The following is a 230,686-nucleotide window of genomic DNA, read 5'->3' as shown; positions in this document are numbered from 1 at the left end:
CCCACGATACCCTCGACAACACTAGCAAGCGCCTTCTGAATTGTCCCACTGTAGCCAATATCCACCAACGCGGAACGACGGTTGGCTATCAGACCGTGCGCGTACCGGCGATAACGCTCACATGCAATCTCGGACTGTGCGGAGATCAAATCTAGGCATTGACCGAGTTGTTTTATGGCTCGCGGGCGTTCCAAAGGCAGCACAATTGGCCGCTGCATCGCTTCCTCTCCGAGGCGGGCTACGAACGGTGCTAAATTCTCGATACAGTATCGACTGCTCAGTAGCTCCCCAAAGGAGCCGTTGAAGTGAGCATCAAGCAAAAGCTCCAGCGAAAGATTATCCTGAATCGCAGCAAGGCCGGCCGAGGCGCGCGAGCAGAGAAAATAGGCTCCTGCAGGGAGCGCTACGTCGGAGGGGGATAAACGTTCAAATATAAGATCGTGGGCCTGCTTTAGGAGGTGGCCTTCGCGACTCGCATAAAGCAGCAGCTCAACTCGATCGACACGTGCGCGGCCGAGGAGCCAAGCCATAAAGACCGTCAAAGCAGGGCCAATTGTAAGGTAGCCAAAGTCGCGTAAGCTACGAATTTCCACTCGCCGACTCTCACCGTCTATCCCTATTGGCGAAGCTGCGCGATTTGGCAAAAACAGGCGGTTGGCGAGCAAACCCAATAGAAGCCCTTCCTGCCAATGCTCCTGCAACATCCAGCTTGCTGCATCCTCGTTGAAGAGCAGGAATTGATCTGCTGCACGCATGACATGTATGGGGTGCATAAAACCGGCATCGAGAGGGCGCTGAAGATCTGAGTGTTCGTTATCGCCTACGTGGAGCCACTGCTTTTCGGATACATTCTCGTGCGCAGGTAGCAGCTGCCACATAGTACCGGTATCTTTACGCGCACCAAACTCGTTCGATACATAAATTTTTTCAAAAATATCCAGGTCATGGCTGGCGAGCAATCGACTCAAGAAACTCTCGTCAAGATACATATCCGAGACTAGCACCATCCGCTTGCCCTGCGCGGCAAGTGCTCGAGCCGCATCGCAAACTTCGTCGCGAGGGCTAAGTATGGCTGACTCGATTTCTAGTTCGAGCATAAGTATTTGCTCCGAACTTATAGAATCGTCAATGAGATCTCCGAGAGCGTCGTAGATTTGTGTAATATTGACGTCGGCGGTATCGTATTTAAGAAGTGCAAAATGCTCGGCCTTTTTTCGGAGATGCGCGAAATCCTTAATACCAAAACGTTCAGCCACCATTTGCTCTAAGAAAGAGAATAGATGGTCAGGGGAAAGCCAAGGACGCACTAGCAAGGTGTCAAAAATGTCGAAAGAAACAATCTGGGCGAAAGGCGCCATTGCTAGAATACGATCGCGAATGCTTCCTGCGAAGTATTGAGCAAGGTTTTTACGGCCCGGGCAAATAAACAATGTTGAGTTATTCTCAGCATCAAGCATTACACGAAAACCATAGCCGGCGTGTTGAGCAGCCAACACGAAAAAGCGCTCAATCGTATGCTGCAGCGTTCCGTCGGACTGTCCGCACTCTTCTGGAAAGTCGTTGTAACCAAGACACAAGTCTATCAACGGGTACAAAGCGTCATTGCGCGCCCAAAACATCGACCCAAGCGGCGCATCAATATATTGTGAGTGAGAAATATCTATATTGAGACGGGCACCAAGTTGAAGCCCAATTCCTCGATTCTGCAACCAAGTGTGCGCCCAATAGGGTAAGTCCCCAAAAGTATCCGGGTAGACAATACCAAGTTTTGGCTCTCTCTCGAATAAGCTAAAAATCTGGCGGATACGCCTCTCGCCGCCTAGTAGGCCTTTGATCAAATAGTCTCGCCACTCAGTACGCTCACGACCGGAATACAGCGACTTCTTTGTGTGAATATGCAGCACGTAACGGTGTGCACGAATCGCAGCTGCATAGGTGACTAGAAAGGGAGCGATGTCGCGTCCACGGTTTGGAGTCACCTGCACTTCAACGTGTGCAGCACGCTCCAGCCTGGTTGCCATATCACATACTTGCAGCCGCGCCTCGTCATTTGTTACTGAAACGTAAAGATCAAACGGCCAAGGAATATCATTGAGAGCAACAACTATGGATTCAAATAGCTCTGGATAATAGGCATGAACTATTACTGCAATACCACCCTTGGGGCACACTTCGCTACAGTCGCCGCCAACCAACTCGTGAGCGATGGAGGTGTAGCGAAAAAACTGCTCAGCATTGCCCCTAGCACTACGTTTGAGCGGTAAACGTCGTAAAATTCCGCGGTATCCCTCAACGCGATATATATACCAAATTTTTCGCAATAGATGAGAATAACCGCCACTATTACGAGCCACCCGAATAATATAAGCCAAGAAATTAAGCAGTATTATTTTCTTAAAAAACCGCAAAAAAAACCTTAAGACCTTTGAATACCGCATACGTTGAAAACACCTTGCAACGAGATTTAAACCGCTGTGCGCGAGCTGAATCAACCAGCAAAAAAACACTAAGAGCCAACAAAAACAAGCCCTTTCAACTATGTTTTCTGGAAACTCACTTCGAGTATAGCATTGCCACCTTAGACAGCTTGAAACCAAATAAAAACCTTACTACATATATTTAAACAATCCAGCTCATGAAACATGATGCTAATTTCGGCCACCACTTAAGAAACGCTTGAAATTTCGCAACGGCTTAGTTACCCGCCAACTAAATGAGTTATAAACTGCTGCAATTTTAGCATCCTGCTCAGTTACAACTTGATTCAGACCGACAATCTGATTATTGAGATAACTCACGCTCGCACTCAAACGCTGTACCAGCTCAGCCTCGTGAATAGATTGCTCAAAGACTCCACTAGCCAAGTCGGGAAGCTCAGAGTCAGAAGCTACTGCAATCAAATAAATCGGATGCGATATTCCAAACTTTGCTGTTAGGGGATCGTCGACCAGTTCGTAGCTTCTAATTAAACTCTCGCGATCTTCACATGCGATTACGGAACCGTAAAGCACTCGCTGCCCGTACATACTATGATTAGTAAAATAGGAGTCCAGCAACCTTTTAAACTCTTCACGATAAAGCTCTTTAACATGGTGTGGATTCTTAAAGCCTGGTTTGTCCGAGTACTCCAGCTTTTCCGGGCTGGAGATCACAAGTGTACCCCCAGGTCGCAAAACCCTTTTAATCTCTTGCATCATGGATTCATGTTCATCGTGATGCTCTATTGTCTCGAAGCTGACCACAACATCAACACTCGCATCGTCGAGCGGAATCGCAGAGCAGGATCCAAGACGAAATTCAACGTTACTAGTTTGGTATTTCGCATTCGCATGGGATACTGCTTCTGGAGAGATATCAACTCCAATGACGCTACGGGCAACACCGGCGAGCATGGCACTGCCGTAACCCTCGCCGCTAGCAATATCTAATACATCCTTACCCTGTATGACATCATGGGCTAGTAGGTAACGATGGATATGCTCCAATTCGATATCGCCACGCACATCGGGAAGAAAACGCTCGCCAGTAAACTTCATATAATTATTTCCTTGCTATGAGCACTAGGGCAGCTGGGTATTCGAATGAAAAAATCTCACAACTCATGAATCCGGCCCCTAAAACCGTCTTCCAGGCGTCAGCTCCAAACTCTGTGTAAACTACTTGATCTGCTGCAGGTATACCTGGCCGCCCATGGTAACTTGGCGGAAGCCCAACTCTCGAACGACTCAATCGGTCAACGACTATTGGCACCGTAAAGATGCATTTACCACCATTGCGTAAAACCCTATAACACTCCGAAAGCGCCCTTTCCGGATTAGCAATATGTTCCAATGTATCAGAATGAATTACCAAATCAAAACTTTCCGACTCAATGTCCAGATCAATCATATCAAACTGAGGATACTCGACCAGCTTGTGCAAGGACATCTTCTGTAAAAATGGAGTTAGGTTTCCAGCTTGATTTATTTCTAACATCGAGACAGCTGTTCGCGACTCACAGAACTGCTCTAAAGTCCCTATAAATTTATATTCGCACAGAATTGCAGCGGCCAAGGCCATTGCGCGCAAATTATTAAAGCATTGCGCACAGTGATAACCTTGCTGCCTATCAATATAGGAAATTTCAGCCGCGGATAATTGCCAGGAATTAAAAAGCTCTGACCATAAAACATCACGTTGAAGAAGTTTACTTCCACCGCACACAGGGCAAGGCCCTAAAAATTGACGCATCATTTTTCCGCCAAAGTTATTTTTTTCATCGGCACACCAATAAGCCCATGCCGTACCTTGCTAGATGCAACATGAAGAATCAACGCATTATGCAACCAATGGTGCTGCACGTGATTATAAAGGTCGCCCTCAGCCAGAGAAGTCATTACCACATAGTCACCATTGGGCAACATAGGCAGCTCAAATATGAACTCACCCTCCAAAACTCGCCCTGCCTGCACGGGCAATGAGTGCAATTGAGTAAATGGCAAAGTATTTTCGCCAAATAAATCCTGCCCTAGCTTATCCCGTACTAGAAAGCCCAAAATGGGCTGAGTCATATCCTGATGGATCACCGCTCGAATGACCATACGGACTGTCTCTCCCCCCTTTAAAATAGCAGCACCTTCGGCCAGACCGATCACGCTAAGCTGAACAGCAGTAATCTCACCTGCACCGCTCTTCCAACCATGAGCCTCTGAAAGATTGCTTATAATCTGAACCTGCGACTCGCAGTCCAGCGCAGGTAGTGGCTCAACCAATCCGGACGTAGCCTCTACCTGAACCTTTGTCGTAAATGCCTGACTGTCGATGGCCTGCAACTGCACCTCGTGTCCATACGCCTGCTGCAGAGTGTATTGCAAATAGGCTTCTGAAACTTCTTGTGCTTTACCTAATTGACGCACTTGCCCTCTATGCAGCCAAATAACTTTTTCACATAGATTGAGAACGGAGCCCATGTCATGACTAACAAAAAGCAGCGTGCCGTGCTCTTTAAACTTTCGAATGAAACGCATACATTTTTGAGTGAATAAAATATCACCTACGGAGAGCGCCTCATCCACTATCAAAATATCTGCATCCACATGCGCAATTACTGCAAATGCCAACCTGACCATCATACCACTAGAATAGGTTTTTACAGGCTGCTCAATAAAATCGCCAATCTCAGCAAATGAGGCAATATCATCAAACCGAGAGTCAACTTCTTCTTTTTTTAACCCTAATACACTGGCATTCATATAGACATTTTCACGCCCGGTAAACTCCGGATTGAAGCCAGAGCCTAGTTCCAGCAAGGCGGCAATACGTCCATTTGCTCTAATCTCGCCACCGGTAGGATTAAGGATTCCACAGATCATTTGCAGGAGCGTGGATTTACCGCTGCCGTTACAACCGATAATGCCGACTGTCTCTCCCTTCTTGACCTCAAAGCTCAGCCCCCTGAGCGCCCAGAACTCACGATAATACTGGCGCGACTGCATACCGACAGCTCGCTGCAAAGGGGAGAGCACAAATTGCTTGAGCCGATTCCGCGGATGATCATAGATATGGTAACACTTGCTCAGATTCGAGACATTGATGGCGACTTCAGAGGACATCGGCAAACCCCTTACGTGTCTTTTGAAACCAGGCAAAGCCAAGCCAAGCGATGATGAACGTTGCTACCCAGTACACAGTAAGCAGCGTGAAATTCGGGGGAGTGCCAAAATACAGTACTGCACGGGTCTGCTCGATTACCGGCGTGAGCGGGTTCAGGTACATCAGATGACGGTAAACCTCAGGCAGCGCTGCGGCAGAGTAGAAAATTGGGCTTAAAAACATGAGTACCGTCGTCATGAGGTTGATTAGCTGACCAACATCACGCAGATAAACCCCCAAAGACGATAAAGCCCAACTTAATCCCATTATGAAGAAGATGAACGGCAACACAATCAGCGGCAAATAGAACACTGTAAAGTGCGGGATTCCAAAGAGGAACAGATATGCCAATAGCCACACCCCTAGACTAATGAAGCTATGAAACAAGGCGGAGATCAAGCCGACAAAGGGCAAGACTTCTAGCGGAAACACTACCTTTTTAACATAGTTGACATTAGTAAGGATGAGTCCCGGCGCACGGTTGATACACTCAGCAAAGAGATTGAACACCATGAGCCCTGCAAATAGCACCAACGCAAAGTCCGCCTTGGACTCCCCACCACCACTCCAGCGAGCCTTGAAGACCTCACTAAACACTAATGTGTAAACAGCTAGCATGAGCACAGGATTGAAGAACGACCATAAAAGCCCCATGACTGAGCCGCGATAACGGCCCAGCACCTCACGCTTAGCGGAGACCTTGATCAACTCCCGATGACGCCACAGACTGGCAAACATTTCTCTTGGACTAGCAGAAAAATTTCGCATTAAACAAACACCTTATTCAACTCCGACGGCGACTTGATCTTTGGTTGAGATCTGAAGTTTCAAGCCCACCGACCAATCAATGTAATGCTGAAAAATGAGAGCATGGCGATCTGTTACTTTGCAAAGAAAACTCAACAATTTTACATAGCACCAAAAACCCATAAATAAAATCCTCTAGGCCTCTAAGCTACCGCTTACTAGCAAACGCCTACTCCCTTCTCCTGCAGCCAGCGGTAGTTTTACCTTCGCGCAAGCCCACCGCCACATTGAAAATCTCATCTATGACTGAGCTCACCGATTTGTTTTGGGATTTCTGAAGCTGATAACTCAGACCACAAAGGATGTTTTTTATATTACTGGCGAAACCGTGCTGAGCGAATTGTTTTTTTCTGCCAACAGCACCTTCAGACTTACCTTGGTTATAGCTTTCATAGAAGAAACTGCGTCGCATGCAAAACACCTTCGGGGCAATGAGAACAATACCTAGAATCTGCAGTGGCACTGCTTTTATCACAATACGTTTCCTTGAGAGTTCACAGCAAATGCCGGCCATAGCAGTTCTTAGCCTGCCAGTGCCCCCCCCTAGGCTTGAAGGCAACCTCTTCCAGGTGAGAGACTTCGAGGCCTTGCCGCAGCCCCGGTATAGCCATAAACATGAGGGTTTCAACTAGAAATTTCGCTTTGGACAGAAAGCAGAAACCACTTGACTCAAACTTGTTAAATCTGGTGGCAGAGTCGCCCGACAGGACCAACCAGTTGCATGAGAAATTATTGCAGCTGAGACCAACCTCATCAGCAACCATAATCGTCACAATTCAGATTTTCCCTAGTATTGCAGCAACGATCAGTCCAATATTGCCTAGCAAGGTTTGGCGATAAATACCAGCACGCTTGAGCTGGATCAGACGCGGGATCAGGCTCATCTCCCTAGCTTTGGCAAAACACTGAAACGTTTCTCGATTCTCTGACGTAAGCCTGTGCTCAAGAGTCCTTAGGGCAGCAATATTACTGTCGTTCCAGTACTTAAAGCGCCCCTGAAATAGCATGCGAAAACGCTTCAGGCGAGCGCCCCAACTAGAGTTTGTACCAATCAGGTTGCCGTTGTGCTGACGATAACGCAGGGTTGGCTCACTATCGTAGAAAACCTGACCACCGCAACCAGTCACCACTATATATACCCACCAGTCATGAGTAACGACCGATTTATTTTCTCCAGCTTCTCGAAGAAGATCACGCGCAGCGTTGTTGAACACCATGGTATTGCCACCACCGATATTTTGCATCAGGGCATTGGCGAAACTTGGGGCTTTTGAAAAAAGTGGAGAGACCCCAATTTCATTATTATCGGCGTCAACCAGCCGGGTGCGTGAACAATACAAGGCTGGAACGTCAGCGGGTAAAGTCTGCAACCATTGCACAGCGCGAGTCAGCTTATTCACCTCCCAAATATCGTCCTGATCAGAATAGGCGTAAAAGTCTGCCTCTATAGTGTCTTTGCACGTTAGCGAAAGGAAGTTGGCAGCAAAGCCCTCAGCAGGCCCAACATTGACAAATAAACGTCCCTCAGGCCATTTCTGTTGGTATCCCGCAAGGATCGCATGTGTATCATCACTCGAGCCGTCATCGGAAGCCCAGACCTCCCAATTTGAGTGAGATTGGACCTCGAAAGAAGTCATCTGCTCTGCTAAATAACGCTGCCCCTGATAGGTACACAACAAAACCGCTACCTTTGGCACAGTAATACGTACACTATTTGTACAATCCGCTTCAGAAAAGCTTGGCTCGCTCGGAGAGTTAGCTTTGCAAACCGATTGCTTAACTAAATTATATTGAGGCATCCATACATCCTGGCGCGATAAGCCAATTCACGACCCCATCCAATGGGTCAAAATCAGTGTGGTTAGAACAGCATATCTAAGCAAGGCTAACATAGTCTACTCATGTCCTTTAATACTAGGAAGCTTGCTCGTACACTAGTGTCCTGTTTCATATAAAACGTTCTCTTCAGTAGTGCCCGACATGGCTTCTCGGGTGCTCTGGATTTTGCGCAAGATGTCTTCACCTTTCGCGCTCCAGACGTACCGACAAGGCTGAGCATTGTGCAGTGCCAGGAACGTCGTGATGGAGCTGACCAGTTCGCGCGTCGAACTGAAACTGCCGTCGCGTAAATAAACAGTGATATCCCGGAAAAAGCGTTCAACCATGTCCGTCCAGGAGCTTGAGGTCGGGGTGAAATGCAGGTGAAATCGGGGATGCCGCTTGAACCATTCCTTGACGAGTTTGTGCTTGTGAGTGGCGTAGTTATCCACGATCAAATGCAGTTGCAAGCCTTTGGGTGTTTCCCGATTGATCTTTTTTAGAAAGGCCAACCACTCCTGATTCCGGTGGTGTGTTTCGATGCTCCTGATCAGTCGCCCCTGGAGATATTCCATGGCCGCGAACAACGTAAGAGTGCCATGGCGAACATAGTCATGGGTTTTCGTTCGGATATAGCCGATGCCCAAGGGTAAGCCTGGTTGCGTGCGCTGCAAGGCTTGAACCTGGCTCTTTTCATCGCAGCAGAGCACCAACGCCTTCTCCGGCGGTGCCAGATAAAGCCCGATAACGCCCCAAAATTTCTCTTCGAAGTGAGGACCATTGGACAGTTTGAAGGTGCGTGTCAGATGCGGCTTGATGTCGTTGGCGGCCCAAATCCGCTGAACGCTGGCCGGAGAAATACCTGCCACCCGCGCCATGCTGCGGCAGCTCCAGCGCGGCTGGCCAATGCGAGGTTGAGTGACTTGTTCCAGCGTTCGCTTCAAAGCTTCGGCAGGTAATGATGGTTTGCGACCTCGCCCCGGCAGATCCACTAGACCTTGCAAGCGTTGTGCTTGAAAACGCTTGCACCAACGAGTGACCGAAACAACGGAGAGCCCTGTAAGCTCGGCGATTTCATTACGTGAATGGCCTTGAGCAGCCAGCAGAATTACACGTGCTCGGCGACCGTCGCGCTGGCTGATGGTGGCTGAGCTACCCCGCCGGTTCAACTCGATCTGTTCATCGTTACTGAGCACGATGTCTTGAGAGTTCATGGCTCCACCCCATGTTCAGACTGACTATGAAAGCGTACCTCATGTGGGATATTTATTTTTGAGACAAGACACTAGGTGCCCAGCAATGATTAACAGCTGGCCGGTATTTTGGCACAAACCTTAACCTTTTTGTTGATGCCTTGCCCGGTGCCTGCAATCGTCCAACCCCGATGAACAACGGCGCACGGCCCCAGATCGATTACCGATCTCGGGGCGACTCAGTAACCCTGCTGCTTACGATACCTTCTACCGTAAACTCCCCCCTCCTTAGCTAATTTCTGTCAGAAACCTTACACAAGAAGTGCGTATTTACCAACATCCCCGACTAAAACTTCGCTACCTACTAGCCGTAGCCAATGAATCGTCTGCCGTATGAGCGGAGGGATCGGCTCAATTGCTGTAACGCACTCCCCAAAAGTCTTGAGCAAGGCACTTAGCCAGTATTTCCGCCAATGCCACGGCAAGAATAAAATCGCCGCTCTCAAGGACTCTCGGATGACAAGGAATGTGGAATAAACAAACCGCTATCAATCACCTGAACGCGCATGCCCACGCTGGCAGTACCGGCCGTTGCGCGGCCTACACCCGCCAGGCGATCGAAGCCGGTGGCGGAGGGGTGATTTTGCACAGGAAGCACTCGGCCAAGGATTTCGGCTCATCATTGACCTCTGCCGGCTTTGTCGAGCAACCAGCCGGTCAGACGCCCGCAGCAGGCGACGTGGTCATCATCCAGCCCATTCCCGGGCACCCCCACGGCCACATGGCGATGTTCAACGGCACCCTCTGGGTGTCAGACTTCAAGCAACTGCACGGTTTCTACCCGGGGCATTCCTATCGGGTGCAAAAGCCGGCCTACAAAATCTATCGCCATCCGTAAGGGGTTCCCCATGAGAATGCTGTTCTGCTCGCTGCTGGCAGCGGTCGCCATGCATCAGTCGGTCGCCCTGGCCGACTGCGCCAGTTCGCCCAAGCCTGTCACCCAGGCGTTCTACAGCTGGTACCTGCAAACCTACAGCGAGGACAAGGACCCGATCACCGACAGCGTCCCCGAGATGAAGAAGTACGTTTCGGACTCGCTGATCGCCAAGATCAAGAAGCAGATGGCCAGCCCCGATGGCCTGGAAGAGGACTACTTCCTCAAGGCCCAGGACTACATGGATGAGTGGCTGACCCAGATCAAGGTCAGCGAGCCACAGATCCAGGGCTCCAGCGCCAAGGAGCAAGTGACCTTGGGCAGCACACCAGACACCACGCAGATCGTCGACGTGCGCATGATCAAGGACAAGGGCTGCTGGAAGATCGATGAAGTGCTTTCCACCACCGATCAGAGCGACTGAACGGCGACCTCTCCCCCCGCGGCAACACTGACAACGGCGAATGCGCAGGTCGTCGAGGGAAGCGACCTGCCATGTTAAGCTGCGCGCCGTTTTGGGCCCCCGCCCGAGGCGTCTTCCACTGAAAAAGGACTCTCAGTCATGTCGTTGCCGGCCGCTGTACGCCTGCCGCTGTCGTTCCTCTGCCTATCTACCGCCCTCGGCCTCACCAGCGTCCACGCCGATGACCAGCAGGATGTCGCCAAAGGCCGCTGGCAAGGCCTTGCGGCCATGGCCAATCTGTACCTGGACGACGCCACGCCGGCCGATTTCATCGAGGCCGGCGACAACGAAAAGAGCCAGCACGACAACTACGCCGGCGCCCTTGCCTACTACCTGACCGCTGCACGTCTCGACCCGAAGAATGCCTACGCCTCTTACCAGGCGGCAGGCAGCCTGGCCGCCATGGACAAGAACAAGCGCGCCGCCGAGTTCCTCGATCAAGCCCGCGAGCGTGGCTTCTGGCAGTGGGTAATCCTCAAGGAAGACGACGAACTGCAATCCCTGCAACAGACCCCGGCCTACCAGAAGCTGCTGCAGGCCGCCGAGAAGAACTACCCGGCCAAGGCCAAGGACGCGGGCCTTGCAGCCTTCAGCATTCCCCAGGGCAAGGCCCCAACCGAGGGCTGGCCGGTGGTGGTCTGGCTGTCGGGATTCGGCACCGAGGGCAGCGACGGCATCGATATGCGCACCGACCTTGTGGGAGAGCAGGCCGTGCTGGTGGGTATCAACGGTACCCTCAAGCGCAACGAGCACCAGTTCATGTGGCACCAGCATTCGGTTGCTCCGACCCAGGAGGCGGTCAGCGCGGCGTTGAAGACACTGGAAAAGCAGACCCGCATCGATCGCTCGCGCATCGTCCTGATGGGCTTTTCCCAAGGCGCCGAGCACGCCTCGCACCTGATCGCCGAATACCCGCAGCACTACAGCGGCGCCTTGCTGCTATCCCCCGGCGGCTACCGGATTCCTTTCGGCGAAACCCAGGCCCGGGACAAGCGCATCGTCATCGTCCATGGCGCCCAGGAGCACGAGAGCAACCAGAAACTCACCGCCACCACGCAGCAGGCCCTGGAGCCCGGCAACCAGGTCCAGAGCCATGAACATGCCGAAGGCCATACCTTCCAGAACGACTGGCGCCAGGCGTACCCGGGCTACCTGAAATTCGCCCTGAACCTCTGATACCAGGCACCGTGGCCTGAGCCCCGGCCGCTATCACTTGGCCGGAACAATGGGCCCCGGGGCTTTTACCTGTGTCATCAGGTCATCATCCCAGGTGCCTTCGACCTTGACCTGAGCCAGCGCCCCCAACTCCATGGCCTCGATCAGGTTGTGGTTGAGGTACACGTAGGTGCCAGGCTGTTTGAAGGTGTAGAGCGCGGCCAGCGCCGAACCGCCGGGGATAAACCAGGTTTCCAGATTGCGCATCGGGGCATTGCCGAACTTGCCGGTGGTCCAGACCCAGTCGCCATGGCCGCCAATCAGGTGCGGACGACTGTCGCGGTTAGCCTGGGAATGGATGAACAGCACACTTTCCCCGACCTTGGCGGTCAGCGCATTGGCCCCGGTCAGGGCTCCCACCCGGCCGTTGAACACCACATGGCTCGGAGTCAGCTTGCGCATCACTTCACGGGTGTCCTGGTAGCTGGATGCCAGGTCCGGGTAGTCCTTGTAATGCCCGTCCTTATCCTTGGGGATGTACAGGTCGAACTCGCCGATGGTGTAGGCCCGGTCATAGCGCAAGGGCTTGCCGGCAGGGTCTTTCAAGCCGTCGCGAGGCAGCACCATCAGGGTTCCACTCATGCCCGAGACCACGTGCCAGGGCACCATTCCCGACGGCGCACAGTGATAGACAAAGGTGCCGCTACGATCAGCCTTGAAACGCAGCACCACCTCCTGGCCCGGCACCACCTGGGTCAGCGCGGCCCCGCCCAGGGCACCGGTGGCGGCATGGAAGTCGATGTTGTGCGGCATGCTGTTGCTGGCCGGGTTGCTCAAGGTCAGTTCGACGTAGTCGCCCTCGTGCACCACCAGCGTCGGGCCGGGCATGGAGCCGTTGAAGGTCATGGCCTGCAGGGTGGTGCCCTGGTCATCCACGACCATTTTCTTTTCTTCCACCGCCATGTGGAACTGCACGACCTTCGGCGGCCCGCTGACCACCTGCTCGTGGGCATGCACCTGAGGCGGCGCCACCAGATCCACCTTGACCCGCTGCAACCCGTCGGTGCCCGCGGCCAACACCAGGCCGGAGAAACAGCTGCCGGCCACCACACAGCACTTCAACCACGATTGAAAAGCACCCATGCTCTGCTTATCCCTGCCAATGAATGGTGTTTCATTGCAAGGCAAACGCCGGGCGCTCGTATTGTCTCAGGGCAATGAACGGATGGCCGGGAAAGCCCATCCGTTGCGCTCGATCATGGATAGCTGAAACTGCGCACCAGGGTCAGCTCTCCGGGGGCGCGCATCGGCACGATGAAGGATTCGCTCTTCTCATCCGGCGTGCCTTCCTCGGTGATCACCGTGACCTGGGCCGTGGTCAGCGGCTGCACGGCGTTTTCCTGGCCGCCATCTTCGTCGTCATCACTGCGATAACCGCCACCGTAGTAGTTCACGTAGACCAGGTACTGGCCCTTGAGCGGCGCCGGCATGGAGAAAATCTCCGGGCCGTAGCCGGTGGTCACGTCCACGTCCAGGGTCGCGCCGTTGGGGGCCACGCGATCGCCATACCAGATGTGCGCGCCATCGGGGGTCACCAGATGCAGGTCGAGGTCGGTGTTGTCGCTGTCCCAGGACAGCAGCACCCGCAACTTGGGCGGGGTCACGCCCCCACCGGTATTGAGAAACTGCACGCGCTTGCGTTGCTGACCGTCGGGGCTGCGCACCTCCACGCTGTTGCTGCCGTTGGGAAATGAGTAAGGCCGGTCGAAGCCGCCTTGCTCGTCGAACTTGAGCGGCATGCTGACGCCGTTGACGATCAGCTTGCCCGGCTCTTTGCTCGCCTTGGGCGCGCCCTTGATCTGTCCGCGAATCCGCGCGGTATCGGCCTGGCCCTGGGGCGTGTTCACCGAGGAGGCCGGGTAGTTGACCTCCTGGATGTATTGCTCGCCATCGACGGCGCGGGTCCGCCAGCCGCCCTTGGGGGTGTCGAGCCGGATGCCGCTATCGGCCAGGGCCATGGGCAGGCTGAACATTCCACAAAGGAACAGGAGGACCGGGGGAGCAGGAAGTTTCATGGCCTATTCCAATAAAAGATGACGGGCGAGCCCTTCGATGTAGGTTTCATCCTGGCCGTTGGGATGAGCTTCAAAGGCCAGGTGCAGGTATTCGTGAGTCAGGTCGAGGCGGTCTTGCAGCGAGAGCACGCCACGCACGTAGATGCGTTGCCGTTCACGGTCGACGTAGGGCCGGCCGAAGCTCAGGCGGCACACCGCGAACTGGCTGATTTCGTTGTAGCCAATCTCTTGCTCCAGCGGCTGGCGCCAGCGCCGACGCTGCTTCAGCAGCCAATCCTGGGCCGCCGGCAAGGGTTCGCAGGAGGCCACCGGGTTGTCCCAGCGGCTGAGGCTGGCGCGCGGATAGGCATGCAGCAGGATGGCGTCATAACGCTGGCCGGAGTTCGCTTGTTCCACGGCCTGCTGCCAGGACAGCTTGTCCGGCGCAATCAGGTCCGAGTGGTAGGTGACTTGCGTGCCAGCCAGCACCAGATCACTGGTCCAGGCGGCGATGGCCCGTGCCTCGGCGGTGGCCGGACGCGGGGCGACCCGCTGGCGGTTGCTGCTGTCGTCGATGCTCAGGCATTCGCCACTGCGCCCGGCGTTCTGCAGCAGATAGGTACGGATCGCCACGGCCAGGGCCTTGGCGGCTTCCCGGGGTTCGCTGGAAGCCTCGCGCTGCAGCACCCGGGCCACGTATTCCTCGCGGTCCAGGCGAGCCACCAGTTGCAGGGCCGAGGCGCCAGCTTGCAGGAAAAGCTCGCCGCCACTGTGGATATCCAATTGATTGCCATTGGCGAATTCCACCCGGTAATCCCCTTGCAGGGCACCTGGCCTGACGGCCCGGCCGTTCTGGCTGACGCTTTTCAGCGGGTAGCGGGAAAACAGGCTGACTTCGACACAGCGGCCTTTATCCACAGGCGGTTTGTCCGGCAGCACCTGGTCCAGAACCTCGGCGTAATCCTTCAACACCCGCTGACTGGTGCCTCGTCCACCCACCCACAGGGGCGTGCCGTCCACCAGCCACCCGGCAAAACCGCCCTGGCGCGACTGCGGGTCCTGATCCGCCAGCCAGCTCCAGGTCTTGACCCGCAGGCGCCCACCCAAGGCTCCCAGCACCGTGCCATCGGAGGCGCTGAGCACCACATCCAGCAACACCCGGCGGGCCGTCTCCTGGGCCGGCAACTGCGCCAGCACCTGCAGCAGCTCTACCACCGGCACCCGGGTCTGCGGCTGCAGGCGGTCGAGATCGCGCAACCACTCCGGCGCATGGCGGGCTTGCCAGTACCGGCGCCAGTCAGCGCTGGACAGCTGCAAGCGTTGCGGCTCGAAGTACAACCCACAGGAACGGACCAGGGCCTGATCCCGGGCGATGCTGCCACCGGCCGTGCAGCAATAGACCTCATCCCTGGACTTGCCCTGGCAGGCATAGGCCGGCTCTTGCGCGCCGGTGTCCACCAACCAGGCGTAGACAAAGAGCTTCCAGACACTGCCCAGGGGGGCCAGCAGATCCTGCGGCAACGGCTCGCGAGCCAGCACCTGGGTCTTGCTCAGGCTCACCAGCTCGCTGTCCGGGGCGGTTTTCCAGGCCAGGCGCAGAGGCTCGTCCTGGGCTGTCACCAGCCCAGGGAGTAGACACAGGCACAACCAGGCCCAACACCGCGTCATGTTATTTGACCGTGACCTGACCCAGTGTCGGTGTGCTTTCCCGAGCCTGATGCTCCGGTGCATAGACCTGGTAGAAACGTGCCGCAGGCAGGTTGAACTGGCCCTTCTGGGAGAAGCGGATCAAGTGCCGCAGACGCACTTCGCTGCTGTCGTTCAAGGCATCCAGCGGCACCGCGTAGCTCATCTGCCCGGGTTCGAAGCGGGCCTTTTCCAGGGACGCCGCTTCCGTGCCCGCAGGACCGGCCAGCTTGATCCCCCAGGTGGTGCGCTCGACATCGGCACCCGGTGGCAACGGCACTTCCAGCATGCCGTACAGCAGCGGCCGCTTGCTCTGATTGGCGATGATCACTTCGTCCAGGTACAGGCCATCACTGGCGATCGGCTTGTTGCCCACCGGCTCCAGCTTGAAGGTGAAAGCCTCGTCGCCCGGCACCAGGCGCAACAGACGACGGGTGATGTTCACCGGCAATGGCGTGCCCGCCTCCTGCTGGCTCTGGTAGCTGAGAGAAGCGCGCAACGGCCGCTCCGGCAACGGATCCAGGGTCAACACCGCAGGCACTTGCGGGCCCTGCCACAGCCAGTAGCGTTCACCGCTGGCGCCCTGTTGCGCTTGCCAGCCCTGCCCCGGATTCAGGGCCACGGCCGGTGCTGCCTGAGCCACGCTGCGCTGCAGCCAGGTCAGGGCCAGGGCTCGGTCCAGAGTCGGTTGCGATGGCAGCAGGCGTTGCAGCAGGGTACGCGCCGTCGCTTGATCGAAGGGCTTCAAGGACAGGTTGATGGCCTGGGCGAACGGCTGCGAACTGAGGTCGAGCTGTTGCTGGGCCGCGTCCAACTGCGCCACGAAAGCCGCTGGCGGGGTGACCTTGGCATCCCGCGCCAGGGCCGCGGTCAACACCCGGGCACCAGCCAGACCAAGGGCCGAATCCGGATCCGCCATCACCAGGCTGTCGCTGCTGCCAGCGTCCACGCTGTCAGCCGGACCGCTGCCGACCTTGGCCAGATCGTCCATCAGGCCCCTGACCAGCGTGGCGATCGGCAGGTTCATCTCACGAGCAAAGGACAGGATCAGCGCCCGTTGCAGCAACGGCGTATTGCCGGCCTGCTTGGCATAGACCTCCAGCACCCGCTGCCAGTGCTCCGGCGGCAGGTTCAGGTCCATGACCTTGCTGGCATGCCAATCGGCGTAATAGGCGTAAGCGGTGAGGAAGGCATCGGCATCGGCGTCTTCGCCCCACCAGGTGAACGCGGCTTCCGGCCCGGCCATGTGCACCAGGCGCAGGCGGCTGTTCTGCATCATCAGGCGCAAGCGGTCGCGAACCTGCGGATTGCTGGCCAGCGCCGGGTAGGCAACGCTCAACGGCAGCAACTGGCTGGCGGTCTGTTCGACGCCGCCATAAGGGTATTCCAGCAGGTCGTCCAGGGCCGAACGGAACAGCGCTTGCGGGCTATCGTCCAGGCGCAGGCGGATCTCTGCGGCATCGGCCGGCAGGCCCAACGGTGTGCTGGTGCCGGCCACGTCCAGGCTCTGGGCCTGCACCGTCTGCCAACCGGCGGCACTGCTCAGCAGGCGCACGGCCAGGGCATCCACGGTCTTGCCGCCTTGCACCAGCTCGGCGCTCCACTCACCGTTGCCCGGGGCAATGGCCGGCAGCGCCACGTAGTTGATACCGCTGTTGAGGGTCAACGGCAAACGCTGGGACTCCCCGGCATAACGCACCACCAGCTCGGCCTTGGCCGTCTGTTCGGACTGGCTGAAGACAAATAGCCCCAGGTCCGGCTTGTCGCCACTGCGGAAACGGGTCGGGCCGCTCCACTTCAGGTACAGGGGCTTTTCCGAGCGCACGAACTGCTTCTTCTGCCCCACCTGGCCGTCATCGGCGATGGCCCGGGCAGTGATGCGCCAGCGGGTCAGGGAGTCGGGCATGCGGAAGGTGAAACGCGCCTTGCCGCTGCCATCGGTCAACAGTTCCGGCTGCCAGGCAGCGGTATCGACGTCTTCGCGCCGTGGTCGCTCCAGCACCTTGACCCCGCGTTCGCTGCGGTTGGCCTTGCCCGGTGCGGTGGGGCTGCCCGGCAGGGCCACGTCGTAGCTGATGAACGACAGGCTGGCGCTGGTGCGCACGTTGTTGCGCCGTGGGTGATAGAAGAACTGGTCGATGCTTGGCGCCACTTCCGGTTGCAGGGCGTAGACCATTTCGTCCACCACGCTGACCGTCAGGTGCGCCGGCACCGGTTTGCCGGCGAACTGGGTGGACAGGTCAACGGTGACCAGGTCACCCGGCTGGTACTTGTCCTTGTCGGTGTGGATGGCCACATCGATCTGCGGCGTCAGCACCTTGATCCCGGCGTTCTGGAAGCTGTACTCGCCGCCCTTGGTGTAGAGCACGGAGAAGGTCAGGTTCGGCGCAAAGTTGTCCTTCACCGGCACCCGGACGCGGTATTGAGTGGGGCTGAGCTTTTCCACCTTCAGCCAGTCAGCGCCCTTGGACAGCAGCGCCGTGGCCTCGACCTTGTCGCGCTCCAGCGACAGCAGCGCGTCGTTGATCGGCTCGGGGAAGGTGATCAGCGCCAGCGCTTCGTCACCGGCCTGGTATTCGGGCTTGTCGAGAACGATTTCCACGGTGCCCGGCACCGCTTTCACCCCTTCGCCGGTGACCGAGTGGCTGGTGCCGCCCAGGACCCGATCATGTTCGTCCTTCAGGGTCAGGTTGTAGGTGCCGGGACGCTCGAAGGCCAGGGCAAAGCCCTTGTCGGCCTCACCCAGCTTGCCCTCGCCGGTGGACTGGTCTTCCAGGCGCACCCAACTGTAGCGGCTGGGGGAAACCTTCTTGCCCTGCTCGCCGGTGTTCTGGTTGAGGTAGCTGAACTGCACCTTGTCGCCGGCGGCGCTGAAACGCTGCGGCGCACTCAGGCTGAAGCTTGCCGCGCCACGCTCGATGAGGATTTCCTTGGTGGTCTTGACCCGGTAGGCCGCGCCGTCACTGGCGAACACGGTGAGCATATAGCGGCTCGGCTTGCTGGCCGCTGGCAGATCGAGGGTGGCACTGCCCTTGGCGTCGGTGGTCAGCTCGGCGCTGGTCAGTTCCACCGGGAACTGGCCCATGTACTGCAGCTCGTTGTCCACCATCGACAGTTGCTGGGCCCGCAGGCTCAGCTGCAGGCGCGCATTGGCCACCGGCTTGCCGTCCGGATAGAGCAGCACCAGATTGCCCTTCACCGGCTCACCGGTCTTGAAATCCGCCTTGGCCAGGCTCAGGGAAATCTCGAAATGCGGCTTGATGTATTCGGCCACGCGGAAGGCACTGCTGTAGACCTGGTCCTTGTAGCCAAAACGCAATTCATAACCACCGGCCACGGCGTTTTCCGGCAGTTGGAAGCGGCCTTGAGTGCCGGACTTGGCATCCAGGTTCAGGGTCAGGTTCTGCAGCGCGGTGCCAGCGGCATCCAGCACGCTGACATTCACCGTCCCAGCCCCCGGCTGCACCGAATCCCGGGCGTTCTTGAACTCGCGACCGACGATCTTCAGCGATACCCAGTCTCCCGGGCGATACAGCGGCCGGTCGGTGAAGGCATAGAGCTTGGTGTCGTAGATCTCGCTGTCGTAATAGAAGTTCTCGGAGACGAACACCCCGCCTTCCTGGTCCTCGCCTATCACATAGGAGCGCTCGGGGCTGACGTGTTTCAGGCGCACCAGGCCCTGTTCGTCGGTGGCGCCGCTGTTCATCAAGCCCAGGCCATCGGTCCACAGTACGTTGACCTTAGGCACCGAGTTGCCTTCATGCTTGCCCGCGGCCCAGACCAGCAACTCGTCGCCGGCGATCTTGCTCACCGCCACGGTGTTGGAAACAAAGACCATGGTGGTGGCGCGGTACTTGCCCACCAGGGCTTCCACCAGGTACAGGCCCGGCTTGAGTTGCCCCAGCGGGATATAGACGTTGCCCGGCGCGACATTGATGAACTGGCTGGAGGAACCGGACAGGTCAACCCCGGCCGGCGGCTGGATCGGCTTGGCCTGCCACAGCGGATAACGGAACTGGGTCACCAGCGGCAGCCCCGGGATCAGGGCGAACTGCGGCTGGGCGTCATAGGGGGTAGGCGCCAGCATGGAGTTGCCGACCTTCAATTCCGGCACCTCCTCGGTCACCTGCTTGCGCGACTCGTAGGAGAACGCCCGCTGCATCACCCGACGGGATTTGCGATACCAGTTGTCCCACAGGTAGGCCAGGGTGTTGGACAGGCCCTCGCCCTTGAACTGGCCGTCGCTGACCACCCGGTGCAGGTTTTTCTGCCGCTTGAGGAAGTCCAGCGGCTGGTTGATCCGGTACACCCGGATGTCGGCACCGCCGTAGGGTTCCATGCGAAAGCGCCGGTAATCCCGGCCCGGGGCCTCAAGGCGCACCATGGCCTGCTCATCGCTGGCAAAGCTGCTGTCGGCCAGCAGGAAGAAACTCTCGCCGGAGACCGCCGCGTAATCGCTGGACGGCACCGAGTCTTCGGCATTGACCAGGCTCGCGGGGGCCACGAGGGTCAGAACAACAGTCAGTCGAAACAGAAAACGCCACATACGCGATTCGCTCATTGGGTGAGGAAGTTCAGTCGATAGATGCCGATGAAGTTGGGGTTGGCGGGGTCGGGTATCCATCGGGTGTCCTTCCATGTCATCAGTTGCTGCACGCTGGCCGAGCGCATGCCGTTGTCGGTGGGGGTGGTGGTGCCGGTGTGATAGGCGATGTTACGGCCCATCCAGATCATCAGGTGCTGGTCGTCGCCCTGGTCGAAGAACAGCAGGTCGCCGGGGCGCGCCTGGCCCAGGTCACGACTGACCAGATGGCTGTTGAACTGGATCAGCTTGATCGCATTGACGTAGGGCCCGGTCTGCCCGCCGCCCTGCTGCCACTGCTGGGCCAGGCCGCGCTGGCCTTCGCTCAGTTGCAGCTCTGGCGGCAGGTAGCGATTGGACAGGCCGTTGGCCCGCAGCCACTTGCTGTCGTGGACCTTGAGCGCTTCGTTGGCGGCAAAGCGCACCAGCCCGGCGCAGTCCTGCTGATACCAGCGCGGGCTCGGCCCCTGGCTCAGTTGCTCCTGGGCAATGCGCACGAACCAGGCACGAAACACCTGGGACTGCTGCACGTCCAGCGGCGGCGCCTGGGTCGCGCCCACGGCATGGCTCAGCAACAGGGCCAACAGGCCGAGGCTGGACAGACTCTTGCGCCATGCACTCACAGCGCGCGCCATTGCAGGGGCAGCCATTGCCAGTGGCCGTTGGGTTCGCTGCCTTCAGGCAGGGTCAGGGCGTACTTGCCATAACCGCCGAGGCTGCGCAGCTTGGGCACCAGGTAGGTTTGTGCGGCGTTGTTGAACACCGGCTCCATGTCCTGGGGCAGGCTGTCGAAGGTTTCCTGCTGGATCAACTGCGCCAGGGATTGCGGCCCCAGGTACACCGGCATCAGCGCATCCTTGGGCACCACGTCGGCCAGGGGCGGGAAGCGCTTGTCCAGGGTGCCCAGGGCCTTGGTCACCAGCTTGTCGTCCAGGGAGAACACCAGGGTCGAACCGTGGCGGGCCAGGCTGACCTGCATGAAGGCGCGGCCGGTGATGGCTTGCGGGTCCTTGGCCTCCTTGGCCGGGTACTGGCCGAAGTTGGAACTGACCTGGCGCTGCCACTGGTGCACCTCGCCATTGTGCTGCTCGACCACCGGGAACAGGCGCTCCGGCACCTTGCTTTCCCGGGCCCCGACCATGGAACCGAACAGCTTGCCCAGCTCTGCATCGAGCTTGGTGTTGTCCTCGTCCTTGAGGCTGGCCACCAGCAGCGGCGTGTACAGCCGCGAGTCGGCGTACCAGCACAGGCCAGCGGTGCCGGCCATGTGTTCGGTGAGGGTGGTGGCCACCGCTTCTTCGGCGCCGAGCTTGACCAGCAGCGGCTTCTGCTGCTGCGCCGCCAGGGGCAGCGCCACGCAGGCACTGGCGCCCATGGGCATGGCCTGCCAGATCGGCTTGAAGTCGAAGTCCGGCTGGTTGTCCTGCTCTTGCAAGGCCAGGTAGCTGTGCCAGCCCTTGTCGTCCATGTCGAAACGCAGGCCGGCGAAGTTGGGGATGAAGCGCTGGTAACCCATGGCCAGGACTCCGGCGTTGACCGCCAGCCGCTGCTGCACCTCGGGCTTGCGCGCCTCCAGGCCGAACGCCTCGGGGAACAGCTTGTCACCGTTGAGCAGCGCCTCCAGGGCCGCCGTGGAGACGGCGCCGTGTTCATCGTCGGCACCTTGGCTCAGGTCGTACAGTTTGCCCGGGTTGGACAACACCACCAGCTTGTCGCCGTGGGAGGCGAACGCCAGGGACTTGCCGGCGTTGTAGTTCAGTTGGTACAGCGTCACCGCATCGCCGCCGACCTTGAGCTCGGCCAGCTTGCTCAGTTGCGTATCGTCCAGGGCGACCTTGGCCAGGGGCTCCAGCAGCTTGGCCAGCCCGCCGCGGTCCATCACCAGCAGGAAGTCCTTGAGGCGCCCGTCGGCACCGCGCCACAACGCCACATCCGCCGGCTGGTCGAACAGTTGCTCGATCAGGTTGTCCTGCAGTTTCAGGTCATGCTCGTAGATGATCCGCCGCAGACTGCCGATCAGGCCCAGACGGTCGGCATGGGCCTGGTAATAGAAGACGAAGTCCTCGGTCAGGGTGTCCTTGAGGAAAGGCACCGCCAGCAGATCCTTGGGCAGTTGCGTCAGGGAATGGGTTTCCAGCAGGCCGTCAGGGCGACTCAGGCCCAGCTTGTCGCCAGCCAGTTCCGCCACCGAGGTCTTGGGCTTGCAGCCCACGCCCGCGATGGCGGCCGCCACCAGGCACAGGCCCGCCACCAGAGCCGGCCAGCGCCGTTTGCTGCCGGAGTGTTCAGGACCGGGCACGCCGGCCGCCGGGGATGCGGTGTTTTCGCTCATGATTCACAAAGCCCAATTCATCCGTGGTGCGGGATGTTCAATAGTTGAAAGACTTGACCAGCAACAGGTCGCCGATGGCCCGCATGGGCACGATAAAGGTCTCGCGTTTCTCATCGACGGTGTTTTCGTTAAGGATCAGGTTGATCTGCGAGGTGATCACCTCGTTCTGATTGCTGCCTTCGTCGAAGTTGTACCCGCCGCTGCCGAAGTTGCCCCAGTAGTTGACGTAGATCAGATAGGTGCCCCGCAGCGGCGCGGTCATGGTGAACATTTCCGGGCCCGGGCCGTCGACGCCGTCCGGGTCCAGGCCGCCGCCATTGGTCAGGCCGGGATGGCCGAAGAACGCATGCTGGCCGTCTGGGGTAATGATGTGCATGTCCAGCTCGGCCTTGGGATCGTCCCAGCCCAGCACCACGCGGATCCGCGGCGGCGTCTTGTTCTGATTGGCTTCGTAGAACTGCACGCGCTTGAGGGACTTGCCCTCGGAGCTGCGCACTTCGACGCTGTTGGAACCGGCGCCGAACGCGTAAGGGCGGGCGAAGCGACCCTGTTCGTCGGTGTACAGATTCAGCGGGTTGCCGTTGACCGACAGGCTGTGGGGCTGGCGCAAATGGCCGATGGCCTTGAGCTGGCCCTCGATCAGGGTGCGATTGCGCTGGATGCCGCGATCGATGGGTGGCGTCGGATAGGCCACACGGTCCTGCTCGGTACGGTCCAGCAAGCCGGAATAGCGCCAGCCGGCCAGGGGTTCCTGCAGCTCGGCGGAGGGCTCGGCGAGCACCGTGCCGGCCAGCAGCAAGGTCAGCAGAAGGGAGGAGAAAACGCGCATGTACTGCGTCCTGCCATGCATGGGAAAACCCTGGCGCCAGATCCTCGGCGCGGCTGCAAACATTCGGAAAACGGCCCAGCGAGTGCGGGCGTCGGAAAGGCCGCAGATTAGCGATTTGCCGTCTGTTACACAATTGCCGGACCGGGATTTTGCACGGCAATCGACACCCCGCTGAAACCCGCAGGGCAAATGCCATTACGGCGACATTACACACGCCGAAAAAGGTGGCTTTCAGCCACCATTTACGCTTTCCGCCGTTCGACAAGAAACAGCCTTAGTTCAAGTACGAATCTGCCCCACAGGATCCGCCTCTCCGGCACTCGCAAGGGTCTTGCCGCCAATCGCCGACAGCCTCCGATCGCCCCGGCGGCGAGCGCTCTGGAATGCCTGTTGCGCCCATCACCCCTGGCGGCCTGGTGCCATCGCGCATTCCCTCAGGGAATGACCCCATACCCATTAGTCGATTGCTACCGCACGCCGCTCAACGCTTATCTAGGACCGTCGCAGCGCTGCACTGCGGCGCCCTGCAACTGCGGCCTCGCCTGGCCATAAAAAAGATAAGCAACGGGAGTGCCTCACTGATGAAGTATCCGTTAAGAGCCTGGGTCTTCTGGCCCACCTTCCTGATTCTGCTGGCAGCGGTGATCGCCAGTTACCTTGATCTGCAGGGCTTCCTGGCGGTGAGCAGGCAACTCAACCGGATCATCCTCGACAACTTTTCCTGGCTGTTCAGCGCCGGCAGCTTCTTTCTCTTGATGCTGACCGCCATCGTCTACTTTTCGCCCCTGGGGCGGGTGCGCATCGGTGGCGAAGACGCCAAGCCACTGCTGAGCAAGTGGCGCTGGTTCATGGTGGCCCTGTGCACCACCCTGGCGGTCGGCGTGCTGTTCTGGACCACCGCCGAGCCGCTCTATCACCTGTATGGCCCGCCCCCGAGCCTGAACATCCAAGCCGGCAGCAGCGAGGCCAAGCACTTCGCCATGTCCAGCATGTTCCTGCACTGGACCCTCACGCCCTACGCCATCTACCTGGTGCCGTCGCTGGTGTTCGCCCTGGTGTTCTACAACCTGCGGGGCAACTTCTCCATCGGCGCCATGCTGCAACCGCTGCTCGGCGAAAAATGGGTCCGACGCCATGCCGGACTGATCGACACCCTGGCGATGTTCGCCCTGGTAGCGGGCATGGCCTCCTCCCTGGGCACAGGCGCGCTGACCCTGTCCGGTGGCCTGAGCCAGTACATCGGCGGTGACACCACACCGCTGCGCCTGGGACTGATCATCGCGGTGATCGTCGCCACCTTCGTGTTCTCGGCCGCCAGCGGCTTGCAGAAGGGCATCGTCAAGTTCTCCACCTTCAACACCTGGATCATGCTGGCCCTGGGGCTGTTCGTGCTGATCTGCGGGCCAACCCTGTACATGCTCAGCCTCGGTATCGAATCCTTCGGCGTCTACCTGCAGGGCTTCTTCAGCCGCAGCCTGTTCACCGGCGCGGCCAGCGGCGACAACTGGCCCCAGAGCTGGACGGTGTTCTACTGGTCGGTGTGGTTCGCCTGGGCCCCGGTGAGCGCCATGTTCCTGGGCAAGATCGGCCGTGGTTACACCGTGCGCGAGTTCATCCACATCTCCATGCTCTACCCGGCGCTGTTCACCGCCCTGTGGATCTGCATCTTCTCCGGCAGCAGCCTGTACTTCGACGCCCAGGGTGACGGCCTGCTCAACCGCGTGCTCAACGAGCAGGGGGTGGAGCATGTGCTGTACCAGGTGTTCCAGCAGTTGCCGGCGAGCGGCCTGATCATTGCCTTCCTGCTGTTCATCGCCTTCATTTCCTTCGTCACAGCTGCCGACTCCAGCACCGACGTCATCGGCAACCTGTGCAGTCGCGGGGTCACCGCCGATTCCGATCTGGACGGCAGCCCGCTGCTCAAGGTGATCTGGGGCGCGATCATCGGTTGCGTGTCCTGGGTGATGGTGGCCTACGTCGGCATCGACGGGGTCAAGATGCTCTCCAACCTGGGCGGCCTGCCGGGCATGCTGATCGTCCTGCTCTCCAGCAGCGCGCTGATCATCTGGATGAAAAACCCGTCCCTGCTGACACCGCCGGTGCCCGCGCAACAGCCCGGGGAAAACCAGTCGGCACGAGGGCCCACCCCATGAACGTCCGTCTCCTGATCCTGGGCGGCCTGGGCCTGACGCTGCTCTGTCCGGCGCTGGCCCAGGCCAACCAGGCGCAATCCCGAGGCTTTGTCGAGGACAGCCGAATCAACGGCCTGGTGCGCAACAACTACCGCAACAACGACCATCGCCAGTGGGACCTGGACGCCCGCGAGTGGGGCCAGGGCCTGCAACTGGACTACGCCTCCGGCTACACCCGGGGCACCCTGGGCTGGGGCCTGGATGCCCACGCCTACTTCGCCACCCGCCTCGACAGTGGCGGTGGCCGGGCACGGACCATGATGCTGGTCAGCGACAGCGACGGCAGCAGCAAGCGGGAGTCGGCCACCGCCGGGGGCGCGCTGAAAATGCGCCTGTCCAATACCGAGCTCAAGTACGGCGACCTGCGGCCACAGACCCCGGTGCTGGCCCTGGCCGACAACCGGCTGATGCCGGCCACCGCCACCGGCCTGGCCTTCAGCAGCCGCGAGGTCGAGGGCCTGCTGCTGGAGGGCGGACACTTCAGCGCCTCCCGCGACTTCAACCAGACCGGTCATCGCGGTGGTTTCCACGCTGGCTACGCCAGGGTCGAGGGCGGCGACGCCAGCTATCTGGGCGGCACCTACCAGTTGCATCCGCAGGTCGGGCTGGGGCTCTACAGCTCGCGCTACCAGGACCTGTGGCGCCAGCACTACGTCAATCTCAACCTCGACCAGCCCCTGGACGCCGAGGCGCGGCGCAGCCTGAACCTGGACTTGCAACTCTATCGCTCCCTGGACGACGGCAAGGCCCTGGCCGGAGACATCGCGGTCACAGCCTGGTCGGCGGCGCTGGCGCTGAAGGAGGGTCCACATACCGTGACCCTGGCCCACCAGCGCATCCATGGCCAGCAGCCCTTCGACTACCTGGCCTTGAGCGGCGGCGGCTTCCACGGCTCGATCTACCTGGCCAACGCCTCGTTGATCGCCGACTTCAACGGCCCCGGCGAACGCTCCTGGAGCCTGGGCTATCGCCTCGACCTGGAGCCCCTGGGCCTGCCCGGCCTGTCCTTCGGCACCCGCTACATCCGCGGCAGCCATGTCGACGGCCGGCGGATCCCCCAGGACAGCCCCTACCGCTACTACGCCGACAAGGAGCGCCACTGGGAGCGGGACATCGACCTGAGCTACCGGGTGCAGAACGGCGTGGCCAAGGACCTGTCCCTGAGCCTGCGCCAGGGCACCTATCGCATCCACGGAACCTCGAACGGCGATGTCGACCACATCCGCCTGGTCACCGAATACCCCTTCAGCCTGCTGTGACTCACCGCGCCCGGCCCGGCGCCGGCCCTTTATCGACTGGAGTAGCCCATGGACGTCATCCGCGACTTTCCCCATCCGATCCGCGAGATCGAGCACTGCCTGATCCCTCTGCGCGACGGCACCCAACTGGCCGCGCGCATCTGGTTGCCAGCCGATGCCGGCACCCGGCGCTACCCGGCGATTCTCGAATACCTGCCCTATCGCAAGCGCGACGGCACCGCAGTACGTGACGCCCTGACTCACCCCTGGATGGCGGGCCAGGGTTACGCCTGCGTGCGCGTGGACATGCGTGGCAACGGTGAATCCCAGGGCTTGATGGCCGACGAGTACTTGCCTCAGGAACAGCAGGACGCCTTGGAAGTGCTCGACTGGCTCTGCGCCCAACCCTGGTGCGACGGCAACCTGGGGATGATGGGCATCTCCTGGGGCGGCTTCAACGGCCTGCAGGTGGCCGCCCATCAACCCGCTGCGCTGAAAGCCATCATTACCCTGTGCTCCACCGACGACCGCTACGCCGACGACATTCATTACAAGGGCGGCAACCTGCTGATGGAGAACCAGGGCTGGGCCGCCACCATGCTCAACTTCAGCGCCGCCGTACCGGACCCGCTGCTGGTACAGGACTGGCAGGCGCAATGGCAGCAACGCCTGGACGCCATGCCGATGCTGGCCGAAACCTGGCTGCAGCATCAGACCCGTGACGACTACTGGCGCCAGGGCTCGGTGTGCGAGGACTATGCGGCTATCAAGGCCGCGGTGTACTGCGTCGGCGGCTGGGGCGATGCCTACAAGAACAGCGTGCCGCGCCTGATGCAGCACCTTGGCGGCCCGAAGAAAGCCCTGCTCGGCCCCTGGATCCACAAGTACCCGCACTTTGCCGTACCCAACCCAGCCATCGGTTTTCTCCAGGAAGCCAAACGCTGGTGGGACCACTGGCTCAAGGGCATCGACAACGGGGTGATGGACGAGCCGGCCTGCACCTTCTACCTGCAGGACGCCGTGCCGCCCAAGGCCAGCTACGCCGAGCGCCCGGGTGTCTGGGTGCAGACCGCCGGCTGGCCCGATCCACAGATCCAGTGGCAGACCTTCAGCCTCAGCGCCAGCGGGCTCAGCGCGGGAGAGCACGCGCTGAGCGAAAAACGCAGCATCTGCTCGCCCCTGACCACCGGCCTGCATCAGGGCGAATACTGCGCCATCTGGTTCGGCCCGGACGGTCCCACCGACCAGCGCCGGGATGACGCCCATTCGCTGTGCTTCGACAGCCAGCCCTTGAGCGAACCCCTGGCCTTGCTGGGCGATGTGCGCCTGGACCTGCGCCTGACCTCGGACCGGCCTTGCGGGCAAATCGTTGCCCGGCTCAATGCCGTGGCCCCGGACGGTCAGGTGGCGCAGATCACCTATGGCACTCTGAACCTGTCGCTGCGCGAGGACTTTGCCGTGGCCAACCCACCCGAGCCCGGCGCGCCGCTGCAGGTTCGCTTCAGCCTCGACCACGTCGGCTATCGCCTGCCGGCCGGTTATCGCCTGCGCCTGGCGTTGAGCACCGCCAGCTTCCCGCTGCTATGGCCGGCCCGCGAGCTGACCACCCTGACCCTGCTGCCCGAGGTGCAGAGCGTACAGTTACCGGTGTTCATGGGTGAGCCGGTGGAGTGCCCGTTCGAGGCCCCGCAAAGCGCCCCACCGGCCAACCTGGAAATCATCCGCAAGGCCGCCCCCAAGCGCACCCTCTACGAAGACGTGGCCAGCGGTGAAGTCTGCGTGCGTATCGACGACGACCTGGGCGTCATGCGTTTCCTTGATCACGGGCTGTGGGTCGACCAGCGCTGCACCGAGCAATACCGCACCCGGCCCTGGGACCCGCTGTCGACCCGGGCCGACATCCAATGGCACTACCGGGTCGGCCGTGGGGGCTGGTCGGTGGAAGTGGACAGCACCCTGGGCCTGCATGCCGACACTCAGTGGTTCTATCTGCAGGCCACACAGGTGGCGAGGCTTGACGGCCAGCAGATTCATCAACGCCAGTGGCACAAACGGATCGCCCGATCCACGCTGTAAAGCGTGGCAGGATGCCCAATCTCCGAGACTCGGCGGGACGCAGGACACAGCGCCCGCCCCCTGTAGACTGGTACCCGCATGTCCCATCGCAACGTCGACTTGCCGCCCCTCAATTGCCTGCAGCCTTTCGAGGCGGTGGCCCGTCATCTGAGCTTTACCCGGGCCGCCCAGGAACTGAACCTGACCCAGAGCGCAGTCAGCCGCCAGATCAAGCGCCTGGAGAAAAACCTCGCGCGGCCGCTGTTCCATCGCCACAACCTGGGCATCAGCCTGACCCCGGCGGGCGAGCGCTACTTTCGCACCATCCAGCGCCTGCTGCGCGAGCTCGACCGCGAGTCGGCGGAACTGCGGCGCCGCGGCGCCGAGCGCCAGTTGACCCTGGCCAGTACGCCGACCATCAGTTCGATCTGGCTGGCGCGCCTGCTGCCCGAGTTCCAGCGCCTGTATCCGGAGCTGGACATCCGCATCCTCTGCAGCGAAAGCCCCTTGCATCTGGATGTCAGCGAGTACGACCTGGGGCTGTTCTATCACCTGGACGAGCTGCCGGCGCCCCTGGGCCTGGAGCTGACCCCGGTATTTGCCGGGGAACAGGTGATCTGCGTCTGCAGCCCGGACTACCTGAGCCGCAAGGGACCGATTCGCGACCCGCAACACCTGCTGCAGGAACACCGGCTGCTGATCGTCGAAGATCACTATCACGACTGGCTGACCTGGGCCGACTGGTTCAGTGCCGTGGGCGCCCTCTACCACGCCCCCCAATACGCCCTGCGCACCAACAGCTATCGGTTGCTGATGCAGTCGGCGGTGATGGGCCAGGGCGTGGCCCTGGGCTGGGAAAGCCTGTTGCAGGACGAACTCGCCGCCGGGCGCCTGCAACGCGCGCTACCGCAGCGCATGCCCAGCCGCGGACGCCTGAACCTGATGCAACCGCACCACCGCAATCCCCCGCCCGCCGTGCGCCGCTTTCGCCAATGGCTGCTGGAACATGCCCACCTTGCCCAGAAAACCGGTCCTTGACCGCCCTGACCTGACGACTCATGAACCTGACCCTGCTGACATTCCCCGCACTCTACTGCGCCACCCTCCTGATGCTCACCGGCAACGGGCTGTTCTTCAGTTTTATCGGTCTGCGCCTGACCGGCGACGGTGTCGGCGAACTGTGGATCGGCGGCCTGACCGCGGCCTATTACGCCGGCATGGTCGGCGGCGCCAAGTTCGGCCATCGGATGATCGCCGCGGTGGGCCACATCCGTTCCTATGTCGCCTGCGCAGGCGCCGCGACCATGATCGTGCTCCTGCACCTGCTGTTCGAGGCGCTGTGGTTGTGGCTGGTGCTGCGCTTCATCACCGGCCTGGTGATGATGAACCAGTACATGGTGATCGAGAGCTGGCTCAACGAGCAGGCCGGCAACCGGCAGCGCGGCGCGGTATTCGCCGGCTACATGGTGGCGGTGTCCCTGGGCCTGATACTCGGCCAGGGCGTGCTGATCTGGCGCCCCGAGCTGGACTTCAAGCCGCTGCTGATCGTCGCCCTGTGTTTCGCCGCCTGCCTGTTGCCCGTCGCCCTCACCCGCCGCCTGCACCCGGCCAAGCTGGAGGCGGCGCCGCTGCAGATCGGTTTCTTCTGGCGCCGGGTGCCGCAAGCCCTGGCCACGGTGTTTGTCACCGGGCTGCTGGTGGGCTCGTTCTATGCCCTGGCACCGGTGTTCATCACCTTGAGCGGCCTGGACACGGCCCAGGCCGGGACCTTTGTCGCCGTGGCGATCCTCGCGGGCCTGTGCGGCCAGTGGCCGCTCGGCTGGCTGTCGGATCGCCTCGACCGCGCGCGGCTGATCCGCGCCTGCGCGCTGCTGCTGTGCCTGGTGAGCGTGCCTTTATGGGGGCTGTTCAGCTTGTCGTTCACCTGGTTGCTGCTGTTCGCCTGCATCAGCGGCCTGCTGCTGTTCAGCCTCTACCCGCTGGCGGTCGCCCTGGCCAACGACCACATCGAGCAATCTCGGCGCGTGGCCCTGAGCGCCATGCTCCTGGCCACCCACGGCGTTGGCGCCTGCCTCGGCCCGCTGCTCAGCGGCGCGCTGATGAACCTCTACGGGCACAACGCCTTCTACATGGTGTTTTCGCTGTTCGCCCTGCTGTTGGTCTGGCGGGTACAACCGAAAAAGGCCAACGGGGAGTTTCGGGTCGACGACGCCCCCCGGCAGCACGTGGCGATGCCTGAGCACCCACCGAGCGTGCAGGCCTCAACCCTTGATCCGCGAATCGAGGCTGTGCCCGGGGAGTGGCTGATCCAGACACCACCGCCCGGTGAGCCAGGGCGCAGTACACCCAAGGCCGACGCGACATCCGCCTGATTCAGGCAGGGCTCAACTGGACGCTGAGCCAGGGCCTGTGAAACGCGTGCCAGCGAGCGCTTCTCATTTGCCCGAAACCCCAGTGTCTGCTAGTGTCGCGCCGGTTTAACGTCAACCGGGATAGCCGCCATGGCCCGCAAAAAAGCTGCCTTAGATTTCGAACAATCCCTCGCCGACCTGCAAACCCTGGTCGAGCGTCTGGAGAACGGCGAGCTGTCGCTGGAAGACTCGTTGACCGCCTTTGAACAAGGCATCGGCCTGACCCGTGATTGCCAGGCCGCGCTGGCCCAGGCCGAGCAGAAGGTGCAGATCCTGCTGGAGCGCGACGGCGAACTGGCCGAGCAACCCTTCGACGCGGAACAGCCAGAATGATTGCCGCCTATCAGGCCGCCAGCCAGGCCCGCGTCGACGCGGCAATGCACACCCTGTTCAGCGCGCCCAGCCCCGAACTTGCCCGCCTTTATGAAGCCATGCGCTACAGCGTGATGAATGGCGGCAAGCGCGTGCGCCCGCTGCTGGCCTACGCCGCCTGCGAGGCCCTGGGCGGCAGGCCCGAGCAAGCCAACGGCGCGGCCTGCGCGGTGGAACTAATTCACGCCTATTCCCTGGTCCACGACGACCTGCCGGCCATGGACGATGACGATCTGCGTCGCGGCCAGCCCACTACCCACAAAGCCTTCGACGAAGCCTGCGCGATCCTCGCCGGCGACGGCCTGCAGAGCCTGGCCTTCAGTGCCCTGCTGGACCCGAACCTGAGCGACGCCAGCGCCGAGATCCGCCTGCGCATGGTCACCACCCTGGCCCAGGCCGCAGGTCCGGCGGGCATGGTGGGCGGTCAGGCCATCGACCTGGGCTCGGTAGGCCTCAAGCTCGATCAGCAAGCCCTGGAATACATGCATCGGCACAAGACCGGCGCGCTGATCGAAGCCAGCGTGATCCTCGGCGCCCTGGCCAGCGGTCGGGCCGAGAAAGACGAGCTCAAATCCCTGCAGACCTATGCCCAGGCTGTCGGCCTGGCGTTCCAGGTGCAGGACGACATCCTCGACGTCGAAAGCGATACCGCGACCCTGGGCAAGCGCCAGGGCGCCGATATTGCCCGGGACAAACCGACCTACCCGGCGCTGCTGGGGCTGGCCGCGGCCAAGGAATACGCTCTGGAGCTGCGGGACCAGGCGCTGCACGCGCTGCGTCCGTTTGACGCAGCGGCCGAGCCCTTACGCGAGCTGGCGCGCTATATCGTCGAGCGCCGCCACTGATCGACGGTCCGCACCCGGACCGCATATCGGCCAAGTTCGGTGCTCTGCGTGGGCAGCTTGCGATGCATAAGGTAAACTGCCGCCTCTTTCTATACCTATAACGATTCGCCTGATGCCCACGACGTTTCATGAGATTCCCCGCAAACGCCCGACCACCCCGCTGCTCGACCGTGCCCAGACGCCGGACGGCCTGCGCCGGTTAGGTGAAGCCGAGCTGGAAACCCTGGCCGATGAATTGCGCCTGGAATTGCTCTACACGGTCGGCCAGACCGGCGGGCACTTCGGTGCCGGCCTTGGCGTCATCGAGCTGACCATCGCGTTGCATTACGTGTTCGACACCCCGGACGACCGGCTGGTGTGGGACGTGGGTCACCAGGCGTATCCGCACAAGATCCTCACCGGTCGTCGCGAACAGATGGCCAGCCTGCGCCAGAAAGATGGCCTGGCGGCGTTCCCGCGGCGCTCCGAGAGCGAGTACGACACCTTCGGCGTCGGCCACTCCAGCACCTCCATCAGCGCTGCCCTGGGCATGGCCATCGCCGCCCGCCTGCAGCACAGCGAGCGCAAGGCCATCGCCGTGATCGGCGACGGCGCCCTGACCGCGGGCATGGCCTTCGAAGCGCTGAACCACGCGCCGGAAGTGGACGCCAACATGCTGGTGATCCTCAACGACAACGACATGTCGATCTCGCGCAATGTCGGCGGGCTGTCCAACTACCTGGCCAAGATTCTCTCCAGCCGCACCTACGCCAGCATGCGCGAAGGCAGCAAGAAAGTGCTGTCGCGCCTGCCCGGTGCCTGGGAAATCGCCCGCCGCACCGAAGAATACGCCAAGGGCATGCTGGTGCCCGGCACCCTGTTCGAAGAGCTGGGCTGGAACTACATCGGCCCCATCGACGGCCACGACCTGCCGACCCTGATCGCCACCCTGCGCAACATGCGTGACCTCAAGGGCCCGCAGTTCCTGCATGTGGTGACCAAGAAGGGCAAGGGCTTCGCCCCGGCGGAAGTCGACCCGATCGGCTATCACGCCATCACCAAGCTGGAACCCCTGGATGCTCCGGCGGCCGCGCCGAAAAAGGCCGGCGGTCCGAAGTATTCCGGCGTCTTCGGCGAGTGGCTGTGCGACATGGCCGCCGCCGACCCGCGCCTGGTGGGTATTACCCCGGCGATGAAGGAAGGCTCGGACCTGGTGGCCTTCAGCGAGCGTTTCCCACTGCGCTACTTCGACGTGGCGATTGCCGAACAGCACGCGGTGACCCTGGCGGCCGGCATGGCCTGCGAAGGCGCCAAGCCGGTGGTGGCGATCTATTCCACCTTCCTGCAGCGCGGCTATGACCAACTGATCCACGACGTGGCGGTGCAGAACCTCGACGTGCTGTTCGCCATCGACCGCGCCGGGCTGGTGGGCGAAGACGGCCCGACCCACGCCGGCAGCTTCGACCTGTCCTTCCTGCGCTGCATTCCCGGCATGCTGGTGATGACCCCGAGCGACGAGAACGAGTTGCGCAAGATGCTCAGCACCGGGCACCTGTACAACGGTCCCGCCGCCGTGCGCTACCCGCGCGGCACCGGCCCCAACGCGCCGATCGACAAGGACCTGGAGCCGATCGAGATCGGCAAGGGCGTGATCCGTCGCCAGGGCAAGCAGGTCGCGCTGCTGGTGTTCGGCGTGCAACTGGCCGAAGCCCTGCAAGTGGCCGAGAAACTCGACGCCACCGTGGTCGACATGCGTTTCGTCAAACCCCTGGATGAAGCCCTGGTACGCGAGATCGCCGGCAGCCATGAACTGCTGGTGACCATCGAAGAGAACGCCATCATGGGCGGCGCCGGTGGTGCGGTCAGCGAGTTTATGGCCCGCGAAAGCATCCTCAAGCCGATCCTGCACCTGGGCTTGCCCGACGCCTACGTCGAGCACGCCAAGCCGGCGCAGATGCTCGCCGAGTGCGGCCTCGACGAAGCTGGCATCGAGGCTTCGGTGCGCCAGCGCCTGGCGCTGCTGGACCTGTAACCGCCACACTCGGCTGCGGACGCCTGGCTCGCGGGCGTCCGCTGCGCGATCATCTTCGACTCCGGCACGCAGCGCCCGGAAAACATCGGCTCGGCGAGAATCAACGGCCTGGAAACGACCCTGAAGCAGGAGTGGTTCGGCTGGCAGAGCAGCCTTGGCGCGGCCATCATCGACCCGCGCAACCGTCAGAGCGCAGAACAGCTGCCAGGGCAACGACTATGGCTACCGCAGCGAAGGCCGCACCTGGATGCTCGGGCTGACCTGGACACCTGAGCTGTAAGGTCCGTTGCCTTCGCCGGCAAGCCGGCTCCTACAACAACTCGGTAACCGGCTTGGCGGCGACCCGGGCTCAGCGCTCGGGCGCAATCAAGGCGCAGAGCTTAGCCGTCGCCGCAATCATCTGCCCGCTGGGTCGCTCCAGCCCCTTGTCCTTGACCAACAACAACCGCCCCTGCTGCACCGCCGCAATCTGCGGCCAGGCTTTCCAGGCATCCAGCTGCCCCTGGTCGGTGGCCAGGATCGCCTGGGGGTTGCGCTGCAGCACCGACTCGATGCTGACCTGCGGCGCCGGCAACGACTGCTCGGCAAACACGTTGCGGGCACCACACACGCTCAAGGCGGCGCTGATGATCTGTCCACCGCCCACGGTGTACAACGGCTGATCCAAGACCTGATAGAACACCGGCAACTGGGGATCGCGGTGGTAGCGCTCACGCAAGCCGGCCAACTGCGCACTCAGCTGTGTCGATAGTTGCCGGCCCGCCTCAGGCCGGCCCAGGCGCTGCCCGATCTCGGCGATCTGCGCCAGCAACTGCTGGAAATCATGGGGTTCGGCAACATAGGTAGGAATGCCCAGGCGGACCAGCTGATCACGCTGGGCCGGGCCGACGCTGCCGGGCCAGAGCAATAGCAAATCGGGCTTGAGGCTGAGCAGACGCTCGATATCCAGTTGGCCGTAACGCCCGACCGAGGGCACGTCCTTGAGCTCCGGCGGCCGTTCACCGGCATCCAGCACCCCGACCAGCCGATCGGCGGCGCCCAGTTCTACGACAATCTCCGACAGTGAAGGCGCCAGGCTGACCACCCGCGGCGCCGCCAGCGCCGGAGTGCCGACCAGCAGGCACAGGACCGCCAGCCAGCGCCACATCAGCCGAGCTGACGAGGAATACGGTAGAGGTAGAACAGCACCGCGGTGGACAGCGCCAGGAGCATCAGCGGCACCGCTTCCAGGCCGACGAACACCGCCAGGGCACCGATCCAGGCGGGCAACGATGCCGCCAGGAAGGCGGCGCGACGACGGGCCGCCAGGGTGATCCAGGCGGCAGGCTCCTCAGGGGTATCGAGGGCTTTGCCGGCGGCGATCAAGGCATGCTTGTAGCCGTTGAAAAAACGCAGGCTGACGAACATCGAGGCCGTACCGGCGATAAAGAATGGCATCGCCAGCACGGGCATCAACGCCTCGCCCTGACCAAACACCAGGTTGATCACAAACAGCGGCAGCAAGGCCAGGGCCAGGTACTGCCACCAACTGACGGCCAGGCGGCGCTTGACTTGACCCCGAGTCACGCGCGGTCGACCTCGCCCTGGTGCTCGTTGCCCATCATGTGGTCGAGCTTGCTGGCCTTGGTCGCCAGGTACAGCTTGTTGTGGGGGTTGTGCCCGGTGTGCAGCGGCACCCGTTCGGCAACCTGGATGCCCATGTCGGTCAATGCCCTGACCTTGCGCGGGTTGTTGGTCATCAGCCGCAGGGACTTGACCCCCAGGTGCTCAAGCATCGGCAGGCACATGGCGTAGTCACGCTGGTCCGCGGCAAAGCCCAGACGCTCGTTGGCTTCCACGGTATCGGCGCCGCCATCTTGCAGCTCGTAGGCACGGATCTTGTTCAGCAGGCCAATGCCGCGACCTTCCTGACGCAGGTACAGCAGCACCCCGCGACCTTCCCGGGCTATCGCGCGCAGTGCGGCTTCCAGTTGCGAGCCGCAATCGCAGCGCTGGCTGAACAGGGCGTCGCCGGTCAGGCATTCGGAGTGCAGGCGGCCGAGAACCGGCGCGCCATCGGCGATGTCCCCCAGGCTGAGCACCACGTGCTCGCGACCGGTGGTTTCATCAAGAAAACCATGCATGGTGAATTGCGCAAAAGGCGTAGGCAGCTTGGAAGCGGCAACAAAAACGACGGGCACTGTTGTGCTCCTGATCTGTATGAGGACTGGAGATTCGCAGAGGCGGCATTGTAACAGCAGCCTCCACTGCACGCTTAGGCTGAATTATCGGAGATAAAGATCGATAAGTTTGATCAACGGACCGCCGGCTGGCGGCTGTCGTCAAAGGGATAGGGCTGCTTCCAACGCTGAAAGATCGGACGCAGGACACCGTCTTTCACCAACTGCTCCATGCGGCGGTCATACAAGGCAAGCAGGGCCCGACCGCGGGGGTTGTCGGCAAAGCCCAGGTACAGGGGCAGCTCGGCCAGATGGCTGATCTTGAACTGGCTCGGGTCCTGGGCTTGTCCGAGCACGTAGCTGATCTCGGTCTGGGCGTCGATGTAATAGTCGGCCCGGCCGTACTGCAACATCGGCAGGATGCCGATGCGCCGGCGAATCTCGTTGTAGCGCCGGGCGTTGGGCAGGTAGTCCTGGTACTTGTAGCCACGCACCCAGACCAGACGGTAACTGCCGAGGTTGGCCAGGGTCAGCTCGGGATTGCTGGCCAGCCCCAGGGAGTAGATATGGTCGGTGTCGTAGTTCCAGCGCGGATACAGCAGACCGGGGGTTTCATCACGATAGGCGCCCACTTGCGCATCCGCTTCACCACGCTGCACCAGGCCCACCGAACGGGTGTAGGGCACACTGCTGCGCTCGATGCGTACCCCTTGGGGCTCGAACACCTCACGCAGAATGTCCCAGGCCAGTCCTTCGCCATTGGCTTCGGTGTACTGGCTCCATTCTTCACTGGCGATGCGGATCTGCCCGGGTTGCGCCGGCAACTCATTGGCCCGGACGCCGCAGCTCCAGACAACCAGCAGTACCAGCAGCACGCGGCGCACATCCATGCCTAACCTCTCAGTTGAAACACCAAACCAAGCCTTGCATCGCCAGCCAGGCGAACACACCGGCCAGCACGTCGTCGAGCATGATGCCGACACCGCCATGCACATGCCGGTCGACCCAGCGAATCGGCCACGGCTTGAGAATGTCGAAGAAGCGGAACATCAGGAACCCCGCCAACAGCCAGTACCATCCTTCAGGCACCAGCCACAGGGTGATCCACATGCCGACCATTTCGTCCCAGACGATGCCTTCGTGGTCATGCACCCGCAGATCATCGGCCACCTTGCCGCACAGCCAGAAGCCAAACAGCATGGTGATGCCGAGCATCAGCCAGTAGCCCCAGTCCGGCAGCATCTGCCACAGCGGGATAAAGGGTAGCGCAACCAGCGAGCCCCAGGTGCCGGGCGCCTTGGGCAAGGTGCCGGAACCGAAGCCGAAAGCCAGGAAGTGCCAGGGATTGCGCCAGACCGACGGCGGTACGAACTCCGCCGGGACCTGTTTGGGATGATCTGTCACGGTGTCTCCGGAAAGTGTTGATAACCCCGAGTGTCGGGGGTGATGTCCTGGCCGCCGGCATCCAGCAGGGTCACCCCGCGCCCCGCCAGAACTCGCCCCACCACGTGCACCGGCCAACCCGCCGCCTGCAGCGGTGCCAGTTCGGCAGGCGGCAGGGTGAAGGCCAGGACATAGTCGTCGCCCCCGCTCAGGGCGGCGGCGCGAGCACCTTCCAGCCCCAGAAAACTGAGCAGCGCCGCAGACAGGGGCAGTTTTTCCAGGTCCAGTTGCACGGCCACCGCCGAGGCGGCGGCGATATGCCCGCAATCGGCCAGCAGGCCATCGGAAATATCCAGGGCGGCGCTGGCCTTGCCTCTCAGGGCCTGACCCAGGGCCAACTGCGGTTGGGGCGACCAGTAGTGGGCCAGCAACGGCTCGGCGACAGCCGCCTCGGCACGGCGCTGCCCCAGGACCAGCGGCAAGGCGCCGGCCGCATTGCCCAACTCGCCACCGACACACAGCAGGTCGCCGGCACGGGCGCCGCTGCGGGTCAGGGCCTGGCCGCCGGGAACCCGTCCGAACACGGTCAGGGTCAAGGTCAGCGGGCCGCGAGTGGTGTCGCCGCCGATCAGGCGCACACCACAGTCCTGGGCCATGAGGTTCAAGCCGCGGGCATAGGCCTGCAGCCAATCGGTACTCACCGTCGGCAGGGTCAGGGCCAGGGTAAAGGCCAGCGGCGTGGCGCCCATGGCGGCCAGGTCGCTGACAGCCACCGCCAGAGAGCGTTGGCCTAGAAGAAAGGGCTCGCAGGGATCGGCGAAATGCACGCCCGCCACCAGGGTGTCGGTGGAAATCGCCAACTGCTCGCCAGGTGCAACCGCCAGCAAGGCGCAGTCATCGCCAATCCCCAGGGCAATACCCTCGCCGCCTTGCGCACAGGGCGCGGCAGCGAAGTAATGACGGATCAGCTCAAACTCGCCCATGGCAGCTGCAAGCGCGGATCAGCGCTTGAACGCCTTCACTTCAGCTTCGCGCAGGCGCGGTGCCAGCTTGTCGAGAACACCGTTGACGAACTTGTGGCCATCGGTGGAACCGAAGACCTTGGCCAGTTCGATACCTTCGTTGATCACAACACGGTACGGCACGTCGACGCGCTTGAGCAGCTCCCAGGTGGACAGGCGCAGAACCGCCAGTTCAACCGGGTCCAGCTCGTCGATGGCGAGGTCCAGGCAAGGCACGAGCGCGGTGTCGATCTCGTTCTTGTTGGCCGGAACCCCGTGCAGGATCTCCCGGAAGTAGGCGCCGTCGATATCAGTGAAATCGTTGTCGACCCGAAACTGCGCTTCGATCTCGTTCAGCGAGTGCTTGGCCATGTGCCATTGATACAGCGCCTGGGTCGCGAGCTGACGGGCTTCGCGACGCTTGGCGCTCTTGGATGGCTTGCCGGCGTTGGCAGGCTTGGGATCGCGCGGGTTGAAACGATCGCTATCGTCGCTAATCACTTGGCCTCCAACTGCGCCAGCAGGCTGACCATTTCCAGGGCGGACAGGGCAGCTTCAGCACCTTTGTTGCCGGCCTTGGTGCCGGAACGCTCGATGGCTTGTTCGATCGAATCAACGGTCAGCACGCCGAAGGCCACTGGCACGCCGAATTCCATGGACACCTGGGCCAGGCCCTTGGTGCACTCGCCGGCCACGTATTCGAAGTGCGGAGTACCGCCACGAATGACCGCGCCCAGGGCGACGATCGCCGCGAACTCACCCTTTTGTGCAACTTTCTGCGCGACCAACGGAATTTCGAAGGCGCCAGGGGCACGGATGATGGTGATGTCGCTTTCGCTCACGCCGTGGCGAACCAGGGCGTCAACCGCGCCGCTGACCAGGCTTTCGACGACGAAGCTGTTGAAACGGCCGACCACCAGGGCATAGCGGCCTTTAGGGGCGATGAAGGTACCTTCGATGGTCTTCAGGGTCATTCGACAAATCTCTTAAAGAGCCAGAGCGTGTCTAGCACACGCTCTTCAGTGATATTTGAACCGCGAATTTCAAGCTGGAAACGACCGGCTTTTATTCGGAGGGCACGTATTCTACAACTTCCAGGTCGAAACCGGATATCGCATTAAACTTCATCGGCGCACTCATCAGGCGCATTTTGCGTACGCCCAGGTCGCGCAGGATCTGCGAACCGGCACCGACGATGCTGTAGGTGGTGGGTTTCTTCACCGGCTGGTGTTCCGCGGTTTCACGGATGTGCGCCAGCAGCACGTCGCCATCCAGCGGGTGGCCGAGCAACAGCACCACGCCACTGCCAGCCTCGGCCACGGTGGCCATGGCTGCCCGCAGGCTCCAGCGGCCCGGCTGCTTGACCATCAGCAGGTCGCGCAGCGGGTCCATGTTGTGCACCCGCACCAGGGTCGGTTCTTCTGCGCAGATGTCCCCCAGGGTCAGGGCCATGTGCACGTCGCCTTCCACGGAATCACGATAGGTCACCAGGTTGAACTGGCCCAGTTCGCTGTCCAGGGGCTGCTCGGCAATCCGCTGAACGGTACGTTCGTGGATCATCCGGTAGTGAATCAGGTCGGCGATGGTGCCGATCTTGATGTTGTGCTCGGCGGCGAAGGCTTCCAGCTCGGCGCGACGGGACATGGTGCCGTCGTCGTTCATTACCTCGCAGATCACTCCGCTCGGCTCGAAACCGGCCATGCGCGCCAGGTCGCAGGCGGCTTCGGTGTGGCCGGCACGGGCCAGGGTCCCGCCGGGCTGGGCCATCAGCGGGAAGATGTGACCCGGGCTGACGATGTCCTCGGGCTTGGCGTCCTTGGCTGCCGCCGCTTGCACGGTGCGCGCACGGTCAGCGGCGGAGATGCCGGTGGTCACCCCTTCGGTGGCCTCGATGGAGACGGTGAACTTGGTGCCGAAGCCGGAACCGTTGCGCGGCGCCATCAGCGGCAGCTTGAGCAGCTCGCAACGCTCGCGGCTCATGGGCATGCAGATCAGGCCACGGGCGTGCTTGGCCATGAAGTTGATATGTTCGGCCTTGCAACACTCGGCGGCCATGATCAGGTCGCCTTCGTTCTCGCGGTCTTCGTCATCCATGAGGATGACCATCTTGCCTTGGCGGATGTCTTCAACCAGTTCTTCGATGCTGTTGAGCGCCACGCGGCACCCCCTTGAGTCAGGATTTGAGATAGCCGTTAGCGGCCAGAAAACTTTCGGTAATGGTGCCGCCGGTGGCCTCGGCCGCCTTGTCGCCCAACAGCAGGCGCTCCAGGTAGCGCGCCAGCAGGTCGACCTCGAGGTTGACCTGCCGACCCGGCCGGTAGTCGGCCATGATGGTTTCCGCCAGCGTGTGGGGCACGATGGTCAGCTCGAACTCGGCGCCATTCACCGCATTGACCGTCAGGCTGGTGCCGTCGACGGTGATCGAGCCTTTATGGGCGATGTACTTGGCCAGCTCCTTCGGCGCGCGGATGCGAAATTGGATGGCCCGGGCATTTTCCTCCCGCGCCACCACTTCGCCGACACCGTCGACATGACCACTGACCAGGTGACCGCCCAGGCGGGTGGTCGGGGTCAGGGCTTTCTCCAGGTTGACCCGGCTACCGGCCTTCAACTGATGGAAGGCTGTGCAATCCAGAGTCTCGCGGCTGACATCGGCCCAGAAACCATCGCCCGGCAGTTCAACCGCGGTCAGGCAGACGCCGTTCACCGCGATGCTGTCGCCCAGTTTGACGTCGGCCAGATCAAGCTTGCCGGTTTCTACATAGACCCGCACATCTCCGCCTTTTGGGGTCAATGCGCGAATGCTGCCGATGGATTCGATGATGCCGGTGAACATGGAGTCCTCCTCGAGAACAGGGCCGCCGGGTAGGCGAAAGTCGGGAATTATACGCTCGCTGGTGGGGCCGGGATGGCAGTGACTCGCCAGTCATCGCCCACCGCACGCATTTCGATGATCTTGAGCAGAGGCGCCTGGCTCATCTGCGCCAGCGGCCAGTCGAGCAACGGCCGCGCCGAGGAACCGAGGAACTTGCCGGCGACGAAGATCTGGTACTCGTCCACCAGGCCCTGCTGGGCAAAGGCCCCGGCCAATCGCGGACCGGCTTCCACCAGCACCTCGTTGACACCTCGGGCGGCGAGCTCGCGCAACAGGCGGCGCAGATCCACCAGGCCATCGGGGCCGGGCACGATCAGGCATTCCGGGCCGTTGGCATATTGCTCTTCCACCGCCGCGCAGGTCGCGACCAGGGCCGGGCCGGCCTTGAAGAACGCTGCGTCGAGAGGCACTCGCAGGCGACCATCGATCAACACCCGCAGCGGCGGCCGGCTCATGGCCAGGGCCGTCTGCTCGGCGTCCAGGCCCAGTTCGGCGGCGCGCACGGTAAGCCGCGCATCATCGGCCAGCACCGTATCGGCACCGGTCAGCACCACGGACGATTCGGCCCGCAGGCGCTGCACCGCAGAGCGCGCGGCAGGCCCGGTGATCCACTGGCTCTCACCGCTGGCCATCGCTGTACGACCATCGAGGCTCATGGCCAGCTTGACCCGCACATAAGGCAGGCCGTGTTCCATGCGCTTGAGGAAACCCTTGTTGATCGCCCGGGCTTCGGCCTCCAGCACACCGCTGTGGGTGTCGATACCGGCCTGGGCCAGGCGCTGCAAGCCACGGCCAGCCACTTCCGGGTTCGGATCCTGCATTGCCGCAACCACCCGTGCCACGCCGGCATTGACCAGGGCATCGGCACACGGCGGTGTGCGACCGTGATGGCTGCAAGGCTCCAGGGTCACGTAAGCCGTGGCGCCACGGGCCAGTTCACCGGCGGCGCGCAAGGCGTGGACTTCGGCGTGGGGCTCGCCGGCCCGCACGTGCCAGCCCTCACCCACCACCTGGCCGTCGCGCACGATGACGCAACCGACTCGGGGATTGGGATGGGTGGAGTAGCGCCCCTTGCGCGCCAGTTCCAGAGCGCGGGCCATGTAGTGCGCGTCGAGTACCGCTTGCTCCGGGGACTGGCTCATGGCTTGGCCGGCTCGCGGGCGAGGCGGTCGATCTCTTCGCGGAATTCGTTGAGGTCCTGGAAACGCCGGTAAACCGACGCAAAACGGATATAGGCGACTTCATCGAGCTTCTGCAGCTCGGTCATCACCAGCTCACCCACGACCAGGGATTTGACTTCACGCTCGCCGGTGGCTCGCAGCTTGTGCTTGATGTGCACCAGCGCCGCTTCCAGGCGCTCGACACTCACCGGGCGTTTTTCCAGGGCGCGCTGCATGCCGGCACGCAGTTTTTCTTCGTCGAAGGGCTGACGGCTGCCGTCAGTCTTGATCAGGCGCGGCATCACCAGTTCGGCGGTTTCGAAGGTGGTGAAACGTTCACCGCAGGCCAGGCATTCACGCCGGCGGCGCACCTGTTCGCCCTCGGCGACCAGACGCGAGTCGATGACCTTGGTGTCGTTGGCACCGCAGAAGGGACAGTGCATGGTGGCAGGCAACAAAAAAAGGGAGGGCCATGGTAGCGCATCCCACTGGCAAGACAAGCCATAGCCTTTACGGTATACAGACCGACTATTATGTTTCGCACACGGAAATTCGCCTTGTTGGAGCTTCAGATGCCGCTCAGACCGCTCGTTTTGCTCAGTCTTGTCAGCCTGCTGGTCGCCTGCAGCAGCGATGCCCCGAAACCTGCGGCCCCCGCCTCCTCCTCGCAACAGACGGTGAAAAAAAATCAGCCACCTGTCGAGCTCGGTCCCTTGCCGGCCTATCAGCGCGAACTGAGCGGCACCCTTGAGGGCGTGCCGGCCGGCGCCGACGTGGAACTGGCACTGCTGGTGATCGATGAACGCAGCCGTCCGCAACGCCTTTTGGCCAGCAGCAACCTCAGCGGCACCAGTCAGGCTCTGCCGTTTCGCCTGCGCTTCGCCGCCGAGGCATTCCCGGCCGGAGCCCGGGTCGAACTGCGTGGCCGCGCCAGCCAATCCGGCCAGTTGATCCTGCACCTGCCCGCGGTGCGCATCGACCAACCCACCACCCAGGCTCTGGGCCCCCTGCAATTCGTCAAAGCCCCATGAATCCACCGCTCGACCTGCAAGACGCCCTCAGCGAACTGCTGGGGGACGCGCAACTGGTGGCCTGCGAGCTGCCCGATACCCAGCTGAAACTCTGGCTGATCGACGCCCGGAACATGGACCGCGCCTTCACCCCGGAAGAAACCCGGCGCATTCTCCACGAGCCGCCTTACTGGAGTTTCTGCTGGGCCAGCGGCCTGGCCCTGGCCCGCTATCTGGCCGAACACCCGCACTGGGTGCAAGGCAAGCGGGTGCTGGATTTCGGTGCCGGTTCCGGGGTGGCGGCAATTGCCGCAGCCAGGGCCGGAGCCCTGGAAGTGGTGGCCTGTGACCTGGACCCGCTGGCGATTGCCGCCTGCCGGGCCAACGCCGAACTCAACGGCGTCGAGCTCGGCTATTCCACGGATTTTTTCGCCGAGGCCGATCGCTTCGACCTGATCCTGGTGGCGGACGTGCTCTATGACCGGGCCAACCTGCCGTTGCTGGACGAATTCCTCAGCCGCGGCCGCCAGGCCCTGGTGGCGGACTCCCGGGTCAGGGACTTCCAGCATCCGCTGTATCAGCGCCTGGAAACGCTCAATGCCCTGACCCTGCCAGACCTGGCCGAGCCCTGGGAGTTTCGCAAGGTGAGCCTGTATCACGCGCAGCGGCGATAGCGATTTTCAGCCTTCCGACCAGCCTTTATAGTGCTTCCATTCCCGCTTATTCGAGATACCCCATGAGTCAGGACACGCCGTATATCTTCGACGCCCGCACCGCCGACTTCGACCAGTCGGTCATCGAGAACTCCTTCCACAAGCCGGTCCTGGTGGACTTCTGGGCCGAATGGTGCGCGCCCTGCAAGGCGCTGATGCCGATGCTGCAGCAGATCGCCGAGAGCTATCAGGGCGAGCTGCTGCTGGCCAAGGTCAACTGTGATGTCGAGCAGGACATCGTCGCCCGTTTCGGCATCCGCAGCCTGCCCACCGTGGTGCTGTTCAAGGACGGCCAGCCGGTGGACGGCTTTGCCGGTGCGCAGCCGGAGTCCGCGGTACGGGCCATGCTCGAACCCCATGTGCAGATGCCGCCACCGCCCGCTGCCGATCCACTGGAACAGGCCGAAGCGCTGTTTGCCGAAGGCCGTATCGGCGACGCCGAAGCCCTCCTCAAAGTGCTGCTGGGTGAAGACAACAGCAACGCCAAGGCGCTGATCCTCTACGCCCATTGCCTGGCCGAACGCGGCGAGCTGGGTGAGGCGCAAACCGTGCTCGACGCCGTCACCGGCGATGAACACAAGGCTGCCCTGGCCGGCGCCAAGGCGCAGATCACCTTCCTCAAGCAGGCCGCGGACCTGCCGGACGCTGCCGACCTCAAGGCGCGCCTGGCCAAAGACCCACTGGATGACGAAGCCCTGTACCAGCTGTCGATCCAGCAACTGGCCCGCCAGCAATACGAAGCGGCACTGGAAGCCTTGCTCAAGCTGTTCATGCGCAACCGCAGCTACAGCGAAGGCATTGCCCACAAGACCCTGCTGCAAGTCTTCGACCTGCTGGGCAACGATCATCCGCTGGTCACCGCCTACCGCCGCAAGCTGTTCGCCGCACTGTACTGAGCCGGAAGTGCCGACTGATGTAGGAGCTGGCTTGTGTAGGAGCTGGCTTGCCAGCGAAGCCGTTCTGACAGACCAAACGCATTCGCCAGCAAGCTGGCACCTACAGGATCATTGCACCCAGCTGTAGAGCGGCGTATCGGCGCCGCTGACCACCTTGACCTCGGCGCAGTGGCGCAAGCGCACCAGCAGTCGCTTGCCCGCCGCCGCGCTACCGGCCAGTCCCTCCAACTGCTCCAGCAACTGCGGCCCGCTGATCTGGCCCGCCTTGCGCAGCAGGTCCTTGGCGGTTTGCCACAGGGCATCGTCCTGGCTGGCCGGCTTGCTCACCGGGGCCGCCGCTTCCGGCCTGGCCGCCTGCAACTGCGCGCCCAGTTGCGCCCAGTCGCCTTCGTCCAGCTCCAGGGTCAAATCCACCGGCCAGTCGCCGATGCTTCCACGAATTCGCAACATCGCTGCACTCCCGATTTTTTCTGACGAGCATGCTCCCACGCGTCTTGCGCAACGCCAAGCGGACGGTCAAACTCTGCGGCCTATTGTTATAAGATCACATAACATTTTTTTCATCCTCGCCCTGGAGACTTGCTATGCGCCGTCTGCTCCTCGCCTTGCCGTTTGCCCTGTTGCCACTGGCTGTTTCTCAGGCCGTGCAAGCCCATGAACACGAGCATGAACACGGCAGCCTCGGCGCCCACGAACATGGGGTTGCCCGCTTGAACGCGGTGCTCGACGGCCAGGCCCTGGAGCTGGAGCTGGAAAGCCCGGCGATGAACCTGGTGGGCTTCGAGCACGCCCCCAGTACCGACGCCGACAAGGCCAAGGTAGCCGCCGCCCGCACCCAGCTGGAACAACCCCTGGTGCTGTTCAGCCTGCCCAGGGCTGCCGCGTGCGTAGTAGCCAAGCAGGAACTGCAGAGCCCGCTGTTCGGTGACAAGCCCGATGCCGATGATCACGATGACGACGACCACGACGAACAGGCCAAGGGCGCCAACGACCATGAACATCACCATGAGCACAGCGAGATCCACGCCCACTACCAGTTCACTTGCGCCAAGCCGGATGCCCTGAAGAGCCTCGATCTGGGGCAGCTCTTCAAGACCTTCCCCGCCACCCAGAAAATTCAGGTACAACTGATTTCGCCAAGCGGCCAGCAAGGTGTCGAAGCCACGGCCAAGGCTCCCACCCTGAAGTTTTGAGCGCTGCACCTGTAGCCGCCCGCGCTGGCGGCTACACCACTCACTGCATGATCGGCCCAACATGACCCAAGCACTTATCGAACTGTCCGACCTGACTTTCAGCTGGCCCGGCCACCCTCAGTTGCTGGACATCCCGGCCTTCCGCCTGGAAGCCGGCGAAACACTCTTCCTCAAGGGTCCCAGCGGCAGTGGCAAGACCACCCTGCTGGGCCTGCTCGGCGGAGTGCAGAAACCCAGTCACGGCAGCATCCGCCTGCTGGGCCAGGAACTGACCGAGCTGTCCGCCGGGGCCCGCGACCGCTTTCGTGTCGATCACACCGGCTACATCTTCCAGCAGTTCAACCTGCTGCCATTTCTCTCGGTGCGCGAGAACGTCGAACTGCCCTGCCACTTCTCCAGACTGCGGGCCAGTCGCGCCCTCCAGCGCCACGGCAGCGTCGATCAGGCAGCGTCCACCCTGCTGGCCCACCTGGGCCTGAAGGACCCCGATCTGCTCGGTCGTCGCGCCGACTCGCTGTCCATCGGCCAGCAGCAACGGGTCGCCGCGGCCAGGGCGCTGATCGGCCAGCCGGAGCTGGTGATCGCCGACGAACCGACCTCGGCACTGGACTACGACGCCCGGGAGGCCTTCATCCAACTGCTGTTCGCCGAGTGCCGCGAGGCCGGGGCCAGCCTGCTGTTCGTCAGCCACGACCAGAGCCTGGCGCCGCTGTTCGATCGCAACCTGTCGCTGGCCGAACTCAATCGCGCCGCCAAGCCCGCAGAGGTCTGAGATGTATCTGTTCCGTCTAGCCATGGCCAGCCTGGCTAACCGCCGCTTCACCGCGCTCCTCACCGCCTTTGCCATTGCCCTTTCGGTCTGCCTGCTGCTGGCGGTGGAGCGGGTACGCACCGAAGCCCGTGCCAGTTTCGCCAGCACCATCAGCGGCACCGACCTGATCGTCGGCGCCCGCTCCGGCTCGGTGAATCTACTGCTGTACTCGGTGTTCCGCATCGGCAACGCCACCAACAACATCCGCTGGGACAGCTTCGAGCATTTCGCCAGCAACCCGAAAGTGAAATGGGCGATCCCGATTTCCCTCGGCGATTCCCACCGCGGCTATCGGGTCATGGGCACCACCGACGCCTACTTCCAGCACTATCAGTACGGTCATCAGCAAAGCCTGCAACTGGCCGTGGGCCGGGCTTTCGCCAGCGACCCTTTCGAGGTGGTACTGGGGGCCGAAGTCGCCGACACCCTGCACTACAAGCTGGGGGATCAGCTGGTGCTGGCCCACGGCGTGGCGGCCATCAGCCTGGTCAAGCATGACGACAAGCCCTTCACCGTGGTCGGCATCCTCAAGCGCACCGGCACTCCGGTGGACCGCACCCTGCACATCAGCCTGGGCGGCATGGAAGCGATCCACATCGACTGGCACAACGGCGTGCCGGCCCGTGGCGATGGTCGTATCAGTGCCGATCAGGCGCGCAACATGGACCTGACGCCCCAGGCAATCACCGCCTTCATGCTCGGCCTCAACAGCAAGATCTCGACCTTCGCCCTGCAGCGCGAGATCAACGAGTTCCGCGGCGAGCCGATGCTGGCAATCCTGCCCGGCGTGGCCCTGCAGGAGCTCTGGAGCCTGATGGGCACCGCTGAGAAGGCCCTGTTCGTGGTGTCGCTGTTCGTGGTGCTCACCGGCCTGATCGGCATGCTCACGGCGATCCTCACCAGCCTCAACGAGCGCCGTCGGGAGATGGCCATTCTGCGTTCGGTAGGGGCCCGACCCTGGCACATTGCAACCTTGCTGGTACTGGAGGCATTCGCCCTGGCGCTGACCGGGGTTCTGGCCGGTCTTGGCCTGCTGTACCTGGGCATCGCCCTGGCCCAGGGCTATGTGCAATCGAATTACGGCCTGTACCTGCCATTGTCCTGGCCCAGCCAATATGAGTGGACGCTGCTGGGCGGTATCCTGATCGCCGCGCTGCTGATGGGCAGCGTGCCGGCCTGGCGCGCCTACCGGCAATCCCTGGCCGACGGCCTGTCGATTCGTTTATGAGCCCTGCCTTATGAAGACCCAACGCTTGCTGCGCTCCCTGCTCGCCCTGTCGCTGCTGTTCAGCTCGCCGCTGTGGGCGGCGGCAGCGCCGAAGGACCTGACCTGGTCGGAAATGATCCCGCCGGACGCGCCGCCGGAAGTGCCGAACATGAAGCCGCTGCACGACCTGTCGCAGATGAGCGATGCGCTGGCCGCCGAATCGGCCCCCGCCGCCAAGCAGGACCTGCCCAATGCACCGGTGGTCAAGAGCCTGGACGGCCTGTCGGTGCGCCTGCCCGGCTACATCGTGCCCCTGGAAGTGAACGAGGACGGCCGCACCACCGAGTTTCTCCTGGTGCCCTACTTCGGCGCCTGCATCCACGTGCCGCCGCCGCCATCGAACCAGATCGTCCACGTCACCAGCGAAGTCGGGGTCAAGCTCGACGAGCTGTATCAGCCTTACTGGATCGAGGGCGACATGCAGGTCAAACCCTCCACCAGCGAGCTGGCGGATGCCGGCTACCAGATGGCGGCGCAGAAGATCTATGTCTATGAGTTGCAGGAGTGAGTGCGGCCGCGGTGCCGGCAAGCCGGCGCTGACGGGGCCTGGGCACGAGGCCAAAAGAGTGCAGAACAAAAGAATAGTTCAGCCTTGCCACCGGGGTCTGTCATTTCATTGAGCTGAGTCAAGGCGATCAGCTTGACGATCCTTACCATTGGACATAGCCAATTTGAATCGTCCTTTGGAGCTCCCATGCACAAGTCCCTGCTTAGCGCTTCCCTGATCGCGCTCGCCATCGCCGCCCCGATTGCCAACGCCCACGAAGCTGGCGATATTCTCGTCCGCGCCGGTGCCATCACCGTCAATCCGAAAGCCGACAGCGGCAGCGTCAAAGTGGACCGAGGCCCAGCGGCAGGCACCAACCTGGGTGGCAAGGCCACCATGGGCAGCGACACTCAGCTGGGTCTGAACTTCGCCTACATGCTCACCAACAACATCGGTATCGAACTGCTGGCCGCCACTCCGTTCGAGCACGACGTCAAACTCAAGAACACCGCCCTGGCACCGGCCAACGGCAAGCTCGGTACCCTCAAGCATCTGCCGCCAACCCTGAGCGTGGTCTACTACCCGCTGGACTCCAAGTCGGTGTTCCAACCCTATGTCGGCGCCGGTATCAACTACACCTGGATCTACGACGAACACGTCGGCAGCCGTGCCAGTGAAGCCGGTTTCGACAACTTCCGCGCCAAGAACTCCTGGGGCCTGGCCTGGCAGGTGGGTGCCGACTACATGCTGACCGACAAACTGATGCTCAACGCCCAAGTGCGTTACATCGACATCAACACCACCGCCTACGTGGACAACAACAGCGTGGCCCCTGGCACTCGCGCCAAGGTCAACGTTGACGTCGACCCGATGGTCTACATGGTGGGTCTGGGCTACAAGTTCTAAGCCCGCCGACAATGAAAAAAGGCGCCTTGCAAGGCGCCTTTTTCATGTCTGCGATTTCCCTCAACGCCCCATCAGGCGCGCCAGGCCGACACTCATCGGCGTGGGCTCGGGGAACCGGAAGCGCTGCAGCAGGCGCTGATTGTTGGCCCGGGAATGGCGGATATCACCGGCACGGGCCGGACCGTAGCTGATGGGCGGCAACTCGCCGACCACCTCGGCCAGGGCAGCAAGCATCTGCTTGAGGGTGGTGGCCTGGTTCAGGCCGACGTTGACCGCGCCCACTTCCAGCTGCGGCGCCACGATGGCCTGCACCAGCACCTCCACCAGGTCGCCGACATAGACGAAATCCCGGGTCTGCTCGCCATCGCCGAACACAGTGATGGGCAGGCCCTGCTGGGCCCGTTCGCTGAAAATGCTGATCACCCCGGAATAGGGCGAGGACGGATCCTGGCGCGGGCCGAAGATATTGAAGAAACGGAAGATCGCCGGCTCCAGCCCGTGCTGGCGCCGGTAGAAATCCAGGTAGTGCTCGCTGGCCAGTTTGTCCGAGGCGTAAGGCGTCAGCGGCGCCTTGGCCGTGTCCTCGTCGATGGACTGGCCCTCGCCGTTGTTGCCGTACACCGCCGCACTGGACGCGAACAGCACCCGTTTGACGCCATGCAGGCGCATGGCCTCGCAGACATTCAGGGTGCCAATGAAGTTGCTCTGGTGGGTCTGCACCGGGTCGTCCACCGAAGCCTGCACCGACGCCACCGCCGCCAGGTGCGCCACGGCGCTGCAGCCTTGCATGGCACGGTTGACCAGCGCGGCATCGGCGACATTCCCCTCGATCAGTTCGACCCGAGGGTTATCCAGCGGCAGGTTGCTCGGCTTGCCGGTGGACAAGTCGTCCAGCACCCGCACCGAGTAGCCGTTGGCGAGCAGGGCATCGGTCAGGTGCGAACCAATGAAACCGGCACCGCCGGTGATCAATACAGGGCCATCAGCCATGACGATAGAACCTATCCAGTAAGGCCGGGAGCGCGGCACGCCAGGCGCGCGGCTTGATCCCGAAGGTGTGAAGGATTTTCTTGCAGGCCAGTACCGCGTGCTGCGGCTCTTCGGCGGCATCGGCACAGGCCGCGTGGGCCTGGGCGGTGGGCGCCTCGATGGCCAGCGGATGCAGTTGCCGGGCCTCGCTGAGCACCGCCTGCCCCAGGGCCAGGGGGGTGGTCGCTTCCTGGCCGGCATAGTGGTAGGTGCCCCACAGGGGCGCGGCGCAATCGAGTTGCTTGAGCACCGAGATAATCACTCGCGCGGCGTCGTCCACCGGCGTCGGATTGCCCCGACGGTCGTCCGCCATCATCAGCTCTTCGGGAGACTCGGCCCGGGCCAGGAAACGCCCGAGAATGCCCTCGGTACTGTCGTCCAGCAGCCAGCCGAAACGCAGCAGCACGTGTTGAGGGCAAGTGGCGCGAACGCTCTGTTCGATCCGCCACAGCGCCTGACCGCGCAGCCCCAGCGGCACCGGCTCGTCTTTCTCGCTGTAGGCGGTGGCTCGCGAGCCGTCGAACACCCGGTAGCTCGAAGGCTGCAGCAGGATGATGTTGTGATGCTGGCAAAGCTCCGCCAGGCGCTCGACCGCACGTTCCTGGCCGCTCAAGCGGGCCTCGCTCACCGTCTCCGCCTGAAACCAGTCGAAGTAGTAAGCCAGATTGATCAAGGCATCCGGACGGGTGTCATCGAGCAGTTGCGTGAGGCTCGCGGCGTCCCAACCGTCTTGCGGGGGACGGGGCGCGAGGAAACCGATGTCTTCCTCCGCACCCAGGCGAATCAGCGCCTGCCCAAGGGCATTTCCGCCGCCCAGTAACATAAGGCGCATTCGCATAGAGTCAGCAGGCCCAGTCTGTTCAGAACGATGGTTTGGATCGGTCAATCCCGTGGTTTCGACCGTCGAGAATTGCCGGAATCGTTGCATTTTGCGGGTTTGTGGCGCAACCGTCACTGAGAAAGTGTCGCTGCGCACCGATACATCCCCTGCCTCAACTCTAGTTGCTGTCCAAGGCGACGGCAGCGGCGCCAAGGCGCGCGGTACTTGCAAGTTGGCCGCAGCGGCCGCATAAAACCTTCCATGAACCTTGCCGAATCCGTGAGCCCGGGCCTGGACGGTTTTCACCCCGCCGTCAGTGCCTGGTTCAAGCGCACCTTTGCCGCCGTGACCACGGCCCAGGCCCGCGCCTGGCCGTTGATCGCCCAGCGCCGCTCGACCCTGATCGCTGCCCCTACCGGTTCGGGCAAGACCCTCACCGCCTTTCTCGCGGTGATCGATGATCTGGTCCGCCAGGGCCTGGCGGCCGGGGGGCGATTGCCGGACGCCACCCTGGTGGTCTACGTCTCGCCGCTCAAGGCCCTGAGCAACGATATCCAGATCAACCTGCAACAGCCGCTGGCCGGCATCACCGAGCAGCTGCGCCGCATGGGCTTGCCGGAACTGTCCATCAGCACCGCGGTGCGTACCGGCGACACCCCGCAAAAAGACCGCAACGCCATGCGCAAGAGCGCGCCGCAGATTCTCGTCACCACGCCGGAGTCCCTCTATGTGCTGCTGGGTTCGGACTCCGGCCGCAGGATGCTGGCCAGCACCCGCACGGTGATCGTCGACGAGATCCACGCCCTGGCCGGCAGCAAGCGCGGCAGTCACCTGGCCCTGAGCCTGGAGCGCTTGCAGGCCCTGTGCAGCGAGCCTCTGCTGCGCATCGGCCTGTCCGCCACGCAAAAACCCATCGAGGCCGTGTCGCGGTTCCTGGTGGGCCATGAGCGGCCCTGCGCGATTGTCGACATCGGCCATGCGCGCCCGCGGGATCTGGACATCGAAGTGCCGCCCGTGCCGCTGTCGGCGGTCATGGCCAATGATGTCTGGGAGCTGGTGTACGAGCGTCTCGCCGAGCTGGTCCGCGAACACCGCACCACGCTGATATTCGTCAACACCCGGCGCCTGGCCGAACGCCTGGCCCGGCACCTGAGCGAACGCCTGGGCAAACCGGCGGTGGCCGCGCATCACGGCAGCCTGGCCAAGGAACAGCGCCTGGACGCCGAACAACGACTCAAGGCCGGCGAGCTGCAAGTGCTGATCGCCACGGCGTCCCTGGAACTGGGCATCGATATCGGCGATGTCGACCTGGTGTGCCAGATCGGTTCGCCCCGTTCGATCTCGGCCTTTCTGCAGCGGGTCGGGCGCTCCGGCCATCAGGTCGGCGGCACGCCGAAAGGCCGGCTGTTCGCCCTGAGCCGGGACGACCTGATCGAATGCGCCGCCCTGCTGGACTGCGTGCGCCGCGGCGAGCTGGACAGCCTGCTGATCCCCCATGCGCCACTGGATGTGCTGGCCCAGCAGATCGTCGCCGAAGTCAGCTGCCAGGAGTGGTCGGAAGCAGCCCTGCTGAGCCTGCTGCGCCGGGCCACGCCTTATGCCGATCTGGATCAGGCCCAGTATCAGGCCCTGCTGCAGATGCTGGCCGACGGTTTCAACGGCCGTCAGGGCTTGCGCAGCGCCTATCTGCATCGCGACGCCCTGACCCGCACCCTGCGGGGCCGTCGCGGGGCCAGGCTGACGGCGGTCACCAGTGGCGGGACCATTCCCGACAACGCCGACTACAGCGTGCTGCTCGAACCCCAGGGCCTGAACATCGGCAGCGTCAACGAAGACTTCGCCGTGGAAAGCATTGCCGGCGACGTCTTTCAGTTGGGCAACACGTCCTATCGCATCCTGCGGGTGGAAACCGGCAAGGTGCGGGTCGAGGATGCCCAGGGCCAGCCGCCGAACATCCCTTTCTGGCTCGGCGAGGCCCCGGGCCGCAGCGCCGAGCTATCCAGCGCGGTGGCACGCCTGCTGGCCCAACTGGACGAATTGCTTGGCGCCACGCCCGGGCAGCTGCAACCGGCCATCCACTGGCTGCACCACGAGCTGGGGCTGAACCCGGCCAGCGCCGAGCAACTGGTGGACTACCTGGCGCCGGCGCGCCTGGCCCTGGGCGCGCTGCCGTCCCAGGACACGCTGATCATGGAGCGCTTCTTCGACGAGTCCGGCGGCACCCAGCTGGTAATCCACAGCCCCTTCGGCAGCCGTATCAACCGCGCCTGGGGCCTGGCCCTGCGCAAACGCTTCTGCCGCACCTTCAACTTCGAACTGCAGGCCGCCGCCAGCGAAGACGCCATCGTCCTGTCGCTGTCCACCAGCCACAGCTTTGCCCTGGACGATGTCTGGCGTTACCTGCACAGCCACAGCGCCGAACACATCCTGGTCCAGGCCCTGCTGGACGCTCCGCTGTTCGGCGTGCGCTGGCGCTGGAACGCCGGGGTGGCCCTGGCCCTGCCGCGCTACAGCGGTGGACGCAAAGTGGCGCCGCAGATCCAGCGGATGAAAAGCGAAGACCTGATCGCCAGCGTGTTCCCCGATCAGATCGCCTGCCTGGAAAACCTCGCCGGCGAGCGCGAGATTCCCGATCACCCCCTGGTACAGCAGACCCTCGACGACTGCCTGCACCAGGCCATGGACAGCGAAGGCTGGCTGCACCTGCTGCGGCGCATGGAACAGGGGCAGGTGCGCCTGCTCAGCTGCGACCTGCCCGCGCCTTCGCCACTGGCGGCGGAGATTCTCAGCGCCAAGCCCTACACCTTTCTCGATGACGCGCCCCTGGAAGAGCGCCGCACCCAGGCGGTACTGGCGCGGCGCTGGAGCGACCCACAAGCCACCGACGACCTCGCCGCCCTGGACGCCGACGCCATCACCGCGGTGGCCGAAGAAGCCTGGCCCAACCCGGCCACCGTCGATGAAATGCACGAGGCGCTGATGAGCCTGGCCGCCATCAGCGAGGCCGAAGCTCAGGCCGATCCGCGCTGGCCCCACTGGCTCGACACCCTGGCCACCCAGGGCCGCGCCTGCCGCTTGCAGACGGGTGCCGGCGATCTGTGGCTGGCCCTGGAACGCATCACCTGGCTGCGCGCGCTGTACCCCGAGGCCCCCTTGCAACCGGCCTTGCAGCCGGTGCCCGGCTTCGACCAGGCCTGGGACGAGGAGTCGGCGCGGGTGGAGCTGATCCGCGCCCGCCTCAGTGGCTTTGGCCCACAGACCCTGGCGCAGATCGCCGCGCCCCTGGCGTTGCCCACCGGGCAGATCAGCCAGGCCCTGGTTCAGCTGGAGGGCCAAGGCTACGTGCTGCGCGGCCATTTCAGCCCCGATGCCAGCGAAGAACAGTGGTGCGAACGCCACCTGCTGGCGCGGATTCATCGCTACACGGTCAAGCGCCTGCGCCGGGAAATCGAACCGGTGGCGCTGCAAGACTTCATGCGTTTCCTGTTCGACTGGCAGCACCTGTCACCCGCCACCCAGGGCCGGGGCAGTGCCATGCTCGGCGAAGTGGTCAGCCAGTTCGAAGGCTACCCGGCCGCGGCTTCGGCCTGGGACAGCGACCTGCTGCCAGCGCGAATCAAGGATTACTCCGCCAGTTGGCTGGATGAACTGTGCCGCAGCGGCAAGGTGGCCTGGAGCCGGATCAACAGCACCGGCAAGGCTGTCAGCAGTGCCTTGCGCAGCACACCGATCGTGCTGCTGCCACGGACCCGGGTGGCCCTCTGGAACAGCTTGACCTGTCCGCTCGAACGTCACGAACTCTCGCCCAAGGCGCAGAAGGTCCACGCCGTATTGAGCCAGCAGGGCGCCTTGTTTTTCGATGAGCTGGTGCATGAAACCCACCTGCTGCGCAGCGAGCTGGAAAGCGTCCTGCAGGAGCTGGTGGGGGCCGGACTGGTCAACGCCGACAGCTTCGCCGGGTTGCGCGCCCTGATCACCCCGGCGAGCAAACGTCAGAACCGCAGCAGCCGGCGCGGCCGTGGCGCCTTCGTCGGCGGCATGGACGATGCCGGACGCTGGGCCCTGCTGCGCCGCGCCGCGCCTGAGGATCCGGCCGCCATCCTGGAGCAGGTGGCCATGACCTTGTTGCGGCGTTACGGCGTGGTGTTCTGGCGCCTGCTGGAGCGCGAGGCGGACTGGCTGCCCAGCTGGCGCGATCTGCTGCGCACCTTCCATCGCCTGGAAGCCCGGGGGGAAATTCGCGGTGGACGCTTTGTCAGCGGCCTGGCCGGCGAGCAGTTCGCCTTGCCGGAGGCCATCCCCTTGCTGCGGGAAGTCCGCCGGCGGCCCCATGACGGCAGCCTGGTCGCCGTGTGCGGGGTCGATCCGCTGAACCTGGCGGGCACGCTGCTGCCCGGGCCCAAGGTGGCGGCACTCAGCGGCAATCGCCTGGTGTACCGCGACGGCCTGCCGGCGGCTGCAGAGATCGGCGGCACCCAGCAGTTGTGGATGGAGCTGGCGCCCGATGAGGCCCAGGCCTTGCGCAACAAGCTGGTACAGCGCTGAGTCTCGCTGCGGCTCACATTGCCGGAGGCCGGGCTCCTGAGCCCGGCGCAGGAGCCGCGGCCCATTCGCCGGCCAGCCGCCTACTGGCTGCGGCTGGTGGCACCGGGTGCTGCGCCAAAGCGACTGCGGTATTCGCTGGGCGCCAGACCGGTGATTTTCCTGAACAGGCTGCGGAAGGTTGCCGGGTCCTGATAACCCACGGTCCAGGCAATGTGATCGATGGTGCCCTTGGTGAATTCGAGCAGCTCCCGGGCCTTGCCCACCCGCAGGTGCTGGCAGTACTGAGTCGGCTTGAGGCCGGTGGCCGCGCGGAACCGCCGCAACAGGGTGCGCTCTTCCAGCCCCGCCTGTTGCGCCATCACCGGCAGCGACACATCCACTGCGCCATTGGCCTGCAACCAGTGCTGCAACTTGAGGATCGCGCTGTCGCCATGGTTGAGGATCGGCGCGAAATTGCTCCCGCACTGGCTGGCGCTGGCGCTGTGCTCCATCACCAGAAAGCGCGCGGTGGCGCTGGCAATGCTCGGCCCCAGCATGCGGTCCACCAGGCGCAGCCCCAGTTCGGCCCAGGCCATCAATCCGGCGGTGGTAATCAGGTCGCCGTCATCGACGATGGGCTGGTCGGCCTCCAGCCGCACCAGGGGATAACGCGCGGCAAAAGCCCGGGCCGAGGTCCAGTGGGTGGTCGCGCTGCGGCCGTCGAGCAGGCCGCTTTCAGCCAGCAGGATCGAACCCACGCAGACGCCGCCGAGGGTGGCGCCGGCGGCATGCTGCTGGCGTAGCCAGGTCACCAGGGAGGCAGACGCCTGACTGGCGGAAAACCCCGCCAGCGACGGGGGTATCACCACCGCCTGCAAGCCGTCGTCCGGCCCCGGCAGGCTGTCATGGACCCGCCTCGGCGCGTGCGGGTCGTCTCCCTGCCAATGGCTCACGCGCAAGCGCGGCAGCGCGGCCTGCGGCTGCTCAGCGGCGATCCGGTTGGCCACCTCGAACAGGTCGCTCAGGCCGTGCACCGCGGCCATCTGCACCCCGGGATACAGCAGTACGCCAAGCTCGACGACCGTACCTTGAATACCCACTGTCAGTTTTCCCCCCGTTAATGTCGTTGCGGCCAATCCTCCAATGGACAGCGGGTGCCGATACTGGGCCCCACAGCAAACACTCACTTGGAGGCAACACCCATGGCCAAACAGGCGCTCATCGTAATCGATATCCAGAACGACTACTTCGCCGGCGGCAAGTGGCCGCTGGTCGGAGTCGACGCGGCGGCGGACAACGCCGCGAGGCTGATCCAGGCCTTTCGCCGCAACGCCGATCCGGTGGTGCATGTCCGCCATGAATTCACCTCTGACAGCGCGCCGTTCTTCACGCCGGGTTCCGAGGGCGCACGCCTGCACCCCAAGGTGCTGAACCAGGGCGACGAGCCGGTGGTGCTCAAGCACTTCGTCAATTCATTCCGTGACACCGAACTGCAGTCGATCCTCAAGCAGCAGGGCATCGAGGAACTGGTGATCATCGGCAACATGAGCCACATGTGCGTGGAAGGCACCACCCGTGCCGCAGCCGACCTGGGTTACCCGGTGAAGGTGATCCATGACGCCTGCGCCACCCTCGACCTGGAGTTCAATGGTCAGCGCGTGCCGGCGGCGCAAGTGCAGAGCGCGGTGATGGCGGCCCTGGCCTTTGCCTACGCCAGCGTGTTGTCCACTGAAGAGTTTCTGGCGGCGTAACGGACGGCTTGAAGCCCCTTCGGCCTTGCGGTGGGCGCTCCCCACCGCAATCACTCACGGCATGATGCAGCAAGTGCAACAGCCACCAACAATTACGAATGATTCCAGTTAACTTTTAAATAATTTCTAGTTGCAGCGCCCCGCCCTCAAACTCCCCATAAAAAGCCCAATAACCAACACCACTAACAAGCCGACTATTCAATAGCTGACTAATAAAACTAATTAACCCGCGCATTATCTCAAATACCGAACACGCCTGTTAATCTTGCACTTTCGTCCCATTACAACTGCATAACAACATCCCCACTTACTTCCACTAGTTACTTGAACCTCATATAACAAAAAGAAATAAACCAAATAGCCAGCAGGAACATGGCATCGCCGCTGCGCCCCGCATTTACTGAGGAAACGGCTTGCCCCCTCCCCGTAGCCGCTGGTCTTTCGGGTTGTTTTCTCGTCTCGCCCAGACTTTCTCAACGCGCCATATATTTTCCTTGCAGGCCACTTCATTGAGCCTGCTTGCAAATCCGGCGGCCTTGACTAAGTTGATAGCTACTCGCCACTGAAGTGTGCTTCAGCCGCCAGAAAACCAATAAGAACTGCTGAGGATTTGAATAACCGGACACCCTCCCTGCCTGACCCAGCTGACACTGACACGGAATTAGTCATATCAATCAAGAGGGATGCTTGATGAAGCGCAGCTCATTGCCTCGTGCTTTCTCACTGAAGGGTACGGCGGAAAACTACTGGCTTTCCTTATTGCTGTTTTCGACCCTGGTGGTCGCCAGCTTCCTGCTGTTCGAAGAGCAGATCCAACAACTGCTGAATCAGCTCGGCGGCTTCCTCCCGACCGATCCCGTGCAACGCACCAGCCTGGCCTTGCTGTTGATCGCCCTGCTGGCGCTGGATGTGCTGTTGCCGGTGCCTTCGAGCCTGGTCGCGCTGCTGGCCGTGGCGGCCCTGGGCGCCATCGGCGGCTATCTGGTGATCTTCATCGGTCTGTGCCTGGGGGCCGCCCTGGGCTACTGGCTGGGGGCCGGCTACTTTCGCCTGCTGTCCACCTGGCTGGGACTGAGAAGCTGGCAACCCGGACAACTGGCCTATCGCCTCAGCACCCTGTCGCTGGTCTGCCTGCGTGGCGTGCCGGTGCTGGCGGAAACCTCAGTGCTGGCCGCCGGCATGCAGCGCTATCCACTGCGCCAGTTCCTGCTGGTGACCACCCTGGCCAATGCCGGACTGGCCCTGGCCTATGCGGCCATCGGTAGCCTGCTGGTGGAACAGCACGCCTTGCTGGCAACCATTCTCGCCAGCATGGTCCTGCCGGGGCTGTTCCTCGGCGCCCGCAGCCTGCTCAAGCCACGCGAGGCCCCGGCACGGAGCGATCAGGCACAGGCCCTGGAAGGCCGCTTTGAGGTGAGCTACCACTACCCGGTGCTGTTCACCGATCACGTCTTCCAGGTCGACAACCCCTGCCTGCACCAGCAACTGGCCCAACCACGGGCGGGGCGCACCACAGTGCTGGTGTTCGTCGATGAACACCTGCTGCTGTGCTCCCCGCAGTTGCCGCAACAGATCGACGCCTACTTCACCGCCCATGCCGCCGACCTGCACCTGCAGGCCGCGCCGATCCCGGTGCCGGCAGGCGAGCTGAGCAAGACCCCCGAAGTCTTGCAGCAGCTGTACGCACAGATGCTCGAACACGGCCTGGACCGCCACTGCTATGTGCTGGCCCTGGGCGGCGGTGCGCTGCTGGACGCGGTGGGCTACGCCTGCGCCACCTTCCATCGGGGCATGCGCCTGATCCGCATCCCGACCACGGTGCTGGCGCAGAACGACGCCGGCATCGGGGTCAAGAACGGCATCAATGCCTTTGCCCAGAAGAACCTGCTGGGGGCCTTCTACCCGGCCACAGCGGTGATCAACGACTTCCAGTGGCTGCTCAGCCTGTCGCCCCGGGACCAGATCGCCGGGCTGGCCGAAGCGGTGAAAGTGGCGGTGATCAAGGACGCCGCGTTCTTCCAATGGATGGAGCAGCAAGCCCAGGCCCTGGCCACCTTCGAACACAGCGCCAGCCGCTACGCCATCCGCCGCTGCGCGGAACTGCACCTGGGACATATCACCGGCGCCGGCGATCCCTTCGAGCGGGGCAACGGCCGGCCCCTGGACTACGGACACTGGGCAGCGCACAAGCTGGAGAACCTCAGCCGGCATCGCCTGCGCCATGGCGAGGCAGTGGCGGTGGGCATGGCCCTGGACGCGCTCTATGCCAATGCCTGCGGCCTGCTGAGCGACACCGAAACCCAACGCCTGCTGCAACTGCTGGAGCAGCTCGGCTTCAACCTGTGTCCACCGGAGCTCGGCCTGAAGGATGCCCAGGGCCGCTCCCTGGTGCTGATCGGCCTGGAAGAGTTCCGCCAGCATCTGGGCGGCCAGCTGTCGATCCCGATGCTCAACCGCCTCGGGCACTCCATCGATGTGCATCACATCGACCTGCCACTGATGGAACAGGCACTGTTGCGCCTGGCCAGTTTCGGCGGCCCGGACGTCGCCTGGAGCGAGGACTGCGCCCGATGAGCCATTCCTCGTTGACCACCTGGCTGACCCTGGGCCGCGTCTCCAACCTGCCGACGGTGTGGACCAACGCCCTGGCCGCCGCCCTGCTGGCCAGCAGCGCCACCACCCAGGCGCCGCCTTCACCGCTGGTCTGGACCCTGCTGCTGGTGGCGCTCTCGGCGCTGTACCTGGCCGGCATGCTGCTCAACGACCTGCTGGATGCCGACTGGGACCTGCGGCATCAGAACCCGCGACCGATTGTTCTCGGCCTGGTCAGTCGCACCCAGGTCAGCCTGGCCACCGCCGCCCTGTTGCTACTGGCGAGCCTGGCGGTGCTGGGCCTGAGCCAGCTGATCGCCCAGCCCCACTGGCTGCTGGCCAGTGCCGGATTGCTGCTGCTGTTCATCCTCGCCTACAACCTGCTGCACAAGAACTATCCCCACAGCGTCTGGCTGATGGGCGGCTGCCGCTCGGCCCTGTACCTGACCGCCGCCGCCTGCCTGGCGCTGCCACCACAACCGCTGTGGCTGTGCGCCGCCTTGCTGGGCACCTACATCGCCGGCCTGACCTACCTGGCCCGGCTGGAGCACCGCAACCAGTTGCTCAGCCGCCTGCCGCTGCTGCTGATGCTCAGCCCGCTGGTGCTGGCCTTCTACGCCAAAAACGGGGTGTTCTGGCTGGTCCTGCTGCTGTGGCTCGGCTGGCTGGGCTGGCACTACCGGCGCCACCTGGCCAACCCGCGGCAGCGGCAGATCCGCGCCTTCATCGGTGCGGGACTGGCGGCCCTGCCACTGTTCGATGCCCTGGTGCTGGCCCTGGCCAATCAGCCCCTGGGCAGCCTGTTGTGCGTACTGGTGTTCTTCCTGCTTCCCCACCTTCAACGTTGGATCAAGCCGACATGACCCTGGACGTCGTTTCCCCGCTCTCGCCTGCGCTCACCCTGCGCCATGCTGCCTTTGCCGAACGCCGCCGGCAACTTGAGCAGCAGCTCGACGACCCGAGCCGGCGCTGGTGGCACGAGGCCCTGGAACAACTGGCGCGGCAGCCCTCGGCCGATACCCTGGTGCTGCTCAGCAGCCAGTGCAAACGGCGGCTTGGCCAGCCGGCACCGCTCACCGGCCCGGACACCGAGCGTATTCAGCTGGCCCGGGCCCTGCTCCTGGCGCAGTTGCTGGAACACCAGGCCGGCAGCGATCAACTGGCCCTGCTGCGCCAGCTGTTTCTCTGGGGTGACGACCAGGAAAAAAGCGTGCTGCTCAAGGTCCTCGATGACCTGGACAGCCAAGGCCGCAGCCTCGACCTGGCACTGCAGGCCGGGCGCACCAACAACCGCGAGGTGTTCGCCGCCATCGCCCTGGACAACCCCTTCCCCGCCCGCCACTACCCCGATCGGGCCTTCCACCAGCTGGTGCTCAAGACCCTGGGCATGGGCCTGGACACCGGGCGCATCGTCGGCCTGGCCCAGCGCCGCAGCGTCGACCTCAACCAGCTGGCCCTGGAGCACATGGAAGAGCAGTTGGCTGCATTTCGCAGCGTCAGCGACGCCTTGCCCCAGGCCATCGCCTTCGAACTCCTGAGCCAGGCCCAGTGCCAGCGCCTGCGCGGCTTGTGCCAGCAGCGGCGTCTGCCCGCGCATTGGCTCGAACACTTGCCGCCCGGCGCCTGAAACACCCCGGGCCGCCCCTCACTGATTTTTCACCACTGCATCAGGGACTCACCATGCCGAAGTACTTTGACCCGCACATCCATATGGTCAGCCGCACCACCGACGACTATCAGAACATGGCCGCCGCCGGAATCACCGGGGTGATCGAACCGGCCTTCTGGCAAGGCCAGGCGCGCACCAGCGTAGGCAGCTTCATCGATTACTTCGACACCCTGCTGGGCTGGGAGCGCTTTCGCGCCAGCATGTTCGGCATTCACCATTTCTGCACCATTGGCCTGAACCCCAAGGAAGCTAATGACCTGTCGGTGGCCAACGAGGTGCTGGAGATCCTCCCGCGCTACCTGGTCAAGGACGGCGTGGTGGCCATCGGCGAGATCGGCTACGACGACATCACCCCCGAGGAAGACCGTTTTCTCGCCGCGCAGCTGGAACTGGCCAAGCAGTTCAACCTGCCGGTACTGGTGCACACCCCGCACCGGGACAAGATCGGCGGCACCAAGCGCACCCTGGCGGTGATCCGCGAAGTGGGCATCGCCGAGCACCTGGTGATCATCGACCACCTCAATGAACTGACCCTGCCCCTGGTGCTGGACAGCGACTGCTGGCGCGGGCACTCGATCTACCCCAATACCAAGATGTCGGAGCAGCGCATGGTGGCCCTGCTGCAGCAGTACGGCACCGAGAAAATGGTGGTCAACAGCGCCGCCGACTGGGGCATCAGCGATCCGCTCAAGGTGCCCAAGACCGGCCAGGCCATGCTCGCCGCCGGGTTCAGCGAGGCCCAGGTGGAACAGGTGCTGTTCCACAACCCGGTGGATTTCTTCGCCCAGAGCGGGCAACTGGACAAACAGCTGGTGAGCAGCCCGCTGCCCATCGATCAACGCCGCCAGTGGCAGGACAACTCGGCCCTGCGCGGCCAGGAACCGGTGATCAAATGAGCGCCGAGGCCGGTTGGAACGCCGCGCAGGTCGGCTACTGCAGCAACGTGCACCCGGCCCGGAACCTGGCCGACCTGCAGGCGTCGATCCAGCAGCACTTCCAGGGCGTGCGCCGCCAGCGCGGGCTGGCGGTGCAGGACAGCGGTCTGTGGATCAGTGCCCAGGCGGCCAACGAATTGCAACAGCCCGCGGCGCGCGAGGCGTTCCTCGGCTTGCTCCACGACTGCGGGCTGCGCCTGACCTCCCTCAACGGCTTTCCTTATGGCCAATTCCATCAGGGCGCGGTCAAGGCCGAGGTCTACCGGCCGACCTGGGCCGAACCGCAGCGCCTGGAATACAGCCTGCAACTGGCAGAACTGCTGGCTGCCGCCCTGCCCCTGGACTGTCCCCTGGGGGTGATTTCCAGCGTGCCCCTGGGGTACGCCGCACATTGGGACGCGGCCCAGCAACAACAGGCCGAGGCTCAGCTGTTGCAGTTGACCGCCGGGCTGGCCAGCCTGCATCGGCGCAGCGGCAAGAAGATTCTCCTGTGCCTGGAAATGGAGCCGGACTGCGTCCTGGAAAACACCGATCAGGCCATCGCTTTCTTTCAACGCTGGAAAACCTGCGACCCACACCATCAGTACCTGGCGCTGTGTTTCGACGTCTGCCACCAGGCGGTGGTCTTCGAAGACTGCTATCAATCGCTGCAACGCTTGCTGCAAGCGCGCATACCGGTGGGCAAGATCCAGTTGTCCAATGCGCTGATCTGCCACTTGCCCGAGGCCGATTCGCAACGCCGCCAGCAGGTACTGCAGGCCCTGGGCAGCTTTGTCGAAGCCACCTACCTGCATCAGGTCAAGGCCCGGGACCGCGCGGGGCAACTGCTGGCCTGGGCCGACCTGCCCAAGGCGCTGCAAGCGGCGCAGCCGCAACAGGGGCACTGTCCCGAGCTGCGGATCCACTTCCATGTGCCCCTGTTTAGCGAGCAGTTCCTGCTGCCGGAGCTCCATGGCAGCCAGCAGGCGCTGCTGCGCACCTTCGACTTTCTAGCCGCCCACCCGCAGTTCCAGCCGGTACTGGAGGTCGAAACCTACAGTTGGAACGTGCTGCCCGGCGCCTTGCGCCCGGACACCGAGCAGGCCCTGCTCCACGGCATCGCCGCGGAACTGCAATGGGTCGAGGCACAGCTGCGCCAACGGCACTTGCTGCACGGGCAAGCGTCGCTCATGGAGGCCCCCGCCCATGCCCTCTGAAACCCTGCGCCAACCCTTGCTGCTGATCAATGTGGTGGGCCTGACCCCGAGCCTGCTGGGCCCGGCCACCCCGCGCATCAACGCCCTGCTGCAACGGGCACGGATGGCCAGACTGCAACCGGTGTTCCCGGCCGTGACCTCGACGGTGCAGGCCTCGATCCTCACCGGCTTGCCACCCTCGGAACACGGCATTGTCGGCAACGGCTGGTATTTTCGCGATCAGGCCGAAGTGCGTTTCTGGCTGCAGCCCAATGGGCTGATCCAGGGCGAGAAGATCTGGCAGACCCTGCAGCGGCAGATCCCCGACCTGCGCTGCAGCCAGCTGTTCTGGTGGTTCAACATGCATGCCCAGGTGGACGCGGCCATCACTCCGCGGCCGCATTACCCCGCTGACGGGCGCAAAATTTTCGGCCTCTATTCGTCACCGCCCGGACTGCACGAGCGCATTGAACAGCAGATCGGTGAGTTTCCCTTTCCGGGCTTCTGGGGCCCGGCGGCGGGGATTGCCTCCAGCCGCTGGATCGTCGACTGCGCCATCGCCGAGTTCCAGATCAACCGGCCGCACCTGCAACTGATCTACCTGCCACACCTGGACTACAGCCTGCAGCGCCTGGGCCCCGAGCATCCGTCCATCAGCGACGAAGTGCGGGCCATCGATCATGAAGTCGGGCGCCTGCTGGATTTTGCCCGGCAGCAGGGTGCGGCAGTGATGCTGGTTTCCGAATACGGCATCGAAGCGGTACAGCAGTCGATCTCCATCAACCGCGTGCTGCGTGAACAGGGCCTGCTGCAAGTTCGCCGCTCCCTGAGCTGGGAGTTGCTCGATCCCGGCGCCAGCGCGGCCTTTGCCGTGGTCGACCACCAGATCGCCCACGTCTATGTGCGCGAGCCCAAGGACATCGCCCGGGTCAAGGCGCTGTTGCAGCGCCAGCCCGGCATCGAGCAGGTGCTGGACAAGGCCGAGCAACGGGCCAGGCAACTGGATCACCCGCGCAGCGGCGAGCTGGTGGCGGTGGCCGCCGCGGGCTTCTGGTTCGATTACTACTACTGGTTCGACGATCGCCTGGCCCCGGACTTCGCCCGCACCGTGGATATCCACCGCAAGCCGGGCTACGACCCACTGGAGCTGTTCATCGACCCGGCGATCCGCTTTCCCAAACTACGGGTAGCGCGGCGCCTGCTGCAGAAGAAGCTCGGCTTTCGCTACTACATGGACCTGATTCCCCTGGACACCTCACTGATTCGCGGCAGCCACGGACGCTTGCCGAGTAACGCCGAGGTCGGGCCCCTGCTGATCACCGATTGCGATTTACCACTGCCGGAGCACCTGCCGGCCACCGCGGTAAAGCACCTGCTCCTAGAGCATTTCCTAGGGCGCCCCAATGACGATACGGCTCAGGCCAAGGAGATTCCATGCGGCGAACCATCCCTATAGTCGTGCTGAGTGTGTTGAGCGGCCTTGCTCAGGCCCAGACCCCCAGCGCGTTCAACTGCAGCAACTTCCTCACGTTCAACGGTGATCAGAGCGGCACCCTGAGCACCTTCCAGCAGAGCCCGGAAACCATGGCCTGGAACTGGTTCGTCTGCCTCAACCAGGCCGATGGCAGCAACGGCGGGCTCCGGGTCTGGGAGACCTTCAAGCCCTCCGATCAGGTCTATCTGTTGAAGGGGGCCGAGCCCCTGCCTTACTCCGAGCGCGAGAATCTGCCGAGCGAGGTGCCGGCACTGGCGCAAAAGCAGGGCATGGACCCCAAGGGGCTGTTCCAGTTTCTGGGCAACGACACCGCCGGCAGCCCGCAGAACGGTGTTCAGCAGGTCGATGGCCTGGCCTTGAAAATGCGCAGCGGCGCCCCGGTTCCGCCGTCGAAGCACGAGCAACTGGTGCGCTTCCACCTGTTGATGGGCAAGGACACCTTCAACTACATCGTGGCCAACAAGGTCTATAACCGCGATGGCCTTGCCAAGCTGACCAGCAACCTGGACTTCCCGGCCACTGCCTGGGAGCTGAAGACTTCCTGGTTCTGGATCGGCACCGACCAGGGCTTCAAGACCGTGCTGACAGAAGATGGCTACTACATCTCCCAGGCCTACTACGTGGACAGCACCGGCCAGTATCAGGTGGGCTACGCCGCCCTGAGCGGCATGCATGTGATCAACAAGCTGACCCCGGACTGGGTCTGGACCACCTTCGAGAATCGCAACAATCCCAAGTACACCGTCACCAATGACACCCCACCCAAGCCGATGACCAACAGCACCGGGCCCACCGATGCCGCCAAACCGGTGAACAGCAGCTTCCAGCAGCAGTATTCGAACCTGGCCCAGTACGAACTGATCGGCGTGCAGTACGACCAGCACCGGGCCGAACCCAAGCTGCTGGCCAACTCCCAGCTGGAATCGGCCTTCCAGGGCAGTTCTTCGTGCCTGGCTTGCCATAGCACTGCGGCCTATTCGACGAAGAAGAACAGCTTCTTCTCGTTCAACATCGATCACACAGGCGGAATCCTCTACCCCACCAGCGTACTGCCGGACAAAGACTTCGTCGGTTATCAAAAACTGGACTACGTCTGGTCGCTCAAACGCGCCCAGTGGAAACGCTAAGGAGAGCCACCATGAGCGTCTTGAACTTTCCCCGGATCTACCTCAACGGTTTCATGTTCTGGAACCCGCCGACCTTCAACAACAACGATGTGCTGCCGCTGTACGACGCGGTGAAGATGCAGATGAACTGGCGCTTCCTGAGCCAGTACGGGATCAATGACAAGAATGCCCCGCAAACCCTGATGCCCTGGGGCATCACTCCGCTGGCCTATAAGGACGTTCCGGACTACGTGCTGCAGGTGCCCACCAACGGCGACCCCGACAACTACCCGATGATTCCCGCCGAGTGGGATCTGTTCGGCGACAACGCCTGCGGCACCGTGGACTACCAGCAGTTGCGCTCGGTGATCATCGGCGGGGAATCCAAGGTCGACAGCTACATCGACAGCGACCCGCTGATCAACAAGTCCTACCAACTGCTGGGCAATTCCTTCGGTAACCCGAGCCCGACCGCCGCACGCTTCGTCGACATCAGCCCCTGGCAGAACACCTTCACCGCCCTGTACTTCGACAAGCTGGTACTCGGCGACGCCACCTGTGGCCTGACCCTGAAACACACGTACCGCATGCTCAACCGCTTTCTCGACTTCAACTGGGGCGCCTTTGGCGGCCTGGTCTACGTCACGGCCACCTGGCAGACCTGCTTTCCCAAGGACCAGCTGGAATGGGTCATCGGTGACTCAAAACTGCTGAAAAACCTGCAGGACGAAATGCTCAGCCAGAACGCCCAGGGGCTGATGATCAGGTTCACCACCTACCTGACGGTCTATGACCAGAATGGCCTGTTCAACGACTTCAAGATCGCCAACAGCCACTCCAAGGCGCCCTGGGACATGTCCAGGCTGCAGATGCTCTATCAAATGGGCCTGGACAATCCGACCGAAACCTTCTTCAACCCCGCCTACAGCCGCACTGCAGGCACCCTGGGCCTGTGGTTCGCCAACGAGTTCCCCACCGCACCGGGCGGCCAGCGCCTGGCGCCCAAGGATCAGGTGCCCTTCTACAAGAAGGTTCCGGGAGACACCGTGATCCACAAAGAGGACCAGCGGGTCAACCTGGGCGTGCTCAGTGCCCAGCTCAACGGCAGTACGCTGTCGCTGGACCTGGGCAATACCTTTCCGATCTACCCGGCCGTCCATGACGGCCCGGCCATCCCCGATCTCGATGGCCGCAACAATGCTATTCCGGCCGCCGCCAAGTTCCACGTCGGCGACTACGAGCTGGGGGTCCAGCAGGGCGGCAACTTCGAACCCCTGACCAGCATCAATTTCGACCAGTACCAGCAATCGGCCTTCGACAAGCGCTCCGGCCTGTTGGACCTGCCCCTGGATGCCAGCGCCCAGGCCCTGCTGAAAAACGGCAACCTGGCGCTGCGGCTCAAGGGTACCGACACCATCGCCGCCCAACAGCAGATGTGGACCGCGGAAGTGATCGAGAGCGGCAGCTTCATCGACGTCGGTGACCGCCGGACGCTGAACATCATGGTGCAGAACAACGGCCAACCGGCACCGGCCGGCACCACCTTGTGGGTCGCCGAGTACAACAATGCCTTCATGCTGACCACCAGCAACTACTACCTGGCGTTCAGCAACCCGGCGGATTTCGTGCTGATCACCGACTATCCCGATGCGCGAGTGAAAAACAAGCCGGGCATGCCCCAGTTCAACGATGCCTCGCAGCATCCGAGCCTGCTCAGGGAGGGCAGCGGCAGAAGCCTGAGCGCCATGATCGTCAAGGCTGCCGCGTGCGATGAGCCGGTCAGCAACGCCATCACCTATCAGGAGTTCCTGAAAACACCGGCCGCTGTCGATCTGAGGCCCTGCCTGAAGTTCGACAAGCCGCAACCGATGACCGGGACACTGGACAATGACGCCGGCCTGGGCGCCAGCGTGAACTACAGCCTGACCCGCATCACGACCAATGCCGACGGCATTGCCCAATTGACGGTGCAGGCCGTGGCGCCAGGCTTCCCCACCCTGCGCTTTTTCATTCAGGACGATCCGGCGGGCATTCCGTTCAGCTTCTCCTACACCGACGCCTTCACCGACTTCCTCTCGCCGTTGCGGGTGCTGCCGCAAGAGCCGCAGATGCTCAAGGACTTCGTCGACTGCTGGAACCGGGTGTACCAGTTCGACGACGCCAATGTGCGGATCTGGAAAGAGTTCATCTTTCCGCGAATCCTCCAGCCCTTCTATTACCTCTACCCGATCATGAACAAGTACATGCCGCTCAACTCCCTGCAACGCATCGAGGGCGCGATCGAGCAGTTCATCACCCTGATCAGCAAGGAGTACCAGGAGGCCAGCACCCTGGCCATGCCCATCACCCGGGACCTGCCCCAGAGCAGGCGCCAGGTGCTGGAGATCTGGGCCAAGGACCTGGTGAGCACCGGCTACCCACCGACCCCCCTCGACCTCAACGACTATCAGCCAGGTTGAGCCGCAACACTCAGGCACTGGAACACCGGGCGACCCGAGTCGCCCGGCTTTGCAAAGGAGAGTCAGATGAACACCAATCCACTCAAGCGCCTGCTGCTGGCCGCCACCCTGCTGTGCGCCAGCCAGGCATCCTGGGCCCAGGAATACCCCGATAACGTCTACTTCAACATGGGCGTGCACAACGACAAGGGCTGCGACGCCAAGACCAACAATTGCATCGCCAAGCGTCACCCGGGCGATCCGGCCGATCCGCTCTACCCGGCGACCTGGGTCAGCGACTGGACCATGTACCGGGTCACCGCCAACTACAAGAACAACCCGCCGCCCTACAGCAGCCCGCCCAGCACCCTGAAGCCTGCCGACTACACCGTGTCCCAGGGCACCAGCTACTACGACAATGACTACGTGCCGGCCGACGGCGACGGTTCCGGGGCGATGATGGAGCATTACGAGAAGTACTGCCTGCCGATCTTCCCGATCAAGAACAACAACTACACCTGCTCCTTCGTCTCCCTGGGCAACAAGGCCTACTTCCTCACTTACCCCGAGGACCGGCCCAAGGACATGCCGGCTTGCTGCATGTTCTCGCCGATGAACCACCCGCCGCGCCGCGACTTCATCAAGCACCTGCCCTACAGCGCCGCCCGCAGCCAGCACCTGGACGGCAGCGTGCAGGCCTACGCCGTGGAGATTCCAGTCAAGCCGAGCCCGATTCTGTTCGGCTACGCCTTCTACAAGCAGGCCACCAGCGACGGGGCGGGCCTGGCGCCCTATCAGCATCCGCAGTCGTTCTACTTCTCCGGCGATGTCAGCGTCGCCAACGCACCGATCGTCAGCCAGAACTATCGCAACTGGCGCAACGAGAAGCCGGACCCGGCCAAGACCTGGGACCAGGTGGCGAAGATGTGCCCGGTCAACCCACCGGACTGCCAACTGTTCAATCCGCCGCCATCGTTGAAAAACGGTGCCCGGCCGCAGTGGAACCAACTCTCGCCCACCCCGCAGTGACAGGAGCCGCGTCATGAACCATTGGAGCCGTTTCACCACCCTGCTGCTGCTTGGCCTGGGCAGCCAACAAGCCTGCGCCCTGCAGCCCAGCGCGCCGCAGCAGCAGACCTCTTGCCCGCCCAATGCTGTGGTACCTGCCGCCAATGCATCACAGCAGGCTTTCGATCAATACAGCTGGCAGGTGTTCATCAACCTGAACTGGCCGGCCAAGACCGGCCAACGCGGAGTCGCCGATTGCAGCAAACCCCTGGGCAGTCCTGGCGATACCGTGTGGCAGAGCTACAAGGGCGTGAATGAGGTCTTCCTGCCTCAAGGGCAGGACCCCGGTCCATGGAATTCGGCACCTATGGCCAAGGTCCTCAAGCTGATCAATATCGCCGGGCGCAAGAACACCGCAACGGCCAACGACAACCAGGCCGTGGGCGGTTGGCTGATCGACCAGAACGGCAATCCGACCTATTACCAGATTGCCGCCAACCAGGCCTCCTACGACTACATCGTCAACAACCAGTTCTACAACGCCGATGTCGTGGCCAAGGCCCGCAACATCAACTTCCCCAACGCGACCAACGAGATCAAATCCAGCTGGCGGATACTCACCGCAAAGGATGACCCCAGCCGCTACCTGCACATGCAGGCCCAGATCACCACGTTCGATGCACAAGGCGTGGCCAACGGTACGGCTCCAGCGACGCTAGGCCTGGTGGGGCTGCACATCATCAACAAGGTTGAGGGGTTTCCACAGTGGATCTGGTCGACCTTCGAGCAGGTCGACAACGTGCCGCCCAAGGTCAAGCAGGGAAACCAGTGGGTCAATGAGCCGCAGAAAGGCATCGCGTATTCCTACTTCGATGCCAAGGCGCCTGCCGACAAGGTCAATCAGAGCCCCTGCAACTGGACCCTGCACAATGGCCACATGATCTGCACGCCGAAGCCGGGGATGAGTTTCACCACCCCCAACCCACTGGACCGCTTTACCCCGTTGACCGACGCCACGACCAAGCTCAACAGCGAGTACCAGGCGCTGCCGCAGGTTCAGGCATCCGTATTCAAGTACTACCAGTTGATCACCACCCAATGGAGTACCACGCCCAACCCTGGCGCGCCCATGGGCCAGACGACTCCTGAACTGTCGGCCAACGTGACCATGGAAAGCTACATCCAGCCCAACAGCAGCTGCACCAACTGCCACTCCATGGCAACGCCGATCAACAGCCTGCAAAAGGCCGATTTTTCCTACCTGTTCAAGTTCGCCCAATCCCCCAGCAGCCCATCCATCAAGGGCAAGGAGTGAATCATGAGTATTCTCAACGGCCCGCGGCTGAACTTCTGGGGTGGGATCGAAACCAACGTCAGCCTGCCCAACAACTCGCCCACCATTCCCAGCGATCCGACAAATCCGGACAGCAAAGCAACACTCTCTCTATTCGACCTGACCACCTCGACCCTGTACCCCGAAGCCGAGGTCTATAGCGACGACCAACTGACCGAAATGATCAATGCGCCGACCGGCACCTACTACACCGCCGGTGGCTGGAACCACTACGGACAGCATGTCGTCACCCTGGACAGCGTCGCCATCAGCTCCCAGGGCACGCCCGGCAACATCAGCACCCAGGGCGACCTCGTCGGCGAGCCTTTCTATCTGCTGGGCTCGGCGGACCCGGTCACCGGCGCCCCACCGGTGACCGGGCCGATGATGGTCGACCTGGACCCCACCGGCACCATCAGCACGCAGATTTTTCTCGGCGGCCTGCAGATCGGCAACAGCACGCCCCCGCAGTTGCTGGTCAAGGGCAATACGGTGTGCAGCAGTTATGACGTGGCCATCCGGATTCTCGACCCGGAGCAGGATGCGCCGGGTTCCAACCGTATCAGCGGCAGTTTTCAGGTCACTTTCTCTCGCGACCAGATCGTCAGCTACAACAAGGACAATCCGCTCCTGCGCTCGATCATCGAGGCCCCCGGCGCGACCGGCATCGTCGTGCGCTTCGTCATGTTCGAGATGTGCCCGAAAATGACCACGGCGCAACTGGACGCCGACTACGCCGCCCACCAGTACACCTCCAACCCAAGCATTGGCCGCGTGGTCGGCACCCTGGCTCCGGCCTTTGCCGGGGAACCACTGATCGTCACCGCCGGGCGCCAGCTCATCAATCCATCGGCAGGCAGTGCAGGCTATGCGAGTGTGCTCGAGAACAATCTGTTGAGCATCGACATGCTCAATATCATTCCCAAGCAGGCGTTTCGCAGTGTTCGAACCGACATCACCTCGCCCATCGGCCCCAATGCGAACTTCGGCGATGTCTCGATCCACCTCGGCTCAACGACGCTGAGCACCCTGGACCCGGCAAAATCTCCGCTGTCCGACTACTACCTGTACGGCGGCATCCTTGACCTGCCGCTGACGCCCACACAACACCAGTTGGCCAATCAGGAGCTGATTGCCGTCAAGGCACCGCTGACGCGCTACTTTCCCTCCAACCCCAAGCCCAAACCGATCAAGATCGACGCCATCGAACAGACCTATCGCCTGAGTTCCAACCAACGCAATCTGTATCTGGAGGATTACCCCAAGGGCCTCGAGATCACCTTGAGCTTGAGTCAACTGGGCCAACCGGTGAACAAGGACACGGTGATCATCATCACTCCCGGCCCCTGCAACGACGATCCGAAGGCCCCCTACAGAAGCCCCGAGTTCTGGGACTTCCTGGAGTTCGAGCCCAGACAAACAGTCAAGGCCGGCCAATCCAGCGTGAGCTTCAAGGTCAGCCTCAAGCCCGGCTCGGCAGCGCAGGCCGGCTTTGTCACCTTGAACTGCGCGGTAGAAAACAGTGACGACAACGGCTTTTTCATCAACCTGCGCAAATATGCGGATTTCGGAGCACCGTGACCGGCCGTTTCGGTTGATCGTGACCGGTCATTTCGCTAACGCGTGACCGCTCATTTCGGTAGCAACGTGACCGATTTTCCGCCTGTTCCGAAACAGGTGGTCACGGCTTACCGAAATCGCCGGTCACGACTTAGCGAAAGCCTTCCCCTTCGTTGCGCATGACCTGATGCGCCGCCATCCTCGACCGATTTCGGGAGAGGAAGATGGCGGCGCCGCGAGTAGCCATGCGAAACATCAAAGAATGTCTGCGCCTCAAGTTTGAGGCCGGCTTGTCCCACGAGAAGATTGCCCGTGCCTTGCAGCTGTCCAAGGGCGTGGTTAGCAAGTACATCGCGGCGGCGCGGGTGGCCGGGCTGGACTGGCCGGCGCTGGTGGCCATGGACGAGGCCGCGCTGGCGGCCGCCTTGTTTGCACCGACGTCGACGAACAAGCCGCGCGGTGAGCGAGTGCTGCCCGATGTGCTGAGCATCCACCGCGAGTTGCGACGCAAGGGCGTGACCTTGCAGCTGCTGTGGGAGGAATATCTCGCCGCGCATGCGGGCCAGCCGACCTACCGCTACACCCAGTTCGTCGAGCACTACCGGCGCTACGCCCAGACGCTCAAACGTTCGATGCGTCAGCTGCACCGTGCGGGCGAGAAGCTATTCATCGACTATGCCGGGCCGACGCTGCCGGTGGTCGACCCGGCCACCGGCGAAGTGCGCCGGGCGCACATCTTCGTCGCCGCCCTGGGCGCCTCGAATTACACCTATGCCTGCGCGACGCCAGGCGAAACCCAGGTGGACTGGCTGACCTCGCTGGGCCAGGCTCTGACCTACTTTGGCGGCGTGCCGGAAATGGTTGTGCCGGACAATCCGCGCGCCCTGGTCGCCCAGCCGGATCGCTACGAGCCGGGCCTGAACCGGGCCACGCTGGAGTGCGCGCGTCATTACCAGACGGTGATCCTGCCGGCACGGCCACGCAAGCCTCAGGACAAGGCCAAGGCCGAGGTGGCGGTGCAGGTGGTCGAGCGCTGGATCATGGCGCGGCTGCGCCATCGGCAGTTCTTCAGCCTGCATGCGCTTAACCAGGCCATCGCCGAGCTGCTGGAGGATCTGAATCGGCGCCCGTTCAAGCGGCTCGATGGCTGCCGGCGCGACTGGTTCGAGCGCCTGGATCGCCCGGCCTTGCGAGCGCTGCCGGTGCATCCCTACGAGGTCGCCACCTTCAAGCGCTGCAAGGTCAGCATCGACTACCACATCGAGGTCAATGGCAGCTTCTACAGCGTGCCCTCCGCCCTGGCCCGGCAGAACGTGGACGTGCGACTGACGGCACACACCCTGGAAGTGCTGCATGGCAACCGGCGGGTGGCCAGCCACCTGCTGCTGGGGCGACGCGGCGCTTACAGTACCCAGCGCGAGCACATGCCCGCGGCGCACCAGGCGCATCGCGAATGGACGCCACAACGCCTGCTCGACTGGGGCGCGCGGATCGGCCCCTACACGCGCCAACTGATCGATCACCAACTGACCCACAAGCCGCACCCGGAGATGGGCTACCGCGCCTGCCTCGGCCTGCTCTCGCTGGCCCGGCGCTATGGCAATGCACGCCTGGAAGCCGCTGCCGAACGTGCCGTACACCTGCGCGCCTTCACCGGGCGCAGCGTGCGCAACCTGCTCCAGCAAGGCCTGGATCAACAGCCGCTGCCCCAGCGTGCCGCCGAAACGACCTTACCCGGCGACCACGAGAACGTCCGTGGCGCCGACTACTACCAACCCCCGCAACAGGAGCTGTTCGATGATGCCGCAACACACCCTGAATCAACTGCACCAGCTACGCCTGGACGGCATGGCCCGCGCCCTGGAAGAGCAATGGACGCTGCCGGCCAGCCACAGCCTGAGCTTCGATGAACGCCTCGGCCTACTGCTCGACCGCGAACTGGCCTGGCGTGACAACCAGCGCCTGGTACGGCTGCGCAAGAAGGCCAAGCTCAAGTACGCCAACGCCTGCCTGGAAGATCTCGACCGCCGCACCGGACGCGCCCTGGACGAGCGTCTGATCGCCACCCTGGCCAGTGGCGACTGGATCCGCCAGCAGCACAACCTGCTGCTGACCGGCCCGACCGGTGCCGGCAAAACCTGGCTGGCCTGCGCCCTGGGCAACCAGGCCTGCCGCCAGGGCTATAGCACCCTGTACCTGCGCACCCCGCGCCTGCTGGAACAACTGCGCATCGCTCATGGCGACGGCAGCTTCGGCCGTACCCTGCAACAGCTGGCAAAGGTCGACGTCCTGGTGCTGGACGACTGGGCGCTAGCCCCGCTGGAGGAAGGAGCCCGGCATGACCTGCTGGAGGTGATCGACGACCGCGCTGGCAGCCGCTCCACCATCCTGACGAGCCAACTGCCCATCGAGCACTGGCACGGCTGGATCAACGACCCGACCCTGGCCGATGCCATCCTCGACCGCCTGGTGCACAACGCCTACCGACTGACGATGAAAGGCGAGTCGCTGCGCCGAAAAAAAGCCGAGGAACAAGCCGCATCGTGACCGATGCGATTACAATCCAGAACCCGCGCAACCGGGGTGGAAGCACCGGTCACGTATTAGCGAAACGCTCGGTCACGTTCACCGAAATCCGCACAAATACGCCATCACTGATTTCGGGATCGCGCCGGGTAGCACCGTCACCTGGGACCAGGTGTACAAGAACGTACTGCGTTTTCACTACCTGGCCTTCCCCGCCATGTCTCGCTACATCGCGCTCAATCAGCAGGACGCCGTCTGGGGATCACGCCAGATGATCATGGCACGCACTTCGCCGCAGTACCTCGGTACTACCTTGTACATGCCCGTGGTGCGCTCGATGTCCGCCAGCCAGAGAGCCCTGCTCAAATGCTGGTTCACCCATGAACCCTGGCAGCCCCTGCAGTAATGGGGTCGCTCTAATTGCGAGGGAGAATCCATATGCCAATTGCATTGCTCATCCCCGGCCAGGCGCAGGAAAACCTGCGCCCCAGCACCGTGGTCGCCGAAGGCTTGCTGAACCCCCGCGGCCTCTGCCTGCAAGCCGATGGCAGCCTGCTGCTGGCGGAAGCCGGCTCAGGCCTGCCGGACCAGCCATTCAGTGGCCGCATCAGTCGCCTGCGCCCGGACCCGGAACAGCCGGGCGCTTATCTGCCACCGCAGGTCCTGGCCCAGGGTTTTCGTTCGATGAACATGCAGGCACGCATGCTTCGCGACGAAATCATGGGCCTGTCGGACATCGCCCTGGGCGACGGGCTCTGCCTCGCCAGCCAGACCGACTACGTGGCCGGTTCCAAGCTGCTGGACCTGCAATACCGCCCGCCCGAGCCGCTGTTTCACAGCCGCGGCAACCTCAACTCGCTGTGTTATCACCCCTCGCGCCAATGCTGGCTGGCGGTCAAGCCCGATACCAACCAGTTGGTGGAGTTCACCGAGGACGGCGAACAGGTGCTGGCGCAGTTGCCCGACCTGGATCAGGGCCAGGAAGCGGTCCCCGTGACCCTGGTTCACGAACCGCGGACCGATGCTGTACTGATCAGCCTGTTCTCCGGTGAGTTGCACCGTGATCCGGCGCGCAAGGGCATCGACTTCGCCGACAAAGCCGGCCAGGTGATCCGGGTCTGGCCCGCCAACGGCAGGATCGAGGTGCTGATTCGCGGGCTGCAACTGCCCACTGGACTGGCACTGGATCCGCAGGAGCGGATTCTGGTGCTGGAACTGTGCGACCGGCTGTTGCAGCCGCTGCAACCGGACTGGTCCGGCGAAGTGCTGCACGGCGGCTTCGCCCGCTTCAGCGGACGCCTGCTGCGCTGCGATCTGCAGCAACGCTCGGTACAGGTACTGGCCCAGGGCCTGGATACACCGTCCAACCTGTGCTGCGTCGGGGACGCGGTGCTGGTGAGCGAAGGCATGGGCCTGAGCGGACGGCCGATTCCCACTGCGGATCAGCAGGTAGTGGCCCTGAGCGGACGCTTGCGCCGGGTGCAACTATGAGCCTGGGCCTGATCGGCCAGGCATGAAAAAGGGGCCCTGTCGGGCCCCTTTTTCATGGGTGCTGAACGCTGAAAAGCGGCGGTTCAGAACGGAATATCGTCATCGAAACTGTCGAAATCCGGTGCTGGCTGCGGGGCGGCCTGCTGAGGTGCCGGACGCGACTCACGCTGCGGTTGCGGCGCGGGACGGGACTGCTGAGGACGCGGTGCCGAGTTGGACATGCCGCCCTGGCCCTGCTGGTCGCCCTGTGGACGGCCGCCCAGCAGCTGCATGGTGCCCTGCATGTCGACGATGATCTCGGTGGTGTAGCGCTTGATGCCGTCTTTTTCCCACTCGCGGGTCTGCAGCTTGCCTTCGATGTAGACCTGCGAACCTTTGCGCAGGTACTCGCCGGCGATCTCTGCGACCTTGCCGAACATCGACACACGGTGCCACTCGGTGCGCTCGACCTTCTGACCGGTCTGCTTGTCGGTCCACTGCTCGCTGGTGGCCAGACTCAGGTTGGTCACGGCGTTACCGTTGGGCAGGTAGCGAACTTCGGGATCCTGGCCGCAAGTGCCGACCAATATGACTTTGTTAACCCCACGGGCCATAACGTTCTCCTAGGCTTCGCGCGCCGACGGCGCTGGATTGACCAGCTGCTCGAGGGTCGTGCGATCCAATAATTCGGTGTCCAATTTGATGTAAATGGCGGCTTCTTCGGCCACCACTACGGCATCTGTTACCCCAACAACGGCCTTCAGGCGCTCGACCAGGCCGGCTTCGCGGATCGCTTCGGGCGATAACGGCAAGCGCAGGCTCGTCACATACGGGGGCTCGCGCATGGTAACAGCAAAGGCCAGCCAGAGTGCAGCCAGACCTGCCCCTCCAAGGAACACAACCGACAAACCGCCATGCTGGAACAGCCAGCCGCCGAGGATGCCGCCCAGTGCCGAACCGAGGAACTGGCTGGTGGAGTAGACCCCCATCGCCGTGCCCTTGCCGCCTGCCGGCGACACCTTGCTGATCAACGACGGCAGCGAGGCCTCCAGCAGGTTGAATGCGGTGAAGAACACCACGGTGCCGATGACCAACGCCCGCAAACTGTCGCCGAACTCCCAGAAGAATAGCTCGGTGAGCAGCAGCGTACTGACCGCGCCCAACAGAACTCGTTTCATTTTGCGTTTCTTTTCGCCGTAGATGATGAACGGGATCATGGCGAAGAAGGAGATCAGCAGTGCGGTGAGGTACACCCACCAATGCTGGTCTTTGGGCAGGCCGGCTTTTTCCACCAGGGCCAGGGGCAAGGCAACGAAGCTCGACATCAGCATCGCGTGCAACACGAAGATACCCAGATCCAGGCGCAGCAGGTCCGGATGCTTGAGGGTGGGAAGCAGCGCCTGACGCGCCACTCCGGATTCGCGGTGCTGCAAGGGCCCGGTGGCCCGCGGCACCATGAAGGCGATGATCAGGATCCCCACCAGGGCCATGCCAGCGGTGGCCAGGAACAGCCCGGACAGGCCAAAGCTGCGGGTCAGCAGTGGGCCGACCACCATGGCGACGGCAAAGGAGACGCCAATGGTCATGCCGATCATGGCCATGGCCTTGGTCCGATGCTGCTCCCGGGTCAGGTCCGAGAGCAACGCCATCACTGCTGCGGAAATCGCCCCGGCGCCCTGCAGGATCCGGCCGGCGATCACGCCCCAGATCGAGTCGGCATTGGCCGCCAGCACGCTGCCGAGCGCGAACACGATCAGGCCCAGGTAGATAACCGGGCGGCGCCCGATGCGATCGGAAATGATCCCGAAGGGAATCTGGAAAACTGCCTGGGTCAGGCCATAGGCGCCAATGGCCAGGCCGATCAGGGCCGGGGTCGCTCCTGCGAGATCCATTCCATAGGTTGCCAGGACCGGCAGTACCATAAACATGCCAAGCATACGGAAGGCGAACACCAGGGCCAGGCCGCTTGCTGCGCGGGTCTCGCTGCCGCTCATGCGTTCGCTGTGGGGATCGTGCATGGAAAAACCTCGTGTGAACCGGCGGCGATTCTACCAGTCGGATCGGTAGAGGGGGTATATGGCGACGCTTTGCCGCGCAGCCCTGACCGGCAACCGAAAAAGCCGCGCACGATAGTGTGCATCCATCCAGTATTTGGTTTTATACTCCTGCCTTTACGCCCGCCGATCGAGGCCACTTTTGGACAAGATTCTGATTCGTGGGGCCCGCACCCACAACCTGAAGAACATCGACCTGACCCTGCCACGGGACAAGTTGATCGTCATCACCGGGCTGTCTGGGTCCGGCAAGTCGTCCCTGGCTTTCGACACTTTGTATGCCGAAGGCCAGCGCCGTTATGTCGAGTCGCTGTCGGCCTATGCCCGCCAGTTCCTGTCGATGATGGAAAAGCCCGATGTGGACACCATCGAAGGCCTGTCGCCGGCGATTTCCATCGAGCAGAAATCCACCTCCCACAACCCGCGCTCCACCGTCGGCACCATCACCGAAATCTACGACTACCTGCGCCTGCTTTATGCACGCGTCGGTACTCCTCGCTGCCCGGACCACGACATTCCGCTGGAAGCCCAGACCGTCAGCCAGATGGTCGACCTGGTGCTGGCCCAGCCCGAAGGCAGCAAGCTGATGCTGTTGGCGCCGGTGATTCGCGAGCGCAAGGGTGAACACCTGTCGGTCTTCGAAGAGCTGCGGGCCCAGGGTTTTGTCCGGGCGCGGGTCAACGGCAAGCTGTTCGAGCTGGACGAGTTGCCGAAGCTGGATAAACAGAAGAAGCACTCCATTGATGTGGTGGTCGACCGCTTCAAGGTGCGTGGCGATCTGCAGCAGCGCCTGGCGGAGTCTTTTGAAACCGCACTGAAGCTGGCGGACGGCATTGCCCTGGTCGCACCGATGGACGATGAGCCGGGGGAAGAGATGATCTTCTCCGCGCGCTTTGCCTGCCCGATCTGCGGCCATGCCATCAGCGAGCTGGAACCCAAGCTGTTCTCCTTCAACAACCCGGCCGGTGCCTGCCCGACCTGCGATGGCCTGGGGGTCAAGCAGTTCTTCGACATCAAGCGCCTGGTCAATGGCGAACTGACCCTGGCCGAAGGGGCAATTCGCGGCTGGGACCGGCGCAACGTCTATTACTTCCAGATGCTCGGCTCGCTGGCCTCTCATTACGGTTTCAGCCTGGAGGTGCCGTTCAACCAACTGCCCGCGGATCAGCAGAAGGTGATTCTGCAGGGCAGCGGTACGCAGAATGTCGACTTCAAGTACCTCAATGACCGGGGCGACATCGTCAAGCGCTCCCACCCGTTCGAAGGGATAGTGCCGAACCTGGAACGCCGCTACCGGGAAACCGAATCGGCCACCGTGCGTGAAGAGCTGGCCAAGTTCCTCAGCACCCAGCCCTGCCCGGATTGCCGCGGCACGCGCCTGCGTCGCGAGGCCCGGCATGTCTGGGTCGGCGAGAAAACCCTGCCGGCGGTCACCAGCCTGCCCATTGGCGATGCTACCGACTACTTCGGTACCTTGAAGCTCACCGGGCGACGCGGCGAAATTGCCGACAAGATCCTCAAGGAGATCCGTGAGCGCCTGCAGTTCCTGGTCAACGTCGGGCTCGACTACCTGACCCTGGATCGCAGCGCCGATACCTTGTCTGGCGGCGAGGCCCAGCGTATCCGCCTGGCCAGTCAGATCGGTGCGGGCCTGGTGGGGGTGATGTACATCCTCGACGAGCCGTCCATTGGTCTGCACCAACGGGACAATGACCGACTGCTGGGCACCCTGAAACACCTGCGGGATATCGGCAACACGGTGATCGTGGTCGAACACGATGAAGATGCGATCCGCCTGGCCGACTACGTGGTGGACATCGGCCCGGGCGCCGGCGTGCATGGCGGCCAAATCGTTGCCGAAGGTACAGCGGCAGAAGTCATGGCGCACCCGGACTCACTGACCGGCAAGTACCTGTCCGGCCGGGTGAAGATCGTGGTGCCGGCCAAGCGCACGCCGCGCAACAAGAAGCTTTCCCTGACCCTCAAGGGCGCGCGCGGCAACAACCTGCGCAATGTCGACCTGGAAATCCCGATTGGCCTGCTGACCTGCGTGACCGGGGTGTCCGGCTCGGGCAAGTCGACGCTGATCAACAACACCCTGTTTCCCCTGAGCGCCACGGCGCTCAACGGCGCTACCACTCTGGAAGCAGCACCGCACGACAGCATCAATGGCCTGCAACATCTGGATAAGGTGGTGGACATCGATCAAAGCCCGATCGGTCGCACTCCGCGCTCCAACCCGGCGACTTACACCGGCTTGTTCACCCCGATTCGCGAGTTGTTTTCCGGCGTTCCAGAATCCCGCTCCCGAGGCTATGGCCCTGGTCGCTTCTCCTTCAACGTCAAGGGCGGTCGCTGCGAGGCCTGCCAGGGTGATGGCCTGATCAAGGTGGAAATGCACTTCCTGCCGGACATCTACGTACCCTGCGACGTGTGCAAGAGCAAGCGTTACAACCGCGAAACCCTGGAGATCAAGTACAAGGGCAAGAACATCCACGAAGTACTGGAAATGACCATCGAGGAAGCTCGCGAGTTCTTCGATCCAGTGCCGGCCCTGGCGCGCAAACTGCAAACCCTGATGGATGTGGGCCTGTCCTACATCAAGCTTGGCCAGTCGGCGACCACCTTGTCCGGCGGCGAGGCCCAGCGGGTCAAGCTGTCCCGTGAGCTGTCCAAGCGCGACACCGGCAAGACCCTGTATATCCTCGACGAGCCGACCACTGGCCTGCACTTCGCGGATATCCAGCAACTGCTGGATGTCTTGCACCGCCTGCGCGATCACGGCAACACCGTGGTGGTGATCGAGCACAACCTGGATGTGATCAAGACCGCCGACTGGCTGGTGGACCTGGGACCGGAAGGCGGCTCCAAAGGCGGCCAGATCATTGCCGTCGGCACCCCGGAACAGGTTGCGGAAATGCCCCAATCCCACACCGGGCATTACCTCAAGCCGTTGCTGACCCGCGACCGCGCCTGAAACCCATGAAAAAGCCCCTGGTACTTCACTGTGCCAGGGGCTTGTTTATCTCTATGGATTGCTGCGTTTCCCGTAGGAGCGAGCTTGCTCGCGAACAAGCAATCACACCTAACGCAATCAGAACTGCGATTGCAGGTAGTTTTCCAACCCGATGGATTTGATCAGGCCCAACTGCTTCTCCAGCCAGTAGGTGTGATCTTCTTCAGTATCTGCCAACTGGATACGCAGAATATCGCGGCTGACGTAGTCCTTGTGCAGCTCGCACAGTTCGATGCCTTTGCACAGCGCGGCGCGGACCTTGTATTCCAGACGCAGGTCGCTGGCCAGCATCTCCGGCACGGTGGTCCCGGTATCGAGATCGTCGGGACGCATGCGCGGTGTGCCTTCGAGCATCAGAATGCGGCGTATCAGCGCATCGGCGTGTTGCGCCTCTTCTTCCATTTCATGGTTGATACGCTCGTAAAGCTTGGTGAAGCCCCAGTCTTCGTACATCCGCGAATGAATGAAATATTGGTCGCGTGCTGCCAGTTCGCCCGTCAGCAACGTGTTGAGGTAATCGATTACGTCCGGGTGACCTTGCATCGCCCTAAATCTCCCTGCTTGAAAGTGGATAGTTTGAACCAAGCTGACTTGCAGGTCACTTAGAAACAGCCATAAAAGTGAAGAATATCCGAGAAAACCAGTAGAAATAACGCAAAAACCGCCCTAATGAGGGCGGTTCTGCTTCTTATTTAGACTTACTTGAGCGATACGCCCAAGGCTTTGGCAATACCCTCGCCGTAAGCTGGATCTGCCTTGTAGAAATGTTGCAACTGACGATCAACCACATCAGCCGTCACCCCTTTCATGGCACCGGCAATGTTGTTGATCAACAGAGCCTTCTGTTCGTCATTCATCAGGCGGAACAGAGCTCCTGCATGACTGTAATAGTCGGTGTCTTCACGATGATCGTAGCGGTCTGCCGCACCGCTAAGCGCCAGAGGCGGCTCAGCATAGCGTGGAGCTTGCTTCGGGGCGTCGCTGTAGCTATTGGGCTCGTAGTTCGGCGCAGCACCGCCATTGCTTCCGAACGCCATCGAACCGTCGCGCTGATAGCTGTTCACCGGGCTCAATGGAGCGTTCACCGGCAACTGCTGGTGGTTGGTACCCACGCGGTAGCGGTGCGCATCGGCGTAAGCGAATACCCGGCCCTGCAGCATACGATCCGGCGAAAGCCCGACACCTGGCACCATATTGCTTGGGCCGAAGGTGGCTTGCTCGACCTCGGCGAAGTAGTTCAGCGGATTGCGGTTCAACTCCAACTCGCCAACCTCGATCAACGGGAACTCCTTCTGCGACCAGGTCTTGGTCACATCGAACGGGTTCTCGTGGTGCGCCGCGGCTTGCGCTTCAGTCATGATCTGAATGCACACGCTCCACTTGGGAAAATCGCCGCGCTCGATCGCATTGAACAGGTCGCGCTGAGCGTAATCCGGGTCGGTACCCGCCAGACGTGCCGCCTCTGCCGGTGCGAGGTTCTTGATGCCCTGCTTGGTCTTGTAATGCCACTTGACCCAGTGCCGTTCTCCCTTGGCATTGATCAGGCTGTAGGTGTGACTGCCAAAGCCGTGCATATGACGGTAGCCGTCTGGAATACCCCGGTCGGAAAACAGGATGGTCACCTGATGCAACGCCTCAGGCGAATGCGACCAGAAATCCCACATCATTTGGGCACTTTTCAAATTGCTCTGGGGAAGGCGTTTTTGGGTGTGGATAAAATCGGGAAACTTCAGCGGGTCGCGAATGAAGAATACCGGGGTGTTGTTACCCACGATGTCCCAGTTGCCTTCCTCCGTGTAGAACTTGAGGGCGAAGCCGCGAGGGTCGCGCTCGGTATCAGCCGAACCCCGTTCGCCACCTACGGTGGAGAAACGCAGGAAGGTCGGAGTCTTCTTGCCAACCGCTTCAAACAGCTTGGCGCAGGTGTATTGAGTGATATCGCGAGAAACCGTGAAAGTGCCATAGGCGCCCGAGCCCTTGGCGTGCACGCGACGCTCGGGGATATTTTCACGATTGAAATGGGCGAGCTTCTCAATCAGGTGAAAATCGTCGAGAAGCAGCGGACCCCGAGGGCCGGCGGAGCGGGAATTCTGGTTGTCAGCGACAGGAGCGCCACTAGCGGTTGTAAGAGTTTTGGTCTGGCTCATGCACAATCTTCCTCTGTCAGTCTGTGAAACTGCCGGCTAATCGGCTGAAGAGGAGTATTGACCAGTAGTGTTACAACATCCAATGCATTACACATTAGCTAACGATAGAAATATCTAATACATGCAGGCACAAAAAACCGGGCACTAGGCCCGGTTTCTTGTTTCAGACTGACGTCTTACTCAGCGGATACAGCTTCACCGCCGACAGCACGATCAACCAGTTCAACGTACGCCATAGGAGCGTTGTCGCCAGCGCGGAAACCGCACTTGAGGATGCGCAGGTAGCCACCCTCACGGGTAGCGTAACGCTTGCCCAGGTCGTTGAAGAGCTTACCAACGATAGCTTTCGAACGAGTACGGTCGAAAGCCAGACGGCGGTTAGCCAGGCTGTCTGTCTTGGCCAAAGTGATCAGCGGCTCGGCAACGCGGCGCAGTTCTTTAGCTTTCGGCAGTGTAGTTTTGATCAGCTCGTGCTCGAACAGCGACACCGCCATGTTCTGGAACATGGCCTTGCGGTGCGAGCTGGTGCGGCTCAGGTGACGCCCACTTTTACGATGACGCATGGTTCATTCCTTACCAAACACAACGTTCGGTGATTACGACGATCAGGCAGTCGCCTTGTCGTCCTTCTTAAGACTTGCAGGCGGCCAGTTGTCGAGGCGCATGCCGAGGGACAGACCGCGGGAGGCCAGAACGTCCTTGATTTCGGTCAAGGATTTCTTACCCAGGTTCGGAGTCTTCAACAGTTCTACTTCGGTACGCTGAATCAGGTCGCCGATGTAGTAAATGTTTTCCGCCTTAAGGCAGTTAGCCGAACGTACAGTCAGTTCCAGATCGTCAACCGGGCGAAGCAGGATCGGATCGATCTCGTCTTCCTGCTCGACTACCACTGGCTCACTGTCACCTTTGAGGTCGACGAACGCAGCCAACTGCTGTTGCAGGATGGTTGCTGCACGACGGATAGCCTCTTCAGGATCCAGAGTACCGTTGGTTTCCAGATCAATAACCAGCTTGTCCAGGTTAGTACGCTGCTCGACACGGGCGTTTTCCACCACGTATGCGATGCGGCGAACCGGGCTGAACGAAGAGTCGAGCTGCAAGCGACCAATGCTGCGGCTTTCGTCTTCATCGCTCTGACGCGAGTCGGCCGGTTCATAACCACGACCACGAGCTACTACGAGCTTCATGTTCAGGGCGCCGTTAGACGCCAGGTTAGCGATTACGTGATCGGGATTAACGATCTCGACATCATGATCCAGCTGAATATCGGCAGCGGTAACCACCCCCGAACCCTTCTTCGACAAGGTCAGCGTAACTTCGTCACGGCCGTGCAGCTTGATAGCCAGACCTTTAAGGTTCAACAGGATTTCAATTACGTCTTCCTGTACACCTTCGATGGCGCTGTACTCGTGGAGCACACCGTCAATCTCGGCCTCGACTACTGCACAGCCGGGCATTGAGGACAACAGGATGCGGCGCAGCGCGTTGCCCAGGGTGTGGCCAAAACCACGCTCGAGAGGCTCGAGAGTGATCTTGGCGCGGGTTGGACTGACAACCTGCACATCAATGTGGCGGGGTGTCAGGAACTCATTTACCGAAATCTGCATGGATGCACCTATTTTCTAGCCCTTACTTGGAGTAGAGCTCGACAATCAGGCTTTCGTTGATGTCGGCGGACAGATCACTGCGAGCTGGAACGTTCTTGAAAACGCCCGACTTCTTCTCAGTGTCTACTTCTACCCATTCTACGCGGCCACGTTGAGCACACAGATCGAGAGCTTGGACAATGCGAAGTTGGTTTTTTGCTTTCTCGCGAACAGCGACCACGTCACCAGCACGAACCTGGTAGGACGGAACGTTAACGGTCTGACCGTTTACGCTGATCGACTTGTGCGATACCAGCTGACGGGACTCGGCACGAGTAGAACCGAAGCCCATGCGGTATACAACGTTGTCCAGACGGCATTCGAGCAGTTGCAACAGGTTTTCGCCGGTTGCGCCCTTCTTGCCAGCTGCTTGTTTGTAGTAGCCGCTGAATTGACGCTCGAGTACGCCGTAGATACGACGAACTTTTTGCTTTTCACGCAGCTGAGTACCGTAGTCGGATTGACGACCACGACGCTGGCCGTGGATGCCAGGAGCTGCTTCGATGTTGCACTTGGATTCGATAGCGCGCACGCCGCTCTTCAGGAAGAGATCGGTGCCTTCGCGACGAGCCAGTTTGCATTTTGGACCAATGTAACGAGCCATTCTTTACAATCTCCTGGATTACACGCGGCGCTTCTTCGGCGGACGGCACCCGTTGTGCGGGATTGGCGTCACGTCGGTGATGCTGGCGATCTTGTAGCCACAGCCGTTCAAAGCGCGGACTGCGGATTCACGACCTGGACCTGGGCCCTTGACGTTAACGTCGAGGTTCTTCAGGCCATATTCCAGCGCAGCTTGACCAGCACGTTCAGCAGCTACTTGAGCAGCAAACGGGGTGGACTTGCGAGAACCGCGGAAACCCGAACCACCGGAGGTTGCCCAGGAAAGAGCGTTACCTTGACGGTCGGTGATGGTCACGATGGTGTTGTTGAAAGACGCGTGGATGTGGGCGATGCCATCAACCACTGTCTTTTTAATCTTTTTACGAGGACGAGCAGCAGGTTTTGCCATGACTAAATTCCTGTCGATTCGCTGGTGCGATTACTTGCGGATCGGCTTACGCGGACCTTTGCGAGTACGCGCGTTGGTCTTGGTACGCTGACCGCGCACTGGAAGACCACGACGATGGCGCAGACCGCGGTAGCAGCCCAGATCCATCAAGCGTTTGATTTTCATGTTGATTTCGCGACGCAGGTCACCTTCAGTGGTGAACTTCGCCACTTCGCCACGCAGCTGTTCAATTTGCTCGTCGCTCAGATCCTTGATCTTCGCAGCTGGGTTGACCCCAGTCACCGCACAGATTTTCTGTGCAGTAGTGCGACCAACACCATAGATGTAGGTCAGCGAGATAACAGTATGCTTGTTATCTGGAATGTTAACGCCTGCAATACGGGCCATTCAGTGGGACTCCAATTGACAGCTACCTACGCCCCGGAAGCCAAGAAATAGGGCGCGAGATAATATCGCTGTAATAACAAATAATCAACCCGGCAGCGCACTAGCTGCCGGGCTTGAAGCACAATCACACTCAGCCTTGGCGCTGTTTGTGACGCGGTTCCGCGCTGCAAATTACTCGAACAACACCTTCGCGGCGAATAATCTTGCAGTTACGGCACAGCTTTTTCACCGATGCACGAACTTTCATCACCAACTCCTCGAACCTTATGGATTAGCGCAGCATGCCGCTGCCGTAACCCTTCAGGTTGGCTTTCTTCATCAGGGATTCGTACTGGTGGGAAACGAGGTGCGATTGTACTTGCGACATAAAGTCCATAACAACCACGACCACGATCAGCAACGAGGTCCCGCCAAGGTAGAACGGAACGTTTGCAGCAACCACCAGGAACTGGGGCAACAGGCAGACGGCCGTCATATATAGAGCACCGAACATGGTCAAGCGGGTTAGAACGCCATCAATGTAGCGCGCCGACTGCTCACCTGGACGGATGCCCGGAATAAAGGCACCGGACTTCTTCAGGTTTTCCGCTACGTCTTTCGGATTGAACATCAACGCCGTATAGAAGAAGCAGAAGAAAATAATCCCTGCACTAAACAGCAGAATATTCAACGGCTGACCAGGAGCGATCGACTGCGAGATGTCCTGCAACCAGCCCATACCTTCAGACTGACCGAACCAGGCACCCAACGAAGCCGGAAACAGCAAAATGCTGCTCGCGAAGATAGCAGGAATAACACCGGCCATATTCACTTTCAGCGGCAAGTGGCTGGTCTGCGCAGCAAACACCTTACGGCCCTGCTGACGCTTGGCGTAGTGAACAGCAATACGACGCTGGCCACGCTCAATGAACACCACAAAACCGATAATCGCTACTGCCAGCAAACCGATCGCAACCAAGGCGAAAATATTGATATCACCCTGACGTGCAGACTCGAAAGACTGCCCGATCGCTCTCGGAAGACCGGCGACGATACCTGCGAAAATCAACATCGAGATACCGTTGCCAACACCACGCTCAGTAATCTGCTCACCCAGCCACATCATGAACATCGCACCAGCCACAAAAGTGGATACCGCGACGAAATGGAAGCCAAAGTCACCAGTGAACGCAACACCCTGACCCGCCAGACCAACGGACATGCCGATAGCTTGAACCAGGGCCAGGATGACAGTGCCGTAGCGGGTGTACTGGCTGATCTTGCGACGGCCAGCTTCACCTTCCTTCTTCAACTGCTCCAGCTGCGGGCTGACGGCGGCCATCAGCTGCATGATGATCGATGCCGAGATGTACGGCATGATCCCCAGTGCAAAGATGCTCATCCGCTCCAGCGCGCCGCCGGAAAACATGTTGAACAAGCTAAGAATGGTCCCCTCATTCTGTCGAAACAGGTCTGCGAGTCGGTCAGGGTTGATACCTGGAACCGGGATGTGTGCGCCTATTCGGTAGACGATAATCGCCAGGAACAGAAAACGCAGACGAGCCCAGAGTTCAGACATACCGCCTTTGCCGAGCGCAGAGAGAGCACCTTGCTTAGCCATTTATTCCTCGAACTTGCCGCCAGCTGCTTCGATAGCCGCACGCGCACCTTTGGTGGCTGCGATGCCCTTGATAGTCACAGCGCGAGTAACTTCGCCGGACAGCATGATTTTCACACGCTGAACGTTCTGGTTAATCACGTTGGCATCTTTCAGGGACTGCACGGTGACGATGTCGCCTTCCACTTTAGCCAGCTCGGACAGACGCACTTCTGCGCGATCCATGGCCTTCAGGGATACGAAACCGAACTTCGGCAGGCGACGATGCAGCGGCTGTTGACCGCCTTCAAAGCCTGGAGCAATGGTGCCACCGGAGCGGGAAGTCTGACCTTTGTGACCACGGCCACCAGTCTTACCCAAACCACTACCGATACCACGGCCCGGACGATGCTTTTCGCGACGGGAACCCGGCGCTGGACTCAGATCATTGAGTTTCATCGATTAACCCTCGACACGCAGCATGTAGTAAGCCTTGTTGATCATCCCGCGATTCTCGGGAGTATCTTGGACTTCTACAGTGTGACCGATGCGACGCAGGCCCAGCCCCTTAACGCACAGTTTGTGGTTAGGGATACGGCCGGTCATGCTTTTGATCAGCGTTACTTTTACGGTAGCCATGATCAGATGATCTCCTGGACGCTTTTGCCACGCTTGGCGGCAATGGATTCAGGGGACTGCATAGCCTTCAAACCCTTGAAAGTGGCGTGAACCACGTTTACTGGGTTAGTCGAGCCGTAGCACTTGGCCAGAACGTTCTGAACGCCAGCAACTTCAAGGACAGCACGCATAGCGCCGCCAGCGATGATACCGGTACCTTCAGAAGCAGGCTGCATGTACACCTTGGAAGCGCCGTGGGCGGACTTCATAGCGTATTGCAGAGTGGTGCCGTTCAGATCAACTTGGATCATGTTGCGGCGAGCAGCTTCCATTGCCTTCTGGATCGCAGCAGGCACTTCACGCGACTTGCCACGGCCGAAGCCAACACGGCCTTTACCATCACCAACCACGGTCAACGCGGTGAAAGTGAAGATACGGCCGCCTTTAACGGTTTTGGCTACGCGGTTAACTTGAACCAGCTTCTCGATGTAGCCTTCGTCGCGCTTTTGGTCGTTATTTGACATAACTTAGAACTCCAGCCCAGCTTCACGAGCAGCATCAGCCAGCGCCTTGACGCGGCCGTGATACTTGAAGCCAGAGCGGTCGAAAGCCACCTGCGAGACGCCAGCGGCTTTTGCACGCGTAGCGACCAGCTGGCCAACCTTAGTGGCCGCGTCGATGTTGCCAGTGGCGCCATCACGCAGTTCTTTATCCAAAGTCGAGGCACTTGCCAGGACTTTGTTGCCGTCGGCCGAAATGACCTGGGCGTAGATGTGCTGCGAAGAGCGGAACACGCAGAGACGCACGACTTCGAGTTCGTGCATTTTCAGGCGTGCTTTGCGAGCGCGACGCAGTCGAGTAACTTTTTTGTCGGTCATTTGCTATGCCCTACTTCTTCTTGGCTTCTTTACGACGGACGACTTCGTCCGCGTAGCGCACACCTTTACCTTTGTAAGGCTCTGGTGGACGGAAGTCGCGGATCTCAGCGGCCACTTGACCTACCAGCTGCTTATCGATGCCCCGGATCAGGATATCGGTCTGGCTAGGAGTCTCAGCGGTGATGCCTTCCGGCAGTTCGTAATCCACTGGATGCGAGAAGCCGAGGGCCAGGTTCAGCACTGTGCCTTTTGCTTGTGCCTTGTAACCAACACCGACCAGCTGGAGCTTACGCTCGAAGCCTTGGCTTACGCCTTGGACCATGTTGTTTACCAGAGCACGAGTGGTACCGGCCATTGCACGAGTTTGTTGATCGCCATTGCGAGCAGCGAAACGCAGCTCACCAGCTTCCTCAACAATTTCAACGGACGAGTGAACGTTCAGTTCGAGAGTGCCCTTGGCACCCTTCACCGAAAGCTGTTGGCCGGCGAATTTAACTTCGACACCAGCTGGCAGCTTAACGGGGTTCTTAGCGACGCGAGACATGCTTATCCCCCCTTAGAACACAGTGCAAAGAACTTCGCCGCCGACACCGGCAGCGCGCGCAGCACGATCAGTCATCACACCTTTGTTGGTGGAGACGATAGACACGCCAAGACCGCCACGAACTTTCGGCAGCTCTTCAACGGACTTGTACTGACGCAGGCCTGGACGGCTAACGCGCTTCACTTCCTCGATGACCGGACGGCCTTCGAAGTACTTCAGCTCGATGGACAGCAGAGGCTTGATTTCGCTGCTGATCTGATAACCCGCGATGTAACCTTCGTCCTTCAGGACTTTTGCTACAGCCACCTTCAGCGTGGAAGACGGCATGCTTACGACGGACTTTTCAGCCATCTGGGCATTACGGATTCGAGTTAGCATGTCCGCTAACGGGTCCTGCATACTCATGGGCTAGATGCTCCTGATACAAAAAGAATTAGCCTTGCGGCTACAACTGTCGCCGAGAAATTCCGGGCAAAAAACACGGGCTCAGGCGAGCCGGTCATTCTAGACACACCCCAGAAATGAATCAAGCCCCAAAAGGGGCTTGATTCACGTTCGAGGCCACCGGTGATCGGGATCTTGCGAGCCCGAATACCGCGACTTCGATAGCTATTACCAGCTGGCTTTAACCAGACCTGGTACGTCACCACGCATTGCAGCTTCACGCAGCTTGTTACGGCCCAGGCCGAACTTGCGGTAAACGCCGTGCGGACGACCAGTCAGGCGGCAGCGGTTACGCATGCGCGAGGCGCTGGCGTCACGTGGCTGCTTCTGCAGAGCTACGGTAGCTTCCCAACGAGCTTCTGGACTTGCGTTCAGATCTACGATGATAGCTTTCAGCGCTGCACGCTTGGTGGCGTACTTGGCAACGGTGAGCTGACGCTTCAGCTCACGGTTTTTCATGCTCTTCTTGGCCATTTTCCTACTCCAATCAGTTGCGGAACGGGAATTTGAAAGCACGCAGCAGAGCGCGGCCTTCATCATCGTTCTTGGCAGTGGTGGTCAGGGTAATGTCCAGACCGCGGAGAGCATCGATCTTGTCGTAATCGATTTCCGGGAAAATGATCTGCTCTTTGACACCCATGCTGTAGTTGCCACGACCGTCGAAGGACTTGGCATTCAGGCCGCGGAAGTCGCGAACCCGAGGCAGGGAGATCGACAGCAGACGATCCAGGAACTCGTACATACGCTCACGGCGCAGGGTCACTTTGACGCCGATCGGCCATCCTTCGCGGACTTTGAAGCCAGCGATGGATTTACGAGCGTAGGTCACAACGACTTTCTGGCCGGTGATCTTTTCCAGGTCAGCAACAGCATGCTCGATGACTTTTTTGTCGCCGATCGCTTCGCCCAGACCCATGTTCAGGGTGATTTTGGTAACGCGCGGAACTTCCATCACGTTCGAAAGCTTAAGTTCTTCCTTAAGTTTCGGAGCGATTTCCTTCCGGTAAATCTCTTTTAGTCGTGCCATGGTCTTCTACCTAGCAGTGTTCAAGCATCAACCGCTTTTTGGGTCGACTTGAAGACACGAATTTTTTTGCCGTCTTCTACTTTGAAACCAACGCGGTCAGCCTTGTTGGTTTCGCCGTTGAAAATGGCGACGTTGGAAGCGTGCAGTGGCGCTTCTTTCTCGACGATACCGCCCTGTACGCCCGACATCGGGTTAGGCTTGGTATGACGCTTGACCAGGTTCAGGCCACCGACGACCAGACGGTCATCAGCCAGAACCTTAAGCACCTTACCGCGCTTACCTTTGTCTTTGCCGGCGATCACGATGATCTCGTCGTCACGACGAATCTTTTGCATGTCGGATCTCCTTACAGCACTTCTGGGGCGAGCGAGACGATCTTCATGAACTTCTCAGTACGAAGCTCACGGGTCACTGGCCCAAAGATACGGGTGCCGATCGGCTCTTGCTTGTTGTTCAACAGAACAGCAGCGTTGCCATCAAAGCGGATGATGGAGCCGTCTGCACGACGAACACCATGGCGAGTGCGGACTACAACAGCAGTCATCACTTGACCTTTCTTCACCTTACCGCGAGGAATTGCTTCCTTGACGGTCACCTTGATGATGTCACCGATACCAGCGTAACGACGATGGGAGCCACCCAGCACCTTGATGCACATAACGCGGCGAGCGCCGCTGTTATCGGCCACATCGAGCATGGATTGAGTCTGAATCATATAATTTCTCCGACCCCTAGCCCTTAGACTTCCACAGCGCGTTCGAGAACATCAACCAGCGCCCAAGACTTGGTCTTGGCCATCGGACGAGTTTCACGAATAGTGACTTTGTCGCCGATGTGGCACTGATTGGTTTCGTCGTGCGCGTGCAGCTTAGTCGAACGCTTAACGTATTTACCGTAGATAGGGTGCTTAACGCGACGCTCGATCAGAACGGTGATGGTCTTGTCCATCTTGTCGCTGACAACACGGCCAGTCAGCGTACGGACAGTTTTTTCGGCTTCAGCCATGATTACTTACCTGCCTGCTGGTTGAGCACAGTCTTCACGCGAGCGATGTCACGCTTAACTTGCGAGAGCAGATGAGACTGCCCCAACTGGCCAGTTGCTTTCTGCATGCGCAGATTGAACTGGTCGCGCAGCAGGCCGAGCAGTTGCTCGTTCAGCTGCTGTGCGGATTTTTCACGAAGTTCATTCGCTTTCATCACATCACCGTCCGTTTAACAAAGGAGGTGGCGAGCGGCAGCTTTGCAGCAGCCAGGGCGAAAGCCTCACGCGCCAGCTCTTCAGAAACACCCTCGATTTCATACAGGACTTTGCCTGGCTGAATCTGGGCAACCCAGTATTCGACGTTACCCTTACCTTTACCCATCCGAACTTCGAGTGGTTTTTTGGAAATAGGCTTGTCCGGGAATACACGGATCCAGATCTTGCCACCACGTTTTACGTGACGGGTCAGAGCACGACGCGCTGACTCGATCTGACGAGCGGTGAGACGACCACGAGCAACAGACTTCAGCGCGAACTCGCCGAAGCTGACTTTGCTACCGCGCAATGCCAGACCACGGTTGTGGCCGGTCATTTGCTTGCGGAACTTCGTACGCTTTGGTTGCAACATTTGGCGTACCCCTTACTTAGCAGCTTTTTTACGAGGCGCAGGTGCTTGCGGCTTCAGCTCTTCTTGGCGACCACCAATTACTTCGCCTTTGAAGATCCAAACCTTCACACCGATCACACCGTAAGTGGTGTGAGCTTCGTAGGTGGCATAGTCGATATCGGCACGCAGGGTGTGCAGTGGCACACGACCTTCGCGATACCATTCAGTACGTGCGATTTCAGCACCGCCGAGACGACCGCTCACTTGGATTTTGATGCCTTTGGCACCAATGCGCATGGCGTTCTGTACGGCGCGCTTCATGGCACGACGGAACATTACGCGGCGCTCCAGCTGCTGAGCTACGCTCTGCGCAACCAGCATACCGTCGAGCTCCGGCTTGCGGATCTCTTCGATATTGATGTGCACAGGCACACCCATTTGCTTGGTCAGGTCCTGACGCAGCTTCTCAACATCTTCACCTTTCTTGCCGATCACGATGCCGGGACGAGCGGTGTGGATGGTGATGCGTGCAGTTTGAGCCGGACGATGGATATCGATACGGCTTACGGACGCGCTTTTTAGTTTGTCTTGGAGATACTCACGCACATTCAGATCTGCGAGCAAATAGTCCGCATAAGTCCGACCGTCTGCGTACCAGACGGAGGTGTGCTCCTTGACGATTCCCAGGCGAATGCCAATGGGATGTACTTTCTGACCCATCTCTTCGACTCCGTTACTTGTCAGCAACCTTGACAGTGATATGGCAAGACCGCTTGACGATGCGATCAGCACGGCCTTTGGCACGTGGCATGATGCGCTTCAGCGAACGCCCTTCGTTGACGAAAACGGTGGAGACCTTCAGGTCATCAACGTCTGCGCCTTCGTTATGCTCGGCGTTGGCTACGGCCGACTCCAGCACTTTCTTCATGATCTCGGCGGCTTTCTTACTGCTGAAAGCCAACAGGTTGAGCGCTTCGCCCACCTTCTTCCCGCGGATCTGGTCGGCGACCAAGCGGGCTTTCTGGGCGGAGATTCGAGCGCCCGACAACTTAGCGGCTACTTCCATCATTCCTTACCCCTTAACGCTTGGCTTTCTTGTCAGCCACGTGCCCGCGATATGTACGGGTACCGGCGAACTCGCCCAGTTTGTGGCCGACCATGTCTTCGTTCACGAGAACTGGGACATGTTGACGACCGTTATGCACAGCAATGGTCAGACCGACCATTTGTGGCAGGATCATGGAACGGCGCGACCAGGTCTTAACTGGTTTGCGATCGTTCTTTTCCGCCGCCACTTCGATCTTCTTCAGTAGGTGAAGATCAATAAAAGGACCTTTTTTCAGAGAACGTGGCACTGTCGTATCCCTCTATTTACTTGCGACGACGGACGATCATTTTGTCGGTACGCTTATTACCACGAGTCTTCGCGCCCTTAGTCGGGAAGCCCCATGGCGATACCGGATGACGACCACCAGAGGTACGACCTTCACCACCACCATGTGGGTGGTCAACCGGGTTCATGGCAACACCACGAACGGTTGGGCGAACGCCACGCCAGCGTTTGGCACCAGCTTTACCCAACGAACGCAGGCTGTGCTCGGAGTTCGAGACTTCGCCCAGGGTCGCACGGCACTCAGCCAGCACTTTACGCATCTCGCCAGAACGCAGACGCAGGGTCACGTAGACACCTTCACGAGCGACCAGCTGAGCCGAAGCACCAGCCGAACGAGCGATTTGCGCGCCTTTACCTGGCTTCAGTTCGATGCCGTGTACGGTGCTACCAACTGGAATGTTGCGCAGCTGCAGAGCGTTGCCCGGCTTGATCGGTGCCAGAGCACCTGCAATCAGCTGGTCGCCAGCGCTCACGCCTTTAGGGGCGATGATGTAGCGACGCTCGCCATCTGCGTACAGCAGCAGAGCGATGTGAGCAGTACGGTTTGGATCGTATTCGATACGCTCGACAGTGGCAGCGATGCCATCTTTGTCGTTGCGACGGAAGTCGACCAGACGGTAATGCTGCTTATGACCACCACCAACGTGACGAGTGGTAATGCGGCCATTGTTGTTACGACCACCAGACTTCGATTTCTTCTCGAGCAGCGGTGCGTGAGGAGCGCCTTTATGCAGCTCCTGGTTGACCACCTTGACCACAAAACGGCGGCCAGGGGAAGTCGGTTTGCATTTAACGATTGCCATGATGCACCCCTTCCTTACTCAGCACTGCTGCTGAAATCGAGATCTTGGCCTGGCTGAAGGGAGATAACTGCCTTCTTCCAGTCATTACGCTTGCCCAGACCGCGAGCGGTACGCTTGCTCTTACCCAGAACATTCAGGGTAGTAACGCGTTCCACTTTCACGCTGAACAGGCTTTCGACGGCCTTCTTGATTTCCAGCTTGGTTGCGTCAGTAGCAACCTTGAAAACGAACTGGCCTTTCTTGTCTGCCAGAACCGTAGCCTTCTCGGAAACGTGCGGGCCAAGCAGAACTTTAAATACGCGTTCCTGGTTCATCCCAGCAGCTCCTCGAATTTCTTCACGGCCGACACAGTGATCAACACTTTGTCGTATGCGATCAGACTAACTGGATCGGAACCTTGCACGTCACGAACATCAACGTGTGGCAGGTTACGAGCAGCCAGGTACAGGTTCTGATCAACAGCGTCCGACACGATCAGAACGTCGGTCAGGCTCATATTGTTCAGTTTGCCCAGCAGATCTTTGGTTTTCGGAGTTTCAACAGCGAAATCCTGAACCACGACCAGACGATCAGTACGCACCAGCTCAGCAAGGATGGAACGCATTGCTGCGCGATACATCTTCTTGTTCAGCTTCTGGGAGTGATCCTGAGGACGAGCTGCGAAAGTGGTACCGCCGCCACGCCAGATTGGGCTACGGATAGTACCGGCACGAGCACGGCCAGTACCTTTCTGACGCCATGGGCGCTTGCCGCCACCAGAAACGTCGGAACGGGTCTTTTGCTGCTTGCTACCTTGACGGCCGCCAGCCATGTAGGCCACGACTGCTTGGTGAACCAGCGTCTCGTTGAATTCGCCGCCAAATGTCAGTTCGGAAACTTCGATCGCTTGAGCGTCATTTACATTTAATTGCATGTCAGCTTCCCCTTAACCGCGAGCCTTGGCCGCCGGACGTACAACCAGGTTGCCGCCAGTAGCGCCAGGAACAGCACCCTTGACCAACAACAGATTGCGTTCAGCGTCGACGCGCACTACTTCCAGGGACTGCACGGTCACGCGCTCAGCGCCCATATGACCGGACATTTTTTTGCCCTTGAATACACGACCAGGAGTCTGGCACTGGCCAATAGAGCCCGGGACGCGGTGGGAAACGGAGTTACCGTGGGTGTTATCTTGACCGCGGAAATTCCAACGCTTGATGGTACCGGCGAAGCCTTTACCTTTCGACTGACCGGTAACATCTACCAGCTGGCCAGCTGCGAAGATTTCTGCATTGATCAGATCGCCAGCTTGGTACTCGCCTTCTTCAAGGCGGAATTCCCAAACGCCACGACCGGCAGCAACGTTCGCTTTAGCGAAGTGACCTGCTTGAGCAGCAGTCACGCGCGAAGCACGACGCTCACCTACAGTGACTTGCACTGCACGATAGCCATCGGTTTCTTCAGTTTTGAACTGGGTGACGCGATTCGGCTCGATCTCAATGACCGTGACCGGAATGGAGACACCTTCTTCGGTGAAAATACGGGTCATACCGCATTTACGACCGACTACACCAATAGTCATGTTGTAAACCTCATGAGTGTACGGGGCTTTCACCCGCTATGGCCGCCCATTTCAGAGCGTTACACGACTAAGACCGAGTCTTAGCCGAGGCTGATCTGCACTTCCACACCTGCCGCAAGATCGAGCTTCATAAGAGCATCAACGGTTTTATCCGTTGGCTGGACGATATCCAGTACGCGCTTATGAGTACGGATCTCGTACTGGTCACGCGCGTCTTTGTTGACGTGCGGAGAGACCAGAACGGTGAACCGTTCTTTACGGGTAGGCAGTGGAATTGGACCACGCACTTGAGCACCAGTACGTTTCGCGGTTTCCACGATTTCCTGGGTGGATTGGTCGATCAGGCGATGGTCGAAAGCCTTCAACCTGATACGGATTTGCTGATTTTGCATTGGATTTCAGACTCCAGGCTGCTATTCCCACCGGGCGCAATACGCCCGTTAAAAGGAGGCGCAATTCTATAGACGGCCCCACAGAGTGTCAACCCAATAAAAAAGCCCCCGCAAGCGGGGGCTTCTTCATGAGTCGTCGATTACTCGATAACTTTGGCTACGACGCCAGCGCCGACGGTACGACCGCCTTCACGGATAGCGAAACGCAGACCATCTTCCATCGCGATGGTTTTGATCAGAGTGACAGTCATCTGGATGTTGTCACCTGGCATTACCATTTCAACGCCTTCTGGCAGCTCGCAGTTACCAGTCACGTCAGTAGTACGGAAGTAGAACTGTGGACGGTAGCCTTTGAAGAACGGAGTATGACGGCCGCCTTCTTCTTTGCTCAGAACGTAAACTTCAGCAGTGAACTTGGTGTGAGGCTTAACGGTGCCTGGCTTAACCAGAACCTGACCACGCTCAACGTCGTCACGCTTGGTACCACGCAGCAGAACGCCGCAGTTCTCGCCAGCACGACCTTCGTCGAGCAGTTTGCGGAACATTTCAACGCCGGTGCAGGTAGTTTTCTGAGTGTCGCGCAGACCAACGATCTCAACTTCTTCCTGGATGCGAACGATACCACGCTCAACACGGCCAGTTACCACGGTGCCACGACCGGAGATCGAGAACACGTCTTCGATTGGCATCAGGAACGGCTTGTCGATTGCACGCTCTGGCTCTGGGATGTAGGTGTCCAGAGTTTCTACCAGACGCTTAACAGCGGTGGTACCCATTTCGTTGTCGTCTTGGCCGTTCAGAGCCATCAGAGCCGAACCGATGATGATCGGAGTGTCGTCACCTGGGAAGTCGTAAGTGCTCAGCAGATCGCGCACTTCCATCTCAACCAGTTCCAGCAGCTCAGCGTCGTCAACCATGTCAGCCTTGTTCAGGAAGACAACGATGTACGGAACACCTACCTGACGGGACAGCAGGATGTGCTCACGAGTTTGTGGCATCGGACCATCGGCAGCCGAGCAAACCAGGATCGCGCCGTCCATCTGGGCAGCACCGGTGATCATGTTTTTGACGTAGTCGGCGTGACCTGGGCAGTCAACGTGCGCGTAGTGACGAATGTGCGAATCGTACTCTACGTGTGCAGTGTTGATGGTGATACCACGAGCCTTTTCTTCTGGAGCGCTGTCGATCTTGTCGAAGTCAACACGAGCCGAACCGAAAACTTCGGAGCAAACGCGAGTCAGAGCAGCAGTCAGAGTGGTTTTACCGTGGTCAACGTGACCGATAGTGCCAACGTTGACGTGCGGTTTGTTACGTTCAAATTTTTCTTTAGCCACGACAATAAACTCCTAGCCTAAAGGGGAGGCTGAATCAGCCTTGTTTTTTAACGAGAGCTTCGACGATGTTCGACGGAGCTTCGGCGTATTTGGAGAATTCCATGGAGTAGCTCGCGCGACCCTGAGACATGGAACGAACGTCAGTTGCATAACCGAACATTTCACCCAGTGGTACCTCGGCACGGATCACCTTGCCGGACACCGAGTCATCCATACCCTGAATCAGACCACGACGACGGTTCAGGTCACCCATCACGTCACCCATGTAGTCCTCTGGGGTTACTACTTCAACCTTCATGATCGGCTCGAGCACAACACCGCCGCCCTTCTGGGCCAGCTGCTTGGTCGCCATGGAGGCTGCCACCTTGAACGCCATCTCGTTGGAGTCGACGTCGTGGTAGGAACCATCGAACACGGTAGCCTTCAGGCCGATCAGCGGATAACCGGCAACGACGCCGTTCTTCATCTGCTCTTCGATACCCTTCTGGATAGCCGGGATGTATTCCTTAGGAACCACACCACCAACAACTTCGTTGGTGAAGACCAGACCTTCTGTGATGTTGCCGCTCGCGTCAACGTCCGGCTCCGAGAAGCGGATCCAGCAGTGACCGAACTGACCGCGACCACCCGATTGACGAACGAATTTACCTTCGATCTCAACGTTGCTCTTGGTGATCTTCTCGCGGTACGAAACCTGCGGCTTGCCGATGTTGGCTTCGACGTTGAACTCGCGCTTCATGCGGTCAACGAGGATGTCCAGGTGCAGCTCACCCATACCGGAAATGATGGTCTGACCAGTCTCTTCGTCAGTCTTGACGCGGAACGACGGGTCTTCCTGAGCCAGTTTGCCCAGTGCAATACCCATCTTCTCCTGGTCTTGCTTGGTTTTCGGCTCTACTGCTACCGAAATTACAGGCTCAGGGAAGTCCATACGCTCAAGAATGATCTGCTTGTCCAGATCGCACAAAGTATCACCAGTGGTGACGTCCTTCATGCCGATCAGGGCAGCGATATCGCCTGCGCGCACTTCCTTGATCTCTTCACGCTGGTTGGCGTGCATCTGCACCATACGACCAACGCGCTCTTTCTTGCCCTTGACCGAGTTGATCACGGAGTCGCCCGAGCTCAGGAAGCCCGAGTAAACGCGCACGAAAGTCAGAGTACCAACGAACGGGTCGGTAGCGATCTTGAATGCCAGAGCCGAGAACGGTTCAGCATCGTCAGCGTGACGCTCGTCGTAATCGGCTTCTACCAGCTCATCCTTCGGCTTCTCGATGAGATCCGGATGGATACCCTTGATCGCCGGGATCTCGGTAGGGGCAGGCAGGAAGTCGATAACGGCGTCGAGAACCAGGGGAACACCCTTGTTCTTGAACGAAGAACCGCAGACAGCCGGAACGATTTCGCTAGCCAGGGTGCGCGCGCGCAGACCAGCCTTGATCTCTTCTGGAGTCAGGTCACCTTCTTCAAGGTACTTGTTCATCAGCTCTTCGTTGGCTTCAGCAGCGGCTTCAACCATGTTGGAGCGCCACTCGGTAGCCAGGTCCAGCATATCGGCAGGAATTTCTTCCTCGCGATAGGTAGTACCCTTGTCGTCGTCGTTCCAGTAGATAGCCTTCATCTTGATCAGATCAACCTGACCTTCGAAGTTATCTTCAGCACCGATGGCCAGCTGAACCGGTACCGGGGTGTGACCCAGGCGATTCTTGATCTGACCAACAACGCGCAGGAAGTTAGCACCAGCACGGTCCATCTTGTTCACGTAAACAACACGCGGGACGCCGTACTTGTTAGCTTGACGCCATACGGTTTCGGACTGAGGCTCAACACCGGAAGTACCGCAGAACACAACGACCGCGCCGTCGAGTACGCGCAGAGAGCGCTCTACTTCAATGGTGAAGTCTACGTGGCCCGGGGTATCGATAACGTTGACACGATAGTTATCGTATTGGCCGCGCGAACCTTTCCAGAAGGTAGTTACAGCAGCGGAGGTAATGGTGATACCACGCTCCTGCTCCTGCACCATCCAGTCGGTGGTAGCAGCGCCGTCATGCACCTCACCCATCTTGTGGCTGAGACCTGTGTAAAACAGGATCCGCTCGGTAGTGGTAGTCTTGCCCGCGTCAACGTGGGCACAGATACCGATGTTACGGTAGCGGTTGATTGCTGTAGTACGAGCCATAAAGCCCTCGCAAAATGAATGATGCTGAGATTAGAAGCGGTAGTGCGAGAAAGCCTTGTTGGCTTCAGCCATACGGTGAACGTCTTCACGCTTCTTAACTGCAGCACCTTTGCCTTCGGCAGCGTCCAGCAGTTCGCCAGCCAAACGCAGAGCCATAGACTTCTCGCCGCGCTTGCGGGCGAAGTCTACCAACCAGCGCATTGCCAGAGCGTTACGACGGGACGGACGAACTTCGACCGGAACCTGGTAAGTAGCACCGCCTACACGGCGCGACTTCACTTCGACCAGCGGAGCGATGGCGTCGAGAGCTTTCTCGAAGATTTCCAGGGGATCGCTGTTCTTGCGCTCTTTAACTTTTTCCAGCGCGCCATAAACGATACGCTCGGCAACGGCTTTCTTGCCGCTCTCCATTACGTGGTTCATGAACTTGGCGAGGATCTGGCTTCCGTATTTCGGATCGTCCAGAATCTCACGTTTGGCTGCTACGCGACGTCTTGGCATTGATAAGCCCTCAAACGGTCTTCAGGTTAGCTCGGGACAGTTGATCCAAAGGACGCGTGCCCGACCTTACTCTTATCGACTCAATATAATTAAAAACTGCAAAACGACCGATTACTTCGGACGCTTGGTACCGTACTTCGAACGACCTTGGTTACGACCTTTAACGCCGGAAGTATCCAGGGAGCCGCGAACGGTGTGATAACGAACACCTGGCAAGTCTTTTACACGACCGCCGCGAATCAGAACGACGCTGTGCTCTTGCAGGTTGTGGCCTTCACCACCGATGTACGAGGAAACCTCGAAACCGTTGGTCAGACGCACACGGCATACTTTACGCAGTGCCGAGTTAGGTTTTTTCGGCGTAGTGGTATACACGCGAGTGCACACGCCACGACGTTGCGGGCAGTTCTGCAGCGCAGGCACGTCGGATTTCTCGACGATACGCTTACGCGGCTGACGTACCAGCTGGTTGATAGTTGCCATCTACTAGCTCCACTGTTGTCTTTCGACATAAACAAAATGGCAGAGCAGGAGCTCCACCAAATTTAGGGGTACAAGAGTCTAAAGAGGATCCTGTCCCCAGTCAAGGCAAGGCCCCGGCCTCTCCGATCAGCGAACCGCGACAAAAAATGTCTCGATTCGCAGTCGGAAAAACCAGGGCCTCATCTCAATCTACTGCAGACCTCAGTTACCGCTGGAGTTCAGCGCTTCAGTCAGTGCTGCTTCGACTTCGCTTGCGCTTACACGCAGTGGCTTGTCTGCATCACGACGGCGCTTGCGCTCACTGTGGTAAGCCAGGCCGGTACCGGCCGGGATCAGACGACCCACGACCACGTTTTCCTTCAGACCGCGCAGGTAGTCGCGCTTGCCGGTCACTGCTGCCTCGGTCAGTACACGGGTGGTCTCTTGGAAAGAGGCCGCCGAGATGAACGACTCAGTGGACAAGGACGCCTTAGTAATACCCAGCAGTACGCGGGTGAACTTGGAGATGAACTTGTCTTCAGCGCTCAGACGCTCGTTTTCTACCAGTACGTGAGTCAGTTCCATCTGGTCGCCCTTGATGAAGCTGGAGTCGCCGGATTCGGCAATCTCAACTTTACGCAGCATCTGACGCAGGATGGTCTCGATGTGCTTATCGTTGATCTTCACGCCCTGCAGACGATAAACGTCCTGGATCTCGTTAACGATGTACTTGGCCAGCGCACTCACACCCAGCAGACGCAGGATGTCGTGTGGATCGCTCGGACCGTCGGAGATAACTTCGCCGCGGTTCACTTGCTCGCCTTCGAAGACGTTCAGGTGACGCCACTTCGGAATCAGCTCCTCATACGGATCGCTACCGTCGTTCGGGGTAATGACCAGACGGCGCTTGCCCTTGGTCTCTTTACCGAACGCGATGGTGCCGCTGACTTCAGCCAGAATCGACGCTTCTTTCGGACGACGGGCTTCGAACAAGTCGGCAACACGCGGCAGACCACCGGTGATGTCACGGGTCTTCGAAGTTTCTTGCGGAATACGAGCGATAACATCACCGATCGCAATCTGCGCACCGTCGGCAACACCCACAAGGGCGTTAGCCGGCAGGAAGTACTGGGCCGGTACGTCGGTACCTGGCAGCAGCAGATCCTTGCCATCCATACCCACCATCTTCACGGCTGGACGAATGTCCTTACCGGCAGCTGGACGGTCTTTGACGTCAAGTACTTCAATGTTGGTCATACCGGTCAATTCGTCAGTCTGACGCTTGATCGTGATGCCTTCTTCCATGCCCACGTAGGTCACGGTACCTTTCATTTCGGTAACGATTGGGTGAGTGTGCGGATCCCACTTGGCCACGATGGCACCAGCGTCGACCTTGTCGCCTTCCTTCACCGAAATCACAGCACCGTAAGGCAGCTTGTAGCGCTCGCGCTCACGACCGAAGTCGTCAGCAATTGCCAACTCACCGGAACGAGACACGGCAACCAGATGACCGTCAACTCGCTCAACGTGCTTCAGGTTGTGCAGACGGACGGTACCGCCATTCTTCACCTGTACGCTGTCCGCAGCCGAGGTCCGGCTTGCCGCACCACCAATGTGGAAGGTACGCATCGTCAACTGGGTACCCGGCTCACCGATGGACTGGGCAGCGATTACGCCGACTGCTTCACCGATGTTCACCAGGTGACCACGAGCCAGGTCGCGACCGTAGCACTTGGCGCAGATGCCGTAACGGGTTTCGCAGCTGATCGGCGAACGCACGATCACTTCGTCGATGCTGTTCAGCTCGATGAACTCAACCCACTTCTCGTCGACCAGAGTGCCCGCAGGAACGATGACGTCCTCGGTACCCGGCTTGAATACGTCACGGGCGATAACACGACCCAGAACGCGCTCACCCAGAGGCTCTACAACGTCACCGCCTTCAATGTGCGGAGTCATCAGCAGACCGTGCTCGGTGCCGCAGTCGATCTCGGTTACAACCAGATCCTGCGCCACGTCCACCAGACGACGAGTCAGGTAACCGGAGTTCGCAGTTTTCAACGCGGTATCCGCCAGACCTTTACGAGCACCGTGAGTCGAGATGAAGTACTGGAGTACGCTCAGACCTTCACGGAAGTTCGCAGTAATCGGCGTTTCGATGATGGAGCCGTCCGGCTTGGCCATCAGACCACGCATACCGGCCAACTGACGGATCTGTGCAGCGGAACCCCGCGCACCTGAGTCAGCCATCATGTACATCGAGTTGAACGACTCTTGCTCGACTTCTTCGCCGTGACGGTCAATGACCTTCTCTTTCGAGAGGTTGGCCATCATCGCCTTGGATACTTCGTCGTTAGCCTTCGACCAGAGGTCGATCACTTTGTTGTACTTCTCGCCCTGGGTTACCAGGCCGGAGGCGTACTGACTCTCGATTTCCTTCACTTCGTCGGTAGCAGCACCGATGATGCGGGCTTTTTCATCCGGGATAACGAAGTCGTTAACGCCGATCGAAACGCCGGAAATGGTCGAGTAAGCAAAACCGGTGTACATCAACTGGTCAGCGAAGATCACGGTCTCTTTCAGACCCACCACGCGGTAGCACTGGTTGATCAGCTTGGAGATCGCTTTCTTCTTCATCGGCAAGTTGACGACGTCGAAGGACAGACCTTTTGGCACAACCTGGAACAGCAGCGCACGGCCGACAGTAGTATCGACGATACGGGTGGTGCTCACGCTGCCGCCATCGCGATCGTTGACGGTTTCGTTGATACGAACCTTGATCTTGGCGTGCAGGGCAGCTTCGCCGGCGCGGAATACGCGGTCGACTTCCTGCAGGTCGGCGAACACACGACCTTCGCCCTTGGCGTTGATCGCTTCACGAGTCATGTAGTACAGACCCAATACAACGTCCTGCGACGGAACGATGATTGGCTCACCGTTGGCTGGCGACAGAATGTTGTTGGTCGACATCATCAACGCACGCGCTTCCAGCTGGGCTTCCAGCGTCAGCGGAACGTGCACGGCCATTTGGTCGCCGTCGAAGTCGGCGTTGTACGCCGCACAGACCAGAGGGTGCAGCTGGATAGCCTTACCTTCGATCAGTACCGGTTCAAACGCCTGGATACCCAGACGGTGAAGGGTCGGTGCACGGTTGAGAAGCACTGGGTGTTCGCGAATCACTTCAGCGAGAACGTCCCAAACCTCTGGCAGCTCGCGCTCGACCATCTTCTTGGCCGCTTTGATGGTGGTCGCGAGACCACGCATTTCCAGCTTGCCGAAAATGAAAGGCTTGAACAGCTCAAGAGCCATCTTCTTAGGCAGACCGCACTGATGCAGACGCAGGGTCGGGCCTACGGTAATTACCGAACGACCGGAGTAGTCAACACGCTTACCGAGCAAGTTCTGACGGAAACGACCTTGCTTACCCTTGATCATGTCAGCCAGGGACTTCAAAGGACGCTTGTTGGAACCAGTGATAGCGCGGCCACGACGGCCGTTGTCGAGCAGTGCGTCGACGGCTTCCTGCAACATACGTTTTTCGTTGCGCACGATGATGTCCGGAGCGGACAGATCCAGCAGGCGCTTCAAACGGTTGTTACGGTTGATCACTCGACGATACAGGTCATTGAGGTCGGAAGTCGCAAAGCGGCCGCCATCCAACGGGACCAGTGGACGCAGATCTGGCGGCAGAACCGGCAGAACGGTCAACACCATCCACTCTGGCAGGTTGCCGGAGCCTTGGAAGGCCTCCATCAACTTCAGACGCTTGGACAGTTTCTTGATCTTGGTTTCCGAGTTGGTTTGCGGAATCTCTTCACGCAGACGGCCAATCTCGTGCTCCAGGTCGATCGCGTGCAGCAGCTCGCGGACAGCCTCGGCCCCCATACGGGCGTCGAAGTCATCACCAAACTCTTCCAGCGCTTCGAAGTACTGCTCGTCGTTCAGCAGCTGACCCTTTTCCAGGGTGGTCATGCCTGGATCGATAACAACGTAGCTCTCGAAGTAGAGAACGCGCTCGATATCACGCAGGGTCATGTCCATCAGCAGGCCGATACGGGACGGCAGCGATTTCAGGAACCAGATGTGGGCAACCGGCGAGGCCAGCTCGATGTGCGCCATGCGCTCACGACGAACCTTGGCCAGTGCAACTTCAACGCCGCACTTCTCGCAGATCACGCCGCGATGCTTCAAGCGCTTGTACTTACCGCACAGGCACTCGTAATCCTTTACCGGGCCAAAGATCTTGGCGCAGAACAGGCCGTCACGCTCAGGCTTGAACGTACGGTAGTTGATGGTTTCCGGCTTTTTAACTTCACCGAACGACCACGAACGGATCATCTCAGGCGAGGCCAATCCGATACGGATGGCGTCGAACTCTTCGACTTGACCCTGGTTTTTCAGCAAATTCAGTAGGTCTTTCAAGGCCTTTCCTCCTGGCGGAGCAGAGAGCGGGCAATCCTGCCCCGCTCTCGATTCGCGTCACGTGTTATTCGGTTTCCAGATCGATATCGATGCCGAGGGAACGAATTTCTTTGATCAACACGTTGAAGGACTCGGGCATGCCCGGCTCCATACGGTGATCGCCGTCCACGATGTTTTTGTACATCTTGGTACGACCGTTCACATCGTCCGACTTCACTGTGAGCATTTCTTGCAGAGTGTATGCAGCACCGTATGCTTCCAGTGCCCAGACCTCCATCTCCCCGAAACGCTGACCACCGAACTGCGCCTTACCACCCAGCGGCTGCTGGGTAACCAGGCTGTACGAACCGGTAGAACGAGCGTGCATCTTGTCGTCTACCAAGTGGTTCAGTTTCAGCATGTACATGTAGCCAACGGTAACTGGACGCTCGAACTTGTTGCCGGTACGGCCGTCGGTCAGCTGCATCTGGCCGCTTTCTGGCAGGTCCGCCAGTTTCAGCATGGCCTTGATTTCGCTTTCCTTGGCGCCGTCGAACACCGGAGTGGCCATTGGCACACCGCCGCGCAGGTTGTTCGCCAGATCCAGGATCTCCTGATCGGAGAAGCTGTCCAGGTCTTCGTTACGACCACCGATCTGGTTGTAGATTTCGTCCAGGAAGGTGCGCAGTTCTGCGACCTTGCGCTGCTCTTCAACCATGCGGTTGATCTTCTCGCCCAGACCTTTGGCCGCGAGGCCCAGGTGAGTTTCGAGAATCTGACCAACGTTCATACGCGAAGGTACGCCCAGCGGGTTGAGGACGACGTCGACCGGGGTGCCATTGGCATCGTGCGGCATGTCTTCAACCGGCATGATCACGGAGACCACACCCTTGTTACCGTGACGACCGGCCATCTTGTCGCCCGGCTGGATGCGACGACGGATTGCCAGGTAGACCTTGACGATTTTCAGCACGCCCGGAGCCAGGTCATCGCCCTGCTGCAGTTTGCGCTTCTTGTCTTCGAACTTGTCGTCCAGCAGACGACGGCGGTCAACGATGTAGGCCTGAGCCTTCTCGAGCTGCTCGTTCAGAGCATCTTCAGCCATGCGCAGTTTGAACCACTGTCCGTGCTCAAGACCGTCGAGAACTTCGTCGGTGATTTCCTGGCCTTTCTTCAGACCGGCGCCGCCTTCGGCTTTATGGCCGACCAGAGCGGAGCGCAGACGTTCGAAGGTCGCGCCTTCCACGATGCGGAACTCTTCGTTCAGATCCTTGCGGATCTCGTCGAGCTGGCTCTTCTCGATGGACAGAGCACGAGCGTCACGCTCAACGCCGTCACGAGTGAAGACCTGTACATCAATGACAGTACCCTTGGTACCGGTAGGCACACGCAGGGAGGTGTCTTTAACGTCACTGGCTTTCTCACCGAAGATCGCACGCAGCAGTTTCTCTTCCGGAGTCAGTTGAGTCTCGCCTTTCGGAGTGACCTTACCGACCAGGATGTCGCCTGCGCCAACTTCAGCACCTACATAAACGATACCGGCTTCGTCCAGCTTGTTCAGTGCAGCCTCACCTACGTTCGGGATGTCTGCAGTGATTTCCTCTGGGCCAAGCTTGGTGTCACGAGCCACACAGGTCAGTTCCTGGATGTGGATCGTGGTGAAGCGGTCTTCCTGAACCACACGCTCGGACAGGCAGATGGAGTCTTCGAAGTTGAAGCCGTTCCATGCCATGAACGCGATACGCATGTTCTGACCCAGTGCCAGCTCACCCATGTCGGTGGACGGACCATCGGCCATGATGTCGCTGCGCTGAACCCGATCACCCTTTCTCACCAGCGGGCGCTGGTTGATGCAGGTGTTCTGGTTGGAGCGGGTGTACTTGGTCAGGTTGTAGATATCAACACCGGCTTCGCCAGTCTCAACTTCGTCATCCGCAACACGAACCACGATACGGCTGGCATCGACCGAGTCGATCACGCCGCCACGACGAGCCACAACGCAAACACCGGAGTCACGGGCAACGTTGCGCTCCATGCCGGTACCTACCAGCGGCTTGTCGGCACGCAGGGTCGGTACAGCCTGGCGCTGCATGTTGGAACCCATCAATGCACGGTTGGCGTCGTCGTGCTCAAGGAACGGAATCAGCGACGCTGCAACAGAAACTACCTGCTTCGGCGAAACGTCCATCAGGGTGACGTCTTCCGGCGCCTTGACGGTGAATTCGTTCAAGTGACGAACAGCTACCAGCTCATCGATCAGCTGACCCTTGTCGTTCATGGTCGCCGAAGCCTGGGCGATCACGTGATCGGCCTCTTCGATGGCGGACAGGAACACAATCTCATCGGTTACCAGAGCGTCTTTCACCACACGGTACGGGCTCTCAAGGAAGCCGTACTGGTTGGTGCGCGCATAGGCCGCCAGGGAGTTGATCAGACCGATGTTCGGACCTTCCGGCGTTTCGATCGGGCATACACGACCGTAGTGCGTCGGGTGTACGTCACGAACCTCGAAGCCTGCGCGCTCGCGGGTCAAACCACCTGGGCCGAGTGCAGAAACACGACGCTTGTGGGTGATCTCGGAGAGCGGGTTGTTCTGGTCCATGAACTGCGACAGCTGGCTGGAGCCGAAGAACTCTTTCACTGCCGCCGCTACTGGCTTGGCATTGATCAGGTCTTGCGGCATCAGGCCTTCGCTTTCGGCCATCGACAGACGCTCTTTGACCGCGCGCTCTACACGCACCAAGCCAACGCGGAACTGGTTCTCGGCCATTTCGCCTACGCAGCGAACACGACGGTTACCCAGGTGGTCGATGTCATCGACGATGCCTTTACCGTTACGGATGTCGACCAGAGTCTTCAGTACGGCAACGATGTCTTCCTTGCACAGGACGCCAGAACCTTCGATCTCGGTACGACCGATCCGACGGTTGAACTTCATCCGGCCAACGGCGGACAAGTCATAGCGCTCAGGGCTGAAGAACAGGTTGTTGAACAGAGTCTCGGCTGCATCTTTGGTCGGCGGCTCGCCAGGACGCATCATGCGATAGATCTCGACCAGCGCTTCCAATTGGTTGCTGGTGGAGTCGATCTTCAGAGTGTCGGAAACGAACGGACCGCAGTCGATATCGTTGGTGTACAGAGTTTCGATGCGAACAACCTGAGCCTTGGCGATTTTTGCCAGGATCTCAGTGTTCAGCTCGGTGTTGCACTCTGCCAGGATTTCGCCGGTAGCCGGATGCACGATAGCCTTGGCAGTGGTACGACCCAGGACGTAGTCCAGAGGTACATCCAGCTCCTTGATACCGGCTTTTTCCAACTGGTTGATGTGACGAGCGGTGATACGACGACCCTGCTCGACAATAACCTTGCCCTTGTCATCCTGGATGTCCAGAACGGCAATTTCACCACGCAGGCGCTGAGGCACCAGCTCCAGGCTCAGGCTCTCGCCTTTCACATGGAATACGTTGGTGGTGTAGAAGGCGTCCAGCACTTCTTCAGTGGTGTAACCCAGCGCGCGCAGCAGAACCGACGCAGGCAGCTTGCGGCGACGGTCGATACGGACAAACACGCAGTCTTTCGGGTCGAACTCGAAGTCCAGCCACGAACCGCGGTACGGAATGATCCGCGCAGAGTAAAGCAGCTTACCGGAGCTGTGCGTCTTGCCACGGTCGTGGTCGAAGAATACGCCAGGGGAACGGTGCAGCTGGGAAACGATTACACGCTCGGTACCGTTGATTACGAAGGTACCGTTCTCAGTCATCAGGGGGATTTCACCCATGTAGACTTCTTGCTCTTTGATGTCCTTGATCGCTTTGTTCGACGATTCTTTGTCGAAAATGATCAGACGGACTTTTACCCGCAAAGGTACGGCGTAAGTCACACCACGCAACACGCATTCTTTAACATCAAACGCCGGTTCGCCCAGGCGATAACCGACATACTCCAACGCAGCATTGCCGGAGTAGCTGATGATCGGGAAAACGGATTTGAAGGCCGCATGCAGGCCCACGTCGCGGAACTGATCTTTAGTCGCTCCCGCTTGCAAGAATTCACGATACGAATCCAGCTGGATGGCCAGGAGGTACGGCACATCCATGACGTCCGGCAACTTGCTAAAGTCCTTGCGGATACGTTTTTTCTCAGTATATGAGTAAGCCATCAGCGTTCCCCAGCTTGGTCACCTGCTTATTCGGCTCCTCCCGACGGGAGCAGCCAGAAAATCGTGCAAACCCTTTGGTTTGCGCCACCGCACAGGGTGGGTTACAGCACGTTAAAGGCACCGACCCAGTCGGTCGCCAATAACGGAAAAAGGCCGGTGGCAAGAGCCACCAGCCATCAGCCGTTCGCTTAACGCTTGGGCTGGAGACACAAAGTCGATGCTTACTTGAGCTCGACTTTAGCGCCTGCTTCTTCCAGAGCTGCTTTGGCTTTTTCAGCTGCTTCTTTAGCAACAGCTTCCAGAACCATGGCAGGAGCGCCGTCAACTACAGCCTTGGCTTCTTTCAGACCCAGACCGGTCAGTTCACGTACAGCCTTGATCACGTTAACTTTCTTCTCGCCAGCTTCGGTCAGCATGACGTTGAATTCAGTTTGCTCTTCAACAACAGCGGCAGCAGCAGCTGGGCCAGCGGCGGCAACAGCAGCGGTAACGCCGAAGGTTTCTTCCATTGCTTTGATCAGCTCAACAACTTCCAGAACGGTTTTCTGGCCGATTGCTTCGATGATTTGCTCGTTAGTCAGAGACATGACTATAAATTCCTGTATTGGGGTGACAGCCTACGCAGCCATCAAATTAAACATATGATTTTGAAAGGGCTTGCGGTGCCTTAGGCAGCAGCAGCTTCTTTCTGGTCGCGAATAGCCGCCAGAGTACGAGCCAGCTTGCTGGTAGCGCCTTGAATCACGCTCATCAGCTTCGCAATAGCTTCGTCGCGAGTTGGCAGCGAAGCCAACACGTCGATCTCGTTTGCTGCGAGGTACTTGCCCTCGAACGCAGCTGCCTTGATCTCGAACTTGTCCTGACCCTTTGCGAACTCTTTGAAAATACGAGCGGCAGCGCCCGGATGTTCCTTGGAGAATGCAATCAGGGTAGGGCCGACGAACGCGTCGTTGAGCACGTCATATTGAGTGCCTTCAACAGCGCGCTTGAGCAGGGTGTTACGTACAACACGTACGTAAACGCCAGCTTCGCGGGCCTCTTTACGGAGTCCGGTCATTGCGCCTACTGTCACACCGCGGGCATCAGCCACAACAGCAGACAGAGCGACTTTGGCAGCCTCGTTGACTTCAGCGACGATGGCCTTCTTGTCTTCGAGTTTAATTGCCACGGGTTTAACTCCTGCTTGTTACCGTTTCATCCAACCGGAGCTGGATGTCGTTTTGGTGTCTGATTCGGTAAGGAACCGGGAGCACCATCTGCGTAGGCTTGAGGTTTAAGACTTGCGTCGCCTACGGTCTTGGATAGCCCCCGCCAGGCAGGGACCCCAATTTTTCAGCGGATGCAATTACTTGCATCCGCTTGTGTCTTATACGTCCAGCGAACCTTGGTCGATGACCAGGCCTGGGCCCATAGTGGTGCTCAGAGTAACGCGCTTGACGTAGATGCCTTTCGAAGAAGCTGGTTTGATACGCTTCAGGTCAGCGATCAGGGCTTCAACGTTTTCCTTCAGCTTGACGGCGTCGAAGCCGACCTTGCCAACGGAAGTGTGGATGATGCCGTTTTTGTCGGTGCGATAACGAACCTGACCAGCCTTGGCGTTCTTGACTGCCGAAGCTACGTCTGGAGTAACGGTACCGACTTTCGGGTTAGGCATCAGGCCACGAGGACCCAGAACCTGACCCAACTGACCCACAACGCGCATTGCATCCGGGGAAGCAATAACTACGTCATAGTTCAGGTCGCCGCCTTTCATTTCGGCAGCCAGATCATCCATACCTACGCGGTCTGCACCGGCAGCCAGAGCAGCTTCAGCAGCTGGACCCTGGGTGAACACAGCTACACGTACAGTCTTGCCAGTGCCGTGCGGCAGCACAGTAGCGCTACGAACAACCTGGTCAGATTTACGCGGGTCTACGCCCAGGTTCACAGCAACGTCTACGGACTCGCTGAACTTAACGGTCGACAGCTCGGTCAGGAGAGCGGCAGCTTCTACGAAGTTGTAGGCCTTGCCTGCTTCAATCTTGCCGGCGATAGCCTTTTGGCGCTTGGTCAGCTTAGCCATTACACACCCTCCACGTTAAGGCCCATGCTACGAGCAGAACCGGCGATAGTACGCACGGCTGCATCCATATCAGCTGCAGTCAGATCCGCGTTTTTGGTTTTCGCGATCTCTTCCAGCTGAGCACGGGTAACAGTGCCAACCTTAACGGTGTTCGGACGAGCGGAACCGCTAGTCAGGCCAGCAGCTTTCTTCAGCAGAACCGAAGCAGGGGTGCTCTTAGTTTCGAAAGTGAAGCTGCGGTCACTGTAAACAGTGATGATCACAGGAGTCGGCAGACCTGGTTCAAGACCCTGAGTACGGGCGTTGAAAGCCTTGCAGAATTCCATGATGTTCACGCCGTGTTGACCCAGAGCTGGACCAACGGGCGGGCTTGGGTTGGCCTGAGCGGCCTTAACTTGCAGCTTGATGTAAGCAGTAATCTTCTTAGCCATGAGGCACTCCAATTACGGGTTCAGACGCCTAGAAAGGCTCCCCGGTTACTTGCGCGTTTATCCCAGTGACGAAAAAACCCCACAGCCTAAGGCTGCGGGGTATGGGATTCTCGTTCAGTTATGCCTTTTCGACCTGACTGAACTCTAGCTCTACCGGAGTAGAGCGACCGAAAATGAGTACCGCCACTTGAATGCGGCTCTTTTCGTAGTTAACTTCTTCGACCGTGCCGTTAAAGTCAGCGAATGGACCATCAGTAACACGAACCACTTCGCCCGGCTCAAACAGAGTTTTAGGCTTAGGCTTATCACTACCGTCAGCGACGCGACGCAGAATCGCTTCAGCTTCTTTATCAGTAATAGGAGCCGGCTTATCGGCAGTACCACCGATAAAGCCCATGACACGAGGAGTATCCTTGACCAAGTGCCAAGTACCCTCATTCATATCCATCTGAACCAGCACATAGCCTGGAAAGAACTTACGCTCGCTTTTGCGCTTCTGGCCATTACGCATCTCAACCACTTCTTCAGTGGGAACCAGAATTTCGCCGAAGCCATCTTCCATGCCAGCCAGCTTCACACGCTCGATCAACGAGCGCATTACATGCTTCTCGTAACCCGAGTAAGCATGCACAACGTACCAACGCTTAGCCACGGGACACCCTTAGCCAACAATCAAGGAAACAAGCCAGCCGAGCAGGGAATCTAGCCCCCACAACAGCAACGCCATAACCAGAACCACAGCCACAACAATCAACGTGGTCTGCGTGGTCTCTTGGCGAGTAGGCCATACGACTTTACGAATCTCAGTGCGCGCTTCCTTAACCAGCACGAAGAACGACTTGCCCTTTGCAGTTTGCAGACCAACAAAGGCAGCAACAGCAGCAATAGCAAGCAGCACTAGGACACGGTACAGGATCGGCGAAGCAGAGTAGTACTGATTGCCAACAACACCAACAATCACCAAAGCAACCACGACGAGCCACTTGAGCAGATCGAAGCGAGAGCCTTGAGCTTCAGCCTTAGGAGTCATCTATGAAGATCCTGTGAAAAGAAAGCCAGACACATTGAGTGAATCTGGCAGGTCAGGAGGGAATCGAACCCCCAACCTACGGTTTTGGAGACCGTCGCTCTGCCAATTGAGCTACTGACCTAAAAACAAAATCAGGCCGACCATTATGTCGGCCCGATGGAGATATTTCAAGAGCTTATTCGATGACCTTGGCTACGACGCCAGCGCCGACGGTACGACCGCCTTCACGGATAGCGAAACGCAGACCATCTTCCATCGCGATGGTTTTGATCAGAGTGACAGTCATCTGGATGTTGTCACCTGGCATTACCATTTCAACGCCTTCTGGCAGCTCGCAGTTACCAGTCACGTCAGTAGTACGGAAGTAGAACTGTGGACGGTAGCCTTTGAAGAACGGAGTATGACGGCCGCCTTCTTCTTTGCTCAGAACGTAAACTTCAGCAGTGAACTTGGTGTGAGGCTTAACGGTGCCTGGCTTAACCAGAACCTGACCACGCTCAACGTCGTCACGCTTGGTACCACGCAGCAGAACGCCGCAGTTCTCGCCAGCACGACCTTCGTCGAGCAGTTTGCGGAACATTTCAACGCCGGTGCAGGTAGTTTTCTGAGTGTCGCGCAGACCAACGATCTCAACTTCTTCCTGGATGCGAACGATACCACGCTCAACACGGCCAGTTACCACGGTGCCACGACCGGAGATCGAGAACACGTCTTCGATTGGCATCAGGAACGGCTTGTCGATTGCACGCTCTGGCTCTGGGATGTAGGTGTCCAGAGTTTCTACCAGACGCTTAACAGCGGTGGTACCCATTTCGTTGTCGTCTTGGCCGTTCAGAGCCATCAGAGCCGAACCGATGATGATCGGAGTGTCGTCACCTGGGAAGTCGTAAGTGCTCAGCAGATCGCGCACTTCCATCTCAACCAGTTCCAGCAGCTCAGCGTCGTCAACCATGTCAGCCTTGTTCAGGAAGACAACGATGTACGGAACGCCTACCTGACGGGACAGCAGGATGTGCTCACGAGTTTGTGGCATCGGACCATCGGCAGCCGAGCAAACCAGGATCGCGCCGTCCATCTGGGCAGCACCGGTGATCATGTTTTTGACGTAGTCGGCGTGACCTGGGCAGTCAACGTGCGCGTAGTGACGAATGTGCGAATCGTACTCTACGTGTGCAGTGTTGATGGTGATACCACGAGCCTTTTCTTCTGGGGCGCTGTCGATCTTGTCGAAGTCAACACGAGCCGAACCGAAAACTTCGGAGCAAACGCGAGTCAGAGCAGCAGTCAGAGTGGTTTTACCGTGGTCAACGTGACCGATAGTACCCACGTTAACGTGCGGCTTATTACGTTCGAACTTTTCCTTAGCCATCGAAATCACCCCTAGGAGAAGAATTAAGCAACTCACACAAGCCATTAAAACAAAGGCAGATATTTTCATATCTGCCTTGTTATATGGAGCTCTTGAGCGGATTTGAACCGCTGACCTCACCCTTACCAAGGGTGTGCTCTACCAACTGAGCTACAAGAGCGAAACACTTTGCAAAATCTGCAAACTTGGAGCGGGTAGCGGGAATCGAACCCGCATCATCAGCTTGGAAGGCTGAGGTTCTACCACTAAACTATACCCGCGGAGCCTGCAGCTCTCGCTAAATCTGGTGGAGGGGGAAGGATTCGAACCTTCGAAGTCGTAGACGTCAGATTTACAGTCTGATCCCTTTGGCCGCTCGGGAACCCCTCCTAAGCGAGGCAGCATTCTATACTATGCCACCCTTCTGTCAAGCATTTTCTCAATTAAATCTTGAGGTTAGCTGCATTGACCTAACTCTTTAGCTTCAACCTCAAGAGGTCTTCGCTGCGGAGCGGGCGCCATTCTATGCAACCTATTCGACAGTTGCAACCCCCTCACAAGGCATTATTTTATGTTTTAACTCATTGAATTCCTTAGCAAGGCTCAGCAACTGAGGATCATCCAATAGATGCTTGCTTTCAGGAGATATGCGCAACCAAAAACCTGATGAACCAGGAGCATTCAAAACCTGCAATTTGGCCTCAACCCCCAACTCACCGAGACGCCGCTCAAGCCCCTGAGCCGACTCACGGCGCACAAAGCCCCCCAGATATAGACAACCCGCCTCCGCATCTGCGACCCGCCCCTTATCACGCCGCTCGACCGCATCAGTAGACTCGCTCAGCAGTCGAATATCCTGCTGAGAACCTCGATAAAGCGAGAGCGGCATCACCTCTTTTGCCCGAAGCGGAGCCTCCTGCTGATGCCAGACGTAGTAGAAAACATTGAGTACCAATAACAGCAGAAACAACCAACGCATAAACACCTCACGACAGCGGACGCGCCACAGTCAATCCAATTAGCGCTAGCCAGAGCTCAAGAGTCGTCGCGCAACCTCAAACTAAGCTCTCCACCGCTATATGCCTTTTCCTCGCCCCCCACCTTAAGGCGTAGCCCTCCCTGGCGATCAATCCCCAGCACAACCCCATCAACCTTAGTTACACCCGCTATCAGAGACACTGCGCGCCCCTGCCATAGATGGTTTTGCTCCCACTCATGCTGGATAGCTGAAAACCCATGCAAGCGATGACGCTCCAGATAAGCGGCCATAACCTCACCCAGGCGAGCGACAAGCTGATTTCGATCCATGATCTTGCCAGACTCAAGCCTTACCGAAGTCCATTCCTGATCGACCTCCTCAGAAGCCTGCATGTTCACATTGATGCCAACACCAATGACGACATGACATACATCTGCAGGATCACCCACCAACTCAAGAAGTATTCCAGCAATCTTTTTCTGACCGACCAAAACATCGTTTGGCCATTTCAGCCCCGCACCTGGAACGCCACAACCTCGAAGAGCCTGCATCACAGCCAGACCTACAACCAGACTGAGGCCCTCCAACTGTCGCATACCACCATCAACTCGCAACACAAGGCTGTAGTAAATGTTCTCGGCAAAGGGACTAATCCACTTACGACCGCGCCGACCGCGCCCCGCTGTTTGTCGCTCAGCTAGAACCAGGAAGGGAGCAACACATCCACGCTCGATCGAGCGCAGCGCCTCGGCGTTTGTCGAGTCCAGAAAATCAAAAACCTGGACCGCCCACGGTGCATCGGGAGAAAGACGATTAATTTTCTCTGCGCTTAACAAAGTAATTGGGGAGGCCAGTCGGTAACCACGGCCTCGCACCTTATGAATATCGAGTCCCAACTCCACCTCAAGAAGCTGTAATTGCTTCCATATAGCACTACGAGTAACACCCAACGCGCACCCAAGGGCTTGCCCCGAGTGAAATTGCCCATCCTTAAGAAGCTCTAACAACGTCGACATGCAAGCTCCGCCTTACAATGAGGCTGGAATGATAGCCATGCCCTAAGCCATTGCATAGAAATCACCGCAAGCAAAGGACTTTAGAGGGAGATCAAGGCGCTGGCAGCCGTAAGCACACGAGCGTGGCCAGCCCCAGCAGCGCAACTTTTCTGCAGCACAAAAACAAAACCCCAACTGCTTTCGCAATTGGGGTTTCGGAATTTAATCTTGACGATGACCTACTCTCACATGGGGAAACCCCACACTACCATCGGCGATGCATCGTTTCACTTCTGAGTTCGGGATGGGATCAGGTGGTTCCAACGCTCTATGGTCGTCAAGAAATTCGGTAGCCAGTCCGTTGCTTGCGCAACGTGCCAGCGAATGGGTATGTAATAGAGTTGGTGCTTTGTGAGCCTGCAAACTTTCGGTTTGATTCGTCTTCACACACCGCAACTCGCTTCTTAAGCAAATTGCTTGGGTGTTATATGGTCAAGCCTCACGGGCAATTAGTATTGGTTAGCTCAACGCCTCACAGCGCTTACACACCCAACCTATCAACGTCGTAGTCTTCGACGGCCCTTTAGGGGATTCAAGATCCCAGTGAGATCTCATCTTGAGGCAAGTTTCCCGCTTAGATGCTTTCAGCGGTTATCTTTTCCGAACATAGCTACCCGGCAATGCCACTGGCGTGACAACCGGAACACCAGAGGTTCGTCCACTCCGGTCCTCTCGTACTAGGAGCAGCCCCTCTCAAATCTCAAACGTCCACGGCAGATAGGGACCGAACTGTCTCACGACGTTCTAAACCCAGCTCGCGTACCACTTTAAATGGCGAACAGCCATACCCTTGGGACCGGCTTCAGCCCCAGGATGTGATGAGCCGACATCGAGGTGCCAAACACCGCCGTCGATATGAACTCTTGGGCGGTATCAGCCTGTTATCCCCGGAGTACCTTTTATCCGTTGAGCGATGGCCCTTCCATACAGAACCACCGGATCACTAAGACCTACTTTCGTACCTGCTCGACGTGTCTGTCTCGCAGTCAAGCGCGCTTTTGCCTTTATACTCTACGACCGATTTCCGACCGGTCTGAGCGCACCTTCGTACTCCTCCGTTACTCTTTAGGAGGAGACCGCCCCAGTCAAACTACCCACCATACACTGTCCTCGATCCGGATAACGGACCTGAGTTAGAACCTCAAAGTTGCCAGGGTGGTATTTCAAGGATGGCTCCACGCAGACTGGCGTCCACGCTTCAAAGCCTCCCACCTATCCTACACAAGCAAATTCAAAGTCCAGTGCAAAGCTATAGTAAAGGTTCACGGGGTCTTTCCGTCTAGCCGCGGATACACTGCATCTTCACAGCGATTTCAATTTCACTGAGTCTCGGGTGGAGACAGCGCCGCCATCGTTACGCCATTCGTGCAGGTCGGAACTTACCCGACAAGGAATTTCGCTACCTTAGGACCGTTATAGTTACGGCCGCCGTTTACCGGGGCTTCGATCAAGAGCTTCGCGTTAGCTAACCCCATCAATTAACCTTCCGGCACCGGGCAGGCGTCACACCCTATACGTCCACTTTCGTGTTTGCAGAGTGCTGTGTTTTTAATAAACAGTCGCAGCGGCCTGGTATCTTCGACCGGCATGAGCTTACGGAGCAAGTCCTTCACCCTCACCGGCGCACCTTCTCCCGAAGTTACGGTGCCATTTTGCCTAGTTCCTTCACCCGAGTTCTCTCAAGCGCCTTGGTATTCTCTACCCAACCACCTGTGTCGGTTTGGGGTACGGTTCCTAGTTATCTGAAGCTTAGAAGCTTTTCTTGGAAGCATGGCATCAACCACTTCGTCACCTAAAAGGTAACTCGTCATCAGCTCTCGGCCTTGAAACCCCGGATTTACCTAAGATTTCAGCCTACCACCTTAAACTTGGACAACCAACGCCAAGCTGGCCTAGCCTTCTCCGTCCCTCCATCGCAATAACTAGAAGTACAGGAATATTAACCTGTTTTCCATCGACTACGCTTTTCAGCCTCGCCTTAGGGACCGACTAACCCTGCGTCGATTAACGTTGCGCAGGAAACCTTGGTCTTTCGGCGTGGGTGTTTTTCACACCCATTGTCGTTACTCATGTCAGCATTCGCACTTCTGATACCTCCAGCAAGCTTCTCAACTCACCTTCACAGGCTTACAGAACGCTCCTCTACCGCATCACTTACGTGATACCCGTAGCTTCGGTGTATGGTTTGAGCCCCGTTACATCTTCCGCGCAGGCCGACTCGACTAGTGAGCTATTACGCTTTCTTTAAAGGGTGGCTGCTTCTAAGCCAACCTCCTAGCTGTCTAAGCCTTCCCACATCGTTTCCCACTTAACCATAACTTTGGGACCTTAGCTGACGGTCTGGGTTGTTTCCCTTTTCACGACGGACGTTAGCACCCGCCGTGTGTCTCCCATGCTCGGCACTTGTAGGTATTCGGAGTTTGCATCGGTTTGGTAAGTCGGGATGACCCCCTAGCCGAAACAGTGCTCTACCCCCTACAGTGATACATGAGGCGCTACCTAAATAGCTTTCGAGGAGAACCAGCTATCTCCGAGCTTGATTAGCCTTTCACTCCGATCCACAGGTCATCCGCTAACTTTTCAACGGTAGTCGGTTCGGTCCTCCAGTCAGTGTTACCTAACCTTCAACCTGCCCATGGATAGATCGCCCGGTTTCGGGTCTATTCCCAGCGACTAGACGCCCTATTAAGACTCGCTTTCGCTACGCCTCCCCTATTCGGTTAAGCTCGCCACTGAAAATAAGTCGCTGACCCATTATACAAAAGGTACGCAGTCACAGAACAAAGTCTGCTCCCACTGCTTGTACGCATACGGTTTCAGGATCTATTTCACTCCCCTCTCCGGGGTTCTTTTCGCCTTTCCCTCACGGTACTAGTTCACTATCGGTCAGTCAGTAGTATTTAGCCTTGGAGGATGGTCCCCCCATATTCAGACAAGGTTTCTCGTGCCCCGTCCTACTCGATTTCATGACTAAGAGATTTTCGCGTACAGGGCTATCACCCACTATGGCCGCACTTTCCAGAGCGTTCCGCTAATCTCAAAGCCACTTAAGGGCTAGTCCCCGTTCGCTCGCCACTACTAAGGGAATCTCGGTTGATTTCTTTTCCTCAGGGTACTTAGATGTTTCAGTTCCCCTGGTTCGCCTCTTGCACCTATGTATTCAGTACAAGATAACCATCTTATGATGGCTGGGTTCCCCCATTCAGAGATCTCCGGATCAAAGTCTGTTTGCCGACTCCCCGAAGCTTATCGCAGGCTACCACGTCTTTCATCGCCTCTGACTGCCAAGGCATCCACCGTATGCGCTTCTTCACTTGACCATATAACCCCAAGCAATCTGGTTATACTATGAAGACGACATTCGCCGAAAATTCGCAAAACTCTTAAGAGTTACTCACAAATTTTACCTTAGCCTGATCCGTTACCAGTGAAAGTAACGTTCAGTCTATCTTTCTATCACATACCCAAATTTTTAAAGAACGATCTAATCAAAAGACTAGAAATCAACATTCAATGTGAATGCTCATTTCTAAGCTTTCAGAAGCAGTTTATGGTGGAGCCAAGCGGGATCGAACCGCTGACCTCCTGCGTGCAAGGCAGGCGCTCTCCCAGCTGAGCTATGGCCCCATAACAAAATTGGTGGGTCTGGGCAGATTCGAACTGCCGACCTCACCCTTATCAGGGGTGCGCTCTAACCAACTGAGCTACAGACCCAATTTCGAGCTTGTAACTGTTAGCTTGGAGCTATCAGCTTGGAGCTTAAAGCTGCTTCTATCGTCTTCTTCAATGAATCAAGCAATTCGTGTGGGAGCTTATGAAGCAGCTGATGTCGTCGATTAAGGAGGTGATCCAGCCGCAGGTTCCCCTACGGCTACCTTGTTACGACTTCACCCCAGTCATGAATCACACCGTGGTAACCGTCCCCCCGAAGGTTAGACTAGCTACTTCTGGTGCAACCCACTCCCATGGTGTGACGGGCGGTGTGTACAAGGCCCGGGAACGTATTCACCGCGACATTCTGATTCGCGATTACTAGCGATTCCGACTTCACGCAGTCGAGTTGCAGACTGCGATCCGGACTACGATCGGTTTTATGGGATTAGCTCCACCTCGCGGCTTGGCAACCCTTTGTACCGACCATTGTAGCACGTGTGTAGCCCAGGCCGTAAGGGCCATGATGACTTGACGTCATCCCCACCTTCCTCCGGTTTGTCACCGGCAGTCTCCTTAGAGTGCCCACCATAACGTGCTGGTAACTAAGGACAAGGGTTGCGCTCGTTACGGGACTTAACCCAACATCTCACGACACGAGCTGACGACAGCCATGCAGCACCTGTCTCAATGTTCCCGAAGGCACCAATCCATCTCTGGAAAGTTCATTGGATGTCAAGGCCTGGTAAGGTTCTTCGCGTTGCTTCGAATTAAACCACATGCTCCACCGCTTGTGCGGGCCCCCGTCAATTCATTTGAGTTTTAACCTTGCGGCCGTACTCCCCAGGCGGTCAACTTAATGCGTTAGCTGCGCCACTAAGAGCTCAAGGCTCCCAACGGCTAGTTGACATCGTTTACGGCGTGGACTACCAGGGTATCTAATCCTGTTTGCTCCCCACGCTTTCGCACCTCAGTGTCAGTATCAGTCCAGGTGGTCGCCTTCGCCACTGGTGTTCCTTCCTATATCTACGCATTTCACCGCTACACAGGAAATTCCACCACCCTCTACCATACTCTAGCTTGCCAGTTTTGGATGCAGTTCCCAGGTTGAGCCCGGGGCTTTCACATCCAACTTAACAAACCACCTACGCGCGCTTTACGCCCAGTAATTCCGATTAACGCTTGCACCCTCTGTATTACCGCGGCTGCTGGCACAGAGTTAGCCGGTGCTTATTCTGTCGGTAACGTCAAAATACTCACGTATTAGGTAAGTACCCTTCCTCCCAACTTAAAGTGCTTTACAATCCGAAGACCTTCTTCACACACGCGGCATGGCTGGATCAGGCTTTCGCCCATTGTCCAATATTCCCCACTGCTGCCTCCCGTAGGAGTCTGGACCGTGTCTCAGTTCCAGTGTGACTGATCATCCTCTCAGACCAGTTACGGATCGTCGCCTTGGTGAGCCATTACCTCACCAACTAGCTAATCCGACCTAGGCTCATCTAATAGCGTGAGGTCCGAAGATCCCCCACTTTCTCCCGTAGGACGTATGCGGTATTAGCGCCCGTTTCCGGACGTTATCCCCCACTACTAGGCAGATTCCTAGGCATTACTCACCCGTCCGCCGCTCGCCACCAGGTACAAGTACCCGTGCTGCCGCTCGACTTGCATGTGTTAGGCCTGCCGCCAGCGTTCAATCTGAGCCATGATCAAACTCTTCAGTTCAAACATCTTTGGGTTTTGAGAAAACCCTAAACTTGGCTCAGCAATCGTTGGTTACATCTTTGATTTCTCGCGGAGTAACTTGTGATGCTGATAATCTTTTTGACTATCAGTCTGACTCCACAAGCACCCACACGAATTGCTTGATTCAGTTGTTAAAGAGCGGTTGGTTAAGATCTTTCGTCTCAACCGAGGCGCGCATTCTACAGCAGCCTCATTTACTGTCAAGCGATTTTTTAAGAAGTTTTTGAAGATTTCCTCAACAACTTCAACCACTTGCGCTTTCGATCTCTCGTTAGCGGGAGGCGAATTCTACAGCGTTACACACTGCTGTCAACACCTCTTTTCAACCGCTTTCGACCGAGAGGATCGAATCGTTAACAAGGCGAAAAACACTGCCTTGCCAACTGCTTCTGGCTTCGATGAACTGAAGCTAAACCGCTGTCGAAAACCGCGTAACCCGTTGAATTTCAAGGAGTTTTCCGTTTCGACTGCGCCGGAAGTGGGGCGAATTATAGAGACAAATAACTCGCCGTCAACACCTATTTTCTATTTTATTCGGGCTTAAGCGTAATCCGCGCAAACGCCTTCTTGCCGGCCTGGCAAACATGCGTCGTACCTAAGGCATATATATAGGAGCGATCAACAACCTCACCATCGACGCGCACACCACCAGAGCTCAGGAGATCACGCGCGACCGCGGCATTCTTAACCAGCCCGGCCTTGTTAAGGACAGCAGCAATCGGCATATCCTCAGCAGCAGCCAACTCGATCTCCGGCAGATCCTCCGGCAGCTCTCCATCCTTCATGCGATTGCCCGCGGCACGATGCGCGCTGGCCGCTGCCTCTTCACCATGGAAGCGCGCAACAATTTCCTCAGCCAGCTTGATCTTGATATCACGCGGATTAGCACCCGCCTCGACATCAGCGCGGAATGCATTGATCTCTTCCATCGAACGGAAGCTGAGTAGTTCGAAATAACGCCACATCAACGCATCAGGAATGGAAACCAGCTTACCGTACATAACCCCCGGCGCTTCCTGGATACCTACATAGTTGCCCAAGGACTTGGACATCTTTTTGACCCCATCCAACCCCTCAAGCAACGGCATAGTCAGAATGCATTGCGCTTCTTGACCATAACCGCGCTGCAGCTCCCGCCCCATCAATAGATTGAACTTCTGGTCGGTACCACCCAGCTCGACATCAGCACGCAACGCAACCGAGTCATACCCCTGGACAAGCGGATACAAGAACTCATGGATAGCGATCGGCTGATTGGTCGAGTAGCGCTTATCAAAGTCATCGCGCTCAAGCATGCGCGCAACCGTGTATTGGGAAGTCAGACGAATAAAGTCCGCCGGCCCCATCTTGTCCATCCACGCAGAGTTGAAAGCCACCTCAGTCTTGGCTGGATCAAGAATTTTGAAGACCTGACTTTTATAGGTCTCGGCATTCTCCAGAACCTGCTCGCGGGTCAGCGGCGGGCGAGTGGCACTCTTACCACTTGGATCACCGATCATCCCGGTAAAGTCGCCAATCAGGAAGATCACTTGATGACCCAGGTCCTGGAATTGACGCAGCTTATTAATGAGCACGGTATGCCCAAGATGCAAATCCGGCGCAGTCGGGTCAAAGCCAGCCTTGATACGCAGCGGCACGCCACGCTTGAGCTTCTCGATCAACTCGGACTCGACCAACAACTCTTCCGCACCACGCTTGATCAGCGCTAGCTGCTCTTCAACCGACTTCATAACAGACCCGCAAGGCTCAGATTCAAAAGGGAACCAACCATACAAGATCACGGACTAATTACAAGTTTTGCCCGGCGTACGGAAGCATTCAGAGAACAGAGTGTCCTCACGCTTGCGTCACAGATGATTTGGTTATATTTTATACAGTTATTTCATCTTCATCATGTCATTCATCTTTTCCACTTCATCTTTTCAAAGTCAAATTACCTATGACCACCGAACCGTCTAAAGCGCCACCGCTTTATCCGAAGAGCCACCTGCTCGCCGCAAGCGGCATAGCAGCCCTTCTAAGTCTGGCTCTGCTGGTATTCCCTTCCAGTGATGTTGAAGCCAAAAAAACGACATTGAGCCTTGATCTGGAAAGCCCGATCGAGCAACTCACACAAGATCAAGACGCCGCATCTACGGAACAAGCCACAACTGAAGCAGTAGCCTCACCTTTCGCACAGATCGAAAACACCCAAGAAGACACCACGGAATCAGCAGAAAGCACGCCTGCGCCTGCCGTCACGGAAGAAGCAAAAGCCCCGGGCCATAGAGAAGTAACAGTGACCAAGGGCGACACCCTGTCCACACTGTTCGAGAAGGTCGGCCTGCCGGCCACCTCGGTGCATGAAATACTGGCAAGCGACAAGCAAGCCAAACAGTTCTCTCAGCTCAAACATGGCCAGAAGCTGGAGTTTGAACTGACCCCAGACGGCCAACTGAACAACCTGCACACAAAAGTCAGCGATCTGGAAACCATCACCCTGACCAAAGGCCCTAAAGGCTTTACCTTCAACCGAGTGATCACCAAGCCAGTGGTGCGCTCAGCCTACGTTCACGGCGTTATCAACAGTTCGCTTTCACAGTCCGCCGCCCGCGCCGGCCTGTCCCATAGCCTGACCATGGATATGGCGAACATTTTCGGCTACGACATCGACTTCGCTCAGGACATTCGCCAGGGTGACGAGTTTGACGTGATCTATGAGCAGAAAGTCGCCAACGGCAAAGTGGTCGGGACCGGCAATATCCTTTCCGCACGCTTCACCAACCGTGGCAAAACCTATACGGCAGTGCGCTACACCAATAAACAGGGCTCCAGCAGCTACTACACCGCAGACGGCAACAGCATGCGCAAGGCGTTCATCCGCACGCCAGTGGACTTTGCCCGCATCAGCTCACGCTTCTCCATGGGGCGTAAACATCCGATCCTGAACAAAATCCGCGCTCACAAGGGCGTCGACTATGCCGCTCCACGGGGCACCCCCATCAAGGCAGCCGGCGATGGCAAGGTCCTGCTGGCAGGTCGTCGCGGCGGTTACGGCAACACCGTGATCATCCAGCACGGCAATACCTACCGCACGCTGTATGGCCACATGCAAGGCTTTGCCAAAGGCGTCAAAACCGGTGGTTCGGTGAAGCAGGGGCAGGTCATTGGCTATATCGGCACCACAGGCCTGTCCACCGGGCCACACTTGCATTACGAGTTCCAGGTCAACGGCGTGCACGTAGACCCGCTGGGCCAAAAACTGCCGATGGCCGACCCGATTGCCAAGGCAGAACGCGCTCGCTTCCTCCAGCAGAGCCAGCCTCTGATGGCTCGAATGGAGCAGGAAAAGGCCACGATGCTGGCCTCGAGCAAACGCTGAACCATGGCGCGCTATATAGGAGTAATGTCCGGCACCAGCCTTGATGGCCTGGACATTGCCCTGATCGAGCAGGATCCGGCGATCAGACTGATCGCCACCCACTACATCCCCATGCCAGAGTCCCTGCGCGCAGAGCTGCTGAGCTTGTGCGCCAGCGGCCCAGATGAGATCGCCCGCTCTGCCATGGCCCAGCAGCATTGGGTCAAGCTGGCTGCCCAGGGCATCCATAGCCTTCTGCAACAGCAACAACTGCAAGCTCAGGACATTCGCGCCATTGGCAGTCACGGCCAGACAGTACGCCATGAACCGAGCCGCGGTTTTACTGTACAGATCGGCAACCCGGCACTGCTTGCGGAGCTTACCGGCATCAGCGTAGTCAGCGACTTTCGCAGTCGCGATGTAGCCGCCGGCGGCCAAGGAGCACCGCTGGTCCCGGCCTTCCACGAAGCCCTGTTCGAACGATGCACAGGAAGCCGTGCGGTTCTGAACATTGGCGGCTTCAGCAACCTGAGCCTGATCGAGACGGACAAACCGGTGACCGGCTTCGATTGCGGCCCAGGCAATGTGTTGCTCGATACCTGGATACAGGATCAACGCGCAGAATCCTTTGACCGCGACGGTCAGTGGGCAGCCAGCGGCCAACTCGACCAGTCCTTGTTGACCACCCTGCTCAGCGACCCGTTCTTCGCCACGCAGGGGCCGAAGAGCACAGGACGCGAAGTATTCAATCTTCAGTGGCTGCAACGGCAACTGGCACAGCACCCTCCGCTTCGCGCTGAAGATGTGCAAGCCACTCTGCTGGAACTGACCGCACTGACCATAGTTCACTCGCTGCAGGCGGCACAAAGCGACACCCAGGAGCTTCTGGTCTGTGGCGGCGGCGCCCACAACAATGCCCTGATGCAGCGCCTCGCGGCCCTGTTGCCCGGGACACGAGTGAGCAGTACCGCTGTATATGGCGTGGACCCCGACTGGGTAGAGGCCATGGCCTTCGCCTGGCTGGCCCATTGCTGCATGGAAGGCATTGCAGCCAACCGCCCCGGCGTTACCGGCGCCCGCGGTCTGCGAATACTGGGCGCTATCTACCCTGCCTGAACACCAGACAGCAAAACGCCGCAGGATCGTCAGACCCTGCGGCGCTAGGAATGGCTTTTAGTAACCGATCAGATCGAAAACGATGACCCGCAACCACAGGTAGTGGTGGCATTGGGGTTTTTGATCACGAAACGCGAACCTTCCAGACCTTCCTGATAGTCCACCTCAGCACCAGCCAGGTACTGGAAACTCATGGGGTCCACCACCAGGCTCACACCCTCGCGCTCAACGATGGTGTCATCCTCGGCCACTTCCTCATCAAAAGTGAAGCCGTACTGAAACCCCGAACAACCGCCGCCCGTAACGAATACGCGCAGCTTCAAGCGATCATTACCCTCTTCGTCGACCAGGGTCTTCACCTTGTGCGCTGCACCTTGAGTGAATTGCAAAGCCGTGGGGGTGAAGGATTCAACGCTCATGCTGACTATCTCCCGGCGTTAAGCCGCCATACTGCGTAATGACGCGCATTATCCGCTTCTCCTAGAAAAGCGGTCAACTATTGTTACGGTATATCAATAGTCGTACAGCTACCCGCATAACGCAGAAAGGCCCGTCAGACGGGCCTTTCTGTTCAACGCTAAAACGGTCTCAAGGCAGCATGCCCGCGTGAGACAGCCCCAGACGCTCATCCAGGCCAAACAGAATATTGAGGTTTTGCACCGCCTGCCCCGAAGCGCCCTTGACCAGGTTGTCGATGACCGACAGCACCACCACCAGATCGCCGTCCTGCGGACGATGCACCGCAATCCGGCACACGTTGGCGCCACGCACGCTACGGGTTTCAGGATGACTGCCCGCCGGCATCACATCGACAAAAGGTTCATTGGCATAGCGCTTCTCGAACAACGCCTGCAAATCAACCGAACGGTCCACAACTGTCGAGTAGAGCGTGGAATGAATGCCGCGAATCATCGGTGTCAGATGCGGAACAAAGGTCAGACCGACATCCTTGCCTGCTGCCCGGCGCAACCCCTGGCGGATTTCCGGCAAGTGACGATGCCCTTTGACCGCATAGGCCTTCATGCTTTCAGAGGTTTCCGAGTACAGCGAACCCACACTGGCACCACGGCCGGCACCGCTGACACCTGACTTGCAGTCGGCGATCAGACGCGACGCATCGGCCAGACCCGCTTCCAGCAGCGGCAGGAAGCCCAACTGGGTGGCGGTTGGGTAGCAGCCTGGAACAGCGATCAGCCGAGCCTTCTTGATCTGCTCGCGGTTGACTTCCGGCAACCCGTAGACCGCCTCATCCAGCAGCTCGGGCGCGCCGTGGGGCTGGCCGTACCACTTGGCCCACTCATTGGCATCCTGCAAACGGAAGTCCGCCGACAAATCGATGACCTTGGTTCCCGCCGCCAGCAATTCCCCGGCCAGGGCATGGGCTACCCCATGAGGCGTGGCGAAGAACACCACATCGCAGGCCCCCAGGGTCTTGATGTCCGGCACGCTAAAGGCCAGGCCGTCATAGTGACCGCGCAGGTTCGGGTACATGTCGGCGACGGCCAGGCCGGCTTCGGATCGCGAAGTGATGACCTCCACTCGCGCTTGCGGATGCTGTGCCAACAGACGCAGCAGTTCGACACCGGTGTAACCCGTGCCGCCGACGATACCGACCTTGACCATAAACCTGCCCTCAACGAACCCACTGGAAAGGCTGCCGATAATAGGGGCGGCGCGCCCCTGCGACAACCGTCAAGGTGACGTGCGGCCGCTCTACCCTCTACTATCTTCGCCACCGTGAATCTGGGAATAACTAAAAATGCTCTATCTATGGCTCAAAGCCTTTCATATCGTCAGCGTGGTCTGCTGGTTTGCCGGCCTGTTCTACCTGCCACGCCTGTTCGTCTATCACGCCCAAAGCGAAGACGCCGTCAGCCGCGAGCGCTTCTGCCTGATGGAGCGCAAGCTGTATCGCTTCATCATGGGCCCGGCGATGATCGCGGCGCTGATCTTCGGCATCTGGCTGATCAGCCTCAACCCCAGCGCCTACTTCGGCCAGGGCGGCTGGATGCACGCCAAGCTGACCCTGGTGGTAATCCTGATCGGTTATCACCACATGTGCGGCGCGCAAGTGAAACGCTTCGCCCGTGGCGAGAACAACCGCAGCCATGTCTTTTATCGCTGGTTCAATGAAGTACCGGTTCTGCTATTGCTGGCTATCGTAATTCTGGTCGTTGTCAGGCCGTTCTAACACTGACTAGTCACTTACCTGGGGGTACTCCAATGTCACTGCCCGTTCTGCTCGAGCAACACCTGCGCCTGCCTCTGGTGGCGGCGCCGATGTTCCTGATCTCCAACCCCGAGCTGGTCCTGGCCTGCTGTCGCAATGGCGTGGTCGGCAGCTTCCCGGCCCTGAACCAGCGAGAAAGCAGTGGCTTCAAGGCCTGGCTCGAAGAGATCGAGGCGGGGCTGGGCAAATTGGAGAACCCTGCCCCCTACGCGGTGAACCTGATCGTGCACAACAGCAATCCGCGCCTGCAGGCGGATCTGCAGATCTGCATCGAGCACAAAGTGCCAATCGTCATCACCAGCCTGGGAGCGGTCAAGGAAGTCGTCGACGCCGTACACAGCTACGGCGGCCTGGTGTTCCATGACGTGACCACGCGCCGGCACGCGGAGAAAGCCGCAGAAGCCGGAGTCGATGGACTGATCGCCGTCGCCGCAGGGGCCGGCGGGCATGCTGGCACCTGGAGCCCCTTCGCCCTTATCGCCGAAATTCGCCAGTTCTTCGACAAGACCCTGCTGCTGGCCGGCTGCCTGAATCGCGGCCACGAGATTCTCGCCGCTCAATTGCTCGGTGCCGACCTGGCGTATCTGGGTACACGCTTTATCGGCACCCGCGAAAGTCACGCGCCGGACGCCTACAAAGAGATGCTGCTCAGTTCCCGTGCTGCGGACATCGTGCACACCGCCGCAGTGTCCGGGGTGCCTGCCAGTTTCATGCGCCAAAGCCTGGAGAATGCCGGCTTCGACCTGGCCGCCCTGCAAGGCAAGGGTGACATCAACTTCGGCTCCAAGCTCAAACCCATCAGCGACGAGGCCAAGGCCTGGAAAACCGTATGGTCGGCCGGCCAAGGCGTAGGCGAAATCAACGACCTGCCCAGCGTCGATCAATTGATCGCCCGCCTGGACAGCGAATACCAGGCCGCCCAGGAACGCGCCGCGCAGTTGAGCAATCGCTGGCCACGTTAACCCGTTCTCATTGTTTTTTGGCCAGCGGGGGGGCGCTGGCCTTAAACTAGCGGCCTTTTATGTAAGCCTTCTTTTCAAGAGACAGGGATGCCCCCCATGAGCGAAACCCGCTACAAGATTGTTTTCGACGGCACACTGTTGCCCGGCGTCGAGAAGTCCACCGCCCAACTGAACCTGGCCGAACTGTTCAAAAGCGATGCTGCCGCAGTAGAGCGTCTGTTCAGCGGTCAGCGGGTAGAACTCAAACGCGATCTGACTCAGGCGGACGCACAGCGTTACCTGGAAGCCCTGAAAAACGCCGGGATCGATGCCCGAATCGAAGCTGAACAGGCTCTGGACCTGAACCTGGACGCAGTCACCCATGCCCCGACCCCGGCCCCAATCAGCGAGTCGCCCTACGCGCCTCCACAAGCCACGGTCGGCGAGGCTCTGCCGCAATACGCCACGCTCAATGTCTTCAGTTTCGAGGGCCGCATCGGTCGCCTGCGCTACCTGGCCTGGACCCTGGTCCTGACGGTCGCGATGCTGGCCGTGGTCGGAGTCGGTGCGTTCTTCGGCATTCTTTCCGCTGCTGTGCTCAACTCCACGCTCCTCACTGGAGTCGGGATCATCGGCGGCATCGTGGTGTTCATCGGTTTCATCGTCGTCAGCATCCAGATCAGCGTGCAGCGCCTGCATGACCTGGGCTGGTCCGGCTGGCTATGGCTGCTGAACTTCGTACCAATCGTCGGCAGCATCTTCCCCCTGGTGCTGATGGTCAGTCCGGGCAGTAACGTCGCCAACCGCTACGGCGCCCCGCCACCGCCCAATACCACTGCGGTCAAGGTCCTGTCATGGATGTGGGTCGTACTGATCGTGGCGTTGATCATTGGCCTGGTGGCCGGTGGCCTGAGCTCTCTGGAAGATCGCTACAGCGAGACCAGCTACAGCGAAAACGTCGACTCCGCCAGCGTTGACGAAGAGGCTGAACCCGCCGACAGCGCCGCGGCCCCTGTAGAATCCGAGCAAGAATAAACGCGTCCGAGCCTGCGACCCTTCCTGTCGCAGGCGACCGGCCGTTGCGATGGAGAAATGCATGACCCGTTACGCTCTGATCACCGGTGCTTCCAGCGGCATAGGCCTGGCCCTGGCCGAAGCCCTGGCCCGGCGTGGGCGCAACCTGCTTCTGGTGGCCCGCCAGCGTGATCAGCTGGAAACTATCGCCCTGGAGTTGACCCAGCGCTTTGGTGTCGAGGTGTTGTTTCGCGCCTGCGACCTGGGGGAGCCCCTGCGCCTGTCCGGCTTCCTATTGGAACTGGAGGAAGGCGAGCGTCAGATCGACCTGCTGGTCAATTGCGCCGGCATCGGCACCTGTGGCCCCTTCCTGGCCCAGGACTGGATGACCGAACAGGACCTGATCGAGGTCAACATCCTAGCCCTTACCCGCCTGTGTCATGCCCTGGGCAACAGCATGGCGCTGCTGGGTGGCGGACAGATTCTCAACGTCGCCTCGGTAGCCGCCTTTTATCCCGGCCCGTGGATGAGCACCTACTACGCCAGCAAGGCCTATGTCCTGCACTTTTCCGAGGGCCTGCGCGAAGAACTGAAGAAGTGCGCAGTCAAGGTTTCGGTGCTGTGCCCCGGCCCGACTCGCACGGGCTTTTTCCGCACGGCACAAATGGACACTAAAAAGCTCAACGACAGCAGACTGCTCATGAGCCCCGAGGAAGTGGCCCTGTACGCGGTCCGTGCGCTGGAAAAGAACCGCGCCATCATCATTCCCGGCCGCCTGAACCGCTGGATGGCTTTCAGCAGCCGCCTCGGCTCGCGCTGGCTGACCCGCAAGATCGTCGGTTACGTCAATCGGGCCTATTGCCCACGTTAGATGCCGGGCTGGGCGCACAGGATGAGCCTGAGTACACTCAGCCCGGACCAACCCAATGGAGAAACAGCTGTGGATACTCTGTTCACCAAGATCATCAACAGAGAAATACCCGCCAAGATCATCTACGAGGACGACCAGGTTCTGGCCTTCCACGACATCGCCCCGCAAGCGCCGGTGCACTTCCTGGTGATTCCGAAAAAGCCCATCCGCACCCTCAACGATCTCACCGAGGACGACAAGGCCCTGGCCGGACATATTCTGTTCACCGCCCAGCGATTGGCCAAGGAACAAGGCTGTGAAGACGGCTTCCGGGTGGTGATGAACTGCAATGAGCTGGGCGGACAGACCGTCTATCACATTCACATGCATGTGCTGGGTCAACGCCAGATGAACTGGCCTCCGGGCTGATTGCCCCCCCTACATTCCTGCACGGCGCCCTCTCGTCCGGTCTGCGACGAGGGTGCGCTGATCCAGCGCAGTTTTCGCCCCATCGATTGGAGTAAACTGGCCGCCGTGATTCTTCCCGGAGATAAGCATGACTACCCAACGTCACTACTCGCCGATTGACCGCCTGCTGCTGCAGGCCGATATGGCCATGCGCACGCTGTTGCCGTTCAGTGGCCAACCTTATCGCCCGTCGCCGGCCATCGTGCGGCCGGATGCGCAGATGAGTGACGAGGACACCCGGCATGTCGCCGGCCTGATGCGCATCAACCATACCGGGGAAGTCTGTGCCCAGGCGCTGTACCAGGGCCAGGCGCTGACCGCCAAGCTGCCCCAGGTACGCCAGGCCATGGAGCATGCCGCCGAAGAAGAGATCGATCACCTGGCCTGGTGCGAGCAACGCATCCGTCAGTTGGGCAGCCATCCCAGTGTTCTCAATCCGTTGTTCTACGGCCTGTCATTCGGCATCGGCGCAGCGGCCGGGCTGATCAGCGACAAGGTCAGCCTGGGTTTCGTCGCCGCCACCGAAGATCAGGTTTGCAAACACCTGAACGAGCACCTGGAACAGCTCCCGGCCGAGGACGAAAAGTCCCGGGCCATTCTCGAGCAGATGCGGATCGACGAAGAACACCACGCCGAAACCGCCCTTGAAGCCGGCGGTTTTCGCTTCCCGGCACCGGTCAAGTTCGGCATGAGCCTGTTGGCCAAGGTCATGACCAAAAGCACCTACCGGATCTGACTCCGCTGCTGCCTCCGACAAAAAAGGGCGCTCCATGAGCGCCCTTTGCTTTACCCGCAACAATCGACGCCAATCAGCCGAGCTCGACGATTTCGTAATCGTGAGTGATGGCCACGCCAGCGGCACCGAGCATGATCGAGGCCGAGCAGTATTTCTCCGCCGACAGCTCGATAGCGCGCTTGACCTGGGCTTCTTTCAAGCCCCGCCCCTTGACCACGAAGTGCATGTGAATCTTGGTGAAGACCTTGGGATCTTCGGTCGCGCGCTCGGCGTCGAGGAAGGCCTCGCAACTTTCCACGGCCTGGCGTGACTTCTTCAGAATGCTGACCACATCGAAGTTGCTGCAACCGCCCACGCCCAGCAGGAGCATTTCCATGGGGCGAACACCCAGATTACGTCCACCGGCTTCTGGTGGGCCGTCCATCACCACGACATGACCGCTGCCCGACTCACCGAGGAACATGGCTTCGCCAGCCCATTGGATGCGTGCCTTCATCGCCAAGACTCCACTGCTAAAAAAGGGTCGCCAGCTTAGCACAGGGTTTTGCCCCGGCCGCGCTTTGCCTGATGCAGGTATATTGCCGATTTTCACCAAGAAAAATCTTAAATCTGCCTAGGATGTGTCTGTTAAGCTGACGCCAAATGAATGGCGCATCGCCAGCGTCAAACAGCTTCGCTTTTCACCCCATAACAAACACCTCATACCGTGCAGTCTTTTCGGGATACAACCATGGTTGCTGTTGCCCCCACCCCCAGGATCAAAAATCTCGACAAGTTGCTGATGCACTGTCAACGCCGCCGGTATCAGGCCAAGAGCAACATCATCTGCGCCGGCGACGTGTCCGACAGCCTGTACTTCATCATCAAGGGTTCGGTGACCATCCTCATCGAAGACGACGACGGCCGGGAGATGATCATTGCCTACCTCAACGCCGGGGACTTCTTCGGCGAACTGGGGCTGTTCGAAGAGGCCGGGCAGGAGCAGCAACGCAGCGCCTGGGTGCGCGCCAAGGTGGAATGTGAAGTGGCACAAATCAGCTATGCCAAGTTCCGAGAGCTGTCGCAGATCGATCCGGACATTCTGTACGTGCTGAGCGGGCAGATCGCCCAGCGCCTGCGCAACACCACGCGCAAGGTCGGCGATCTGGCGTTCTTCGACGTGACCGGACGGGTTGCCCGCTGCTTGCTGGAGCTGTGCAAGCAACCGGATGCCATGACCCATCCGGACGGCATGCAGATCAAGATCACCCGCCAGGAGATCGGCCGGATCGTCGGCTGCTCACGGGAAATGGTCGGCCGGGTCCTCAAGGACCTGGAAGAACGCAACCTGGTTCACGTCAAAGGCAAGACCATGGTGGTATTCGGCACCCGCTAGCCCGGCAGAAAGCCGTTGAGCATCTCTCGGTAGAGGCTGTCCAGCCGGCCGATGGCGTCGGGGGCGGCAAAAGCCTCATGCAAGGCAATATGGCTCTCGGCCCGGCAACGCTGCTCCAGTCCACAGGCCTGATTGAAGGCATTGACCGCCTCTACCATCGAGGCGCGCTCGTTATCCAGCAACAAGGCTCCGTGTACCAACCCGACTGGCCGCTGCCCGCCCTTGCTCTGGCGCCAGCGCTGGGCAGTGCCGACCAGCTTGCGACCGTCCAGATTGACGTTGAAGCGCCCATCGCAAAAGGCACCGTCCACCTCGCCCAATGACGGATTGCCTCCCAACTCGGTGAGCAGGTCGCAAATCGGCTGGCACAAGCGTCGATAGGCCGTTTCAATCCGCCCCTGATCCCCCTCGCTACGCGGCGGTGCGTAGACCAGCGCAATGTTCACCGTGGCCGCCGACTGCGGCACCGGCTCGCCACCGGTTTCCCGCAACAACACCGGCCAGCCATTGGCGGCCGACACCTGGCAAGCCTGCTCGAATCCGGGCAGGCGACTCAGGCGCCGTGGCATCACCAGTGCTCGGTCACTGGGCTGCCAGAACAGCAGGCCAAACTCCTGCTCTGTGGCGCACACCTGGGCCAGCAGATCCTGCTCGGCCTGCAGGCCGGCTTCGACGGTCAAGGCAAGGGGTTGAGTCATGACAGGGCAAGTCCTTGGCAGTAGATATGAAAAAGCCGGCAATGCCGGCTTGTTCAGTGTTTCAGGCTCAGTCCAAGGTCGAACCGCTGACCGGGACGCCGCGCTCGGGGAAGAACAGGCGTTGCAGCTCGCTGCCCGGGCTCTCGGCGCGCATGAACGCCTCGCCCACCAGGAACGAATAGACGTTGCTGATTTCCATCAGCTCGACATCGGCACGATTGAGAATGCCGCTCTCGGTAATCACCAGGCGGTCGCGGGGAATCCGCGGCAGCAGGTCGAGGGTGGTTTCCAGGTCGACATCGAACGTGTGCAGGTTGCGGTTGTTGATCCCCACCAACGGCGTGTCGAGGGTTTTCAGTGCCCGCTCCAGCTCGTCGCCATCGTGCACTTCCACCAGCACATCCAGGCCAGCGCCCTTGGCCACCGCGGCCAGCTCGGCCATTCGCCCGTCATCCAGCGCGGCGACGATCAGCAGCACGCAGTCGGCGCCCAAGGCGCGGGCTTCGACGATCTGATAGGGATCGATCATGAAATCCTTGCGGATAACCGGCAACTTGCTGGCAGCCCGAGCCTGTTGCAGATAAGCATCGGCGCCCTGGAAAAAATCGACGTCGGTGAGCACCGACAGGCAGGTGGCACCGCCCTTCTCATAGCTCCTGGCAATGTCCGCAGGCACAAAGTTCTCGCGGATCACACCTTTGCTGGGTGATGCCTTCTTGATCTCGGCGATCACCGCCGGTTGCTTGAGCTTGGCCTGCTGCTGCAGAGCCCTGGCGAAGCCGCGCGGAGCATCGGCGGCGCGCGCCAGGGTTTCCAGTTCGGCCAGGCTGACACGCGCGCTGCGCTCGGCAACCTCCTCCACCTTGCGGGCGAGGATCTTTTCCAGAACAGTCGGCACACTCATCCTTCATTCTCCTGCTTGAACACCGCGGTAAAGGCGCCCAGTTCCTCAAGCTTTTCCCGGGCCAGGCCGGTGTGCAAGGCGTCATGAGCCAGGGCCACGCCCTCTTTCAGGCTGCTGGCATGATCTGCGGCATACAGCGCCGCACCGGCATTGAGCACAATCATTTCGGCGGCCTTCTGGCCATGCTCGGTCTTGCGTCGTCCCAAGGCATCGCGAATCAGCTCCAGGGACGCCGCCGGGCTCTCAACCACCAGGCCAAACAGGCTCTGGCTCTTCATGCCCAGGTCCTCGGGCTGCACCCAGTACTCGGTAATCTGGTCATTCTTCAGCTCAGCCACATAGGTCGGTGCAGCCAGGCTGAACTCGTCCAGGCCATCCTGGGAGTGCACCACCAGCACATGCTTGCTGCCCAATCGCTGCAAAACCTCGGCCAATGGCCGGCACAGCGCCTGGGTGAACACACCCACTACCTGATGTTTCACGCCGGCCGGATTCGTAAGCGGGCCAAGCATGTTGAACAGGGTCCGCAGGCCAAGGTCGCGGCGCGGGCCAGCGGCATATTTCATGGCACCGTGATGAGACTGGGCAAACATGAAGCCGATACCGACATTGTCGATGCAGCGGGCCACCTGGACCGGAGTCAGGTTCAGGTAGACCCCGGCCGACTCCAGCAGGTCGGCACTGCCGCTCTTGCCGGACACCGCGCGATTGCCATGCTTGGCGACCGTACAGCCGGCCGCCGCGACCACAAAAGAGGAAGCCGTGGAAACGTTGAAGATGTTCGCACCGTCACCGCCAGTGCCCACCACGTCCACCACACCGTCGAGGGTCTTGAGCTCGACCTTGTCCGCCAACTCGCGCATCACCGACACCGCGCCGACGATTTCGTCGATGCTTTCGCTTTTCATGCGCATGGCCATCATGAAGGCGCCAATCTGCGCATCGGTGCATTGACCGGTCATGATCTCGCGCATCACATCGCGCATCTCGTCGGTGCTCAGGTCCAGATGGCCGACAATACGGCTCAGGGCAGTCTTGATATCCATGAAAAGTCCTTAGCGCGTGCCGCCGCTCTGTTTGAGGAAGTTGGCGAACAGCTCGTGGCCCTGCTCGGTGAGAATAGACTCGGGGTGAAATTGCACACCCTCGATATTCAGCGTCTTGTGGCGCAGCCCCATGATCTCGTCGACGGAACCGTCGTCCAGTTGAGTCCAGGCGGTGACTTCGAGGCAGTCGGGCAGGCTGTCCCGCTTGACCACCAGCGAGTGGTAGCGGGTCACCGTCAGCGGCAGGTTCAGGCCGGTGAATACCCCCAAGTCACGATGGAACACCGGGCTGGTCTTGCCGTGCATCACTTGCCGGGCACGTACTACCTCGCCGCCAAAGGCCTGGCCGATGGACTGGTGCCCCAGGCACACGCCGAGAATCGGCAGCTTGCCGGCGAAATGCTTGATCGCCTCGATGGAGATGCCGGCTTCGGTGGGTGTGCAAGGACCGGGCGAAACCACGATGCGCTCCGGCTTGAGCGCCTCGATTTCAGCCACGGTCAACTCGTCATTGCGCACCACCTTCACCTCGGCCCCCAACTCGCCCAGGTACTGGACGACGTTATAGGTGAAGGAGTCGTAGTTATCGATCATCAGCAACATAGTGGAAACTCCTCAAGCCTTGGATGCGGGGGTTTGTTCAGCCAGTGCCACGGCACGGAACATTGCGCGACGCTTGTTCAGCGTCTCTTCCCACTCCAGGGTCGGCACCGAGTCGGCAACAATCCCGCCGCCGGCCTGTACATGCAGCTCGCCGTTCTTGATCACCGCAGTTCGAATGGCAATCGCGGTGTCCATGTTGCCGTTCCAGGCGAAGTAACCCACGGCGCCGCCGTAGACTCCACGCTTGACCGGTTCCAGCTCGTCGATGATTTCCATCGCGCGGATCTTCGGCGCGCCGGACAACGTGCCCGCCGGCAGGATCGCTCGCAGTGCGTCCATCGCCGTCAGGCCGGATTTCAGTTGGCCGGTGACGTTGGAGACGATGTGCATCACGTTGGAATAACGCTCGATCACCATCTTCTCGGTGAGCTTCACCGAGCCAATCTCGGAGACCCGACCAGTGTCGTTGCGCCCCAGGTCGATCAACATCAGGTGCTCGGCAATTTCCTTGGCGTCCGACAGCAGGTCCTGTTCCAGGGCCAGGTCGGCTTCCTCGGTAGCGCCTCGCGGGCGGGTGCCGGCAATCGGCCGCACGGTAATCAGGTTGTCCTCGACCCGCACCAGCACTTCTGGCGAGCTGCCCACGACATGGAAGTCACCGAAGTTGAAGAAGTACATGTACGGCGTCGGGTTGAAGCAGCGCAGCGCCCGGTACAGATCGATGGGCGCGGCGGAAAAATCGATGGACATGCGCTGGGATGGCACCACCTGCATGCAGTCGCCGGCCAGGATGTATTCCTTGATGGTGTCCACGGCCCGCTCGTAATCCGCCTGGGTGAAGCTGGAGCGGAATACCGGATCGCAGGCCTGCTGCTTGCTGAAATCCAGCCCCGGGCGCGGGGTGATCGGCTGGCGCAGTTGTGCCAGCAACTCCTGCAAACGCGCCTGGCCGGCGTCGAAGGCATTCTCCTGGCTTGGATCGGCCAGCACGATGGCGTGCATCTTGCCCGCCAGGTTGTCGAACACCACCACCGCGTCGGAAACCATCAGCAGGATATCCGGCACGCCGATCGGATCCGGGTTCGGGCACGGGCCCAGGCGCGGCTCGACATAACGCACGCAGTCATAACCGAAATACCCCACCAGGCCGCCGTTGAAGCGTGGCAGGCCGGCGATGGTCGGCACGTTATAGCGGGCTTTGAATTCCTCGACGAAGGCCAGCGGGTCGGTCACTTCATGGCGTTCGATCTCCACGCCATCGTGGGTCACGCTGACCTGGAAGCCGTGCACCCGCAACACGGTGCGGCATGGCAGGCCAATGATCGAATAGCGCCCCCACTTCTCGCCGCCCTGCACCGACTCCAGCAAGTAGGAGTTGGGCTGATCGGCCAGTTTCAGGTAGATCGACAGCGGCGTGTCGAAGTCGGCAAGGGTTTCGCAGGCCAGCGGGATACGGTTGTAACCGGCTGCGGCCAAACGCAGGAATTCTTCGCGAATCATGGGATGCCTCGTGGCTTGAGGGTCTAACAGTCAGGTATGCAAACACGCCGGCAGGGCCGGCCAGACAAAAATCAGGCGCGCCAACGCCAACGGGCCAAGGCCTTGATGACTTTCATCCAGAGTTTGCGAGTGACCACCACGATGGAGTTTCCAGAAGGGGATGGAACAGCGTCGGGCAACGTTATCTCAGCGGCAGGTTCTAAGCAACCGGGGATCAGCGCCCGCAAGTCGTCGATCACCAGCGCCGGCAGCTCTTCGGCAATCGGCCGGCCATGGTTGTAGCCATAGCTCAGCGCTACGCACTTGACTCCTGCTGCCTTGGCGGCCAGCACGTCACTGCGCGAGTCGCCGACGAACAGCGATTGCGAGGCCGGCACACTGGCCATCTTCATCACGAAGAACAGCGCCGCCGGATCGGGTTTCTTCTGCGGCAGGGTGTCGCCGCCAATGATCCAGCGGAAATACCGGCCGATCTTCATCTGATCCAGCAAGGGCGCCACGAAACGCTCGGGCTTGTTGGTAATCAGGGCCATTTCCACGCCCTGCTTGTACAACCACTTGAGGGTTTCGCGGACACCGGGATAAACCACGGTCAGCTCGTGGCTGTCCTCGTAGGCGCTGTTGAACAGCTCCAGGGCATGTTCAGCCTCGACTTCGTCGACGCCCTGGGCATCCAGGCTGTTGGCCAGAGCCCGGCGCACCAGCATCGGAGCGCCATTGCCGACCCACTCGCGCACCGCCTCGATCCCCGCGGGCTTGCGCCCCAGCTTGAGCAGCATTTGATCCACGGCAGCAGCGAGGTCCGGCACCGAATCGACCAGGGTGCCGTCCAGGTCGAACATTACCAGCCGCGGCAGGCGCCCCGGGAACAGCTGCTCGAACGCACTCATGGCCGAGCCAGCGCCAGTTCAGCGCGCATTTTCTCGATGACTTCCCGATAGTTCGGCGCGTTGAAGATCGCCGAGCCGGCCACGAAGGTATCGGCGCCCGCGGCGGCTATTTCGCGGATGTTGTTGACGTTCACCCCACCATCGATTTCCAGACGGATATCGCGGCCGGAGGCGTCGATCAAGGCCCGCGCCTCGCGCAGCTTGTCCAGGGTTCCAGGAATGAATTTCTGCCCGCCAAAGCCCGGGTTGACGCTCATCAGCAGCACCATGTCGACCTTGTCCATCACGTACTTGAGCACGTCCAGCGGGGTCGCCGGGTTGAACACCAGGCCGGCCTTGCAACCACCTTCGCGAATCATCTGCAGGGAACGGTCCACATGCAGGGTGGCTTCCGGGTGAAAGGTGATGTAGGTCGCGCCCGCCTCGATGAAGTCACCGATGATGCGATCCACCGGAGTCACCATCAGGTGCGCATCGATCGGCGCGGTGATTCCGTACTTGCGCAGCGCAGAGCAGACCATCGGGCCGATGGTCAGGTTCGGCACATAGTGGTTGTCCATGACATCGAAGTGGACGATATCGGCACCGGCGGCCAGGACATTGTCCACTTCCTCGCCCAGACGGGCGAAGTCGGCGGAGAGAATCGACGGAGCAATAGCGAAGGGCTGCATGACGCACCTTTTTTGAGCAGAATCACGATGGCGCGCATTGTATACCTCATGCTTTGGAGCGCACACCGTAACCGCGATGATCAGTAAGCCGCGCGATAGATCTTCTCGATATCGGCAGGACTCAGTCTGCGCGGATTGTTGCGCATCAGACGCTCGATCCCCGCGGCCTCCACGGCCATGGCGGGAATCGCCTCCTCGGGCACGCCAAAGCTGCGCAAGCCATTGGGAATCTCCACCGCAGCGCACAGGGCCGTCATCGCGTCCACGGCCCGATCGGCGGCCTCGCTGGCACTCAAGTGCGCGGTCTGCAGCCCCATGGCTTCGGCGATATCCTGCATGCGCTCGACACAGGCCATCTTGTTCCAGGTCATGACATAGGGCAGCAGCAAGGCATTGCTGACCCCGTGGGACATATGAAAACGCCCCCCCAGGGGATAGGCCATCGCATGCACCGCGCCGACCCCGGCATTGCCGAAGGCCATGCCCGCCATCAGGCTGGCGGTGGCCATATCCTCCCGGGCCTGCAGGTTGGCCGGGTTGGCATAGGCCTTGGGCAGCGCCTTGACGATCAGCTTGATGGCCCCTATGGCCAGGGCATCGGTGATCGCGGAGGCACTCAGCGACAGATAGGCTTCAATCGCGTGCACCAGGGCATCGACGCCACTGGCGGCGGTCACGCTGCGAGGGCAGGTCAGGGTCATCTGCGGGCTGACCAGGGCCACGTCCGGCAGCAGGTAGTCGCTGACAATGCCCTTCTTCAACTGCGCAGCCCTGTCCGAGAGTATCGCCACGTTGGTGACTTCCGAGCCGGTGCCGGCGGTGGTGGGAATGGCGATCAGCGGCGGCCCCTTGCGCGGCACCTGATCGATGCCGAACAGGTCTTCCAGGGCGCCGTGATAACCGGCATAAGCCGCGACACTCTTGGCAATGTCGATGGCGCTGCCGCCCCCCACCCCGATCAGACCGTCATGCCCGCCTTCGCGGTAGACCTGCATGCAGTCTTCGACGATAGCGATTTCCGGATCGGGCAGCACCCGGTCGAAGATCTCGTGATCGCGCTCCCCCAGATGGGCCAACGCCAGCGCCACCGTGCCCGACTTGAGCAGCGCGGCGTCTGTGACGATCAGCGGGTTGTCGACATCCAGGCGAGTCAGCTCAGCGGCCAGTTGCTCGATGGCGGTACTGCCGGTGAGCAGCTTATGAGCGATCTTGAAAGAGGAAATACTCATGTGCGCAGCCTCTTATATAGAAGGGGAAAGCTGGCACAAGCGTAGACGTGGATTATCGGTTGTCGCCTATTCAGCGGACGAATGCCCCATCGTCCCTCGCCCGGAACACCCTTCAGTGGCCCGGACGGGGGAACCGCGCGTTTTTACACCTGGGCGGTACGTAGTTTCTCGCTGCGTCCACGCAGCCATTCCAGGGTCAGCAGCAGAATCACCGAGAAGGCAATCAGCAGCGTCGCCGCCGCGGCAATGGTCGGGCTGAGGTTTTCACGGATGCCGCTGAACATCTGCCGTGGCAGGGTCGCTTGCTCCGGACCGGCCAGAAACAGGGTCACCACCACCTCATCGAACGAGGTGGCAAAGGCGAACAGCGCGCCACTGATGACCCCGGGCGCGATCAACGGCAAGGTCACCCGGCGGAACGTGGTCAAGGGCGAAGCCCCGAGGCTCGCCGCGGCGCGCACCAGGTTATGGTTGAAGCCCTGCAGGGTCGCCGACACGGTGATGATCACGAAAGGCACCCCGAGCACCGCATGCACGATGATCAGCGAGAAAAAACTGTTGCCCATGCCCAGCGGCGCGAAGAACAGGTAGCTGGCGACACCGATGATCACCACCGGCACCACCATCGGCGAAATCACCAGGGCCATTACCAGCGCCTTGCCGGGAAAGTCGCCGCGGGTCAGGCCGATGGCCGCGAGCGTACCGAAGACCATGGCCAGCAGGGTCGCGGCCGGGGCCACGATGATGCTGTTTTTCAGCGCCCGCATCCATTCGGCGGAGGCGAAGAAGTCCTGGTACCAGTGCAGCGAGAACCCCTGCAACGGGTACACCAGGAAGCTCCCCGAGTTGAACGACAGCGGGATGATCACCAGCACCGGCAACACCAGGAACAACAGGATCAAGCCGCAGAGAATCCGCAAGCTGTAGAACCAGATCCGTTCGACGGGAGACATGTAGGGGCTCAGCATTTCGAATCTCTCCTTAGCTCAGGCGCAGGCGGCTGGCGCCCACCAGCCAGCTGTAAATCAGATAGAGCACGACGGTCGCCAGCAACAGCAGGCCGCCCAGGGCCGTGGCCATGCCCCAGTTGATGCTGGTGTTGGTGTAGAAGGCGACGAAGTAACTGACCATCTGATCGTTCGGGCTGCCCAGCAAGGCCGGGGTGATGTAGTAGCCGATGGCCAGGATGAACACCAGCAAGCAGCCAGCGCCGACCCCGGCATAGGTTTGCGGGAAATACACCCGCCAGAAGCTGGCGAACGGGTGGCAACCCAGGGAAATCGCCGCACGCATGTAGGTCGGCGAAATGCCCTTCATCACGCTGTAGATCGGCAGGATCATGAACGGCAGCAGGATATGCACCATGGAGATGTAGACCCCGGTCCGGTTGAACACCAGCTCCAGGGGCTTGTCGATCACCCCCATGGCCAGCAGCGCACTGTTGATCAGGCCACCGGATTGCAGCAGCACGATCCAGGCCGCGACCCGCACCAGGATCGAGGTCCAGAACGGCAGCAGTACCAGGATCATCAAGAGGTTGCTCTTGCGTGCCGGCAGATTGGCCAGCAGGTACGCCAGGGGATAGGCCAGGACCAGGCAGATGGCGGTGATCACCAGCCCCATCCAGAAGGTCCGGGCGAAGATGTCCAGATAGATGGCCTGGTCCGGGGTGGCCGGGGCCAGTTCGCCCAGGTCATCGATGCGATGGTCCACCGCCGCCAGCAGGTAGTAAGGGGTCAGGCTGCTGGTGTTGCGGCGGATCGCCTGCCAGTAGGCCGGGTCGCCCCAACGCTCGTCCAGGCTTTCCAAGGCTTCTTTATAGGATTCGGGCTCGGCCTTGAACGGCAAGGCGCGGGCGGTCTTGGTCAGCAGGCTGCGATAGCCGGCCAGTTCCATGTTCAGGCGCTTGGACAGGTCGCCCAGGGTCTGATTCTTGCGGGCGTCCGCCAGGTCCTCGCTCAAGGCCTTGTAGGTCCCTTCGCCGGGCAGGCCACGACCGTCCCAGGCACTCACGGCCGCCACCGTGCGCGGCATGCCGCCGACCACTTCCGGGTTGCCGACGCTCTTGTACAGCAGCGCCACGATCGGTACCAGGAACACCAGCAACAGAAACAGCACCAGGGGCGCGATCAAGGCCTGTGCCTTCCAGCGGTTGACCCGCTCGGCACGGGCCAGCCGCTGCTTCAAGGTCGGGCCGGTGACCGCGTTCAGGGGAACGGTGATGGTCATGACAAACTCCGCGAATCGATCTTTCGAATACAAGCCACCGGGGTAGGAGCGGGCTTGCCCGCGCATTCAAGGGCATCCTTCAACATCAGGCTTGAGCTGATGACGCCTTCGTGAGCGAGCTCGCTCCTACAACAGCAGGGGGTGGTTACTTGGCTGCCCAGGCGTTGAAGCGCTGTTCCAGCTGCTCGCCGTTGTCAGCCCAGAAGCTGACGTCGATCTGTACCTGGTTGGCGATGTTTTCCGGGGTGGTCGGCATGTCCTTGAGGATGTCCTTGCTCAGCAGCGGTACCGCCTGGGTGTTGGCCGGGCCGTAGGCGATGTTTTCCGAATAGGTTTTCTGCTGTTGCGGCTGGACCGAGTAGGCGATGAATTTTTTCGCAGCTTCGGCGCGAGCCTTGTCCAGGCCTTTGGGGATAGCCCAGGCGTCGAAGTCGTAGATGCCGCCGTTCCACACCACTTTCAGGTTGCTTTCCTTCTGCACCGCGGCAATCCGGCCGTTGTAGGCCGAGCTCATGACCACGTCGCCGGAAGCCAGGTACTGCGGCGGCTGGGCGCCGGCTTCCCACCACTGGATGTTGGGCTTGAGCTCATCGAGTTTCTTGAAAGCACGGTCCTGGCCGTCCTTGCCGGCCAGCACCTTGTACACGTCCTTGGGCGCGACACCGTCGGCCATCAGGGCGAATTCCAGGGTGTACTTGGCGCCCTTGCGCAGGCCGCGTTTGCCCGGGAATTTCTTGGTGTCCCAGAAGTCGGCCCAGCTGCTGGGGGCTGCTTTCAGCTTGTCGGCGTTATAGGCCAGCACCGTGGACCAGACGAAAAAGCCTACGCCGCATGGCTGGATAGCGCCCTTGACGTAATCTTCGCTCTTGCCGAACAGGGCCGGGTCCAGTTGCTCGAACATGTCCTCGTCGCAACCGCGGGACAGTTCCGGAGACTCGACTTCCACCAGGTCCCAGGACACGCTCTTGGTGTCGACCATGGCCTTGATCTTGGCCATCTCGCCGTTGTACTCGCCGGCCACGATCTTGCCATTGCCCGCCGCTTCCCAAGGGGCGTAGAACGCCTTGACCTGTGCCGCCTTGTTCGCCCCGCCAAAGGACACCACGGTCAGGTCCGGGCCCGCCGCCATGGCGTGCGCCGCACCCATCATGCCCAATGCCAGGGCGGTGAATTTCAGGGATCTCAACATTTATTGTGTTCTCCACGTGCAGGTTGGTGTTGCAGGGGGCGATCAATTCGCCTCTAGAAGCGGGTCAAGCGCGCGAACGTGCTCGACTTGCCAGCCAAGCGGCACCACGTCACCCACCGCCAGCGCAGGATCGAGCTCGGCAATCGGCTGTTTCACGAAGAAGTCGCTCTTGCCGCAGACTTCCAGGCGCACCCGGACGTGGTCGCCCAGATAGATGAATTCCGCCACCCTCCCGGAGAAGCGGTTGACGCAGCTTTCGCTGGAGCCGTTGAGGCTCACGCGCTCCGGCCGGATGGACAGGGTCACAGGCTCGCCGACGCGGCCGACGTTCACCGCCAGCGCCTCGACTTTCTCGCCACGCCCCAGCTCCACCACGCAGCGCTCGCCGTTATGGCTGTGCAGGCGGCCGTTGAGACGGTTGTTCTCGCCAATGAAGTTGGCGACGAAGGTGTTCTTCGGCTCTTCGTAGAGGGTCCGCGGCGGGGCGATCTGCTGGATCTCGCCCTGATGGAACACCGCCACCCGGTCGGACATGGTCAGGGCTTCGCCCTGGTCGTGGGTCACGTAGACCACGGTCACGCCCAGGCGCTGGTGCAGGTGTTTGATCTCCATCTGCATGTGTTCGCGCAGCTGCTTGTCGAGGGCGCCCAGGGGTTCGTCCATCAGCACCAGCTGCGGCTCGAACACCAGGGCGCGGGCCAGGGCCACCCGCTGCTGCTGGCCGCCAGACAGTTGCGCCGGGTAGCGCTGGGCGAAAGCATCGAGCTGGACCATGCTCAGCACGCGCTTGACCCGTTCACTGATGTCGGTCTTGCCCAGGCCGCGCACCGACAGCGGAAAGCCGAGGTTCTCGGCCACGGTCATGTGCGGGAACAGGGCGTAGTTCTGGAACACCATGCCGATGTCACGCTTGTGCGGCGGCACATTGTTGATGGCACGCCCGGCCAGCTGGATCTCGCCAGCGGTCGGCGTCTCGAAACCGGCCAGCATCATCAGGCTGGTGGTCTTGCCGGAGCCGGACGGCCCCAGCAGGGTGAGGAACTCGCCTTTGCGAATTTCCAGGTTGAGGTCTTTGACGATCAGGTTCTCGCCGTCGTAGCTCTTCTGCACACCACGAAAACTGACCAGAACATCGTTGGCCCCAGCGCTTGAAACGACCTCGCTCATACCCACACCTTTTGTTTTAGACGGCTGTGGAGCAAGCCTAGTGGAGCGCGCAAGTCCCGCAAATCGGGGCTCAGGAGAGATTCGCCTCAGCCGCCTGGAAGGTTGCGTGTAGGGATTGCCCTACAAGGATGGCGGGATTGGATAAGGGCGGTGGTCAGCGGCAAGCTGCAAGCGGCAAGAAACGGCAAAAGCCCGACAGCGGGGATGTCGTAAATGGACAAGTGCCCTCCCCGGGAGGTGGAGAGGGCACTGCAGATGGTGTCAGAGCAACTTGTGCTCCATGGCGTACTTCACCAGCTCGGCCAGGGATGTGACGTTGAGTTTCTGCATCAGCCGCGCCTTGTGGGTACTGATGGTCTTGCTGCTCAGCGCCAGTTGCTGGGCGATGTCGTTGACGTTGGCCCCTTGGGCCAGGCGTTCGAAGACCGAGAATTCGCGCTCGGACAGCAGTGAATGCAAGGGTCGGGCGTCAGTCAGGCCGACTTCGAAGACCATGCGGTCCGCCAGATCCGGATCGATGTAGCGCCCGCCCGAGGCCACCTTGCGGATCGCGGTCAGCAGCAGCGACGGGTCGCTGTCCTTGGTGGCGTAGCCGGCAGCGCCGATCTTCAACGCCCGGGCGGCCATCTGCGCCTCATCATGCATCGACAGCACCAGAATCGCCGGCGGATTGTGCAGCGCGCGAATCCGCGGAATCGCCTCCAGCCCGTTCACCCCGGGCATGGAGATGTCCAGCAGCACCACTTCGCAACTCACCTGGCGCAGGGTTTCCAGCAGTTGCTCACCGTTGCTCGCCTCCCCCACCACAGTGAGATCCTTGGCCAAGCCGATCAGTTGCTTGATGCCCTCACGGACAATGGTGTGGTCTTCGGCTACCAGTACACGGATCACGTGCTTCTCCTCGTTATTGTTCTGGATCCAGGGGCACCCGGACGCTCAAGGTGGTGCCTTCGCCCTGCACGCTTTGCAGCACCAGGCTGCCGCCCATGATCAGCACCCGCTCGCGCATGCCCACCAGGCCAAAGGAGGTCGGACGCGCTGAAGCGGTGTCGAAACCCAGACCGTCATCACTGATGCTCATGCACAGTTCGGCGCCTTCCAGGGTCAGGGACAGCTCCACAGTATGCGCCTGGGCATGCCGCATGACATTGGTCAGGGCCTCCTGGAGGATGCGGAACAGGCCGATGGCCTTGGCGTCGCTCAAACGCGGCAGGTTGTCCGGGACCTGCACCAGGCAGGGAATCTGGGTCCGCGCCTCGAAACGCCGGGCCTGCCATTCGATGGCCGAGGCGATGCCCGCATCGAGGATCGGCGGCCGCAGGGCGGTGGCCACGTCGCGCACCAGCTGGAACAGTTGGGCAATCAGGCGTTTCATGCTGTTGAGGCGCTCATGCAGGCCCGGGTCAAGCTGGGCATAGGCCAGCTCGCACATAGACGTTTCCAGCTTGAGCACGGTGAGCATCTGTCCCAGCTCGTCATGGACTTCCCGGGCAATGCGGGCCTTTTCCTCCTCGCGCACGCTCTCCAGGTGCGCCGACAGCTCGCGCAATTGCTCCCGAGAGCTGGCCAGCTCCAGCTCGATGCGCTTGCTTTCGCTGATGTCCCAGACAATGCCATCCCAAACGAAGGCGCCATCATCCAGGCGCCGGGTAATGGCCTTGATCTCGGCCCAGCGCTGCTGGCCCTGACGGGTCAGGATGCGACCCTGCCAGGACCAGTCACTGTCGGTATCCAGGGCCTGATCCTGGGTCTGGTGATAGCTGGCCTTATCGTCCGGGTGCACCAGGCTGCGCAGGCCGGTGTCCCGGTGGGCCAGGACCGCCGGTGGGTAGCCCACCAGGGTCTCGCTGCCCTCGCTGATGTAGGCAAAGTCGATCTGTCCGGTGACCGGCGCCCGCTCCAGGCGAAACACCAGCCCCGGAACGTTGGCGGCGATGCCCTGCAGGCGCGCTTCGCTTTCACGCAGGGCCGCCAGGGCCCGCCGGCGCTCGGTGACGTCATTGAGATAGACCACCAGGTACTCGCTGTCGCGAAAGCGCAGGAAACTCAATGACACGTCCGCCGGCAGGATACTGCCATCAGCGCGCACACACTCCGTCTCGAAGCTTTGCGCGCCCTCTTCGCTGGCCCGGGCGCGTTTCCACAGGTTGAGCCAGCGGTCCATGTGCAGGTTGGGTTCGAAATCGATCAACGGCCGGTCGATCACCCCGCCCGCCGGATAACCGAGCATCTCCTCGGCCGCGCGGTTGGCGTAGCGTACATGGCTGTCCCAGTTGACCCAGAGAATGCCCACGGTGCTCTGGTCGATGGAAAACTGCGTCAGGCGCAGGGCCTCTTCGCTGGCAGCGCGCAGGGCGATGTCTTCACGAGCCGCCAACAGTCGCAGCTCCAGCCCGCGTTGCTGGCGGCGCTGCCAGAAGACGATCGCCAGGCTGGCCAGCAACAGGATCACCAGCAACAGGCTGAGGTTCTGCCAGACGCCGGGGGACTGTCCCAGCCGCGGGTACTTGGGCTGCAGCCAGCGGCTGTGGAGTTGCTCCAGATCCTTGGCCGGGATCGCATGCAAGGCTCTTTCGACGATGCTGGCCAGCTCCGGCCAGTCGCGCCGGGTCGCCACCCGCAACAGTTGCGGCAGGCCAATGTCGCCCACCACCGCCAGCCCGGCGAACTCCGCCTCCGCCGACAAGCGACTGAGCTGGGCCTCGTCCACCACCGCATAGCGGGCCTGCTGGCTCAGCAGCAACTGCAGGGCCTGACGCTCCAGGGGCACCCCTTGCAGATTCAGGTTGGGGTAGGTCTGACGCAGATAGTCGGCCACCGCACTGGGCATCCGCACCGCTACCCGGGCCTGGCTGTCGAGCTTTTCCAGCTCTACCGCGCCCGCCCCCTTGCGCTCCCCCACCACCAGTTGCGGCACGCGCATGTAAGGGTCGCTGAACAGCCACAGGCGCAGGCCGGCAGGTGTCTGGGTCAGGCCCGGAGCCATGTCTACTTCGCCGTCGCGCAAGGCTCTTTCCAGCTGTGCCTGATCGGGGAAGTTGCGCCAGCTGAGCTCGATCTTCAGCGCCTGGGCCAACGCCTGCATCAGTTCGACGTTGGCGCCGGACAAACGCTGCAGGCGCCGGTCGTACTGAGCGAAGGGCGCCTGCAGCACCAGGCCCACTCGCAACTCCGGGTGCTGCTCAAGCCATTGCCGCTGCTCCTGGCTCAAGGCCGCCACGGGCCCAAGGGGCGTCGGCGCCGCCCAGCCTATCAAGGGAAGGCCGACACAGCCGATAAGCAAAAGGCAGCGAAAAAGCATCATCTGAAGTCTCACACCCTGACAAATACTGACCAACCCATTAGGCTGCCGGAATTACTTCTGGCCTGGAATATCCGATGCCCCTTGTCCACCGCTCGGCACTGCCTGCATTGTGCCTGTCGCTGATCCTGCCCTGGACCTTTTCTGTGCAAGCCGCCGATCCGGCTGCGCAAACCAAGGCCCCCGAGGAACAACCGGCGCAACGCCAACCCCTGCCCGAGCGCAGCCAGGAAGACGCCAGTGCCCTGGCACGTCAGTTGCCGGCCCAGGAGCAACAGCAACTGCAAGCCGGCGGCGACACCTTCCTGGCCCTGTGGAAGCCGGCCAACGCCAGCGACCCCAAGGGTGTGGTGATTATCCTCCCCGGCGCCGGTGAGACTGCTGACTGGCCGCAAGCCGTGGCGCCACTGCGCAACAAATTGCCGGACACCGACTGGGGCAGCCTGAGCCTGAGCCTGCCGGACATGCTCAGCGAAGCCGCCCAGCCGCGGGTGGTCGAGGCGGCTCCAGCGCCTACCGACAAGAGCAACACCGCCAAGGACGCCAGCGCTGAAGCCAAGCCCATCGAACAGGTGGCCGGCGGCGAAACCGACGTGGCCGACCGTGTCGTCGCGGAAAGTACCGAGGAACAGGTCAAGGCCGATGCCGAGCGGATCTTTACCCGGATCGACGCGGCCCTGGCCTTCGCCGAACAACAGAATGCGCGCAGCATCGTGTTACTGGGCCACGGCACGGGCGCCTACTGGGCCGCCCGCTACCTGAGCGAGAAGCAGCCCTCGCAAGTGCAAAAACTGGTGATGGTAGCCGCTCAAGCGCCAGCCAACGGCAAACCCCAACTGGCGGAACTGACGCCGACCCTGAAACTAGCCACCGCGGACTTTTTCTACGCCGACAAGAGCGCCGCACAGAAAGCCGCCCTTAAGCGACTGCAGGCCAGCAAGCGCCTGAAGCACTCGAACTTCAGCCAGATCCCTCTCAAGGCCGTGCCCGGCAACGCCGCCGCCCAGCAAGAGCAACTGTTCCGCCGGGTACGCGGCTGGCTGAACCCACAACAGACCGACAACTGATAGCGCCGGCCGCCATCGTCCGAGGGACGACGGCAGCGCGGCCCGGGCTTATCAAGCTCAGCGAAAATCCCGGCGCTGGCGGATCAGGGCATAGGCGCTGTGCAGTTCCCGAGTCTTTTCCGTGGCCTCGCGTATTTGCTCCGTACTGGCGCCACTGCCGGCGATCTTGTCCGGGTGATGACGGCTGAGCAGTCGTCGATAGGCGCGCTTGATCTGCGATGGCTCGCTGGTGGCGGCGACCCCCAGCAGCCGTAGTGCCTCCTGATAGCTCAGCGGCGCTTCGACCAGCGAGCGTCTTGCCGGACCATAATCCTGTGCCAGGGCCTGGATCTGCTCCGACGTCCAGCCCAGCCACTTGCCCCAGAGCTGGATCAGCTCTCGCTCCGCCGGCCCTACCCGGCCATCGGCCCAGACCATGCGCCAGCAGGCGCGCAACACCCCTTCCGCGGCGTGAGGCTGGGCTCTGAGGCGCCGCAGGTAACCGTGCAGACGGTCATTGCCCGACTTGCCCCGGTTGAAAGCCGCTATGGCCCTGCGCTGTGCGGCTTCATTCATGTCCAGCGAGCGCATTTCCTGGCGGGCTTGCTGAATGTGCCCATCCACCACCCGACCGTCGCTTTTCGCCAGGCGCCCCAGCAGTACGAACAACAGTTCATCGTTGCGCAGCGCAGAGGGTCCACCCAGGCGCTCACGCACATGTGCCCAGCTGTGCAGTTGCAGGCGCCGGTCCAGCGCCTGCCCCAACAATGCCCCAAGCATGGCCCCCGGAATGCTGGCAATTGCAAAACCCGCTCCGGCTCCGATCAGAGTCCCTGGCCACCACATATCAGCGACTCGCTTGCAGCAGGCGCTCGACCTGCGCCAGGCGCTCGATCGTGCCCACGTCGATCCACTGTCCCTGCATGTGCTCGCCGCTGACCTGGTCCCGGGCCATGGCTTCGCGCAGCAATGGAGCGAGCTTGGAAGGACCGGCCACGCAGCCTTGGAACAAGTCGGGATGCAGGACCGAGATGCCGCTGAAGGTCAGAGCCGCCACGCCAGGGCGAGCGTCGTGCAACCTCCCGCCCTCCAGGCAGAAATCACCACCGCTGGGGTGATGTGCCGGGTTGTCCACCATGACCAGGTGGGCAAGCCCGGCCAGGGGGCGGCGCAATGCGGCGAAGTCGTAATCGGTCCAGATATCGCCATTGACCACCAGGAACGGTTGGTCCCCCAGCAATGGCAGGGCCTGGAAGATTCCGCCGGCGGTTTCCAGCGGCTCGCCTTCAGCCGAGTAGCGGATGTTCAAGCCCCAGCGCTGGCCATCGCCCAGAGCATCCTCGATCTGCTGGCCGAGCCAGGCGTGGTTGATGACGATGTCGCGAAAGCCCGCCTGGGCCAGGGCTCGCAGGTGGTATTCGATCAGGGGAACACCGGCCACCGGCAACAGTGGCTTGGGGGTGGTCAGGGTCAGGGGGCGCATGCGCTCGCCCTTGCCGGCCGCCAGAATCATCGCCTTCATGCCTCACTCCCCGCGGGCTGGCTCAGGCTGCGCAGCAATTGGCCCAGTTCGGCCAGCTCGGGACGGCGGGCCAGCACCGCTTCTATATAAGCAAGGAAGCGCGGCACATCCGTCAGGTAACGGGGTTTGCCGTCGCGATGGCAGATCCGCGAGAAGATCCCGATCACCTTGAGGTGACGCTGCACACCCATCAGGTCGCTGGCACGCAGAAAGGCTGCAAAATCGTCCTGCACCGGGATTCCCAGTGCCCGAGCGCGATTCCAATAGTCGCTGAGCCAGTTCTGGACCCGAGGCTCCGGCCAGCTGAGGAAGGCATCCTTGAACAGACACGTGACGTCATAGGTCACGGGACCGTAGACCGCATCCTGAAAATCCAGAACGCCCGGGTTCGGTTCACTGAGCATCAGGTTGCGCGGCATGTAGTCGCGGTGCACCAGCACCTTGGGCTGCGCCAGCGCGCTGTCGATCAACAGATCGCTGACCCGCTGCCACTGTTCACGTTGCTGCGCGTTAAAGGTGATCCCCAGCTCGCGCCCGACGTACCACTCGGGAAACAGCTCGAGTTCACGACGCAGGAGAGCCACATCGTAGCTGGGCAGCGGCGCCGCCATCGGCAGTTGCTGAAACGCCAGCAACGCCTGCAATGCGTCGTCAAACAGCGTATCGGCATTGTGCTCGTCGATCACGTCGAGATAGGTCTTGTTGCCCAGGTCATTGAGCAGCAGGAAGCCGCGCGCCAGATCCTGTGCATAGATTTTCGGCACGTTAATGCCCGAGGTCGCCAGCAAATGGGCGATGTCCACGAAGGGTTTGCAATTTTCCTGGGGGGGCGGGGCATCCATGACCACAAAGCTGCGGTCCGCACTCTGCCAACGGAAATAACGGCGGAAACTCGCGTCGCTACTGGCCGCGGTCAATGTCGCCGGGGGCACTTCGCCCCAGCCTTGCTCTGCGTAAACAATCGCCAACTGCTCATCGAGCCAAACTTTCAGGTGTTGCAAGCGTACATCTTGGTCAGGCATTACAAGGGTCTCCGACGGCGCTAGCCGTCAAGCGGGTCATGCTTTATTATCCAGCATCTTTTTCAGACCATCGAGAGGCGTGCGGCCCACACCGCGGGCAGATGGCACGCAGGAAGCCCGGACTAATAAGATGGCATTGAAATCCCCCGCGTTTCGTAAAAAATTCCCGTTGCTGGTTACCGGCGGTTTGCTGGCCCTGCAACCTCTAGCCACTTCCTTCGTGGTCGCTGCGGAACAGTATGACTGCTCAGTCTCTGCTTCGGGTGGCTGGGCCTGTGCGCCGAAAGCCACTGCAGCCCAACTGCCTCCGCGGCCGGTCCACGACGCCAACTCGGTCAGCTCCAGCGTTGCTACAGCAGCTGATGCCGGTGCTGCGGGCGAAGCAGCCAGCGGCGACAAGCCGACGCTGGTGACCGAAGCCAAAGGCCGTGGACTGAAATCCCGCAGTGCCGACTACAGCCACCTCGACTGGGTGCCGCGCGAGAAGCTCACCGCCGCACAATTGGCCGAGACCGGTCCTTACTGCTCTGGTTCCTATATCGAACCGATTCGTCCTGGCATGAATGACAAGACGAATAAAAGTGACGCCCCGACCTTTATCGGTGCCAAGGCCTCGCGTTATCAGCAGGAAGAACAAGTGGCGACCCTGGCCGGTGACGTGGTCATGCGTCAGGGAAGCATGCAGGTCGAGGCCGACGAGGCCAATCTGTATCAGGCCGAGAATCGCGGTGAACTGAGCGGCAACGTACGGATTCGCGACAACGGCACGCTGATGGTCGGCGACCATGCCGACGTGCAGCTCGACACTGGTGAAGCCAAGGTCGACAACGCCGAATACGTGATGCACAAGTCGCGGGTACGGGGCAGCGCGCTGTACGCCAAGCGTGCGGAAAACGCTATCATCCGCCTCAAGGATGGTACGTACACCACCTGCGAACCGAACAGCAACGCCTGGCAGCTCAAGGGCAACAACATCACCTTGAACCCGGCCACCGGCTTCGGCACCGCGACCAACGTGACCTTGCGGGTCAAAGACATTCCGGTGCTCTACACCCCGTATATCTACTTCCCGATCGACGACCGTCGCCAGTCCGGCTTCCTGCCGCCGAGCATTAGCAGTGGTGGTGATACCGGCTTCATGCTGGTCACGCCGTACTACTTCAACCTGGCACCGAACTACGACGCCACGTTGTACCCACGCTACATGGCCAAGCGCGGCCTGTTGATGGAAGGCGAGTTCCGCTACCTGACCAAGAGCAGCGAAGGTCAGTTCGGCGCCGCCTACCTCAACGACGACGATACCGATCGCAGCAAGCAGACCGACTACGAAAAAACTCGCTACATGCTCAACTGGCAGCACAAGGGCGGGCTTGATTCGCGTCTGATGACCGAGGTCGACTACACCAAGATCAGCGATCCTTACTATTTCCAGGATCTGCAGACCGATCAGCTGGGGGTGAAGTCGTCCACCGACTACGTCAACCAGCAAGGCGTCGTGACCTATCGTGGCGATGACTACACTGCGCGCCTCAACGTACAGGAGTACGAGCTGGCAAGCGTATCCAACATCACCCCGTACAACCGCCTGCCGCAGATCACCTTCAACGGTGCCTTGCCGTACCACCCGCAGGGTTTGGATTTCACCTATGAAACCGAGCTGGTGCGGTTCGAACGCGACCTGAGGAAAGGCAACTACTTTGACAAGGACGGCGGCCCATTCGATGCTAGCGGCAATGCAATCGGAACTCGTCGCCTGGATGAAAACGTTGCTGGTCTGGCCCGCTCCAACGGTGACCGCCTGAACCTCAAGCCTGGCGTCAGCCTGCCGCTGAACTGGAGCTACGGCTACCTGACACCGTCCCTCAAGTACATGTACACCCAGTACAACCTTGATCTGGATGGCCAAGGTAAAAGCGACCTCATCAAGAACCGGAATAACTCTTCCGCACTGGGCGAATCGTTCAAGAGCTCGCAGAACCGCGGCGTCCCAATCGCCAGCCTCGACGGCGGCCTGTACTTCGACCGCAATACCCAATGGTTTGGCAAGAACTACCGCCAGACCCTGGAACCGCGCGCGTTCTACCTCTATGTACCCAAGGAAGACCAGAAGGACATCCCGGTGTTCGATACCGGCGAGTACACCTTCAACTACGCCTCGCTGTTCCGTGACAACCGCTTCTCCGGCTCCGACCGCGTCGGCGACGAGAACAAGCTGTCTCTGGGCGTGACCAGCCGCTGGATCGAAGACAACGGCTTCCAGCGTCAACGCATCAGCGTCGGTCAGGCTATGTACTTCAAGGACCGCACCGTCCAGCTCCCGGGTATCGACTACCGCACCCGCGCCGACGCCACGTCCAATGTCTCGCCTTACGCGCTTGAATACGAATACCGCTACAACCGCGACTGGCGCACCACTGCCGACTACAACTGGGACCCGGACAGCCACAGCACGCGCTCCGGCAGTGCGATGCTCCACTACCAGCCTGAAGACAACCCGAACAAGGTTATCAACGCCGGCTATCGCTATCGCAACGACCAGATCCGCTATGACCAGAACAGCGGCACCTGGAAAATGGGCGGCGACTATGGCACTCCGGGCCAACCTGGCTACGTGAAGGACTACTACAAGATCCAGCAGCATGACTTCTCGGTGATCTGGCCGATCGTGCCGCAATGGAACGCCATCAGCCGTTGGCAGTACGACTACAACCGTAACCGCACGCTCGAGGCCTTCGGTGGTTTCGAATACGACAACTGCTGCTGGAAACTGCGCCTGATCAGCCGTTACTGGGTCAAGTATGACGAGTTCAGTCAGAACGCTCCGGAGAACGAGAAAGGCGACCGCGGCATCTTCCTCCAAATTGTTCTGAAGGGTCTCGGTGGCGTCATGGGCACCAAAGTAGAGAGCTTCCTCGACAAAGGCATCCAAGGTTATCGTGAACGTGAAGACCAAGCTTTCTGATTGTCTGCGCCCGCTGATGCTGGGCGCGCTGTTCCTGAGTACCGCGGCCAGCGCCGCGGTGCAGTCCATCGACAAGGTCGTGGCCATCGTCGATAACGACGTGGTCATGCAGAGCCAGTTGGACCAGCGGGTTCACGAAGTCCAGCAAACCATCGCCAAGCGTGGCGGTGGCGTGCCGCCTACCAGCGTTCTGGAACAGCAGGTTCTGGAGCGCCTGATCGTTGAAAACCTGCAACTGCAGATTGGCGAACGCTCCGGCATCCGCATCACCGATGAAGAGCTGAACCAGGCTATCGGCACCATTGCCCAGCGCAACAGCATGAGCATCGAGCAGTTCCGCGCCGCCCTGGCTCACGATGGCCTGTCTTATGAAGACGCGCGTGATCAGGTTCGCCGCGAGATGATCATCAGCCGCGTGCGTCAACGCCGTGTGGCCGAACGCATTCAGGTATCGGAGCAGGAAGTGAAGAACTTCCTGGCCTCGGACCTGGGCAAGATGCAGCTCTCCGAAGAACTGCACCTGGCCAATATCCTGATCCCTACCCCGGAAAGCGCCAACTCCGAAGCGATTCAGAGTGCCGCCCGCCAGGCCATGGACGTGTACCAGCAACTCAAGCAAGGCGCGGACTTCGCCCAGCTGGCGATTGCCCGTTCCGGCAGCGACAACGCCCTGGAAGGCGGCGATATGGGCTGGCGCAAAGCCGCTCAACTGCCACCTCCGTTCGATCGCGAACTGAGCGCAATGGCCGTCGGTGACATCACCCAGCCTGCTCGCACCCCAGGCGGCTTCATTATCCTCAAGCTGCTGGACAAACGTGGCGGCGGCAATCAGGTGCGTGACGAAGTGCATGTACGCCACATCCTGATCAAGCCAAGCGAGATTCGCAGCGAAGAAGAAACCAAGCGCCTGGCGCAGAAGCTCTACGAGCGCATCGAAGCCGGCGAAGACTTCGCCGAACTGGCGAAAAGCTACTCGGAAGACCCGGGCTCGGCGCTCAATGGTGGCGATCTCAACTGGATCGACCCGAATGCCTTGGTGCCGGAATTCCGCGAAGTGATGGCCAAGACCCCACAAGGTCAGCTATCCAAGCCGTTCAAGAGCCCTTATGGCTGGCACGTACTGGAAGTCCTTGGCCGTCGCGCCACCGACAGCACCAGTCAGGCCCGTGAGCAGCAAGCCATGACCGTGCTGCGTAATCGCAAGTACGACGAAGAACTGCAGACCTGGTTGCGGCAGATCCGTGACGAAGCCTACGTCGAAATCAAGCTGCCTGGCGCTGAACAGGCGGCACAGTGAAACCCAGACGTTTCGCTCTGACACCCGGCGAACCAGCGGGTATAGGTCCTGACCTATGCCTGCTGCTCGCCTCGCAACCCCAGCCCCATCCCCTGATTGCCATTACCAGCCGCGACCTGCTCCTTGAACGGGCCGCGCAGCTGGGCGTGGCAGTCAATCTGCTGCCGGTAACCCTGGAGCAACTGCCGACTGAGCCCGCACCCGCAGACAGCCTCTATGTCTGGGACACGCCCCTCGGCAAACCAGTGGTCAGTGGCCAACTGGATCAGGCCAATGCCGCCTTCGTCCTGGAAACCCTGACCCGCGCCGGCCAGGGCTGCCTGGATGGGCACTTTGCCGGCATGATCACTGCCCCCGTGCACAAGGGCGTGATCAACGACTCCGGGATCGCCTTTTCCGGGCATACCGAGTTTCTCGCGGACCTGACCCACACCGAACAAGTGGTAATGATGCTGGCCACCCGTGGCTTGCGCGTGGCCCTGGTGACCACCCACCTGCCCTTGCGGGAGATTGCCGACGCCATTACCGTCGAGCGCCTGGAACGGGTCACACGGATCCTGCATGCCGACTTGCAGCGCAAGTTCGGCATCCCCCAGCCACGTATCCTGGTGTGCGGGCTCAACCCTCATGCCGGCGAAGGCGGACACCTGGGCCGCGAAGAAATCGACATCATCGAACCCACCCTGGAGCGCCTGCGCAATGAGGGCATGGACCTGCGCGGTCCTTTGCCTGCGGACACTCTGTTTACCCCCAAATATCTGGAGCACTGCGATGCAGTGCTGGCGATGTACCACGACCAAGGCTTGCCCGTGCTGAAATACAAAGGCTTCGGCGCGGCCGTCAATGTGACGCTCGGCCTGCCGATCATCCGCACCTCCGTCGACCATGGCACCGCCCTGGACCTGGCCGGCAGCGGCAAGATCGACACCGGCAGCCTGCAGGTCGCCCTGGAAACCGCCTACCAGATGGCCGAGAACCGTTTATGAGCGAGCAATACCAACACCGGGCGCGCAAGCGCTTCGGCCAGAACTTCCTGCACGACGCCGGCGTCATCGACCGCATCCTGCGGGCCATCCACGCCAAGCCCGAAGACCGCATGCTGGAAATCGGCCCGGGCCAGGGCGCCCTGACCGAAGGCCTGCTGGGCAGCGGCGCGCAGTTGGATGTGGTGGAGCTGGATAAGGACCTGATCCCGATCCTCAACCAGCAGTTCGCCGGCAAGAGCAACTTCAACCTGCACCAGGGCGACGCCTTGAAGTTCGACTTCAACACCCTGGGCGCGGCGCCAAGCAGCCTGCGGGTGGTCGGCAACCTGCCCTACAACATCTCCACTCCGCTGATCTTCCACCTGCTGCAGAACGCCGGGCTGATCCGCGACATGCACTTCATGCTGCAAAAGGAAGTGGTCGAGCGTCTGGCAGCCGGTCCCGGCGGCGGTGACTGGGGCCGCCTGTCGATCATGGTCCAGTATCACTGCCGCGTGGAACACCTGTTCAACGTCGGTCCTGGCGCCTTCAACCCGCCACCGAAAGTCGACTCGGCCATCGTGCGCCTGGTGCCTCATGCGGTACTGCCACACCCAGCCAAGGATCACCGGCTGCTGGAACGCATCGTGCGCGAAGCCTTCAACCAGCGCCGCAAGACCCTGCGCAACACCCTCAAGGCCCTCCTCAGCAGCGCCGAGATCGAAGCGGCCGGCGTCGACGGCAGCCTGCGCCCCGAGCAATTGGACCTGGCCGCTTTCGTGCGCCTGGCCGACCAGCTGGCCAACCAGCCCAAGCCTGCCGCCGACTGAGCGCTCCCCCTGCCCGAGATCGGGTAGGACGCCGGACAGGATGTCTGGTTTACTACCCGGTACTTGACCTAGACTGACCTCCATCAGCTTTGTCCCGCGCCCCGCTTTGCTTTAAAGGCCTCTTGCATGTCCGATCCTCGTTATCAGGTCGATGTCAGCGTCGTCACCCGCTTTCTGGCAGACCAATCGCAACCCGAGCAAAACCGCTTCGCATTCGCCTACACCATCACCGTTCATAACAATGGCTCGCTCCCGGCCAAGCTGCTGTCCCGGCACTGGGTGATCACCGACGGCGACGGTCACGTGGAAGAAGTGCGCGGCGCCGGCGTGGTGGGCCAGCAACCGCTGATCGCCGCCGGCAAAAGCCACACCTACAGCAGCGGCACCGTGATGACCACTCGGGTCGGCAACATGCAGGGCAGCTATCAGATGCTCGCCGAAGACGGCAAACAGTTCGACGCCATCATCGCGCCCTTCCGCCTGGCGGTCCCCGGAGCCTTGCACTGATGGCAACGTACGCTGTCGGCGACCTGCAAGGCTGCCTGGAGCCGCTGCAGTGCCTGCTTGCACAAGTCGCCTTCGACCCAACCCGGGATCGCCTGTGGCTGGTGGGCGACCTGGTCAACCGTGGCCCGCAGTCGCTGGAAACCCTGCGCTACCTGTACTCGATCCGCGACTCCCTGGTCTGCGTGCTGGGCAATCATGACCTGCACCTGCTGGCCGCCTGGCGCAACATCGAGCGCCTGAAAAAGTCCGATACCTTGCGCGAGATCCTTGAGGCTCCCGACCGCGAAGAGCTGCTGCAGTGGTTGCGCCAGCAAAAACTGATGCACTACGACGAAGCCCGCAATGTGGCACTGGTGCATGCTGGCATCGCCCCTCAGTGGTCGCTGAAAAAGGCCCTCAAATGCGCCGCCGAGGTGGAAGAAGCGCTTCGCGACGACAACCTCTTCGAACCCTTTCTGGACGGCATGTACGGCAACGATCCGGCGAAATGGGACAGCGACCTCAAGGGCGTGACCCGCCTGCGGGTCATCACCAACTATTTCACCCGCATGCGCTTCTGCACCAGCGAGGGCAAGCTCGACCTCAAGAGCAAGGAAGGACTGGATACCGCCCCGGCGGGCTATGCCCCCTGGTTCAGTCACAAGGAGCGCAAGACCCGGGACCTGAAGATCATCTTCGGCCACTGGGCGGCCCTGGAAGGCCACAGCAACCAACCCGGTATTTTCGCCCTCGACAGCGGCTGCGTCTGGGGCGGGTCCATGACCCTGCTGAATGTCGACAGCGGCGTGCGCCTTACCTGTGATTGCGATGCTCAGGGACACGCCGCAAACCTTTCCCCCAACCCCTTGCCCGTCTCGGCAAAGCGCTAGTCGGCGCTGACTATCAAGCTCCAGGAGCCCGCCATGAGCGAATTCAAACGCATTCCCCCAGAACAGGCCCAGGCACTGCGCGAGCAAGGCGCCGTGGTGGTGGACATCCGCGACCCGCAAACCTATGCCCTGAGCCATATCAGCGGCTCGCAGCATCTGGATAATCACTCCATTTCCGATTTCATTCGCGGCGCCGACCTGGACGCCCCGCTGGTGGTGGTCTGCTATCACGGAAACTCCAGCCAGAGCGCCGCCGCATATCTGGTCAGCCAGGGGTTTTCCGATGTCTACAGCCTCGACGGCGGCTTCGAACTGTGGCGTAGCACCTACCCGACGGAAATCGCCCAAGGCACCGCCGAATAATTTTTTTCCCGGGCTCCAGCCCGCGTACTACGCGGGCTGACGCGCCACCGGACGAACGGTAGTGCGCAACTAATTCCCCATCTCGCCTTGACCTCCCGGATTCCGAACTATCCTTAGCCTCAGGCCATCCAAATCAGGGGAGAGCCGGTACACCGGCGAGTGGGTCATCGGTACTAGCTTTCAAGGTCGATAGCTTTGGAAGTGTTCTGGGGGGTAAACGGCAACTGGATTTTCAGTTGCTCGCCAGCACTTGACTGACTGATCCGACGCCGGCTCAACGTATCGAGCGAGGTGACGTCATGAGTATTTTTAGCCACTTCCAACAGCGCTTCGAATCCACACGCCAGGAAGAGTTCTCGCTGCAGGAATACCTGGAGCTGTGCAAGAAGGACCGAAGCGCCTATGCATCCGCCGCCGAACGCCTGCTATTGGCCATCGGCGAGCCAGAACTGCTGGACACTTCGACCAACTCGAGGCTGTCGCGAATCTTTTCCAACAAGGTGATCCGGCGCTATCCGGCCTTTGAAGACTTCCATGGCATGGAAGAATGCATCGACCAGATCGTCTCCTACTTCCGACACGCCGCTCAGGGCCTGGAAGAGAAGAAACAGATCCTCTACCTCCTGGGTCCGGTGGGCGGTGGTAAATCGTCCCTGGCCGAGAAGCTCAAGCAACTGATCGAGAAAGTGCCCTTCTACGCCATCAAGGGTTCCCCGGTCTTTGAATCGCCACTGGGGCTGTTCAACGCCACGGAAGATGGCGCGATTCTCGAAGAGGATTTCGGCATTCCCCGGCGCTATCTCAACACCATCATGTCGCCCTGGGCCACCAAGCGCCTGTCGGAGTTTGGCGGCGACATCAGCCAGTTCCGCGTGGTGAAGCTGTACCCGTCGATTCTCAACCAGATCGCCGTGGCCAAGACCGAGCCCGGGGACGAGAACAACCAGGACATTTCGGCACTGGTCGGCAAGGTGGATATCCGCAAGCTGGAAGAATTCCCGCAGAACGATGCCGATGCCTACAGCTACTCCGGGGCACTCTGCCGGGCCAACCAGGGCCTGATGGAATTCGTCGAGATGTTCAAGGCACCCATCAAGGTGCTGCACCCATTGCTGACCGCAACCCAGGAAGGTAACTACAACAGCACCGAGGGGCTGGGGGCGATCCCCTTCACCGGCATCCTGCTGGCTCACTCCAACGAATCGGAGTGGCACACCTTCCGCAACAACAAGAACAACGAAGCCTTCATCGACCGGATCTATATCGTCAAGGTGCCTTACTGCCTGCGCGTCACCGATGAAGTGAAGATCTACGACAAGCTGCTGTTCAACAGCTCCCTGGCCAAGGCCCATTGCGCCCCCGACACCCTGAAAATGCTGGCGCAGTTCACTGTGCTGTCGCGCCTCAAGGAGCCGGAGAACTCCAACATCTACTCGAAGATGCGGGTCTATGACGGTGAAAACCTCAAGGACACCGATCCCAAGGCCAAGTCGATCCAGGAATACCGCGACAGCGCCGGCGTCGATGAGGGGATGAATGGCCTGTCGACCCGGTTCGCCTTCAAGATCCTGTCGAAAGTCTTCAACTTCGACCCCCATGAAGTGGCGGCCAACCCGGTGCACCTGCTGTATGTGCTGGAACAGCAGATCGAGCAGGAACAGTTCCAGGCGGAAACCCGCGAGCGCTACCTGCGCTTCCTCAAGGAATACCTGGCGCCGCGCTACATCGAGTTCATCGGCAAGGAGATTCAGACCGCTTACCTGGAGTCCTACAGCGAGTACGGCCAGAACATCTTCGACCGCTATGTGCTCTATGCAGACTTCTGGATTCAGGATCAGGAATACCGCGATCCGGAAACCGGCGAGATCCTCAATCGCGTGGCCCTCAACGAGGAACTGGAGAAGATCGAGAAACCTGCTGGCATCAGCAACCCGAAAGATTTCCGCAACGAGATCGTCAACTTCGTCCTGCGCGCCCGGGCCAACAACAACGGCAAGAACCCCACCTGGCTCAGCTACGAAAAACTGCGGGTGGTCATCGAGAAGAAAATGTTCTCCAACACCGAGGACCTGCTGCCGGTCATCAGCTTCAACGCCAAGGCCAGCAAGGAGGATCAACAGAAACACAACGACTTCGTCACACGAATGGTCGAGCGCGGCTACACCGACAAACAGGTCCGGCTGCTGTCCGAATGGTATCTGCGGGTCAGAAAATCGCAGTGATGCAGCGGCAAGCTTCTAGCTACGAGCTGCAAGCGCGATGCTGCGGAGCCTTCCCGGGCCCCGCCGCTGCGCGGCTTGCGGCTTGAGGCTTATGTCTTGAAGCTCCCCGGAGGGGCCCATGAGCTATGTGATCGACCGACGTCTCAATGGCAAGAACAAGAGCACGGTGAACCGCCAGCGCTTCCTGCGGCGTTACCGTGACCATATTAAAAAGGCCGTCGAAGAGGCCGTCAGCCGCCGCTCCATCACTGACATGGAGCACGGCGAACAAATCAGTATTCCCGGTCGGGATATCGACGAACCGGTGCTGCACCACGGCCGTGGTGGCAAGCAGACCGTGGTCCATCCCGGAAACAAGGAATTTACCGCTGGCGAACATATCGCCAGGCCTCAGGGTGGCGGCGGTGGCGGGGGCCGCGGCAAGGCCGGCAACTCCGGCGAAGGCATGGACGAATTCGTCTTCCAGATCACCCAGGAAGAATTCCTCGAGTTCATGTTCGAAGACTTGGAGCTGCCCAACCTGGTTAAACGCAACCTGAGCGGCACCGACACCTTCAAGACCGTAAGAGCGGGGATCAGCAACGAGGGCAATCCGTCGCGGATCAATATCATCCGCACCTTGCGCTCAGCCCACGCCCGACGCATCGCCCTGTCCGGCAGCAGCCGGGCCAAGTTGCGGGAGGTGAAGGAAGAGCTGGAACGCCTGAAACGCGAAGAGCCGGATAATTTCGGCGATATTCAGGAACTTGAAGCAGAAATCGAACGCCTCAGCGCTCGCATTCATCGCGTGCCCTTCCTCGACACCTTCGACCTCAAGTACAACCTGTTGGTGAAGCAGCCCAACCCCAGTTCCAAGGCAGTGATGTTCTGCCTGATGGACGTCTCCGGCTCCATGACGCAGGCCACCAAGGACATCGCCAAACGCTTCTTCATCCTTTTGTATCTGTTCCTCAAGCGCAACTACGACAAGATCGACGTGGTTTTCATCCGCCATCACACCAGCGCCCGTGAAGTGGACGAGGAAGAGTTCTTCTATTCCAGGGAAACCGGCGGGACCATTGTCTCCAGCGCCCTGAAACTGATGCAGGAGATCATGGCCGAACGCTACCCCAGCAACGAATGGAACATCTACGCCGCGCAAGCTTCCGACGGCGACAACTGGAACGATGACTCGCCCATCTGCCGCGATATCCTGATCAACCAGATCATGCCTTTCGTGCAGTACTACACCTACGTGGAGATCACTCCACGAGAGCATCAGGCCCTGTGGTTCGAATACGAACGTATCGCCGAGGCCTTCTCCGACACGTTCGCCCAGCAACAACTGGTTTCGGCCGGCGATATCTATCCGGTCTTCCGTGAACTCTTCCAGCGCAGGTTAGTGACATGACCGCCAGAGAGCAGAAGCGCCAACCTATCTCCACCGGCTCGGAATGGACGTTCGAGCTGATCCAGGCCTACGACCGCGAAATCAGCCGTATCGCGGCTCGCTATGCCCTGGATACCTACCCCAACCAGATCGAAGTGATCACTGCCGAGCAGATGATGGATGCCTATGCCTCGGTGGGCATGCCCCTGGGTTATCACCATTGGTCCTACGGCAAGCACTTTCTCAGCACTGAAAAATCCTACAGCCGCGGGCAGATGGGGCTGGCCTACGAGATTGTGATCAATTCAGACCCTTGCATCGCCTACCTGATGGAGGAGAACACCATCTGCATGCAGGCGCTGGTAGTCGCGCATGCCTGCTATGGCCACAACAGCTTCTTCAAGGGCAACTACCTGTTCCGCACCTGGACCGATGCCAGCTCGATCATCGACTACCTGGTGTTCGCCAAGCAGTACATCATGCAGTGCGAGGAGCGCCATGGCATCGATGCCGTGGAGGATCTGCTGGATTCCTGCCATGCCCTGATGAACTACGGCGTCGACCGCTACAAGCGGCCTTACCCGATCTCTGCCGAGGAAGAGCGACGTCGCCAGAAAGACCGGGAAGAGCACCTGCAGAAACAGATCAACGATCTGTGGCGCACCATTCCCAAAGGCGCGGACAAATACAGCGACAAGGACAATGCGCGCTTCCCCGCCGAGCCTCAGGAAAACATCCTGTACTTCATTGAAAAGCACGCGCCCTTGCTGGAGCCCTGGCAGCGGGAGATCGTGCGCATCGTGCGCAAGATCGCCCAGTACTTCTACCCGCAGCGCCAGACCCAGGTGATGAACGAAGGCTGGGCGACCTTCTGGCACTACACCCTGATGAATGATCTGTACGACGAAGGCCTGGTGACCGATGGCTTCATGATGGAGTTCCTCGCCTCCCATACCAGCGTGGTTTTTCAACCGGGCTTCGACAGTCCTTACTACAGCGGCATCAACCCCTACGCCCTGGGCTTTGCCATGTACCGGGACATCCGTCGCATATGCGAGGAACCCACGGAAGAGGACCGCCGCTGGTTCCCTGAACTGGCCGGCACCGACTGGCTGTCCAGCATCAAGTTCGCCATGAGCAGCTTCAAGGACGAAAGCTTCATCCTGCAGTACCTGTCGCCCAAGGTGATCCGCGATCTCAAGCTGTTCAGCATCATGGATGACGACCAGAAGGACGACCTGCTGGTGCCGGCGATCCACGACGAAAGCGGCTATCGGATCATCCGCGAAACCCTGGCCGCGCAATACAACCTGGGCAACCGCGAACCCAACGTACAGATCTGGAGTATCGACCGCCGTGGCGACCGCTCGCTGACCCTGCGCCACCAGCAACACGATCGCAAACCCCTTGGCGACTCCACCGACGAGGTACTCAAGCACCTGCATCGCCTCTGGGGCTTCGACATCCACCTGGAAACCCTGCAGGGCGATCAAGTGGTGAAAACCCATCACGTGCCACCAAGAAGCGATCACAACGACAACGACTATGGCCGGCTGGACCTGGCAGTCATCCACCTCTGAACCCAACAACAGTCCTCCGTCAGCCCGACACAAGCGTTATTCTGTCGCGCTAACGGAGGTTTTTTATGCGGATTTACAAAGTCGGCGGCGCAGTGCGCGATCGCTTGCTCGGCAGGCCGGTCACCGATATCGACTGGGTGGTAGTCGGTGCCAGCGCGGAAGACATGATCGCCCAGGGCTTTCGCCCGGTTGGGGCCGATTTTCCGGTGTTTCTACACCCCAAGAATGGCGAGGAATACGCCCTGGCCCGAACCGAGCGCAAGAGCGGGCACGGTTACGGCGGGTTCACCTTCCACGCCAGCCCGGAAGTCACCCTGGAAGAAGACCTGATTCGCCGCGACCTGACGATCAACGCCATGGCCGAGGATGATCAGGGCCTGGTGACTGACCCCTATCACGGCCAGAAGGATCTTCAAGAACGGCTGTTGCGTCATGTTTCCCCGGCATTCGTCGAAGATCCCCTTCGAGTACTGCGAGTAGCGCGATTCGCCGCACGCTATGCCGGCCTGGGTTTCCGGGTGGCCGCAGAGACGCTCGAACTGATGCGTGAACTCAGCGAGTCAGGCGAGCTGCAGGCGCTCACGGCGGAGCGCAGTTGGAAGGAGATTTCCCGGGCCCTGATGGAAGAACAGCCCCAGGTCTTCATCCAGGTGCTCCGAGACTGCGGCGCCCTGGCGGTGCTGATGCCCGAGGTTGACGCTCTGTTCGGCGTTCCCCAGCCAGCTGTACACCATCCGGAGATAGACACCGGCCTGCATACCCTCAGCGTTCTGCAGCAAGCGGCACTGCACCAACAGCCCCTCTCGGTACGCTGGGCCTGCCTGCTGCACGACCTGGGCAAAGGCGTTACCCCCGAGCAGGAGTGGCCCCGGCACATCGGACACGAACACAAGGGGCTGGAGCTGATCAAGGCCGTCAATGAGCGCTTCAAGGTGCCTCGGGAATGCCAGGACCTGGCATTGCTGGTAGGCCAGTACCACACCCACGCCCACAAGGCACAGGAACTGAAAGCCTCGACACTGCTGGAACTGCTGCAAAGCTTCGACGTGTTCCGCCGCCCGCAGCGCTTTGAAGAGTTCATTGCCGCTTGCGAGATGGATGCCCGCGGGCGACTGGGATTGGAGTCGCGCCCCTACCCCCAAGCGGACTATCTGCGCGGCGCGGCCAATGTGGCCCGGGCAGTGGCGGTCCAGCCGTTGCTTGAGCAAGGCTTCAAAGGCCCGGCGCTGGGCGAGGCGCTGAGACTGGAGCGACTGAAAGCGCTCAAGGCCTACAAGGAGCCGCCCACACCTTGAGCCCCTGACGCGGGCAAGGCACAGGCCTTGCCCGCGTCAGATGCCTGGGCAGGGGACTACAGGCCCGGAGGCGTCAGTTGCCGGCCCCGCCATTCGAATGCCACCGGCGCCAGCACCTGATCGATCTGCGCTTCCTGCCAGAGCGCCGCCAGGCTCTTGCCGACCAGCGGATGCACCCGCTCAGGAGCCATCAACGACAACGGCCAGAGCACGAAGGCATTCTTCAGGATCTCAGCGCGAGGCAGGATCAGACCATCGAAATTGCCGGTCAGATCGCCGTACAGCAACACATCGATGTCCAGCGGCAAGCCTTTGCGGTCCGGGGCATAGCGGCCGTTGTCCGCCTCGATGAACTTCAGGCGTCGATCCAGCTCGATCAATGGCAGATCGGTGTGGCCCGCCACCACCAGATTGAAGAACGGGCCGCTCTTGATCCCCACCGGCTGGCTTTCGAACACCGCCGAACAACGCATGTCCACCAGGAAGCCGGCCAGGGCATCGAGCCCGGCGCACAGGTGGACCTCGCGCTCGATATTGCTACCAAGCCCCAGAAACACCTGAGTCAGCGACATCCGCGCTCGATCTCCACACCCACGCCCGTGGCCGCCGCAACGGCACCCGGCTTGGTCAGTTTCAAATGCAGCCAAGGGATGTGGAACTCACTCATCAGCACTTCGGCAAGACGCTCGGCAAAGGTTTCCACCAACTGGTACTGGGCCTGCTCGGCAAACGCCTGGATCCGCGTGGAAACGCTGGCGTAATCCAGCGCCAGCGTCAGATCATCCCCTGCGGCGGCCGGGCGATTATCCCAGGCAAAGCTCAGATCAAGACGCAGGCACTGTCGGATGCCCCGCTCCCAGTCGTAGGCTCCAATCACGGTGTCCACTTCCAGTCCTTCGATAAACACTCTGTCCAAGCACTCTTCTCCGCAGCACGACAAGGGCGCAATGCGCCGTTAGAATCAGGGCTTCCTCGCCCGGAATAGTTAGCATGTTTTGGTTACTGGCGATTCTCGCCTACCTGCTTGGCTCTCTGTCCTTCGCCATTTTGCTCAGCCGCCTGACGGGCAATCCCGATCCGCGAATGAGTGGCTCGGGTAATGCCGGCGCCACCAACATGTTGCGCCTGGCCGGCAAGAAACTCGCCGTCCTGACCCTGCTGGGGGATCTCTGCAAGGGCCTGGTGCCCGTACTGATCGCGCACCTTGCGGGGCTCTCGCTGCAACAACAGGCCTGGGTCGGACTCTACGCCGTCCTTGGCCACCTGTTCCCTTTGTATTTCCGCTTTCGCGGCGGCAAAGGTGTCGCCACCGCCGCCGGCATGCTGCTGGGACTCTATCCTCCAGCCGCCCTGCTGGCCGTCGCCGCCTGGGCGCTGACCTTCTACCTCACCCGTACCAGCTCGCTGGCCGCCCTGATCGCCACGCCCCTGACCCTGCCACTGCTGGCCTGGCAGGAGCCCGAAGCGCTGCTGCCGATGAGCGTGCTGACGCTGCTGATCGTCTGGCGCCATCGCGGCAATCTGCGCGACCTGTTTGCCGGCCGCGAACGGCATTTCTGAGACCTCGACGATCAAAGGACTCAAGCTTACGCCGTCACGCAGCCTCTAAAGAGCCGACAACTGCTCCATCGGCCAACGCGCCTGCACAGTGATTGCCAGGCCCTCCTGTTGCCCGGCCTGCAAGCGCTGGCAACCGGCAAAGGCGATCATCGCGCCGTTGTCGGTGCAGAACTGGGGGCGAGCATAGAACACATTGCCGTTCATCTCCGCGAGCATCTTTTCCAGAGCCTCGCGCAAGGCCTTGTTGGCGCTCACGCCCCCGGCGATCACCAGGCGCTTGAGACCGGTCTGCTTCAGGGCACGCTTGCACTTGATGGTCAAAGTTTCCACCACGGCCTGCTGGAACGCGAGGGAGATGTCGCAACGGGTTTGCTCACCGTCGTCTCCAGCGCTGACACACTGCTGCCAGGTGTTGAGGGCGAAGGTTTTCAAGCCGCTGAAACTGAAATCGAGGCCAGGACGATCGGTCATTGGCCGTGGGAAGACAAACCGTCCCGGTACGCCTTGAGTGGCCAGACGGGCAATTTCAGGCCCACCGGGATAATTCAGACCGATCATCTTCGCGGTCTTGTCGAACGCCTCGCCTGCCGCATCATCCAGCGTCTCGCCCAACAGCTCGTACTGGCCGATGCCATCGACCCGAACCAGCTGGGTATGACCGCCGGATACCAACAAGGCGACGAATGGAAACTCCGGTGGCTGCTCTTCCAGCATTGGTGCCAGCAAGTGACCTTCCATGTGGTGCACGCCCAAGGCCGGAATACCCCAGGCGAACGCCAGCGCCTGGGCGCAGGAAGCCCCTACCAGCAGCGCACCGACCAAGCCGGGACCGGCCGTATAGGCGATGGCATCGATCTCGGTGGGCACACAGTCGGCCTCAGCCAGAACCTGACGGATCAGCGGCAGCATGCGCTTGACGTGATCACGGGAAGCCAGCTCCGGCACCACGCCGCCGTAGACGCGGTGCAGGTCGATCTGGCTGAACAGCGCATCGGCCAGAAGGCCACGCTCGCTGTCGTAAAGCGCGACGCCGGTTTCGTCGCAGGAGGTTTCTAATCCCAGTACTAGCATGGGTTTGCGCCTTGTAGAGGCTGAATTCGAAGGCGCGCATAATAGTCGCCACTCCAGCGCCCGACCAGCGGTTTTCGATCAGAGGCTTTGCATTCCGAGCGTTGAGGGGTTAACATCCGCAACCCTTAAAAACCGACGACCTCAGCCGCGATTTTTGCGACGAGAACGTTGACCCCGGTAATGAATGAAGGTAGCTCTGGATGCCAGCCGTCAAAGTTAAAGAGAACGAACCCTTCGACGTAGCTCTGCGTCGTTTCAAGCGCTCCTGCGAAAAAGCCGGTGTTCTGGCTGAAGTTCGTAGCCGCGAATTTTACGAGAAGCCGACTTCCGAGCGTAAGCGCAAAGCAGCTGCTGCTGTTAAGCGTCACGCCAAGAAAGTTCAGCGCGAACAGCGCCGCGCCGTACGCCTGTACTAATACACAGACGTTCGCTGCAAGCTTCTGCCAAGCCCGGCCCTAAGCCGGGCTAATGGCATTTGCGGAATACGCTTGATGCTTCACCGTCGAAGCCGCCCATGCGACCCAGACGAATCTGCTTCACCACGTCAGACCTGGCTCCTGCCAGCGGTGCACGTCTTTTCTGACGAGCCTTCCAAGGCTACTGACGAGCACACCCTTACTGATTCCTGCAGACGATCAGCCCAAGGCGCACTTCTCCAGCGCCCGCTTAATGAGCTATCCGAGGCCACCCAAAGGCCACTGCCGGACTCAGCGCAACACCTTCAAATAGTCGAATACTGATTGAAACTAACGTCAGTGGACGTTCGGCAGATACACTCCCCGACTGCGATCACGCCGAAAACCCGGACCGAGCCGCGCAACTTTCACGCCTCGCCGCATCCGGTCTTTCGACAGCGTCGCCAGGGCTATTTTTTCCCGCAGTGATGACGAGAACGCCATGGCCGGGCTCATTCCCCAGAGCTTTATTGACGACCTTCTGAACCGCACCGACATCGTCGATGTCGTCAGCTCGCGCCTGCAAATCAAGAAAGCCGGCAAGAACTACACTGCCTGCTGCCCTTTCCACAAGGAAAAGACGCCCTCCTTCAGCGTCAGCCCCGACAAGCAGTTCTACTACTGCTTCGGCTGTGGCGCCGGCGGCAACGCCCTCGGCTTCATCATGGACCACGACAACCTGGACTTCCCCCAGGCCGTCGAGGAACTGGCGAAAGCCGCTGGAATGGAGATCCCCCGCGAGGAAAGCACTCGCGGCCAGCGTAAACCCCGACAGCCCACGGATTCTCCGCTCTATCCACTGCTTACTGCCGCTGCCGAGTACTATCGTCAGGCTCTGAAAAGCCACCCGGCACGCAAGGCGGCGGTGGACTACCTCAAGGGCCGCGGCCTCACCGGCGAGATCGCCCGCGATTTCGGCCTGGGCTTCGCCCCGCCCGGCTGGGACAACCTGTTCAAGCATCTGAGCAGCGACACTCTGCAGCAAAAAGCCATGATCGACGCTGGCCTGCTGATCGAGAACGCCGAGACCGGCAAACGCTATGACCGCTTTCGCGACCGGGTGATGTTTCCGATCCGCGATACCCGCGGCCGGATCATTGCCTTTGGCGGCCGGGTGCTGGGGGATGACAAACCCAAATACCTGAACTCCCCGGAAACCCCGGTGTTTCACAAGGGCCAGGAACTCTACGGCCTGTACGAGGCGCGCAAGAACAACCGCAACCTCGACGAAATCATCGTCGTCGAGGGCTACATGGACGTGATTGCCCTGGCCCAGCAAGGCCTGCGCAATGCCGTCGCGACCCTGGGCACGGCCACCAGCGAGGAGCACCTCAAGCGCCTGTTCCGCATCGTGCCCAACGTGCTGTTCTGCTTCGACGGCGACCAGGCCGGACGCAAGGCCGCCTGGCGCGCCCTGGAAGCCACCCTGGGCTGCCTGCAGGACGGACGCCGCGCCCGTTTCCTGTTCCTTCCGGAAGGTGAAGACCCGGATACCCTGGTCCGCTCCGAAGGCACCGACGCTTTCCGCGCGCGGATCAATCAGCATGCGCAGCCGCTGGCGGATTACTTTTTCCAGCAACTGATCGACGAAGCAGACCCGCGCTCCCTCGAAGGCAAGGCCCATCTAGCCACGTTGGCTGCGCCGTTGATCGAAAAAATCCCTGGCGCCAACCTGCGCACCCTGATGCGCCAGCGCCTCAGCGAAATCACCGGCCTGACCAGCGAAACAGTCACGCAACTGGTCCACAACGCCGCGCCAGAAGCGCCGCCAGCCTACGACGCCGGCATTGATTACGACGCAATGCCGGATTACGCCGACTACCATGAGCCCCACCAGGAAGCCTACGCCCCTCAACAGGAGTGGACGCCGAAGAAAAATGGCGGCGGCAAGAAGTGGGAAGGCAAGCCCTGGGACAAGAACGGCAAGGGCAAGCGCCAAGGCGATCGCGACCAGCCCAGGGGCCCGCGGGTTCCGGCAGCGGTGGAACCTCCGACCCTGGCAGCCCTGCGCACCTTGCTGCATCACCCGCAATTGGCAGAAAAAGTTGAAGATGCCGGGCACTTTGCCGATGACGACAACATCAATACACAGTTGCTGGTCGCCCTGATCGAAGCCGTACAGAAAAATCCTAAGCTACGCTCTATTCATCAGTTGATGGCGCGCTGGCACGGCACTCAGCAGGGCCACTTGCTGACTGCACTGGCAGAAAAAGAGTGGTTGATCGACGGAGATAACCTTGAACAACAGTTTTTCGACACCATTAATAGCTTGTCCGCCCGCCAACGCGAGCGTGTTTTAGACCAACTTCTCAGGAAATCGCGTCAAAGCGAGCTCAGCAGCGAAGAGAAAATTCAGCTGGTTGAGCTTTTAAAACGCAATGTTCCCGCATCGAACCCGACCTCAACTGGCGCGTGAGGTCATAGCTCGGGTATAATCCTCGGCTTGTTTTTTGCCCGCCAAGACCTTCAGTGGATAGGGTGTTATGTCCGGAAAAGCGCAACAGCAGTCTCGCCTCAAAGAGTTGATCAGCCGTGGACGTGAGCAGGGTTACCTGACTTACGCGGAGGTCAACGACCACCTGCCGGAGGATATTTCAGATCCGGAACAGGTGGAAGACATCATCCGCATGATCAACGACATGGGGATCAACGTATTCGAGAGTGCTCCGGATGCGGATGCCCTTTTGTTGGCCGAAGCCGACACCGACGAAGCAGCAGCTGAAGAAGCCGCCGCAGCGTTGGCGGCTGTGGAAACCGACATTGGTCGCACTACTGACCCAGTGCGCATGTACATGCGCGAAATGGGCACGGTAGAGCTGCTCACACGTGAAGGCGAAATCGAAATCGCCAAGCGTATCGAAGAGGGCATCCGTGAAGTGATGGGCGCAATCGCGCACTTCCCTGGCACGGTTGATCACATCCTCGCCGAATACACTCGCGTCACCACCGAAGGTGGCCGCCTGTCTGACGTTCTCAGCGGGTACATCGATCCGGACGACGGCATTACGCCGCCTGCCGCCGAAGTGCCGCCGCCTGTCGACACCAAGACCGCGAAAGCGGATGACGACAGCGACGACGAAGAAGCTGAAGCGACCGAAGACGAAGAAGAAGCCGAAAGCGGTCCGGATCCTGTTATCGCCGCACAGCGCTTTGGCGCCGTCGCCGATCAAATGGAGATCACCCGCAAGGCGCTGAAGAAGCACGGCCGCGAGAACAAGCAAGCCATCGCCGAAATGCTGGCCCTGGCCGAATTGTTCATGCCGATCAAACTGGTTCCGAAGCAATTCGAAGGCCTGGTTGAACGTGTACGCAGCGCCCTGGATCGCCTGCGTCAGCAGGAGCGCGCGATCATGCAGCTTTGCGTGCGTGATGCCCGCATGCCACGTGCCGACTTCCTGCGCCAGTTCCCGGGCAACGAAGTGGACGAAAGCTGGACCGAAGCACTGGCCAAAGGCAAGAGCAAATACGCCGAAGCCATTGCCCGCCTGCAACCGGACATCATCCGTTGCCAGCAGAAGCTGACCGCTCTTGAAGTCGAAACCGGCTTGAAGATCGCCGAGATCAAGGACATCAACCGTCGCATGTCGATCGGTGAGGCCAAGGCCCGCCGCGCGAAGAAAGAGATGGTTGAAGCCAACCTGCGTCTGGTGATCTCCATCGCCAAGAAGTACACCAACCGTGGCCTGCAATTCCTCGATCTGATCCAGGAAGGCAACATCGGCTTGATGAAAGCGGTGGACAAGTTCGAATACCGTCGTGGCTACAAGTTCTCGACCTATGCCACCTGGTGGATCCGTCAGGCGATCACTCGCTCGATCGCCGACCAGGCCCGCACCATCCGTATTCCGGTGCACATGATCGAGACGATCAACAAACTCAACCGCATTTCCCGGCAGATGCTGCAGGAAATGGGTCGTGAACCGACCCCGGAAGAGCTGGGCGAACGCATGGAAATGCCTGAGGACAAGATCCGCAAGGTATTGAAGATCGCCAAAGAGCCGATCTCCATGGAAACCCCGATCGGTGATGACGAAGACTCCCATCTGGGCGACTTCATCGAAGACTCGACCATGCAGTCGCCAATCGATGTAGCCACCGTTGAGAGCCTCAAAGAAGCGACCCGCGAAGTACTCTCCGGCCTCACTGCCCGTGAAGCCAAGGTCCTGCGCATGCGCTTCGGCATCGACATGAATACCGACCACACCCTTGAGGAGGTTGGTAAGCAGTTCGACGTGACCCGCGAGCGGATTCGTCAGATCGAGGCCAAGGCGCTGCGCAAGCTGCGCCACCCGACGCGAAGCGAGCATCTGCGCTCCTTCCTCGACGAGTAAGCCCAAGACCCCCAGCCCAGCTGGGGGTTTTGCTTTCTGCAACCCGTCCTTCTTTCCTTCCCCGGCGCACAGCCCGTCTACACTCGAAACAATCCCCGTGCCATAACGAGACGGTTATGCCCAGACTGTCGGCCATGCTTCTGCTGGCGCTGCTTACCTGGACCGCAACGGCTGGCGCGCTGACTCTTACCGACGAAGAACGTAGCTGGCTCAAGACTCACCCGGAACTGCGCCTGGGTGTAGACGCGTCCTGGCCGCCCTTCGAGTATCGAGACGAGGAAGGCCGCTACCAGGGCCTTGCAGCGGACTACATCCACCTGATCCAGGAACGCCTGTCAGTGAGCCTGACACCCATCGAGCCCGCCAGCTGGACCGAGGTGCTCGAGGACGCCAAGCAGGGCAAACTGGACCTGCTGCCCGGGATCATGTCGACCCCGGAGCGCCAGAGCTACATGGCGTTCACCCGCCCCTACCTTGACTTCCCCATCGTCATTCTCGCCCACAGGGGCGGCGCACAACCGCGCAACCTTCAGGACCTTTACGGCCTGAAAGTGGCCGTGGTGGAAAACTACGCCCCTCACGAACTACTGCGCACCCATCATCCGGACCTGAACCTGGTCGCCCTGCCCAACATCAGCTCCGCGCTCCAGGCCCTGGCCACCGACGAGGTGGATGCCGTGGTCGGTGACCTGGCGTCCAGTGTCTGGAGCCTGCGCCAGCTCAAGCTCGAGGGCCTGTATGTCAGCGGCGAAACCCCTTATCGCTACCAGCTGGCGATGGGCGTCCCGCGCAACAGCAAGATCCTGGTGGGCATTCTGGACAAGGTCCTGGCCGACCTCAGCCCCGATGAAATCAGTGCGATTCAGCAACACTGGGTCGGCAGCGTGCTCGACCATCGAACCTTCTGGTCCGACGTGCTGCTCTATGGGCTGCCCGGGCTGCTCCTACTGGTCACCGTGCTCGCGGTAGTGATCCGCATCAACCGCCGCCTGAGTTCGGAAATCTCCCGCCGGGTGGCCCTGGAACAGGAACTGCGCAGCAGCGAATACCACTATCGCAGCCTGGTGGAGAGCCTCTCCGCCATCGCCTGGGAAGCGCGCGTCAGCGACTTCACCTACAGCTACGTCTCGCCCCACGCCGAAGCGCTGCTGGGCTATCCCCAGGCTCACTGGCTGATCCCCGGGTTCTGGCGCAACATCATCCACCCCGCCGACCTGACCCGGGCCCAGGCGTTCTGCGATCACGAGGTCCAGGCCGGGCGCGACCACAGCCTCGACTACCGGGTGATCACCGCCGACGGCCGCTGTCTCTGGGTACGCGACATCGTCAGCTTGATCGAGCACGGCCAGGAACCGGTGATGCGCGGACTGATGATCGACATCAGCGAAGCCAAGCACACCGAAGAAGCGCTACGCCTGTCCGAGCAGAAGTTCGCTTCGGTGTTCCAGCAATGTCCGGACATCCTGGTCATCGCACGCCTGTCCGACGGCTGTCTGCTGGAGGTCAACAAGGCCTTCGAGGAACAGATCGGCCTGAGTGCCGAAACGGTCATCGGCCAGACCGCCACCGAGTTGAACATCTGGGGGATCCCAGGAGTCGGCCCCAGCCTCTTGCAACGCTTGCAGGCCGGCAGCATTCGCAACCTGGAGATGCCCTTTCGCCGCCACAGTGGCCAGCTGTTCACCGGCCTGATCTCCGCCGAGCCCTTTGACCTCGACACCACCCCGGCGTTGGTGGTGGTGGTGCGCGATATCAGCCAGCTCAAGGAAACCCAGCAGCAACTGCAAACCTCCGAGGAGAAGTTCGCCAAAGCCTTCCACGCCTCCCCGGATGGGCTGCTGCTGAGCCGCCAGCGCGATGGCCTGCTGATCGAGGTCAACGAGGGCTTCAGCCGCATCACCGGTTTCAATAGCGCCATGTCACTGGACCGCTCGACCCTGGACCTGGGAATCTGGGTCAACCTCAACGAACGCAAGCAGATGCTCGACCTGCTGCAGCGGGACGGTTTTGTCCGCGACTTCAGTTGCCATATCCGACGCAACGATGGCCAGATCCGTCTCTGTGAACTGTCGAGCCGACCGCTGCCGATTGGCGACGACGACTGCATGCTGACCATCGCCCGGGACATTACCGATCGCCAGCAAATGCAGGAAAAACTGCAACAGGCCGCCACGGTGTTTGAAAGCACCGCCGAGGGCGTGATGATCACCGATACCCAGCAGCGCATCAGTGCGGTCAATCGGGCCTTCAGTGAAATCACCGGCTACAGCGAAATTGAAGCCCTGGGCCAAACCCCGCGCCTGCTGGCATCGGGACTGCACGACAGCGCCTTCTACGCCGCGATGTGGCATCAACTGACCCTGGAAGGCCACTGGCAGGGCGAGATTTCCAACCGTCGCAAGAACGGCGAGCTCTACCCCAACTGGCTGACCATCAACGCCGTGCGCAACAAGGAACGGCAGATCACCCATTTCGTGGCGGTATTTGCCGATATCTCCAGCCTCAAGCACGCCCAGGCACGGCTCGATTATCAGGCCCACCATGACCCCCTCACCGGCCTGCCCAATCGCACACTGTTCGAAAGCCGCCTGCTGGCCGCGCTCAACGGCCAGCAAGACAGCGGCGGCCAGGGCGCGGTGCTGTTCCTCGACCTGGATCGCTTCAAGCACATCAACGACAGCCTCGGCCACCCGGTGGGCGACCTGCTGCTCAAGGGCATCGCCGTGCGCCTCAAGGAACAACTGCGAGACATCGACACCGTGGCTCGCCTGGGCGGGGACGAATTCATCATCCTGCTGCCCGGGCTGCACCAGGCCAGCGACGCCGACCACATCGCCACCAAGTTGCTGAACTGCTTCACCGCGCCGTTCCAGGCCGGTGAACACGAGTTCTTCATCAGCGCCAGCATCGGCACCAGCCTCTACCCCAAGGACGGCTGCGACGTCGCCACCCTGATCAAGAACGCCGACGCCGCCATGTACCGTTCCAAGGCCAAGGGCCGCAACCGCGTCGAACGCTACACCCGCGACCTGACCGCCCAGGCCAGCGAGCGGGTGGCCCTGGAACACGAACTGCGTCGGGCCATCGAACGCGATGAGCTGTCGTTGTACTTCCAGCCCAAGATCAGCCTCAGCAGCCACGAACTGGTGGGCGCCGAAGCGCTGATCCGCTGGCACCACCCCACCTTCGGCGATGTCCCGCCCGAGCACTTCATCCCCCTGGCCGAAGAAAACGGCATGATCCTGCTGATCGGCGACTGGGTCCTGGAACAGGCCTGCCAGCACCTGCATAGCTGGAACCAGCACTACGAGCACTTCGGACCGCTGTCGGTGAACCTGGCCGGCGCGCAGTTGCGCCAACCCAATCTCCTGGGCCGTATCGAGCAGTTGCTGCGCGACTACGACCTGCAGCCCGGGCTGCTGCAACTGGAGATCACCGAGAACTTCATCATGAGCCAGGCCGAAGAAGCCCTGGAAGTGCTGCATCAGCTCAAGCGCCTGGGGGTGCAACTGGCCATCGATGACTTCGGCACCGGCTACTCGTCCCTGAGCTACCTCAAGCGCCTGCCCCTGGACTTCCTCAAGATCGACCAATCCTTCGTCCGCGGCCTGCCGGACGACCCTCACGACGTGGCGATTGTCCGCGCCATCATCGCCCTGGGTCGCAGCATGCAATTCACGGTGATTGCCGAAGGGGTGGAAAACCATGACCAGCAGAGCTTCCTCGCCCAGGAAGGCTGCGAACAGATCCAGGGCTACATCGTCAGTCTGCCGCTGGAGGCCGAGGAGTTCTGCGAGACCTTCCTGCAGATCCGGGTTTCCGATTTTTCGGATAGCACAGCCGAGAAACCGTCGCTATAATCCGCGGCCTACTGAGGGCCTATAGCTCAGTTGGTTAGAGCAGAGGACTCATAATCCTTTGGTCCACGGTTCAAGTCCGTGTGGGCCCACCAACCTCAAAGCCGCGCATTGCGCGGCTTTCGGCTTTTTGGGTTTGTGGCAGCCGGATCAGTCCTATGGTCCGAAGGTACAAATTAGGTACAGTGCGACTTCGCTTGCACGCCTTTGGAGTCCTTCAGATGGCCACAATCGTCAAAAACCCTGCCGGCACCTGGAAAGCCGTTATCCGCAAGACCGGATGGCCGACCAACGCCAAAACCTTCCGTACCAAACGCGACGCTGAAGACTGGTCACGACGCACCGAAGACGAAATGGTGCGCGGCGTGTACATCCAGCGCAGCGGCTCAGAGCGACTGACGCTCGAAAAAGCCTTGGAGCGCTACCTCGCCGAGGTCACGCCAAGTAAAAAGCCCACCACGCAAAGGGCCGAAGCGTCGAAGGCCAAGCAGTTGATCGAGCACTTGGGCAAATACTCCTTGGCCGCCCTCTCCGCCGAAGTCATTGCTAATTACCGCGATACTCGACTGAGTGCGGATTTCGGTGAACGTGACCGAGCGTTTCGCTAATACGTGACCGGTGCTTCCACCCCGGTTGCGCGGGTTCTGGATTGTAATCGCATCGGTCACGATGCGGCTTGTTCCTCGGCTTTTTTTCGGCGCAGCGACTCGCCTTTCATCGTCAGTCGGTAGGCGTTGTGCACCAGGCGGTCGAGGATGGCATCGGCCAGGGTCGGGTCGTTGATCCAGCCGTGCCAGTGCTCGATGGGCAGTTGGCTCGTCAGGATGGTGGAGCGGCTGCCAGCGCGGTCGTCGATCACCTCCAGCAGGTCATGCCGGGCTCCTTCCTCCAGCGGGGCTAGCGCCCAGTCGTCCAGCACCAGGACGTCGACCTTTGCCAGCTGTTGCAGGGTACGGCCGAAGCTGCCGTCGCCATGAGCGATGCGCAGTTGTTCCAGCAGGCGCGGGGTGCGCAGGTACAGGGTGCTATAGCCCTGGCGGCAGGCCTGGTTGCCCAGGGCGCAGGCCAGCCAGGTTTTGCCGGCACCGGTCGGGCCGGTCAGCAGCAGGTTGTGCTGCTGGCGGATCCAGTCGCCACTGGCCAGGGTGGCGATCAGACGCTCGTCCAGGGCGCGTCCGGTGCGGCGGTCGAGATCTTCCAGGCAGGCGTTGGCGTACTTGAGCTTGGCCTTCTTGCGCAGCCGTACCAGGCGCTGGTTGTCACGCCAGGCCAGTTCGCGGTCGAGCAGTAGGCCGAGGCGTTCATCGAAGCTCAGGCTGTGGCTGGCCGGCAGCGTCCATTGCTCTTCCAGGGCGCGGGCCATGCCGTCCAGGCGTAGCTGGTGCAGTTGATTCAGGGTGTGTTGCGGCATCATCGAACAGCTCCTGTTGCGGGGGTTGGTAGTAGTCGGCGCCACGGACGTTCTCGTGGTCGCCGGGTAAGGTCGTTTCGGCGGCACGCTGGGGCAGCGGCTGTTGATCCAGGCCTTGCTGGAGCAGGTTGCGCACGCTGCGCCCGGTGAAGGCGCGCAGGTGTACGGCACGTTCGGCAGCGGCTTCCAGGCGTGCATTGCCATAGCGCCGGGCCAGCGAGAGCAGGCCGAGGCAGGCGCGGTAGCCCATCTCCGGGTGCGGCTTGTGGGTCAGTTGGTGATCGATCAGTTGGCGCGTGTAGGGGCCGATCCGCGCGCCCCAGTCGAGCAGGCGTTGTGGCGTCCATTCGCGATGCGCCTGGTGCGCCGCGGGCATGTGCTCGCGCTGGGTACTGTAAGCGCCGCGTCGCCCCAGCAGCAGGTGGCTGGCCACCCGCCGGTTGCCATGCAGCACTTCCAGGGTGTGTGCCGTCAGTCGCACGTCCACGTTCTGCCGGGCCAGGGCGGAGGGCACGCTGTAGAAGCTGCCATTGACCTCGATGTGGTAGTCGATGCTGACCTTGCAGCGCTTGAAGGTGGCGACCTCGTAGGGATGCACCGGCAGCGCTCGCAAGGCCGGGCGATCCAGGCGCTCGAACCAGTCGCGCCGGCAGCCATCGAGCCGCTTGAACGGGCGCCGATTCAGATCCTCCAGCAGCTCGGCGATGGCCTGGTTAAGCGCATGCAGGCTGAAGAACTGCCGATGGCGCAGCCGCGCCATGATCCAGCGCTCGACCACCTGCACCGCCACCTCGGCCTTGGCCTTGTCCTGAGGCTTGCGTGGCCGTGCCGGCAGGATCACCGTCTGGTAATGACGCGCGCACTCCAGCGTGGCCCGGTTCAGGCCCGGCTCGTAGCGATCCGGCTGGGCGACCAGGGCGCGCGGATTGTCCGGCACAACCATTTCCGGCACGCCGCCAAAGTAGGTCAGAGCCTGGCCCAGCGAGGTCAGCCAGTCCACCTGGGTTTCGCCTGGCGTCGCGCAGGCATAGGTGTAATTCGAGGCGCCCAGGGCGGCGACGAAGATGTGCGCCCGGCGCACTTCGCCGGTGGCCGGGTCGACCACCGGCAGCGTCGGCCCGGCATAGTCGATGAATAGCTTCTCGCCCGCACGGTGCAGCTGACGCATCGAACGTTTGAGCGTCTGGGCGTAGCGCCGGTAGTGCTCGACGAACTGGGTGTAGCGGTAGGTCGGCTGGCCCGCATGCGCGGCGAGATATTCCTCCCACAGCAGCTGCAAGGTCACGCCCTTGCGTCGCAACTCGCGGTGGATGCTCAGCACATCGGGCAGCACTCGCTCACCGCGCGGCTTGTTCGTCGACGTCGGTGCAAACAAGGCGGCCGCCAGCGCGGCCTCGTCCATGGCCACCAGCGCCGGCCAGTCCAGCCCGGCCACCCGCGCCGCCGCGATGTACTTGCTAACCACGCCCTTGGACAGCTGCAAGGCACGGGCAATCTTCTCGTGGGACAAGCCGGCCTCAAACTTGAGGCGCAGACATTCTTTGATGTTTCGCATGGCTACTCGCGGCGCCGCCATCTTCCTCTCCCGAAATCGGTCGAGGATGGCGGCGCATCAGGTCATGCGCAACGAAGGGGAAGGCTTTCGCTAAGTCGTGACCGGCGATTTCGGTAAGCCGTGACCACCTGTTTCGGAACAGGCGGAAAATCGGTCACGTTGCTACCGAAATGAGCGGTCACGCGTTAGCGAAATGACCGGTCACGATCAACCGAAACGGCCGGTCACGGTGCTCCGAAATCCGCAACTGAGCGCTCTGAGCAAGCGCGGCGTCCCCGTCAGTAATAACACCGTGCGTCTGGAGATCGCCTTGCTGAGCCATCTCTACACCGTGGCGATTCAAGAATGGGGGCTAGGACTGACATTCAACCCGGTGCTCAATATTCGCAAACCGAGCCCCGGAGAAGGTCGCGACCGTCGACTGTCAGCCGATGAAGAACGACGCCTGCTCAACGCCGCTAGCAACTACAGCAACCCTATGCTTCGTTGGATCGTTCGTATCGCCCTGGAGACTGGCATGCGTTCATCGGAGATCACAGGTCTACGCTGTCACCAGGTCGACCTGAAAAAACGAGTAGTACGCCTGTCAGACACCAAAAATGATAGCGCCCGAACCGTTCCCCTCACCAAACTAGCTACGGACACCTTCAAGGCCGCTTTGGACAATCCAGTACGACCGGCTGATTGCAGCCTCGTATTTTTTGGCGAGCCTGGCAAAGACGGCAAACGCCGACCCTACGCCTTCACAAAGAAATGGGGGCTGCTCAAGGCCAAGCTAGGCATGTCTGATCTGCGCTTTCACGATCTACGCCATGAAGCAGTGAGTCGGCTTGTCGAAAGCGGTATGTCGGACCAGAAGGTCTCGGCCATAAGTGGGCATAGATCTATGCAGATGCTCCGGCGCTACACGCATCTAAGGGCGGAAGATCTAGTGAAAGACTTAGATGCCATCGACCGCCCGAAGAAATAGTGGAAAGCATCAGGAGCCATCACTGCCCCCCCCCCGGCGCTACTCCACACTAAGGCTCTTACCGTTTCGGAGGTGGGGGCGGCGGAGCAGCCGGCGGAGCTGCTGGTCGCTGACTTGTTGTCTGCTTGCTAATCCCGTCATTCACATGAACCTTACCGCCAGTTTTATTGGTCATATAGTCACCGCTTGCTGGGGGGTGGTGGGGCCTTAGGGGGCGTAGCAGGGCGCAGGGCAAATGGTTTAGAAGGACTTGATTGTCCAACATTTGGCCGGCGTGGTTGAGGCGATATCCCTCTTTCTTCGTACATGATCAACCTCTTATTTTTTTGGGGCCTTCGGTGGTGCTGGTGGTGGTGCTTTAGGGCGGATATTAGTAGGTGCCGGAGGGCTGACGTTCATTCCGTCATTAGCTGTTCGCGGCTCAAGGACATGCTGCCTAGGTTGATTCTCGTTGCTCACTTTCGGTTATCTCCTCTAAGAATTCGATCAAGTAAACGTCGCAGTTGGCGATGAGATAACTCTCAATCCCGGGCGTCTCTATCCACTGGTTGTTCTCATCCATCCAGCACGGTTGAGTGATGAGGAAGTGGCCCTCCTTAGGATCGGTCGGCCACACTGCGGGGTATCCGAACAACCGACGACCATCGAGCAGGGTCAACACCACGGTCATGCCCTCGCGCTTGCGGAATGCATATATCCACTCAGGGTACGATGATCGAGAAGTTAGGGTTAGCAACCTGGCGAACCGATATAGGTAGTCATGGTTCGAGGCGAAGGCTAGGAGTAAACCCAAAACCACTGCCAAGCCGATGCCCCAGACGCCTTCAACTTGAGGCGTCCACTCTCCAAGCGCGAAGTAATTTTCACCAACCCAGCTCAAGCCTACCTGAATGCCCGAGACCATCATGGTGATCAAGCCGGTACCGATCAGTGCTTGAACAGTACGTTCAAACTGACCAGGCTTCTTCACATCTGCCAGCCAGTAAAAAATCATGGTGGTGAGGAAGCCAGGGATTAGTGCCTGAACCAGCGGAACGATATTTGTAGCCAGGTCTTCCATTACACGTGCCTCTCAAAGTCCCGCTTCTTAGGTACCGCCCTTCTGCGGGCCGCTATATCGCACAAGAGGATCAGGGCTTAGCTCGCCTCGCTGCAATATGCGACGGGGATATCTGGGTAGTCGGGAACTCTAGGCTATAGGACTTTCAACAGGAAGAGAGAGGGCAGGGCACTGAAGTGCCCTGAGCTCTGTTAAGCGATCAAATCAATTGGCCGCTTTTGGGCGAATGACGATACGGAACGGTTGGCCGTTAGCACGTCGAATCACCTTGCCGTTGCGAGTGCGTATGGTCATCCGGTAGATGACCTCGCCCTCGCCTTCGGGCTTGTCGAACATCTCAAGCTGGGACATAGAATGTCTCCTACTGAGGCGGCTCGAACACAGAACTCGCTCACTTGCGTTAGCAAACTACAAGGTCTACCATCGCAATGCTTTCTGAACAAAAGCGCGAGAGATACCTGGAACCAGTTCAGATATCTTTTCCCTAGAGCCGGTCAAGGTGCGAACTTGATCGGCTTTTTCGTTTCTGGCTAATTTCGCTCCATCCAAGCCCTTCCGTACTCCGTCAGATGCTATAGACAAAGCCGAAGTGAAACCATAATCAGATCCTATCATCATCATTTTGATTACGTCAAGCGCTCATATGCTAAGATGCGCTTACATGCAACGACCGGCCAAACATTAGGTTAGTTGGCAAGACAGGTAAGACGGTAAAAAGGCAAGACGGAGTGGACATGATTGACTTGAGCGACTACAGCCAGGCCCAGCGGGAACGCCTGGTCTACATAGATTTTCGCCTGTATTTCACGGGTGTGGTCTCGCGTACAGACTTGATGGATCGATTTGGGTTGGGTGCTGCGGCAGCTACTCGAGATTTTGCTCAGTATCGTGAGATCGCTTCAAACAACACCGAGCTAGACACCGTCAGTAAGATTTACGTGATTCGGGATACCTTCTCCCCCCTTGTCGTCCATTCCCCAGAGCGAGTGCTTGCTGCTCTATCCCAGGGGTTCGGATATGGCTTAGATTCTGATGAAAAACCACTGATCCCTTACGAAGCTGTTTCGTTACTCAGCAAACCTAAAGCAGAAGTCTTGGCACCGATAACCAGAGCTATCCATCTGAAGAAGGTGGTCAGGATCAGCTATACCTCAGGTTCAGGCCACTCCATCCGAGAAATTGTACCCTTCGCTATGGGTTGTGACGGCCTCCGCTGGCACGTACGTGCATACGACCGCAAACGCGAAAAGTTTGGAGACTTTGTTCTGACCCGAATCGGGCATGCCGAAATCCAGATGGGCGAAAACCCCAAAGACCCGGAAACGCCGCCGCTTGATGATCAGTGGAACCGCATGCTAGAGCTGCCGATCGTTCCACACCCTGACAAAAAATCGGCTGAGATCGTTAAGCGGGACTATGAGATGCAAGATGGAGTGCTGAAGCTTCGGGTTAGGGCCGCAATGGCTGGGTACGTGCTTCAGCAGTACCATGTGGATTGCTCGCCGAACCACAGCATCAAGGACGAGGCCTATCGCCTCTGGCTCAAGGATCCTTTGGTCCTCTATGGAGTGGAGAGTTCCATGTTCGCACCTGGCTACCAAAACCCAAATTGATCTAGGCATCGCTGCCTCCCTACATTTTCCGGATGCCCTGAGATGTCCCCTCTCAGCGCCGGTTGCAGCGGATCTTGCTCGTGCCTTCAGACTCAGATGTTAACAGGAACTTAGTCGCCTCCAAGAATCAACAGGAGGCAACCCGCAGTCCCTCAAGCTCTTCAACTGATTCCACTATATTCGGACTCTTCAGCTAGCTAAGGCTTAGCCTATGCAAATTGATAGTTCGCTTTCCGGCCTCCCTGCCGGCGCTGGTGGCCAGGTCCGGGCATGAAGCCGCCCGGCCCTGGCGCGGCATCCATGCCTCACCAGCTCACCATGTCCCCTCAATTCTGATCCTTACGACGCTCAGCAGCATAATGACGGGTCTGGTATTTCAGGATGCAAGCGGTATCAAGTCGCTCTTCCTCACCGAGCCCCCACCCCTGCGCGAGCACATCTGGCCATTTAGCGCGGCGCCCCCAGGGCGGTGGCGGTGATAACACAAAAATCACTTTCAATGGCTCCCAACGTGGCGAACGTATCAGATCGCTCAACTCTATGCGTCTTTGCTCGGTCATCGCAGTTCCGTAACGTCTCAGGCGATCCAAGGTATACAGGGCTCGACGCAACTCCATATCTTGGAGACCATTAACGACCTCTAGAAGCAGAGGGACAGGGTCTGGGTGGTACCAAAGATTCAAAGCAATCTGAACCAACATTTCAGGATCAGCGTGATGCAGTTCTCCTTGAACTAACCTCTTCAGTGGATGCATCAGTCTCACCCTTCGTTAGCAGCTAACACGAGGTTTTGCAGAAACAATTCGAATGCCTGCTCCGTTATTTTATTCGCAGAAGCCAATTGGTACGCAGTTACAACGGCATCTAACGCTGGCTGCAACATACCGGAGAATTTTTCTAATAGCACCTCACCCTTGAGAGTATCAAGCTCTGGCGCAACTTCTGTTAGTAAATCATGCGTGAGGTTTTGGGGAAAAAGCTGAAGTGGTAGGATATTGGAAGCCATTAGGATCTCCTGTCGATCTTTTTGGTCAGACGCTGGATAGGGCTGCAACCCCATTCAGCGTCGTCACTTTATCTCTGCACGCTAATTTTAGTCCAGCCTTCGTGTCTGTCTGTTTGTTTTTTCTTTAAGACATACAAACAGAAGAAGCCATTATTTTTTACAAATCATTGAATTCAAAAGATTTTACAAATGAAAGGTGAAAACTTATGGGGTCTAAGGTGAAAATATATGGGGCGAAAGGTGAAGAGATATGGGGAGTCAACTTTAATGGGTGAACATTTATGGGGAGCAAAGGTGAAAGCCTATGGGGTTAAAAGTGAAAGTTTATGGGGTAAAGGTGAATATTTATGGGGAAACCATTATTAGATCTTTTTTTCATATAAAACCAACACATCATTAAAACTACAGAATTAAAAGCACAAAACAATAACAAATAATATCAACTAATACGCAACAATACGCCACAATAATAAAAAGGCAGCACAAGAGATCACTCCACGCTAGTTGACCAAGCCCAGCGCAGGAATTTTAAATAACCACAGCACTTGCCATTCAGCTGTGGAGAACTCCGGTGAAAAACAAATTTGAAGAAGCCATGGTTGCAGAGTTTGGTCTTCTAATGTCTCCCACTCAACTTGCCAAGCTACTTGGTAGATCACCAGAAGCACTCCGCGCTCACCTAACTCGTTACAAGAATGATAACTTTTGCAAAAGCCTCAATGGCACCTCTGTAAAAGTTGGTCGCCGTGTTTATTACAGAACGCCAGAAGTTGCGGAGATCCTCGCATGCAGGGCCTAACAAACTGGCTGGGGTCACCGCGCTTTAGCCGTCTAACGCACAGAGTGTTCTATCTTCTTCTACTCCTCACCAACCTAGCAGTTCCCTTGGGGCAACATCGCGCCTGGGGTGGGCTACCAGGCTGGTGGTTGTTTCCAACAACTGCCGTGCTGGTCCTTTTTGCTGTGCAACAGTATTTGTCCGGCGGGAGTCAGTTTTATGCGCTCGCCGGCATCCCGTATGCCTTGCTGTATGTGTTTGACGCTAGTGCCACGCCTCTAGTTTTACCGCCGGCACAGCGGGGAACGGCCAGATGAGAAAATTGCTGCTTTACCTACTTCTGGCAGCACTCTTCGGGGGAGCAGCCCACGCTGAATCCTCAGGCGGACTGAACCAATTCACCCCGCCGCCGGGCGACACTTCCGTTGACTTCCTCGAAGAAGTGTTCGGCTCGATCGTGGGGACCATCCACTCTGGCGGGAACGTAGAGGGCGGCGAGACCGAGGACGTGCTGGGCAGCATGATGTCCGTGTTCGGTGGCGCTGTGATGTTCTTGGGCATGCTCTTTATCGCCTACACCACGATCAAAGGCACCGTCGATTCCGCTCAGGATGGCGAGGTCCTCGGACGGAAGATGAGCGACATCTGGACTCCATTGCGTACTGCTGCAGGCGGCGCCCTGTTGCTACCGCTTGGGCATGGCTATTCGCTTATTCAGATCATGGTGCTGTGGCTTGCGATTCAAGGCGTCGGGGTTGGGGATGCAATCTGGAGCCAAGCCGTCGACCAAATCGGCAAGGACGGGATGCTGTCGCGGCCGCTGATTCCTGACTCCCGACCGCTCGCGGCCAACATCCTGAAATTCGAAGTCTGCACCGCGGCGATGAACAAGCAGTTCGAGGCCTCTGGCCGGTCAACTCGCATCCAGGCTGTCGCATCCACTCGCAAGGTCGTCAATATCGGGGAGATCGACGTCGACATCACCGATGCCATACCAGTCTACGGCGGCATCAACATGGTGCAGAAGTACAAGAAGGCGAGCTTTAACGTCACCGACTACAAGTGGAAAGCCAACGACAACTCCTACATCAACCCAGATGTGTGCGGCGCCCTTACCTGGAAGCAATCCTGGGAGGCCTCGGAAGGCAACAGCAACACCAAGGTCATCAAAGAGCCGATTCTCGCTGCGCATGCCAAAGCCATCCTGCAGATGATCCAGGATATCCGGCCGACGGCGCAGCAGATCGTCACCGGGCAAAAACCGGCCCCGGGCGTGATAGACGCCGCGGCGAACACCTACGAAAACTCACTTCGCACCGCCGCCAAGGCTGCCGTGATGCAAACCAGTGATCGCGCTGCAGCGGACTTCCTCAAAGCCGCCAAGGAAGGCGGCTGGCTGTTCGCCGGCACCTGGTACAACCACATCGTCAAAATGAACGATGTGATGCAATCGACGCTGAACGGCCTGCCGGCAGCCGATCCCATTGCGATCGTCGACAAGGAGACCAAGGAGACGCTCCAGACCTACCACGACGTGATGCTCACCGCCGACGAGTATGCCAAGCACCACGTCGACTCGGTCCGCGACACCTACTATGCCGAGACCAACGTGCGTGAGCCCCGCGATGGAGAAGGGGCATGGGAATACGTCAAGAAGATGATCTCCGCCCCGTTCATGGGTGCGATAAATCAGATGACGCAGAGCATTGCTGGCTCCAACCTCAACCACATGAGCCAAATGAAAAGCTTCGGCGACGTCATCGTGACTACCGGCGAGGTGATGCTCGCAGCCATGGCTTCCGCCACTGGTGTTACAAACTCCTGGGCGGCTCAAGCCACAGTTAAAGTCGGATTCGACGCAGGCGCAGTCTTCCAGTTTCTCTCAACCCTTATCACCACACTTTTAATTTTGTTGTTCGCCTTCGGCGTAACGCTAAGCACTTATGTGCCGATGATCCCGTTCATTACCTGGACGACCTCGATCGTGAACTGGTTCGTTCTTGTTCTGGAATCGGTCATCGCGGCCCCCCTGTTTGCTGTGGCCCACATCCACCCGGACGGAGACGATGTCGTCGGCCGAGCTGGACAAGGCTACATGATGATCCTATCGCTGGTGATGCGACCGGCACTAATGCTGTTCGGCCTTCTCGGCGGCATGCTGCTGACCCAACCAATCGTTGGCTACATCAACGCGGCATTTATGTCAGTCGTCTCCGGGATCCAGGTGGACAGCACGACCGGCATCGTGTCGTTCATTGCCTACGTCGCAATCTATGTAGTGATGATGACTACCGTCGTGCACATCGTTTTCAGCCTGATCCATTGGGTCCCCGATAATATTTTGCGCTGGATCGGTAATGGATCTACTGGTGGTATCGCTGACGCCGAGCGCACCGGTGATAGTAGTCAGGATGTGTTTGTGGCAGCGGTAAGGGAAAGCAAGCATGGAGTTGCAGGTGGACTTGGCGGTGGGGTTAAGGAAAGTAAGAGACCTGGCAGCGCTGATAATTGCAGCGGCCCAGATAACAAAACACTCCTGGGGGGACCTCCCCCCGGAGGTTAATTACCTGCGAGGACGCGATCCGGTACTTTCATAGCCCCGCTCTGACAGGTATCTGTCAAAGGCTCTTTGACGAAGAGAATCTCTGTTTTCTTTTGCAAGCAACGGCGAGCTTGGAGCAGCTTTTTTCAACTCTTCAAGCAATAAAAGAAGAACATAGTCATTAGCCTCAAAATGCCCTTGCATAATCTCAATTCGCTCATAAAGGGAGCTTATTTTGGCTTTCAAACTATCAGAGTGCGACTTCCACTCATCAATTACTGCCTCATACGATGCTTGGGTTGTGCGGGAACGAGCATAGCCTGCGGATAGGCCAACTTGGTAATCAGAGTTGCTCATTTAAACTCTCCACCGAACGGTAACCATATGAAGACATTAAACCACCGAATAAATCCAAAAACCATAAATCAGTCAGGCTATGCCGCAATCGAAATGATTGTAGTACTAATATTAGTAATATCAGCGCTGGGTTTTGGAGCGCAGGCAATGTTCGATCATGCAGACAATATGGCGGCACAGTCAGCAGCCGATCACCAGAAAATTATTTCCGACGCGGCAACAGCCTATATCAAGGACAACTACGCAGCAGTGGTTTCAGCTGCAGGGCCAACTACACCGGCGAGGATTACTACCACGATGTTGAAAAACACCGGGTACCTGCAGGCGAGCGTCGCTGACTTTAACAGCTTCGGCCAGGCCTACTCGGTACTAGCGCTCGAGCCGACGCAGAACAAGCTGCAGACGCTGATTATCACCACCGGAGGTGAAACCATTTCAGAGATCATCATTCGCCGGATAGCAAAGCAGGTGGGCGCTCGCGGCGGCTACGTCTCGAACGTCGACACCTCTCAGGTGGAGGGTTCGTTTGGAGGATGGGGCGTGCCGCTGGCGTCCTATGGCGTTTCTCCAGGGGCGGGTCACTTGGCGACCGCTCTGTTTTTCGACGACGGTGCCCTTACCAACGACTACCTGTATCGAAACTCGGTCGCGGGCCACCCCGAGGTGAACCGCATGAACACTTCGATCGACATGGGAGGCAACAACCTCAACAACACCGGCACGGTGAATGGCGCTGCAGCAAACATCACCGGGAACGCGACCGTCGATGGAACGATCAAGGGGCAAACTGCTGACATCACCGGCGAAACCTATACCGGAGGGTGGTTCCGCACTCGTGGCGATAGTGGCTGGTACAACGAGAAATGGGTCGGCGGATGGTATATGAGCGACCCAACTTGGATTCGTTCTTATGCGGACAAGGGTATCTATACCGGTGGAGAGATCCGCGGAGGGAAACTAACGTCCGAAGGACGAACTGAAGTTGGAGAATTCTTGCTGCTAGACGGGGTAGCAGTTGAAGGGACCGGATGCTCACCAAACGGACTTCTTGGGCGTAGTTCTGTAGGCGCTTCATTGTCCTGCCAATACGGCGTATGGCGTTCTAGTGGAGGAGGTAAAGTTCTGACTGGTTTTATAACTCATGGACAACAAATCCCCCTTCCTAACGGAAGTATGCCAGCGAGTTGTACATGGTCAGCTGCAGATGCTGCCAACCCACATCCCGCTCCTCGCCCTGACTATGCAGGTGGAAACTATGCGTACGCTGACTCTAATAGAGTCGTAACCTGCGGCTTTTATGACAAAGGCGCTTTTATTCCTGGTGGCGTCTGCAGTTTCGTAATCGCGTGTAACTAGTTAACTGTGCGGCACAGCCCCAGCAGCATCAGCAGCCCAATAACGGCGCATGTGACCTAAAAATCAAAGAGCCACATGTGACCTAAAAAATATAGGTCGTTAGTGACCTAAAGATAAAACACATTCACGCAGCTGCGTGAATGTGGGCACCGGTCGCCGGAACGGCGATTCGCGTAGCGAAAGGTGCCCTTTCAGCCAGCCAGCTCAAACGACTTAGGTCACTGGAAAAGCGCTATGAAGACCCAGGAAGAGATTTTCGAGATCGTAAAAACAGCCCGCCAACGCGTAAAGGAGCTGCCACCCAAAAAACTAACTCAGTCAACCGATCATGGTTACGTGTGCGAATACAACCGCATGGTTGGCAAGGAAGGGGTTAATCCAGAAAAATTATGGTCAGCGATCTGTGCGACTCAAAGTAAGTCCACATATCGGAGACGAGTGGCTGCAACAATTCACTGTTGTCGCACTCAGCTTCAGGAGACGTTGCGAGGACAAGACGCCGCCCAGCGTACAGGTGATATGAACGCAGTCAGGCACCACGCAGCGGTGTTAGAAGAGGTAGTTGGGATTCTCAATATTATAGATGGACACAAAGGACTGTGCCCTCTGGAAAATACAGTAAGACGAAAATCAAAACGATCCGATCTCAAATACTTACCTAGTAATTGGCGGGATCAACTACACATTCAACTTGAAGGTAGCAAGTATGAACTCGCGTACCTGGTACAAGCAGTGTCCGGATGCCGGCCAGGTGAACTTGAGAAAGGAGTCAAAGTGATTTGCTCCAAAGAGAACGATCTGTTGACTATCCGCATCGACAACGGAGTCAAGGTCACGGATCAGAAAGGTCAGCCCTGGCGCGAGATCACCTATCGAGCCGATCAAAACCCACTAGTTAGGGCTCTATTTGATACCTGCAAAAACGTGGTGTCGGGCACAGAAAGGACCGAGACAGTTGTATACGTCGAGAAAACTACCAACTGGCGTGCAGCGCTGTCGTCGGCCGGGCAAAAGCTTTGGTCAAAATTGAGATTCAGGGTATGCCCGTACCACCTCCGAAATACTGCTGCTAGCGACTGGAAGCGGGCCGGGCTGCATGAGGAAGAGATCTCCGCCGCACTAGGCCACTGCGTAAACAAAACGTCCAGCAACTATGGTCAGCTCCAAATCGGGCAAGGGAGCGGCGGGTTATGTCCCTCCAACATAAAGGCTGCACGCACAGTCCTACAAACACGAAGCCCCACTCCGGGGCGAATACACACGCACAATCATAACGCTTGGTAGAACATAGATGCTTATGCCTCGAGGCAGTCAGCAAGGAAGCAAATACTTCCCACTGGTATCCGCCTCAAGGGAGCGCATATAACTGAGAAGCGCCTCGACTACAGACTCTAAGGGGTTTTCCGCCGTTCGACCGAAAGCGATGCTCACAGAAGTATCGACGTCCGGTCGAGCACGAACCTTTGCCGAGACCAATTGGAACTCCGAGCTTCCCAGGATCAGATATAGGGCTTCTTCTAGACAGATCAGTCGAGCCCATAGAGCATCGATCACTGGCATGCCCTCAACCTTGGAAAGCGCCACGTAAGCCCGCTTGTCGCCACTCAGGAGCTCTGTATCCTCGTGACCATAGAGTGCAGCGAATAGAGTTGCCTCACCGCTATCAATATCAGGTCGATTGAGCTGGAGCAGCGGGTTCGCAGATTCAGCCACAACCTCTACTTCAGAGGCTGACGCCACGAGCTGTCGCGCAAGGTCAACCGCCTCAAAAGAACCGAGTTTGGCGAGAGCCTTATCGTCCTTGGTCAGCTTCAGCTGAAACTTCAGCTGCGGGAGCACCGCAAAATCACCCAAACTACAGCCCAACGCGCCGGCCAACTCATGGAGAAGGTTGTATTGGCATATTTTTTTTGCGACATCGCTATCGAGCAAATACAAGACTGAGCTACCTCGCAAATCCTTGCATGGAAAGAAGATGCTCGGCACTCTCTTCGGAGATCGCTGACAGATCAGTATTCCTTAAGAATCGATCCCGCAGTAACTCGATCGCTCCGACCTCTTGCGGAACGAACCTCAATGCCTGATTAGCCCAAATCCAGTCATCATGCTCTTTGGCATAAGACAGGATAAGGTGCCCCTGATCTACAGCATTCTCCCGACTAGCCCTAAGCGCGGCAGCAGCCAAAGTGGTAGCCGATGTCTGGCGAGGTATCCGTCGAACAATGTCCATTTGCCCGCGCCGTATGAGGCTGAGGGCGAAAGTATCTGCTTCCCGTTCCTGCTCATCCCTTCGGACCTGCACACGGCCTTCAAGCCCTTCAATCACATCAGCGATGTCTTCATCAATCAAAGCACCGTTGTCCTGGACGTGCCCACACAATATGTGGGCAAGCTCATGGGCCAAAACGAACAATTGCTTAGATTGATGTGTGTGGTTGAACCCCAGAAGGATTGCTGGCCGGCCATCGACAATGACGGCCATACCGGTCATGCGTTTTGTGTTCCTGGGCATCTCTTTGAGAAATAGAACCGGAATTCCATTCATCCAACAGAGATCCAATAACCCCTGAAAATCAACGCATGCCCGACCAGTGGAGTGGCGCACTAGCTCATAAATTTCAAGGGGATTAGCAGGTAACTCATGATAGGGCGCTCGACTAGCAAAGACAGCCAGACGAGCCAAAGCGATGCCGAGGCCTGCAGCGACATTGAGCTCGTCGACACGAGTATCTGCCCTGTGTTTGAAATTGGCACGCGCGGCACGCGGCTCGATCGCCAGATCACCGTCTTGCCCAAAGCTCACGTCTAGGCCCAACCGCTGCTTAAGGATCAGAGCAAATTGGAACGCCCCCGCACTGGTTTTCAACAAGCTGTTGTCCCACCAGTCAGGAAGGAGCTTCGTGACATACGTACGCGGATAACCTGCAGCCTGAAGGCTCTCGAAAGCAGATTTAACGGTTATAGGAGTCTTTGCGTCATGCATATGCAACCTCCTCTAACGCTCTTCCAGTTCTCATGTTCTCATGCCCGCTCGACTGTGCGCAAAAAGCAGCTCAGCTAGCCGACGAGCGTGCTCCTCAGATCCGTCCCAAACGGAGGCGAGAGCATTCATCAAAATCTCGCTGGAACGGGGGTCAGACACATCACGGGCCACATCAATATTTGCATATTCGCATAACCTGAGGTGAGTCTTAGTGAACCGCCTGGGAGCTGCGAAAAGGTTTCGGTAGATCTGTGACTGATTTACCCCTGTATCCCTTGCAATGGCTGAGCTAGTGAGCAATCCCCTTGCAGCAAAATGCTCCAATAGCTCGGCAACAATTTGAGACAAAGGCTTTGGCTGATTCATGCAAATATATTAGCATATTTGCATAGAACTCTCTACCAGCTAAGCTTATCCGTCAGGTCGGAAAGTCACGCAAAAAATCTCCATTTGCGGCATCATTGGCGCCTATTTGAGATTTCTCCATGCGCGAAACTGATATCAAAATTGCCTTAACACATCACCTAGCAGCTGGTATGCCTAACGTTTCGTCTCACTTCCTAGAGGAGGTTGAGCTGAATGGCGGAGAAATCCGTGCGGATCTGGTGCAGGTTTTAGACATGCACTGCTATGAGATCAAAAGTGCAGCGGACTCTCTAACACGCCTTGTTGGCCAGGGCTCACGCTATGCTCGCGCATTCGACCAGGTAACGCTTGTCACTGCGGAATGCCACCTCAAGAAAGCAATGCCAATGCTGCCTCCTTGGTGGGGTGTTATGGTCGTGCCAGACAAGGCCGGCAAAACCTTCAAGCAGGTACGAAAGGCCAAACCTAACAAAAGACATGAACCCGATGTGTTGGTCACCCTACTGAAGCGTGAAGAGGCCCTGCAGATACTCGATGAGCTTGGGGTCACCCGCGGCTTCAAGAGCAAGAGCCTCTACGTTATTCAAGCCAAGGTCGCTGAGATGCTTCCTTTGGAGGACCTTAAAGCGAAAGTCCGTCTACGGCTGATAGAGCGAGCCAGAAGCGCTATCAGTACTGCTCCTTGAGCACGTATGCGATGTGGTGACTCCACCCTTCGGTGATGTGATAGTGCCCACAACGCTTCTTCTTCACTGGAAAATTGGGATCAGCTCGCTCAGCCAAGATCTCGTCCCCGAATGAATATCCAGCACCTTTGAAATCCTGTGGATAGGTGCTCACCAAGATTTCGGAAATCGCAATGGAGTCATTGGTGGTTTTTCCATCCGCTCGTAGGATCAACCAATCGTCGCCTCGGGTGTAGCGGATCGCGATACGATTGCTACGAAGCTCAAGGATGTCCTCCGTCCAGCCTGGAGAAAGGGTTCCATAGTCGCCAAACCCGACTTTCAAGTCCGGCACACTAGCGTTTACGTCGCTCCAAAACGCCCAATCCGAACGCTTGAATGTAGCCGAACCGGTTTTGACAGATGCCAAACTAGCAGGGTATGCGCCCGAAACGACATGCACCGACTTATAACCAATGGCGCTAAGCGACCGTAGATCTTGACTGAAACTGGCGATCTGGACTGGCAACCACTCCTTCGGACTGACCCCTAGGTCGACAATCAATGCCGAGTCGATCCCTGCAGACTTCAGATAGGTGTAAGCCCCTTGCACCAATTGCAGCTTATCGTTGGGAACGGCAAGGGCACCCAAACGCAGCCGGATGACTACTGAAGGAAGTGAGGTAGCCAATTTCATAAATTTGGCGCCCATGCTCGCAACATACGCAGGTCCTAAGACCGGCGAGGCTGGAATTTTTTGCTGAACCGCATGCTGCATAAAATCTAAAAGCTCATTCTGGCGGACATGGGTCAATTGCCCGCTAGGATTTGCATAATCTACCAAGACGTCATGAGGCCATACGGCCTGGAGCTTTCCAAGAAGGTTCAGATGCTGCTTGGAAGTACGCACCTCAATGCATGGCTGCATGCGGTGTACGTGTGCTGCTTCGACCTTTTCGAGAGCACGCTGCTCCCACGACTGCCACTTGATGATGGGAACGTAACGCGGATGCTGCGGAAACTTAGCCATGGCCCCTCCTTGGCTCAAAAATTAGACTATAGCACTCTGCCACCACTCAGTTCGCAATACCACTTCTGTCTAATACAGGAAGAGGGAACGGTGGAAGAGCTGGTGAGGCATGGATGCCGAGCCAGGCCCCGGGCGGCTTTTTGCCCGGGGCCTGGACACCAGCGCCGGCAGGGACGCCGGATCGACGGTACAAAACAAGCCACTCGCCCAGGTACACTAGCGGTACAGTACGAAGGTCCTCATCTGTAACCTACCGTTCGCTAACGTACTGATTGCCCTGTACTTTCGCGTACTGTACCGTTTCCTCGTGTACCCCAATGAAACCTAGCGCAACGGTGTCATTGGCGAACTCATAATCCTTTGGTCCACGGTTCAAGTCCGTGTGGGCCCACCATCTTCAAAGCCGCGCCATGTCGCGGCTTTTTTGTGCCCGCAGGCTTTGCCTGGCAACCGAATGGGCCCCGCCTCGCGCAATCTTTTTCAGCCCTCAAAGTCGGAACACCTGGCACGCGTCCATGAAAAAGCCGCGCATTGCGCGGCTCTTTCAGGCTGTCGGAACCCTGCGTCTACTTGGGCAACGCGTAGGCGATCACGTAGTCGCCACGATCCGGCGACTGCCGCGCGCCGCCTGCGGTAAGCAGGATGTACTGGCGCCCGGTCTTGGGCGAGACATAGGTCATCGGGCCCGACTGGCTACCCACTGGCAGGCGCGCTTTCCAGATTTCATTACCGTTGCCGGTATCGAAGGCCCGCAGGTAGAAGTCCTGGGTGCCGGCGAAGAACAGCAGGCCGGATTGGGTCGCCAGGGACGCGCCCAGAGTCGGCATGCCAATCGGGATCGGCAGGTGCATGCGAATCCCCAGCGGGCCGGTGTCCTGCACGGTGCCCACCGGCACCTGCCACATCAGTTTGCGGGTCTTCAGGTCGATGGCCGACATGGTGCCGAACGGCGGCTTCTGGCAGGGAATGCCCACCGCCGAGAGGAAGCGCTGGCGCATCGCGCCGAACGGCGTGCCGTCCTGGGGCACCACGCCCATTTCGATGCCGCTGGCACCAGCGCCAATCTGATCGCGGGGGATCATGTAGTTGGCCAGGCCCAGGCGCATGTCGTTGACGAACATGTAGTGGCTGGTCGGATCCACCGACACGCTGCCCCAGTTCATGCCACCCAGGGAGCCGGGGAACTGCAGTGCGTGATCCAGGCCAGGCGGGGTGTACACGCCCTCATGGCGCATGCCCTTGAACTGGATGCGGCACAGCAGTTGGTCGAACGGGGTCGCGCCCCACATGTCGGACTCGGTCAACGTCTGGTTGCCGATCGATGGCATCTCCACCGAGAACGGCTGGGTCGGCGAATAACGCTCACCCGGGACATTGCCCTGGGGCACTGGACGCTCTTCGACCCGGGCAATCGGCTGGCCGGTCTCGCGATTGAGCAGGAAGATCTCGCCCTGCTTGGTGACCTGGGCCAACGCCGGTTGCACGCCGCCCTTGTCGTCCGGAATGTCATACAGCAGCGGCTGTGCCGGCAGGTCGAAATCCCAGAGGTCGTGGTGGGTGGTCTGGAAGTGCCAGCGCACCTGACCGGTCTTCACGTCAAGGGCGACGACCGAGGAGCTCCACTTGTCATCGAACTCGCTGCGCTGACCGCCGAAGAAATCCGGCGTGGCGTTGCCGGTGGGCAGGTACACCAGGCCCAGCTTGGCGTCATAGGACATCGCCGACCAGACGTTCGGGGTGCCACGGGTATAGGTTTCACCCGCCGGCGGACGCTTGGTGGTGGCCGGGTTGCCCGGGTCCCAGGCCCACATCAGCTCGCCGCTGCGCACATCGAAGGCACGTACCACGCCCGGCGGTTCGCCCGTGGAGAAGTTATCCGCCACCCGGCCGCCGACGATCACGACCGTGCCCGCCACCAGGGGCGTCGAAGTCTGCTGGTAGTAGCCCGGCTTGATCTCGCCCATGTCGGTTTTCAGATCGACCGTGCCCTGGTGGCCGAAGTCTGCACAGGGCTTGCCGGTTTCAGCATCGAGCGCAATCAGGCGCGCATCGCCGGTCGGCAGGAACAGGCGCTTGGTGCAAGCCGCAGGAGCAGCGGCAGGCGCCGAGGACGTGGCTGCGGCGGCCGAGGCGTCGAAATACCCCAAGCCACGGCAGCGCTGCCAGTTGGGCGCATAGCCTTGCGGGTCGAACTTCCAGCGCTCGGCGCCGGTGTCGGCGTCCAGGGCGAACACCTTGCCGTAGGCGGTGCAGGTGTAGACGGTATCGCCGATCTGCAGCGGGGTGTTCTGGTCTTCGGCACCAGCGCCATTGCTTTCGGGCAGGTCGCCGGTGCGGAAGGTCCAGGCCACTTGCAGTTGGCCGATATTGCCCTTGTTGATCTGATCCAGGGCGGCAAAGCGGTTGCCCGCTGTGGTGTTGCCCCAGTGGGCCCAGTCTTTCTGTTCAGTACCCGGTGCCACTGGCTGGATCGCCGGCACCTTGTCCGCCTTGACCATGTGGGTCGGCACGAACATGTAGGCCAGGGTCGCTACTACGCCAACGCCCAGCAGCCCCGCCAGCCCATGGGCCGCACGGCCGGGGCGGGCACCGGAGGCACGCATCAGGCTCGGATAGACCAGCGCCACCACCAGGCCGATCACGGCAAAGGCCAGCACCCGCGAAACCAGCGGCCAGTATTCCAGGCCTGCGTCCCAGACCGCCCAGATCGCGGTCAGCACCAGGGCCACGCCGTACAACCTGGCACCACGAGGATTCCCCCGGGCGATCAACACGCCGGACACCAGCATCGCCAGGCCCATCAACAGGAAATAGGCGCTGCCTCCCAGGCTCAGGAGATAGCCACCTGCGGATTTCGGAGCACCGTGACCGGCCGTTTCGGTTGATCGTGACCGGTCATTTCGCTAACGCGTGACCGCTCATTTCGGTAGCAACGTGACCGATTTTCCGCCTGTTCCGAAACAGGTGGTCACGGCTTACCGAAATCGCCGGTCACGACTTAGCGAAAGCCTTCCCCTTCGTTGCGCATGACCTGATGCGCCGCCATCCTCGACCGATTTCGGGAGAGGAAGATGGCGGCGCCGCGAGTAGCCATGCGAAACATCAAAGAATGTCTGCGCCTCAAGTTTGAGGCCGGCTTGTCCCACGAGAAGATTGCCCGTGCCTTGCAGCTGTCCAAGGGCGTGGTTAGCAAGTACATCGCGGCGGCGCGGGTGGCCGGGCTGGACTGGCCGGCGCTGGTGGCCATGGACGAGGCCGCGCTGGCGGCCGCCTTGTTTGCACCGACGTCGACGAACAAGCCGCGCGGTGAGCGAGTGCTGCCCGATGTGCTGAGCATCCACCGCGAGTTGCGACGCAAGGGCGTGACCTTGCAGCTGCTGTGGGAGGAATATCTCGCCGCGCATGCGGGCCAGCCGACCTACCGCTACACCCAGTTCGTCGAGCACTACCGGCGCTACGCCCAGACGCTCAAACGTTCGATGCGTCAGCTGCACCGTGCGGGCGAGAAGCTATTCATCGACTATGCCGGGCCGACGCTGCCGGTGGTCGACCCGGCCACCGGCGAAGTGCGCCGGGCGCACATCTTCGTCGCCGCCCTGGGCGCCTCGAATTACACCTATGCCTGCGCGACGCCAGGCGAAACCCAGGTGGACTGGCTGACCTCGCTGGGCCAGGCTCTGACCTACTTTGGCGGCGTGCCGGAAATGGTTGTGCCGGACAATCCGCGCGCCCTGGTCGCCCAGCCGGATCGCTACGAGCCGGGCCTGAACCGGGCCACGCTGGAGTGCGCGCGTCATTACCAGACGGTGATCCTGCCGGCACGGCCACGCAAGCCTCAGGACAAGGCCAAGGCCGAGGTGGCGGTGCAGGTGGTCGAGCGCTGGATCATGGCGCGGCTGCGCCATCGGCAGTTCTTCAGCCTGCATGCGCTTAACCAGGCCATCGCCGAGCTGCTGGAGGATCTGAATCGGCGCCCGTTCAAGCGGCTCGATGGCTGCCGGCGCGACTGGTTCGAGCGCCTGGATCGCCCGGCCTTGCGAGCGCTGCCGGTGCATCCCTACGAGGTCGCCACCTTCAAGCGCTGCAAGGTCAGCATCGACTACCACATCGAGGTCAATGGCAGCTTCTACAGCGTGCCCTCCGCCCTGGCCCGGCAGAACGTGGACGTGCGACTGACGGCACACACCCTGGAAGTGCTGCATGGCAACCGGCGGGTGGCCAGCCACCTGCTGCTGGGGCGACGCGGCGCTTACAGTACCCAGCGCGAGCACATGCCCGCGGCGCACCAGGCGCATCGCGAATGGACGCCACAACGCCTGCTCGACTGGGGCGCGCGGATCGGCCCCTACACGCGCCAACTGATCGATCACCAACTGACCCACAAGCCGCACCCGGAGATGGGCTACCGCGCCTGCCTCGGCCTGCTCTCGCTGGCCCGGCGCTATGGCAATGCACGCCTGGAAGCCGCTGCCGAACGTGCCGTACACCTGCGCGCCTTCACCGGGCGCAGCGTGCGCAACCTGCTCCAGCAAGGCCTGGATCAACAGCCGCTGCCCCAGCGTGCCGCCGAAACGACCTTACCCGGCGACCACGAGAACGTCCGTGGCGCCGACTACTACCAACCCCCGCAACAGGAGCTGTTCGATGATGCCGCAACACACCCTGAATCAACTGCACCAGCTACGCCTGGACGGCATGGCCCGCGCCCTGGAAGAGCAATGGACGCTGCCGGCCAGCCACAGCCTGAGCTTCGATGAACGCCTCGGCCTACTGCTCGACCGCGAACTGGCCTGGCGTGACAACCAGCGCCTGGTACGGCTGCGCAAGAAGGCCAAGCTCAAGTACGCCAACGCCTGCCTGGAAGATCTCGACCGCCGCACCGGACGCGCCCTGGACGAGCGTCTGATCGCCACCCTGGCCAGTGGCGACTGGATCCGCCAGCAGCACAACCTGCTGCTGACCGGCCCGACCGGTGCCGGCAAAACCTGGCTGGCCTGCGCCCTGGGCAACCAGGCCTGCCGCCAGGGCTATAGCACCCTGTACCTGCGCACCCCGCGCCTGCTGGAACAACTGCGCATCGCTCATGGCGACGGCAGCTTCGGCCGTACCCTGCAACAGCTGGCAAAGGTCGACGTCCTGGTGCTGGACGACTGGGCGCTAGCCCCGCTGGAGGAAGGAGCCCGGCATGACCTGCTGGAGGTGATCGACGACCGCGCTGGCAGCCGCTCCACCATCCTGACGAGCCAACTGCCCATCGAGCACTGGCACGGCTGGATCAACGACCCGACCCTGGCCGATGCCATCCTCGACCGCCTGGTGCACAACGCCTACCGACTGACGATGAAAGGCGAGTCGCTGCGCCGAAAAAAAGCCGAGGAACAAGCCGCATCGTGACCGATGCGATTACAATCCAGAACCCGCGCAACCGGGGTGGAAGCACCGGTCACGTATTAGCGAAACGCTCGGTCACGTTCACCGAAATCCGCAGCCACCGCCTCCCGCCAGGCCCAGCCCGATCAGGGCAATCAGCATGCCCAGCCCCGCCAGGAGCCATCGGCTGCCGGTGGCAGCCCCCGTGTTTTTCATGTCAAACCTCTGCCATCCGTAAACCAGGTCGCGAGAATGTACTAACTGGTTACTTATGACAACTTGTCGCAGGCTATTTGTTTCAAAAAAAGTCCCGATGGCGAAAGCTCAGTCCCAGGCCAGAACAGACAATCGGCAGCAGCAGCCAGGGTTTGCCCGAGGCTGTAACATGCTCGCTCCCTCGATAGCCGTGCTGGAGCCCCCCTTGTCCGATAGCCGCCCGCCCGTTCTTGATGAAGTCGATCGCCAGCTGATCGCCGCCCTGCAGATCAATGCCCGCGAAAGCGTGGCCATGCTCGCCCGGCAGCTGGGTATTGCCCGCACCACCGTGACTTCGCGCCTGGCGCGCCTGGAAAAGACCCGGGTCATCACCGGCTACGGCGTGCGCCTGGGCCAGAGAGTGGTCGACGGCGGCTTGCAGGCGTATGTGGGGATCAAGGTCCAGCCGCGCTCCGGCAAGGAAGTGCTGCGGCGCCTGAGCGGCATGGCCCAGGTCCAGCAACTGTGCGCGGTGAGCGGTGAGTTCGATTACGTGGCCTGGCTGCGCACCGACTCGCCGGAACAGCTGGACCAATTGCTGGACCAGATCGGCAGCGTCGACGGCGTGGAAAAGACCACCACCTCGATCATCCTCAGCAGCAAGATCGATCGCGGGCATGCGCTCTGAAGCATCGCAGCCGACAGCGCTTCATCGTCAATCTGAATCATATGTTCGTCAGATTGATAAATAACAATGCATAACGACAACAGTTTGCGTCTTATTTACGTGTTTCCCCCTCTCTAGAATGGCTGCCATCTTTTCCTATACTCAGCACTCTGCTGAGCCGCCCGCCAAGGTCAGCCATGAACAAGAACAATCGCCATCCTGCAGACGGTAAAAAGCCGATCACCATCTTCGGCCCGGATTTTCCTTTCGCCTTCGACGACTGGATCGAGCATCCAGCCGGCCTCGGCAGCATTCCCGAAGCCCAGCACGGCACCGAAGTGGCCATCGTCGGCGCGGGTATCGCCGGCCTGGTCGCCGCTTACGAACTGATGAAGCTGGGCCTCAAGCCGGTGGTCTATGAAGCGTCGAAAATGGGTGGCCGCCTGCGCTCCCAGGCCTTCGAAGGCGCCGAAGGGATCATCGCCGAGCTGGGTGGCATGCGCTTTCCGGTGTCGTCCACGGCCTTCTATCACTACGTCGACAAGCTCGGCCTTGAGACCAAGCCTTTCCCCAACCCGCTGACCCCGGCGTCGGGCAGCACGGTCATCGATCTTGAAGGCCAGACCCACTACGCACAGAAACTCGCCGACCTGCCGGCCTTGTTCCAGGAAGTCGCCGACGCCTGGGCCGACGCCCTCGAGGACGGCTCGCGCTTCAGCGAGATCCAGCAAGCCATTCGTGATCGCGACGTGCCGCGCCTCAAGGAGTTGTGGAACACCCTGGTGCCACTGTGGGACGACCGCACCTTCTACGACTTCGTCGCCACCTCCAAGGCCTTTGCCAAACTGTCGTTCCACCATCGCGAGGTGTTCGGCCAGGTGGGTTTCGGTACTGGCGGCTGGGACTCGGACTTCCCCAACTCGATGCTGGAAATCTTCCGCGTGGTGATGACCAACTGCGACGATCACCAGCACCTGGTGGTCGGCGGCGTCGAACAGGTGCCCCTGGGCATCTGGCGCCACGTGCCGGAGCGTTGCGCCCACTGGCCGGCCGGCACCAGCCTCAGCTCGCTGCACCATGGCGCGCCACGCACCGGGGTCAAGCGCATTGCCCGGGCCGCCGACGGCCGCTTCAGCGTCACCGACAACTGGGGCGACACCCGGGAATACGCGGCGGTGCTGACCACTTGCCAGAGCTGGTTGCTGACCACCCAGATCGAATGCGAGGAATCGCTGTTCTCGCAGAAGATGTGGATGGCCCTGGACCGCACCCGCTACATGCAGTCGTCGAAGACCTTCGTCATGGTCGACCGGCCATTCTGGAAGGACAAGGACCCGGAAACCGGCCGCGACCTGATGAGCATGACCCTCACCGACCGCCTGACCCGTGGCACCTACCTGTTCGACAACGGCGACGACAAACCGGGGGTGATCTGCCTTTCGTACTCGTGGATGAGCGACGCCCTGAAGATGCTCCCGCAACCGGTGGAAAAACGCGTGAAGCTGGCCCTGGACGCGTTGAAGAAGATCTACCCCAAGGTGGATATCGCCAGCCGCATCATCGGCGATCCGATCACCGTGTCCTGGGAAGCCGATCCGCACTTCCTCGGTGCCTTTAAGGGCGCGCTGCCGGGCCATTACCGCTACAACCAGCGCATGTATGCACACTTCATGCAGGACGACATGCCGGCCGAGCAGCGCGGCATCTTCATCGCCGGCGACGATGTATCGTGGACTCCGGCCTGGGTCGAGGGCGCGGTACAGACCTCGCTCAACGCCGTGTGGGGGATCATGAAGCACTTCGGTGGCGCCACCCATCCCGAGAACCCGGGTCCGGGGGACGTGTTCCATGAGATCGGGCCGATTGCCCTGGCCGATTGAGTAACGGGGCACGGCACGCGGCAAGCTCCTGACGGGGCTTATCGCCGCCTGCGCCAGCCGCTACAGTGGCCGGCCAGCCAGTCAGAGGAGTGAAGACCATGCATGTCGCCTTGTACCAGTGCCCGCCCGTGCCACTGGATGTGGCCGGTAACCTGCAACGCCTGCACAAGGTGGCCATGGAGGCCACGGATGCCGACTTGCTGGTGCTGCCGGAGATGTTTCTCAGCGGCTACAACATCGGCGCCGAAGCGGTCGGTGCCCTGGCCGAAGCCCAGGACGGTCCCTCGGCCCAACGCATCGCCACCATCGCCCAAGCGGCGGGTACGGCGATTCTCTACGGCTACCCGGAGCGCAGCAGCGACGGCCAGATCTACAATGCCGTGCAGTTGATCGACGCCCAGGGCCGCCGCCTGTGCAACTACCGCAAGACTCATCTGTTCGGTGATCTGGATCACTCGATGTTCAGCGCCGGTGCAGATGACTTCCCCCTGGTGGAGCTCAATGGCTGGAAACTCGGCTTCCTGATCTGCTACGACATCGAATTTCCGGAGAACGCCCGACGCCTGGCCCTGGCCGGTGCCGAGCTGATCCTGGTGCCGACGGCAAACATGATTCCCTACGACTTCGTCGCCGATGTGACGATTCGCGCCCGGGCCTTCGAAAACCAGTGCTACGTGGCCTACGCCAACTACTGTGGCCGGGAAGAGCAGATCCGCTATTGCGGCCAAAGCTCGATTGCCGCTCCCGACGGCAGCCGGATCGCCCTGGCCGGGCTGGACGAGGCCCTGATCATCGGCACCCTGGACCGCCCGCTGATGAACCAATCCCGTGCACTGAATCGCTACCTTGCCGATCGTCGCCCCGAGCTGTACGACGACCTGAGCAAGCGCTGATCCGCCCATATCCGCTAGCATGGGCGCTTCTCTGTCCTGGAAGTGCTCATGCCCGCGCTGAACCACCCCCTGCCCCACTTGCAAACCCTGGCCAACGGCCTGCGGGTGTCCCTGCGTCATGCCCCACACCTGAAACGTTGCGCCGCCGCACTGCGGGTCTGCGCCGGCAGCCACGATGCACCACCGGCCTGGCCGGGGCTGGCGCACTTCCTGGAGCACCTGCTGTTTCTCGGCACCGAGCGCTTTCCCGTTGAACAGGGGCTGATGGCCCATGTGCGAAACCAGGGCGGACAGCTCAATGCCAAGACCTGTGAACGCGCGACTGAATTCTTCTTCGAACTGCCGCCCAGTGCCCTTGCCGCAGGCTTGGAACGCCTGTGCGACATGCTCGCCCACCCGCGCCTGGACCTTGACGACCAGCGCCGGGAACGGGAGGTGCTGCACGCGGAATTTATCGCCTGGTCCCGGGATCAGGCGGCGCAGCGTCAGTTCGCGCTGTTCGACGGTCTGTCTGGCGCTCATCCGCTACGGGCCTTCCATGCCGGCAACCGTTACAGCCTGAACCTGGCCAGCCGCGGCTTTCAGCAAGGGCTACAGCAGTTTCATCGGGAGTATTACCAGGCCGGGCAAATGACCCTGAGCCTGGTCGGCCCCCAGCCTCTGGAAGAACTTCGCGCCCTGGCCGAACGCTACGGCGCGACGCTGGCCCGAGGCCAGCATCTTGATCAGCGCCGACCTCCCGCGCTGTTGCCCTGCGGCACCCGCAGTTATCAACAGCTAGAGGCACAACGCCTGGACCTGCTGTTCGCCTTCGAACAACTGCCCGAAGGCGCAGCACCCGCCCTGGACTTTCTCTGTACCTGGCTGCAGTCGGCCAAGCCGGGAGGGCTGCTTGCCGGGCTCCAGCAGCGCCAGCTGGCCCAGAGCCTGAAGGCACAGACGCTGTATGAATTTGCCGGGCAGGCCTTGCTGCACCTGCAGGTGAACCTCAGTACCCGGGCCGCGACAGCCGCGGCCCAGGTCAGCGAGCTGGTCGGAGACTGGCTGGGATTCTTCAGGGCCCAGGGCGATTGGCCTGAGCTGCGGGAGGAATATGCCTTGCTGCGACAACGCCCGTTGCAGGTCGCCAGTGCTCTGGCACTGGCCCAGCGGGACAGCCGACAGACCGTCGATGAGCTGAATGAACAAGGAATCGCGGCGCTCAAGGCGGTGCTCGCGCAGTTGCAGCCCCAGGTTGTGGATAACTTCAGCAGCGAATGGCACCTGCCAGCGGCCAACCCTTTCCTGCGTAGCCCTGCCGAGGCGCCGCGGGCGGGACTGATTCGCGGCCAGACCAGCGCACACCGCGGGCTGCGCACCTTCGCCCAGGATCGCTCGCGAAGCCGCCGAGAAACGTCGGCACTGCACCTGAGCCAGGCCCTGCCCACGGACGGTCATGACGGGGCCCTGATTCTGCGTTGGCGCCTGGCCTCGCCTGCTCCGGCCGGCTTGCACGAGCGGCTGCTGCACAGCCTCGCGCCCTTGCGCAGCGACGCCGCCCAGGCCGGTGTGCAATTGAGCTTTGCCAGCGCTGGCGAAGACTGGATGCTGACACTCAGCGGCCTGCAGCAACCCCTGCCAGCGGTGCTGCAACAAGCCTTGAAACAACTGACCCAGCCCGCCGACTCGTTCTGGCAGGAGAACCCAGCCCCCCTGGACGAAGCACCGCTGATGCCAATCCGCCAACTGCTCAGGGCCTTCAGCGAGCAGCCACAAGCCGTCGGCTCGCGTTCCGCGCAAGTGTCGGACTTGCAAGCACTGTGGGCCGACGCCCACTGGGATGGCCTGGCCCTGGGCTTGCCCGCAGGCATTCAAGAGGCCCTTGGTCGGGTGCTGCAACGGATGCCGGGCACAGCGGATGTCGGGCTCTGCCAGCCGCCGGCAGCCGAGGCGAGCCGCCGCTGGCAGAGCCTGCCCGGGGATGCCGGGGAACAGGCGCTGTTGCTGTTCTGCCCGACGCCCGGCCCGAACCTGGCCGATGAAGCGGCCTGGCGCCTGCTCGGCCAGCTGTGCCAGACACCGTTCTATCAACGCCTGCGGGTGGAGTTGCAGTTGGGCTATGCGGTGTTCAGCGCCGTGCGCCAGCGCAACGGCCAGACCGGCCTACTGTTCGGCGTGCAATCGCCCAGCGCAACGCTCAGCGAAATCCTTCAACACGTGGAGCAATTTCTCCAGCAATTGCCGGAATATCTGCGCACGCTCGACGAGGCATTCTGGAACCAGCAGCGACAGGCTCTGGCCCAGCAGTTCCAAGCCTCGCTGCTCCCCCTGGAACAGGCTGCGCAATGGCTCTGGCAGGCGAAACTGGCCGGCCATCCGTCGGATTACCTGACGCAACTGCACGCCAGCATCCTGGCGCTTACGCCCGACGCCGTGATTCAGGCCGCCAGGGTCCTGCAGGCGGCCGGCGGCTGGACACTACTGGCCAACGGGCCTTGCCCTGGAGCCCCCTGGCAAGAAGCACAATGATCATTACCGGCGCTGCAATGAGCCTTCTTCAGATTTGCAGGCAACCTTTTGCGGGAATTTAGTAAGATAGCCCGCCTAAGCATCTGAACATCTCCAGCCGGAGGTGGACTAAATGTATAGGCAATACCCGTACCCCCACCTCAAAGGAGCATTTTTATGACTTGGTCCAAACCTGCTTACACCGACCTGCGTATCGGCTTCGAAGTCACCATGTACTTCGCCAGCCGCTGATTTCTGCTTCTGGCCAAAACACGCAGCGCAACGCCTCGGCCCGTCCGGGGCGTTTTTATTTTCAGTCGCCCACCTTGTTCACGTCGTCACCCCGGGAGTGTCCATGTTTGTCCAGATTCTAGGTTCCGCCGCCGGCGGTGGTTTTCCGCAGTGGAACTGCAACTGCGTGAACTGCGCAGGGTTTCGCGACGGCAGCCTGCGGGCTCAGGCCCGCACCCAATCGTCCATCGCGATTTCCGATGACGGGGTGAACTGGGTACTGTGCAACGCCTCGCCGGACATCCGCGCCCAACTGCAAAGCTTCGCCCCCATGCAGCCGGGCCGGGCCCTGCGCGATAGCGGCATCGGCGCCATCATCCTGATGGACAGCCAGATCGACCACACCACCGGCCTGCTCAGCCTGCGCGAAGGCTGCCCGCATCAGGTCTGGTGCACCGACATGGTCCACGAAGACCTGAGCACCGGCTTCCCGCTGTTCAAGATGCTCAGCCACTGGAACGGCGGCCTGAACTGGAACCGCATCGAGCTGGACCAGAGCTTCAGCATCCCCGCCTGCCCCAACCTGCGCTTCACGCCGCTGCCCCTGCGCAGCGCGGCGCCGCCCTATTCTCCGCACCGTTTCGACCCGCACCCGGGGGACAACATCGGCCTGATCGTCGAAGACCTGCGCAGCGGCGGCAAACTCTTCTATGCTCCGGGCCTGGGCAAGGTCGACGCACCACTGCTGGAGATCATGGCCGCCAGCGACGTGCTGCTGGTAGACGGCACCCTGTGGGAAGACGATGAAATGCAACGCCGTGGCGTTGGCACCCGCACCGGCCAGGAAATGGGCCACCTGGCGCAGAACGGTCCCGGCGGCATGCTTGAGGTGCTGGAGCAACTGCCCCGCCAGCGCAAGGTGCTGATCCACATCAACAACACCAACCCGATCCTCGACGAAGACTCCGCCGAACGTGCCGAACTGGTACGTCGAAAGGTGGAAGTGGCCTACGACGGAATGAGTATTGAGCTGTAGGCCATATCGCCTCCAAGCTCGCTTTGCGTAGGAGCGGGCTTGCCCGCGAAAGGACAGCCCCCCGGAGAACACAGATGACCGACACCCCCCTGTCCCCTGCCGAGTTCGAGCAGGCACTGCGCGCCAAGGGCGCCTATTACCATATCCATCACCCCTATCACGTGGCGATGTATGAAGGCCGGGCAAGCCGCGAGCAGATCCAGGGCTGGGTCGCCAACCGCTTCTACTACCAGGTGAACATCCCCATGAAGGATGCGGCGATCCTCGCCAACTGCCCGGACCGCGAAGTACGCCGCGAATGGATCCAGCGCCTGCTGGACCACGACGGCGCACCCGGCGAAGACGGCGGCATCGAGGCCTGGCTGCGCCTGGGCCAGGCCGTGGGCCTGGACCCGGACCAACTGCGTTCCCAGGAACTGGTACTGCCCGGCGTGCGCTTCGCCGTGGACGCCTACGTCAACTTCGCCCGCCGCGCCAGCTGGCAGGAAGCCGCCAGCAGTTCGCTGACCGAACTGTTCGCCCCGCAGATCCACCAGTCGCGCCTGGACAGCTGGCCCCAGCATTACCCGTGGATCGACCCGATCGGCTACGAATACTTCCGCACCCGCCTGGGCCAGGCCCGGCGCGATGTGGAACACGGCCTGGCCATCACCCTGCAGCACTACACCACTCGGGCGGCACAGGAACGCATGCTGGAAATTCTCCAGTTCAAACTGGACATCCTTTGGAGCATGCTCGACGCCATGAGCATGGCCTATGAACTGAACCGCCCGCCTTATCACAGCGTTACCGATCAGCGGGTCTGGCATAAAGGGATCCCTCTATGAGTTTCGACCGCAGCAAGACCCCACGCTGGCGCCCCGGCTACCGCTTCCAGTACGAACCGGCGCAAAAGGGCCACGTGCTGCTGTACCCGGAAGGCATGATCAAGCTCAACGACAGTGCGGCACTGATTGGCGGGCTGATTGATGGCGAGCGGAACGTGGCGGCGATCATCAGCGAACTGGAAGTACAGTTCCCGGGGGTGGCCGAGCTCGGTGACGATATCGAGCAGTTCATGGAGGTCGCCCGTGCCCAGCACTGGATCGAACTCGGCTGAAGTCGCCGTGCCCGACAAACCGCCAGTTGGCCTGCCACTCTGGTTGCTGGCCGAGCTGACTTACCGCTGCCCGCTGCAATGCCCCTACTGCTCCAATCCCCTGGATTTCGCCGAGCAGGGCCAGGAGCTGAGCACCGAACAATGGATCAAGGTGTTTCGCGAAGCGCGGGAGATGGGCGCCGCGCAGCTGGGCTTTTCCGGCGGAGAGCCGTTGGTGCGCCAGGACCTCGCCGAACTGATCGGCGAGGCGCGCAAGCTGGGCTTCTACACCAACCTGATCACCTCCGGCATCGGCCTCACCGAACAGAAGATCAGCGACTTCAAGAAAGCCGGCCTGGACCATATCCAGATCAGCTTCCAAGCCAGCGACGAGCAGGTGAACAACCTGCTGGCCGGCTCGAAGAAAGCCTTCGCGCAGAAGCTGGAGATGGCCCGCGCGGTCAAGGCCCATGGCTATCCGATGGTGCTGAATTTCGTCACCCATCGGCACAATATCGACAGAATCGACCGCATCATCGAGCTGTGCATCGCCCTGGAAGCCGACTTCGTCGAGCTTGCCACCTGCCAGTTCTACGGCTGGGCCCAGCTCAACCGCGTCGGCCTGCTGCCGACCCAGGAGCAACTGCTGCGCGCCGAACGCATCACCAACGAGTACCGCGCCAAGCTGGAAGCCCAGGGCCATCCCTGCAAACTGATCTTCGTCACCCCGGACTACTACGAAGAGCGCCCCAAGGCCTGCATGAACGGCTGGGGCAGCCTCTTCCTCACCGTGACCCCGGACGGCACCGCCCTGCCCTGCCACGGCGCGCGGCAGATGCCGGTGCAGTTCCCCAACGTGCGCGACCACAGCATGCAGCACATCTGGTACGACTCCTTCGGTTTCAACCGCTACCGCGGCTACGACTGGATGCCCGAGCCGTGCCACTCCTGCGACGAGAAGGAAAAGGACTTCGGTGGCTGCCGCTGCCAGGCCTTCATGCTCACGGGGGACGCCAGCAATGCCGACCCGGTGTGCAGCAAATCGGAACACCACGGGATGATTCTCAAGGCCCGCGAAGAATCCGAAACCGCCACCCAAACCATTGAGCAACTGGCCTTTCGCAATGAACGAAACTCGCGCCTCATCGCCAAGGGTTGAGCCCTTCAGCGCCAACCAGGCCACCGCCGCCGGAACCGATTTTGCCGAACTGCAACTGACGCCTCACGGCCTGTTCTGGAATGAATACCGTCCCGTAGACGCCAGTTGCCGGATCTGGCATTGGCAGCAAGGCCAGGCCCGTTGCCTGACCCCGGAGGGTTTCAGCGCCCGCAGCCGGGTCTACGAATATGGCGGCGGCGCCTTCTGCATCAGCGGCGAACACCTGGTGTTCGTCAACGACGCGGACCAGCAGCTTTATCGCCAGCCCCTGGCGGGCGGCGCGCCAGAAGCCCTGACCCGGGGCGACTGCCGCTACGGCGATCTGCAGGCTCACGCCGATCAGGTCCTGGCTGTGGAAGAGTGCGCCAGCGAGCATCGGCTGGTGGCCATCGACCGCCATGACGGGCGTCGGCAGTTGCTCGCCGCCGGGGCTGACTTCTATGCCGCTCCGACCTTGAGCGCCAACGGCCAGCGCCTGGCCTGGATCGAATGGGATCGCCCCCATCAGCCCTGGACCTGCACTCGCCTGATGCTCGCCGAACGCCGCGGCGACGGCACCTGGGGTGAGCCGCGCTGCGTGGCCGGAGACGGTGAGCCGGAGTCCCTGCAGCAGCCACGCTTCGACCAGGACCAGCAACTCTACTGCCTGACCGATCGCCAGGGTTTCTGGCAACCCTGGGCCGAGTCCGGCAGCGGCTTGCGGCCGCTGCCCTGTGCCGCGGCCGATCACGCTCCTGCACCCTGGCAACTGGGCTGCAGCACCTGGATGCCCCTGGGCGGTGACGCCTGGTTCGGCAGCTGGACCGAGAACGGCTTCGGTCGGCTCGGCGTGCACCACGCCGACGGTACGCAACAGGACTTCACCGGCGACTACAGTCGCTTTCGCGGCCTGGCGCAGGATCAGCGTTACCTGTATTGCATCGCCGCCTCCCCCGTCAGCCCCTCGGCGGTGATCACCATCGAGCGTGAAACCCGGCAGGTACAGGTATTGGCCGGCGGCGCGGCGCCGCTGCCGGCGGAACATATCAGTCGTCCGCAAACCCTGTGCTACCCCAGCGGTGACGGCAAGGCCCACGGTTTTTTCTACCCGGCCATGAACGGGGCCAACCGACCGCCGCTGGTGGTGTTCATCCACGGAGGCCCGACCTCCGCCTGTTACCCGATACTCGATCCGCGCATCCAGTTCTGGACCCAACGCGGCTTCGCCGTGGCCGACCTGAACTACCGGGGCAGCAGCGGCTATGGCCGGGCCTATCGCCAGGCCCTGCATCTGCGCTGGGGTGAAGTGGATGTGGAAGACGCCTGCGCGGTGGTGGCCTACCTGGACCAGCAAGGGCTGATCGATCCACAGCAGGCGTTTATCCGTGGCGGCAGCGCGGGGGGCTACACCACCCTCTGCGCCCTGGCTTTCGCCAAGGTGTTCTGTGCCGGCGCCAGCTTGTACGGCGTCAGCGATCCCATTGCCCTTACCCGTTCCACGCACAAGTTCGAGGGCGACTATCTGGACTGGCTGATCGGCGACCCGCAGCAGGACCGGCAGCGATATCTGGCCCGCACACCGCTGCTGCACGCCGGCGATATCCGTGTCCCGGTGGTGTTTTTCCAGGGCGAGCTGGACGCCGTGGTGGTGCCGCAACAAACCCGCGACATGCTCAAGGCACTCAAGGACCAGGGCATTGCCGCCGAGGCGCATTACTACCCGGATGAGCGCCACGGCTTTCGCAAGGCGGACAATCAGGCCCATGCCCTGGAGCAGGAGTGGCGGTTCTATCAGAAGGTGCTGCAGGCGCAGCCTTGAGCAAGCCCCGCCCGCTCTATCGGAACGGGCGGGTCGGCTCCTCAGCGTTTGGCGATGATGTAGACCGCGTGGACGATACCGGGGATGTAGCCACACAGGGTCAGCAGGATGTTCAGCCAGAAAGCGCCGCCAAAGCCCACTTGCAGAAAAACCCCCAGGGGCGGCAAGAGAATGGCGAAGATGATGCGGATCAAGTCCATAGGGCAGCTCCTGTTGGAAATCGGCTCGGTTGAGCCTTGCCTGCAATCGACTCCGGCCACGGGCCAGGGTTCAGAATAATCACCTGCCAGCCGGATGGCGGTCTTGCTCCAGTGGACCGGCCCAATGGCATTGCGCCGATGACAGCGACGGCCCGGCTCGATAGGCGCAACGAATCAGCAATCGACCGTTGCTTCAGGAGCAACACCGGGTGCTGAAAAGCACGGAGACAAAAAAACGCCCCGTGCGAAAAATCGGACACGGGGCGATGCGTTATACCGCGAGACGGTTCAGGAATTCAGCCAACGTGAGGTCGCAAGTACTCGGCAGCAAACCTCGGTGAAGCGCGCAGGATCGGTCTGGATATCAGACCACCACCCCCTTGCGGCATTGCAGTTGCGCAGTGCGCACCCGGGAGAACGCCCGGGCCAGGCGCAGCAGCATTTCATCGATATTGCCCTTGCTGACACTCAGGGCCGGAGTGAAGCGCAGGCAGTCCGGTTGCGTGGCACTGAGCAACAACCCTTCGAGCAACGCCGCCTTGACCACCGCCTCAGCCGAGGCGTCGGCCAGGCTCATGCCCCAGAGCAGTCCATGGCCACGCACCTCGCCCTGTGCATAACGGCTCGCCAGACGAGTCAGCCCCTGCCCCAGGTACTGGCCATGGGTGCGCACCTGCTGCAGAAACCCGTGCTCCTGCAGACTGTCCAGCACCGCCAGGCCGGCCGAGGTCATCAGCGCATTGCCGTGATGCGTGCCGTCCAGTTCCCCCGGTTCGAAACAGCAGGCCTTGCCCCGCGCCAGCAGCGCCGCCAGCGGCACGCCGCCGCCCAGGCCCTTGCCCAAGGCGATGATGTCGGCGCGCACGCCATACAACTGTTCGGCCAGCAACGTGCCGCAACGGCCGATGCCGGTCTGCACCTCATCGAGAATCAACAGGATGCCCAGTTCACGACACAGACGTTCCACGCCCTTGAGGTAGTGTTCAGTCGCTGGAATGACCCCGGCCTCGCCCTGGATCGGCTCCAGCATGATGGCCACGGTTTGCGCATCCACTGCAGCATGCAAAGCGGGCAGGTCATTGAACGGTACCTGGCTGAAGCCCGGCAGTTGCGGCTCGAAGCGATTGCCCGAGGCATCAAGCCCCGCCGCCGACAGCGCGGCAAATCCACGACCATGGCAACTGCGACTGGCGGTGATGATGCCGGCCGCGCCGCCCCGGTGCAGTTGTCCCCACTTGCGTGCCAGCTTGATCGCGGCCTCGCAGGCTTCGCTGCCACTGCTCAACAGATAGGCCTGGTCGCTGCCGGTGCTGCGGCACAGACGATCGGCAAGCTTGAGCATGCCGCGGTTGTAGAAACCCGAGCCGGGGTTGATCAGCGACTGGGCCTGAGCGGCCAGGGCGTTGACCACGACCGAGGGGCTATGGCCCAGGCTGTTGGCGGCTCCGGCCTGGGTGAAGTCGAGATAAGTGCGGTCATTGCTGTCCCATAGCCAGGAACCCTGGCCACGCACGAACACTGTCTGGGGGCGCGGCACACTGGGCATCAGGCACTCACTGGCACAGCCATCGTCCGCAGCAGCCAGACATGGCTCGACGGCCAGATCCTCCAGACTGGGCGGGGTACGGCGCAGATTGAACAGATTCATGCCCGCAACCCCTCCAGGGGCAGCCCCAACAAGCGCGAGGACCAGTCCTCGACACGACCGGTGCGCAGGCGCTTGATGGCGATATCGCGCCAGCGCGAGGACAGCGCGGGGCAGTCAATCAGGGTTTTCAGACCGGCAGGCTCCAGGGGCTCCTGAAAAAAACAGCGCAGGGCCCAGGCCACGGTCAGGCCGGGATAGCTGCGCTGAATCAGTTCGAAGGGTTCGTCCGCCTGGACGAAGCCGGGTTTGAGCACCCGGTAGAACCAGCCACAGCGGCCATTGTCCTGGGCCTGCCGAGGCAGATTGACCAGCCCCCAGCGCTGGCTCAGGCGGTAGCAGGGTGAACGGGGCTGACTGACCTGCAACAACGCACCGCCCCAGCGGAACATGTCCCCCAGGCACACCTGCTCTTCGGTCAGGCCGCGGGTCGAGAGATTTTCGCCAAAGGCCGGAGCCGCCCAATCGAACTGTGGATAACGTTTGCGCCAGTGGGCGTAGTGCTCGGCAGGATAGTGATGCAGGGCCCGTTCAGGACCGGTATGAAAGCGCGGATCACCCTGTTCATCGCTGCCCAGGCCTTGTGGCCACAACCAGAGACGGTTTGCAACCGGGTGCTTGTCGGTATCTATGACCAGACCCTGGCCGATATTTTTTGCCTTGCCTATGTAAACACCATCGACGTAAACGGTATTCATCGCGCTTCTTGGCCCTGTAAGCCTTGTGAATAGGCGCTAGACTAGGCGCCTTGCGGGCTCCGGGCCATTTCGATTTTTAAGCTTTTTCGATAAGAAACACTTATGGATTTCAAGCAACTGCGTTATTTCGTCGCGGTGTATGAAGAAGGCCACGTGGGCCGTGCCGCAGAGCGCCTGTCGATCTCGCAACCGGCACTGTCCCAGCAGATCCGCCAATTGGAGCAGAACCTCGACGTCAGCCTGTTTGAACGCAGCAGCAAGCGGCTCTTGCCGACCCTGGCCGCCCACACTCTCTACAATCATGCCCTGCCCCTGCTCGATGGCCTGCAACAGGCCCGCGAAGCCTTGCGCAACTTCAAGGGCCAGGCCTTGCGCACCCTGGCCATCGGCGTACTGCAAACGGTGCACACCAGCCTGGTACCGCAGATGCTCGAACGGGTACGCAAGGCCCAACCCCATCTGGTGGTGCAGATCTACGAGCTGACGGGCCTGGAGATCGAACGGCGCTTGCTCAATGGCTCGCTGGATATCGGCATCAGCTACCTGCCACCACGCCAGCCCGGCCTGCATGGCGTTCCGCTCTATGAAGACGAGCTGACACTGGTCATCCCCGCGCAACACCCGCTGCGCGAGTTCAAGAAGGTATCCATGAGCCAGGCAGCGGAACTGCCGATGTTGCTACTGGGAGAGGAGTTTCAAGTGCGCCAGATCTGGCAGGCACAACTGGCCAATCTGGGACGGCGCCCGCAGGTGCAGGCGGAACTGAACAATATGGCCGGCATCCTCGACAGCCTGCCTCACACCCAACTGGCCACCGTGCTGCCGGGGCGTTCGCAACACCAGCACAGCAACAGCGAATTGCTGTGGAAGCCCTTGAGCGAACCCAGGGTGCCATTGAAAGTCGGGTTGGTCTGTCGCGATCTGCAGCGTCAGCAAGGGACCCTGGAATTGCTGCGAACCTTGCTGGAAGACTCGACGCACACCCACGACGGACGCCTGGGCACAACGGTAGTGCCGGACATCCTGGGCTGAACTCGCCAGAATAAAAAAGCCGGGCAAAAGAAAACCCCGCCGAAGCGGGGTTTTGCAGACTGTTTCCCTGACATCCTTTTCACTCCACCATCCTGGCGGAATCCTACGTGTCCGTGTTGTTGCTTTGCGCTTCCTGCGCGACGTCCATGTGAAGTAGATTAGCCTCAGCCGTCATCTACCGATATGGACGATCAGCAGCACGTTATGTAAGAGATTACTTACAAAACCCCTTTCCAGTTAAAACTGCTCAGCCGGCAACAGGAACAGCGATTCGCTACCCGCTTTCACCGAGGCGGTCAGTGAGTGAATACGCGGCAGCAGACGTGCAAAGTAGAACCGCGCGGTCCCCAGTTTGCTGGCATAGAACTCCTCTTCCTGCTCCTTGCCCAAAGCCGCCTTGGCCATCAACGCCCACATGTAGGCATAAGCGGTGTAGCCAAACACCTGCAGGTATTCCACCGAAGCCGCACCGATTTCATTCGGGTTGCTGATCGCTCGATCCAGCAGCCAGGCGGTCAGTTCATCCAGATTGTCCAGGGCCGCATTCAACGGCCGGGTGAACTCTGCCAGTTGCCCATCGGCCGTCGCGGTGAAATGGCGGATCTCATCGGCAAACAGACGGTAGAAAGCCCCGCCGCTGCCCACGATCTTGCGCCCCACCAGGTCCAGGGCCTGGATACCGTTGGTGCCTTCGTAGATCTGGGTGATCCGCACGTCGCGCACCAGCTGTTCCTGGCCCCATTCGCGAATGTAGCCGTGCCCGCCAAAGATCTGCTGGCCATGCACCGTGGTTTCCAGGCCCAGGTCGGTCAGGAATGCCTTGGCCACGGGGGTCAGCAAGGCCACCAGGCTTTCCGCGCGCTGGCGGGTCTGGGCGTCCTCACTGAACTTGGCGGTATCCAGTTGCATCGCCACATAGGTGGAAAATGCCCGACCGCCTTCGTTGGCGGCCTTCATGGTCAGCAGCATGCGCCGCACGTCCGGATGCACGATGATCGGGTCGGCGACCTTGTCCTTGGCTTGCGGCCCGGTCGGCGCACGACTCTGCAGACGGTCACGAGCATACTCAACAGCGTTCTGATAGGAGCGCTCACCGGTGGCCAGCCCCTGGATACCAACGCCCAGGCGCTCGTAGTTCATCATGGTGAACATCGCCGCCAGGCCCTTGTTCGGCTCGCCTACCAGGTAACCGATGGCCTGATCGAAGTTCATCACGCAAGTAGCCGAGGCCTGGATGCCCATCTTGTGCTCGATCGAACCACAGCTCACCGGGTTGCGCTCGCCCAGGCTGCCATCGGCGTTGACCAGGAACTTGGGCACCAGGAACAGGGAGATCCCCTTGGGGCCGGCCGGGGCGTCCGGCAGCTTGGCCAGCACCAGATGGATAATGTTTTCCGTCAGGTCGTGCTCACCGCCGGTAATGAAGATCTTGGTACCGCTGATAGCGTAGGCACCGTCGGCCCGGGGTTCGGCCTTGGTGCGGATGATGCCCAGATCGGTACCGGCATGGGGCTCGGTCAGGCACATGGAACCGGCCCAGACACCGGCGTACATGTTCGGCAAATAAGTGGCTTTCAGCTCTTCGCTGGCGTGGGCGTTGATCGACAGGCAGGCGCCCGCCGTCAGCATCGGATACAGGCCAAAGGCCAGGCTCGCGGAGTTGACCATTTCCTCGACCTGGGCAGAAACCGCCTTGGGCATGCCCATGCCGCCAAACTCGGGATCACCGCCCACGCCCACCCAACCGCCTTCGGCGTAGGTCTGATAAGCCTGGGGGAAACCCTGGGGAGTGGTGACCGCGGTGTCATTCCAGTGACAGCCTTCCTCGTCGGCAGCACGGCTCAGCGGAGCGATACTGCGGGCGGTGACCTTACCCGCTTCCTCCAGAATCGCCTCGACTGTCTCGGCGTCCACAGTCTCAGCCAGTGCCGGTAACTGGGCCCAGAGTTTGGCGACCTCGAAAACTTCATTGAGGACGAAGCGCATATCGCGCAGGGGCGCTTTGTAGTCAGCCATGGCAAACCTCGCAGGATCTAAACAAGCGGACCGCAACGGGCCCATTGACGAAAAGCCGAGTGTACCCGAACAACTTTTGCGACACATAGGGTCAACTAGTGACTTTATTGTTATTTTTGGTCACAGCCATGAATACGCAAGACAAAGCCCGCACGAAGCGGGCTTCATTCGGGCATCACGTCTATTTACAGAGCGAAGCAACGTGCCGGGAGCTGCATCAGGCAATCACTGCCGGCTTCGATCGCCCCCAGGTGCGCAGCAGTACGCGGCAACAAGCGCTTGAAGTAGAACTCACAGGTCGCCAGCTTGGCACGGGCAAAATCGCTGTCCCCCTGGCCGGCATCGAGCTGTTGCCGAGCCGCCAGGGCCATGCGCAGCCAGAGATAGGCCAGGACGATGTAACCGCTGTACATCAGGTAATCCTGGGCCGCCGCCCCCACTTCGTCCGGGTTCTTCAGCGCGGCCATGCCGAGCCTGGTGGTCAACTCGCCCCACTGACGGTTCAAGCCATCAAGTTGCGCGACATGGGCCTTGAGCTGAGGATGCTCGGCATGGGCCCCACAGAACCTGTGCACGATCTTGGTGAACCCCAGCAACAGCTTGCCCTGGCTGCCCAGCACCTTGCGGCCCAGCAAATCCAGGGCCTGGATGCCGTTGGTGCCTTCATAGATCAGGGCGATACGACAATCGCGCACCAGTTGCTCCATGCCCCACTCACGAATGTAGCCATGACCGCCAAACACCTGCATGCCGTGGTTAGTCACCTCAAGGCCGGTCTCGGTCATGAAGGCCTTGCAGATCGGGGTCAGGAAGGCCAGGAGGTTCTCGGCATCCTGACGCTGGGCCGCATCGCTGCTCAGGTGGGCCACGTCCAGCAACTGGGCGGTGAAATAGGCCAGGGCACGGTTGCCCTCGTTGAAGGCTTTCATGGTCAACAGCATGCGCCGCACATCCGGATGGACAATGATCGGATCCGCCGCCTTGTCCGGGGACTTGGGCCCGCTCAGGGAGCGCATCTGCAAACGATCGTTGGCGTAGCGGACCGCGCCCTGGAAACTGGCTTCCCCCAGGCACAAGCCCTGCATCCCGGTGCCCAGGCGCGCGTGGTTCATCATGGTGAACATGCAGTTCAGGCCTTTGTTGGCCTCGCCGAGCAGAAAGCCCCTGGCACCGTCAAAGTTCAAGACGCAAGTGGCCGAGGCCTTGATCCCCATCTTGTGCTCGATGGAGCCGCAACTCAGCGCATTGCGCTCGCCGGCCTCACCTGCCGCATCCAGCAGGAACTTGGGCACGATGAACAGGGAAATGCCCTTGGTCCCGGCCGGTGCGTCCGGCAGTTTGGCCAGTACCAGATGAATGATGTTGTCACTCATGTCGTGCTCGCCGGCAGAGATGAAAATCTTGCTCCCCGACACCGCATAGCTACCGTCGGCCCGGGGTATGGCGCGGGTCTTGATCAGCCCCAGGTCCGTGCCGCAGTGGGCTTCGGTCAGGCACATGGTGCCGGTCCACTGCCCGGCGGTGAGCTTGCGCAGGTACAACTGCTTCTGTTCATCGCTGCCATGGGCATGAATCGCCGACATGGCGCCATGGGTCAGCCCCGGGTACATGCCCCAGGAAGTGTTGCTGGAACCCACCATCTCGCCGATCACCAGTCCCAGGGACTGGGGCAGTCCCTGGCCGCCGTAGGCCGGATCGGCGGCCAGGCCATGCCAGCCGCCTTCGACGTATTGCGCGAAGGCCTGCTTGAAACCCTTGGGGGTGGTCACTGCGCCATTGTCAAAATGGCAGCCTTCCTCGTCACCCGAGCGATTGAGCGGGGCCAGGACGTTCTCGCAGAACTTCGCCCCTTCCTCAAGAATCGCGTTGACCATGTCCGGGCTGGCATCGCTGGCACCCAGTGCGGCATAGCCGGCATGAAAGTCAAAGACGTGATCGATCAGAAAGCGCATGTCGCGCAGGGGAGCTTGATACTCGGGCATGGTGGTTTCTCCGGCAGCAGATCACCCCAACCTACTGCCGTCGCCCTCAGCCTGCCAATGACGCTGCAGTCGCTGAATGCACCGTCATCAATCAACCCGCAGCGGTATCCATGCGCACCGCACCACGGCGGTTCTGACCGAATGCCATGACGCAGTTACGGCCAGCGCCCTTGGCGCTATAGAGCGCCTGGTCGGCAGCCTTGAGCACTTCCTCGGGGGTCCGATGCTCCATCAGCCGCTCGGCGACACCGATACTGATGGTCACCGAAACACTGGATGCTCCCGCCGCGCCACGGCGCTGGCGCCCCTGTTGATCATCCTGGGGACGGCTGTCCTGGTTGCGCAGCTGAATGTTGTAGGTGGCGATGATCTCGCGAATCATCTCCAGGTGCGGCATGCATTCATCCAGGGTCTTGCCGGCGAACACCACGGCGAACTCTTCCCCGCCATAGCGATAGGCCCGCCCGCCGCCGGTGACTTTGGACAGCTTGCTGGCCACCAGACGCAGCACCTGGTCGCCGACGTCGTGGCCGTGGGTGTCGTTGAATTTCTTGAAATGGTCGACGTCGGTCATGGCCAGCACATAGTTGCGCCCCAGGCGCTGCATCCGCTCATTGAGGGCCCGGCGCCCCGGCAGGCCGGTGAGCTCGTCGCGAAAGGCCATCTGATAGGCCTCATGAGCCACCGCCGCGGCGATCATCAGCATCACCTGGCTGCACATGATGTTCAGGGTGAACGGCAGGATGAAGGTCTTGGGCAGCATCCAGAACAGCCCCAGCAGGCCCACCAACTGCGCGGCGTGCAGTGGTCGCGGGCTGCGCCAATACTGGATCGCCAACAACAGGAAGGCGGCGAAGAACACCGGATACGACAACTGGATCAGGCTCATCCAGCTGCCGTGCAAGGCCGGCCAGCGAATCTCCGCCAGCCAGTTCAGCAAGGCCTGCGGGTAACTCTGCTCCAGGCCCAGGGCCACACTGCCAAATGCCAGCAGCACGGCAAAGCGCGCCACCATGTCCTGAAACAGATGGGTGCGCTCCTGCCAGGCGGCGAACAAGCCAAACAACAAAGGCAGCAGCAAACAGCACAGATGGAACACCACCGCCGCATCTTCGCGGACCCGGCCGTTATCCCGATAGAAGTCGGTCTGGGTATCCAGGAGGAAATAGGCGATGTACACCGTGACCATCAGGAACAGTTCGCGCTGGCGACGATACACCGCGCAATAGGCTCCGCCGAGCAACAGCACCAAGGTCGGCAGCACGTTGAACAGCGAAGTGAAGAAGACGTTGAGGTCCTTGACGTAGGCGGCCGCCAGCCCCGCAAGCAAAAGCAGTAAAGACGGTAGAAAGTGACTGAAACGTACAGCGGAAGAACGCGGCAAGGGTAAAACTCCGACCCGGCTGATCAATAGATGGCATTGTGCCTTCGTTTACTGAAGTTGAGCACACTTGCTGTGACAGACATCACATTGCCATCTCTTTAACGGCAGGAAATCGCTTCTGCTTAGCGTTTTAGTCGGGAATTTTCATGAAGATTCTGCGGGCACAAAAAAGCCGCTCGTCCCGAAGGTCGAGCGGCTTGGCAAAGGCGTCCAGTCAGGCTCAGTAAGCCAGGCCGAAGTCCTCTTCCTTCATGTCCATCAGGTTGTTGGCACCCGACAGCATGCTGGCAACGTGAGTGCGGGTACGCGGCAGGATGCGCTGGAAGTAGAAGCGCGCCGTCTGCAGCTTGGCGGTGTAGAACGCCTCTTCGGTCGTACCGGCTGCCAGTTTTTCAGCTGCCAGACGCGCCATGTCGGCCCAGAAGTAGGCCAGGCAGGCGTAACCGGAGTACATCAGGTAGTCCACCGAGGCGGCACCGACTTCTTCACGGTCCTTCATCGCGGCCATGCCCACTTTCATGGTCAGCTCGCCCCACTCCTTGTTCAGTGCGGCCAGCGGTGCAACGAACTCCTTCACGGCCTCGTTGCCTTCGTTGTTCTGGCAGAACTTGTGGACGATCTTGGTGAAGCCCTTGAGCGCCTCGCCCTGAGTCATCAGCACTTTACGGCCCAGCAGGTCCAGAGCCTGGATACCGGTGGTGCCTTCGTACAGCATCGAGATACGGCTGTCGCGAACGTTCTGCTCCATGCCCCACTCGGCGATGAAGCCGTGGCCACCGTAGATCTGCACACCGTGGTTGGCGGCTTCAAAACCGACTTCGGTCATGAACGCCTTGGCGATCGGAGTCATGAAAGCCAGCAGCGCATCGGCTTTCTTCTTCTCTTCTTCATCCACGCCGTACTTGACGATGTCCACCTGCTTGGCGGTGAAGTAGACCATCGCCCGGTTGCCTTCGGCGAAGGCCTTCATGGTCAGCAGCATGCGACGCACGTCAGGGTGCACGATGATCGGGTCAGCGGCCTTGTCCGGCGCTTTCGGGCCGGTCAGGGAGCGCATTTGCAGGCGGTCGCGAGCGTATTTCAGGCCACCCTGGAAGCCGATCTCGGCGTGGGCCAGGCCCTGCAGAGCGGTGCCCAGACGCGCGGTGTTCATGAAGGTGAACATGCAGTTCAGGCCTTTGTTCGCCGGGCCGATGAGGAAGCCGGTGGCCGCGTCGAAGTTCATCACGCAGGTGGCGTTGCCGTGGATGCCCATCTTGTGTTCCAGGGAGCCGCAGCTGACCGCGTTGCGCTGGCCGACACTGCCATCGGCGTTAGGCAGGAACTTGGGCACGATGAACAGCGAAATGCCTTTGGTGCCGGCCGGTGCGTCCGGCAGGCGAGCCAGAACGATATGGACGATGTTGTCGGCCATGTCGTGTTCGCCGGCGGAGATGAAGATCTTGGTGCCGGTAACCTTGTAGGAACCATCAGCCTGAGGCTCGGCCTTGGTGCGCAGCATGCCCAGGTCGGTGCCGCAGTGCGGCTCGGTCAGGCACATGGTGCCGGTCCATTCGCCCGACACCAGCTTGGTCAGATAAGCCTCTTGCTGCTCAGGGGTACCGTGCTCGGAAATGGTGTTCATCGCGCCATGGGATAGGCCTGGGTACATGCCCCACGACCAGTTGGCTTCGCCGACCATTTCGCTCACCGCCAGGCCCAGGGACTCAGGCAGACCCTGGCCACCGTGCGCGACGTCGTGAGCCAGGCTTGGCCAGCCGCCTTCGACGAACTGCTTGTAGGCTTCCTTGAAGCCGGTCGGGGTCTTAACGCCGGATTCACTCCAGGTGCAACCTTCCAGGTCGCCCACACGGTTCAGCGGAGCCAGCACCTGCTCACAAAACTTGGCACCTTCCTCAAGAATGGCGTCAACCATGTCCGGAGTGGCGTCCTGGCAAGCCGGGAGGCTCTGATAGTGCGCCTCATAGCCGAGCAGTTCGTCACGAACGAAGCGAATATCACGCAAGGGGGCCTTGTAGTCAGGCATAGCGATAAACCTCTGCTGATGTAACCGGGAATGAACAACCGCGTTGATTTTTTATAGCGGTCAAACAGGTGTTTGAAACATACGTTTAGGCCCAAATCTTGTCAAGCGCCGCTCCGATGCCTTTCGTCATCGAAACAAAATGCACGCGCAGGCCAATACCCACGGCTCTGCCATGAAGTGTAGGAGCCGGTTCACCGGCGATCAGTTACACAAGGAAATGAAGAAGCGGAACTACAGGAAGGAAAGGCATGAGCAAAAACCCGCCTCCCCTCAGGGAAACGGGCTTTTGTAAGAAGTGATCAAGCGTAGGTATCGATCAGGGTACCGAGTGCCTCATCAGAGGCCTTGGCAACCTTGACTCCCAGCTCCACCTGGATCTTGCCCATGGACATATCGACCATGCTGCTGGCCAGGTCCGACTCCTGGCTGCGATCCACGCCGTTCAGGCGATTGACCTGATCGGTAGACGCCCGGCTGTCGGAAGAGCGCTCGACGGCGCTGCTGGCGATCTGGCTGGAACCTTGATCGACACGATTCTGACCGGCCTGAATGGCATTCAGGCCAGCGTAGAAACCGCTGTTCCCGGAGATTTCCATGAAAGGACTCGACCTTGAAAATGAGTGACGGGTGTCATTGAAGCAGACGCGTCAAGAAAACACCCGTCAAAAACACTAATGGCAATATGCCTGCTCATAGGCAAAATCTAGTCCAGCAGATCCAGCTGCAGGTGCTCGGCCACCGCCTCGGCAGTGGCCGGCTTGAGTCGCGGCACTCTGCCAAGGCACGGCGCGGGCAAGCGTTCAGCCAAAGTCGCCAGGTTCTCTTCCAGACGAGAGGTCTTCGGTTCGATGATATTGGCCACCCAGCCCGCCAACTGCAGACCGTCCTGGGCAATCGCCTCGGCGCTCAGCAATGCGTGATTGATGCAACCCAGGCGCACGCCCACCACCAGAATCACCGGCAACCCCAGGGCCATGGCCAGGTCCGACAGGTTGTCCTGATCGGCCAGGGGCACCCGCCAGCCCCCGGCCCCTTCAATCAGGGTGAAGTCCGCGCCCTTGGCCAGCAGCTCGCGCATCGGCATCAGCAGCGATTGCACCGTCAACGCCACACCGGCCTCCCGCGCCGCCAGATGGGGCGCGATGGCCGGCTCGAAGGCGAATGGATTGACCTCTTCATAGCTCAGTGGCAACGACGACTGGGCCAGCAGCGCCAGGGCATCGGCATTGCGCAGGCCCTTGGGACCCAAGTCGCAACCGGAAGCCACCGGCTTGCCCGCCGCCGTGCTCAACCCGGCCACACGCGCCGCATGCAGCAACCCGGCAGCGATGGTGGTCTTGCCCACATCGGTGTCGGTTCCGGTAATGAAATAGGCAGCACTCATAGCGGTTTCTCCAACACGGCGTAGACCACCTGATAAGTCGCCGGCAGCCCCCCGGGCTGACGAAAGCCTTCATAAGCCTCGATCAGCCCGGCGATTCGCGCCCGCCCCGTGAGGCCGCCGGGGCGACCAGGGTTCAGATTATGCGCGCCCAAGGCCTTCAACTCGTGGGTCAGGCTGCGCACATCCGGGTAATGCAGCACATGGGGGCTCTGCTCCAGGCTGCGCACCTGCAGGCCGCTGGCCTCACACAACTGACGATAGCGTTCGAACTCACGGAACCGATTGACGTGCACCTGCCCATCGACCCGCCCCCAGCTCTCGCGCAACTCGTGCAAGGTGCCGACACACAAGCTGGCAAAGGCCAACACGCCACCCGGTTGCAGCACCCGCCGAGCCTCGCTGAGCACCGCCGAAAAATCCGCACACCACTGCACCGCCAGGCTGGAAAAAATCAGCCCGCAACTGCCGTTCTGCAAGGGCAGGCGCTCGGCGTCACCGGCGATGAAGTGCTCGGCACCGCCCAGAGGCCGCGCATGCTTGAGCATGCCCTCGGCAATGTCCAGGGCCAGCCCCTGACTGCCCGCATAGCGCTGCCCCAGCACACGACTGAAATGCCCGGTGCCACAGCCCAGGTCCAGCCATCTGGCCGGGACGGGGCCTGCAGGCAAGCGGTTCAACAACTGCTGGCCGACCGCTCGCTGCAACTCGGCAACACTGTCGTAACTGGCCGCGGCGCGGGAAAAAGAAGCCGCCACCTGACGCTTGTCAGGCAGGCCTGCGGGCAAGACAGCAACAGACAGATCAGTCATCACCGGACTCATGCAAGAAAGCCTGGATCGCCCCCGCCACTCCATGGGGATCCTCCAGAAGAAAACCGTGGCTGGCCTGCTCGATCAGGCCAACTTCTATATCCGGCAGCAAGGCCAGCAACTCGGCGGCCGCCTCGGCAGGCACCAGAGCATCCAGCCCGGCGAACAGGTGCAACTGCGGGCCGCGAAACCCCAGCAAGGCTTCGCGCGTATCCAACTGCGCCAACAACTCCAGGCCCGCCATCAGCACCGGCCCCGGCGTCGTCGGCGCGCCGCCCAGCAGCATCCGCGACAAGCCGCGGGGATCAACCGCGCCCTGGGCACACAGCAGGGAAAAGCGCTTGAGGGTGGTGCGCGGATCAGCGGCGCAACCGGCCAGGAAGCCATCAAAGACCTCACCGGACATGGCACTGGACCATTGCTCGTGAGCAACGAAACTGGGGTTGCTGGCCAGGGTCAACAAGCCGCAGCAGCGCTCGCCGCGTCGGGCCGCCAGCTCCGTGGCGAGCATGCCGCCCAGGGACCAGCCCCCCAGCCAGGCGTCCTCCGGCAGCGCGTCGTCGAGCTCGTCCAGCCATGCCTGCGGATCGCTGGAGCTCAGCTCCGGCAGGGGTTCGATCTCCACTCGCAAGTGTTCATCCAGCCCCTGCAACGCGGCAGCCAAGGGTTCCAGGGGCGACACGCCCAGCCCCCAGCCCGGCAACAGAATCAGTCGATCACGCATGGCCCGGCCTCGTTTGCAGTTCACTGAAACAATCCGCCAACGCGCTTAACAATAGCTGGACCTGTGCCTCGCTGTGGGCGGCGGACAACGTCACCCGCAGCCGCGCACTGCCGGCCGGCACGGTCGGCGGCCGGATGGCGGTGACCATGATGCCCCGCGAACGGAGCATCCGTGACAACTCCACGGCCCGGGTACTGTCGCCCACCATGATCGGCTGGATCGGGGTAAAGCTGTCCATCAGCTCCAGGCCAATCTGCTCGGCGCCCAGCCGGAACTGACGGATCAGATTGGCCAAGTGCTCGCGCCGCCAGTGTTCGCTGCGCAGCAACTCCAGGCTCTTGCGCGTGGCGCAGGCCAGGGCCGGCGGTTGGCTGGTGGTGTAGATGTAGGGCCGGGCGAACTGGACCAGCGTTTCGATCAACTCCTCGCTGCCGGCGACAAAGGCCCCGGCGGTGCCGAACGCCTTGCCCAGGGTGCCCACCAGCACCGGCACTTCATCCAGCCCCAGGCCAAAGTGCTCCACCAGCCCGCCGCCGTTGGCCCCCAGCGGACCAAAGCCATGGGCATCATCTACCATCAGCCAGGCACCGCGGGCCTTGGTTTCCCGGGCCAGGGCCGGCAGGTCGGCCACATCGCCGTCCATGCTGAACACCCCGTCGGTGACCACCAGGGTGTTACCGGTGGCCTTTTCCAGGCGCTTGGCCAGGCTGGCGGCATCGTTATGCAGATAGCGGTTGAAGCGAGCTCCGGAAAGCAGCCCGGCATCCAGCAGGGAGGCATGGTTGAGCCGATCCTCCAGCACCGTATCGCCCTGCCCGACCAGGGCCGTGACCGCACCGAGGTTGGCCATGTAGCCCGTGCTGAATAGCAACGCCCGGGGTCGCCCCGTGAGGTCCGCCAGGGCTTCTTCCAACTCGTGGTGAGGCGTGCTGTGGCCAATCACCAGATGGGACGCACCGCCGCCCACGCCCCAGCGGCTGGCCGCGTCGCGCCAGGCTTCGATCACTTGCGGGTGATTGGCCAACCCCAGGTAGTCGTTGTTGCAGAAGGCCAGCAACGGCTGGCCGTCCACCACCACTTGCGGCCCCTGGGGGCTTTCCAGCAGCGGACGCTGGCGATACAGATGTTCGGCACGGCGGGCAGCGAGGCGCGCGGCGAGATCAAAAGACATGCAGGCCTCGATGTTGGCTCACAGACACATTACCCGTAGCAGCGGGCTTGCCCGCGAAGCGAACAACCCGCCGCCCACCGGATTCACGCGGTTCACGGGGTTCGCCGGCAAGCCGGCTCCTACGGCACAGGGTCAGACGGCAGCGTTGTAGAACTGCTCGCTGATTTTCTGCTCCACCA

206 protein-coding genes, 7 tRNA genes, 3 rRNA genes and 5 pseudogenes (2 of these 221 running past the window's edge) are annotated in these 230,686 nt (G+C 60.4%); 86 read left to right on the top strand and 135 right to left on the bottom strand.

Features of this window, described 5'->3' with window-relative positions; genetic code table 11:
- From BLV47_RS02690 to BLV47_RS02650, 8 genes are all read right to left on the bottom strand, one after another.
- Positions 1-2,438: the 5' portion of an HAD-IA family hydrolase gene (locus BLV47_RS02690; protein WP_092309584.1), read on the bottom strand. It extends 475 nt beyond the left edge of the window; the window shows 2,438 of its 2,913 coding nt (coding positions 1-2,438); the start codon lies at positions 2,436-2,438; its stop codon lies off the left edge, out of view.
- Positions 2,439-2,648: 210 nt separating this feature from the next.
- On the bottom strand, positions 2,649-3,536 hold the full coding sequence (locus tag BLV47_RS02685; RefSeq protein ID WP_092309581.1) for a class I SAM-dependent methyltransferase: 888 nt from the start codon (positions 3,534-3,536) through the stop codon (positions 2,649-2,651).
- Between the two features lie 4 nt (positions 3,537-3,540).
- Positions 3,541-4,233, bottom strand: a complete 693-nt coding sequence (locus BLV47_RS02680) for a class I SAM-dependent methyltransferase (RefSeq protein ID WP_208605244.1) — start codon at positions 4,231-4,233, stop codon at positions 3,541-3,543.
- Entirely contained in the window at positions 4,230-5,591 is a 1,362-nt protein-coding gene (locus BLV47_RS02675; RefSeq protein WP_092309575.1) for an ABC transporter ATP-binding protein, read from the bottom strand. Before BLV47_RS02675 ends, BLV47_RS02680 begins: the two co-directional genes overlap by 4 nt.
- The gene (locus BLV47_RS02670; RefSeq protein WP_092309572.1) at positions 5,581-6,399 is read right to left on the bottom strand and encodes an ABC transporter permease; all 819 of its coding nucleotides are present in this window, start codon (positions 6,397-6,399) and stop codon (positions 5,581-5,583) included. Before BLV47_RS02670 ends, BLV47_RS02675 begins: the two co-directional genes overlap by 11 nt.
- A gap of 208 nt (positions 6,400-6,607) precedes the next feature.
- The gene (locus BLV47_RS02665) at positions 6,608-6,952 is read right to left on the bottom strand and encodes a dTDP-4-dehydrorhamnose 3,5-epimerase family protein (protein ID WP_092309569.1); all 345 of its coding nucleotides are present in this window, start codon (positions 6,950-6,952) and stop codon (positions 6,608-6,610) included.
- Between the two features lie 262 nt (positions 6,953-7,214).
- The gene (locus BLV47_RS02655) at positions 7,215-8,237 is read right to left on the bottom strand and encodes a glycosyltransferase family 2 protein (RefSeq protein WP_092309563.1); all 1,023 of its coding nucleotides are present in this window, start codon (positions 8,235-8,237) and stop codon (positions 7,215-7,217) included.
- 135 nt (positions 8,238-8,372) lie between these two features.
- Positions 8,373-9,470: an IS630 family transposase gene (locus BLV47_RS02650; RefSeq protein WP_092309560.1), complete on the bottom strand. Its 1,098-nt coding sequence runs from the start codon at positions 9,468-9,470 to the stop codon at positions 8,373-8,375.
- 505 nt (positions 9,471-9,975) lie between these two features.
- On the opposite strand from BLV47_RS02650, the gene BLV47_RS02645 reads away from it, so the two are divergent.
- From BLV47_RS02645 to BLV47_RS02635, 3 genes are all read left to right on the top strand, one after another.
- Entirely contained in the window at positions 9,976-10,347 is a 372-nt protein-coding gene (locus tag BLV47_RS02645) for a cytoplasmic protein (protein WP_092309557.1), read from the top strand.
- A 10-nt stretch (positions 10,348-10,357) separates the two neighbouring features.
- Positions 10,358-10,807 (top strand): DUF3828 domain-containing protein, encoded by a 450-nt coding sequence (locus BLV47_RS02640; protein ID WP_092309554.1) that lies wholly within the window; start codon positions 10,358-10,360, stop codon positions 10,805-10,807.
- A 138-nt stretch (positions 10,808-10,945) separates the two neighbouring features.
- Entirely contained in the window at positions 10,946-12,022 is a 1,077-nt protein-coding gene (locus tag BLV47_RS02635) for a dienelactone hydrolase family protein (RefSeq protein WP_092309551.1), read from the top strand.
- 33 nt (positions 12,023-12,055) lie between these two features.
- On the opposite strand, the gene nirK is transcribed toward BLV47_RS02635, so the two are convergent.
- From nirK to BLV47_RS02600, 7 genes are all read right to left on the bottom strand, one after another.
- Positions 12,056-13,144, bottom strand: coding sequence for a copper-containing nitrite reductase (gene nirK, locus BLV47_RS02630; protein ID WP_092309548.1), 1,089 nt, complete (start codon positions 13,142-13,144; stop codon positions 12,056-12,058).
- Between the two features lie 113 nt (positions 13,145-13,257).
- Complete coding sequence (locus tag BLV47_RS02625; protein WP_016964896.1) at positions 13,258-14,076, bottom strand: YfaP family protein; 819 nt, start codon at positions 14,074-14,076, stop codon at positions 13,258-13,260.
- Positions 14,077-14,079: 3 nt separating this feature from the next.
- On the bottom strand, positions 14,080-15,723 hold the full coding sequence (locus tag BLV47_RS02620; protein ID WP_092309545.1) for a DUF2300 domain-containing protein: 1,644 nt from the start codon (positions 15,721-15,723) through the stop codon (positions 14,080-14,082).
- A gap of 1 nt (position 15,724) precedes the next feature.
- Positions 15,725-20,302 carry an alpha-2-macroglobulin family protein gene (locus BLV47_RS02615; protein WP_092309542.1) on the bottom strand — a complete coding sequence of 1,526 codons (4,578 nt, stop codon included), beginning with the start codon at positions 20,300-20,302 and terminating at the stop codon, positions 15,725-15,727.
- Positions 20,299-20,958, bottom strand: a complete 660-nt coding sequence (locus tag BLV47_RS02610) for a DUF1175 domain-containing protein (protein WP_092309539.1) — start codon at positions 20,956-20,958, stop codon at positions 20,299-20,301. The genes BLV47_RS02615 and BLV47_RS02610 overlap by 4 nt, the downstream gene beginning before the upstream one ends.
- Positions 20,943-22,655 (bottom strand): DUF2138 domain-containing protein, encoded by a 1,713-nt coding sequence (locus tag BLV47_RS02605; RefSeq protein WP_092309536.1) that lies wholly within the window; start codon positions 22,653-22,655, stop codon positions 20,943-20,945. Before BLV47_RS02605 ends, BLV47_RS02610 begins: the two co-directional genes overlap by 16 nt.
- 37 nt (positions 22,656-22,692) lie before the next feature.
- Positions 22,693-23,484, bottom strand: coding sequence for a YfaP family protein (locus tag BLV47_RS02600; protein ID WP_092309533.1), 792 nt, complete (start codon positions 23,482-23,484; stop codon positions 22,693-22,695).
- Between the two features lie 581 nt (positions 23,485-24,065).
- On the opposite strand from BLV47_RS02600, the gene BLV47_RS02595 reads away from it, so the two are divergent.
- The 9 genes and pseudogenes from BLV47_RS02595 to BLV47_RS36450 form a co-directional block, all read left to right on the top strand.
- A complete protein-coding gene (locus BLV47_RS02595) occupies positions 24,066-25,637 on the top strand; it encodes a BCCT family transporter (protein WP_092309530.1) in 1,572 nt (523 codons plus the stop codon).
- Positions 25,634-26,935: an OprD family outer membrane porin gene (locus BLV47_RS02590; RefSeq protein WP_092309527.1), complete on the top strand. Its 1,302-nt coding sequence runs from the start codon at positions 25,634-25,636 to the stop codon at positions 26,933-26,935. The genes BLV47_RS02595 and BLV47_RS02590 overlap by 4 nt, the downstream gene beginning before the upstream one ends.
- A gap of 48 nt (positions 26,936-26,983) precedes the next feature.
- Complete coding sequence (locus tag BLV47_RS02585; RefSeq protein ID WP_092309524.1) at positions 26,984-28,990, top strand: CocE/NonD family hydrolase; 2,007 nt, start codon at positions 26,984-26,986, stop codon at positions 28,988-28,990.
- Between the two features lie 78 nt (positions 28,991-29,068).
- Positions 29,069-30,007: a LysR substrate-binding domain-containing protein gene (locus BLV47_RS02580; RefSeq protein ID WP_092309521.1), complete on the top strand. Its 939-nt coding sequence runs from the start codon at positions 29,069-29,071 to the stop codon at positions 30,005-30,007.
- A gap of 20 nt (positions 30,008-30,027) precedes the next feature.
- The gene (locus tag BLV47_RS02575) at positions 30,028-31,341 is read left to right on the top strand and encodes an MFS transporter (RefSeq protein ID WP_092309518.1); all 1,314 of its coding nucleotides are present in this window, start codon (positions 30,028-30,030) and stop codon (positions 31,339-31,341) included.
- A 129-nt stretch (positions 31,342-31,470) separates the two neighbouring features.
- Positions 31,471-31,713 (top strand): exodeoxyribonuclease VII small subunit, encoded by a 243-nt coding sequence (locus BLV47_RS02570; RefSeq protein ID WP_011063724.1) that lies wholly within the window; start codon positions 31,471-31,473, stop codon positions 31,711-31,713.
- Positions 31,710-32,597 carry a (2E,6E)-farnesyl diphosphate synthase gene (gene ispA / locus BLV47_RS02565; RefSeq protein WP_092309515.1) on the top strand — a complete coding sequence of 296 codons (888 nt, stop codon included), beginning with the start codon at positions 31,710-31,712 and terminating at the stop codon, positions 32,595-32,597. The genes BLV47_RS02570 and ispA overlap by 4 nt, the downstream gene beginning before the upstream one ends.
- A gap of 112 nt (positions 32,598-32,709) precedes the next feature.
- A complete protein-coding gene (gene dxs / locus BLV47_RS02560) occupies positions 32,710-34,608 on the top strand; it encodes a 1-deoxy-D-xylulose-5-phosphate synthase (protein WP_092309512.1) in 1,899 nt (632 codons plus the stop codon).
- Positions 34,609-34,650: 42 nt separating this feature from the next.
- Positions 34,651-34,888 (top strand): annotated as a pseudogene (locus BLV47_RS36450) (hypothetical protein); the annotation flags it as partial.
- Positions 34,889-34,957: 69 nt separating this feature from the next.
- Here BLV47_RS36450 and BLV47_RS02550 read toward each other — a convergent pair.
- From BLV47_RS02550 to nrdR, 12 genes are all read right to left on the bottom strand, one after another.
- Positions 34,958-35,755: a cobalamin-binding protein gene (locus BLV47_RS02550; protein ID WP_092309509.1), complete on the bottom strand. Its 798-nt coding sequence runs from the start codon at positions 35,753-35,755 to the stop codon at positions 34,958-34,960.
- On the bottom strand, positions 35,755-36,174 hold the full coding sequence (locus BLV47_RS02545) for a hypothetical protein (RefSeq protein WP_047306283.1): 420 nt from the start codon (positions 36,172-36,174) through the stop codon (positions 35,755-35,757). The genes BLV47_RS02550 and BLV47_RS02545 overlap by 1 nt, the downstream gene beginning before the upstream one ends.
- A complete protein-coding gene (ribA, locus tag BLV47_RS02540) occupies positions 36,171-36,788 on the bottom strand; it encodes a GTP cyclohydrolase II (RefSeq protein ID WP_092309506.1) in 618 nt (205 codons plus the stop codon). Before ribA ends, BLV47_RS02545 begins: the two co-directional genes overlap by 4 nt.
- A gap of 113 nt (positions 36,789-36,901) precedes the next feature.
- On the bottom strand, positions 36,902-37,657 hold the full coding sequence (locus BLV47_RS02535) for a substrate-binding periplasmic protein (RefSeq protein ID WP_092309503.1): 756 nt from the start codon (positions 37,655-37,657) through the stop codon (positions 36,902-36,904).
- 10 nt (positions 37,658-37,667) lie between these two features.
- On the bottom strand, positions 37,668-38,171 hold the full coding sequence (locus BLV47_RS02530; RefSeq protein WP_092309500.1) for a phosphatidylglycerophosphatase A family protein: 504 nt from the start codon (positions 38,169-38,171) through the stop codon (positions 37,668-37,670).
- The gene (gene thiL, locus BLV47_RS02525) at positions 38,168-39,133 is read right to left on the bottom strand and encodes a thiamine-phosphate kinase (RefSeq protein ID WP_092309496.1); all 966 of its coding nucleotides are present in this window, start codon (positions 39,131-39,133) and stop codon (positions 38,168-38,170) included. Before thiL ends, BLV47_RS02530 begins: the two co-directional genes overlap by 4 nt.
- Before the next feature lie 18 nt (positions 39,134-39,151).
- Entirely contained in the window at positions 39,152-39,652 is a 501-nt protein-coding gene (gene nusB / locus BLV47_RS02520) for a transcription antitermination factor NusB (protein WP_011063734.1), read from the bottom strand.
- Positions 39,649-40,125: a 6,7-dimethyl-8-ribityllumazine synthase gene (gene ribH, locus BLV47_RS02515; RefSeq protein WP_011063735.1), complete on the bottom strand. Its 477-nt coding sequence runs from the start codon at positions 40,123-40,125 to the stop codon at positions 39,649-39,651. Before ribH ends, nusB begins: the two co-directional genes overlap by 4 nt.
- Before the next feature lie 91 nt (positions 40,126-40,216).
- Positions 40,217-41,308, bottom strand: a complete 1,092-nt coding sequence (gene ribBA / locus BLV47_RS02510) for a bifunctional 3,4-dihydroxy-2-butanone-4-phosphate synthase/GTP cyclohydrolase II (protein WP_092309493.1) — start codon at positions 41,306-41,308, stop codon at positions 40,217-40,219.
- A 16-nt stretch (positions 41,309-41,324) separates the two neighbouring features.
- Positions 41,325-41,987: a riboflavin synthase gene (locus BLV47_RS02505; RefSeq protein WP_011063737.1), complete on the bottom strand. Its 663-nt coding sequence runs from the start codon at positions 41,985-41,987 to the stop codon at positions 41,325-41,327.
- A gap of 47 nt (positions 41,988-42,034) precedes the next feature.
- Positions 42,035-43,168: a bifunctional diaminohydroxyphosphoribosylaminopyrimidine deaminase/5-amino-6-(5-phosphoribosylamino)uracil reductase RibD gene (gene ribD / locus BLV47_RS02500; protein ID WP_092309490.1), complete on the bottom strand. Its 1,134-nt coding sequence runs from the start codon at positions 43,166-43,168 to the stop codon at positions 42,035-42,037.
- On the bottom strand, positions 43,165-43,629 hold the full coding sequence (gene nrdR / locus BLV47_RS02495; protein WP_167365617.1) for a transcriptional regulator NrdR: 465 nt from the start codon (positions 43,627-43,629) through the stop codon (positions 43,165-43,167). Before nrdR ends, ribD begins: the two co-directional genes overlap by 4 nt.
- 129 nt (positions 43,630-43,758) lie before the next feature.
- Here nrdR and BLV47_RS02490 point away from each other — a divergent pair, with 129 nt between their 5' ends.
- The 3 genes from BLV47_RS02490 to trxA all read left to right on the top strand — a co-directional run bounded on the left by BLV47_RS02490 (position 43,759) and on the right by trxA (position 45,805).
- Positions 43,759-44,217: a hypothetical protein gene (locus BLV47_RS02490; protein WP_092309487.1), complete on the top strand. Its 459-nt coding sequence runs from the start codon at positions 43,759-43,761 to the stop codon at positions 44,215-44,217.
- Positions 44,214-44,870 (top strand): class I SAM-dependent methyltransferase, encoded by a 657-nt coding sequence (locus tag BLV47_RS02485; protein ID WP_092309484.1) that lies wholly within the window; start codon positions 44,214-44,216, stop codon positions 44,868-44,870. Before BLV47_RS02490 ends, BLV47_RS02485 begins: the two co-directional genes overlap by 4 nt.
- A 62-nt stretch (positions 44,871-44,932) precedes the next feature.
- Positions 44,933-45,805 (top strand): thioredoxin, encoded by an 873-nt coding sequence (gene trxA / locus BLV47_RS02480; RefSeq protein ID WP_092309481.1) that lies wholly within the window; start codon positions 44,933-44,935, stop codon positions 45,803-45,805.
- Positions 45,806-45,913: 108 nt separating this feature from the next.
- Here trxA and BLV47_RS02475 read toward each other — a convergent pair whose 3' ends face one another.
- Complete coding sequence (locus BLV47_RS02475) at positions 45,914-46,255, bottom strand: hypothetical protein (RefSeq protein WP_092309478.1); 342 nt, start codon at positions 46,253-46,255, stop codon at positions 45,914-45,916.
- Positions 46,256-46,389: 134 nt separating this feature from the next.
- Here BLV47_RS02475 and BLV47_RS02470 point away from each other — a divergent pair, with 134 nt between their 5' ends.
- From BLV47_RS02470 to BLV47_RS02450, 5 genes are all read left to right on the top strand, one after another.
- Positions 46,390-46,998 (top strand): DUF2796 domain-containing protein, encoded by a 609-nt coding sequence (locus BLV47_RS02470; protein ID WP_092309475.1) that lies wholly within the window; start codon positions 46,390-46,392, stop codon positions 46,996-46,998.
- A gap of 61 nt (positions 46,999-47,059) precedes the next feature.
- The gene (locus BLV47_RS02465) at positions 47,060-47,770 is read left to right on the top strand and encodes an ABC transporter ATP-binding protein (RefSeq protein ID WP_092309472.1); all 711 of its coding nucleotides are present in this window, start codon (positions 47,060-47,062) and stop codon (positions 47,768-47,770) included.
- Between the two features lies 1 nt (position 47,771).
- Positions 47,772-49,037, top strand: coding sequence for an ABC transporter permease (locus tag BLV47_RS02460; RefSeq protein ID WP_092309469.1), 1,266 nt, complete (start codon positions 47,772-47,774; stop codon positions 49,035-49,037).
- A 25-nt stretch (positions 49,038-49,062) separates the two neighbouring features.
- Positions 49,063-49,584 (top strand): DUF3299 domain-containing protein, encoded by a 522-nt coding sequence (locus tag BLV47_RS02455; RefSeq protein WP_177431314.1) that lies wholly within the window; start codon positions 49,063-49,065, stop codon positions 49,582-49,584.
- Between the two features lie 186 nt (positions 49,585-49,770).
- Positions 49,771-50,469 carry an OmpW/AlkL family protein gene (locus BLV47_RS02450; protein WP_092309463.1) on the top strand — a complete coding sequence of 233 codons (699 nt, stop codon included), beginning with the start codon at positions 49,771-49,773 and terminating at the stop codon, positions 50,467-50,469.
- Positions 50,470-50,529: 60 nt separating this feature from the next.
- Here BLV47_RS02450 and BLV47_RS02445 read toward each other — a convergent pair whose 3' ends face one another.
- Entirely contained in the window at positions 50,530-51,459 is a 930-nt protein-coding gene (locus BLV47_RS02445; protein WP_092309460.1) for an NAD-dependent epimerase/dehydratase family protein, read from the bottom strand.
- Positions 51,452-52,336 carry a sugar nucleotide-binding protein gene (locus tag BLV47_RS02440; RefSeq protein ID WP_092309457.1) on the bottom strand — a complete coding sequence of 295 codons (885 nt, stop codon included), beginning with the start codon at positions 52,334-52,336 and terminating at the stop codon, positions 51,452-51,454. The genes BLV47_RS02445 and BLV47_RS02440 overlap by 8 nt, the downstream gene beginning before the upstream one ends.
- Before the next feature lie 243 nt (positions 52,337-52,579).
- Between BLV47_RS02440 and BLV47_RS02435 the strand changes: the two genes are divergently transcribed.
- A complete protein-coding gene (locus BLV47_RS02435; protein WP_092309454.1) occupies positions 52,580-56,863 on the top strand; it encodes a DEAD/DEAH box helicase in 4,284 nt (1,427 codons plus the stop codon).
- Between the two features lie 80 nt (positions 56,864-56,943).
- On the opposite strand, the gene BLV47_RS02430 is transcribed toward BLV47_RS02435, so the two are convergent.
- Positions 56,944-57,885: a GlxA family transcriptional regulator gene (locus BLV47_RS02430; RefSeq protein WP_425272165.1), complete on the bottom strand. Its 942-nt coding sequence runs from the start codon at positions 57,883-57,885 to the stop codon at positions 56,944-56,946.
- 159 nt (positions 57,886-58,044) lie between these two features.
- Between BLV47_RS02430 and BLV47_RS02425 the strand changes: the two genes are divergently transcribed.
- The 16 genes and pseudogenes from BLV47_RS02425 (at position 58,045) to BLV47_RS02350 (ending at position 77,921) form a co-directional block, all read left to right on the top strand.
- Positions 58,045-58,593 (top strand): cysteine hydrolase family protein, encoded by a 549-nt coding sequence (locus BLV47_RS02425; protein WP_092309448.1) that lies wholly within the window; start codon positions 58,045-58,047, stop codon positions 58,591-58,593.
- 690 nt (positions 58,594-59,283) lie between these two features.
- Positions 59,284-61,167: a 3-dehydroquinate synthase gene (locus BLV47_RS02420; RefSeq protein ID WP_092309445.1), complete on the top strand. Its 1,884-nt coding sequence runs from the start codon at positions 59,284-59,286 to the stop codon at positions 61,165-61,167.
- Complete coding sequence (locus tag BLV47_RS02415; protein ID WP_092309441.1) at positions 61,164-62,048, top strand: UbiA family prenyltransferase; 885 nt, start codon at positions 61,164-61,166, stop codon at positions 62,046-62,048. The genes BLV47_RS02420 and BLV47_RS02415 overlap by 4 nt, the downstream gene beginning before the upstream one ends.
- Positions 62,045-62,812 carry an EboA domain-containing protein gene (locus BLV47_RS02410; protein WP_092309438.1) on the top strand — a complete coding sequence of 256 codons (768 nt, stop codon included), beginning with the start codon at positions 62,045-62,047 and terminating at the stop codon, positions 62,810-62,812. Before BLV47_RS02415 ends, BLV47_RS02410 begins: the two co-directional genes overlap by 4 nt.
- Positions 62,813-62,865: 53 nt before the next feature.
- Complete coding sequence (locus BLV47_RS02405; RefSeq protein WP_092309435.1) at positions 62,866-63,750, top strand: TatD family hydrolase; 885 nt, start codon at positions 62,866-62,868, stop codon at positions 63,748-63,750.
- The gene (eboE, locus tag BLV47_RS02400; protein WP_092309432.1) at positions 63,747-64,985 is read left to right on the top strand and encodes a metabolite traffic protein EboE; all 1,239 of its coding nucleotides are present in this window, start codon (positions 63,747-63,749) and stop codon (positions 64,983-64,985) included. The genes BLV47_RS02405 and eboE overlap by 4 nt, the downstream gene beginning before the upstream one ends.
- Complete coding sequence (locus BLV47_RS02395) at positions 64,975-66,420, top strand: alkaline phosphatase family protein (protein WP_092309429.1); 1,446 nt, start codon at positions 64,975-64,977, stop codon at positions 66,418-66,420. Before eboE ends, BLV47_RS02395 begins: the two co-directional genes overlap by 11 nt.
- The gene (locus BLV47_RS02390; RefSeq protein ID WP_092309426.1) at positions 66,399-67,586 is read left to right on the top strand and encodes a hypothetical protein; all 1,188 of its coding nucleotides are present in this window, start codon (positions 66,399-66,401) and stop codon (positions 67,584-67,586) included. The genes BLV47_RS02395 and BLV47_RS02390 overlap by 22 nt, the downstream gene beginning before the upstream one ends.
- Before the next feature lie 11 nt (positions 67,587-67,597).
- Positions 67,598-70,024, top strand: coding sequence for a hypothetical protein (locus tag BLV47_RS02385; RefSeq protein ID WP_092309423.1), 2,427 nt, complete (start codon positions 67,598-67,600; stop codon positions 70,022-70,024).
- Positions 70,025-70,090: 66 nt separating this feature from the next.
- Positions 70,091-71,032, top strand: a complete 942-nt coding sequence (locus BLV47_RS02380) for a hypothetical protein (RefSeq protein ID WP_092309420.1) — start codon at positions 70,091-70,093, stop codon at positions 71,030-71,032.
- A gap of 13 nt (positions 71,033-71,045) precedes the next feature.
- Positions 71,046-72,326 (top strand): hypothetical protein, encoded by a 1,281-nt coding sequence (locus BLV47_RS02375; RefSeq protein ID WP_092309417.1) that lies wholly within the window; start codon positions 71,046-71,048, stop codon positions 72,324-72,326.
- A gap of 3 nt (positions 72,327-72,329) precedes the next feature.
- Positions 72,330-73,925 (top strand): hypothetical protein, encoded by a 1,596-nt coding sequence (locus BLV47_RS02370; protein WP_092309414.1) that lies wholly within the window; start codon positions 72,330-72,332, stop codon positions 73,923-73,925.
- Between the two features lie 203 nt (positions 73,926-74,128).
- Entirely contained in the window at positions 74,129-75,814 is a 1,686-nt protein-coding gene (istA, locus tag BLV47_RS02365; protein WP_062838241.1) for an IS21 family transposase, read from the top strand.
- Positions 75,702-76,451, top strand: a complete 750-nt coding sequence (istB, locus tag BLV47_RS02360; RefSeq protein ID WP_062838242.1) for an IS21-like element IS1474 family helper ATPase IstB — start codon at positions 75,702-75,704, stop codon at positions 76,449-76,451. The genes istA (BLV47_RS02365) and istB (BLV47_RS02360) overlap by 113 nt, the downstream gene beginning before the upstream one ends.
- Before the next feature lie 85 nt (positions 76,452-76,536).
- Positions 76,537-76,836: pseudogene (locus tag BLV47_RS02355) on the top strand (hypothetical protein); the annotation flags it as partial.
- 32 nt (positions 76,837-76,868) lie between these two features.
- A complete protein-coding gene (locus BLV47_RS02350; protein WP_092309408.1) occupies positions 76,869-77,921 on the top strand; it encodes a hypothetical protein in 1,053 nt (350 codons plus the stop codon).
- An 83-nt stretch (positions 77,922-78,004) separates the two neighbouring features.
- Here BLV47_RS02350 and BLV47_RS02345 read toward each other — a convergent pair whose 3' ends face one another.
- Positions 78,005-78,514 (bottom strand): single-stranded DNA-binding protein, encoded by a 510-nt coding sequence (locus tag BLV47_RS02345; protein ID WP_011063767.1) that lies wholly within the window; start codon positions 78,512-78,514, stop codon positions 78,005-78,007.
- A gap of 9 nt (positions 78,515-78,523) precedes the next feature.
- The gene (locus BLV47_RS02340; protein ID WP_092309405.1) at positions 78,524-79,918 is read right to left on the bottom strand and encodes an MFS transporter; all 1,395 of its coding nucleotides are present in this window, start codon (positions 79,916-79,918) and stop codon (positions 78,524-78,526) included.
- Between the two features lie 178 nt (positions 79,919-80,096).
- Between BLV47_RS02340 and uvrA the strand changes: the two genes are divergently transcribed.
- Positions 80,097-82,931, top strand: coding sequence for an excinuclease ABC subunit UvrA (gene uvrA, locus BLV47_RS02335; RefSeq protein WP_092309402.1), 2,835 nt, complete (start codon positions 80,097-80,099; stop codon positions 82,929-82,931).
- 117 nt (positions 82,932-83,048) lie between these two features.
- Here the strand turns inward: uvrA and bfr are convergent, their stop codons facing one another.
- The 55 genes from bfr to tyrS form a co-directional block, all read right to left on the bottom strand.
- The gene (gene bfr / locus BLV47_RS02330) at positions 83,049-83,513 is read right to left on the bottom strand and encodes a bacterioferritin (protein WP_016966731.1); all 465 of its coding nucleotides are present in this window, start codon (positions 83,511-83,513) and stop codon (positions 83,049-83,051) included.
- Between the two features lie 155 nt (positions 83,514-83,668).
- On the bottom strand, positions 83,669-85,117 hold the full coding sequence (locus BLV47_RS02325; protein WP_092309399.1) for a catalase: 1,449 nt from the start codon (positions 85,115-85,117) through the stop codon (positions 83,669-83,671).
- Positions 85,118-85,293: 176 nt separating this feature from the next.
- Positions 85,294-85,680, bottom strand: coding sequence for a 50S ribosomal protein L17 (gene rplQ / locus BLV47_RS02320; protein WP_007924175.1), 387 nt, complete (start codon positions 85,678-85,680; stop codon positions 85,294-85,296).
- 42 nt (positions 85,681-85,722) lie between these two features.
- Positions 85,723-86,724: a DNA-directed RNA polymerase subunit alpha gene (locus tag BLV47_RS02315; protein WP_007970428.1), complete on the bottom strand. Its 1,002-nt coding sequence runs from the start codon at positions 86,722-86,724 to the stop codon at positions 85,723-85,725.
- A 22-nt stretch (positions 86,725-86,746) separates the two neighbouring features.
- Positions 86,747-87,367: a 30S ribosomal protein S4 gene (gene rpsD, locus BLV47_RS02310; protein ID WP_011063772.1), complete on the bottom strand. Its 621-nt coding sequence runs from the start codon at positions 87,365-87,367 to the stop codon at positions 86,747-86,749.
- Positions 87,368-87,385: 18 nt separating this feature from the next.
- Complete coding sequence (gene rpsK / locus BLV47_RS02305) at positions 87,386-87,775, bottom strand: 30S ribosomal protein S11 (protein WP_007924177.1); 390 nt, start codon at positions 87,773-87,775, stop codon at positions 87,386-87,388.
- 30 nt (positions 87,776-87,805) lie between these two features.
- Entirely contained in the window at positions 87,806-88,162 is a 357-nt protein-coding gene (gene rpsM, locus BLV47_RS02300) for a 30S ribosomal protein S13 (RefSeq protein ID WP_003186020.1), read from the bottom strand.
- 130 nt (positions 88,163-88,292) lie between these two features.
- Positions 88,293-88,409, bottom strand: coding sequence for a 50S ribosomal protein L36 (gene rpmJ / locus BLV47_RS02295; protein ID WP_002555468.1), 117 nt, complete (start codon positions 88,407-88,409; stop codon positions 88,293-88,295).
- Between the two features lie 24 nt (positions 88,410-88,433).
- Positions 88,434-89,762 (bottom strand): preprotein translocase subunit SecY, encoded by a 1,329-nt coding sequence (gene secY / locus BLV47_RS02290; RefSeq protein ID WP_092309396.1) that lies wholly within the window; start codon positions 89,760-89,762, stop codon positions 88,434-88,436.
- Positions 89,763-90,197, bottom strand: a complete 435-nt coding sequence (gene rplO / locus BLV47_RS02285) for a 50S ribosomal protein L15 (protein ID WP_007924183.1) — start codon at positions 90,195-90,197, stop codon at positions 89,763-89,765. It abuts the gene before it with no gap.
- A gap of 3 nt (positions 90,198-90,200) precedes the next feature.
- Positions 90,201-90,377, bottom strand: coding sequence for a 50S ribosomal protein L30 (gene rpmD / locus BLV47_RS02280; RefSeq protein ID WP_003176408.1), 177 nt, complete (start codon positions 90,375-90,377; stop codon positions 90,201-90,203).
- Between the two features lie 2 nt (positions 90,378-90,379).
- The gene (gene rpsE, locus BLV47_RS02275; RefSeq protein WP_007924184.1) at positions 90,380-90,880 is read right to left on the bottom strand and encodes a 30S ribosomal protein S5; all 501 of its coding nucleotides are present in this window, start codon (positions 90,878-90,880) and stop codon (positions 90,380-90,382) included.
- Between the two features lie 3 nt (positions 90,881-90,883).
- Positions 90,884-91,234, bottom strand: a complete 351-nt coding sequence (gene rplR, locus BLV47_RS02270; protein WP_003186037.1) for a 50S ribosomal protein L18 — start codon at positions 91,232-91,234, stop codon at positions 90,884-90,886.
- A gap of 10 nt (positions 91,235-91,244) precedes the next feature.
- Positions 91,245-91,778, bottom strand: coding sequence for a 50S ribosomal protein L6 (gene rplF / locus BLV47_RS02265; RefSeq protein WP_016966733.1), 534 nt, complete (start codon positions 91,776-91,778; stop codon positions 91,245-91,247).
- 12 nt (positions 91,779-91,790) lie between these two features.
- Complete coding sequence (gene rpsH / locus BLV47_RS02260; RefSeq protein ID WP_011063773.1) at positions 91,791-92,183, bottom strand: 30S ribosomal protein S8; 393 nt, start codon at positions 92,181-92,183, stop codon at positions 91,791-91,793.
- Between the two features lie 207 nt (positions 92,184-92,390).
- Entirely contained in the window at positions 92,391-92,696 is a 306-nt protein-coding gene (gene rpsN, locus BLV47_RS02255; protein WP_003228726.1) for a 30S ribosomal protein S14, read from the bottom strand.
- A 13-nt stretch (positions 92,697-92,709) separates the two neighbouring features.
- Positions 92,710-93,249 carry a 50S ribosomal protein L5 gene (gene rplE, locus BLV47_RS02250; RefSeq protein ID WP_003210069.1) on the bottom strand — a complete coding sequence of 180 codons (540 nt, stop codon included), beginning with the start codon at positions 93,247-93,249 and terminating at the stop codon, positions 92,710-92,712.
- A 20-nt stretch (positions 93,250-93,269) separates the two neighbouring features.
- Complete coding sequence (rplX, locus tag BLV47_RS02245) at positions 93,270-93,584, bottom strand: 50S ribosomal protein L24 (RefSeq protein ID WP_007896770.1); 315 nt, start codon at positions 93,582-93,584, stop codon at positions 93,270-93,272.
- Between the two features lie 11 nt (positions 93,585-93,595).
- Complete coding sequence (gene rplN / locus BLV47_RS02240) at positions 93,596-93,964, bottom strand: 50S ribosomal protein L14 (protein ID WP_002555479.1); 369 nt, start codon at positions 93,962-93,964, stop codon at positions 93,596-93,598.
- Positions 93,965-93,987: 23 nt separating this feature from the next.
- Positions 93,988-94,254 carry a 30S ribosomal protein S17 gene (rpsQ, locus tag BLV47_RS02235; RefSeq protein ID WP_003194644.1) on the bottom strand — a complete coding sequence of 89 codons (267 nt, stop codon included), beginning with the start codon at positions 94,252-94,254 and terminating at the stop codon, positions 93,988-93,990.
- A gap of 2 nt (positions 94,255-94,256) precedes the next feature.
- Positions 94,257-94,448, bottom strand: a complete 192-nt coding sequence (rpmC, locus tag BLV47_RS02230) for a 50S ribosomal protein L29 (protein ID WP_002555481.1) — start codon at positions 94,446-94,448, stop codon at positions 94,257-94,259.
- Positions 94,448-94,861 carry a 50S ribosomal protein L16 gene (gene rplP, locus BLV47_RS02225; RefSeq protein ID WP_003228729.1) on the bottom strand — a complete coding sequence of 138 codons (414 nt, stop codon included), beginning with the start codon at positions 94,859-94,861 and terminating at the stop codon, positions 94,448-94,450. Before rplP ends, rpmC begins: the two co-directional genes overlap by 1 nt.
- A gap of 12 nt (positions 94,862-94,873) precedes the next feature.
- Positions 94,874-95,560, bottom strand: a complete 687-nt coding sequence (gene rpsC, locus BLV47_RS02220; protein ID WP_007924192.1) for a 30S ribosomal protein S3 — start codon at positions 95,558-95,560, stop codon at positions 94,874-94,876.
- 13 nt (positions 95,561-95,573) lie between these two features.
- A complete protein-coding gene (gene rplV, locus BLV47_RS02215) occupies positions 95,574-95,906 on the bottom strand; it encodes a 50S ribosomal protein L22 (protein ID WP_003103908.1) in 333 nt (110 codons plus the stop codon).
- Between the two features lie 13 nt (positions 95,907-95,919).
- A complete protein-coding gene (gene rpsS / locus BLV47_RS02210) occupies positions 95,920-96,195 on the bottom strand; it encodes a 30S ribosomal protein S19 (protein ID WP_002555486.1) in 276 nt (91 codons plus the stop codon).
- A gap of 16 nt (positions 96,196-96,211) precedes the next feature.
- Positions 96,212-97,036 (bottom strand): 50S ribosomal protein L2, encoded by an 825-nt coding sequence (gene rplB, locus BLV47_RS02205; protein ID WP_011063775.1) that lies wholly within the window; start codon positions 97,034-97,036, stop codon positions 96,212-96,214.
- A 14-nt stretch (positions 97,037-97,050) separates the two neighbouring features.
- Positions 97,051-97,350, bottom strand: a complete 300-nt coding sequence (gene rplW, locus BLV47_RS02200; protein WP_002555488.1) for a 50S ribosomal protein L23 — start codon at positions 97,348-97,350, stop codon at positions 97,051-97,053.
- Positions 97,347-97,949, bottom strand: coding sequence for a 50S ribosomal protein L4 (rplD, locus tag BLV47_RS02195; protein ID WP_007924200.1), 603 nt, complete (start codon positions 97,947-97,949; stop codon positions 97,347-97,349). The genes rplW and rplD overlap by 4 nt, the downstream gene beginning before the upstream one ends.
- A gap of 12 nt (positions 97,950-97,961) precedes the next feature.
- Complete coding sequence (rplC, locus tag BLV47_RS02190) at positions 97,962-98,597, bottom strand: 50S ribosomal protein L3 (RefSeq protein ID WP_007924205.1); 636 nt, start codon at positions 98,595-98,597, stop codon at positions 97,962-97,964.
- Positions 98,598-98,677: 80 nt separating this feature from the next.
- Positions 98,678-98,989 carry a 30S ribosomal protein S10 gene (rpsJ, locus tag BLV47_RS02185; protein WP_003186070.1) on the bottom strand — a complete coding sequence of 104 codons (312 nt, stop codon included), beginning with the start codon at positions 98,987-98,989 and terminating at the stop codon, positions 98,678-98,680.
- A gap of 140 nt (positions 98,990-99,129) precedes the next feature.
- The gene (gene tuf / locus BLV47_RS02180) at positions 99,130-100,323 is read right to left on the bottom strand and encodes an elongation factor Tu (protein ID WP_060841339.1); all 1,194 of its coding nucleotides are present in this window, start codon (positions 100,321-100,323) and stop codon (positions 99,130-99,132) included.
- Positions 100,324-100,357: 34 nt separating this feature from the next.
- Positions 100,358-102,505: an elongation factor G gene (fusA, locus tag BLV47_RS02175; RefSeq protein WP_060841340.1), complete on the bottom strand. Its 2,148-nt coding sequence runs from the start codon at positions 102,503-102,505 to the stop codon at positions 100,358-100,360.
- 30 nt (positions 102,506-102,535) lie between these two features.
- On the bottom strand, positions 102,536-103,006 hold the full coding sequence (gene rpsG, locus BLV47_RS02170; RefSeq protein ID WP_007925959.1) for a 30S ribosomal protein S7: 471 nt from the start codon (positions 103,004-103,006) through the stop codon (positions 102,536-102,538).
- 111 nt (positions 103,007-103,117) lie between these two features.
- A complete protein-coding gene (gene rpsL / locus BLV47_RS02165; RefSeq protein ID WP_003186084.1) occupies positions 103,118-103,489 on the bottom strand; it encodes a 30S ribosomal protein S12 in 372 nt (123 codons plus the stop codon).
- A 201-nt stretch (positions 103,490-103,690) separates the two neighbouring features.
- On the bottom strand, positions 103,691-107,890 hold the full coding sequence (gene rpoC / locus BLV47_RS02160) for a DNA-directed RNA polymerase subunit beta' (RefSeq protein ID WP_060841341.1): 4,200 nt from the start codon (positions 107,888-107,890) through the stop codon (positions 103,691-103,693).
- A 64-nt stretch (positions 107,891-107,954) separates the two neighbouring features.
- Complete coding sequence (rpoB, locus tag BLV47_RS02155; protein ID WP_016968678.1) at positions 107,955-112,028, bottom strand: DNA-directed RNA polymerase subunit beta; 4,074 nt, start codon at positions 112,026-112,028, stop codon at positions 107,955-107,957.
- Between the two features lie 221 nt (positions 112,029-112,249).
- A complete protein-coding gene (rplL, locus tag BLV47_RS02150; protein ID WP_060841342.1) occupies positions 112,250-112,615 on the bottom strand; it encodes a 50S ribosomal protein L7/L12 in 366 nt (121 codons plus the stop codon).
- An 80-nt stretch (positions 112,616-112,695) separates the two neighbouring features.
- Entirely contained in the window at positions 112,696-113,196 is a 501-nt protein-coding gene (gene rplJ, locus BLV47_RS02145; RefSeq protein WP_016968679.1) for a 50S ribosomal protein L10, read from the bottom strand.
- Positions 113,197-113,394: 198 nt separating this feature from the next.
- The gene (gene rplA, locus BLV47_RS02140) at positions 113,395-114,090 is read right to left on the bottom strand and encodes a 50S ribosomal protein L1 (protein WP_011063782.1); all 696 of its coding nucleotides are present in this window, start codon (positions 114,088-114,090) and stop codon (positions 113,395-113,397) included.
- Positions 114,090-114,521, bottom strand: coding sequence for a 50S ribosomal protein L11 (gene rplK, locus BLV47_RS02135; RefSeq protein WP_003176435.1), 432 nt, complete (start codon positions 114,519-114,521; stop codon positions 114,090-114,092). Before rplK ends, rplA begins: the two co-directional genes overlap by 1 nt.
- Before the next feature lie 118 nt (positions 114,522-114,639).
- Positions 114,640-115,173 (bottom strand): transcription termination/antitermination protein NusG, encoded by a 534-nt coding sequence (gene nusG, locus BLV47_RS02130; protein ID WP_002555501.1) that lies wholly within the window; start codon positions 115,171-115,173, stop codon positions 114,640-114,642.
- 9 nt (positions 115,174-115,182) lie between these two features.
- The gene (gene secE / locus BLV47_RS02125) at positions 115,183-115,551 is read right to left on the bottom strand and encodes a preprotein translocase subunit SecE (RefSeq protein WP_092309393.1); all 369 of its coding nucleotides are present in this window, start codon (positions 115,549-115,551) and stop codon (positions 115,183-115,185) included.
- A gap of 45 nt (positions 115,552-115,596) precedes the next feature.
- Positions 115,597-115,672, bottom strand: a tRNA-Trp gene (locus BLV47_RS02120).
- Positions 115,673-115,726: 54 nt separating this feature from the next.
- Positions 115,727-116,920, bottom strand: a complete 1,194-nt coding sequence (tuf, locus tag BLV47_RS02115) for an elongation factor Tu (RefSeq protein ID WP_060841339.1) — start codon at positions 116,918-116,920, stop codon at positions 115,727-115,729.
- Between the two features lie 84 nt (positions 116,921-117,004).
- Positions 117,005-117,080 (bottom strand) — tRNA-Thr (locus tag BLV47_RS02110).
- A gap of 26 nt (positions 117,081-117,106) precedes the next feature.
- A tRNA-Gly gene (locus BLV47_RS02105) sits at positions 117,107-117,180 on the bottom strand.
- A 24-nt stretch (positions 117,181-117,204) separates the two neighbouring features.
- Positions 117,205-117,289: transfer RNA gene (locus BLV47_RS02100), tRNA-Tyr, on the bottom strand.
- A gap of 142 nt (positions 117,290-117,431) precedes the next feature.
- Complete coding sequence (locus BLV47_RS02095) at positions 117,432-117,878, bottom strand: hypothetical protein (protein ID WP_092309390.1); 447 nt, start codon at positions 117,876-117,878, stop codon at positions 117,432-117,434.
- Positions 117,879-117,934: 56 nt separating this feature from the next.
- Positions 117,935-118,894, bottom strand: a complete 960-nt coding sequence (birA, locus tag BLV47_RS02090; RefSeq protein ID WP_092309387.1) for a bifunctional biotin--[acetyl-CoA-carboxylase] ligase/biotin operon repressor BirA — start codon at positions 118,892-118,894, stop codon at positions 117,935-117,937.
- A 205-nt stretch (positions 118,895-119,099) separates the two neighbouring features.
- A 5S ribosomal RNA gene (gene rrf / locus BLV47_RS02085) occupies positions 119,100-119,215 on the bottom strand.
- A gap of 146 nt (positions 119,216-119,361) precedes the next feature.
- Positions 119,362-122,253 (bottom strand): 23S ribosomal RNA (locus BLV47_RS02080).
- Between the two features lie 231 nt (positions 122,254-122,484).
- Positions 122,485-122,560: transfer RNA gene (locus BLV47_RS02075), tRNA-Ala, on the bottom strand.
- A gap of 10 nt (positions 122,561-122,570) precedes the next feature.
- Positions 122,571-122,647: transfer RNA gene (locus tag BLV47_RS02070), tRNA-Ile, on the bottom strand.
- Between the two features lie 123 nt (positions 122,648-122,770).
- A 16S ribosomal RNA gene (locus tag BLV47_RS02065) occupies positions 122,771-124,309 on the bottom strand.
- The 16S, 23S and 5S rRNA genes sit together here with 2 tRNA genes alongside, the layout of an rRNA operon.
- Before the next feature lie 551 nt (positions 124,310-124,860).
- Entirely contained in the window at positions 124,861-126,060 is a 1,200-nt protein-coding gene (gene tyrS, locus BLV47_RS02055; RefSeq protein WP_092309384.1) for a tyrosine--tRNA ligase, read from the bottom strand.
- A 209-nt stretch (positions 126,061-126,269) separates the two neighbouring features.
- Here tyrS and BLV47_RS02050 point away from each other — a divergent pair, with 209 nt between their 5' ends.
- Both BLV47_RS02050 and BLV47_RS02045 read left to right on the top strand, forming a co-directional pair.
- Positions 126,270-127,691 (top strand): peptidoglycan DD-metalloendopeptidase family protein, encoded by a 1,422-nt coding sequence (locus BLV47_RS02050; RefSeq protein ID WP_092309381.1) that lies wholly within the window; start codon positions 126,270-126,272, stop codon positions 127,689-127,691.
- Between the two features lie 3 nt (positions 127,692-127,694).
- Positions 127,695-128,786: an anhydro-N-acetylmuramic acid kinase gene (locus BLV47_RS02045; protein WP_092309378.1), complete on the top strand. Its 1,092-nt coding sequence runs from the start codon at positions 127,695-127,697 to the stop codon at positions 128,784-128,786.
- Between the two features lie 68 nt (positions 128,787-128,854).
- Here the strand turns inward: BLV47_RS02045 and erpA are convergent, their stop codons facing one another.
- Both erpA and argC read right to left on the bottom strand, forming a co-directional pair.
- Positions 128,855-129,205 (bottom strand): iron-sulfur cluster insertion protein ErpA, encoded by a 351-nt coding sequence (erpA, locus tag BLV47_RS02040; RefSeq protein WP_011063789.1) that lies wholly within the window; start codon positions 129,203-129,205, stop codon positions 128,855-128,857.
- A gap of 169 nt (positions 129,206-129,374) precedes the next feature.
- Positions 129,375-130,409: an N-acetyl-gamma-glutamyl-phosphate reductase gene (argC, locus tag BLV47_RS02035; protein WP_092309375.1), complete on the bottom strand. Its 1,035-nt coding sequence runs from the start codon at positions 130,407-130,409 to the stop codon at positions 129,375-129,377.
- Between the two features lie 136 nt (positions 130,410-130,545).
- Between argC and hemJ the strand changes: the two genes are divergently transcribed.
- From hemJ to coq7, 6 genes are all read left to right on the top strand, one after another.
- Positions 130,546-130,977 carry a protoporphyrinogen oxidase HemJ gene (gene hemJ / locus BLV47_RS02030; protein WP_092309372.1) on the top strand — a complete coding sequence of 144 codons (432 nt, stop codon included), beginning with the start codon at positions 130,546-130,548 and terminating at the stop codon, positions 130,975-130,977.
- A 32-nt stretch (positions 130,978-131,009) separates the two neighbouring features.
- Complete coding sequence (locus tag BLV47_RS02025) at positions 131,010-131,978, top strand: NAD(P)H-dependent flavin oxidoreductase (protein ID WP_092309369.1); 969 nt, start codon at positions 131,010-131,012, stop codon at positions 131,976-131,978.
- Between the two features lie 96 nt (positions 131,979-132,074).
- Positions 132,075-132,992, top strand: coding sequence for a DUF805 domain-containing protein (locus BLV47_RS02020; RefSeq protein WP_092309365.1), 918 nt, complete (start codon positions 132,075-132,077; stop codon positions 132,990-132,992).
- A gap of 61 nt (positions 132,993-133,053) precedes the next feature.
- Entirely contained in the window at positions 133,054-133,842 is a 789-nt protein-coding gene (locus tag BLV47_RS02015; RefSeq protein WP_092309362.1) for an SDR family NAD(P)-dependent oxidoreductase, read from the top strand.
- Between the two features lie 69 nt (positions 133,843-133,911).
- Positions 133,912-134,250, top strand: coding sequence for a histidine triad nucleotide-binding protein (locus BLV47_RS02010; protein ID WP_016963742.1), 339 nt, complete (start codon positions 133,912-133,914; stop codon positions 134,248-134,250).
- 127 nt (positions 134,251-134,377) lie between these two features.
- Positions 134,378-135,025, top strand: a complete 648-nt coding sequence (gene coq7 / locus BLV47_RS02005) for a 2-polyprenyl-3-methyl-6-methoxy-1,4-benzoquinone monooxygenase (RefSeq protein ID WP_092309359.1) — start codon at positions 134,378-134,380, stop codon at positions 135,023-135,025.
- Between the two features lie 73 nt (positions 135,026-135,098).
- Here the strand turns inward: coq7 and BLV47_RS02000 are convergent, their stop codons facing one another.
- A complete protein-coding gene (locus BLV47_RS02000) occupies positions 135,099-135,521 on the bottom strand; it encodes an OsmC family protein (protein ID WP_009045862.1) in 423 nt (140 codons plus the stop codon).
- A 234-nt stretch (positions 135,522-135,755) separates the two neighbouring features.
- Here BLV47_RS02000 and crp point away from each other — a divergent pair, with 234 nt between their 5' ends.
- Positions 135,756-136,400, top strand: a complete 645-nt coding sequence (crp, locus tag BLV47_RS01995) for a cAMP-activated global transcriptional regulator CRP (RefSeq protein WP_092309356.1) — start codon at positions 135,756-135,758, stop codon at positions 136,398-136,400.
- On the opposite strand, the gene BLV47_RS01990 is transcribed toward crp, so the two are convergent.
- The 14 genes from BLV47_RS01990 to BLV47_RS01925 form a co-directional block, all read right to left on the bottom strand.
- Positions 136,397-137,098, bottom strand: a complete 702-nt coding sequence (locus BLV47_RS01990) for a lipoate--protein ligase family protein (RefSeq protein WP_092309353.1) — start codon at positions 137,096-137,098, stop codon at positions 136,397-136,399. The genes crp and BLV47_RS01990 overlap by 4 nt on opposite strands.
- Before the next feature lie 67 nt (positions 137,099-137,165).
- On the bottom strand, positions 137,166-138,002 hold the full coding sequence (gene trpC, locus BLV47_RS01985) for an indole-3-glycerol phosphate synthase TrpC (protein WP_092309350.1): 837 nt from the start codon (positions 138,000-138,002) through the stop codon (positions 137,166-137,168).
- Positions 137,999-139,048 carry an anthranilate phosphoribosyltransferase gene (gene trpD, locus BLV47_RS01980; RefSeq protein ID WP_016963746.1) on the bottom strand — a complete coding sequence of 350 codons (1,050 nt, stop codon included), beginning with the start codon at positions 139,046-139,048 and terminating at the stop codon, positions 137,999-138,001. The genes trpC and trpD overlap by 4 nt, the downstream gene beginning before the upstream one ends.
- Before the next feature lie 9 nt (positions 139,049-139,057).
- Positions 139,058-139,651 (bottom strand): aminodeoxychorismate/anthranilate synthase component II, encoded by a 594-nt coding sequence (locus tag BLV47_RS01975; RefSeq protein WP_092309347.1) that lies wholly within the window; start codon positions 139,649-139,651, stop codon positions 139,058-139,060.
- Between the two features lie 12 nt (positions 139,652-139,663).
- A complete protein-coding gene (gene trpE / locus BLV47_RS01970; protein WP_092309344.1) occupies positions 139,664-141,151 on the bottom strand; it encodes an anthranilate synthase component I in 1,488 nt (495 codons plus the stop codon).
- A gap of 71 nt (positions 141,152-141,222) precedes the next feature.
- The gene (locus BLV47_RS01965) at positions 141,223-142,041 is read right to left on the bottom strand and encodes a phosphoglycolate phosphatase (RefSeq protein ID WP_092309341.1); all 819 of its coding nucleotides are present in this window, start codon (positions 142,039-142,041) and stop codon (positions 141,223-141,225) included.
- Positions 142,038-142,712, bottom strand: a complete 675-nt coding sequence (rpe, locus tag BLV47_RS01960) for a ribulose-phosphate 3-epimerase (RefSeq protein ID WP_092309338.1) — start codon at positions 142,710-142,712, stop codon at positions 142,038-142,040. The genes BLV47_RS01965 and rpe overlap by 4 nt, the downstream gene beginning before the upstream one ends.
- A gap of 80 nt (positions 142,713-142,792) precedes the next feature.
- Positions 142,793-143,941, bottom strand: coding sequence for an iron-containing alcohol dehydrogenase (locus tag BLV47_RS01955; RefSeq protein ID WP_092309335.1), 1,149 nt, complete (start codon positions 143,939-143,941; stop codon positions 142,793-142,795).
- A 143-nt stretch (positions 143,942-144,084) separates the two neighbouring features.
- Entirely contained in the window at positions 144,085-144,909 is an 825-nt protein-coding gene (locus BLV47_RS01950; RefSeq protein ID WP_092309333.1) for an ABC transporter permease, read from the bottom strand.
- Positions 144,910-144,922: 13 nt separating this feature from the next.
- Positions 144,923-146,170, bottom strand: coding sequence for an ABC transporter permease (locus tag BLV47_RS01945; RefSeq protein WP_092317022.1), 1,248 nt, complete (start codon positions 146,168-146,170; stop codon positions 144,923-144,925).
- 145 nt (positions 146,171-146,315) lie between these two features.
- Positions 146,316-147,359, bottom strand: a complete 1,044-nt coding sequence (locus BLV47_RS01940) for an ABC transporter substrate-binding protein (protein WP_092309330.1) — start codon at positions 147,357-147,359, stop codon at positions 146,316-146,318.
- A gap of 42 nt (positions 147,360-147,401) precedes the next feature.
- Positions 147,402-148,526 (bottom strand): ABC transporter ATP-binding protein, encoded by a 1,125-nt coding sequence (locus BLV47_RS01935; protein WP_092309327.1) that lies wholly within the window; start codon positions 148,524-148,526, stop codon positions 147,402-147,404.
- A 261-nt stretch (positions 148,527-148,787) separates the two neighbouring features.
- Complete coding sequence (locus tag BLV47_RS01930) at positions 148,788-149,417, bottom strand: response regulator (protein ID WP_016963817.1); 630 nt, start codon at positions 149,415-149,417, stop codon at positions 148,788-148,790.
- Positions 149,418-149,430: 13 nt separating this feature from the next.
- Positions 149,431-151,830 (bottom strand): PAS domain-containing sensor histidine kinase, encoded by a 2,400-nt coding sequence (locus BLV47_RS01925; RefSeq protein WP_092309324.1) that lies wholly within the window; start codon positions 151,828-151,830, stop codon positions 149,431-149,433.
- A gap of 74 nt (positions 151,831-151,904) precedes the next feature.
- Between BLV47_RS01925 and BLV47_RS01920 the strand changes: the two genes are divergently transcribed.
- Complete coding sequence (locus BLV47_RS01920; RefSeq protein WP_092309321.1) at positions 151,905-152,894, top strand: alpha/beta hydrolase family protein; 990 nt, start codon at positions 151,905-151,907, stop codon at positions 152,892-152,894.
- Positions 152,895-152,951: 57 nt separating this feature from the next.
- On the opposite strand, the gene BLV47_RS01915 is transcribed toward BLV47_RS01920, so the two are convergent.
- Genes BLV47_RS01915 through BLV47_RS01905 form a run of 3 tightly spaced genes read right to left on the bottom strand, consistent with a single transcriptional unit; the run spans position 152,952 to position 155,417 of the window.
- A complete protein-coding gene (locus tag BLV47_RS01915) occupies positions 152,952-153,719 on the bottom strand; it encodes a TerB family tellurite resistance protein (protein ID WP_092309318.1) in 768 nt (255 codons plus the stop codon).
- 1 nt (position 153,720) lies between these two features.
- Positions 153,721-154,395: an N-acetylmuramate alpha-1-phosphate uridylyltransferase MurU gene (murU, locus tag BLV47_RS01910; protein ID WP_092309315.1), complete on the bottom strand. Its 675-nt coding sequence runs from the start codon at positions 154,393-154,395 to the stop codon at positions 153,721-153,723.
- On the bottom strand, positions 154,392-155,417 hold the full coding sequence (locus BLV47_RS01905) for an aminoglycoside phosphotransferase family protein (protein ID WP_092309312.1): 1,026 nt from the start codon (positions 155,415-155,417) through the stop codon (positions 154,392-154,394). The genes murU and BLV47_RS01905 overlap by 4 nt, the downstream gene beginning before the upstream one ends.
- 130 nt (positions 155,418-155,547) lie before the next feature.
- Between BLV47_RS01905 and BLV47_RS01900 the strand changes: the two genes are divergently transcribed.
- From BLV47_RS01900 to BLV47_RS01850, 11 genes are all read left to right on the top strand, one after another.
- The gene (locus tag BLV47_RS01900; protein WP_092309309.1) at positions 155,548-158,379 is read left to right on the top strand and encodes an LPS-assembly protein LptD; all 2,832 of its coding nucleotides are present in this window, start codon (positions 155,548-155,550) and stop codon (positions 158,377-158,379) included.
- The gene (gene surA / locus BLV47_RS01895) at positions 158,360-159,676 is read left to right on the top strand and encodes a peptidylprolyl isomerase SurA (RefSeq protein ID WP_042942111.1); all 1,317 of its coding nucleotides are present in this window, start codon (positions 158,360-158,362) and stop codon (positions 159,674-159,676) included. The genes BLV47_RS01900 and surA overlap by 20 nt, the downstream gene beginning before the upstream one ends.
- Positions 159,673-160,662, top strand: coding sequence for a 4-hydroxythreonine-4-phosphate dehydrogenase PdxA (pdxA, locus tag BLV47_RS01890; protein ID WP_092309306.1), 990 nt, complete (start codon positions 159,673-159,675; stop codon positions 160,660-160,662). The genes surA and pdxA overlap by 4 nt, the downstream gene beginning before the upstream one ends.
- A complete protein-coding gene (rsmA, locus tag BLV47_RS01885; protein ID WP_092309303.1) occupies positions 160,659-161,471 on the top strand; it encodes a 16S rRNA (adenine(1518)-N(6)/adenine(1519)-N(6))-dimethyltransferase RsmA in 813 nt (270 codons plus the stop codon). Before pdxA ends, rsmA begins: the two co-directional genes overlap by 4 nt.
- Before the next feature lie 126 nt (positions 161,472-161,597).
- A complete protein-coding gene (gene apaG / locus BLV47_RS01880; RefSeq protein WP_060841373.1) occupies positions 161,598-161,978 on the top strand; it encodes a Co2+/Mg2+ efflux protein ApaG in 381 nt (126 codons plus the stop codon).
- Positions 161,978-162,847, top strand: coding sequence for a symmetrical bis(5'-nucleosyl)-tetraphosphatase (locus BLV47_RS01875; RefSeq protein WP_092309300.1), 870 nt, complete (start codon positions 161,978-161,980; stop codon positions 162,845-162,847). The genes apaG and BLV47_RS01875 overlap by 1 nt, the downstream gene beginning before the upstream one ends.
- A gap of 33 nt (positions 162,848-162,880) precedes the next feature.
- The gene (gene glpE / locus BLV47_RS01870) at positions 162,881-163,210 is read left to right on the top strand and encodes a thiosulfate sulfurtransferase GlpE (protein ID WP_092309297.1); all 330 of its coding nucleotides are present in this window, start codon (positions 162,881-162,883) and stop codon (positions 163,208-163,210) included.
- A gap of 299 nt (positions 163,211-163,509) precedes the next feature.
- Positions 163,510-165,432, top strand: a complete 1,923-nt coding sequence (locus BLV47_RS01865; protein ID WP_011063831.1) for a PrkA family serine protein kinase — start codon at positions 163,510-163,512, stop codon at positions 165,430-165,432.
- Positions 165,433-165,550: 118 nt separating this feature from the next.
- Entirely contained in the window at positions 165,551-166,822 is a 1,272-nt protein-coding gene (locus BLV47_RS01860; RefSeq protein ID WP_092309294.1) for a YeaH/YhbH family protein, read from the top strand.
- On the top strand, positions 166,819-168,381 hold the full coding sequence (locus BLV47_RS01855; RefSeq protein WP_092309291.1) for a SpoVR family protein: 1,563 nt from the start codon (positions 166,819-166,821) through the stop codon (positions 168,379-168,381). The genes BLV47_RS01860 and BLV47_RS01855 overlap by 4 nt, the downstream gene beginning before the upstream one ends.
- Positions 168,382-168,446: 65 nt before the next feature.
- The gene (locus BLV47_RS01850) at positions 168,447-169,676 is read left to right on the top strand and encodes a multifunctional CCA addition/repair protein (RefSeq protein ID WP_092309288.1); all 1,230 of its coding nucleotides are present in this window, start codon (positions 168,447-168,449) and stop codon (positions 169,674-169,676) included.
- Positions 169,677-169,732: 56 nt separating this feature from the next.
- Here the strand turns inward: BLV47_RS01850 and folK are convergent, their stop codons facing one another.
- Positions 169,733-170,248, bottom strand: a complete 516-nt coding sequence (gene folK, locus BLV47_RS01845) for a 2-amino-4-hydroxy-6-hydroxymethyldihydropteridine diphosphokinase (RefSeq protein WP_092309285.1) — start codon at positions 170,246-170,248, stop codon at positions 169,733-169,735.
- The gene (gene folB / locus BLV47_RS01840; protein ID WP_092309282.1) at positions 170,239-170,592 is read right to left on the bottom strand and encodes a dihydroneopterin aldolase; all 354 of its coding nucleotides are present in this window, start codon (positions 170,590-170,592) and stop codon (positions 170,239-170,241) included. Before folB ends, folK begins: the two co-directional genes overlap by 10 nt.
- 74 nt (positions 170,593-170,666) lie before the next feature.
- On the opposite strand from folB, the gene plsY reads away from it, so the two are divergent.
- Positions 170,667-171,236, top strand: coding sequence for a glycerol-3-phosphate 1-O-acyltransferase PlsY (gene plsY / locus BLV47_RS01835; RefSeq protein WP_092309279.1), 570 nt, complete (start codon positions 170,667-170,669; stop codon positions 171,234-171,236).
- Between the two features lie 45 nt (positions 171,237-171,281).
- Here plsY and tsaD read toward each other — a convergent pair whose 3' ends face one another.
- Positions 171,282-172,307 (bottom strand): tRNA (adenosine(37)-N6)-threonylcarbamoyltransferase complex transferase subunit TsaD, encoded by a 1,026-nt coding sequence (gene tsaD, locus BLV47_RS01830; RefSeq protein WP_092309276.1) that lies wholly within the window; start codon positions 172,305-172,307, stop codon positions 171,282-171,284.
- A gap of 200 nt (positions 172,308-172,507) precedes the next feature.
- Here tsaD and rpsU point away from each other — a divergent pair, with 200 nt between their 5' ends.
- The 6 genes and pseudogenes from rpsU to BLV47_RS01800 all read left to right on the top strand — a co-directional run.
- The gene (gene rpsU, locus BLV47_RS01825) at positions 172,508-172,723 is read left to right on the top strand and encodes a 30S ribosomal protein S21 (RefSeq protein WP_002551877.1); all 216 of its coding nucleotides are present in this window, start codon (positions 172,508-172,510) and stop codon (positions 172,721-172,723) included.
- Positions 172,724-173,204: 481 nt separating this feature from the next.
- The gene (dnaG, locus tag BLV47_RS01820; RefSeq protein WP_092309273.1) at positions 173,205-175,178 is read left to right on the top strand and encodes a DNA primase; all 1,974 of its coding nucleotides are present in this window, start codon (positions 173,205-173,207) and stop codon (positions 175,176-175,178) included.
- A 67-nt stretch (positions 175,179-175,245) separates the two neighbouring features.
- Positions 175,246-177,093 carry an RNA polymerase sigma factor RpoD gene (rpoD, locus tag BLV47_RS01815; RefSeq protein ID WP_092309270.1) on the top strand — a complete coding sequence of 616 codons (1,848 nt, stop codon included), beginning with the start codon at positions 175,246-175,248 and terminating at the stop codon, positions 177,091-177,093.
- Between the two features lie 116 nt (positions 177,094-177,209).
- Positions 177,210-180,953 carry a bifunctional diguanylate cyclase/phosphodiesterase gene (locus BLV47_RS01810; protein ID WP_092309267.1) on the top strand — a complete coding sequence of 1,248 codons (3,744 nt, stop codon included), beginning with the start codon at positions 177,210-177,212 and terminating at the stop codon, positions 180,951-180,953.
- 15 nt (positions 180,954-180,968) lie between these two features.
- Positions 180,969-181,045 (top strand) — tRNA-Ile (locus BLV47_RS01805).
- Positions 181,046-181,171: 126 nt separating this feature from the next.
- Positions 181,172-181,525 (top strand): annotated as a pseudogene (locus BLV47_RS01800) (site-specific integrase); the annotation flags it as partial.
- 89 nt (positions 181,526-181,614) lie between these two features.
- Here BLV47_RS01800 and istB (BLV47_RS01795) read toward each other — a convergent pair.
- Both istB (BLV47_RS01795) and istA (BLV47_RS01790) read right to left on the bottom strand, forming a co-directional pair.
- Positions 181,615-182,364, bottom strand: coding sequence for an IS21-like element IS1474 family helper ATPase IstB (gene istB, locus BLV47_RS01795; RefSeq protein ID WP_062838242.1), 750 nt, complete (start codon positions 182,362-182,364; stop codon positions 181,615-181,617).
- On the bottom strand, positions 182,252-183,937 hold the full coding sequence (gene istA / locus BLV47_RS01790; RefSeq protein ID WP_062838241.1) for an IS21 family transposase: 1,686 nt from the start codon (positions 183,935-183,937) through the stop codon (positions 182,252-182,254). The genes istB (BLV47_RS01795) and istA (BLV47_RS01790) overlap by 113 nt, the downstream gene beginning before the upstream one ends.
- A gap of 244 nt (positions 183,938-184,181) precedes the next feature.
- Between istA (BLV47_RS01790) and BLV47_RS01785 the strand changes: the two are divergent.
- A pseudogene (locus tag BLV47_RS01785) lies at positions 184,182-184,886 on the top strand (site-specific integrase); the annotation flags it as partial.
- A 436-nt stretch (positions 184,887-185,322) separates the two neighbouring features.
- On the opposite strand, the gene BLV47_RS01780 reads toward BLV47_RS01785, so the two are convergent.
- Both BLV47_RS01780 and BLV47_RS36065 read right to left on the bottom strand, forming a co-directional pair.
- Positions 185,323-185,946 (bottom strand): DUF6338 family protein, encoded by a 624-nt coding sequence (locus BLV47_RS01780; protein WP_092309264.1) that lies wholly within the window; start codon positions 185,944-185,946, stop codon positions 185,323-185,325.
- Between the two features lie 204 nt (positions 185,947-186,150).
- Positions 186,151-186,297 carry a hypothetical protein gene (locus tag BLV47_RS36065; RefSeq protein WP_022641440.1) on the bottom strand — a complete coding sequence of 49 codons (147 nt, stop codon included), beginning with the start codon at positions 186,295-186,297 and terminating at the stop codon, positions 186,151-186,153.
- 383 nt (positions 186,298-186,680) lie between these two features.
- Here BLV47_RS36065 and BLV47_RS01775 point away from each other — a divergent pair, with 383 nt between their 5' ends.
- A complete protein-coding gene (locus BLV47_RS01775) occupies positions 186,681-187,559 on the top strand; it encodes a helix-turn-helix transcriptional regulator (protein ID WP_092309262.1) in 879 nt (292 codons plus the stop codon).
- A gap of 326 nt (positions 187,560-187,885) precedes the next feature.
- On the opposite strand, the gene BLV47_RS35240 is transcribed toward BLV47_RS01775, so the two are convergent.
- On the bottom strand, positions 187,886-188,314 hold the full coding sequence (locus BLV47_RS35240) for a hypothetical protein (RefSeq protein ID WP_143038233.1): 429 nt from the start codon (positions 188,312-188,314) through the stop codon (positions 187,886-187,888).
- 5 nt (positions 188,315-188,319) lie between these two features.
- Entirely contained in the window at positions 188,320-188,565 is a 246-nt protein-coding gene (locus tag BLV47_RS01770; protein ID WP_092309259.1) for a hypothetical protein, read from the bottom strand.
- A 571-nt stretch (positions 188,566-189,136) separates the two neighbouring features.
- Between BLV47_RS01770 and BLV47_RS35235 the strand changes: the two genes are divergently transcribed.
- Together BLV47_RS35235 and BLV47_RS01765 are read left to right on the top strand one after the other, a co-directional pair.
- On the top strand, positions 189,137-189,364 hold the full coding sequence (locus tag BLV47_RS35235) for a helix-turn-helix domain-containing protein (protein WP_143038232.1): 228 nt from the start codon (positions 189,137-189,139) through the stop codon (positions 189,362-189,364).
- 292 nt (positions 189,365-189,656) lie between these two features.
- Positions 189,657-191,906 carry a DotA/TraY family protein gene (locus BLV47_RS01765; protein ID WP_092309256.1) on the top strand — a complete coding sequence of 750 codons (2,250 nt, stop codon included), beginning with the start codon at positions 189,657-189,659 and terminating at the stop codon, positions 191,904-191,906.
- Here the strand turns inward: BLV47_RS01765 and BLV47_RS35230 are convergent, their stop codons facing one another.
- Positions 191,907-192,242, bottom strand: coding sequence for a hypothetical protein (locus tag BLV47_RS35230; RefSeq protein ID WP_143038231.1), 336 nt, complete (start codon positions 192,240-192,242; stop codon positions 191,907-191,909).
- Between the two features lie 27 nt (positions 192,243-192,269).
- Between BLV47_RS35230 and pilV the strand changes: the two genes are divergently transcribed.
- Complete coding sequence (gene pilV / locus BLV47_RS01760) at positions 192,270-193,598, top strand: shufflon system plasmid conjugative transfer pilus tip adhesin PilV (protein WP_244168834.1); 1,329 nt, start codon at positions 192,270-192,272, stop codon at positions 193,596-193,598.
- A gap of 234 nt (positions 193,599-193,832) precedes the next feature.
- Positions 193,833-194,882 carry a hypothetical protein gene (locus BLV47_RS35225; RefSeq protein WP_143038230.1) on the top strand — a complete coding sequence of 350 codons (1,050 nt, stop codon included), beginning with the start codon at positions 193,833-193,835 and terminating at the stop codon, positions 194,880-194,882.
- Between the two features lie 27 nt (positions 194,883-194,909).
- On the opposite strand, the gene BLV47_RS01750 is transcribed toward BLV47_RS35225, so the two are convergent.
- Together BLV47_RS01750 and BLV47_RS01745 are read right to left on the bottom strand one after the other, a co-directional pair.
- Positions 194,910-195,536 (bottom strand): hypothetical protein, encoded by a 627-nt coding sequence (locus tag BLV47_RS01750; RefSeq protein WP_092309250.1) that lies wholly within the window; start codon positions 195,534-195,536, stop codon positions 194,910-194,912.
- 7 nt (positions 195,537-195,543) lie between these two features.
- Positions 195,544-196,581, bottom strand: a complete 1,038-nt coding sequence (locus tag BLV47_RS01745) for an ImmA/IrrE family metallo-endopeptidase (protein WP_092309247.1) — start codon at positions 196,579-196,581, stop codon at positions 195,544-195,546.
- A gap of 485 nt (positions 196,582-197,066) precedes the next feature.
- On the opposite strand from BLV47_RS01745, the gene BLV47_RS01740 reads away from it, so the two are divergent.
- Positions 197,067-197,633, top strand: a complete 567-nt coding sequence (locus BLV47_RS01740) for a sce7726 family protein (protein ID WP_092309244.1) — start codon at positions 197,067-197,069, stop codon at positions 197,631-197,633.
- On the opposite strand, the gene BLV47_RS01735 is transcribed toward BLV47_RS01740, so the two are convergent.
- Positions 197,617-198,642 carry a beta family protein gene (locus BLV47_RS01735; RefSeq protein WP_092309241.1) on the bottom strand — a complete coding sequence of 342 codons (1,026 nt, stop codon included), beginning with the start codon at positions 198,640-198,642 and terminating at the stop codon, positions 197,617-197,619. The two genes, BLV47_RS01740 and BLV47_RS01735, sit on opposite strands and share 17 nt — an antisense overlap.
- Positions 198,643-199,208: 566 nt before the next feature.
- Positions 199,209-201,488, bottom strand: a pseudogene (locus BLV47_RS01730) (glucose/quinate/shikimate family membrane-bound PQQ-dependent dehydrogenase); the annotation flags it as partial.
- A gap of 225 nt (positions 201,489-201,713) precedes the next feature.
- Here BLV47_RS01730 and istA (BLV47_RS01725) point away from each other — a divergent pair.
- From istA (BLV47_RS01725) to BLV47_RS01670, 12 genes are all read left to right on the top strand, one after another.
- Positions 201,714-203,399 carry an IS21 family transposase gene (gene istA, locus BLV47_RS01725; RefSeq protein ID WP_062838241.1) on the top strand — a complete coding sequence of 562 codons (1,686 nt, stop codon included), beginning with the start codon at positions 201,714-201,716 and terminating at the stop codon, positions 203,397-203,399.
- On the top strand, positions 203,287-204,036 hold the full coding sequence (istB, locus tag BLV47_RS01720) for an IS21-like element IS1474 family helper ATPase IstB (protein ID WP_062838242.1): 750 nt from the start codon (positions 203,287-203,289) through the stop codon (positions 204,034-204,036). The genes istA (BLV47_RS01725) and istB (BLV47_RS01720) overlap by 113 nt, the downstream gene beginning before the upstream one ends.
- A gap of 397 nt (positions 204,037-204,433) precedes the next feature.
- Entirely contained in the window at positions 204,434-204,895 is a 462-nt protein-coding gene (locus BLV47_RS01715; RefSeq protein ID WP_011063845.1) for an Lrp/AsnC family transcriptional regulator, read from the top strand.
- 176 nt (positions 204,896-205,071) lie between these two features.
- Positions 205,072-206,754, top strand: coding sequence for a flavin monoamine oxidase family protein (locus tag BLV47_RS01710; RefSeq protein ID WP_047306368.1), 1,683 nt, complete (start codon positions 205,072-205,074; stop codon positions 206,752-206,754).
- Between the two features lie 98 nt (positions 206,755-206,852).
- Complete coding sequence (locus tag BLV47_RS01705) at positions 206,853-207,647, top strand: carbon-nitrogen hydrolase family protein (RefSeq protein WP_092309238.1); 795 nt, start codon at positions 206,853-206,855, stop codon at positions 207,645-207,647.
- A 48-nt stretch (positions 207,648-207,695) separates the two neighbouring features.
- On the top strand, positions 207,696-210,155 hold the full coding sequence (pqqF, locus tag BLV47_RS01700) for a pyrroloquinoline quinone biosynthesis protein PqqF (protein WP_092309236.1): 2,460 nt from the start codon (positions 207,696-207,698) through the stop codon (positions 210,153-210,155).
- 156 nt (positions 210,156-210,311) lie between these two features.
- The gene (gene pqqA / locus BLV47_RS01695) at positions 210,312-210,386 is read left to right on the top strand and encodes a pyrroloquinoline quinone precursor peptide PqqA (protein ID WP_003194766.1); all 75 of its coding nucleotides are present in this window, start codon (positions 210,312-210,314) and stop codon (positions 210,384-210,386) included.
- A 103-nt stretch (positions 210,387-210,489) separates the two neighbouring features.
- Complete coding sequence (pqqB, locus tag BLV47_RS01690) at positions 210,490-211,401, top strand: pyrroloquinoline quinone biosynthesis protein PqqB (RefSeq protein WP_092309233.1); 912 nt, start codon at positions 210,490-210,492, stop codon at positions 211,399-211,401.
- A 74-nt stretch (positions 211,402-211,475) separates the two neighbouring features.
- A complete protein-coding gene (pqqC, locus tag BLV47_RS01685) occupies positions 211,476-212,228 on the top strand; it encodes a pyrroloquinoline-quinone synthase PqqC (RefSeq protein WP_092309230.1) in 753 nt (250 codons plus the stop codon).
- Positions 212,225-212,500, top strand: coding sequence for a pyrroloquinoline quinone biosynthesis peptide chaperone PqqD (gene pqqD / locus BLV47_RS01680; protein ID WP_092309227.1), 276 nt, complete (start codon positions 212,225-212,227; stop codon positions 212,498-212,500). Before pqqC ends, pqqD begins: the two co-directional genes overlap by 4 nt.
- Positions 212,472-213,638 carry a pyrroloquinoline quinone biosynthesis protein PqqE gene (gene pqqE / locus BLV47_RS01675; RefSeq protein ID WP_092309224.1) on the top strand — a complete coding sequence of 389 codons (1,167 nt, stop codon included), beginning with the start codon at positions 212,472-212,474 and terminating at the stop codon, positions 213,636-213,638. Before pqqD ends, pqqE begins: the two co-directional genes overlap by 29 nt.
- Positions 213,604-215,436 carry a S9 family peptidase gene (locus tag BLV47_RS01670; protein ID WP_092309221.1) on the top strand — a complete coding sequence of 611 codons (1,833 nt, stop codon included), beginning with the start codon at positions 213,604-213,606 and terminating at the stop codon, positions 215,434-215,436. Before pqqE ends, BLV47_RS01670 begins: the two co-directional genes overlap by 35 nt.
- Positions 215,437-215,477: 41 nt before the next feature.
- Here BLV47_RS01670 and BLV47_RS01665 read toward each other — a convergent pair whose 3' ends face one another.
- From BLV47_RS01665 to BLV47_RS01655, 3 genes are all read right to left on the bottom strand, one after another.
- The gene (locus BLV47_RS01665) at positions 215,478-215,636 is read right to left on the bottom strand and encodes a YqaE/Pmp3 family membrane protein (protein WP_011063854.1); all 159 of its coding nucleotides are present in this window, start codon (positions 215,634-215,636) and stop codon (positions 215,478-215,480) included.
- Positions 215,637-216,000: 364 nt separating this feature from the next.
- Positions 216,001-217,284, bottom strand: a complete 1,284-nt coding sequence (locus BLV47_RS01660) for an aspartate aminotransferase family protein (RefSeq protein ID WP_092309218.1) — start codon at positions 217,282-217,284, stop codon at positions 216,001-216,003.
- Positions 217,281-217,979 (bottom strand): MOSC domain-containing protein, encoded by a 699-nt coding sequence (locus tag BLV47_RS01655; RefSeq protein WP_092309215.1) that lies wholly within the window; start codon positions 217,977-217,979, stop codon positions 217,281-217,283. Before BLV47_RS01655 ends, BLV47_RS01660 begins: the two co-directional genes overlap by 4 nt.
- Positions 217,980-218,081: 102 nt before the next feature.
- Here BLV47_RS01655 and BLV47_RS01650 point away from each other — a divergent pair, with 102 nt between their 5' ends.
- Entirely contained in the window at positions 218,082-219,011 is a 930-nt protein-coding gene (locus BLV47_RS01650; protein ID WP_092309213.1) for a LysR family transcriptional regulator, read from the top strand.
- Positions 219,012-219,248: 237 nt separating this feature from the next.
- On the opposite strand, the gene BLV47_RS01645 is transcribed toward BLV47_RS01650, so the two are convergent.
- The 10 genes from BLV47_RS01645 to bioB form a co-directional block, all read right to left on the bottom strand.
- On the bottom strand, positions 219,249-221,027 hold the full coding sequence (locus tag BLV47_RS01645; protein ID WP_092309210.1) for an acyl-CoA dehydrogenase C-terminal domain-containing protein: 1,779 nt from the start codon (positions 221,025-221,027) through the stop codon (positions 219,249-219,251).
- 185 nt (positions 221,028-221,212) lie between these two features.
- The gene (locus BLV47_RS01640; RefSeq protein WP_092309207.1) at positions 221,213-223,009 is read right to left on the bottom strand and encodes an acyl-CoA dehydrogenase C-terminal domain-containing protein; all 1,797 of its coding nucleotides are present in this window, start codon (positions 223,007-223,009) and stop codon (positions 221,213-221,215) included.
- A gap of 91 nt (positions 223,010-223,100) precedes the next feature.
- On the bottom strand, positions 223,101-224,393 hold the full coding sequence (locus BLV47_RS01635; RefSeq protein ID WP_060841401.1) for a GGDEF domain-containing protein: 1,293 nt from the start codon (positions 224,391-224,393) through the stop codon (positions 223,101-223,103).
- 220 nt (positions 224,394-224,613) lie between these two features.
- Complete coding sequence (locus BLV47_RS01630; RefSeq protein ID WP_092309205.1) at positions 224,614-226,419, bottom strand: phenylacyl-CoA dehydrogenase; 1,806 nt, start codon at positions 226,417-226,419, stop codon at positions 224,614-224,616.
- Between the two features lie 299 nt (positions 226,420-226,718).
- Positions 226,719-227,015 (bottom strand): pyrroloquinoline quinone biosynthesis protein PqqE, encoded by a 297-nt coding sequence (locus BLV47_RS01625; RefSeq protein ID WP_092309202.1) that lies wholly within the window; start codon positions 227,013-227,015, stop codon positions 226,719-226,721.
- A gap of 107 nt (positions 227,016-227,122) precedes the next feature.
- Entirely contained in the window at positions 227,123-227,803 is a 681-nt protein-coding gene (gene bioD / locus BLV47_RS01620) for a dethiobiotin synthase (RefSeq protein ID WP_092309199.1), read from the bottom strand.
- Complete coding sequence (gene bioC / locus BLV47_RS01615) at positions 227,800-228,612, bottom strand: malonyl-ACP O-methyltransferase BioC (protein WP_092309196.1); 813 nt, start codon at positions 228,610-228,612, stop codon at positions 227,800-227,802. Before bioC ends, bioD begins: the two co-directional genes overlap by 4 nt.
- Complete coding sequence (locus BLV47_RS01610; RefSeq protein WP_092309193.1) at positions 228,605-229,336, bottom strand: alpha/beta fold hydrolase; 732 nt, start codon at positions 229,334-229,336, stop codon at positions 228,605-228,607. Before BLV47_RS01610 ends, bioC begins: the two co-directional genes overlap by 8 nt.
- Positions 229,329-230,507 carry an 8-amino-7-oxononanoate synthase gene (bioF, locus tag BLV47_RS01605; RefSeq protein WP_092309190.1) on the bottom strand — a complete coding sequence of 393 codons (1,179 nt, stop codon included), beginning with the start codon at positions 230,505-230,507 and terminating at the stop codon, positions 229,329-229,331. Before bioF ends, BLV47_RS01610 begins: the two co-directional genes overlap by 8 nt.
- A 132-nt stretch (positions 230,508-230,639) precedes the next feature.
- Positions 230,640-230,686, bottom strand: the final stretch of a protein-coding gene (gene bioB / locus BLV47_RS01600) for a biotin synthase BioB (protein ID WP_092309187.1). The gene runs 1,009 nt beyond the window's last position; the window shows 47 of its 1,056 coding nt (coding positions 1,010-1,056); its start codon lies beyond the right edge, outside the window; its stop codon occupies positions 230,640-230,642.

The organism is Pseudomonas saponiphila (genome assembly GCF_900105185.1).
GTDB lineage: Bacteria > Pseudomonadota > Gammaproteobacteria > Pseudomonadales > Pseudomonadaceae > Aquipseudomonas > Aquipseudomonas saponiphila.
Note: the sequence above shows the minus strand (reverse complement) of the source record. Positions and strands in the feature narration are given on the sequence as shown.

Bases quoted from the DNA above. Each gene is read 5' to 3' on its own strand.
- pqqC (WP_092309230.1), top strand. From the start codon at position 211,476: ATGACCGACACCCCCCTGTCCCCTGCCGAGTTCGAGCAGGCACTGCGC.
- rpsE (WP_007924184.1), bottom strand. From the start codon at position 90,880: ATGTCAAATAACGACCAAAAGCGCGACGAAGGCTACATCGAGAAGCTG.
- BLV47_RS01940 (WP_092309330.1), bottom strand. From the start codon at position 147,359: ATGTTGAGATCCCTGAAATTCACCGCCCTGGCATTGGGCATGATGGGT.
- rplC (WP_007924205.1), bottom strand. From the start codon at position 98,597: ATGACTATTGGTGTAGTCGGTCGTAAATGCGGTATGACCCGTATTTTC.
- BLV47_RS02450 (WP_092309463.1), top strand. From the start codon at position 49,771: ATGCACAAGTCCCTGCTTAGCGCTTCCCTGATCGCGCTCGCCATCGCC.
- BLV47_RS01610 (WP_092309193.1), bottom strand. From the start codon at position 229,336: ATGCGTGATCGACTGATTCTGTTGCCGGGCTGGGGGCTGGGCGTGTCG.
- BLV47_RS02325 (WP_092309399.1), bottom strand. From the start codon at position 85,117: ATGAGCCAGACCAAAACTCTTACAACCGCTAGTGGCGCTCCTGTCGCT.
- folK (WP_092309285.1), bottom strand. From the start codon at position 170,248: ATGTCGCTGACTCAGGTGTTTCTGGGGCTTGGTAGCAATATCGAGCGC.
- BLV47_RS02430 (WP_425272165.1), bottom strand. From the start codon at position 57,885: ATGGCCGCGGTGCACGGCCTGAGCGACCTGTTCGAGGTGGCCAACCGG.
- BLV47_RS02435 (WP_092309454.1), top strand. From the start codon at position 52,580: ATGAACCTTGCCGAATCCGTGAGCCCGGGCCTGGACGGTTTTCACCCC.
- BLV47_RS02675 (WP_092309575.1), bottom strand. From the start codon at position 5,591: ATGTCCTCTGAAGTCGCCATCAATGTCTCGAATCTGAGCAAGTGTTAC.
- BLV47_RS02505 (WP_011063737.1), bottom strand. From the start codon at position 41,987: ATGTTCACCGGCATCATCGAATCCATCGGCAGCATTCGCGCATTGACC.
- fusA (WP_060841340.1), bottom strand. From the start codon at position 102,505: ATGGCTCGTACTACAGCAATCAACCGCTACCGTAACATCGGTATCTGT.
- pqqD (WP_092309227.1), top strand. From the start codon at position 212,225: ATGAGTTTCGACCGCAGCAAGACCCCACGCTGGCGCCCCGGCTACCGC.
- ribH (WP_011063735.1), bottom strand. From the start codon at position 40,125: ATGACCCTGAAGACCATCGAAGGTACCTTCATCGCCCCTAAAGGCCGC.
- rplX (WP_007896770.1), bottom strand. From the start codon at position 93,584: ATGCAAAAGATTCGTCGTGACGACGAGATCATCGTGATCGCCGGCAAA.
- BLV47_RS01650 (WP_092309213.1), top strand. From the start codon at position 218,082: ATGGATTTCAAGCAACTGCGTTATTTCGTCGCGGTGTATGAAGAAGGC.
- BLV47_RS01765 (WP_092309256.1), top strand. From the start codon at position 189,657: ATGAGAAAATTGCTGCTTTACCTACTTCTGGCAGCACTCTTCGGGGGA.
- rpoB (WP_016968678.1), bottom strand. From the start codon at position 112,028: ATGGCTTACTCATATACTGAGAAAAAACGTATCCGCAAGGACTTTAGC.
- rpsD (WP_011063772.1), bottom strand. From the start codon at position 87,367: ATGGCTCGTTACATTGGTCCAAAATGCAAACTGGCTCGTCGCGAAGGC.
- bioD (WP_092309199.1), bottom strand. From the start codon at position 227,803: ATGAGTGCTGCCTATTTCATTACCGGAACCGACACCGATGTGGGCAAG.
- ribD (WP_092309490.1), bottom strand. From the start codon at position 43,168: ATGAGCCAGTCCCCGGAGCAAGCGGTACTCGACGCGCACTACATGGCC.
- BLV47_RS02475 (WP_092309478.1), bottom strand. From the start codon at position 46,255: ATGTTGCGAATTCGTGGAAGCATCGGCGACTGGCCGGTGGATTTGACC.
- rpsU (WP_002551877.1), top strand. From the start codon at position 172,508: ATGCCAGCCGTCAAAGTTAAAGAGAACGAACCCTTCGACGTAGCTCTG.
- rpsQ (WP_003194644.1), bottom strand. From the start codon at position 94,254: ATGGCTGAAGCCGAAAAAACTGTCCGTACGCTGACTGGCCGTGTTGTC.
- rpoD (WP_092309270.1), top strand. From the start codon at position 175,246: ATGTCCGGAAAAGCGCAACAGCAGTCTCGCCTCAAAGAGTTGATCAGC.
- BLV47_RS01625 (WP_092309202.1), bottom strand. From the start codon at position 227,015: ATGGAAATCTCCGGGAACAGCGGTTTCTACGCTGGCCTGAATGCCATT.
- BLV47_RS02315 (WP_007970428.1), bottom strand. From the start codon at position 86,724: ATGCAGATTTCGGTAAATGAGTTCCTGACACCCCGCCACATTGATGTG.
- rplO (WP_007924183.1), bottom strand. From the start codon at position 90,197: ATGAAACTCAATGATCTGAGTCCAGCGCCGGGTTCCCGTCGCGAAAAG.
- BLV47_RS01925 (WP_092309324.1), bottom strand. From the start codon at position 151,830: ATGATGCTTTTTCGCTGCCTTTTGCTTATCGGCTGTGTCGGCCTTCCC.
- istA (WP_062838241.1), bottom strand. From the start codon at position 183,937: ATGGCGGCGCCGCGAGTAGCCATGCGAAACATCAAAGAATGTCTGCGC.
- BLV47_RS01905 (WP_092309312.1), bottom strand. From the start codon at position 155,417: ATGCCTGACCAAGATGTACGCTTGCAACACCTGAAAGTTTGGCTCGAT.
- istB (WP_062838242.1), top strand. From the start codon at position 203,287: ATGATGCCGCAACACACCCTGAATCAACTGCACCAGCTACGCCTGGAC.
- BLV47_RS02605 (WP_092309536.1), bottom strand. From the start codon at position 22,655: ATGAGCGAAAACACCGCATCCCCGGCGGCCGGCGTGCCCGGTCCTGAA.
- bioF (WP_092309190.1), bottom strand. From the start codon at position 230,507: ATGTCTTTTGATCTCGCCGCGCGCCTCGCTGCCCGCCGTGCCGAACAT.
- rplF (WP_016966733.1), bottom strand. From the start codon at position 91,778: ATGTCTCGCGTCGCTAAGAACCCCGTTAAGCTGCCAGCTGGTGTCGAA.
- BLV47_RS01645 (WP_092309210.1), bottom strand. From the start codon at position 221,027: ATGGCTGACTACAAAGCGCCCCTGCGCGATATGCGCTTCGTCCTCAAT.
- murU (WP_092309315.1), bottom strand. From the start codon at position 154,395: ATGAAGGCGATGATTCTGGCGGCCGGCAAGGGCGAGCGCATGCGCCCC.
- BLV47_RS01780 (WP_092309264.1), bottom strand. From the start codon at position 185,946: ATGGAAGACCTGGCTACAAATATCGTTCCGCTGGTTCAGGCACTAATC.
- BLV47_RS01770 (WP_092309259.1), bottom strand. From the start codon at position 188,565: ATGGCTTCCAATATCCTACCACTTCAGCTTTTTCCCCAAAACCTCACG.
- BLV47_RS01710 (WP_047306368.1), top strand. From the start codon at position 205,072: ATGAACAAGAACAATCGCCATCCTGCAGACGGTAAAAAGCCGATCACC.
- BLV47_RS02390 (WP_092309426.1), top strand. From the start codon at position 66,399: ATGCGGCGAACCATCCCTATAGTCGTGCTGAGTGTGTTGAGCGGCCTT.
- BLV47_RS02385 (WP_092309423.1), top strand. From the start codon at position 67,598: ATGAGCGTCTTGAACTTTCCCCGGATCTACCTCAACGGTTTCATGTTC.
- BLV47_RS02050 (WP_092309381.1), top strand. From the start codon at position 126,270: ATGACCACCGAACCGTCTAAAGCGCCACCGCTTTATCCGAAGAGCCAC.
- rpsG (WP_007925959.1), bottom strand. From the start codon at position 103,006: ATGCCAAGACGTCGCGTAGCAGCCAAACGTGAGATTCTGGACGATCCG.
- BLV47_RS02020 (WP_092309365.1), top strand. From the start codon at position 132,075: ATGAGCGAAACCCGCTACAAGATTGTTTTCGACGGCACACTGTTGCCC.
- nrdR (WP_167365617.1), bottom strand. From the start codon at position 43,629: ATGCACTGTCCCTTCTGCGGTGCCAACGACACCAAGGTCATCGACTCG.
- pilV (WP_244168834.1), top strand. From the start codon at position 192,270: ATGAAGACATTAAACCACCGAATAAATCCAAAAACCATAAATCAGTCA.
- trxA (WP_092309481.1), top strand. From the start codon at position 44,933: ATGAGTCAGGACACGCCGTATATCTTCGACGCCCGCACCGCCGACTTC.
- BLV47_RS02415 (WP_092309441.1), top strand. From the start codon at position 61,164: ATGAGCCATTCCTCGTTGACCACCTGGCTGACCCTGGGCCGCGTCTCC.
- rplW (WP_002555488.1), bottom strand. From the start codon at position 97,350: ATGAACCAGGAACGCGTATTTAAAGTTCTGCTTGGCCCGCACGTTTCC.
- argC (WP_092309375.1), bottom strand. From the start codon at position 130,409: ATGGTCAAGGTCGGTATCGTCGGCGGCACGGGTTACACCGGTGTCGAA.
- rplV (WP_003103908.1), bottom strand. From the start codon at position 95,906: ATGGAAGTAGCCGCTAAGTTGTCGGGCGCTCGAATCTCCGCCCAGAAA.
- BLV47_RS02405 (WP_092309435.1), top strand. From the start codon at position 62,866: ATGCCGAAGTACTTTGACCCGCACATCCATATGGTCAGCCGCACCACC.
- BLV47_RS02470 (WP_092309475.1), top strand. From the start codon at position 46,390: ATGCGCCGTCTGCTCCTCGCCTTGCCGTTTGCCCTGTTGCCACTGGCT.
- BLV47_RS01950 (WP_092309333.1), bottom strand. From the start codon at position 144,909: ATGCTGAGCCCCTACATGTCTCCCGTCGAACGGATCTGGTTCTACAGC.
- rpmJ (WP_002555468.1), bottom strand. From the start codon at position 88,409: ATGAAAGTTCGTGCATCGGTGAAAAAGCTGTGCCGTAACTGCAAGATT.
- BLV47_RS01735 (WP_092309241.1), bottom strand. From the start codon at position 198,642: ATGGCTAAGTTTCCGCAGCATCCGCGTTACGTTCCCATCATCAAGTGG.
- BLV47_RS02350 (WP_092309408.1), top strand. From the start codon at position 76,869: ATGCCAATTGCATTGCTCATCCCCGGCCAGGCGCAGGAAAACCTGCGC.
- rplE (WP_003210069.1), bottom strand. From the start codon at position 93,249: ATGGCACGACTAAAAGAGATTTACCGGAAGGAAATCGCTCCGAAACTT.
- BLV47_RS02015 (WP_092309362.1), top strand. From the start codon at position 133,054: ATGACCCGTTACGCTCTGATCACCGGTGCTTCCAGCGGCATAGGCCTG.
- BLV47_RS02580 (WP_092309521.1), top strand. From the start codon at position 29,069: ATGTCCCATCGCAACGTCGACTTGCCGCCCCTCAATTGCCTGCAGCCT.
- BLV47_RS35225 (WP_143038230.1), top strand. From the start codon at position 193,833: ATGAAGACCCAGGAAGAGATTTTCGAGATCGTAAAAACAGCCCGCCAA.
- rplD (WP_007924200.1), bottom strand. From the start codon at position 97,949: ATGCAATTAAATGTAAATGACGCTCAAGCGATCGAAGTTTCCGAACTG.
- BLV47_RS02640 (WP_092309554.1), top strand. From the start codon at position 10,358: ATGAGAATGCTGTTCTGCTCGCTGCTGGCAGCGGTCGCCATGCATCAG.
- BLV47_RS02645 (WP_092309557.1), top strand. From the start codon at position 9,976: ATGTGGAATAAACAAACCGCTATCAATCACCTGAACGCGCATGCCCAC.
- rpsC (WP_007924192.1), bottom strand. From the start codon at position 95,560: ATGGGTCAGAAAGTACATCCCATTGGCATTCGCCTGGGAATCGTCAAG.
- BLV47_RS02460 (WP_092309469.1), top strand. From the start codon at position 47,772: ATGTATCTGTTCCGTCTAGCCATGGCCAGCCTGGCTAACCGCCGCTTC.
- BLV47_RS02375 (WP_092309417.1), top strand. From the start codon at position 71,046: ATGAACCATTGGAGCCGTTTCACCACCCTGCTGCTGCTTGGCCTGGGC.
- istB (WP_062838242.1), top strand. From the start codon at position 75,702: ATGATGCCGCAACACACCCTGAATCAACTGCACCAGCTACGCCTGGAC.
- rplN (WP_002555479.1), bottom strand. From the start codon at position 93,964: ATGATTCAGACTCAATCCATGCTCGATGTGGCCGATAACAGCGGCGCT.
- BLV47_RS02650 (WP_092309560.1), bottom strand. From the start codon at position 9,470: ATGAACTCTCAAGACATCGTGCTCAGTAACGATGAACAGATCGAGTTG.
- BLV47_RS02000 (WP_009045862.1), bottom strand. From the start codon at position 135,521: ATGAAGGCACGCATCCAATGGGCTGGCGAAGCCATGTTCCTCGGTGAG.
- BLV47_RS02610 (WP_092309539.1), bottom strand. From the start codon at position 20,958: ATGGCGCGCGCTGTGAGTGCATGGCGCAAGAGTCTGTCCAGCCTCGGC.
- BLV47_RS01850 (WP_092309288.1), top strand. From the start codon at position 168,447: ATGCGGATTTACAAAGTCGGCGGCGCAGTGCGCGATCGCTTGCTCGGC.
- dnaG (WP_092309273.1), top strand. From the start codon at position 173,205: ATGGCCGGGCTCATTCCCCAGAGCTTTATTGACGACCTTCTGAACCGC.
- BLV47_RS01875 (WP_092309300.1), top strand. From the start codon at position 161,978: ATGGCAACGTACGCTGTCGGCGACCTGCAAGGCTGCCTGGAGCCGCTG.
- rpsH (WP_011063773.1), bottom strand. From the start codon at position 92,183: ATGAGTATGCAGGACCCGTTAGCGGACATGCTAACTCGAATCCGTAAT.
- BLV47_RS02345 (WP_011063767.1), bottom strand. From the start codon at position 78,514: ATGGCCCGTGGGGTTAACAAAGTCATATTGGTCGGCACTTGCGGCCAG.
- birA (WP_092309387.1), bottom strand. From the start codon at position 118,894: ATGTCGACGTTGTTAGAGCTTCTTAAGGATGGGCAATTTCACTCGGGG.
- eboE (WP_092309432.1), top strand. From the start codon at position 63,747: ATGAGCGCCGAGGCCGGTTGGAACGCCGCGCAGGTCGGCTACTGCAGC.
- rplK (WP_003176435.1), bottom strand. From the start codon at position 114,521: ATGGCTAAGAAGATTACTGCTTACATCAAGCTGCAAGTTAAGGCCGCT.
- rplA (WP_011063782.1), bottom strand. From the start codon at position 114,090: ATGGCTAAGCTGACCAAGCGCCAAAAGGCTATCGCCGGCAAGATTGAA.
- BLV47_RS01775 (WP_092309262.1), top strand. From the start codon at position 186,681: ATGATTGACTTGAGCGACTACAGCCAGGCCCAGCGGGAACGCCTGGTC.
- BLV47_RS02600 (WP_092309533.1), bottom strand. From the start codon at position 23,484: ATGCGCGTTTTCTCCTCCCTTCTGCTGACCTTGCTGCTGGCCGGCACG.
- rplR (WP_003186037.1), bottom strand. From the start codon at position 91,234: ATGACCGACAAAAAAGTTACTCGACTGCGTCGCGCTCGCAAAGCACGC.
- BLV47_RS01915 (WP_092309318.1), bottom strand. From the start codon at position 153,719: ATGTGGTGGCCAGGGACTCTGATCGGAGCCGGAGCGGGTTTTGCAATT.
- tsaD (WP_092309276.1), bottom strand. From the start codon at position 172,307: ATGCTAGTACTGGGATTAGAAACCTCCTGCGACGAAACCGGCGTCGCG.
- pqqB (WP_092309233.1), top strand. From the start codon at position 210,490: ATGTTTGTCCAGATTCTAGGTTCCGCCGCCGGCGGTGGTTTTCCGCAG.
- secE (WP_092309393.1), bottom strand. From the start codon at position 115,551: ATGACTCCTAAGGCTGAAGCTCAAGGCTCTCGCTTCGATCTGCTCAAG.
- BLV47_RS02440 (WP_092309457.1), bottom strand. From the start codon at position 52,336: ATGCGAATGCGCCTTATGTTACTGGGCGGCGGAAATGCCCTTGGGCAG.
- BLV47_RS02025 (WP_092309369.1), top strand. From the start codon at position 131,010: ATGTCACTGCCCGTTCTGCTCGAGCAACACCTGCGCCTGCCTCTGGTG.
- BLV47_RS01670 (WP_092309221.1), top strand. From the start codon at position 213,604: ATGAACGAAACTCGCGCCTCATCGCCAAGGGTTGAGCCCTTCAGCGCC.
- plsY (WP_092309279.1), top strand. From the start codon at position 170,667: ATGTTTTGGTTACTGGCGATTCTCGCCTACCTGCTTGGCTCTCTGTCC.
- trpC (WP_092309350.1), bottom strand. From the start codon at position 138,002: ATGAGTGTGCCGACTGTTCTGGAAAAGATCCTCGCCCGCAAGGTGGAG.
- rpsJ (WP_003186070.1), bottom strand. From the start codon at position 98,989: ATGCAAAATCAGCAAATCCGTATCAGGTTGAAGGCTTTCGACCATCGC.
- tyrS (WP_092309384.1), bottom strand. From the start codon at position 126,060: ATGAAGTCGGTTGAAGAGCAGCTAGCGCTGATCAAGCGTGGTGCGGAA.
- BLV47_RS02380 (WP_092309420.1), top strand. From the start codon at position 70,091: ATGAACACCAATCCACTCAAGCGCCTGCTGCTGGCCGCCACCCTGCTG.
- BLV47_RS02550 (WP_092309509.1), bottom strand. From the start codon at position 35,755: ATGTGGCGCTGGCTGGCGGTCCTGTGCCTGCTGGTCGGCACTCCGGCG.
- coq7 (WP_092309359.1), top strand. From the start codon at position 134,378: ATGACTACCCAACGTCACTACTCGCCGATTGACCGCCTGCTGCTGCAG.
- ispA (WP_092309515.1), top strand. From the start codon at position 31,710: ATGATTGCCGCCTATCAGGCCGCCAGCCAGGCCCGCGTCGACGCGGCA.
- BLV47_RS02625 (WP_016964896.1), bottom strand. From the start codon at position 14,076: ATGAAACTTCCTGCTCCCCCGGTCCTCCTGTTCCTTTGTGGAATGTTC.
- rpsM (WP_003186020.1), bottom strand. From the start codon at position 88,162: ATGGCCCGTATTGCAGGCGTTAACATTCCAGATAACAAGCATACTGTT.
- istA (WP_062838241.1), top strand. From the start codon at position 201,714: ATGGCGGCGCCGCGAGTAGCCATGCGAAACATCAAAGAATGTCTGCGC.
- BLV47_RS01975 (WP_092309347.1), bottom strand. From the start codon at position 139,651: ATGTTGCTGATGATCGATAACTACGACTCCTTCACCTATAACGTCGTC.
- BLV47_RS02585 (WP_092309524.1), top strand. From the start codon at position 26,984: ATGGACGTCATCCGCGACTTTCCCCATCCGATCCGCGAGATCGAGCAC.
- BLV47_RS02490 (WP_092309487.1), top strand. From the start codon at position 43,759: ATGCCGCTCAGACCGCTCGTTTTGCTCAGTCTTGTCAGCCTGCTGGTC.
- BLV47_RS01990 (WP_092309353.1), bottom strand. From the start codon at position 137,098: ATGACTCAACCCCTTGCCTTGACCGTCGAAGCCGGCCTGCAGGCCGAG.
- BLV47_RS01630 (WP_092309205.1), bottom strand. From the start codon at position 226,419: ATGCCTGACTACAAGGCCCCCTTGCGTGATATTCGCTTCGTTCGTGAC.
- BLV47_RS02670 (WP_092309572.1), bottom strand. From the start codon at position 6,399: ATGCGAAATTTTTCTGCTAGTCCAAGAGAAATGTTTGCCAGTCTGTGG.
- BLV47_RS02095 (WP_092309390.1), bottom strand. From the start codon at position 117,878: ATGCGTTGGTTGTTTCTGCTGTTATTGGTACTCAATGTTTTCTACTAC.
- rplQ (WP_007924175.1), bottom strand. From the start codon at position 85,680: ATGCGTCATCGTAAAAGTGGGCGTCACCTGAGCCGCACCAGCTCGCAC.
- trpE (WP_092309344.1), bottom strand. From the start codon at position 141,151: ATGATTCGCGAAGAATTCCTGCGTTTGGCCGCAGCCGGTTACAACCGT.
- rpsN (WP_003228726.1), bottom strand. From the start codon at position 92,696: ATGGCCAAGAAGAGCATGAAAAACCGTGAGCTGAAGCGTCAGCTCACC.
- dxs (WP_092309512.1), top strand. From the start codon at position 32,710: ATGCCCACGACGTTTCATGAGATTCCCCGCAAACGCCCGACCACCCCG.
- BLV47_RS02595 (WP_092309530.1), top strand. From the start codon at position 24,066: ATGAAGTATCCGTTAAGAGCCTGGGTCTTCTGGCCCACCTTCCTGATT.
- BLV47_RS01945 (WP_092317022.1), bottom strand. From the start codon at position 146,170: ATGACCATCACCGTTCCCCTGAACGCGGTCACCGGCCCGACCTTGAAG.
- glpE (WP_092309297.1), top strand. From the start codon at position 162,881: ATGAGCGAATTCAAACGCATTCCCCCAGAACAGGCCCAGGCACTGCGC.
- nirK (WP_092309548.1), bottom strand. From the start codon at position 13,144: ATGGGTGCTTTTCAATCGTGGTTGAAGTGCTGTGTGGTGGCCGGCAGC.
- BLV47_RS02465 (WP_092309472.1), top strand. From the start codon at position 47,060: ATGACCCAAGCACTTATCGAACTGTCCGACCTGACTTTCAGCTGGCCC.
- BLV47_RS36065 (WP_022641440.1), bottom strand. From the start codon at position 186,297: ATGTCCCAGCTTGAGATGTTCGACAAGCCCGAAGGCGAGGGCGAGGTC.
- secY (WP_092309396.1), bottom strand. From the start codon at position 89,762: ATGGCTAAGCAAGGTGCTCTCTCTGCGCTCGGCAAAGGCGGTATGTCT.
- BLV47_RS02395 (WP_092309429.1), top strand. From the start codon at position 64,975: ATGCCCTCTGAAACCCTGCGCCAACCCTTGCTGCTGATCAATGTGGTG.
- rpsK (WP_007924177.1), bottom strand. From the start codon at position 87,775: ATGGCAAAACCTGCTGCTCGTCCTCGTAAAAAGATTAAAAAGACAGTG.
- apaG (WP_060841373.1), top strand. From the start codon at position 161,598: ATGTCCGATCCTCGTTATCAGGTCGATGTCAGCGTCGTCACCCGCTTT.
- BLV47_RS01935 (WP_092309327.1), bottom strand. From the start codon at position 148,526: ATGAGCGAGGTCGTTTCAAGCGCTGGGGCCAACGATGTTCTGGTCAGT.
- BLV47_RS01655 (WP_092309215.1), bottom strand. From the start codon at position 217,979: ATGAATACCGTTTACGTCGATGGTGTTTACATAGGCAAGGCAAAAAAT.
- istB (WP_062838242.1), bottom strand. From the start codon at position 182,364: ATGATGCCGCAACACACCCTGAATCAACTGCACCAGCTACGCCTGGAC.
- BLV47_RS02685 (WP_092309581.1), bottom strand. From the start codon at position 3,536: ATGAAGTTTACTGGCGAGCGTTTTCTTCCCGATGTGCGTGGCGATATC.
- BLV47_RS02045 (WP_092309378.1), top strand. From the start codon at position 127,695: ATGGCGCGCTATATAGGAGTAATGTCCGGCACCAGCCTTGATGGCCTG.
- BLV47_RS01860 (WP_092309294.1), top strand. From the start codon at position 165,551: ATGAGCTATGTGATCGACCGACGTCTCAATGGCAAGAACAAGAGCACG.
- BLV47_RS01705 (WP_092309238.1), top strand. From the start codon at position 206,853: ATGCATGTCGCCTTGTACCAGTGCCCGCCCGTGCCACTGGATGTGGCC.
- pqqF (WP_092309236.1), top strand. From the start codon at position 207,696: ATGCCCGCGCTGAACCACCCCCTGCCCCACTTGCAAACCCTGGCCAAC.
- trpD (WP_016963746.1), bottom strand. From the start codon at position 139,048: ATGGATATCAAGACTGCCCTGAGCCGTATTGTCGGCCATCTGGACCTG.
- hemJ (WP_092309372.1), top strand. From the start codon at position 130,546: ATGCTCTATCTATGGCTCAAAGCCTTTCATATCGTCAGCGTGGTCTGC.
- BLV47_RS02410 (WP_092309438.1), top strand. From the start codon at position 62,045: ATGACCCTGGACGTCGTTTCCCCGCTCTCGCCTGCGCTCACCCTGCGC.
- BLV47_RS02370 (WP_092309414.1), top strand. From the start codon at position 72,330: ATGAGTATTCTCAACGGCCCGCGGCTGAACTTCTGGGGTGGGATCGAA.
- BLV47_RS01745 (WP_092309247.1), bottom strand. From the start codon at position 196,581: ATGCATGACGCAAAGACTCCTATAACCGTTAAATCTGCTTTCGAGAGC.
- rpmC (WP_002555481.1), bottom strand. From the start codon at position 94,448: ATGAAAGCGAATGAACTTCGTGAAAAATCCGCACAGCAGCTGAACGAG.
- BLV47_RS01900 (WP_092309309.1), top strand. From the start codon at position 155,548: ATGGCATTGAAATCCCCCGCGTTTCGTAAAAAATTCCCGTTGCTGGTT.
- rsmA (WP_092309303.1), top strand. From the start codon at position 160,659: ATGAGCGAGCAATACCAACACCGGGCGCGCAAGCGCTTCGGCCAGAAC.
- BLV47_RS02590 (WP_092309527.1), top strand. From the start codon at position 25,634: ATGAACGTCCGTCTCCTGATCCTGGGCGGCCTGGGCCTGACGCTGCTC.
- BLV47_RS01920 (WP_092309321.1), top strand. From the start codon at position 151,905: ATGCCCCTTGTCCACCGCTCGGCACTGCCTGCATTGTGCCTGTCGCTG.
- BLV47_RS02425 (WP_092309448.1), top strand. From the start codon at position 58,045: ATGGCCAAACAGGCGCTCATCGTAATCGATATCCAGAACGACTACTTC.
- BLV47_RS01640 (WP_092309207.1), bottom strand. From the start codon at position 223,009: ATGCCCGAGTATCAAGCTCCCCTGCGCGACATGCGCTTTCTGATCGAT.
- BLV47_RS02635 (WP_092309551.1), top strand. From the start codon at position 10,946: ATGTCGTTGCCGGCCGCTGTACGCCTGCCGCTGTCGTTCCTCTGCCTA.
- BLV47_RS01955 (WP_092309335.1), bottom strand. From the start codon at position 143,941: ATGAGTATTTCCTCTTTCAAGATCGCTCATAAGCTGCTCACCGGCAGT.
- BLV47_RS01865 (WP_011063831.1), top strand. From the start codon at position 163,510: ATGAGTATTTTTAGCCACTTCCAACAGCGCTTCGAATCCACACGCCAG.
- BLV47_RS01660 (WP_092309218.1), bottom strand. From the start codon at position 217,284: ATGAATCTGTTCAATCTGCGCCGTACCCCGCCCAGTCTGGAGGATCTG.
- BLV47_RS02445 (WP_092309460.1), bottom strand. From the start codon at position 51,459: ATGGCTGATGGCCCTGTATTGATCACCGGCGGTGCCGGTTTCATTGGT.
- tuf (WP_060841339.1), bottom strand. From the start codon at position 116,920: ATGGCTAAGGAAAAGTTCGAACGTAATAAGCCGCACGTTAACGTGGGT.
- rplL (WP_060841342.1), bottom strand. From the start codon at position 112,615: ATGTCTCTGACTAACGAGCAAATCATCGAAGCAATCGGCCAGAAAACC.
- bioC (WP_092309196.1), bottom strand. From the start codon at position 228,612: ATGACTGATCTGTCTGTTGCTGTCTTGCCCGCAGGCCTGCCTGACAAG.
- BLV47_RS02655 (WP_092309563.1), bottom strand. From the start codon at position 8,237: ATGCCTCAATATAATTTAGTTAAGCAATCGGTTTGCAAAGCTAACTCT.
- BLV47_RS02575 (WP_092309518.1), top strand. From the start codon at position 30,028: ATGAACCTGACCCTGCTGACATTCCCCGCACTCTACTGCGCCACCCTC.
- rpsL (WP_003186084.1), bottom strand. From the start codon at position 103,489: ATGGCAACTATCAACCAGCTGGTACGTCAGCCGCGTAAGCGTATCGTC.
- BLV47_RS02535 (WP_092309503.1), bottom strand. From the start codon at position 37,657: ATGGATGTGCGCCGCGTGCTGCTGGTACTGCTGGTTGTCTGGAGCTGC.
- crp (WP_092309356.1), top strand. From the start codon at position 135,756: ATGGTTGCTGTTGCCCCCACCCCCAGGATCAAAAATCTCGACAAGTTG.
- BLV47_RS01855 (WP_092309291.1), top strand. From the start codon at position 166,819: ATGACCGCCAGAGAGCAGAAGCGCCAACCTATCTCCACCGGCTCGGAA.
- BLV47_RS01665 (WP_011063854.1), bottom strand. From the start codon at position 215,636: ATGGACTTGATCCGCATCATCTTCGCCATTCTCTTGCCGCCCCTGGGG.
- thiL (WP_092309496.1), bottom strand. From the start codon at position 39,133: ATGGGCGAGTTTGAGCTGATCCGTCATTACTTCGCTGCCGCGCCCTGT.
- BLV47_RS02680 (WP_208605244.1), bottom strand. From the start codon at position 4,233: ATGATGCGTCAATTTTTAGGGCCTTGCCCTGTGTGCGGTGGAAGTAAA.
- BLV47_RS02570 (WP_011063724.1), top strand. From the start codon at position 31,471: ATGGCCCGCAAAAAAGCTGCCTTAGATTTCGAACAATCCCTCGCCGAC.
- BLV47_RS35240 (WP_143038233.1), bottom strand. From the start codon at position 188,314: ATGCATCCACTGAAGAGGTTAGTTCAAGGAGAACTGCATCACGCTGAT.
- rpmD (WP_003176408.1), bottom strand. From the start codon at position 90,377: ATGGCTACCGTAAAAGTAACGCTGATCAAAAGCATGACCGGCCGTATC.
- BLV47_RS02485 (WP_092309484.1), top strand. From the start codon at position 44,214: ATGAATCCACCGCTCGACCTGCAAGACGCCCTCAGCGAACTGCTGGGG.
- rplP (WP_003228729.1), bottom strand. From the start codon at position 94,861: ATGTTGCAACCAAAGCGTACGAAGTTCCGCAAGCAAATGACCGGCCAC.
- BLV47_RS02420 (WP_092309445.1), top strand. From the start codon at position 59,284: ATGAAGCGCAGCTCATTGCCTCGTGCTTTCTCACTGAAGGGTACGGCG.
- BLV47_RS01740 (WP_092309244.1), top strand. From the start codon at position 197,067: ATGCGCGAAACTGATATCAAAATTGCCTTAACACATCACCTAGCAGCT.
- BLV47_RS02615 (WP_092309542.1), bottom strand. From the start codon at position 20,302: ATGAGCGAATCGCGTATGTGGCGTTTTCTGTTTCGACTGACTGTTGTT.
- BLV47_RS01965 (WP_092309341.1), bottom strand. From the start codon at position 142,041: ATGAGTGCGTTCGAGCAGCTGTTCCCGGGGCGCCTGCCGCGGCTGGTA.
- BLV47_RS02620 (WP_092309545.1), bottom strand. From the start codon at position 15,723: ATGACGCGGTGTTGGGCCTGGTTGTGCCTGTGTCTACTCCCTGGGCTG.
- BLV47_RS02665 (WP_092309569.1), bottom strand. From the start codon at position 6,952: ATGGCCGGCATTTGCTGTGAACTCTCAAGGAAACGTATTGTGATAAAA.
- rplB (WP_011063775.1), bottom strand. From the start codon at position 97,036: ATGGCAATCGTTAAATGCAAACCGACTTCCCCTGGCCGCCGTTTTGTG.
- BLV47_RS02340 (WP_092309405.1), bottom strand. From the start codon at position 79,918: ATGCACGATCCCCACAGCGAACGCATGAGCGGCAGCGAGACCCGCGCA.
- BLV47_RS01810 (WP_092309267.1), top strand. From the start codon at position 177,210: ATGCCCAGACTGTCGGCCATGCTTCTGCTGGCGCTGCTTACCTGGACC.
- BLV47_RS35230 (WP_143038231.1), bottom strand. From the start codon at position 192,242: ATGAGCAACTCTGATTACCAAGTTGGCCTATCCGCAGGCTATGCTCGT.
- istA (WP_062838241.1), top strand. From the start codon at position 74,129: ATGGCGGCGCCGCGAGTAGCCATGCGAAACATCAAAGAATGTCTGCGC.
- erpA (WP_011063789.1), bottom strand. From the start codon at position 129,205: ATGAGCGTTGAATCCTTCACCCCCACGGCTTTGCAATTCACTCAAGGT.
- bfr (WP_016966731.1), bottom strand. From the start codon at position 83,513: ATGCAAGGTCACCCGGACGTAATCGATTACCTCAACACGTTGCTGACG.
- rpe (WP_092309338.1), bottom strand. From the start codon at position 142,712: ATGCAGCCCTTCGCTATTGCTCCGTCGATTCTCTCCGCCGACTTCGCC.